The sequence below is a fragment of the Zavarzinia compransoris genome, assembly GCF_003173055.1.
Lineage (GTDB): Bacteria > Pseudomonadota > Alphaproteobacteria > Zavarziniales > Zavarziniaceae > Zavarzinia > Zavarzinia compransoris.
The window spans coordinates 165,738-389,752 of the sequence record NZ_QGLF01000001.1 but is presented as its reverse complement, the minus strand read 5'-3'; the positions used below and the strand labels follow the sequence as shown (position 1 = coordinate 389,752).

General features: G+C 68.7%; 222 protein-coding genes, 2 tRNA genes, 2 pseudogenes and 1 riboswitch (1 of these 227 only partly in view). Of the genes and pseudogenes, 91 read left to right on the top strand and 135 right to left on the bottom strand.

Annotation, left to right across the window (positions count from 1 at the left end):
- From DKG75_RS01930 to DKG75_RS01910, 5 genes are all read left to right on the top strand, one after another.
- Positions 1-533: the 3' portion of a hypothetical protein gene (locus tag DKG75_RS01930; protein WP_109919383.1), read on the top strand. 1,036 nt of this gene lie to the left of the window's left edge; the window shows 533 of its 1,569 coding nt (coding positions 1,037-1,569); its start codon lies off the left edge, out of view; the stop codon is at positions 531-533.
- A 1-nt stretch (position 534) separates the two neighbouring features.
- Positions 535-1,404, top strand: coding sequence for a hypothetical protein (locus DKG75_RS01925; RefSeq protein ID WP_109919382.1), 870 nt, complete (start codon positions 535-537; stop codon positions 1,402-1,404).
- Complete coding sequence (locus tag DKG75_RS01920) at positions 1,401-2,471, top strand: hypothetical protein (protein ID WP_133636892.1); 1,071 nt, start codon at positions 1,401-1,403, stop codon at positions 2,469-2,471. Before DKG75_RS01925 ends, DKG75_RS01920 begins: the two co-directional genes overlap by 4 nt.
- A gap of 9 nt (positions 2,472-2,480) precedes the next feature.
- Positions 2,481-2,849 (top strand): hypothetical protein, encoded by a 369-nt coding sequence (locus DKG75_RS01915; RefSeq protein ID WP_109919380.1) that lies wholly within the window; start codon positions 2,481-2,483, stop codon positions 2,847-2,849.
- 176 nt (positions 2,850-3,025) lie between these two features.
- Positions 3,026-3,280, top strand: a complete 255-nt coding sequence (locus tag DKG75_RS01910) for an AbrB family transcriptional regulator (RefSeq protein ID WP_279573920.1) — start codon at positions 3,026-3,028, stop codon at positions 3,278-3,280.
- 18 nt (positions 3,281-3,298) lie between these two features.
- On the opposite strand, the gene DKG75_RS01905 is transcribed toward DKG75_RS01910, so the two are convergent.
- The 5 genes from DKG75_RS01905 to DKG75_RS01885 form a co-directional block, all read right to left on the bottom strand.
- Positions 3,299-5,971, bottom strand: a complete 2,673-nt coding sequence (locus DKG75_RS01905) for a valine--tRNA ligase (protein ID WP_109919378.1) — start codon at positions 5,969-5,971, stop codon at positions 3,299-3,301.
- 84 nt (positions 5,972-6,055) lie between these two features.
- Positions 6,056-6,739 carry a DUF2497 domain-containing protein gene (locus tag DKG75_RS01900; RefSeq protein WP_109919377.1) on the bottom strand — a complete coding sequence of 228 codons (684 nt, stop codon included), beginning with the start codon at positions 6,737-6,739 and terminating at the stop codon, positions 6,056-6,058.
- A gap of 130 nt (positions 6,740-6,869) precedes the next feature.
- Positions 6,870-8,222, bottom strand: a complete 1,353-nt coding sequence (locus DKG75_RS01895) for a TolC family outer membrane protein (protein WP_109919376.1) — start codon at positions 8,220-8,222, stop codon at positions 6,870-6,872.
- 193 nt (positions 8,223-8,415) lie between these two features.
- Entirely contained in the window at positions 8,416-8,739 is a 324-nt protein-coding gene (locus tag DKG75_RS01890; protein WP_109919375.1) for a rhodanese-like domain-containing protein, read from the bottom strand.
- Between the two features lie 23 nt (positions 8,740-8,762).
- Entirely contained in the window at positions 8,763-9,434 is a 672-nt protein-coding gene (locus DKG75_RS01885; protein WP_341809842.1) for a protein-L-isoaspartate O-methyltransferase family protein, read from the bottom strand.
- A 130-nt stretch (positions 9,435-9,564) separates the two neighbouring features.
- On the opposite strand from DKG75_RS01885, the gene DKG75_RS01880 reads away from it, so the two are divergent.
- Positions 9,565-9,638, top strand: a tRNA-Cys gene (locus DKG75_RS01880).
- 96 nt (positions 9,639-9,734) lie between these two features.
- A tRNA-Asn gene (locus DKG75_RS01875) sits at positions 9,735-9,809 on the top strand.
- 337 nt (positions 9,810-10,146) lie between these two features.
- On the opposite strand, the gene DKG75_RS22615 is transcribed toward DKG75_RS01875, so the two are convergent.
- Both DKG75_RS22615 and DKG75_RS01870 read right to left on the bottom strand, forming a co-directional pair.
- Complete coding sequence (locus DKG75_RS22615; RefSeq protein ID WP_133636894.1) at positions 10,147-10,500, bottom strand: hypothetical protein; 354 nt, start codon at positions 10,498-10,500, stop codon at positions 10,147-10,149.
- A gap of 110 nt (positions 10,501-10,610) precedes the next feature.
- Complete coding sequence (locus DKG75_RS01870) at positions 10,611-11,030, bottom strand: MAPEG family protein (RefSeq protein ID WP_166646430.1); 420 nt, start codon at positions 11,028-11,030, stop codon at positions 10,611-10,613.
- 145 nt (positions 11,031-11,175) lie between these two features.
- On the opposite strand from DKG75_RS01870, the gene DKG75_RS01865 reads away from it, so the two are divergent.
- From DKG75_RS01865 to DKG75_RS01845, 5 genes are all read left to right on the top strand, one after another.
- Positions 11,176-12,621, top strand: coding sequence for a cryptochrome/photolyase family protein (locus DKG75_RS01865; protein ID WP_109919372.1), 1,446 nt, complete (start codon positions 11,176-11,178; stop codon positions 12,619-12,621).
- Complete coding sequence (locus tag DKG75_RS01860) at positions 12,618-13,910, top strand: NAD(P)/FAD-dependent oxidoreductase (protein WP_109919371.1); 1,293 nt, start codon at positions 12,618-12,620, stop codon at positions 13,908-13,910. Before DKG75_RS01865 ends, DKG75_RS01860 begins: the two co-directional genes overlap by 4 nt.
- On the top strand, positions 13,907-14,665 hold the full coding sequence (locus tag DKG75_RS01855) for a DUF1365 domain-containing protein (protein WP_109920109.1): 759 nt from the start codon (positions 13,907-13,909) through the stop codon (positions 14,663-14,665). Before DKG75_RS01860 ends, DKG75_RS01855 begins: the two co-directional genes overlap by 4 nt.
- Complete coding sequence (locus DKG75_RS01850; protein WP_109919370.1) at positions 14,662-15,936, top strand: SAM-dependent methyltransferase; 1,275 nt, start codon at positions 14,662-14,664, stop codon at positions 15,934-15,936. The genes DKG75_RS01855 and DKG75_RS01850 overlap by 4 nt, the downstream gene beginning before the upstream one ends.
- Positions 15,937-16,047: 111 nt before the next feature.
- Positions 16,048-17,418 (top strand): MFS transporter, encoded by a 1,371-nt coding sequence (locus tag DKG75_RS01845; RefSeq protein ID WP_166646431.1) that lies wholly within the window; start codon positions 16,048-16,050, stop codon positions 17,416-17,418.
- A 7-nt stretch (positions 17,419-17,425) separates the two neighbouring features.
- Here the strand turns inward: DKG75_RS01845 and DKG75_RS01840 are convergent, their stop codons facing one another.
- Positions 17,426-17,872: a nuclear transport factor 2 family protein gene (locus tag DKG75_RS01840; protein WP_208112014.1), complete on the bottom strand. Its 447-nt coding sequence runs from the start codon at positions 17,870-17,872 to the stop codon at positions 17,426-17,428.
- Positions 17,873-17,969: 97 nt separating this feature from the next.
- Positions 17,970-18,218 carry a YMGG-like glycine zipper-containing protein gene (locus DKG75_RS01835; RefSeq protein ID WP_208112015.1) on the bottom strand — a complete coding sequence of 83 codons (249 nt, stop codon included), beginning with the start codon at positions 18,216-18,218 and terminating at the stop codon, positions 17,970-17,972.
- Between the two features lie 161 nt (positions 18,219-18,379).
- Between DKG75_RS01835 and DKG75_RS01830 the strand changes: the two genes are divergently transcribed.
- The 4 genes from DKG75_RS01830 (at position 18,380) to DKG75_RS01815 (ending at position 21,544) form a co-directional block, all read left to right on the top strand.
- On the top strand, positions 18,380-18,979 hold the full coding sequence (locus tag DKG75_RS01830; RefSeq protein ID WP_166646432.1) for an NUDIX domain-containing protein: 600 nt from the start codon (positions 18,380-18,382) through the stop codon (positions 18,977-18,979).
- A gap of 101 nt (positions 18,980-19,080) precedes the next feature.
- The gene (locus tag DKG75_RS01825; RefSeq protein WP_109919367.1) at positions 19,081-20,079 is read left to right on the top strand and encodes a cysteine synthase A; all 999 of its coding nucleotides are present in this window, start codon (positions 19,081-19,083) and stop codon (positions 20,077-20,079) included.
- 21 nt (positions 20,080-20,100) lie between these two features.
- Positions 20,101-20,946, top strand: a complete 846-nt coding sequence (gene sseA / locus DKG75_RS01820; protein WP_109919366.1) for a 3-mercaptopyruvate sulfurtransferase — start codon at positions 20,101-20,103, stop codon at positions 20,944-20,946.
- Between the two features lie 16 nt (positions 20,947-20,962).
- Positions 20,963-21,544, top strand: a complete 582-nt coding sequence (locus DKG75_RS01815) for a GNAT family N-acetyltransferase (protein ID WP_133636896.1) — start codon at positions 20,963-20,965, stop codon at positions 21,542-21,544.
- Here DKG75_RS01815 and ubiM read toward each other — a convergent pair whose 3' ends face one another.
- The 10 genes from ubiM to phnG all read right to left on the bottom strand — a co-directional run bounded on the left by ubiM (position 21,545) and on the right by phnG (position 30,116).
- Positions 21,545-22,720: a 5-demethoxyubiquinol-8 5-hydroxylase UbiM gene (gene ubiM, locus DKG75_RS01810; RefSeq protein WP_208112016.1), complete on the bottom strand. Its 1,176-nt coding sequence runs from the start codon at positions 22,718-22,720 to the stop codon at positions 21,545-21,547. It lies immediately after the preceding gene.
- Between the two features lie 83 nt (positions 22,721-22,803).
- On the bottom strand, positions 22,804-23,769 hold the full coding sequence (locus DKG75_RS01805; RefSeq protein WP_166646433.1) for an alpha/beta hydrolase: 966 nt from the start codon (positions 23,767-23,769) through the stop codon (positions 22,804-22,806).
- Between the two features lie 66 nt (positions 23,770-23,835).
- Positions 23,836-24,525: a DUF1045 domain-containing protein gene (locus tag DKG75_RS01800; RefSeq protein ID WP_109919362.1), complete on the bottom strand. Its 690-nt coding sequence runs from the start codon at positions 24,523-24,525 to the stop codon at positions 23,836-23,838.
- A 2-nt stretch (positions 24,526-24,527) separates the two neighbouring features.
- The gene (locus DKG75_RS01795; protein ID WP_109919361.1) at positions 24,528-25,664 is read right to left on the bottom strand and encodes an alpha-D-ribose 1-methylphosphonate 5-triphosphate diphosphatase; all 1,137 of its coding nucleotides are present in this window, start codon (positions 25,662-25,664) and stop codon (positions 24,528-24,530) included.
- Positions 25,661-26,350 carry a phosphonate C-P lyase system protein PhnL gene (phnL, locus tag DKG75_RS01790; RefSeq protein ID WP_109919360.1) on the bottom strand — a complete coding sequence of 230 codons (690 nt, stop codon included), beginning with the start codon at positions 26,348-26,350 and terminating at the stop codon, positions 25,661-25,663. The genes DKG75_RS01795 and phnL overlap by 4 nt, the downstream gene beginning before the upstream one ends.
- A gap of 2 nt (positions 26,351-26,352) precedes the next feature.
- Entirely contained in the window at positions 26,353-27,132 is a 780-nt protein-coding gene (gene phnK / locus DKG75_RS01785; RefSeq protein ID WP_109919359.1) for a phosphonate C-P lyase system protein PhnK, read from the bottom strand.
- A complete protein-coding gene (locus DKG75_RS01780; RefSeq protein ID WP_109919358.1) occupies positions 27,122-27,973 on the bottom strand; it encodes an alpha-D-ribose 1-methylphosphonate 5-phosphate C-P-lyase PhnJ in 852 nt (283 codons plus the stop codon). Before DKG75_RS01780 ends, phnK begins: the two co-directional genes overlap by 11 nt.
- Entirely contained in the window at positions 27,970-29,061 is a 1,092-nt protein-coding gene (locus tag DKG75_RS01775; RefSeq protein ID WP_109919357.1) for a carbon-phosphorus lyase complex subunit, read from the bottom strand. The genes DKG75_RS01780 and DKG75_RS01775 overlap by 4 nt, the downstream gene beginning before the upstream one ends.
- A 10-nt stretch (positions 29,062-29,071) precedes the next feature.
- Complete coding sequence (phnH, locus tag DKG75_RS01770; protein ID WP_109919356.1) at positions 29,072-29,668, bottom strand: phosphonate C-P lyase system protein PhnH; 597 nt, start codon at positions 29,666-29,668, stop codon at positions 29,072-29,074.
- Positions 29,661-30,116 carry a phosphonate C-P lyase system protein PhnG gene (gene phnG / locus DKG75_RS01765; RefSeq protein WP_109919355.1) on the bottom strand — a complete coding sequence of 152 codons (456 nt, stop codon included), beginning with the start codon at positions 30,114-30,116 and terminating at the stop codon, positions 29,661-29,663. The genes phnH and phnG overlap by 8 nt, the downstream gene beginning before the upstream one ends.
- An 80-nt stretch (positions 30,117-30,196) precedes the next feature.
- On the opposite strand from phnG, the gene phnF reads away from it, so the two are divergent.
- From phnF to DKG75_RS01750, 3 genes are all read left to right on the top strand, one after another.
- Positions 30,197-30,928: a phosphonate metabolism transcriptional regulator PhnF gene (phnF, locus tag DKG75_RS01760; protein ID WP_166646434.1), complete on the top strand. Its 732-nt coding sequence runs from the start codon at positions 30,197-30,199 to the stop codon at positions 30,926-30,928.
- Between the two features lie 260 nt (positions 30,929-31,188).
- Positions 31,189-32,352 (top strand): alpha-D-ribose 1-methylphosphonate 5-triphosphate diphosphatase, encoded by a 1,164-nt coding sequence (locus tag DKG75_RS01755; protein WP_109919353.1) that lies wholly within the window; start codon positions 31,189-31,191, stop codon positions 32,350-32,352.
- A 73-nt stretch (positions 32,353-32,425) separates the two neighbouring features.
- The gene (locus DKG75_RS01750; RefSeq protein ID WP_109919352.1) at positions 32,426-32,764 is read left to right on the top strand and encodes a hypothetical protein; all 339 of its coding nucleotides are present in this window, start codon (positions 32,426-32,428) and stop codon (positions 32,762-32,764) included.
- 45 nt (positions 32,765-32,809) lie between these two features.
- Here the strand turns inward: DKG75_RS01750 and gcvPB are convergent, their stop codons facing one another.
- The 4 genes from gcvPB to gcvT are packed head-to-tail and all read right to left on the bottom strand — an operon-like array spanning position 32,810 to position 37,235.
- A complete protein-coding gene (gene gcvPB, locus DKG75_RS01745) occupies positions 32,810-34,363 on the bottom strand; it encodes an aminomethyl-transferring glycine dehydrogenase subunit GcvPB (RefSeq protein ID WP_208112040.1) in 1,554 nt (517 codons plus the stop codon).
- Positions 34,363-35,709, bottom strand: a complete 1,347-nt coding sequence (gene gcvPA / locus DKG75_RS01740; RefSeq protein WP_109919350.1) for an aminomethyl-transferring glycine dehydrogenase subunit GcvPA — start codon at positions 35,707-35,709, stop codon at positions 34,363-34,365. Before gcvPA ends, gcvPB begins: the two co-directional genes overlap by 1 nt.
- Before the next feature lie 14 nt (positions 35,710-35,723).
- The gene (gcvH, locus tag DKG75_RS01735; RefSeq protein WP_109919349.1) at positions 35,724-36,098 is read right to left on the bottom strand and encodes a glycine cleavage system protein GcvH; all 375 of its coding nucleotides are present in this window, start codon (positions 36,096-36,098) and stop codon (positions 35,724-35,726) included.
- A 9-nt stretch (positions 36,099-36,107) separates the two neighbouring features.
- Positions 36,108-37,235: a glycine cleavage system aminomethyltransferase GcvT gene (gene gcvT / locus DKG75_RS01730; protein ID WP_208112017.1), complete on the bottom strand. Its 1,128-nt coding sequence runs from the start codon at positions 37,233-37,235 to the stop codon at positions 36,108-36,110.
- Positions 37,236-37,424: 189 nt separating this feature from the next.
- Positions 37,425-37,516: riboswitch (glycine riboswitch) on the bottom strand.
- Positions 37,517-37,676: 160 nt separating this feature from the next.
- On the opposite strand from gcvT, the gene DKG75_RS01725 reads away from it, so the two are divergent.
- Entirely contained in the window at positions 37,677-38,384 is a 708-nt protein-coding gene (locus DKG75_RS01725; protein ID WP_109919348.1) for a tRNA-uridine aminocarboxypropyltransferase, read from the top strand.
- Here the strand turns inward: DKG75_RS01725 and DKG75_RS01720 are convergent.
- Positions 38,371-38,817, bottom strand: a complete 447-nt coding sequence (locus DKG75_RS01720) for a DUF488 domain-containing protein (RefSeq protein ID WP_109919347.1) — start codon at positions 38,815-38,817, stop codon at positions 38,371-38,373. The two genes, DKG75_RS01725 and DKG75_RS01720, sit on opposite strands and share 14 nt — an antisense overlap.
- An 8-nt stretch (positions 38,818-38,825) precedes the next feature.
- Positions 38,826-39,524, bottom strand: a complete 699-nt coding sequence (locus DKG75_RS01715; protein ID WP_425086479.1) for an SDR family oxidoreductase — start codon at positions 39,522-39,524, stop codon at positions 38,826-38,828.
- A gap of 46 nt (positions 39,525-39,570) precedes the next feature.
- Here DKG75_RS01715 and DKG75_RS01710 point away from each other — a divergent pair, with 46 nt between their 5' ends.
- Positions 39,571-40,011 carry a hypothetical protein gene (locus DKG75_RS01710; protein WP_109919345.1) on the top strand — a complete coding sequence of 147 codons (441 nt, stop codon included), beginning with the start codon at positions 39,571-39,573 and terminating at the stop codon, positions 40,009-40,011.
- A 15-nt stretch (positions 40,012-40,026) separates the two neighbouring features.
- Here DKG75_RS01710 and DKG75_RS01705 read toward each other — a convergent pair whose 3' ends face one another.
- The 3 genes from DKG75_RS01705 to DKG75_RS01695 all read right to left on the bottom strand — a co-directional run bounded on the left by DKG75_RS01705 (position 40,027) and on the right by DKG75_RS01695 (position 44,385).
- Entirely contained in the window at positions 40,027-40,413 is a 387-nt protein-coding gene (locus DKG75_RS01705; RefSeq protein ID WP_109919344.1) for a GFA family protein, read from the bottom strand.
- An 18-nt stretch (positions 40,414-40,431) separates the two neighbouring features.
- Positions 40,432-43,650, bottom strand: coding sequence for an acetyl-CoA carboxylase family protein (locus tag DKG75_RS01700; RefSeq protein WP_109919343.1), 3,219 nt, complete (start codon positions 43,648-43,650; stop codon positions 40,432-40,434).
- A gap of 63 nt (positions 43,651-43,713) precedes the next feature.
- A complete protein-coding gene (locus DKG75_RS01695) occupies positions 43,714-44,385 on the bottom strand; it encodes a cysteine hydrolase family protein (RefSeq protein WP_109919342.1) in 672 nt (223 codons plus the stop codon).
- Between the two features lie 111 nt (positions 44,386-44,496).
- On the opposite strand from DKG75_RS01695, the gene DKG75_RS01690 reads away from it, so the two are divergent.
- Both DKG75_RS01690 and DKG75_RS01685 read left to right on the top strand, forming a co-directional pair.
- Positions 44,497-45,015, top strand: coding sequence for an SspB family protein (locus tag DKG75_RS01690; protein WP_109919341.1), 519 nt, complete (start codon positions 44,497-44,499; stop codon positions 45,013-45,015).
- A 47-nt stretch (positions 45,016-45,062) separates the two neighbouring features.
- Positions 45,063-46,685, top strand: coding sequence for a fumarate hydratase (locus DKG75_RS01685; protein WP_109919340.1), 1,623 nt, complete (start codon positions 45,063-45,065; stop codon positions 46,683-46,685).
- A 156-nt stretch (positions 46,686-46,841) separates the two neighbouring features.
- On the opposite strand, the gene DKG75_RS01680 is transcribed toward DKG75_RS01685, so the two are convergent.
- The 3 genes from DKG75_RS01680 to DKG75_RS01670 form a co-directional block, all read right to left on the bottom strand.
- Positions 46,842-47,195 (bottom strand): hypothetical protein, encoded by a 354-nt coding sequence (locus tag DKG75_RS01680; RefSeq protein WP_133636898.1) that lies wholly within the window; start codon positions 47,193-47,195, stop codon positions 46,842-46,844.
- Complete coding sequence (locus DKG75_RS23170; protein WP_133636901.1) at positions 47,192-48,601, bottom strand: hypothetical protein; 1,410 nt, start codon at positions 48,599-48,601, stop codon at positions 47,192-47,194. The genes DKG75_RS01680 and DKG75_RS23170 overlap by 4 nt, the downstream gene beginning before the upstream one ends.
- Before the next feature lie 176 nt (positions 48,602-48,777).
- A complete protein-coding gene (locus DKG75_RS01670) occupies positions 48,778-49,455 on the bottom strand; it encodes a DUF4286 family protein (protein WP_109919337.1) in 678 nt (225 codons plus the stop codon).
- Between the two features lie 84 nt (positions 49,456-49,539).
- Here DKG75_RS01670 and fumC point away from each other — a divergent pair, with 84 nt between their 5' ends.
- Both fumC and DKG75_RS01660 read left to right on the top strand, forming a co-directional pair.
- Positions 49,540-50,943 carry a class II fumarate hydratase gene (gene fumC, locus DKG75_RS01665; RefSeq protein ID WP_109919336.1) on the top strand — a complete coding sequence of 468 codons (1,404 nt, stop codon included), beginning with the start codon at positions 49,540-49,542 and terminating at the stop codon, positions 50,941-50,943.
- A 16-nt stretch (positions 50,944-50,959) separates the two neighbouring features.
- Positions 50,960-51,196, top strand: a complete 237-nt coding sequence (locus DKG75_RS01660; protein ID WP_109919335.1) for a ribbon-helix-helix domain-containing protein — start codon at positions 50,960-50,962, stop codon at positions 51,194-51,196.
- An 8-nt stretch (positions 51,197-51,204) separates the two neighbouring features.
- On the opposite strand, the gene DKG75_RS01655 is transcribed toward DKG75_RS01660, so the two are convergent.
- Positions 51,205-51,702 carry a DUF4405 domain-containing protein gene (locus DKG75_RS01655; protein ID WP_109919334.1) on the bottom strand — a complete coding sequence of 166 codons (498 nt, stop codon included), beginning with the start codon at positions 51,700-51,702 and terminating at the stop codon, positions 51,205-51,207.
- A 267-nt stretch (positions 51,703-51,969) separates the two neighbouring features.
- On the opposite strand from DKG75_RS01655, the gene DKG75_RS01650 reads away from it, so the two are divergent.
- Positions 51,970-52,896, top strand: a complete 927-nt coding sequence (locus tag DKG75_RS01650) for a glutathione S-transferase family protein (protein ID WP_109919333.1) — start codon at positions 51,970-51,972, stop codon at positions 52,894-52,896.
- A 9-nt stretch (positions 52,897-52,905) separates the two neighbouring features.
- On the opposite strand, the gene DKG75_RS01645 is transcribed toward DKG75_RS01650, so the two are convergent.
- Both DKG75_RS01645 and DKG75_RS01640 read right to left on the bottom strand, forming a co-directional pair.
- Entirely contained in the window at positions 52,906-53,787 is an 882-nt protein-coding gene (locus tag DKG75_RS01645; protein WP_109919332.1) for a transglutaminase family protein, read from the bottom strand.
- Positions 53,788-53,789: 2 nt separating this feature from the next.
- Complete coding sequence (locus tag DKG75_RS01640; RefSeq protein ID WP_133636903.1) at positions 53,790-57,212, bottom strand: AsmA family protein; 3,423 nt, start codon at positions 57,210-57,212, stop codon at positions 53,790-53,792.
- A 227-nt stretch (positions 57,213-57,439) separates the two neighbouring features.
- Here DKG75_RS01640 and DKG75_RS01635 point away from each other — a divergent pair, with 227 nt between their 5' ends.
- Complete coding sequence (locus tag DKG75_RS01635) at positions 57,440-57,670, top strand: DUF4169 family protein (RefSeq protein WP_109919330.1); 231 nt, start codon at positions 57,440-57,442, stop codon at positions 57,668-57,670.
- On the opposite strand, the gene DKG75_RS01630 is transcribed toward DKG75_RS01635, so the two are convergent.
- Positions 57,661-59,697, bottom strand: coding sequence for a protein-disulfide reductase DsbD family protein (locus DKG75_RS01630; RefSeq protein ID WP_208112019.1), 2,037 nt, complete (start codon positions 59,695-59,697; stop codon positions 57,661-57,663). The genes DKG75_RS01635 and DKG75_RS01630 overlap by 10 nt on opposite strands.
- Positions 59,698-59,758: 61 nt before the next feature.
- Here DKG75_RS01630 and DKG75_RS01625 point away from each other — a divergent pair, with 61 nt between their 5' ends.
- The 3 genes from DKG75_RS01625 (at position 59,759) to DKG75_RS01615 (ending at position 62,266) form a co-directional block, all read left to right on the top strand.
- The gene (locus DKG75_RS01625; RefSeq protein ID WP_133636905.1) at positions 59,759-60,409 is read left to right on the top strand and encodes a hypothetical protein; all 651 of its coding nucleotides are present in this window, start codon (positions 59,759-59,761) and stop codon (positions 60,407-60,409) included.
- Positions 60,410-60,861: 452 nt separating this feature from the next.
- Positions 60,862-61,992, top strand: coding sequence for a type III PLP-dependent enzyme (locus DKG75_RS01620; protein WP_109919328.1), 1,131 nt, complete (start codon positions 60,862-60,864; stop codon positions 61,990-61,992).
- Positions 61,993-62,020: 28 nt separating this feature from the next.
- Positions 62,021-62,266: a hypothetical protein gene (locus DKG75_RS01615; RefSeq protein ID WP_109919327.1), complete on the top strand. Its 246-nt coding sequence runs from the start codon at positions 62,021-62,023 to the stop codon at positions 62,264-62,266.
- A 61-nt stretch (positions 62,267-62,327) separates the two neighbouring features.
- On the opposite strand, the gene plsY is transcribed toward DKG75_RS01615, so the two are convergent.
- From plsY to DKG75_RS01590, 5 genes are read right to left on the bottom strand one after another with little or no spacing between them, the layout of a single operon-like run.
- The gene (plsY, locus tag DKG75_RS01610) at positions 62,328-62,948 is read right to left on the bottom strand and encodes a glycerol-3-phosphate 1-O-acyltransferase PlsY (protein ID WP_109919326.1); all 621 of its coding nucleotides are present in this window, start codon (positions 62,946-62,948) and stop codon (positions 62,328-62,330) included.
- 15 nt (positions 62,949-62,963) lie between these two features.
- Positions 62,964-64,295 (bottom strand): dihydroorotase, encoded by a 1,332-nt coding sequence (gene pyrC, locus DKG75_RS01605; RefSeq protein WP_243746492.1) that lies wholly within the window; start codon positions 64,293-64,295, stop codon positions 62,964-62,966.
- Positions 64,292-65,254: an aspartate carbamoyltransferase catalytic subunit gene (locus tag DKG75_RS01600; RefSeq protein ID WP_109919325.1), complete on the bottom strand. Its 963-nt coding sequence runs from the start codon at positions 65,252-65,254 to the stop codon at positions 64,292-64,294. Before DKG75_RS01600 ends, pyrC begins: the two co-directional genes overlap by 4 nt.
- A 10-nt stretch (positions 65,255-65,264) precedes the next feature.
- Entirely contained in the window at positions 65,265-65,762 is a 498-nt protein-coding gene (ruvX, locus tag DKG75_RS01595; RefSeq protein ID WP_109919324.1) for a Holliday junction resolvase RuvX, read from the bottom strand.
- Between the two features lie 19 nt (positions 65,763-65,781).
- The gene (locus DKG75_RS01590; RefSeq protein WP_166646435.1) at positions 65,782-66,264 is read right to left on the bottom strand and encodes a GNAT family N-acetyltransferase; all 483 of its coding nucleotides are present in this window, start codon (positions 66,262-66,264) and stop codon (positions 65,782-65,784) included.
- Between the two features lie 56 nt (positions 66,265-66,320).
- On the opposite strand from DKG75_RS01590, the gene DKG75_RS01585 reads away from it, so the two are divergent.
- Complete coding sequence (locus DKG75_RS01585) at positions 66,321-66,734, top strand: DUF3830 family protein (protein WP_109919322.1); 414 nt, start codon at positions 66,321-66,323, stop codon at positions 66,732-66,734.
- A gap of 128 nt (positions 66,735-66,862) precedes the next feature.
- Here DKG75_RS01585 and DKG75_RS01580 read toward each other — a convergent pair whose 3' ends face one another.
- From DKG75_RS01580 to DKG75_RS01560, 5 genes are all read right to left on the bottom strand, one after another.
- Positions 66,863-68,044 (bottom strand): pyridoxal phosphate-dependent aminotransferase, encoded by a 1,182-nt coding sequence (locus DKG75_RS01580; protein WP_109919321.1) that lies wholly within the window; start codon positions 68,042-68,044, stop codon positions 66,863-66,865.
- 109 nt (positions 68,045-68,153) lie between these two features.
- A complete protein-coding gene (locus DKG75_RS23660) occupies positions 68,154-69,329 on the bottom strand; it encodes a CCA tRNA nucleotidyltransferase (protein ID WP_109919320.1) in 1,176 nt (391 codons plus the stop codon).
- Positions 69,326-69,601: a DUF6111 family protein gene (locus DKG75_RS01570; protein WP_109919319.1), complete on the bottom strand. Its 276-nt coding sequence runs from the start codon at positions 69,599-69,601 to the stop codon at positions 69,326-69,328. The genes DKG75_RS23660 and DKG75_RS01570 overlap by 4 nt, the downstream gene beginning before the upstream one ends.
- A 4-nt stretch (positions 69,602-69,605) precedes the next feature.
- Entirely contained in the window at positions 69,606-70,235 is a 630-nt protein-coding gene (locus DKG75_RS01565; protein WP_109919318.1) for a CoA pyrophosphatase, read from the bottom strand.
- Complete coding sequence (locus tag DKG75_RS01560; RefSeq protein ID WP_208112020.1) at positions 70,232-70,819, bottom strand: DUF1285 domain-containing protein; 588 nt, start codon at positions 70,817-70,819, stop codon at positions 70,232-70,234. Before DKG75_RS01560 ends, DKG75_RS01565 begins: the two co-directional genes overlap by 4 nt.
- A gap of 89 nt (positions 70,820-70,908) precedes the next feature.
- On the opposite strand from DKG75_RS01560, the gene DKG75_RS01555 reads away from it, so the two are divergent.
- From DKG75_RS01555 to DKG75_RS22860, 4 genes are read left to right on the top strand one after another with little or no spacing between them, the layout of a single operon-like run.
- The gene (locus DKG75_RS01555) at positions 70,909-71,907 is read left to right on the top strand and encodes an AAA family ATPase (protein ID WP_109919316.1); all 999 of its coding nucleotides are present in this window, start codon (positions 70,909-70,911) and stop codon (positions 71,905-71,907) included.
- A gap of 14 nt (positions 71,908-71,921) precedes the next feature.
- The gene (locus DKG75_RS01550; RefSeq protein WP_243746493.1) at positions 71,922-72,791 is read left to right on the top strand and encodes a DUF58 domain-containing protein; all 870 of its coding nucleotides are present in this window, start codon (positions 71,922-71,924) and stop codon (positions 72,789-72,791) included.
- Positions 72,792-75,491 (top strand): DUF4159 domain-containing protein, encoded by a 2,700-nt coding sequence (locus tag DKG75_RS01545; protein ID WP_109919315.1) that lies wholly within the window; start codon positions 72,792-72,794, stop codon positions 75,489-75,491.
- Positions 75,488-77,557: a hypothetical protein gene (locus DKG75_RS22860; RefSeq protein WP_166646436.1), complete on the top strand. Its 2,070-nt coding sequence runs from the start codon at positions 75,488-75,490 to the stop codon at positions 77,555-77,557. The genes DKG75_RS01545 and DKG75_RS22860 overlap by 4 nt, the downstream gene beginning before the upstream one ends.
- 11 nt (positions 77,558-77,568) lie before the next feature.
- Here the strand turns inward: DKG75_RS22860 and DKG75_RS01535 are convergent, their stop codons facing one another.
- The 4 genes from DKG75_RS01535 to DKG75_RS01520 form a co-directional block, all read right to left on the bottom strand.
- Positions 77,569-77,817, bottom strand: a complete 249-nt coding sequence (locus tag DKG75_RS01535; protein ID WP_109919314.1) for a DUF2442 domain-containing protein — start codon at positions 77,815-77,817, stop codon at positions 77,569-77,571.
- The gene (locus DKG75_RS01530; RefSeq protein ID WP_109919313.1) at positions 77,801-78,043 is read right to left on the bottom strand and encodes a DUF4160 domain-containing protein; all 243 of its coding nucleotides are present in this window, start codon (positions 78,041-78,043) and stop codon (positions 77,801-77,803) included. Before DKG75_RS01530 ends, DKG75_RS01535 begins: the two co-directional genes overlap by 17 nt.
- 27 nt (positions 78,044-78,070) lie before the next feature.
- The gene (locus DKG75_RS01525) at positions 78,071-78,556 is read right to left on the bottom strand and encodes a chemotaxis protein CheW (RefSeq protein WP_109919312.1); all 486 of its coding nucleotides are present in this window, start codon (positions 78,554-78,556) and stop codon (positions 78,071-78,073) included.
- Between the two features lie 73 nt (positions 78,557-78,629).
- Positions 78,630-78,965: a hypothetical protein gene (locus DKG75_RS01520; RefSeq protein ID WP_109919311.1), complete on the bottom strand. Its 336-nt coding sequence runs from the start codon at positions 78,963-78,965 to the stop codon at positions 78,630-78,632.
- An 85-nt stretch (positions 78,966-79,050) separates the two neighbouring features.
- Here DKG75_RS01520 and DKG75_RS23310 point away from each other — a divergent pair.
- From DKG75_RS23310 to grxD, 3 genes and pseudogenes are all read left to right on the top strand, one after another.
- Positions 79,051-79,962 (top strand): annotated as a pseudogene (locus tag DKG75_RS23310) (YihY/virulence factor BrkB family protein); the annotation flags it as partial.
- Positions 79,963-80,082: 120 nt separating this feature from the next.
- Positions 80,083-81,501, top strand: coding sequence for a homospermidine synthase (locus tag DKG75_RS23305; protein WP_243746508.1), 1,419 nt, complete (start codon positions 80,083-80,085; stop codon positions 81,499-81,501).
- A gap of 103 nt (positions 81,502-81,604) precedes the next feature.
- Positions 81,605-81,943: a Grx4 family monothiol glutaredoxin gene (gene grxD, locus DKG75_RS01510; RefSeq protein WP_109919309.1), complete on the top strand. Its 339-nt coding sequence runs from the start codon at positions 81,605-81,607 to the stop codon at positions 81,941-81,943.
- A 55-nt stretch (positions 81,944-81,998) separates the two neighbouring features.
- Here grxD and DKG75_RS01505 read toward each other — a convergent pair whose 3' ends face one another.
- Positions 81,999-82,739 carry a PhoH family protein gene (locus tag DKG75_RS01505; RefSeq protein ID WP_109919308.1) on the bottom strand — a complete coding sequence of 247 codons (741 nt, stop codon included), beginning with the start codon at positions 82,737-82,739 and terminating at the stop codon, positions 81,999-82,001.
- 282 nt (positions 82,740-83,021) lie between these two features.
- Here DKG75_RS01505 and DKG75_RS01500 point away from each other — a divergent pair, with 282 nt between their 5' ends.
- From DKG75_RS01500 to DKG75_RS01490, 3 genes are all read left to right on the top strand, one after another.
- The gene (locus tag DKG75_RS01500; RefSeq protein ID WP_109919307.1) at positions 83,022-85,439 is read left to right on the top strand and encodes a penicillin acylase family protein; all 2,418 of its coding nucleotides are present in this window, start codon (positions 83,022-83,024) and stop codon (positions 85,437-85,439) included.
- 70 nt (positions 85,440-85,509) lie between these two features.
- Positions 85,510-86,043, top strand: a complete 534-nt coding sequence (locus DKG75_RS01495) for a hypothetical protein (RefSeq protein ID WP_133636907.1) — start codon at positions 85,510-85,512, stop codon at positions 86,041-86,043.
- 97 nt (positions 86,044-86,140) lie between these two features.
- Entirely contained in the window at positions 86,141-86,563 is a 423-nt protein-coding gene (locus DKG75_RS01490; protein ID WP_109919305.1) for a cupin domain-containing protein, read from the top strand.
- 7 nt (positions 86,564-86,570) lie between these two features.
- On the opposite strand, the gene DKG75_RS01485 is transcribed toward DKG75_RS01490, so the two are convergent.
- From DKG75_RS01485 to DKG75_RS01475, 3 genes are all read right to left on the bottom strand, one after another.
- Complete coding sequence (locus DKG75_RS01485; RefSeq protein ID WP_166646437.1) at positions 86,571-87,227, bottom strand: DUF4328 domain-containing protein; 657 nt, start codon at positions 87,225-87,227, stop codon at positions 86,571-86,573.
- Positions 87,228-87,288: 61 nt separating this feature from the next.
- Positions 87,289-88,467, bottom strand: a complete 1,179-nt coding sequence (locus DKG75_RS01480; protein WP_109919303.1) for a CaiB/BaiF CoA transferase family protein — start codon at positions 88,465-88,467, stop codon at positions 87,289-87,291.
- 2 nt (positions 88,468-88,469) lie between these two features.
- Positions 88,470-89,663 (bottom strand): acyl-CoA dehydrogenase, encoded by a 1,194-nt coding sequence (locus DKG75_RS01475; protein WP_109920102.1) that lies wholly within the window; start codon positions 89,661-89,663, stop codon positions 88,470-88,472.
- Positions 89,664-89,773: 110 nt separating this feature from the next.
- Here DKG75_RS01475 and gcvA (DKG75_RS01470) point away from each other — a divergent pair, with 110 nt between their 5' ends.
- The 3 genes from gcvA (DKG75_RS01470) (at position 89,774) to DKG75_RS01460 (ending at position 94,257) form a co-directional block, all read left to right on the top strand.
- On the top strand, positions 89,774-90,682 hold the full coding sequence (gcvA, locus tag DKG75_RS01470; RefSeq protein WP_109919302.1) for a transcriptional regulator GcvA: 909 nt from the start codon (positions 89,774-89,776) through the stop codon (positions 90,680-90,682).
- A gap of 169 nt (positions 90,683-90,851) precedes the next feature.
- Complete coding sequence (locus tag DKG75_RS01465; protein ID WP_166646438.1) at positions 90,852-93,071, top strand: TonB-dependent hemoglobin/transferrin/lactoferrin family receptor; 2,220 nt, start codon at positions 90,852-90,854, stop codon at positions 93,069-93,071.
- Positions 93,072-93,156: 85 nt separating this feature from the next.
- On the top strand, positions 93,157-94,257 hold the full coding sequence (locus tag DKG75_RS01460; protein WP_109919300.1) for a hypothetical protein: 1,101 nt from the start codon (positions 93,157-93,159) through the stop codon (positions 94,255-94,257).
- Here DKG75_RS01460 and DKG75_RS01455 read toward each other — a convergent pair whose 3' ends face one another.
- The 5 genes from DKG75_RS01455 to aztA are packed head-to-tail and all read right to left on the bottom strand — an operon-like array spanning position 94,258 to position 98,912.
- Positions 94,258-95,349 (bottom strand): WD40 repeat domain-containing protein, encoded by a 1,092-nt coding sequence (locus tag DKG75_RS01455; RefSeq protein WP_109919299.1) that lies wholly within the window; start codon positions 95,347-95,349, stop codon positions 94,258-94,260.
- A complete protein-coding gene (locus DKG75_RS01450) occupies positions 95,339-96,301 on the bottom strand; it encodes a CobW family GTP-binding protein (RefSeq protein ID WP_109919298.1) in 963 nt (320 codons plus the stop codon). Before DKG75_RS01450 ends, DKG75_RS01455 begins: the two co-directional genes overlap by 11 nt.
- A gap of 32 nt (positions 96,302-96,333) precedes the next feature.
- Positions 96,334-97,269: a metal ABC transporter solute-binding protein, Zn/Mn family gene (locus DKG75_RS01445; protein ID WP_109919297.1), complete on the bottom strand. Its 936-nt coding sequence runs from the start codon at positions 97,267-97,269 to the stop codon at positions 96,334-96,336.
- Positions 97,270-97,273: 4 nt separating this feature from the next.
- Positions 97,274-98,146 carry a metal ABC transporter permease gene (locus DKG75_RS01440; RefSeq protein WP_109919296.1) on the bottom strand — a complete coding sequence of 291 codons (873 nt, stop codon included), beginning with the start codon at positions 98,144-98,146 and terminating at the stop codon, positions 97,274-97,276.
- Between the two features lie 10 nt (positions 98,147-98,156).
- The gene (gene aztA / locus DKG75_RS01435) at positions 98,157-98,912 is read right to left on the bottom strand and encodes a zinc ABC transporter ATP-binding protein AztA (protein ID WP_109919295.1); all 756 of its coding nucleotides are present in this window, start codon (positions 98,910-98,912) and stop codon (positions 98,157-98,159) included.
- Positions 98,913-99,170: 258 nt separating this feature from the next.
- Between aztA and soxR the strand changes: the two genes are divergently transcribed.
- Together soxR and DKG75_RS23655 are read left to right on the top strand one after the other, a co-directional pair.
- Positions 99,171-99,644, top strand: a complete 474-nt coding sequence (gene soxR / locus DKG75_RS01430) for a redox-sensitive transcriptional activator SoxR (RefSeq protein WP_109919294.1) — start codon at positions 99,171-99,173, stop codon at positions 99,642-99,644.
- Between the two features lie 65 nt (positions 99,645-99,709).
- Positions 99,710-99,838: a hypothetical protein gene (locus DKG75_RS23655; RefSeq protein ID WP_280523239.1), complete on the top strand. Its 129-nt coding sequence runs from the start codon at positions 99,710-99,712 to the stop codon at positions 99,836-99,838.
- 97 nt (positions 99,839-99,935) lie between these two features.
- On the opposite strand, the gene DKG75_RS01425 is transcribed toward DKG75_RS23655, so the two are convergent.
- A complete protein-coding gene (locus DKG75_RS01425; protein ID WP_109919293.1) occupies positions 99,936-101,366 on the bottom strand; it encodes an aldehyde dehydrogenase family protein in 1,431 nt (476 codons plus the stop codon).
- A gap of 231 nt (positions 101,367-101,597) precedes the next feature.
- On the opposite strand from DKG75_RS01425, the gene DKG75_RS23650 reads away from it, so the two are divergent.
- Positions 101,598-102,359, top strand: a complete 762-nt coding sequence (locus DKG75_RS23650) for a hypothetical protein (protein ID WP_109919292.1) — start codon at positions 101,598-101,600, stop codon at positions 102,357-102,359.
- A 42-nt stretch (positions 102,360-102,401) separates the two neighbouring features.
- On the opposite strand, the gene DKG75_RS01415 is transcribed toward DKG75_RS23650, so the two are convergent.
- The 4 genes from DKG75_RS01415 to DKG75_RS01400 all read right to left on the bottom strand — a co-directional run bounded on the left by DKG75_RS01415 (position 102,402) and on the right by DKG75_RS01400 (position 106,014).
- A complete protein-coding gene (locus DKG75_RS01415) occupies positions 102,402-103,529 on the bottom strand; it encodes a hypothetical protein (protein WP_109919291.1) in 1,128 nt (375 codons plus the stop codon).
- Positions 103,530-103,576: 47 nt separating this feature from the next.
- Complete coding sequence (locus DKG75_RS01410) at positions 103,577-103,783, bottom strand: Flp family type IVb pilin (RefSeq protein WP_109919290.1); 207 nt, start codon at positions 103,781-103,783, stop codon at positions 103,577-103,579.
- A gap of 90 nt (positions 103,784-103,873) precedes the next feature.
- Positions 103,874-104,083, bottom strand: coding sequence for a Flp family type IVb pilin (locus DKG75_RS01405; protein ID WP_109919289.1), 210 nt, complete (start codon positions 104,081-104,083; stop codon positions 103,874-103,876).
- A 116-nt stretch (positions 104,084-104,199) separates the two neighbouring features.
- Positions 104,200-106,014 carry a hypothetical protein gene (locus DKG75_RS01400; RefSeq protein WP_109919288.1) on the bottom strand — a complete coding sequence of 605 codons (1,815 nt, stop codon included), beginning with the start codon at positions 106,012-106,014 and terminating at the stop codon, positions 104,200-104,202.
- Between the two features lie 106 nt (positions 106,015-106,120).
- On the opposite strand from DKG75_RS01400, the gene DKG75_RS01395 reads away from it, so the two are divergent.
- Positions 106,121-107,323 carry a TIGR03862 family flavoprotein gene (locus tag DKG75_RS01395; RefSeq protein ID WP_109919287.1) on the top strand — a complete coding sequence of 401 codons (1,203 nt, stop codon included), beginning with the start codon at positions 106,121-106,123 and terminating at the stop codon, positions 107,321-107,323.
- A 119-nt stretch (positions 107,324-107,442) separates the two neighbouring features.
- Here DKG75_RS01395 and glpX read toward each other — a convergent pair whose 3' ends face one another.
- From glpX to DKG75_RS01375, 4 genes are read right to left on the bottom strand one after another with little or no spacing between them, the layout of a single operon-like run.
- Positions 107,443-108,432 (bottom strand): class II fructose-bisphosphatase, encoded by a 990-nt coding sequence (gene glpX, locus DKG75_RS01390; RefSeq protein ID WP_109919286.1) that lies wholly within the window; start codon positions 108,430-108,432, stop codon positions 107,443-107,445.
- 43 nt (positions 108,433-108,475) lie between these two features.
- On the bottom strand, positions 108,476-109,777 hold the full coding sequence (locus tag DKG75_RS01385; protein ID WP_109919285.1) for a homoserine dehydrogenase: 1,302 nt from the start codon (positions 109,775-109,777) through the stop codon (positions 108,476-108,478).
- The gene (locus DKG75_RS01380) at positions 109,774-111,006 is read right to left on the bottom strand and encodes an LL-diaminopimelate aminotransferase (protein WP_166646439.1); all 1,233 of its coding nucleotides are present in this window, start codon (positions 111,004-111,006) and stop codon (positions 109,774-109,776) included. Before DKG75_RS01380 ends, DKG75_RS01385 begins: the two co-directional genes overlap by 4 nt.
- A gap of 53 nt (positions 111,007-111,059) precedes the next feature.
- Positions 111,060-112,715 (bottom strand): OmpA family protein, encoded by a 1,656-nt coding sequence (locus DKG75_RS01375; RefSeq protein WP_109919283.1) that lies wholly within the window; start codon positions 112,713-112,715, stop codon positions 111,060-111,062.
- 145 nt (positions 112,716-112,860) lie between these two features.
- Between DKG75_RS01375 and DKG75_RS01370 the strand changes: the two genes are divergently transcribed.
- From DKG75_RS01370 to DKG75_RS22610, 4 genes are all read left to right on the top strand, one after another.
- The gene (locus tag DKG75_RS01370; RefSeq protein ID WP_109919282.1) at positions 112,861-114,666 is read left to right on the top strand and encodes a PHA/PHB synthase family protein; all 1,806 of its coding nucleotides are present in this window, start codon (positions 112,861-112,863) and stop codon (positions 114,664-114,666) included.
- Between the two features lie 114 nt (positions 114,667-114,780).
- Positions 114,781-115,476 (top strand): tetratricopeptide repeat protein, encoded by a 696-nt coding sequence (locus tag DKG75_RS01365; protein ID WP_109919281.1) that lies wholly within the window; start codon positions 114,781-114,783, stop codon positions 115,474-115,476.
- Positions 115,473-116,516 carry a tetratricopeptide repeat protein gene (locus DKG75_RS01360; protein WP_133636909.1) on the top strand — a complete coding sequence of 348 codons (1,044 nt, stop codon included), beginning with the start codon at positions 115,473-115,475 and terminating at the stop codon, positions 116,514-116,516. The genes DKG75_RS01365 and DKG75_RS01360 overlap by 4 nt, the downstream gene beginning before the upstream one ends.
- Positions 116,517-116,583: 67 nt before the next feature.
- The gene (locus DKG75_RS22610) at positions 116,584-117,129 is read left to right on the top strand and encodes a hypothetical protein (protein WP_133636911.1); all 546 of its coding nucleotides are present in this window, start codon (positions 116,584-116,586) and stop codon (positions 117,127-117,129) included.
- A 3-nt stretch (positions 117,130-117,132) separates the two neighbouring features.
- On the opposite strand, the gene DKG75_RS01345 is transcribed toward DKG75_RS22610, so the two are convergent.
- From DKG75_RS01345 to DKG75_RS22850, 6 genes are all read right to left on the bottom strand, one after another.
- Positions 117,133-117,969 (bottom strand): M48 family metallopeptidase, encoded by an 837-nt coding sequence (locus DKG75_RS01345; RefSeq protein ID WP_109919277.1) that lies wholly within the window; start codon positions 117,967-117,969, stop codon positions 117,133-117,135.
- Positions 117,970-118,043: 74 nt separating this feature from the next.
- Positions 118,044-119,000, bottom strand: a complete 957-nt coding sequence (locus DKG75_RS01340) for an acetyl-CoA carboxylase carboxyltransferase subunit alpha (protein ID WP_109919276.1) — start codon at positions 118,998-119,000, stop codon at positions 118,044-118,046.
- A gap of 159 nt (positions 119,001-119,159) precedes the next feature.
- A complete protein-coding gene (locus DKG75_RS01335; protein ID WP_109919275.1) occupies positions 119,160-120,137 on the bottom strand; it encodes an HpcH/HpaI aldolase/citrate lyase family protein in 978 nt (325 codons plus the stop codon).
- 53 nt (positions 120,138-120,190) lie between these two features.
- On the bottom strand, positions 120,191-121,189 hold the full coding sequence (locus DKG75_RS01330; RefSeq protein WP_243746494.1) for a site-specific tyrosine recombinase XerD: 999 nt from the start codon (positions 121,187-121,189) through the stop codon (positions 120,191-120,193).
- Entirely contained in the window at positions 121,186-122,988 is a 1,803-nt protein-coding gene (locus DKG75_RS22855) for a hypothetical protein (protein ID WP_166646440.1), read from the bottom strand. Before DKG75_RS22855 ends, DKG75_RS01330 begins: the two co-directional genes overlap by 4 nt.
- A complete protein-coding gene (locus tag DKG75_RS22850; RefSeq protein ID WP_166646441.1) occupies positions 122,969-123,109 on the bottom strand; it encodes a hypothetical protein in 141 nt (46 codons plus the stop codon). Before DKG75_RS22850 ends, DKG75_RS22855 begins: the two co-directional genes overlap by 20 nt.
- A 183-nt stretch (positions 123,110-123,292) precedes the next feature.
- Here DKG75_RS22850 and DKG75_RS01320 point away from each other — a divergent pair, with 183 nt between their 5' ends.
- From DKG75_RS01320 to DKG75_RS01295, 7 genes are all read left to right on the top strand, one after another.
- Positions 123,293-123,862 carry a shikimate kinase gene (locus DKG75_RS01320; protein ID WP_425086482.1) on the top strand — a complete coding sequence of 190 codons (570 nt, stop codon included), beginning with the start codon at positions 123,293-123,295 and terminating at the stop codon, positions 123,860-123,862.
- Positions 123,855-124,976, top strand: a complete 1,122-nt coding sequence (gene aroB / locus DKG75_RS01315) for a 3-dehydroquinate synthase (protein WP_109919274.1) — start codon at positions 123,855-123,857, stop codon at positions 124,974-124,976. The genes DKG75_RS01320 and aroB overlap by 8 nt, the downstream gene beginning before the upstream one ends.
- A gap of 158 nt (positions 124,977-125,134) precedes the next feature.
- Positions 125,135-126,859: an alpha/beta fold hydrolase gene (locus DKG75_RS01310; RefSeq protein WP_109919273.1), complete on the top strand. Its 1,725-nt coding sequence runs from the start codon at positions 125,135-125,137 to the stop codon at positions 126,857-126,859.
- 441 nt (positions 126,860-127,300) lie between these two features.
- Entirely contained in the window at positions 127,301-128,959 is a 1,659-nt protein-coding gene (locus tag DKG75_RS22845; RefSeq protein WP_166646442.1) for a hypothetical protein, read from the top strand.
- 59 nt (positions 128,960-129,018) lie between these two features.
- A complete protein-coding gene (locus DKG75_RS22840) occupies positions 129,019-129,417 on the top strand; it encodes a mannose-binding lectin (protein ID WP_166646443.1) in 399 nt (132 codons plus the stop codon).
- Between the two features lie 155 nt (positions 129,418-129,572).
- Positions 129,573-129,959: a hypothetical protein gene (locus DKG75_RS01300; protein WP_109919272.1), complete on the top strand. Its 387-nt coding sequence runs from the start codon at positions 129,573-129,575 to the stop codon at positions 129,957-129,959.
- 76 nt (positions 129,960-130,035) lie between these two features.
- On the top strand, positions 130,036-130,932 hold the full coding sequence (locus DKG75_RS01295) for a hypothetical protein (protein ID WP_109919271.1): 897 nt from the start codon (positions 130,036-130,038) through the stop codon (positions 130,930-130,932).
- A 119-nt stretch (positions 130,933-131,051) separates the two neighbouring features.
- On the opposite strand, the gene DKG75_RS01290 is transcribed toward DKG75_RS01295, so the two are convergent.
- The gene (locus tag DKG75_RS01290; RefSeq protein WP_109919270.1) at positions 131,052-131,768 is read right to left on the bottom strand and encodes an RlmE family RNA methyltransferase; all 717 of its coding nucleotides are present in this window, start codon (positions 131,766-131,768) and stop codon (positions 131,052-131,054) included.
- Positions 131,765-132,811 carry a Ppx/GppA phosphatase family protein gene (locus DKG75_RS01285; protein ID WP_243746496.1) on the bottom strand — a complete coding sequence of 349 codons (1,047 nt, stop codon included), beginning with the start codon at positions 132,809-132,811 and terminating at the stop codon, positions 131,765-131,767. The genes DKG75_RS01290 and DKG75_RS01285 overlap by 4 nt, the downstream gene beginning before the upstream one ends.
- Positions 132,812-133,011: 200 nt before the next feature.
- On the opposite strand from DKG75_RS01285, the gene DKG75_RS01280 reads away from it, so the two are divergent.
- Together DKG75_RS01280 and DKG75_RS01275 are read left to right on the top strand one after the other, a co-directional pair.
- Complete coding sequence (locus DKG75_RS01280) at positions 133,012-133,278, top strand: helix-turn-helix domain-containing protein (RefSeq protein ID WP_109919268.1); 267 nt, start codon at positions 133,012-133,014, stop codon at positions 133,276-133,278.
- Between the two features lie 75 nt (positions 133,279-133,353).
- Positions 133,354-135,039, top strand: coding sequence for a SulP family inorganic anion transporter (locus DKG75_RS01275; RefSeq protein ID WP_109919267.1), 1,686 nt, complete (start codon positions 133,354-133,356; stop codon positions 135,037-135,039).
- A 21-nt stretch (positions 135,040-135,060) separates the two neighbouring features.
- Here the strand turns inward: DKG75_RS01275 and DKG75_RS01270 are convergent, their stop codons facing one another.
- Together DKG75_RS01270 and DKG75_RS01265 are read right to left on the bottom strand one after the other, a co-directional pair.
- Positions 135,061-136,125 (bottom strand): hypothetical protein, encoded by a 1,065-nt coding sequence (locus DKG75_RS01270; protein WP_109919266.1) that lies wholly within the window; start codon positions 136,123-136,125, stop codon positions 135,061-135,063.
- 127 nt (positions 136,126-136,252) lie between these two features.
- Positions 136,253-137,299 (bottom strand): alpha/beta hydrolase, encoded by a 1,047-nt coding sequence (locus DKG75_RS01265; RefSeq protein WP_109919265.1) that lies wholly within the window; start codon positions 137,297-137,299, stop codon positions 136,253-136,255.
- A gap of 185 nt (positions 137,300-137,484) precedes the next feature.
- Here DKG75_RS01265 and DKG75_RS01260 point away from each other — a divergent pair, with 185 nt between their 5' ends.
- The 4 genes from DKG75_RS01260 (at position 137,485) to DKG75_RS01245 (ending at position 141,047) form a co-directional block, all read left to right on the top strand.
- Complete coding sequence (locus DKG75_RS01260) at positions 137,485-137,871, top strand: hypothetical protein (RefSeq protein WP_109919264.1); 387 nt, start codon at positions 137,485-137,487, stop codon at positions 137,869-137,871.
- A gap of 375 nt (positions 137,872-138,246) precedes the next feature.
- Complete coding sequence (locus DKG75_RS01255; RefSeq protein WP_109919263.1) at positions 138,247-139,509, top strand: SfnB family sulfur acquisition oxidoreductase; 1,263 nt, start codon at positions 138,247-138,249, stop codon at positions 139,507-139,509.
- A 57-nt stretch (positions 139,510-139,566) separates the two neighbouring features.
- Positions 139,567-140,445 carry a DUF3034 family protein gene (locus DKG75_RS01250; protein WP_109919262.1) on the top strand — a complete coding sequence of 293 codons (879 nt, stop codon included), beginning with the start codon at positions 139,567-139,569 and terminating at the stop codon, positions 140,443-140,445.
- Between the two features lie 11 nt (positions 140,446-140,456).
- On the top strand, positions 140,457-141,047 hold the full coding sequence (locus DKG75_RS01245) for a beta-class carbonic anhydrase (RefSeq protein WP_109919261.1): 591 nt from the start codon (positions 140,457-140,459) through the stop codon (positions 141,045-141,047).
- A 40-nt stretch (positions 141,048-141,087) separates the two neighbouring features.
- On the opposite strand, the gene DKG75_RS01240 is transcribed toward DKG75_RS01245, so the two are convergent.
- The 15 genes from DKG75_RS01240 to DKG75_RS01170 form a co-directional block, all read right to left on the bottom strand.
- On the bottom strand, positions 141,088-141,948 hold the full coding sequence (locus tag DKG75_RS01240) for a DUF4253 domain-containing protein (RefSeq protein ID WP_166646444.1): 861 nt from the start codon (positions 141,946-141,948) through the stop codon (positions 141,088-141,090).
- Positions 141,949-142,066: 118 nt separating this feature from the next.
- Complete coding sequence (locus DKG75_RS01235) at positions 142,067-143,308, bottom strand: SfnB family sulfur acquisition oxidoreductase (protein ID WP_109919259.1); 1,242 nt, start codon at positions 143,306-143,308, stop codon at positions 142,067-142,069.
- Positions 143,309-143,373: 65 nt separating this feature from the next.
- Positions 143,374-144,147: an ABC transporter ATP-binding protein gene (locus DKG75_RS01230; RefSeq protein ID WP_109919258.1), complete on the bottom strand. Its 774-nt coding sequence runs from the start codon at positions 144,145-144,147 to the stop codon at positions 143,374-143,376.
- Between the two features lie 10 nt (positions 144,148-144,157).
- Positions 144,158-145,498 (bottom strand): ABC transporter substrate-binding protein, encoded by a 1,341-nt coding sequence (locus DKG75_RS01225; RefSeq protein WP_109919257.1) that lies wholly within the window; start codon positions 145,496-145,498, stop codon positions 144,158-144,160.
- A gap of 18 nt (positions 145,499-145,516) precedes the next feature.
- A complete protein-coding gene (locus tag DKG75_RS01220; RefSeq protein ID WP_109919256.1) occupies positions 145,517-146,548 on the bottom strand; it encodes a branched-chain amino acid ABC transporter permease in 1,032 nt (343 codons plus the stop codon).
- Positions 146,549-146,550: 2 nt separating this feature from the next.
- Entirely contained in the window at positions 146,551-147,432 is an 882-nt protein-coding gene (locus DKG75_RS01215; RefSeq protein ID WP_109919255.1) for a branched-chain amino acid ABC transporter permease, read from the bottom strand.
- 13 nt (positions 147,433-147,445) lie between these two features.
- Positions 147,446-148,306, bottom strand: coding sequence for an ABC transporter ATP-binding protein (locus DKG75_RS01210; protein ID WP_109919254.1), 861 nt, complete (start codon positions 148,304-148,306; stop codon positions 147,446-147,448).
- A gap of 61 nt (positions 148,307-148,367) precedes the next feature.
- Positions 148,368-149,495: a dimethylsulfone monooxygenase SfnG gene (gene sfnG, locus DKG75_RS01205; protein WP_109919253.1), complete on the bottom strand. Its 1,128-nt coding sequence runs from the start codon at positions 149,493-149,495 to the stop codon at positions 148,368-148,370.
- A 21-nt stretch (positions 149,496-149,516) separates the two neighbouring features.
- Complete coding sequence (locus DKG75_RS01200; protein WP_109919252.1) at positions 149,517-150,098, bottom strand: NAD(P)H-dependent oxidoreductase; 582 nt, start codon at positions 150,096-150,098, stop codon at positions 149,517-149,519.
- 230 nt (positions 150,099-150,328) lie between these two features.
- Entirely contained in the window at positions 150,329-151,342 is a 1,014-nt protein-coding gene (locus tag DKG75_RS01195) for a sigma-54 interaction domain-containing protein (protein ID WP_166646445.1), read from the bottom strand.
- 467 nt (positions 151,343-151,809) lie between these two features.
- On the bottom strand, positions 151,810-151,995 hold the full coding sequence (locus tag DKG75_RS01190; RefSeq protein WP_109919250.1) for a type II toxin-antitoxin system VapB family antitoxin: 186 nt from the start codon (positions 151,993-151,995) through the stop codon (positions 151,810-151,812).
- Positions 151,996-152,163: 168 nt separating this feature from the next.
- On the bottom strand, positions 152,164-153,552 hold the full coding sequence (gene pgmG, locus DKG75_RS01185; RefSeq protein WP_109919249.1) for a phosphoglucomutase/phosphomannomutase PgmG: 1,389 nt from the start codon (positions 153,550-153,552) through the stop codon (positions 152,164-152,166).
- A gap of 30 nt (positions 153,553-153,582) precedes the next feature.
- Entirely contained in the window at positions 153,583-154,902 is a 1,320-nt protein-coding gene (locus DKG75_RS01180; RefSeq protein WP_109919248.1) for a UDP-glucose dehydrogenase family protein, read from the bottom strand.
- Between the two features lie 18 nt (positions 154,903-154,920).
- Positions 154,921-155,796: a UTP--glucose-1-phosphate uridylyltransferase GalU gene (galU, locus tag DKG75_RS01175; RefSeq protein WP_109919247.1), complete on the bottom strand. Its 876-nt coding sequence runs from the start codon at positions 155,794-155,796 to the stop codon at positions 154,921-154,923.
- A 108-nt stretch (positions 155,797-155,904) separates the two neighbouring features.
- Positions 155,905-156,744: a division plane positioning ATPase MipZ gene (locus DKG75_RS01170; RefSeq protein WP_109919246.1), complete on the bottom strand. Its 840-nt coding sequence runs from the start codon at positions 156,742-156,744 to the stop codon at positions 155,905-155,907.
- Positions 156,745-157,036: 292 nt separating this feature from the next.
- On the opposite strand from DKG75_RS01170, the gene panC reads away from it, so the two are divergent.
- Complete coding sequence (gene panC / locus DKG75_RS01165) at positions 157,037-157,897, top strand: pantoate--beta-alanine ligase (RefSeq protein ID WP_109919245.1); 861 nt, start codon at positions 157,037-157,039, stop codon at positions 157,895-157,897.
- A 4-nt stretch (positions 157,898-157,901) separates the two neighbouring features.
- Here the strand turns inward: panC and DKG75_RS01160 are convergent, their stop codons facing one another.
- The 10 genes from DKG75_RS01160 to DKG75_RS01115 form a co-directional block, all read right to left on the bottom strand.
- Entirely contained in the window at positions 157,902-158,738 is an 837-nt protein-coding gene (locus tag DKG75_RS01160) for an enoyl-CoA hydratase-related protein (RefSeq protein ID WP_109919244.1), read from the bottom strand.
- A 19-nt stretch (positions 158,739-158,757) separates the two neighbouring features.
- Positions 158,758-159,192 carry a GFA family protein gene (locus DKG75_RS01155; RefSeq protein WP_109919243.1) on the bottom strand — a complete coding sequence of 145 codons (435 nt, stop codon included), beginning with the start codon at positions 159,190-159,192 and terminating at the stop codon, positions 158,758-158,760.
- Between the two features lie 59 nt (positions 159,193-159,251).
- Positions 159,252-159,653, bottom strand: coding sequence for a Cu(I)-responsive transcriptional regulator (cueR, locus tag DKG75_RS01150; protein WP_109919242.1), 402 nt, complete (start codon positions 159,651-159,653; stop codon positions 159,252-159,254).
- A gap of 72 nt (positions 159,654-159,725) precedes the next feature.
- The gene (locus DKG75_RS01145; protein ID WP_109919241.1) at positions 159,726-160,748 is read right to left on the bottom strand and encodes a histone deacetylase family protein; all 1,023 of its coding nucleotides are present in this window, start codon (positions 160,746-160,748) and stop codon (positions 159,726-159,728) included.
- The gene (locus tag DKG75_RS01140) at positions 160,745-161,638 is read right to left on the bottom strand and encodes a nitrilase-related carbon-nitrogen hydrolase (RefSeq protein ID WP_109919240.1); all 894 of its coding nucleotides are present in this window, start codon (positions 161,636-161,638) and stop codon (positions 160,745-160,747) included. Before DKG75_RS01140 ends, DKG75_RS01145 begins: the two co-directional genes overlap by 4 nt.
- Positions 161,635-162,684 (bottom strand): extracellular solute-binding protein, encoded by a 1,050-nt coding sequence (locus DKG75_RS01135; RefSeq protein WP_109919239.1) that lies wholly within the window; start codon positions 162,682-162,684, stop codon positions 161,635-161,637. Before DKG75_RS01135 ends, DKG75_RS01140 begins: the two co-directional genes overlap by 4 nt.
- Before the next feature lie 28 nt (positions 162,685-162,712).
- A complete protein-coding gene (locus DKG75_RS01130; protein WP_109919238.1) occupies positions 162,713-163,498 on the bottom strand; it encodes an ABC transporter permease in 786 nt (261 codons plus the stop codon).
- The gene (locus DKG75_RS01125) at positions 163,498-164,400 is read right to left on the bottom strand and encodes an ABC transporter permease (RefSeq protein ID WP_109919237.1); all 903 of its coding nucleotides are present in this window, start codon (positions 164,398-164,400) and stop codon (positions 163,498-163,500) included. Before DKG75_RS01125 ends, DKG75_RS01130 begins: the two co-directional genes overlap by 1 nt.
- Before the next feature lie 15 nt (positions 164,401-164,415).
- The gene (locus DKG75_RS01120; protein ID WP_243746497.1) at positions 164,416-165,540 is read right to left on the bottom strand and encodes an ABC transporter ATP-binding protein; all 1,125 of its coding nucleotides are present in this window, start codon (positions 165,538-165,540) and stop codon (positions 164,416-164,418) included.
- Positions 165,541-165,723: 183 nt separating this feature from the next.
- Positions 165,724-167,838 (bottom strand): heavy metal translocating P-type ATPase, encoded by a 2,115-nt coding sequence (locus DKG75_RS01115; protein ID WP_109919236.1) that lies wholly within the window; start codon positions 167,836-167,838, stop codon positions 165,724-165,726.
- Between the two features lie 125 nt (positions 167,839-167,963).
- Between DKG75_RS01115 and DKG75_RS01110 the strand changes: the two genes are divergently transcribed.
- Positions 167,964-168,161: a heavy-metal-associated domain-containing protein gene (locus tag DKG75_RS01110; RefSeq protein ID WP_109919235.1), complete on the top strand. Its 198-nt coding sequence runs from the start codon at positions 167,964-167,966 to the stop codon at positions 168,159-168,161.
- Here the strand turns inward: DKG75_RS01110 and DKG75_RS01105 are convergent.
- Entirely contained in the window at positions 168,119-169,300 is a 1,182-nt protein-coding gene (locus DKG75_RS01105) for an MFS transporter (RefSeq protein ID WP_109919234.1), read from the bottom strand. The genes DKG75_RS01110 and DKG75_RS01105 overlap by 43 nt on opposite strands.
- A 177-nt stretch (positions 169,301-169,477) precedes the next feature.
- Between DKG75_RS01105 and fdhD the strand changes: the two genes are divergently transcribed.
- The 4 genes from fdhD to mobA are packed head-to-tail and all read left to right on the top strand — an operon-like array spanning position 169,478 to position 172,660.
- Entirely contained in the window at positions 169,478-170,314 is an 837-nt protein-coding gene (gene fdhD, locus DKG75_RS01100) for a formate dehydrogenase accessory sulfurtransferase FdhD (RefSeq protein WP_109919233.1), read from the top strand.
- The gene (mobB, locus tag DKG75_RS01095) at positions 170,311-170,826 is read left to right on the top strand and encodes a molybdopterin-guanine dinucleotide biosynthesis protein B (RefSeq protein WP_109919232.1); all 516 of its coding nucleotides are present in this window, start codon (positions 170,311-170,313) and stop codon (positions 170,824-170,826) included. Before fdhD ends, mobB begins: the two co-directional genes overlap by 4 nt.
- The gene (locus tag DKG75_RS01090) at positions 170,823-172,022 is read left to right on the top strand and encodes a molybdopterin molybdotransferase MoeA (RefSeq protein ID WP_109919231.1); all 1,200 of its coding nucleotides are present in this window, start codon (positions 170,823-170,825) and stop codon (positions 172,020-172,022) included. The genes mobB and DKG75_RS01090 overlap by 4 nt, the downstream gene beginning before the upstream one ends.
- On the top strand, positions 172,019-172,660 hold the full coding sequence (mobA, locus tag DKG75_RS01085) for a molybdenum cofactor guanylyltransferase MobA (RefSeq protein WP_109919230.1): 642 nt from the start codon (positions 172,019-172,021) through the stop codon (positions 172,658-172,660). The genes DKG75_RS01090 and mobA overlap by 4 nt, the downstream gene beginning before the upstream one ends.
- 295 nt (positions 172,661-172,955) lie before the next feature.
- Here mobA and DKG75_RS01080 read toward each other — a convergent pair whose 3' ends face one another.
- Complete coding sequence (locus tag DKG75_RS01080; protein WP_243746498.1) at positions 172,956-173,399, bottom strand: PaaI family thioesterase; 444 nt, start codon at positions 173,397-173,399, stop codon at positions 172,956-172,958.
- A 155-nt stretch (positions 173,400-173,554) separates the two neighbouring features.
- Here DKG75_RS01080 and DKG75_RS01075 point away from each other — a divergent pair, with 155 nt between their 5' ends.
- Positions 173,555-174,148 (top strand): 2-hydroxychromene-2-carboxylate isomerase, encoded by a 594-nt coding sequence (locus DKG75_RS01075; RefSeq protein WP_109919228.1) that lies wholly within the window; start codon positions 173,555-173,557, stop codon positions 174,146-174,148.
- Here DKG75_RS01075 and DKG75_RS23165 read toward each other — a convergent pair.
- From DKG75_RS23165 to DKG75_RS01065, 3 genes and pseudogenes are all read right to left on the bottom strand, one after another.
- Positions 174,129-174,305: a hypothetical protein gene (locus DKG75_RS23165; protein ID WP_208112021.1), complete on the bottom strand. Its 177-nt coding sequence runs from the start codon at positions 174,303-174,305 to the stop codon at positions 174,129-174,131. The genes DKG75_RS01075 and DKG75_RS23165 overlap by 20 nt on opposite strands.
- Before the next feature lie 191 nt (positions 174,306-174,496).
- Positions 174,497-175,009 (bottom strand): annotated as a pseudogene (locus tag DKG75_RS23840) (LysR family transcriptional regulator); the annotation flags it as partial.
- 57 nt (positions 175,010-175,066) lie between these two features.
- Positions 175,067-175,981 carry a DMT family transporter gene (locus DKG75_RS01065; protein ID WP_166646446.1) on the bottom strand — a complete coding sequence of 305 codons (915 nt, stop codon included), beginning with the start codon at positions 175,979-175,981 and terminating at the stop codon, positions 175,067-175,069.
- Positions 175,982-176,156: 175 nt separating this feature from the next.
- On the opposite strand from DKG75_RS01065, the gene DKG75_RS01060 reads away from it, so the two are divergent.
- Positions 176,157-177,380 carry an MFS transporter gene (locus DKG75_RS01060; protein WP_109919226.1) on the top strand — a complete coding sequence of 408 codons (1,224 nt, stop codon included), beginning with the start codon at positions 176,157-176,159 and terminating at the stop codon, positions 177,378-177,380.
- Positions 177,381-177,404: 24 nt separating this feature from the next.
- A complete protein-coding gene (gene gcvA, locus DKG75_RS01055; protein WP_109919225.1) occupies positions 177,405-178,301 on the top strand; it encodes a transcriptional regulator GcvA in 897 nt (298 codons plus the stop codon).
- Here the strand turns inward: gcvA (DKG75_RS01055) and DKG75_RS01050 are convergent.
- Positions 178,286-179,077: a crotonase/enoyl-CoA hydratase family protein gene (locus DKG75_RS01050; protein WP_109919224.1), complete on the bottom strand. Its 792-nt coding sequence runs from the start codon at positions 179,075-179,077 to the stop codon at positions 178,286-178,288. The two genes, gcvA (DKG75_RS01055) and DKG75_RS01050, sit on opposite strands and share 16 nt — an antisense overlap.
- A gap of 178 nt (positions 179,078-179,255) precedes the next feature.
- Here DKG75_RS01050 and DKG75_RS01045 point away from each other — a divergent pair, with 178 nt between their 5' ends.
- The 6 genes from DKG75_RS01045 (at position 179,256) to DKG75_RS01020 (ending at position 187,106) form a co-directional block, all read left to right on the top strand.
- Positions 179,256-180,155 carry a LysR family transcriptional regulator gene (locus tag DKG75_RS01045; RefSeq protein ID WP_109919223.1) on the top strand — a complete coding sequence of 300 codons (900 nt, stop codon included), beginning with the start codon at positions 179,256-179,258 and terminating at the stop codon, positions 180,153-180,155.
- Between the two features lie 130 nt (positions 180,156-180,285).
- Positions 180,286-180,753, top strand: coding sequence for a formate dehydrogenase subunit gamma (locus tag DKG75_RS01040; RefSeq protein ID WP_109919222.1), 468 nt, complete (start codon positions 180,286-180,288; stop codon positions 180,751-180,753).
- Complete coding sequence (locus DKG75_RS01035; RefSeq protein ID WP_109919221.1) at positions 180,750-182,297, top strand: formate dehydrogenase beta subunit; 1,548 nt, start codon at positions 180,750-180,752, stop codon at positions 182,295-182,297. Before DKG75_RS01040 ends, DKG75_RS01035 begins: the two co-directional genes overlap by 4 nt.
- Before the next feature lie 9 nt (positions 182,298-182,306).
- The gene (gene fdhF / locus DKG75_RS01030; RefSeq protein ID WP_109919220.1) at positions 182,307-185,153 is read left to right on the top strand and encodes a formate dehydrogenase subunit alpha; all 2,847 of its coding nucleotides are present in this window, start codon (positions 182,307-182,309) and stop codon (positions 185,151-185,153) included.
- Between the two features lie 2 nt (positions 185,154-185,155).
- A complete protein-coding gene (locus DKG75_RS01025; RefSeq protein WP_109919219.1) occupies positions 185,156-185,377 on the top strand; it encodes a formate dehydrogenase subunit delta in 222 nt (73 codons plus the stop codon).
- 73 nt (positions 185,378-185,450) lie between these two features.
- Positions 185,451-187,106 carry an OFA family MFS transporter gene (locus DKG75_RS01020; protein WP_109919218.1) on the top strand — a complete coding sequence of 552 codons (1,656 nt, stop codon included), beginning with the start codon at positions 185,451-185,453 and terminating at the stop codon, positions 187,104-187,106.
- A 34-nt stretch (positions 187,107-187,140) separates the two neighbouring features.
- On the opposite strand, the gene DKG75_RS01015 is transcribed toward DKG75_RS01020, so the two are convergent.
- From DKG75_RS01015 to DKG75_RS00940, 16 genes are all read right to left on the bottom strand, one after another.
- Positions 187,141-188,670 (bottom strand): ABC transporter ATP-binding protein, encoded by a 1,530-nt coding sequence (locus DKG75_RS01015; RefSeq protein ID WP_109919217.1) that lies wholly within the window; start codon positions 188,668-188,670, stop codon positions 187,141-187,143.
- A 7-nt stretch (positions 188,671-188,677) separates the two neighbouring features.
- The gene (gene biuH, locus DKG75_RS01010) at positions 188,678-189,379 is read right to left on the bottom strand and encodes a biuret amidohydrolase (protein WP_109919216.1); all 702 of its coding nucleotides are present in this window, start codon (positions 189,377-189,379) and stop codon (positions 188,678-188,680) included.
- Positions 189,380-189,389: 10 nt separating this feature from the next.
- Entirely contained in the window at positions 189,390-190,316 is a 927-nt protein-coding gene (locus DKG75_RS01005) for an ABC transporter permease (RefSeq protein ID WP_109919215.1), read from the bottom strand.
- The gene (locus DKG75_RS01000; protein ID WP_109919214.1) at positions 190,316-191,407 is read right to left on the bottom strand and encodes an ABC transporter permease; all 1,092 of its coding nucleotides are present in this window, start codon (positions 191,405-191,407) and stop codon (positions 190,316-190,318) included. The genes DKG75_RS01005 and DKG75_RS01000 overlap by 1 nt, the downstream gene beginning before the upstream one ends.
- A gap of 45 nt (positions 191,408-191,452) precedes the next feature.
- Positions 191,453-192,580 (bottom strand): BMP family ABC transporter substrate-binding protein, encoded by a 1,128-nt coding sequence (locus DKG75_RS00995; RefSeq protein WP_109919213.1) that lies wholly within the window; start codon positions 192,578-192,580, stop codon positions 191,453-191,455.
- 231 nt (positions 192,581-192,811) lie between these two features.
- Positions 192,812-193,870: an NADH:ubiquinone reductase (Na(+)-transporting) subunit F gene (locus DKG75_RS00990; protein WP_109919212.1), complete on the bottom strand. Its 1,059-nt coding sequence runs from the start codon at positions 193,868-193,870 to the stop codon at positions 192,812-192,814.
- A gap of 1 nt (position 193,871) precedes the next feature.
- Positions 193,872-194,228 (bottom strand): phenol hydroxylase subunit P4, encoded by a 357-nt coding sequence (locus DKG75_RS00985; RefSeq protein WP_109919211.1) that lies wholly within the window; start codon positions 194,226-194,228, stop codon positions 193,872-193,874.
- A gap of 47 nt (positions 194,229-194,275) precedes the next feature.
- Entirely contained in the window at positions 194,276-195,796 is a 1,521-nt protein-coding gene (locus tag DKG75_RS00980; protein ID WP_109919210.1) for an aromatic/alkene/methane monooxygenase hydroxylase/oxygenase subunit alpha, read from the bottom strand.
- A gap of 14 nt (positions 195,797-195,810) precedes the next feature.
- Positions 195,811-196,080: an MmoB/DmpM family protein gene (locus DKG75_RS00975; RefSeq protein WP_109919209.1), complete on the bottom strand. Its 270-nt coding sequence runs from the start codon at positions 196,078-196,080 to the stop codon at positions 195,811-195,813.
- Positions 196,081-196,097: 17 nt separating this feature from the next.
- Positions 196,098-197,090 (bottom strand): ferritin family protein, encoded by a 993-nt coding sequence (locus DKG75_RS00970; protein WP_109919208.1) that lies wholly within the window; start codon positions 197,088-197,090, stop codon positions 196,098-196,100.
- A gap of 36 nt (positions 197,091-197,126) precedes the next feature.
- Complete coding sequence (locus DKG75_RS00965; protein WP_109919207.1) at positions 197,127-197,375, bottom strand: phenol hydroxylase subunit; 249 nt, start codon at positions 197,373-197,375, stop codon at positions 197,127-197,129.
- A gap of 10 nt (positions 197,376-197,385) precedes the next feature.
- Positions 197,386-198,321: a catechol 2,3-dioxygenase gene (locus DKG75_RS00960; protein ID WP_109919206.1), complete on the bottom strand. Its 936-nt coding sequence runs from the start codon at positions 198,319-198,321 to the stop codon at positions 197,386-197,388.
- Positions 198,322-198,548: 227 nt separating this feature from the next.
- Positions 198,549-200,966, bottom strand: coding sequence for an efflux RND transporter permease subunit (locus DKG75_RS00955; RefSeq protein ID WP_109919205.1), 2,418 nt, complete (start codon positions 200,964-200,966; stop codon positions 198,549-198,551).
- On the bottom strand, positions 200,966-202,108 hold the full coding sequence (locus tag DKG75_RS00950) for a WD40/YVTN/BNR-like repeat-containing protein (RefSeq protein ID WP_109919204.1): 1,143 nt from the start codon (positions 202,106-202,108) through the stop codon (positions 200,966-200,968). Before DKG75_RS00950 ends, DKG75_RS00955 begins: the two co-directional genes overlap by 1 nt.
- A gap of 78 nt (positions 202,109-202,186) precedes the next feature.
- Positions 202,187-203,539, bottom strand: a complete 1,353-nt coding sequence (locus tag DKG75_RS00945) for a DUF1329 domain-containing protein (RefSeq protein WP_109919203.1) — start codon at positions 203,537-203,539, stop codon at positions 202,187-202,189.
- A gap of 30 nt (positions 203,540-203,569) precedes the next feature.
- Positions 203,570-205,201 (bottom strand): DUF1302 domain-containing protein, encoded by a 1,632-nt coding sequence (locus DKG75_RS00940; protein ID WP_208112023.1) that lies wholly within the window; start codon positions 205,199-205,201, stop codon positions 203,570-203,572.
- 258 nt (positions 205,202-205,459) lie between these two features.
- On the opposite strand from DKG75_RS00940, the gene DKG75_RS00935 reads away from it, so the two are divergent.
- On the top strand, positions 205,460-206,362 hold the full coding sequence (locus DKG75_RS00935; protein ID WP_109919201.1) for a LysR family transcriptional regulator: 903 nt from the start codon (positions 205,460-205,462) through the stop codon (positions 206,360-206,362).
- On the opposite strand, the gene DKG75_RS00930 is transcribed toward DKG75_RS00935, so the two are convergent.
- Entirely contained in the window at positions 206,359-208,023 is a 1,665-nt protein-coding gene (locus DKG75_RS00930) for a sigma-54-dependent Fis family transcriptional regulator (RefSeq protein WP_109919200.1), read from the bottom strand. The two genes, DKG75_RS00935 and DKG75_RS00930, sit on opposite strands and share 4 nt — an antisense overlap.
- A 260-nt stretch (positions 208,024-208,283) precedes the next feature.
- On the opposite strand from DKG75_RS00930, the gene DKG75_RS00925 reads away from it, so the two are divergent.
- Genes DKG75_RS00925 through DKG75_RS00885 form a run of 9 tightly spaced genes read left to right on the top strand, consistent with a single transcriptional unit; the run spans position 208,284 to position 215,170 of the window.
- Positions 208,284-209,744 carry a 2-hydroxymuconic semialdehyde dehydrogenase gene (locus DKG75_RS00925; RefSeq protein WP_109919199.1) on the top strand — a complete coding sequence of 487 codons (1,461 nt, stop codon included), beginning with the start codon at positions 208,284-208,286 and terminating at the stop codon, positions 209,742-209,744.
- 7 nt (positions 209,745-209,751) lie between these two features.
- The gene (dmpE, locus tag DKG75_RS00920; protein WP_109919198.1) at positions 209,752-210,549 is read left to right on the top strand and encodes a 2-oxopent-4-enoate hydratase; all 798 of its coding nucleotides are present in this window, start codon (positions 209,752-209,754) and stop codon (positions 210,547-210,549) included.
- The gene (gene dmpH / locus DKG75_RS00915; protein ID WP_109919197.1) at positions 210,546-211,343 is read left to right on the top strand and encodes a 2-oxo-3-hexenedioate decarboxylase; all 798 of its coding nucleotides are present in this window, start codon (positions 210,546-210,548) and stop codon (positions 211,341-211,343) included. The genes dmpE and dmpH overlap by 4 nt, the downstream gene beginning before the upstream one ends.
- A gap of 20 nt (positions 211,344-211,363) precedes the next feature.
- On the top strand, positions 211,364-211,597 hold the full coding sequence (locus DKG75_RS00910) for a tautomerase family protein (protein ID WP_109919196.1): 234 nt from the start codon (positions 211,364-211,366) through the stop codon (positions 211,595-211,597).
- Positions 211,594-212,526: an acetaldehyde dehydrogenase (acetylating) gene (locus tag DKG75_RS00905; protein WP_109919195.1), complete on the top strand. Its 933-nt coding sequence runs from the start codon at positions 211,594-211,596 to the stop codon at positions 212,524-212,526. The genes DKG75_RS00910 and DKG75_RS00905 overlap by 4 nt, the downstream gene beginning before the upstream one ends.
- On the top strand, positions 212,523-213,632 hold the full coding sequence (gene dmpG / locus DKG75_RS00900) for a 4-hydroxy-2-oxovalerate aldolase (RefSeq protein WP_208112024.1): 1,110 nt from the start codon (positions 212,523-212,525) through the stop codon (positions 213,630-213,632). The genes DKG75_RS00905 and dmpG overlap by 4 nt, the downstream gene beginning before the upstream one ends.
- 7 nt (positions 213,633-213,639) lie before the next feature.
- On the top strand, positions 213,640-214,386 hold the full coding sequence (locus DKG75_RS00895; RefSeq protein WP_109919194.1) for an SDR family NAD(P)-dependent oxidoreductase: 747 nt from the start codon (positions 213,640-213,642) through the stop codon (positions 214,384-214,386).
- A 50-nt stretch (positions 214,387-214,436) separates the two neighbouring features.
- Positions 214,437-214,859, top strand: a complete 423-nt coding sequence (locus tag DKG75_RS00890; protein WP_109919193.1) for a tautomerase family protein — start codon at positions 214,437-214,439, stop codon at positions 214,857-214,859.
- A complete protein-coding gene (locus DKG75_RS00885) occupies positions 214,856-215,170 on the top strand; it encodes a 2Fe-2S iron-sulfur cluster-binding protein (RefSeq protein WP_109919192.1) in 315 nt (104 codons plus the stop codon). The genes DKG75_RS00890 and DKG75_RS00885 overlap by 4 nt, the downstream gene beginning before the upstream one ends.
- On the opposite strand, the gene DKG75_RS00880 is transcribed toward DKG75_RS00885, so the two are convergent.
- The gene (locus DKG75_RS00880) at positions 215,167-215,547 is read right to left on the bottom strand and encodes a DUF983 domain-containing protein (RefSeq protein WP_109919191.1); all 381 of its coding nucleotides are present in this window, start codon (positions 215,545-215,547) and stop codon (positions 215,167-215,169) included. The genes DKG75_RS00885 and DKG75_RS00880 overlap by 4 nt on opposite strands.
- 192 nt (positions 215,548-215,739) lie before the next feature.
- Here DKG75_RS00880 and DKG75_RS00875 point away from each other — a divergent pair, with 192 nt between their 5' ends.
- A complete protein-coding gene (locus DKG75_RS00875; protein ID WP_109919190.1) occupies positions 215,740-217,128 on the top strand; it encodes an aminotransferase-like domain-containing protein in 1,389 nt (462 codons plus the stop codon).
- Here DKG75_RS00875 and DKG75_RS00870 read toward each other — a convergent pair whose 3' ends face one another.
- Genes DKG75_RS00870 through DKG75_RS00830 form a run of 9 tightly spaced genes read right to left on the bottom strand, consistent with a single transcriptional unit; the run spans position 217,129 to position 223,927 of the window.
- On the bottom strand, positions 217,129-218,586 hold the full coding sequence (locus DKG75_RS00870) for a sigma-54-dependent transcriptional regulator (RefSeq protein WP_109919189.1): 1,458 nt from the start codon (positions 218,584-218,586) through the stop codon (positions 217,129-217,131).
- Positions 218,586-219,566, bottom strand: coding sequence for a hydrogenase nickel incorporation protein HypB (gene hypB / locus DKG75_RS00865; RefSeq protein WP_425086481.1), 981 nt, complete (start codon positions 219,564-219,566; stop codon positions 218,586-218,588). The genes DKG75_RS00870 and hypB overlap by 1 nt, the downstream gene beginning before the upstream one ends.
- Entirely contained in the window at positions 219,563-219,904 is a 342-nt protein-coding gene (hypA, locus tag DKG75_RS00860; protein WP_109919187.1) for a hydrogenase maturation nickel metallochaperone HypA, read from the bottom strand. Before hypA ends, hypB begins: the two co-directional genes overlap by 4 nt.
- Positions 219,897-220,883, bottom strand: coding sequence for a nickel-dependent hydrogenase large subunit (locus tag DKG75_RS00855; protein WP_109919186.1), 987 nt, complete (start codon positions 220,881-220,883; stop codon positions 219,897-219,899). The genes hypA and DKG75_RS00855 overlap by 8 nt, the downstream gene beginning before the upstream one ends.
- A complete protein-coding gene (locus tag DKG75_RS00850) occupies positions 220,880-221,683 on the bottom strand; it encodes a [NiFe]-hydrogenase assembly chaperone HybE (RefSeq protein ID WP_109919185.1) in 804 nt (267 codons plus the stop codon). The genes DKG75_RS00855 and DKG75_RS00850 overlap by 4 nt, the downstream gene beginning before the upstream one ends.
- 14 nt (positions 221,684-221,697) lie before the next feature.
- Positions 221,698-222,567 carry a hydrogenase expression/formation protein gene (locus tag DKG75_RS00845; protein ID WP_109919184.1) on the bottom strand — a complete coding sequence of 290 codons (870 nt, stop codon included), beginning with the start codon at positions 222,565-222,567 and terminating at the stop codon, positions 221,698-221,700.
- Positions 222,568-222,577: 10 nt separating this feature from the next.
- Positions 222,578-222,991: a thioredoxin domain-containing protein gene (locus DKG75_RS00840; protein ID WP_109919183.1), complete on the bottom strand. Its 414-nt coding sequence runs from the start codon at positions 222,989-222,991 to the stop codon at positions 222,578-222,580.
- A gap of 2 nt (positions 222,992-222,993) precedes the next feature.
- Positions 222,994-223,308, bottom strand: a complete 315-nt coding sequence (locus DKG75_RS00835) for a HypC/HybG/HupF family hydrogenase formation chaperone (protein ID WP_109919182.1) — start codon at positions 223,306-223,308, stop codon at positions 222,994-222,996.
- Position 223,309: 1 nt separating this feature from the next.
- A complete protein-coding gene (locus tag DKG75_RS00830; RefSeq protein WP_109919181.1) occupies positions 223,310-223,927 on the bottom strand; it encodes a HyaD/HybD family hydrogenase maturation endopeptidase in 618 nt (205 codons plus the stop codon).
- Positions 223,928-224,015: the final 88 nt, after the last annotated feature.

Genomic DNA, 224,015 nt, shown 5'->3' with positions numbered 1-224,015 from the left:
TATGGCAAATCGGCCTGCTTGCAGCGCCCGCCGGCGCCCCGGCCGAAACCCTCGACAGCTACAGCATCCGCGACCTTGCGGTTGACGACGCCGATGATGCCATTCCGGCTTGGCGCGTAACAGTTAGGCACGCACGCAATTACACGGTAATGCGCCGCTCTGATCTTGCCGGAGCGGTGCGCGAAACCGATCGCGCGGCCGAGCTGGCGCGCGAGTGGCGCGAGGCCGTGTGGAGCGCTCCGGCCGTCAAGGCGGCTTATCCGGCCGCCCGCGACCTGGTGCTCGACACGGCGCTGGTGGCCCAGGCCGACGCCCAGGCCCTGGCCGATCGGCTGGGGGGGCTCCTGGGCCAGCCCCGGCGCTCGTGGCGGGTCACGGTCGAGCTGACCGCCGCGCGGCTCGCCTATCAACCCGGCATCACCTGCCTAGCCCTCGACTACAGGCCGCTGGCCATCGGCGGGCTCTACCGGGTGATGGGGCGCAAGTTGTTTTCGCCGTCCCGCCATTTGATGACGCTGCGGCTCTGGGGGTGATATGAGCAACGCTGAGCTGCTCCACGACAACCTGCTGATCGGCGCCGGCGTGACGCTCGGCGGTGGCACCTGGAGCCTGCCGGTCACCAACCTGTTGACCCGGGCCATGGTCGCGCAGCCGGCACGCTGCACCGCTATCGCTACGCCCGGCGCCGCGACGGTGACGATCGATTTCGGCGAGGACGTCTCAATTTCCAGGTGGGCGGTGTTTCATATCACCGCGTCGCTCGGCGGTTCCACCTATCGCCTCCGCGCGTCATCGACTTCGGGCCACGCCGGCGATCTACTCGATACCGGGTTTCAGCCGATATTTCGAGGAACCTCGCCGTCGATGTCCTTGCCATGGGAACATCCTGGCTGGTGGTATGGCTTACCTCGAGAAAAAGACGTAACGGGTTACCCTCGACATCTCGTCATCGCGATCCCCGCGACAAAGGCCCGTTGGTGGAGCGTTGAATTTTCGGACCCGACAAATCCCGCAGGTTACCTGGACCTCGGCTACATGATCGCAGGCACCCCCATCAGCTTTGAACACAATTTCGACCTTGGCAGGCGGCGGGGGCGGACCTCGCGATCAATTATTGAAATGACACCGGGGGGTGGGCAAATCATCGACCGGCGACGCGCAGTGCGCAGCCACTCAATGACCTGGTCGATGCTCAGCGTCGCGGAGGCGTCGACGATCTATGATTTGGCGCAAAATCGCGACGGTGTCGATCTCGTGCTCTTTATTCCAGATCCAGATTTGTTGGACGCCGCCTCTATTCGCGATGTTTTTCCCGCGCGCTTGGTCGGGTCAATCGGAGAGATGTCTCGGACCGGCGATGGCCTCTGGACTGTCAGCGTTACTTTGGAGGAGTTGATCGCATGACGCTATCACCGTCGGAAGCTGCTGCCGTTGATCGGTTGGCAAACAAGTACAGGACCGGAGACTATCACCCGACAGGTAATGCTGGCGGTTTTGGAAACAATGGGCATGCCATTAATTTTCCGGCGGCGGTCAATGACATCGGCATAGCCCTCGCCGCCGCTGCCCGCGAGGCGACCGCGGCGGCGGCCGCGGCCGCGGCGGCGGGGGGCTCCGCTGCGTCGGCCGCGGCATCGGCGGTGGGCACCGGCACGGTCGATGCCGCGCTGGCCGCCAAGCAGCCGCTGGCCGCCTTGCTGACGGCTATCGCCAGCCTCGCCACCGCCGCCGGCAAGGGCCTCTATTTCGCAGGCATCGGGGCACCCGCGACCTATGACCTCAGCAGCTTTGTGCGCGGGCTGTCCGGTGTCGGCGACGCCGCCGGGCTCAGGACGGCGATCGCCGCAGCGGGCACAGAGGGGCCGGAGATCAGCAGTCCGCTGACTGTGAAAAGCGGCACTTATCCTGAGATCAGGATCGCGACTACGGTTGACGGCACGCCAGATCAGCGCGCCTTCAAGATCATCATCGACCACCCCCGCCGCCTGCTGGCCATTCAGGCAACGAGCGACTTCGGCAGTTACATTCGTAACATCATTCAATTTGGGCACGATGGGCAGATTAGTGCGGCGGGTGACATCAGCATTTCCAAGCCGCCCGGTACAAATAGGTCTTTCAGCATTTACAGCGACGGCATCCCTCGGTGGTCGGTGTCGGCAAATTCGGGATCGGAAGGCGGGGGCAATACCGGTTCCGATTTCGGGATCAACCGCTTTTCTGATAACGGCGATTATTTGGGCACGTCGATGTTCATCGATCGCGGCACCGGCTTGATCACGATGTCGGGTGGGCTGACCAGTGACGGGCCGGTACGCTATCGCGTCTATACCAGGGGCACTCTTCCGACCCCCGCCGCCTTCACTGTCGGCTGGGCGCAGGTCTCCAACCCGGAAAGCGGGAAATCGTTGTTCGTTTACTGCAACGGCACCGCCTGGGTCTATATCGACGGCAGCGCCGTCACCATAGCGTGAGGTTACATCATGATGCTCTCTCTCGATCGCGTCGAAATCCAGACCCGCCCGTTCGGCCATCCCGCGGGGAACAGTTATTGCGTCTGGTTGCGCTTGACGATGGATTTCGCGGGCGAGCCCCAATACGCCCTGCGCGGCCCGCTGACGCCGGAAGAAGCCGAGGCCGCGGGCTATCCCCTCGATCTCGTCCTCGGCGAGATCGCCGCCAATGCCATTCGACAGGAGCGGGCGGCTGTGGCGGCACACCGCCTCGCCGAAGGTGCCGCCACAGCGGCGGCCGAGCAAATCGCTGTTCTCCAGGCAATGCTGGCGCAGGTACGGGCGGATGCGGGGCAACTGGCCGCGGCACTGGCAAGTGCCTCCCAGATCTCGGAGTGACCGGCGGGGGCCGGGCCGTCCTGCGCGGGCGCGGATAAGGACCCTACGCGGCGATCATCCCCAGCGCCAGCCCCCCGCAAGAGCGGCAAAGCCATGCCTTACCATGGCGGCCCAACTGATAAGCCCGGACTACACGAGGGGCGGCGGTTGACGCCCCTTGTTTTGCTCAAAGCGGCTTGCGGGAGTGCTCAAAATGCGTTGCGCGCTACACGCTCTGCGCCGGTCAGGCCATGGTGCTGGTCGCCGTCGCCGGCCTCGACCCGCTGACCGCCTATCTCGCCACCAGCCCGGGCGGGGCGGATACGGTCGCCATCATCGCCGCCTCGACCCGGGTGGACGCGCCTTTCGTCATGACGATGCAGATGGCGCGTTTCCTGGTCGTGCTGGCGATCGGGCCGGGGCTGGCCCGCGCCATCGCCCGCCGGGCGTAGCAGGTCCCCCCTCCGGCCCTACAGGCTGGCGACCAGCCGCGCCAGGGCATCGGCCAGCTTGTTGCGGACGCGGGTGGTTTCCTCGCTGCGCTCGCGCTGTTCCTCGATCACCTCCGGCGGGGCCTTGGCGACGAAGGCGGCATTGCCCAGCTTGCCCGCGATCTTCGCCAGTTCCTGGTCGGCCTTGGCGATTTCCTTCTCCAGGCGCTTGCGTTCCGCCCCGAGGTCGATGACCTCGCCGAGCGCCAGCGCGACCGTGGTGCCGCCGACGACCAATTGGACCGAACCGCGCGGCGCCGCCTCGGCGAAACCGATGGTGCCGAGGCGGGCCAGGCGGGCGATGAGGTCGCCGTGGCGCCCGGCCCGGGCCGTCACCACCGCGTCCGCGCCGACGAGGACGAGGTCGAGCTTGGCGCCGGCGGGCACATTGGCCTCGGCCCGAAGCGCCCGCACCTCGGTCACGAGGTCGATCACCCAGCCCACTTCCGCATCCGCCGCGGCATCGGCGATCGCGGGATCGACCGCCGGCCAGGGCGCCAGCACCAGATCGGTGGCGCGGGCGATGCCGGCGCCTTCCGCCGTGCGCGCCCACAGTTCTTCGGTGATGAAGGGCATGAAGGGATGCAGCAGGACCAGGATCCGGTCGAGGACATGGGCCGCGGTGGCGCGGGTTTCCGCCTTCACCGCCTCGTCCGCGCCGTTCAGCAGCGGCTTGATCAGTTCGAGATACCAGTCGCAGAACGTGCCCCAGACGAACTGATAGACCGCCCCCGCCGCCTCGTTGAAACGATAGGCCTCGATCGCCTCGACCACGGCGGCCGTCGCCCGTTCCGCCTCGCCCAGGACCCAGCGGTTGATGGTATGCGCCGCCGCCTTGGGGTCGAAGCCGGGCCGGATGCGGCATTCGTTCATCTCGGCGAAACGCGCGGCATTCCAGAGCTTGGTGGCGAAATTGCGGTAGCCCTCGACCCGCTGGGTCGACAGCTTGATGTCGCGCCCCTGGGCCGCCATGGCGGACAGGGTGAAGCGGAGCGCATCGGCGCCGTATTTGTCGATCAGGTCGAGGGGATCGATGACGTTCCCCTTCGACTTCGACATTTTCTGGCCCTTCTCGTCGCGGACCAGGGCGTGGATATAGACGGTGTGGAACGGCACTTCCTTCATGAAGTGCAGGCCCATCATCATCATCCGGGCAACCCAGAAGAAGATGATGTCGAAGCCGGTCACCAGGACGTCGGTCTTGTAGTGCCGCTTCAGGATCTCCGTGTCCTCGGGCCAGCCGAGGGTCGAGAACGGCCACAGCGCCGACGAGAACCAGGTGTCGAGCACATCCTCGTCGCGGGTGAGCGCGGTGGCGCTGCCGTAATGGGCGGCGGCGGCGGCCAGGGCCGCCGCTTCCGTTTCCTCGACGAAGCACTGGCCGTCCGGCCCGTACCAGGCCGGGATCTGATGGCCCCACCACAGCTGGCGCGACACGCACCAGGGCTGGATATTGTGCATCCACTCGAAATAGGTCTTGTCCCAGTTCTTCGGCACGAAGACCGTATCGCCCCTTTCCACCGCCTCGATCGCCGGCTTGGCCAGGGTCTTGGCGTCGACATACCATTGGTCGGTCAGCATGGGTTCGATGACGACGCCCGAACGGTCGCCGAAGGGCTGCATCAGGACGTGGTCCTTCACCTCGACCAGGAAGCCCAGTTCCTCGAGGTCGGCGACGATGCGCTTGCGCGCCTCGAAACGGTCGAGGCCGCGGTAGGCCGCGGGAATGAAGTCGGCATCGACGACCTTGGCATGGATGTCCAGCACCGCGATCTGTTCGAGATCGTGACGCTTGCCGACCTCGAAGTCGTTGAAGTCGTGGGCGGGGGTGATCTTGACCGCGCCCGTGCCCTTTTCAGGATCGGAATAGCTGTCGGCGACGATCGGGATCCTGCGCCCGGTCAGGGGCAGCACCACCAGCTTGCCGACCAGGTGCCGGTAACGCTCGTCGTCCGGATGGACCGCGACGCCGCTGTCGCCCAGCATGGTTTCCGGCCGCGTGGTGGCGACGGTGATCGCCTCGGCGCCGCCCTCGACCGGGTAGCGGATATGCCACATGTGGCCCTTGGTTTCCCGGCTCTCGACTTCGAGGTCCGAGATCGCGGTCAGGAAATGCGGGTCCCAGTTGACCAGGCGCTTGTCGCGATAGATCAGGCCCTGCTTGTGCAGGGTGACGAAGACCCGGCGCACGGCCGCCGACAGGCCGTCGTCCATGGTGAAGCGTTCGCGGCTCCAGTCGCAGGACGCGCCGAGCCGGCGGAGCTGGCGGGTGATGGTGCCGCCCGAGACATCCTTCCAGGCCCAGACCCGGCGGATGAATTCCTCGCGCCCCAATTCGCGCCGGCCCAGATTCTCGCCCGACTGGGCCAATTGCCGCTCCACCACCATCTGGGTGGCGATGCCGGCGTGATCGGTGCCCGGCTGCCACAGCACGTCGCGGCCGCGCATGCGCTCGAAGCGGCAGAGAATATCCTGCAACGTATTGTTCAGGGCATGGCCCATATGCAGGCTGCCGGTCACATTCGGCGGCGGAATGACGATCGTATAGGGCTTGCCGCCGGCATTGCGCCCGGCCTTGAAGGCACCGGCGCTTTCCCAGGCCTCGTAAAGGCGGGCTTCGACGGCGGCGGGTTCGTAAGTCTTCTCGAGCATGATCGAATCTCATAAGCGGCCAGTCATCGCCTTCAGGGCGATGGTTCCGACCGCGGCAGACGGGCGGGAGATCCCGCCGGGGATTCAGGAATTGCGGCCGGTGATGCGGGCCATTTCGGCAGCGACCGCCTTTTCGACGATCGACGGCAGATGGGCGTCGAGCCAGGCCTTCAGCATGGGGCGCAGCAGATCTTCCGCCAGTTGCTCCACCGTCCGGCCGGCCTCCGCCGTCTCGCGTACCGATACCGGCACCGGCCGGCTCGCCTCGGCCAGCTGGGCGAAGGCATTGCGCGCCTGGGAGGCGGCATTGGCGGAAATCAGGGGATCATGCGGCGGGGGCGCACTCGACATGACGGCTTCCTTCTGGGCCGCGTCCCGCAAGCTGGGGGGGACGGTTTCGGCCTCGGCGATGAAATTCTCCAGGGGATCGGGATCGGGTTCGAACACCGGCGTCACGGGGGCCGGCACCGGGGCGGGCAAAGGGGCCGCCGGCAAGGGGGCAACCGTCGCCGGCTCGGGCACAGGCTCGACGGCCGGCAGCGGGGCACCCTCCGGCTCCGCCTGGCGCGACGGCAGGGAAACGACGCTGCCGTCGTCCGCCACCATTTCGGTCAGTTCCAGGATATCGGCCTGGGCGTCCGCGGCCTGGGCATCGCGCGCCTCGCCGTCCTCGGCGATGATCCGGCGGATCGACGCCAGAATATCTTCCATCGACGGGTCGGCGCCGCCCTTCGCGGCCTCGCCTCCCCGTTTGAACTCGTCGGTCATTCCACGTCCCCGCCGTACCGGCGCCACCTTTGCCCGACCAAACTACGTTACACGCCGGTCGATGGGAAGTCCTGCCGGGGGCGGAGTCCTGCCGGGGACGCTGCCGCCCCCGGCGAACCGGCCGCGGCCGTCAGTCGATGCCGAACCAGCGGCCGCGGGTGGCGTCGTAATGCTTGGTCGGATCGTAGCGGTCGCCCGAGAGGCTCAGGTTGTCGGCGCTCAGCCGCCCGACCGCCGACAGCAGGCCGAAGGCGGCAGAATATTCCGAGCCCTGGGCGCGCAGCAGCGAAACGCGGGCGTTCAGCAGTTCGCGCTCGGCGTTCAGCACGTCGAGCACGGTGCGCGAGCCGACCGCCGCTTCCTGGCGCACGCCTTCGAGCGCCAGCGTATTCGCCTTCACCGCTTCCTGCTGCGAATTGATCACGCCGCGGGCCGCCTGCAACTGGCTGTAGGCGTTGGAGGCGGATTCGATCACGGAACGCTGGGCCTCGTTCACCTGGGACAGGCGCTGGCTGGCGGTCTGCTGATTCTGGCGGATGGTGGCGTATTCGGCACCCGACTGGTAGAGCGGCACGCTGACCTGGACCTCGATCGAGGCCTGGTCGGTCTTCTCGACGCTGGCGGACTGGTCCTGCGAATGGGTGACCGAGCCGACCAGGCTGACCTGCGGCAACAGGCTGCTGAAGGCGATGTCGATACCGTCGCGCGCGGCCTGTTCGACATAGCGGGCGGCGATCAGGTCCGGATTCTCGGCAAGGGCGATCGACCGCGCCTCCTCCGCGCTCGGCGGCATGGGCGGCAGCGGCGGCAGCGGGTCCAGGGAACCGGGGGCGGCGCCGACCACGCGTTCATAGTTCTGGCGGGCGGCGCTCAGGTCTGCCTCGGAGGTGCGCAGCTGGGCCTGGGAATCGGCCAGGCGGGCTTCGGACTGGGCGACGTCGGTTCGGGTCAGCTCACCGACGCGGAAACGGTCGCGGCTGGCGTCCAGCTCGCGCTGCAGCACCTGCACGTTCTTCTGGTTCAGTTCGACCAGGCCCTGATTCGTGATCACGCCGACATAGGCCTGCACCACCGCGAGCAGCACCGATTGCTCGGTCGAGCGCAATTGGGCGCGGCCGGCCTGGATCTGGTTGTCCGCCGCCTTGGTCTCGGCCGTGGTGCGGCCGCCGCGGTAGAGCGGCTGGCTGCCCTGGATGCCGACGGCCCAGGGATTGAGGTCCGTGTTCACCTTCACCCCGGTGCCGGCGACCGTGTTCTCCTGGCTGAGGTAGCCGGCGGAACCGGTGACCGTGATGGTCGGGCGCCAGCCCGACAGCGCCTTGGCGATTTCCTCGTCCGTGGCGCGCAGCTGGGCGCGCTGCGCTTCCAGCGTCGGGTTGTTCGCATAGGCCATGGCCAGGGCTTCGGACAGGGACTCGGCAAGGGCGGGGGTTCCGCCGCCGATCGCCATCAGCGCCACAAGGCTTACCAGTCGCTTTGCCATTTCTACCGTCCTGCCGAAAGCCGCCACCGGGTCCCGCCGCGCAAACGACAGGGCGAAACAGGCGGGTCATTAACGCTGTAAACTACAGGGGGATGGACATCCTGGCAACTCGCCACGACGGCATCGCAGCATTAGAATGAACGTTCACTCTATCGATCCGTCAAGTGCGGAATGGACCGGTCAGGGTTGTCCTTCAATATCGGGCCATATCGGGTTCGACGACGGCCGCCCAGCGATCGACGCCGCCGTCCAGATTGGTCGCCTCCAGCCCCTGGCCGCGCAGCCACAGGGTCGCGCGCAGGCTGCGCATGCCGTGGTGGCAGATGACGATCAGGTCCTGCCCGCCGCCGACCGCCGCGGGGTCGAAATCCTGCAACTGGCCGAGCGGCAGGTTGACCGAGCCGTCCAGGCGGCAGAGGTCGAATTCCCAGGGTTCGCGCACGTCGAGCAGGAAGGGCCGCTCGCCGGCGGCAAGCCGCGCCGCCAGCGTCTCGACATCGATTCGAAGCTCGGCCATCCCGGTCGGAACCGCTGAGGAGGTCAGAACACGAAGGCGGCGGGACGCTCGAACCCGGGCAGCACCGGGGTCGCGGCATCGAACAGCGGCCGGCGGCCGACGATGCCCCCGGTCTTGGTATAGAGCGTGGCGACACCGATCGGGCCGTTGCGCAGCACGGCGATCAGGCGGCCGCCCTCGGCCAATTGGTCGTAAAGCGCGGCCGGCACTTCAGGCACCGAGGCCTCGATCAGGATGACGTCATAGGGGGCGCCGGCGGCATGGCCCTGGGCAAGTTCGCCGGTGACCACCGCGACGTTGCCGAGGCCGAGGCCGGCCACCGCCGCCTTGGCGCGGGCGGCGAGATCGGCGACGGATTCGAGGGCGGTCACGTGCTTCGCCAGATGGCCGAGGACGGCGGCCGTGTAACCGGTGCCGGCAGCGATGTCGAGCACCGTGTCGGCGGCGGTGATTGCCGCCTCCTGCAACATGCGGGCGAAGACGCGCGGCTCGACCAGATAGCGCCCGGCGCCGAGGTTCAGGTCCTCGTCGACATAGGCGACGGGCCGCAGCGCCTCGGGCACGAAATCCTCGCGCGGGACGGCCAGCAGGGCATCGTGCACGCGCACGTCCGTAACCTTGTTCGGCTTGATCTGGCTATCCAGCATAAGGCGCCGGAGGGCGGCGAAATCGGCCATGCTCGTGATCCGCTTCAATGATGGTTTCCGACTTATACGAGGTCGGAACGCCCGAGACAACGCCGGCCGGAGGCGAATTGCCGCGGCGCCGGCGCGGTCTTCGTTGCGTTGGCCATAAGGCTCTGCTATATCCCGCCTCCTCTTGGATGGCGACGTGGCGGAATGGTTACGCAGCGGACTGCAAATCCGTGTATGCCGGTTCGATTCCGGCCGTCGCCTCCAGGGGATTTCAGAAAGGCCTTTGCTTCGAGCCGAATCGAATGTATAAGGCCGGCCTCCGCATCAAGCGGGAACAGTTTCGCCGGCACGCCCGGCTGTTCCCCGGTAGCTCAGCGGTAGAGCAACCGGCTGTTAACCGGTTGGTCGCTGGTTCGAATCCGGCCCGGGGAGCCAGTTCGGAGCGAGACTGCGAACGCAACGTGTCGCAGTTTCCTCTCCATAGTTTCCTCCAGACGCCGCAAGCGTCTGGAGGAGATCTGGCGTTATCCGATTACCCTCCCCCATCGCGATTGCCCTACAGCCGACGATCCAGCATTTGGCCCGATCGTTCTTGCAACGGCACCGTATCGGCCACCGGCCGGACCTCAAAATTCGCCTTCAGTAAGGAAGCGCCGATGCCCTGCGCCGGTGCCGACTAGGCTCGGGCGGCGGCAGGCCGCCAAAAAGACCGAAGCCTTTTGATCGACAAGACCAAAAGAGCGGATCGCCGCCCAAATTCATGAACACAAAATTATTCCAAAATCCACCAAGCATTAAATTTAAAACAATCCCCATGCCGCACATCGACATCAAGAAGCAGATTACGCCCCTCATTCGACATGAATACCCTCAAATAATTATCGCCATTATTATTTTTACGTAATTCCCAACCTACAATATGCTCTTTTTTAGAAGATTTTATAAAATTCACTATTTTCTCTGCTTTTAGCAAATCCTCATCCGGAACACATTCCTCCCCCGCCATATCAAGAGAGGATTGCACCTGAAGCACTACGTCATTCATATTCTTTTCTGAAAAATCCTGCGATTTTGCCGAGAAAGATATTATAGAAAAGCAAAAAATCATAAAATATCTCAGCTTCATCTTTCCCTCCCATAAATATTGGAAAGAATAGAAGTATCCGCCCCCGAACGGGGTGAGGGTTCAAAAAATAATTAACAATATTTTCTGTTCCCCACGGCCAATGGTCAAATTCAGATCACGGCCGCGATCACCGACCACGTCGAGGCCACGGCCAGCACGATCCAGGTCAGCAGAATGCCGTAGAGCCGCCCGGGCGAGCCTTCCTCGGTCATGCTGAGGCCGAAGGCGTGAAGCGCGCGGCCGAGGAACAGGGCGGCGCCCAGGGCATGGACCAGCCAGCCGGGCTGGCCCGCGACCTCGAGAAACCCGATCAGCACCAGGGCCAGCGGGACATATTCGACATTGTTGCCATGGGCCCGGATCGCCCGTTGCAGGCCCGGGTCGTCGCCCGCGCCGAAGATCACATTGGCCCTCATCCGCTGCAGCCCGACCCGGAAGGCCAGGGCAAAGCTCAAAAGCCCGTTGAGCCCGGCATAAAGCAAGGTCCAATGCGGCGGCGACGCCAGCACGGCGGTAACGGGGTCGGTCATATGCCCTCCTCTGCCCTCGAATTCCCTGTGGCGGGAAGGGTCGGCCGCGCCTCGCCCGCTTGGCAAGCGCAATTCGCGCCGGGCGACAAATCCGCCCGCGGCCCGGCCGCGTATAGGACGGCGGAACTGCTTGAACGTGACGCCCATGGCCGCCCCCCGCCCCCACATCCTCTGGTTCCGCCGGGACCTCCGCCTTGCGGATAATCCGGCCCTGGCCCAAGCGGCGGCCGGCGGCCAGCCGCTGATCCCGCTCTATATCCTCGACGATTCGGCCGGCGGCCCCTTGGGCGGGGCGCAGCGCTGGTGGCTGCATCACAGCCTCGCCGCCCTCGACGCCGCCCTGCGGCGGCTCGGCAGCGCCCTGGTGCTGCGCCGCGGCCCGGCAGCCGACGTCCTCGAACGGGTGGCGGAGGAGACCGGGGCCGATACGGTCCATTGGAACCGTCTCTACGATCCCGCCGCCATCGCCCGCGACACCGCCCTGAAAGCGGCACTGACGACACGCGGGATCACCGTCGCCAGCTTCAACGCCGCCCTGCTGTTCGAGCCCTGGACCATCCGCAATCAATCGGGCCGGCCCTTCAAGGTGTTCACGCCGTTCTGGAAGGCCTGCCTCGCCGCCCCGGCGCCGGATGCCCCCCTGCCCGCCCCGCCCCGCCTCGCCCCCGCCAGCCTTCCGGCGGGCGAGAGGCTGGACGAGTGGGCGCTGCGGCCCCGCGCGCCCGACTGGGCGGCCGGCTTCGCCCCCTGCTGGCAGCCGGGGGAAGCCGGCGCCGGCGCCCGGCTCGGGGATTTCCTCGACGGTGCCGTCGGCCGTTACAAGGCGGCGCGCGACCGGCCGGACCTCGCCGCCACCTCGCGCCTGTCGCCCCACCTCGCCTTCGGCGAGATCGGCCCCCGGCAGGTCTGGCACGCCGTGCATCACGCCAGCGGCCGCGAGCCGGCCGCGGCGCCGGGTGCCGCGCAATTCCTGGCCGAGATCGGCTGGCGGGAATTCTCGTATCACCTGCTGTTCCATCAGCCGCAGATGCCCGAACGCCCCTTGCGCGCCGAATTCGCCGCCTTTCCCTGGGCCGCGGACGGGGACGGGCTGGCAGCCTGGCGGCGCGGCCTGACCGGCTATCCGATCGTCGATGCCGGCATGCGCGAACTGTGGCAGACCGGCTGGATGCACAACCGGGTGCGGATGATCGCCGCCTCCTTCCTGGTCAAGGACCTGCTGGTACCCTGGCAGCGCGGCGAGGCCTGGTTCCGGGAGACGCTGCTCGATGCCGATGTCGCCAGCAATGCCGCCTCCTGGCAGTGGGTGGCGGGCTGCGGCGCCGATGCCGCGCCCTATTTCCGCATCTTCAACCCCGTGCTCCAGGGCGAGAAATTCGATCCGGAGGGGCATTACATCCGCCGCTTCGTGCCCGAACTGGCGCCGCTGCCCGCCGCCGCCCTCCACCGGCCCTGGGCCCAGGCCGATCTCGCCCGCCGTTGCGGCGTGACCATCGGCCGGGACTACCCCGCCCCGATCATCGACCACGGCTTCGCCCGCCGGCGGGCGCTGGCCGCCCTCGCCACCCTGAAGCAGGACAGCGCCGCATGACGGAGAGAAAGCGCATCGCCGTCATCGGCACCGGCATCACCGGCCTTGCCGCCGCCTGGCTGCTGCGCGAGCGCCACGACGTCACGGTCTACGAGAAGGACGGCCGCCCGGGCGGCCATGCCCATACGGTCACCATCGATTACGACGGCACCGCGATCCCGGTCGATACCGGCTTCATCGTCTACAACGAGGTGAACTACCCCCATCTCACCCGCCTCTTCGCCGCGCTCGGCGTCGCGACACGGGACAGCAGCATGAGTTTCGCCGTCTCCGCGCGGGACGGGCGGCTGGAATGGGCGGGCGACACGTTGGCCACGGTCTTCGCCCAGAAGCGCAACCTGGCGCGGCCCCGGTTTCTCGGCATGCTGCGCGACATCCTGCGCTTCAACCGCAATGCGGCGGCGGATCTCGCCGCCGGCCGGCTCGACGGGCGCAGCCTCGGCGATTATATCGCCGAAGGCCGCTACGGCGCCGCCTTCCGCGACGATTACCTGCTGCCCATGGGGGCGGCGATCTGGTCGACCCCGGTCGCCGACATGTCGGCCTTCCCGGCCGCCAGCTTCATCCGCTTCTTCGACAACCACGCTCTGCTGCGCGGCCTGGAGGAGCGCCACCCCTGGCGCACGGTCGAAGGCGGCTCCATCCGCTATGTCCAGGCGATCGCGGCGGCGCTCGGCCCGCGGCTGCGCCTGTCCTGCCCGGCCTTGCGCGTTGCGCGCGATGCCTTCGGCGCCACCGTCGTCGACGGCCGGGGCGGGTGCGACCGCTTCGACGCGGTGATCCTCGCCTGCCACGGCGATCAGGCCCTGGCCCTGATCGAGGCGCCGAGCGCCGCCGAGGCGCGGGTCCTGGGCGCCTTCCGCTATACGGCCAATCACGCGGTGCTGCACCGCGACCCCGCCCTGATGCCCCGGCGCCGCAAGGTCTGGTCGAGCTGGAACTACCTGAGCGGGGCCGGCGGCGGCAAGGTGGCGCTGACCTATTGGATGAACCGGCTTCAGGGCATCGACGGCGCGACGCCGGTCTTCGTCTCGCTGAACCCGCACCGGGCGGTGCGGGACGATCTGGTCTTCGGCCGCTACGACTATGCCCATCCGATGTTCGACGCCGCCGCCATTGCCGCCCAGCGCGAGATCCCGTCGCTGCAGGGCCGCGACCGCCTGTGGTTCGCCGGCAGCTATTGCGGCAACGGCTTCCACGAGGACGGCCTGAAGGCGGCGATCGATGTCGCCGCCGCGTTCGGCGTGGCGCCGGCTTGGGCGCCGGGCCGCCAGGCGGCCGCGGAATGAGACGCCCGCCTGCCGCCCTCTATCTCGGCCTTGTGTTCCACGGCCGGCTGCGGCCGGTCCGCCACGCCTTCCGCTACCGGGTGTTTTCCCTGCTGCTCGATCTCGACCGCCTGGACGAGGCGGCGGCAGGCTGCCGGCTGTTCTCGCACAACCGCTTCAATCTCCTGTCCTTTCACGACCGCGACCATGGTGCCCGCGACGGCAGCCCCTTGCGCCCCTGGATCGAGGCGCGGCTGGCCGACCACGGTCTCGGCCATCTGGCCGGCGGGCGGATCGAGGTGCTGTGCTTTCCCCGCCTCTGGGGCTTCGTGTTCGATCCGCTGACGATCTATTACGTCGCCCGGGCGGACGGCACGATCGGCGCCGTGGTCTATGAGGTGAAGAACACGTTCGGCGAGCAGCATTGCTATGTCCTGGCGGCCGGCCCGGGCGGGGGCCCGATCCGCCATGACGCGGACAAGGCATTCCACGTCTCGCCCTTCGTCGCCATGGCCGCGACCTATCGCTTCCGCCTGTCCGTGCCGGGCGAGCGCCTTCAGGTCACGATCGACGAGCACGACGACCGCGGCCGCCTGCTGATCGCCAGCCTGACCGGCGCGCGGCGGCCCTTCACCGACCGGGCGCTGGCCGCCGCCGTGGTCCGCCATCCGCTGATGACCGTGAAGGTGGTCGCCGCCATCCATTGGCAGGCGCTGCGCCTTTGGCTGAAGCGCCTGCCCATCCATCCCCGCCCCGCCGCCGGAGCCCGTTCATGAGCCTGTCCTCCACCGCCGGGCCCTGCCCCGGCGGGCCCGCCCCCGGCCTGATCGAACGCGACCTGATCGAACGCGACCGGGCCCTGCAACTCGGCGGTCTGACGCGGTGGATGCGGGTGTTGCTGCGCCTTGCCGCCCATCTCGAACACGGCACCGTGCTGATGACCCTGCCCGCCGGCCCGACCGTGGTCCTGCGCGGCCGCACCAAGGGCCCGGTCGCCGAGATCCACGTGCACGACCAGCGCATGGCGAAACGGATCCTGCTGAAGGGCGGCATCGGCTTCGCCGAAAGCCATCTCGCCGGGGAATGGGACAGTCCGGACCTCGTCGCCCTGCTCGGCATCGCCAATGTGAACGACGCCCTCCTGGACAAGGTGCTGGACGGGGCCCCGGTGACGAGGCTGCTCGCCCGCCTCGGCCACGCCCTGAACCGCAACAGCAGGTCCGGCAGCCGGCGCAACATCGCCCATCACTACGACCTGGGGAACCGTTTCTACGGCGCCTGGCTCGATCCCAGCATGACCTATTCCGCCGCCGTCTTCCCGCCGGGCGTCGACGACCTTGCCGGGGCCCAGGCGGCGAAATACGACCTGCTGGCCGGCAAGCTGGGCCTTGGCCCCGATCACCATCTGCTGGAGATCGGCTGCGGCTGGGGCGGCTTCGCCGAGCGGGCGGCAGCGAGCTTCGGCTGCCGGGTCACCGCCGTCACCATTTCCGCCGAGCAATATGCCTTCGCCCGCCGCCGCATCTTCGAGGCCGGCCTGGCCGAACGGGTGGAGATCCGCCTCCAGGACTATCGCGACATTCGGGGACGCTTCGACCATATCGCCTCGATCGAGATGTTCGAGGCGGTGGGCGAGCGCTATTGGCCGGTGTTCTTCGATCGGGTCGCGGCGCTGCTGGCGCCGGGCGGGCGCGCCGCCCTTCAGGTGATCACCATCGCCGAGACCTATTTCCCCCGCTACCGCCGGCATGTGGATTTCATCCAGAAATACGTCTTCCCGGGCGGCATGCTGCCCTCGCCCGCCGCCTTCGAACGGGCCGCCGCGGCGGCCGGCCTCGCCCGGGGCGAGGTCACCGCCCATGGCCCCGACTATGCGCGCACCCTGGCGGCGTGGCGCGGCCGCTTCCTGGCCGCCTTCGACGATCTGCGCCCGCTCGGCTTCGACGACCGGTTCCGCCGCCTGTGGACCTATTATCTCGCCTATTGCGAGGCGGGGTTCCGCACCGCCTCGATCGACGTCATGCAGGTTGCGCTGCACAAGGGCTGAATACCCCCGATCAGGGGGCTTGGCGCGCCGAGCGCCGTTTAGGGCTTGCCATCCCATCGGGCAGGCTACAGAACGGTTGGATCGAATATTGAAAGACGGCAGCACGTTCGCGTGGTTCATTCATCGAAGTCCCGGCTCCCCGCCGCGCAGGTCTGGCTCTACGGTCTGCCCGCTCTCGCCCTGACCGCAGTCGGCATCCCGCTGCTGCTCTACCTCGTCCCCTTCTATACGGAGGAAAAGGGCCTGCATCCGGAGGTCGTCGGCGGCATTCTCTTCGCCGTCCGCCTGGCCGACGCGATCTTCGATCCGACCTTCGGCGCCATTTCCGACCGGGTGCGCACGCGCTGGGGCCGGCGCCGGCCCTGGCTGCTGGTCGGCACTGTGCTGCTGGTTGTCGCGATCTGGCATGCCTTCCTGCCGCCGGCGGAGGTGAGCTGGGTCTATTTCCTGGTCTGGATGACCATCCTCTATGCCTCCTGGACCATGGTCATCGTGCCCTATGTCGCCTGGGGCGCCGAACTGACCGGCGATTTCGACGAACGCACCAGGATCGCCGGGATCCGCGAATTGTTCCTGCTGGTCGGCACCGTGCTCGCCGCCGGGGTGCCGACGATCCTTCAGACCTTCGGCCTCAGCGGCAAGGCGGCGACGATGGAGACCATCGGCCTCTTCGTCATCGTCGTGCTGCCGCTGACCCTGGTTCTCGTGTTCTGGAAGGTGCCGGAGCCGACCATGCTGGCCGCCAGCCATCACCACGGCTGGCGCGCCAGTTTCGACGCGATCCGCAAGAACGGCCCGTTCCTGCGCCTGATCAGCGCCTTCCTGCTGAACGCGACGGCCCAGGCCATGGTCGCGACCCTGTTCTTCTTCTACGTGAAATTCGTGCTTCAGGCGCCGGCCATGGGGCCGGTTCTGCTGCTGATCTATTTCGTCGCCGGCATCGTCGCCGTGCCGCTGTGGATGTGGCTGGCGGAACGTTTCGGCAAGCACCGGACCTGGGCCTTCTCCATGCTGTCATCGGCGCTGATCTTCCTGATCACGCCCTTCCTCGGGCCCGGCGACGTCTGGATCTTCTTCGTCATCTCGATCCTGACCGGCATGAGCCTCGGCTGCGACCAGATCCTGGCCTCGTCGATGCAGGCGGATGTGGTCGATATCGATTCGATCCGCTCGGGCCAGCAGCGCGCCGGCCTCTATTTCGCCATCTGGAACATGGTGACCAAGATGGCGGGCGGCATCGCGGCCGGCGTCACCCTGCCGCTGCTCGGCTATTTCGGCTTCAAGCCGGCCGAGGGCTACGACAACCCGCCGGCGGCGATCACGACGCTGGTGGTGCTGTTCGCCGTGCTGCCGCCGGTGCTGCGGCTTCTGTCGGTGCGGATCATCTGGAACTACCCGATCACCCGCGAGCGCCATGCCCGGCTGCGCGCCATGCTGGAACGGAAGCTGGCGCGCCAGGCCGCCCTCGCCGACCAGGAGTAAGATCGGCTTAATGCGCCAGGCGGCGGCGCAGCAGGCGCAATACGCCGCCGACAAGGGGCAGACGCTCGTAGAACTGGCCCGCCGCGTCCCAATGGTCGACATGGGCGACGACCAGGCCGCTGGCCGGATCGAGGGTGATTTCGCTCAAGCCCTCGATCGTCCAGTCGGGCCCCTTGGCGTAGCGGCGCAGGCGGAACGCCATGGTCCAGGCCAGGACCGCGTGCTCGCCGTCGCGAAAGCGCCGGCCGACGCTGAAACGGACGGCATCGCAATCCTCGAACAGGGCGGAAAAGATCCGCTGCACCCGGTCGAGGCCGGTAACGGCGTTGAACGGATCGCGGAACCGGATGTCGGGCGCCATCACATCGCCGAGGGTTGCGACCGTGTCGGCGCGCAGCCCTTCCATCGCCGCGGCATAGCGCGCCAGCGCGCGATCGAGATCCGCCGTGCTCATTGCCGCCCTCCGCGCCCGCTGCCGTCTCCGTCCCCGCCTTTACGCAAGGCCGCAGGCGCCGGATCAACGGCAAGGCGCCTGCGGTCAGGTGGCGGGATCAGCGGCGCCTTTTGCGCGGCTGGTCGTCGTCCGCGGTCAGGGCGCCGATCGCGGCACCGCCCGCGCCGCCGATGAGGGCGCCGGTCACGGCGCTGCCGCCGGTGATGGCCCCGATCGCGGCACCGGCGCCGGCGCCGATGGCGCCGCCCGACAGGGCCCGCTGTTCCTGATGATTGAGGCCCGAGCAGGCACCAAGGCCAAGGGTGGCGACCGCGAGCAGCGCGGCCATGGTCGTCGACTTGAACATCGTTCATCCTCCGATCAGACTATCGATATCCGCCGCCTTCCGGCGCGGGCCCCCGCCCTTGCACATCTGACCAACGCACGCTGGCGGCGATGGTTCCGAAAATCCTTCCAGAAACCATATAACCCTTTGTTTTTATTGTGTTTTATAAGGAGTATCGGCGCGTGGACAAAAAGGTCGAGATCCTGTCTCGCGAGATCGTGCACCAGGGCTTCTATCCGAAGACCGTGATCCGCCTGAAGCACCGCCGCTTCGACGGCGGGATGAGCGAGGAGATCAGCCGCGACATTCTGGAACAGGGCGGTGCCGCCGTCGTCCTGCCTTACGACCCGGTATCGGGGCGGGTCCTGCTGATCGAGCAATTCCGCCCCGCCCCCCTCATGATGGGGGACGATCCCTGGATGCTGGAAGCGGTGGCCGGCCGCACCGAGGACGGCGAGGACCCGGCCGCGACCGCCGGGCGCGAAATGGTCGAGGAAGCCGGCATCGAGGCTTCGGCGCTGGTCCGGGCCGGGATCGGCTATCCCTCGCCCGGCTGCCTGAAGGAAGTGGCGACGGTCTATGTCGGGCGCTGCGATCTCGGCCGCTATCAGCCCGGCACCCACGGCCTTGCCGACGAGCACGAGGATATCCGCACCCTGGTGGTGACCGTCGACGAGGCCCTGGCGATGGCGGCGGCCGGCACGCTGCGCAGCCTGCCGGCGCTGGTGGCGCTTTACTGGCTGGCGCTGAACCGCGCGAGCCTGTGGCGCGAGCCGGCCTGATCCGGCAGAGAGGCTGATCCGGCAGAGAGGCTTGAACCGGCCTCTCCCGGCCATTACGTTCAACGCCTCAGTGGGCGGCAACTTCCCGGAATTTCGGCGTTATGGCGATTCGCAGCGATTTCATCGACACCATCGGTCACACCCCCCTGATCCGCCTCAAGGCGGCGTCGGAAGCGACCGGCTGCGAGATCCTCGGCAAGGCGGAATTCCTGAACCCGGGCGGTTCGGTGAAGGACCGCGCCGCCCTCTTCATCGTCCGCGATGCGGAAAGGCGCGGCCTGCTGCGCCCGGGCGGCGTCATCGTCGAGGGCACGGCGGGCAATACCGGGATCGGCCTTGCCCTGGTCGGCAATGCCCTTGGCTATCGCACCGTGATCGTGATGCCCGAGACCCAGTCCCAGGAAAAGAAGGACATGCTGCGCCTGTGCGGCGCCGACCTTCGCCTGGTGCCCGCGGTCCCCTATGCCAACCCGATGAATTATGTGAAATATTCCGGCCGCCTGGCGGAAGAGATCGCGGCGAGCGAGCCGAACGGCGCCGTCTGGGCCAACCAGTTCGACAATGTCGCCAATCGCCAGGCCCATTTCGAGACCACCGGCCCCGAGATCTGGGCCGACACCGACGGCAAGGTGGACGGCTTCGTCTCCGCCGTCGGCTCGGGCGGGACGCTGGCCGGGACGGCCATGTTCCTCAAGGAAAAGAACCCGGCGATCAAGGTCGCGCTGGCCGACCCGCCGGGCGCCGCCCTCTATTCCTATTACACCACCGGCCAGTTGAAGGCCGAGGGGACCTCGATCACCGAGGGCATCGGCCAGGGCCGCATCACCGCCAACCTGGAAGGGCTGAGCGTCGACGCCGCCTACCAGATCCCGGACGACGAGAGCCTGCCGGTCGTCTTCCGCCTGCTGAAGGACGAGGGTCTCTGCCTCGGCGGCTCGACCGGCGTCAATGTCGCGGGCGCCATCCGGCTTGCCCGCGAGCTGGGCCCGGGCCATACCATCGTCACCATTCTCTGCGACGGCGGCGCACGCTACCAGAGCAAGATGTTCAACCCCGAATTCCTGAAGGCGCGGAATCTGCCGACGCCCGACTGGCTGTGACCGAGACCCGGAGCAACCCTGATGCCGAATGAGACAGGCCTCGTTTCCACCGAATGGCTTGCCGATCACCTGGGCGCGCCCGATGTGCGCGTCGTCGATGCCTCGTGGTACCTGCCGGGCGCGAACCGCGACCCCAAGGCGGAATATGCCGCCGGCCATATCCCGGGCGCCGTTTTCTTCGATATCGATGAAATCGCCGACCTGACCTCGCCCCTGCCCCACATGCTGCCGCCGGCCGAGAAATTCTCCGCCCGGGTGCGCAAGAAGGGCCTCGGCGACGGCAACCGCATCGTCGTCTATGACGGCGGCGCGCCCTTTGCCGCCGCCCGCGTGTGGTGGATGTTCCGCGCCTTCGGCCATGACGACGTCATGGTCCTGGACGGCGGCCTCGCCAAGTGGAAGGCCGAGGGCCGCCCGCTGGACGACCTGCCGCCCGCCCCGCGCGAACGCCATTTCACCGCCCGCCAGAACACCATGCGCATCCGCGATTTCGATCAGGTGCGCAACAATCTGGTCAGCCACCGCGAACAGGTGGTCGACGCCCGCAGCCGCGGCCGTTTCGCCGGCACCGAGCCGGAACCCCGTCCGGGCCTGAAGAAGGGCCATATCCCGGGCTCGGTGAATGTCCCCGCGGGCGAACTGCTGGATCCGCAGACCGGCATTTTCCTCGACCATGCCGCGCTGAAGACCAAGTTCGCGGCGGCCGGCGTCGATGCCGCCAAGCCGGTGGTCGCCTCCTGCGGTTCGGGCGTCACCGCCTGCATCGTGCTGCTGGCGCTGCATGAGATCGGCGCCCGCGATCTCGCACTTTACGACGGTTCCTGGGCCGAATGGGGCGCGCGTGCCGACGCCCCGGTTGAAGCCTGATTCGTCGAAGCCTGACGTGACCGACGAAGCCCCGCCGCCGGACTGGGTGCCGGCGGCGGGCCCGGCCCGGCCGAGCCGCATCACCTTTCTCGAGATGACCGCCCGGCCGGCGCCGCGCCGGGCCCCGCCGCCGCTGGATGCCCACGCCCTGATGCGGGTGGAGGAGCCGGCACTCGCCTATTTCCGCTGGCTCTATCACCACACCGGCCGCGACTGGATGTGGATCGACCGCCGGCGCTGGGACGACGACAGGCTGGCGGCCCATCTGGCCGCGCCGGGCTATGCGCTTTATGTCCTGTACCTGAAGGGCGGGCCGGCGGGGTTCTTCGAGCTTGTGCCCCATGACGGCGGCACCCGGATCGACCTCGGCCTGTTCGGCATCATGCCGGAATTCATCGGCCGGAAGCTGGGCCCCTTCCTGCTCGACCAGGCGATCCAGCTGGCCTGGGAGCGCGGGCCGCAGCGCCTCACCGTCGATACCTGCACCCTGGACCACCCGCGGGCCCTGGCGCTCTACCAGAAATTCGGCTTCGCCCCCTATGCGACCCGCGACCGGCTGGCCTGGCCGCTGGGGCCGGACCTCGCCAAGCTGGATTGATCAGGCCGCCGACTGCGTGAGATGGGCGGCGATCGCCTTTTTCACCGGGGCAAGGCCGTTGGCGAGGTGAAGGGCGGCCTTCCGCAGCATCTGGGCCGGGGTGCGATCGTCGGTATAGAGGCCGGCGATGATATTGGTCGCCTGATAGAGCGGCCAGGTCGCCTGCCGGTGCACCCGGTCGTATTCCGCCAGCAGGCCGGGATCGGCGATGTCGAGGCCGAGGCGGCGCGCCCGCAGCAGGCGCTGCGACAGGCGTTCCGCCGCTTGCAGGCCGAAATTGAAGCCATGGGCGGTCACCGGGTGCATGCCGACCGCGGCATCGCCGACCAGGGCGCAGCGCGGCCCGGCAAAGCGCCGGGCATAGACCCCGACCAGCGGATAGAGATGGCGCGTGCCGGTCTGGCGCATGGCCCCCAGCCGGTTGCCGAAACGCCTGGTGATATCGGCGTTGAAGGCCGCCTCGTCCAGCGCCATCACCGCCGCCAGTTCGTCCGCCGGCAGGGTCAGGACCACCGAGGCCTGCAAGCCATTCAAGGGCAGCAGGGCCAGGGTCTGGCCATAATCGAACCATTCCCAGGCGACATGATCGTGCGGCAACTCATGGGCCATGCGGCAGACCATCATCGAGCGGCCGTAGTCGCGCCGTGCGGCGGCAATGCCCAGCATGTCGCGCGTTTCGGAAAAGCGGCTGTCGGCGGCGGCGACGAGGCGGGCGCGGACGGCCGCACCGTCGTCGAGGGTCAGGGTCACCGCGTCGCGGGTCCGGTCGAGGCCAGTCACCATCCGCCCGGTGACGAGACGGCCGGCGCCGCTGGCCTTCAGCGCGCCATAGGCCGCCCGGCGGATCAGGTGGTTGGGCACCAGGAAGCCGAGTTGGTCCTCGCCGACCGCGGCCGCCCTGATGTTGAGGGCGAAGAGCGAGGCGCCGTCCATGATCTTGGCATCGCGCAGCGGCGAAATCTCCGCCGCCGGCAGCAGCGGCCACAGGCCAAGATCGGTCATGATCCGGCGCGAGGCATGGGTCAGGGCGATTTCCCGCCCGTCGAAGGCGGGATCGGCCAGGGCGCTTTCCGGCTGGCGTTCGATCAGAACGATGTCGAGCCCGCTGCCCGCCAGCGCCTGGGCGAAGCTGAGACCGGCCGGACCGGCGCCGACGATCGCGATATCAACATCCATGATCCAACCCTCGCGTCAGGCCCCCACCATAGGGCCGAAGGCCGGTGCCGGCCAGCCCCCGGCGACGACCGGCCGCAGCCGAGCTAGCGAATGGTCCGCCGCAGAAAAGCGCCGACCTCGGCGATCGCCGCCCTGCCCTCCGGAATATAGCGGGCGAAGGCGTGCCAGACATGGGGCATGCGGTGCCAGATGTCGATCTGCACCGGCACGCCGGCAGCCCGGAGCTTGGCCGCCATCCGGGTCGAATCGGAGAGCAGGATCTCGTCCGATCCGACATGGATCAGGCAGGGCGGCAGGCCGGCGGCATCGCCATAGATGGGCGAGGCTTCCGGGTGCCGCGGGTCCGCGCCCTGGAGATAGGCCATGGCCCCGAACAGCACCCCGGACAGCGGGATCATGGGGTCGGCCTTGGCGTTCAGGAAATGGCTTTCCCCGGTCGCCGTCAGGTCGAGATAGGGCGAAAGCCCGACCGCCGCCCCCGGCATGGGCAGGCCGAGCGCTTTCAGGCGCATGAGCAGGCCGAAGGTCAGGCCGCCGCCGGCGGAATCGCCCACGACCGCGATCCGCTTCGGATCGATGCCGCGGTCCAGCAGATGGCGATAGGCGACCAGGCAATCGTCGATCTGGGCCGGGAAGGCATGGTCGGGGGCCAGGCGGTAATCGATCACCAGCATGCGGGCCCGCGCTTCCCGCGCGATCCGCCAGGTGAAGCCGAGATGGGTGCGCGGCGAGCAGATCACATAGCCGCCGCCGTGGAGATAGAGGATATGGCGGTCCTCGGCCGCCTCGGCCGGGGTGATCCAATGGCCGGGCACGCCGTCCGCCACCGTATCGACCACCGAAATATCGGCGGGCACCGGCGGCAGGCGCTTCGCCATCTTCTCGGTGCGGGCGCGCACAGCCTGGACGGGGACGTCGAAGCGGAGCGCCTCCTTGAACATGCGGCGGAGCGCGAAGCGCATGAGCCGGGCCCGCAGGCTGATGCGCCGCGGCGCGCCCTGGTCCAAGCGGATGGGCAGCAAGCCCGCGTTACCCCGTACCGACGCCATGTTACCCATTCCCCATGTTGCAGTTTTGCTGCGCATAGTGGCGGGGCGGCGCCGGCCGGGCAAGCCTCAGCCGTTCAGCGCATGGCGCGAAATGATCTGAAACGGCCCGTCGTCCGCCTGTTCGAAGACCGCGACCTCGGTCACCGCCACCGGCTTGCCCGGCACGCCGGCGAAATGGCCCAGCGCGCCGACCTCCACCCTTTCCCGCTCGGGCGAGGTCAGGCGGCAGGTCAGGGTCATGTGAAAGCGCCATTCGTCGAACAGATAGGGATAGCCCCAGGCGGTGAGATTGGCGTCCTGCGCCGGGGTCAGGCCGGCGGCGCGGCGCTTTTCCAGTTCGGCCGCCCCGGCGGCAGCGCGGAGGGGATCGAGGTCGCGGACGAAATGGTCGCTCAGGCGCCGCCAGGGCGCCATGTCGCCCTCCGGCACCAGCGCCAGGAAGCCGCCGACGCGGCCGACCTTCAGCCCCGGCGCCTCGAAGGCGGGAAAGCCGGCCGCCGCCCGCGCCACCGCCGCCAGGAGATCGTCCCGCCCCGCCCCGTCGACAAGGCGGATCGGCGGCTTCAGGGTGGCGTGGAAACCATAGCGCCGGGCATCCGCCGTCAGGTCGGCGAAGCGCGCGGGCGTGATCGGCGACAGCAGGGGCTGGGCCGGGGTAGCACCGGTGGCCGGGTCGCGCCCCAGCCAATGCGCGCCCAGGCGATGCAGGGCCCCCGCCGCCGGGGGCGCCCAATAGACGGCGTAACGGCTGGCCATGATCACATCACCCGCCGGCCGTCGCGCCACACCATGTCCACCACCGGCAGGCGGCCGTGGCGCTTCACCCGGAGCACATCCGCCCGCCGCCCGGCCTCCAGCGCACCGATATCGTCGAGGCCGAGAGCGCGGGCCGGGTTGGCGCTGACGGTCGCGATCGCCTGGGGCAGGCCGTGGCCCAGGTCGTCGTGCAGGGCGAAGGCGGCGATCAGCATCGAGGCGGGCACATAGTCCGATGCCATGACGTCGAGAACGCCCGCCGCCGCCATCTCCGCCACCGCGACATTGCCGCTGTGCGAGCCGCCGCGGACGAGATTGGGCGCGCCGCCGATCACGCTCATGCCCTGGCCGTGGGCCGCCCTGGCCGCCTCCAGGCTGGTCGGGAATTCGCTGATGGTGATGCCGTCGGCCAGCGCCTCCGCCACTTCTTCGGGGGTGCGGTCGTCATGGCTGGCGACCGGAACGCCGCGCGCCTTGCACAGGGCGATGATCGCCCCCCGGTGGCGCGGGCCCAGCGCATCGCGCACCGCGCGGCGGCGCTCGACATAGGCATCGAATTCCGCATCGCTGAGCTGGGGATATTGCTGGCGGTATTTGCCGGCATCGACGAATTGGCGCTGGCCGGGCGTATGGTCCATGACCGAGGCGAGCAGAAGGTCCGGGTCGTCCATCAGGCTGGAAAACAGGTCGACGACATTCTCGTGCCCGATCTCGCAGCGCAGGTGCAGGGCATGGCGGGCCTTGAACACGCCGCCGTCGCGCCCGGCCTTCCAGGCTTCGACCGCCTGGCCGAAAGTCTTCACCCGGTCGCCGTCGGGCCAGACGTCGCCGACGGCGAGACTGTCGAGCACGGTGGTGATGCCCGCCGCCAGCACCTGGCGGTCGTGGGCGATGATCGCCGCCGCCGCCGGCCAGGGCACGCGCACCCGCGGCATCATGTGTTTCTCGAGGTTGTCGGTATGGAGGTCGACAAGGCCGGGCAGCAGGTGATCGCCGCCCAGGTCCACGGCGCCGGGGGCATGGCTGCGCCCGCTCTCGACCGCCGCGATCCGCCCGTCGCGCACCACCAGGGTGGCCCCGGCCAGCACCGCCGTGGGTGTAACCACCGTTGCATTGGTCAGGATCGTTTCCGTGCTCATGCCGCCTGCTCCACCCGTTGCATGCCGAACAGCCGTGTCGCGATGCGCCCGCGCATGGCGCCGTCGTGGCAGATGGCGACCATGGCCGTGCCGCGCGCCCGCGCCTGTTCGATCAGGCCGGCGACGATAGCGGCATTTTCCGCGTCGAGCGAGGCGGTCGGCTCGTCCAGCAGCAGCAGGGGCCAGTCGACGACGAAGCCGCGCGCGATATTCACCCGCTGCTGTTCCCCGCCCGAAAAGGTGGCGGGCGGCAGCGACCACAGTTTTTCCGGCAGGTTGAGGCGGGCGAGCAGCGCCGCCGCCCGGTCCCTGGCCTCGGCCGCCGGCACGCCGCGTGCCCGCGCCGGTTCGGCGACGATATCGAGCGCCGCGACCCGCGGCACCACGCGCAGGAACTGGCTGACATGGCCCATCACCGTGCGGCGCAGTGCCAGGACCGCCCGGGGTTCCGCCCGGGCGATGTCGGTGCCGGCGACCGAGACCGAACCGCCATCGACCCGATAGGTGCCGTAGATCACCTTCAGCAGGGTGGACTTGCCGACCCCGGAAGGCCCGTCCAGCACCACGCATTCGCCCGGGACCACATCGAGATCGACCCGGGCGAGCACGTCCAGGCGGATGCCGCCGCGCAGGTGCTGCACGAAATGCTTGGTGACGCCGCGAAGGGCGAGAACCGGTTCCGCCATGATCAGGCCGCCAGGACAGAGGAAACGAGCAATTGGGTATAGGGTTCGCGGGGATCGTCCAGCACCTGATCGGTCAGGCCGCTTTCGATCACCCGCCCGCCCTGCATGACCATCAGCCGGTCGGCCAGCAGCCGCGCGACGCCGAGATCATGGGTGACGATGACGACGGTCAGGCCGAGATCGGCGACCAGCCCGCGCAACAGGTCCAGGAGGCGGGCCTGGACGGAAACATCCAGGCCGCCGGTCGGCTCGTCCATCAGGATCAGGCGCGGGCCCGAGACCAGGTTGCGCGCGATCTGCAGGCGCTGCTGCATGCCGCCCGAGAAAGTGTCGGGCCGGTCGTCGATGCGGCTGGCGTCGATCTCCACCCGTCCCAGCCAGTCGAGCGCCGCCGTGCGGATGCGGCCGTAATGCCGGCCGCCCGCCGCCATCAGCCGCTCCCCGACATTGCCGCCGGCGGTAACGGCGAGACGCAGGCCGTCACGCGGGTTCTGGTGCACGAAGCCAAGCTCGGTCCGCGCCAGATGGCGGCGCCGCGCCTCGCTCAGGATCAGGAGATCGACCACCGCGCCATCCGCCTGGCGATAGAGGATGCGGCCACGGTCGGGCCGCAAGCCGCCGCCCAGCGCCTTCAGCAGCGTGGTCTTGCCGGAACCGGATTCGCCGACCACGCCCAGCACCTCGCCGGGCCAGAGGCGAAAGGACAGGCCGCGCATGCCCTTGCCGTTGCCGTAATCATGGGCGAGATCCTCGACTTCGAGCAGCGGGACGTCAGGCGGCATCGTCGTGCTCCTCGCGGCGGGACGTGCAGTGATCCGTATCGGAGCAGACGAACATCCGCCCGCCCCGGTCGTCGATCACGATCTCGTCCAGATAGCTTTCGGTATCGCCGCACAGCGCGCAGGGCACGCCCGGGTGATCCAGGCTGAAGGGATGGTCCTCGAAGTCGAGGCTGCGCACCGGCGTGTGGGGCGGGATCGCATAGATGCGCTTCTCCCGCCCGGCGCCGAACAATTGCAGGGCCGGGCAATCAGCCAGTTTCGGGTTGTCGAACTTGGGGATCGGGCTGGGACTGGTCAGGTAACGCCCCGCGACCTCGACCGGGTAGTCGTAGGCGCGCTTGATCTTGCCGTGGATGGCGATGTCCTCGTAAAGCTCGACCTGCATCACGCCGTAATCGCCGAGCGCGTGCAGCATGCGGCTTTCGGTCTCGCGCGGTTCCAGCCAGCGCAAGGGTTCCGGGATCGGCACCTGATAGACCAGGATCTGGTCCTCGGTCAGGGGCTGTTCCGGGATGCGGTGGCGGGTCTGGATCACCGTCGCCTCGGCCGTCGCCGTCGTCGTCGCGACGCCGGCGGTGCGGGCGAAGAAGCGGCGGATGGAAACCGCGTTGGTGGTGTCGTCCGCGCCCTGGTCGATGACCTTCAGGGTATCGTCCGGGCCCAGCACGGCCGCCGTCACCTGGATACCGCCGGTGCCCCAGCCATAGGGCAAGGGCATCTCGCGCGAGGCGAAGGGCACCTGATAGCCGGGCACCGCCACCGCCTTCAGCAGGGCGCGGCGGATCATCCGCTTGGTCTGTTCGTCGAGATAGGCGAAATTGTAACCTTCGGCCGTGCTCATTCCGCTGCCTCCCGCCGGTCCTTGCCATCGAGCGCCCGAAGCGCCCGGACCAATTGCAGTTCCGCCTGGAAATCGACGTAATGCGGCAGCTTCAGGTGCTGGACGAAGCCCGACGCCTCGACATTGTCGGCATGGGACAGCACGAATTCCTCGTCCTGGGCCGGGCCCTGCACCGCCTCGCCGAATTCCTCGGCGCGCAGGGCGCGGTCGACCAGGGCCATGGCCATGGCCTTCCGCTCGCCCCGGCCGAAGACGAGGCCGTAGCCGCGGGTGAATTGCGCGGGCCGGGTGGCATCGCCCTTGAACTGGTTGATCATCTGGCATTCGGTGACCGCGATCTCGCCGATCTCGACGGCGAAGCCGAGTTCCGGCACCTCGACCTCCACCGTCACCGTGCCCTGGCGGATCTCGCCGGCGAAAGGATGGTTGCGGCCATAGCCGCGCTGGGTCGAATAGGCCAGCGACAGCAGGAACCCCTCGTCGCCGCGCGCCAGCCCCTGGAGGCGCAGCGCCCGCCCGGCGGGATAGGCCAGCGGTTCGCGGGTCAGGTCCGGGACCGCGCCGGTCTCGTCGGCGGGCGGGTGCTCGCGCTCGATCAGGCCCTCGTCGGCGAGAAGATCGAGCACGCGGGGCATTCCCTCCGCCAGGGGGGCCGCGGACGGCGGGGCCGCCACCTCGCCCCCGGCGGCCAGGACGAAGTCCAGCAGGCGGTGGGTATAGTCATAGGTCGGGCCCAGGACCTGGCCGCCGGGCAGGTCCTTGAAGGCGGCGGAAATCCGCCGGTCGATGGCCATGGCGCCGGTATCGACCGCTTTGCTGGCGCCGAAGCGCGGCAGCGTGGTGCGATAGGCGCGCAGCAGGAAGACCGCCTCGATGATGTCGCCCTGGGCCTGTTTCAGCGCCAGCGCCGCCAGTTCCCGGTCATAGAGCGAGGCTTCGGCCATCACCCGGTCGACCGCGAGGCCCAATTGTTCCGCGATCTGGTCGAGGCCGATCTCGGCCACCGCCGGATCGCCGCGCCGTTCTTCCGCCAGCCAGGCGTGCGCGGCATCGATCGCCGCCTCGCCGCCCTTCACCGCGACATACATGGCCGTCCCCCTAGAGAAGGCGGGTGCTGCGCGGCAGGGCCGCCACGCGCTCGCCGCAACAGAAAACGAGATCGACGCCGAGCGGGAAACCCGCCCGCTGCGCGTTCCAGGCCGCGGCGAAAGCCGCCGGCAGGCCGGTGACCGCCAAGGTGGCGCTGCCGTTGATACCCGGCCCCGCCAGGGTGAGGGCCGGGCCGGCGCCCAGCGCCGCCACCTCGACGATCACGGTCGCCGCCCGGTCGGGATAGGCATCGCTGCCGGCCGCGAAACGGTCCAGCGGCAGCAGGTCCGCCGCCGGCACCAGGGCGAAGGCCGCCGCCCCCGCCGCCGCCAGGGGCGCGCCGAGGCCGGCGGTGACGAAGCCGGCCACCGCGCCCCCGGCATAGCCGGGCGCCAGGAACACCGGCGTGTCGAGATCGGCCAGCGTCGCCAGGACCGAGGCGGCGGCCGGGCTGAGCCCCGCCGGCGCCGCCGCCGGGCGGGCCAGGGTCTCGATCCGGCCGGGCCGCGCCAGGGCCTGAAGCACGGCCCGGAAACAGGCCTGCGACTGGAGCGCGGCATCGGCGAAACCGGCGTCGAGGCCGGCGATCAGGGCCGTGTCAGACATCGCCGCGCACCATGGTGAAGAAATCGACCTTGGTCGCCGCCGCCCGTCCCGCCCGGGCCGCCGCCGCCGCCGCCTGTTCCGCCGCCAGCGGCGCGATCAGGTCGCGGTCAAGCGCGGGGCCCAGGGCCGGGTCCTGCATCAGCGCATCCAGGCGGGCGACCAGTTCCGCCTTGGCCCGGTCGCGCCCGGCGACGACGCCGACGCCGAGACGCCCCTCGCCGTCCGCCACCGTGCAGCGGCTGACCGTCATCTCGCCCATGTTGAAGCGCTCGCCCGTGCCGCCGGCCCGGCCGCGCACCATGACGAGGCCGGTTTCGGCCGGCCGCAGCACCCGCAGCCCATGCCCCGCCGGCACATCGTCGAGCGCCGCCGCAAGCCGCGCCCGGGGCGCCCGGGCGAGCACCGCAAGCCAGCGGCGGCGCCCTTCCTGTTGCCTGTCGTCACTCATTATCCGATCACCATATTGTCTAATCGTCTATATGTTTGTAGGGTGGCGGCGATCGCGTGCCGCGACAAGGGGGATCTATCGTGACATTGGTTGAGCCGGCCCGGGGCCGCGGCCTCGCCATCTGGGCCCAGATCGCCGAAATCCTGCAGGACGAGATCACCCGGGGCGTGGTGAAACCGGGCGAGCAACTCCCGCCCGAGGCGGTGCTGGCCGCCCGCTTCCGCGTCAACCGCCACACGCTGCGCCGCGCCGTCGCCGCCTTGCAGGAGGCGGGCGTGGTGCGCGTCGAACAGGGGCGCGGCACCTTCGTCGCCGAGGATGTGATCGACTACGCCCTCGGCCAGCGCATCCGCCTGACCGAGAACCTGCGCAAGCTGGACCGCACCCCCGGCTCCACCTTCCTGCGCGGGGTGGAACTGCCGGCGCCGGCGCGGATCGCCCGGGCGCTGGCCATGCGCGCGGGCAAGCCGGTGATCCTGCTGGAAACCCTGTCCTTCGCCGACGGCAGGCCGATGAGCGTGGGCGCCCATTACTTCCCGAAGGCGCGGTTCGACGGCATCATCGAGGATTACCGCCGCGTCGGCTCCATCACCAAGGCCCTGGCCGAGCGCGGCATCGACGATTATTTCCGCAAGGTGACCCGCATCACCGCCCAGATGCCGGACGCGGCCGACGCCCGCCTGCTGCAACAGGCGCGCAACCAGCCGATCCTGGTGACCGAGGCGGTGAACGTCGATATCGCGGGCACCCCGATCGAATTCGGCCACAGCCGTTTCTCGGGCCCCCGCGTGCAGTTCACCGTGGAAAACTGACGAGGTCATCCGCGCATCCTTCCGCGTCCCGCCATTGGTCTAGACGACTAGAATGAAATTCCGATGACAGCGACGTGAAACGTTGGCGGCGAAATCTGGATGATCCACCGTTTTCATCCATATTCTTCCTTTCTATACAATATGTTAGCTAGTGAATCGAAATGCCGGCAACGGCGCCGGAACAGGCGCCATTGTCACTCCCCTGCAACCCAACCGCATTAGGGTCGTGCAAATTGCCTGGATTGGAGCGAGACACGCCGATGCGCGTCGAAATCAGGGGGGGCCGCATTCTCTGGCCCGATGGGACGATCGAGGAAGGATCGCTCGCGATCGAAGGCGGCCGCATCGCCGGGCCGACCCGGGCCACCGGCTTTTCCGCGCATCGGGTGATCGATGCCCGCGGCCTGCTGGTCCTGCCCGGCATCGTCGACCTGCACGGCGATGCCTTCGAGCGCCAGATCATGCCCCGGCCGGGCGTCGAAGTATCGCTTGGCGTTGCATTGCAGGAAACCGACCTCCAGGTGGTCGGCAACGGCATCACCACGGTCTTTCACGCCATCACCTGGTCGTGGGAACCGGGCCTGCGCGGGCGCGACATGGCGCACCGCCTGAAGGAGGCGATCCAGGCCATGCGCGGGCGCCTGGCCGCCGACACCCATATCCATCTCCGCCACGAGACCTTCAACCTCGAGGCGGTCGAGGAGATCGCGGGCTGGCTGGCGGACGGCAGCATCCGCCTGCTCGCCTTCAACGACCACACGCCCTCGATCCACAAGCTGCTGGGCCAGCCGGCCAAATTGCAGAAATACGCCGAGCGCGCCCATCTCTCGGTCGCCGAATTCGAAGCCCTGCTGCACCGGGTCTGGGCCCGGCGCGACGAGGTGCCGGCCGCCATCCGCCGCCTCGCCAAGGCCGCGGCGGCCTCGAGGGTCGCCAGCGCCAGCCACGACGACCTGAGCGCCGAGCAACGCCAGCAATTCCACCAGATGGGCTGCACCATCAGCGAATTCCCGACCACGGAAGAGGCGGCGCGGCGTGCCGCGAACCTCGGCGATCCGATCGTCCTCGGCGCCCCCAACGTCATGCGCGGCGGCAGCCACACGGGCGCCGTGGGCGCATCGGCGATGATCGCCAAGGGCCTGTGCCAGGTGCTGGCCTCGGACTATTACTACCCGTCCCTGCTGCATGCCGCGTTCCGCCTGGCACGGGAGGGGGTCCTGCCCTTCGCCAAGGCCTGGGCGCTGATCTCGGCCAATCCGGCCAGCGCGGCGGGCATGACCGACCGGGGCATGATCCGCGCCGGCGCCCGGGCCGATTTCGTCCTGGTCGACGACGAGCAGCCGGCCCTGCCCCGGGTCGCCGCCACCGTGGTCGCCGGGCGGCCGGTGTTCCAGGCCAACCGGCAATTGGTCGCCGGCTTCTGATCCCCTATGACGGCCGCCGCCTGGGCGGCCCGTCCGGGTGCTCCAGGCAGGGTGTTGCCAAGCAGGGTGTTGGATGGCGATCGACTATTTCGGCCACACCACCCTGCCCATACGCGATGCGCAGCGCCTGATCGACCGCGCCCGGCGCGAGCAGCCGGCGTGGTTCATCCACCTGCTGTATCTCTACGACGCCGGGCCGCTCGGCCCCTTCGGCGCCGAGATCGCCCAGGGCTTCGGGATCGCGGCGCGCTCGCGCTTCATGGCCTCGGTCGTCGACAAGGAACGGACGGCGGGGCTGCCCCAGGCGCTCGAAGAGCTTTACCGGCGCTTCGGCACCGCGCGACTGATCATCACCTGGGGGCTGGACCAGATCCATGCGCCGCTGGCGGCGCATCCGGGCGATGAATACTGAACGCGGCATTTCCCGCCCCGGCCAAGCAGCCGGGGCGGGCTCCGGTCACTCGGCCGCCTGGGCGGGGGCCGGCGGGGTCCAGCGCAGCACCGGCTTGCGGGCGGCGGCGGTTTCGTCGAGGCGGCGGCGCGGGGCGTAATGCGGCGCGCCGGCGAAGCGTTCCGTCTCGCCCGCCCTGGCCGCTTCGGCCAGGCGGCGCATCACGGCGATGAACTCGTCCAGGCTTTCGCGGGATTCCGATTCCGTCGGCTCGATCAGCATGGCGCCATGGACGACCAGGGGGAAATACATGGTCATCGGGTGGTAGCCCTCGTCGATCATCGCCTTGGCGAAATCGAGGGTGGTGACGCCCGTATCCTTGAGGAAACGGTCGTCGAACAGGGCTTCATGCATGCAGGGACCGTCGAAGGCCGCGGTCATGACATCCGCCAGCCGGGCCTGGATGTAATTGGCCGCGAGCACCGCGTCGGACGAGGCCTGGGCCAGCCCGTCCGCGCCATGGCTGAACATATAGGCCAGCGCCCGCACATACATGCCCATCTGGCCGTGGAAGGCGGTGAGGCGGCCGAAGCTCTGCCCCGCCGCGTCCTCGACCAGAGCGAAGCCGCTGTCCGTCTCCACCACCCAGGGCAGCGGCGCGAAGGGGGCGAGCGCCGCCGACAGCACCACCGGCCCAGAGCCCGGCCCGCCGCCGCCATGGGGCGTCGAGAATGTCTTGTGCAGGTTGATGTGCATGGCATCGACGCCGAGATCGCCCGGCCGCACCCGCCCGACGATGGCGTTGAAATTCGCCCCGTCGCAATAGAAGTAACCGCCGACGCCATGGACCGCATCGGCGATCTCGCGGATGTCGCGCTCGAACAGCCCGCAGGTATTGGGGTTGGTCAGCATGATCGCCGCGACATCCGGCCCGAGCTTCGCCTTCAGGGCCGCCAGATCGACCCGGCCGTCCGCCGTCGCCGGCACCGGATCGACCTTGAAGCCGCAATAGGCGGCGGTCGCCGGATTGGTGCCATGGGCGCTTTCCGGCACCAGGATGCGGGTGCGCACCGCCCCCTCGCCCTTGGCCACATGGGCGGCGCGGATCGCCATGATGCCGCATAATTCGCCGTGGGCGCCGGCCTTGGGGCTGAGCGCCACCGCCGGCATGCCGGTCAGCACCTTCAGCCAATGGGCCAGCGTCGCCATGAGTTCCACCGCGCCCGCGGTGGTGGACGGCGGCGCCAGCGGGTGCAGGTCGGCAAAGCCGGGCAGCCGCGCCAGTTTCTCGTTCAGGCGCGGATTATGCTTCATGGTGCAGGAGCCGAGGGGATAAAGCCCCATGTCGATGGCGTAGTTCCGCCGCGACAGGCGCACGTAATGGCGCACCACCTGGGGTTCCGACAGGCCGGGCAGGCCGATCGGGCCCTTTCGGGCGAGGGCGCCGAGACGGCCCTCGACCGCCGGCACCGGCGGCAGGTCCACGCCGGTGCGGCCTTCCTGGCCCTGTTCGAAGATCAGCGCTTCCTCGTGATCGAGGCCGCGATGGCCGAGCACCGTATCGGCGGCGCCCGCCCTGCCGGCGGTGCCCGGGGCGCTGGGCCGGCCCTGACGGTTCATCATGCGAGCACCTCGCGAAGGGCGGCGGCGAAGGCATCGATCTCCGCCGGCGTATTGGTTTCGGTGACGGCGACGAGAAGATGGCCGGCCAGCGCCGCATCCCCCGGCCACAGGCGGGCGCCGGGCACCCCGGCAAGCACGCCCCGCTCGACCAGGGCTTCGACCACGGCGGCCGCGTCCCGGTCCAGCTTCAGGGTGAATTCGTTGAAGAAGGCGTCCGTCGCCAGGGTAACCCCCGGGATGGCGGCCAGCGCTTCGGCGGCCTGCACCGCGCGGGCATGGTTCAGGGCCGCGAGATGGGTCAGGCCCGCCTCGCCCAGCAGGGACAGGTGAATGCTGAAGGCCAGCGAACAGAGGCCCGAATTGGTGCAGATGTTCGAGGTCGCCTTTTCCCGGCGGATATGCTGCTCGCGGGTCGAGAGGGTGAGCACGAAGCCGCGCCGCCCCTCGGCATCGACGGTCTCGCCGCACAGGCGGCCCGGCATCTGCCGGACGTATTTCTGCCGCGCGGCGAAGAGGCCGAGATAGGGCCCGCCGTATTGCAGCCCGACGCCCAGACCCTGCCCCTCGCCGACGACGATATCCGCCCCCATGGCGCCCGGCGGCACCAGGGCGCCGAGGGAAACCACCTCGGTCACCACCACGATCAGCAGGGCGCCTGCCGCCTGCGCCGCCCCGGCCAGTGCCGACCAGTCGCGGACATGGCCGAAGACATCCGGGTATTGCACGACGACGCAGGCCGTTTCCGTGTCGAGCGCCGGGGCGAGGTCCGCCTCGCCCGCCGGCGCCGGGGCGCCCTGGACGATCTCGGTCTCATGCAGGGCGCCCAGCGTCTTCACCACCGCGGCATAATGCGGATGCAGGTTGCCGGACAGCACGACCCGGCCCCGCCCGGTGATGCGCCGCGCCATTTCGACCGCCTCGCCGCAGGCGGTCGAGCCGTCGTACATGGAGGCATTGGCGACCTCCATCCCCGTCAGCAGCGCCACCTGGGTCTGGAACTCGAAGAGATATTGCAGCGTCCCTTGGGCGATTTCCGGCTGGTAGGGCGTATAGGACGTGAGGAATTCCGAGCGCTGGATCAGGTGATCGACCGCGGCCGGGATATGGTGGCGATAGGCGCCGGCGCCGAGAAAACTGGCAAGCCGGCCGGAATGGCGGTTCTTCTCCGCCATGGCACCGATCGCCTGTTCGACCTCCCATTCGCCGAGGTGGCGGGGCAGGTCCACCGGGCCGGGCAGACGGGCCGCCGCCGGCACGTCGCGGAACAATTCATCGACCGAGGATGCCCCGACCGCCGCCAGCATGCCGGCACGATCGGCCCCGGTCAGGGGCAGGTAACGCATCACGATACTCCGGGTCAGCCGAGCGAGGCGACGTAATCCCGATAGGCCGCCTCGTCGAGCAGGCCGTCGAGTTCGGCAGGATCGGCCAGTTCGACCTCGAAGAACCAGCCCTCGCCTTGCGGGTCGCTGTTCGCCAGGGCCGGCTCGTCGGCCAGCGGATCATTGGCCGCGGTCACCGTGCCGGTGACCGGCGAATAGACTTCGGACGCGGCCTTGACCGATTCGACTACCGCCGCCTCGCCGCCCTTCTTCAGCGCCTTGCCCACCGGCGGCAGTTCGACGAAGACGACGTCGCCCAGTTGCAACTGGGCGTAATCGGTGATGCCGACCCGGCCGGTCTTGCCGTCGACGGCGATCCACTCGTGGTCCTTGGTGTATTTGACGGTCATGACGGCCTCTCAAGCCTTGGCGTAGCGATGCGGGGCGAAGGGAAGGGAAACGATTTCGGCGGGCAGCGGCTTGCCGCGCACGATGAGGTCGACGGCGGTGCCGGCCCTGGCCAGATCGGGCGGGACATAGCCCATGGCGACGGGCCCGTCGACGCTCGGGCCGAAACCGCCGGAAGTGACGATGCCGACCACGGCCCCGCCGCCGGGCAGGGCGACGGCCGTGCCTTCCCGCGCCGGGGCCCGGCCCAGCGGCCTGATCCCGACGCGGCGGCGCGCCACGCCGTCCTTCAGGGCGGCCAGCACCCGGGCGGCGCCGGGGAAATCCGCCGCCTCGCGCCGGCGCTTCGGCACGGTCCAGGCCAGCGACGCCTCGATCGGGTCGGTGGTGGTGTCGATGTCATGGCCGTAGAGGCAGAGCCCGGCTTCGAGGCGCAGGCTGTCGCGGGCGCCGAGGCCGATGGGCGAAACCTCAGGCTCCGCCAGCAGGGCGCGGGCCAGCGCCACGGCCCTATCCGCCGGCACGGAAATCTCGAAACCGTCCTCGCCGGTATAGCCGGAACGCGACACCAGACAATCGATCCCGGCCACCGCGACCGGGCTTGCGGTCATGAACACCAGGTCATTGGCGGCCGGCCCCAGGCGGGCCATGACCTCCGTCGCCTTTGGCCCCTGAAGGGCGAGAAGAGCGCGATCGTCGAGGCGGGTGAGCCGGGCCCGGCCGGCCAGACGGGTGGCGATATGGGCGAAATCCTGGTCCTTGCAGGCGGCGTTGACGACCAGGAACAGGCGGCTGCCGTCCGCATCGTCGAGCGGGCGGGTGACCATCAGGTCGTCCAGGATGCCGCCGTCCGCCGCCATCAGCAGGGTGTAGCGGATCTGGCCGGGCAGCAGGCCCTTGATGTCGCCGGGCACCAGGGTTTCCAGCGAGGCGGCGACATCGGCCCCCTCGAGCCAGGCCTGGCCCATGTGGGAAACGTCGAACAGGCCGGCGGCGGCCCGCGTCGCCTTGTGCTCGGTCAGGATGCCGGCCGGATATTGCACCGGCATGGCATAGCCGGCGAAGGGCACCATCTTGCCGCCCAATTCGCGGTGCAGGTCGTAGAGCGGCGTGAACTTCAGGTCTTCGTCATGGCCCAAGGCAGGCCTCCGCAGCAGAGAATGGACGCGGGCGCGAAACGGGTATCCCGTTCCGTACCGCCCCCTCTGTCGGATGGACCTGAGAGATTGACCGGCGACGGCAAAGACCCGCCGCCAGCTTACCCCATGGGTGAGGACACGGGCATGACGCGATTCGCGCCCAGGCCCCCGCCTGCTTTCCAGAGTGCCGTCTTCCCTGCGGTCCTTCTGCCTGAGAGTTTCCGGGGCGGTTGCTCCTTCGGCGCCGGGGCTTTCGCCCCGATCTCTCCCACAGGGAATAGTCGAAACCGGGGCCGGCTGCCCCCGCTCGACCTTCAGGATAGGCAAGGGCCGGCGCTCGTCAACAAGGGACATCACGCAACTGCACAAAAAACACCATCGTGACGGCGGCGCACTATTCGCGTGAAGCCCGACCCCGGTTTCGGGCATGATCCGCCCACGATGACCGATGACACCGCCCCCCTTCCCGCCCCCGAAACCCCGGAACCGGAAGCCTGCCCGCGCTGCGGCAAGCTGCCGGCGCTGTGCATCTGCGCCGGGATCGAACCGATCGCCAACAGGATCGAACTGCTGATCCTTCAGCACCCCCAGGAACAGGACAAGGGCCTGGGCACCGCCCGCCTCACCCTGCTGCATCTGGCGAAGGCGACCTTCCGCATCGGCCTGTCCTGGGCCAGCCTGAGCAAGGCCCTGGGGCACGAAGCGACACCGTCGAAATGGGCCGTGCTCTATCTCGGCTCGGTCGAGATGAAGAGCCTGCCCCAGGACCGCGAGATCGTCGCTGTCGATGCCAAGGGCTTGCCCCTGGCCGACCAGTTCGATCCCCTGAAGGGCCTCCAGGGCCTCATCCTGCTGGACGGCACCTGGTCGCAGGCGAAGACCCTGTGGTGGCGCAATGCCTGGCTGCTGAAGTGCCGGCGCTTCGTCCTCAATCCCAAGCGGCCCAGCGCCTACGGCAAGCTGCGCAAGGAACCCCGGCGCGAAAGCCTGTCGACCCTCGAATCCGCCGCCCTGGTTCTGTCCCGCCTCGAAAAGAACGAGGGCATCGAGACCGCCATGCAGGCGAGCTTCGAGAACTTGCTGGCCGCCTATAAGGCGCAGCAGCCGAAACGGGACTGGCGCCGCCGGCCTCGGGCTAAAGGTGCCTGACCCTGAGCCGCCCGCCCCATTTGCCGTTCAGGTAATCGCAGACGAGGCGGCGGTGGCATTGATGCGGCGCCGCCTCGGAACAGAGCAGGCAGGCGCCGTCGAAGCGGGCGGGGTCGAGGCGGGTCTCGATCCCGCGTTCGGCCATCAGGGCCATGAACCTGTCCTGCTGGCGGCCCCAATCCCCTTTCTTCGCCCCTTTCAAGGCCTGCATCACCTCTTCCGTCGGGGCGAGCAGCGGTTCGTGGGCATAGCCGATGCCGAGGATCGTGTTCAGGAAATAGGCAAGGTCGTCCGCCTTGGCGAAGCCGGCCAGTTGCGACGTATTGTGCAGCCGGACGTCGAGGACGGTGCGGACCCCGGCCTGTTTCAGCCGGCCGAAGAAATGTTCGGCGCTCGATTGGGTGAAGCCGATGGTGGCGACCTCGATCTGCATGGCTGTCCTCAGACGCTTCTGGTGATGCCGCCATCGATGCGGATGTTCTGGCCGGTGATATAGGCGCCGCGCTCGCCCGCCAGCAATGCGATCAACTCGGCCACTTCCGCCACCTTGCCGTAGCGGCCAAGGGGGATGCGGGCGGCGATTTCCGGCTGTTCCGGAAAACTGTCGATGAAGCCGGGCTGGACATTGTTCATGCGGATATTGTCGCCGGCATAGCGATCGGCGAAGAGCTTGGCGAAACTGGCCAGCCCGGCGCGGAACACGGCGGAGGTCGGAAAGGCCGGGTCCGGCTCGAAGGCGGCGAAGGTCGAGATATTGACGATCGCGCCGCCCTTCTGCGCCTGCATGATCGGGGTGACCAGCCGGGTGGGCCGTACCACGTTCAGGAAGTAAGTGTCCATGCCGCGGTGCCAGTCGTCGTCGCTCAGGTCGAGGACCGGGCCGCGCGGGCCATGGCCGGCGCTGTTCACCAGGGCATCGATCCGGCCCCAGGCCGTCATCACCCTATCGACGAGGCGGGCGAGATCGTCCGGCGACTGGTTCGAGCCGGTGACGGCGATGCCGCCAAGGGTCGCAGCCAGGACTTCGGCCTTGCCCGAGGGCGAAAGAATGGCGACCCTGAAACCGTCGTCCGCCAGACGCCGGGCCGCCGCGGCGCCCATGCCGCTGCCGCCCGCCGTGATGATGGCCACCTTGTCCACGCGCTTCTCCCTTGTCTTAGTCTTAACGGGGGCAGGATAGACCGCCATGACATTTCCGTCCCTCACCAGCTTCGACGATGCCGACCTGCGGGGGCTGGGCTACCGGGTGCTCCGGGTCTCGGTCTTCGACCATTGGCTGAGCGCGGAGGAGGCGGCCGAATGTCCGGTCATGAACCATGCTTTGGCGCTGCGCGCGGGCGCCCTCGACGCCTATGAGGCGGGCGAGGCCCGTTTCCTCGCCCTTTACGACGGCATGGCCCTGACCGGGGTGACCGACGCCCAGGGGCCGCTATGCCCGGCGACCGCCGCCCGCACCATCCGCGACAGCCTGCGCGAGGTGACGCTGATGGACATCCGCTTTCCCGAACTGGCGCTGCGCGCGGTCGGCGGCTGGGACCGCACCGACCTCCTGCTGCTGGAACCGGCGGCCGACCTCGACGCGCTGACCGCCCGCATCCGCCGCCACGGGCTGTTCGTCCTGCCCTGAGCGGGGCCCCTAGCCCTAGAAGCGGCTCGTGGCGTCGCGATCGCGGTCGTAATGCCGGGCGAAGGGAAACGGCGGCAGCCAGGATTCCCGGCGGATGACCCAGTTTTCATAGGTCGGCGTCAGTTGGTCCGGGGCATCCAAGGCACCGAGATGGACCTCGACCTCGTCGCCGGTGCGCGCGAAGACGGAGGAACCGCAGCGCGGACAGAAGTGGCGCCCCGCATAGTCGCGGGTCTCGCCCTCGATCGTCACCGTCCCCTCGGGGAACACCGCCGAGGCGTGAAACAGGGCACCATGATGCTTGCGGCAGTCGAGGCAATGGCACAGGCCGACCCGATAGGGGCGCCCCGACGCCACCACCCGCACATCGCCGCACAGGCAGCCGCCCGCATACCGTTCCATGCCCGCCCTCCCTTGGCCTCAGCGAATGGCGCCGATCCCGCGGACGATCCAGGCCCGGGTCTCGGCCGGGTCGATCACGGCGTCGATCTCGCCGAAGGACGCCATGTTGATGCCCTTGCCGTTGGCATATTGCTGGGCCACCAGCCGGTCGAACAGGGCCTTCTGCGCGGCGGGGTCCGGTTCCGCCTCCAGTTCCCGGCGATAGCCGAGGCGGACCGCGCCCTCAAGCCCCATGCCGCCGAATTCGCCGCTGGGCCAGGCGATGGTGAAGACCGAGCGGTGGAAGGAGCCGGCGGTCATCGCCTGGGCGCCCAGGCCATAGCCCTTGCGCAGCACCACGGCGGCGACCGGCACCGTCAGCCTGGCGCCGGCGACGAAGAGATCGGCCGCCTTCCGCACCATGCCCTCGGCCTCGCAGGCGGGGCCGACCATGAAGCCCGGGGTATCCACCAGGCTGACCACCGGCAGGCGGTGGCCCTCGCAGAGTTTCAGGAACCGCGCCCCCTTCTCCGCCGCCGGGGCGTCGATGGCACCGCCCAGGTGCCGGGGGTCGTTGGCGATCAGGCCGTGGGGCCGACCCTCGATCCGGATCAGCGCGGTGATCAGGCCCCGGCCGAAGCCGGCGCGCAATTCGGTCACGCTGCCGGTATCGGCGAGCAGGCGGATGGCCTCGCGGATGTCGTAGACGCGAAGCCGGTTCTCCGGCACGACATGGCGCAGCATTCGCTGGTCCGCCGCCGCCCAGCCCGGAACGGGGCCCTGGAAATAGCCGAGCAGGCGTCTGGTCGCCGCGACCGCCGCCGCCTCGTCGTCGACCAGCAGGTCGATATTGCCGTTCGCCCATTGCATGGCCGCCGGCCCCACCTCGTCCGGCCGGAACACGCCGAGGCCGCCGCCCTCGATCATCGCCGGCCCCGCCATGCCGAAAGAGGCGTTGCGGGTGGCGACGATCAGGTCGGAGCAGCCGAGCAGGGCGGCATTGCCGGCGAAACTGTAACCGGAGACGATGCCGATCGTCGGCACCTCGCCCGACAGCGCGGCATAGGTCGCGAAGGTCGGCACGTCGAGGCCGGCGACGCCGACCCAATCCGTATCCCCCGGCCGCCCGCCCCCGCCCTCGGCGAAGAGGACGACCGGCAGGCGCCACTCCCGGGCGAGATGCAGCACCCGGTCGGTCTTCTTGTGGTTCATCATGCCCTGGGTGCCGGCCATCACCGTGTAATCATAGGCGAGCACCATGGTGCGCGCCCTCTCCGGCCCGGCCGCGGACGCATTCACCGTGCCAATGCCGGTGATCAGCCCGTCCGCCGGGCCGTTCTCGATCAGGTCGTCCAAGCCGCGGCGGCGGCGCTGCGCCGGCAGCAGCAGGGCGCCGTATTCGATGAAACTGCCGGGGTCCAGCAAATCCTCGACATTGGCGCGGGCGGTGCGCTGGCCGGTCCGCGCCCGGCGGGCGACGGCGGCCGGGCGGTTGGCGTCGAGGCCGGGGGCATGGCGGGCGATCACCTCGGCAAGGTCGGGGCGGATGTGCTCGGGGTCGATCGCGGCCGCCGCCTCCTCGACCGCGGCGCCGCTCTCGACCGGTTCGATGAAGGCGAGCGGAGCCGTCTCGGCGATGGTCGCGCCGGGTTCCACGCCCCATTGGCGCAGGATGCCGGCGACCGGCGCCTTGACCACATGTTCCATCTTCATGGCTTCGAGGACGGCCAGGGGCTGGCCGGCGGCCACCGCGGCGCCCACTTCCGCCTCCAGGGCGACGATGCGGCCGGACAGGGGCGCCGGGATCGCCTGGGTTCCCGCCGGGCCGGCGATGGTCTCGGCAGCGGCGACGGGACCGATGCCGGCAAAGAACCCCGGCGCCCGCGTGCCATCGGTCGCGAGACGGCTGAGGTTGCGTTCGATCCAGCGGTTGTCGAAGGTCCCGGCGGCGATCTCCGGTTCCGCCAGCAGGCGTTCGAGAAAGCCGAGATTGCTGGCCACCCCTTCGATCCGCGCCTGGGCCAGGGCCTTGCGGGCGGCGGCGATGGCCGGGGCAAACCCTCCCGGCTGGTGGACGATCAGCTTGGCGATCAGGGGATCGAAGCCGGGATTGACCGCATAGCCGGCGTAACCCGCGCCATCCACCCGGATCCCCGGCCCGCCCGGCATTTCATAGACGGCGATGGTGCCCGCCGCCGGCCGCGCGCCCCCCTCCCCATCCATGATTTCGAGGTTCACACGCAGTTGCACCGCGCATCCCCGGGGCCGGACCCCGTCGAGGTCGAGGGCCCCCAGGGCTTCGCCGGCGGCCAGGCGGATCTGGGCGGCGACCAGGTCGACGCCAGTCACCGCCTCGGTCACCGTATGTTCGACCTGAAGCCGGGGGTTGGCTTCGATGAACCAGAAATCGCCGCCGTCGGGCGCCACCAGGAATTCGACCGTGCCCAGGGTCCGGTAGCGCGCCGCCCGGCCGAGGGTCAGGGCCGCCTCGATCAGGCGGGCGCGGGTCTCGGGCGGCAGGCCGGGGGCCGGGGCGATCTCGACCAGTTTCTGGTGGCGGCGCTGGAGGCTGCAATCGCGCTCGAACAGATGGCCGACCGCGCCCGTGCCGTCGCCGAGGATCTGGATCTCGACATGACGGGCCGCGGGGATGAAGCGTTCGACGAACAGCGCATCGTCGCCGAAGGCCGCCTTGGCTTCCGACGCGCAGCGGGCGAAGGCTTCGGCAAGCTCGGCGGGGGCGCGGACCACGCGCATGCCGCGCCCGCCGCCGCCGGCCGCCGCCTTGACCATGACCGGGACCTCGGGGCCGAGCTTCCGCATGAAAGCCTCGGCGCAGCCAAGGCCGGTGGCCCGCGTGGTGCCCTCGATCACGGGCACGCCGTTTTCCTCCGCCAGCCGGCGCGCGGCCAGCTTGTCGCCGAACAGCGCCAGGGTTTCCGGCGTGGGGCCGATGAAGGCGATCCCGGCCGCCAGCACTGCCGCGGCAAAGCCCGCATTCTCGGCCAGGAAGCCATAGCCGGGGTGAAGGGCATCGCAGCCCTCGGCCTTGGCGGCGGCGATCAGGGCCGCGCCGTCGAGATAGGCGGCGACGCCCGCCCCCGGCAGGGCGACGGCGCGGTCCGCCGCCGCGACATGCAGCGAACGGGCATCGTCCGCGCCATGGACGGCGACGCTTTCGCTCCCGAGGGCGGCGGCGGCGCGGGCGATGCGGATGGCGATCTCGCCCCGGTTGGCGATCAGAATGCGGCGGAACACGACGGCAACCCTCCCCTTCCCGCCTCTTGCCGGGCGGACGGGGCGAGGCTGCTTCGTTCCCAATCAGGGCGCAAGGGCCGCGATCACCGCCGCCGCCGGCGCCACCACGCCGAAGATGCCGTCCTCGACCTGGGTCATGTGGATCGCCGCCCGATGGGCGAAATCGTCGCCCGAGGCGCAGGCATCCTCGACCAGCAGGCATTGGTAGTTGCGGTCCACCGCCTCGCGCTGGGTGGTATGGACGCAGACGTCGGTGGTGCAGCCCGCCAGCATGAGGTGGGAAATGCCCCGCGCCCGCAGGATATGGTCGAGGTCGGTATGGGTGAAGGCGCCGTTCGCCGTCTTGTCGACGATGATATCCGCCGGGGCGACGTCGAGTTCGGGCACGAGGTCGAAACCGGGCTGGCCGCGCATGAGGGCCCTTGTCCCGGCCATGCCCGACCGGGCGCGCCGCCATTGTTCGTAAGGGGTGAGGTCGGCGCCATCGGCGCGATAGCCCTGGCGGGTATGGACGATGGCGCAGCCCGCCCGCCGGGCCGCCCCGACGAGGGCGTTCACGGTCGGGAGAATGGCCCGCAGGCGGCCGGGATCATAGCCTTTCCGGGCGAAATAACCCTCGGGCGAGAGGAAATCGACCTGGAGATCGATGACGAGCAAAGCCGTCCGCGCGGGCACGATCGGCCCCTCGTACGGGAACCCGAAAGGCCGGGCGACGACCTGGCGAAAGCCGGACAAGACGAATCTCCTTCAAAACGCAGGGCTGTGCCGACAGTAGGACGATTGACTGCGCGCCCTCAAGCGATAGGGTGGGCGAATAGCGGCATAGCAAGCATCGAGCGAGAAGGCATGGCGAAGGACTTCATGAATTATGGGGCCATGGTGCAGGACGCGCTGCGCGGCGTCGTCCGGCAGGCCCTGACGCGGGTGGCGGCCCAGGGGCTGCCGGGCAACCATCATCTTTACCTGTCCTTCAAGTCGCATCATCCGGGCGTCGATATTCCCGACTACCTGCGCGAACGCTATCCGGACGAGATGACCATCATCCTCCAGCACCAGTATTGGGGCCTGAAGGTCACGGACGACCATTTCGAAATCGGCCTGAACTTCAACAAGATGCCCGAACGCCTGGAAATTCCCTTTGCGGCGATGACCGGCTTCTTCGATCCCTCGGTCCAGTTCGGCCTGCAATTCCAGCCCACGGGCGACGAAGAGGCGGCCCCCCGCCCGGTCGCACCCCCCGCCGAGCCGGCCAGCCTGACCACCCGGCGCGAGGAAACGCCGGAGACAAAGCCGGACGGCGAGGACAAGCCCGAGGGCGAGCAGCGCGGCCAGGTCTTGACGCTGGATGCGTTCCGGAAGAAATAGGGTCAATAACCCTTTCCGATCCCCCGTTTCCGAGAAGGTTTCCGGTCATGACGGCGTTCGCCTATCAGGACATGTTCGAGCACGACCCCGCGCATAAGGTCGATACCCCCTGGCGCAAGATCACGTCCGACGGCGTGAAGGAAATCGTGGTCGGCGGCAAGCGTGTCCTCGAGGTGGCGCCGGAGGCGATCGAGGCCCTGACCTTCGCCGCCTATCGCGATGTCTCGCATCTGCTGCGCCCCAGCCATCTGGCCCAGTTGAAGGCGATCCTCGACGATGGGGAAGCCTCGGCCAACGACAAGTTCGTGGCCCTCGAACTCCTGAAGAACGCCAATGTGGCGGCGGGCATGGTGCTGCCGTCGTGCCAGGACACGGGCACGGCCATCGTCATGGGCAAGCGCGGCCAATACGTCTGGACCGACGGCAAGGACGAGGAGGCGATCTCGCGCGGGGTCGCCCGCACCTATACGGAGACCAATCTCCGCTATAGCCAGATGGCCCCGCTCGACATGTATCGGGAAAAGAATACGGGCAACAACCTGCCGGCGCAGATCGACCTCTATGCGACCCCGGGCGACGAATATAAATTCCTCTTCGTCGCCAAGGGCGGCGGCTCGGCCAACAAGACCTATCTCTATCAAGAGACCAAGGCCCTGCTGAACCCCGCCTCCCTGCTGAAATTCGTCGAGGCCAAGATCAAGACCCTGGGCACTTCCGCCTGCCCGCCCTATCATCTGGCCATCGTCATCGGCGGCACCTCCGCCGAACTGACCCTGAAGACGGTGAAGCTGGCCTCGTGCCGCTATCTCGACGACCTGCCGACCACCGGCAACGACCTCGGCCGCGCCTTCCGCGACCGCGAGCTGGAGGCCGAAATCCACAAGCTGACCCAGCAGAGCGGGATCGGCGCCCAGTTCGGCGGCAAGTATTTCTGCCACGACGTCCGCGTCATCCGCCTGCCGCGCCACGGCGCTTCCTGCCCGGTGGGCATCGGCGTGTCGTGTTCCGCCGACCGCCAGATCCTGGGCAAGATCACCCGGGACGGCGTCTTCCTCGAACAGCTGGAACATGATCCCGCCCGATACCTGCCCGAGGTCACCCATGACGACCTCGCCGGCGAGGTGGTGCAGATCGACCTGAACCGGCCGATGGCGGATATCCTGGCGACGCTGCGCCAATACCCGATCCGCACCCGCCTGTCGCTGTCCGGGCCGATGATCGTCGCCCGCGACATCGCCCATGCCAAGCTGAAGGAACGGCTGGACGCCGGGCAAGGCCTGCCCCAATACGCCAAGGACCACCCGGTCTATTACGCCGGCCCGGCCAAGACCCCGGCGGGCTTCGCCTCCGGCTCCTTCGGGCCGACCACGGCGGGGCGCATGGATTCCTATGTCGACCAGTTCCAGGCGGCGGGCGGTTCCATGGTCATGCTGGCCAAGGGCAACCGCTCGAAGCAGGTTACCGACGCCTGCAAGGCGCATGGCGGCTTCTACCTCGGCTCGATCGGCGGGCCGGCGGCGATCCTCGCCCAGAACTGCATCCGCAAGGTCGAAGTGCTGGAATACCCCGAACTCGGCATGGAAGCAGTCTGGAAGATCGAGGTGGAGAATTTCCCCGCCTTCATCGTCGTCGACGACAAGGGCAATGATTTCTTCGCCAACCTGATGTAACCGCGGGGGGCATGAGGGTAATTCTCCCCTGCGAGCGACGTGCCGTTTGATTGAAGCGGCATGTCGCCCCGCGCCCCTCAACCAGGCGTGTGTCCGACGGCGAACCGGCCTTCGTTTTGCCGGAAAAATATGCTGTTCAAGACGCGCCTCGGCGCATTACATGAAATCGTCGCGGTCGTAGATTTCGAGGTATCGCCGATCCTTGATTTTTTCGCAATTCTCTTTGAAAAATTTTATTTGCTGATTTAAATAATATCCGGTCATCGGCAAGTTATTCTTTTCTTCGAATATTTTCTTCAATGTCCTCAGCGCATATTGCTTCTTTTGCCCGTCCCAAGATATCCAAATCATCGCTGCGGGATAGGCAACACGATCGCCCTCGAACACTAGGCTTTCGTATTGCCCCCGGGCGAAGGTGGCATCGAAATCATTATCCTCGACGAGCTTGTAACCCTCGCTCGCCAATTCCGCTGCGATATATTCGACCATTTTCTTGTATTCACCAATCATTTCTTAGCTCCCGGCACCATGGTCGAGGTCCTCGGATCATAACGATAGCCATGTTTCTGCAGCAGAAAATATTCCTTACCAAATCCAGTCAATTCCATATGCGGATCTACGTATTGTTTCCCATATAGCGGCACCATGGCGTCCTTATAAAGATTCTCCGGTCTCGGAGGCGTCGCTAGGACAATTTTGTCACCCCGCGCAATAGCATCAAGAATAAATTTTTCGTTCACCTCTTCCCAGAATCCTTCCCCATCAAAATCATCTTTCCAGATATATTTTTCATCATTCACGTTCAGAACATTAAAGCCCTTCGGATTTTCAACAATTCCGTTGGTTTTACTCAAACCAAGCTCTTTAATGATGTACTTCATATCTCTTGTATAGCTGCCGAGAATAGTGACGACGCGCCCTTCCTCTGCCTCGATCTTGATCTTGCTGGTCGGAATATAGTCAAGGCTCTTGCGCCGGACCGCCGATGGCGGCGGCGCCTTCGGCGGCTCGGACGGGCGCGCCGGTGCCGGTTCCATGCGGGGCCTCGGCGGCGGCGGGCCGCCTTCGCTGGCCGCCTTGCGCCCCACCTTCTTCTTGGCCAGGCCACGGGTGACCAGAGCGGAAAACACCTCGACGCCGAACTCGGCGACGAGGTCTGCCAGGAGTTGCGAAGCGGTAAGCAAATCCGCCGGTTTCTTGGCGTTGACGGTCAGACGGATCGCCTTCATCAAGCGCTCGACGACATCGACGAACGCCATGCCAACCATCGCAAAGGCCGCGAGGACCAACGCGCCATCGACCAAGAAGCCGACCCCGACCAGATGAGACAGCGCCCAGACCGCGAGGATGCCTGCGGTTATGGCGATAATTTCCGGGGTGAACAGGGCCAGAAATTCCCGCCGCAGGGCCACAGGCAAATAGTCGGGGACCCTCTCGAGCACCAGGACGAAGCGATCATCAAGGTCGACCGGCACGCTCGCCGCCTCGACCATGCCGATCGGCCGCACAGCGTTGGGCGCGGCGGGTGGCGGCGTCGCCACCTTCGGGGTCCTGGGCAGCGATTTGCCAAGCGCGATGATTTCGTCGCGGCGCCCCTGGCCGCCGCCGATACCGGCTTCCGGAACGGCCGGCACGCGGAACGCCACCAGCCCCTCAGCCAAAGCCAAATCGGGCAATTGGCGGTCGTCGACCACCGCGGCATCGGCCCCGCCTTGGGCCATGATGAATGCACGAATTTGAATGGCCGCATCTGCTGCGGAGCACACCATTTCCCTGAAATGGTCGTTGGAGAGCAGATAATTCTCTACAGGAATTTCAGTGAATGAAGAGAATATAATATGCCGAAAACCAATAATATAAACTGAACCGCGATCAACGATTCGAATAAAATTCCTTATATTATTTTCTCTATACATACCCCCTCAACCGTGCAAATTTCCAATGCGATCAAGAGGACGCGGGCATCCCTAAGCGGGAGAGTCGCCCAAAACGCATCCCTCAGTTTAATATATCAAAAATATACTACTTTTGAAGATCAATCGAACATCCCTTGGCTTTCAACCCGCGCGGCAGACTGACTGCCCTGCCGCCGTCACCGGATAAAAACCGGCCCGACCGGCTCCAGGAAAAAGGCGGTCAGGGCGCCGGTATCGATCGCGTCCGACATCTGGGTCCGCTCGCTGCGGACATCGGCGCGCAATTGCGCGGCCAGCGCCCTTAGGTCCTCGCTGTCGACATCGTAAAGCGCCAGATAGGACTGGTCCTGGCCCAGGGGATCGAGGAAGGTCGTCGACAGGCGATAGCGCCCGGCGCCGAAAATCCCCGGCACGCGGATGACGTCGGGGACATGGCGCCCGTCGTACCAGGCGTTGAAATCCGCCTCGCGCCCCGCGGCCGGCTTCGACAGGGCGGCGAAGACCTGCCGGCGGCGGCCCTTCACCCCCTGGTGGGGCCCGAGCGGGCTGAACACCAGGGCGGTCAGGGTCGCGGTGTCCAGCACATCCGAGACCGCGATCCGCCCGTCGCCATGGGCATCGACCAGTTCGGCCAGCATGGCGCCCAGATCGTCGCACTCGAGCTCGTAGAGCACCGCATGGGACCAGGGCACGGCCCCGGCGAAGGGCAGCGCCACGCGGTAGCGCTGGGCCGCCTTGAAGCCGGGCAGGCGCATCAGGTCCGGTATATGCTGCCGGCCGTACCAGTCGTTGAATTCCCGATCGCGATCGATGCTCGCGGGATTGGATAAGACGATCTGCACATGCCTGGCCATGCCCCCACCTTTGTCATTGTCTGTGGCTTTCACAGAAGCGTCGTCGATCGGCGCTACCATGCAACCGTCCATATGGAGGATCTAATGGGCAATACCCGCACGGAACGCGACAGTTTCGGCCCCATCGAGGTGCCGGCGGATCGCCTGTGGGGTGCGAACACGCAGCGCAGCCTGGAGAATTTCCCGATCGGCGGCACCGCCGACAGGATGCCGGCGCCGATCATCCGGGGCCTCGCCCTGGTGAAGCTGGCGGCGGCCCGGGTGAACGGCGCGACGGGCAAGATCCCGGCCGAGGTCGCCGCCGCCATCGCCGCCGCCGCCACCGATGTGGCCGATGGCCGGCATGATGCCGAGTTCCCCCTCGTCGTCTGGCAGACCGGCTCGGGCACCCAGTCGAACATGAATGTGAACGAGGTCGTCTCGAACCTCGCCATCGATGCCCTCGGCGGGGTGCGCGGCTCCAAGGTGCCGGTGCATCCGAACGACCATGTGAATTACGGCCAGTCGTCCAACGACAGTTTCCCGACCGCGATCCATGTCGCGGCGGCGGAAGAGGTCACCCACCGCCTGCTGCCCGGCCTTCGCCACCTGCTTGAAGCGCTGGAACAGAAGGCGCTGGCCTGGGGCCACATTGTGAAGATGGGCCGCACCCACCTGCAGGATGCGGTGCCCCTGACCCTGGGCCAGGAATTCGGCGGCTATGCCGCGCAGCTGGCCTTCGCGATCAAGGGGATCGAGCATGCCCTCGACGGCGTTCTCGACCTCGCCCAGGGCGGCACGGCGGTCGGCACCGGGCTGAACGCGGCCGCCGGCTTTGCCGAAAAAGTGGCGGCGGAACTGGCCGACATCAGCGGCATTCCCTTCCGCTCCGCCGCCAATAAATTCGCGGCGCTTGCCGGGCACGAGCCGGCGGCGGCGCTGTCGGCCGCGGTCGAGGTGGCGGCGATCGCCTGCTTCAAGATCGCCAGCGACATCCGCCTGATGGGCTCCGGCCCCCGCTCCGGCCTTGGCGAATTGTCCCTGCCGGAGAACGAGCCCGGCTCCTCCATCATGCCGGGCAAGGTGAACCCGACCCAGGCGGAAGCCCTGACCATGGTCGCGGCCCGGGTCATCGGCAATCACGCCACCATCGCCTTCGCCGCCACCCAGGGCCATTTCGAGCTGAATGTGTTCAAGCCGGTGATCGGCGCCGCCCTGCTGCAGTCGATCGCCCTGCTTGGCGATGCCGCACGGTCCTTCGCCGACCGCTGTGTCATCGGCGCCATCGCCAACGAAGCCAGGCTCGATGAATCGGTGCGCCGCTCGCTGATGCTGGTGACGGCGCTGGCGCCGGAGATCGGCTACGACAATGCGGCGAAAATCGCCAAACACGCCCATCACCACAACCAGACCCTGCGCGAGGCCGCGCTTGACCTGGGCCTGATCGATGCCGCGCGTTTCGACGTGCTGCTCGACCCCCGGACCATGCTCGGCCCCGACGGAAGCTGAGCCCCAGAGGAGCATCATGCAAAAGCGTTCGATCGAGATTGCCGGCCACCGCACCTCGGTCAGCCTCGAAGACAGTTTCTGGATGGCGCTTGCCGATTATGCCCGCCTCAACGGGCAGACGGTGAACGCCCTGGTGACCGAAATCGATGCGACCCGCGACGGCGACACCAATCTGTCGAGCGCGATCCGCCAGTTCCTGCTGGCGGCGGCGCGGGCAGGCAGGCTGCCCCTGCCCGCCCCCGCCGCCGACTGACGCCCCCATCAGGGCGCGGGCATCAGGGCGATCAGCACCGGATTGACCGGCCGGCCCGCCGCCGCGGCCAGGGCGGCCGGCGTATCCTGCGGCGAGGTCGGGTTCAGGCCCTGGGCCTTCAGGGCTTCGATCAGGGCTTCCGGCGTCGTCTTCAGGATCGGCGCCAGATCGCTCAGCGGCGCGGCGGCCAGCAGCGGCAGGGCCCGGAACGCCGGATTGCCCCCGGGCCCGCCGGCAAGGCCGGCAACGGCGAAGGGCGCCGCCAGCACCAGCGACAGGGCCAGCGGCAGAAACAGCGTCTTGCGCTTGGCATAGGCGACCAGCGGCCGCCAGTTCCTGGCCACATGAAAGCCGAAGGGCAGCAGCAGCACGAGGCTCAGCCATTCGTGCATGCCGTGGAACGCCCGGGGTGCCCAGCCGAACAGAAGCGCAAGGCCCGAAACGGCGGAGACCACGAACAGGCCGGTGGTCAGCGGCGTTGCATAGCGATTGATGAAATTACCCATGATGTCAGCCCCGAAAAACAACGGACACGGCCCCATCCCTGGCAGACCCATCCCAGGCTGGCTTGCGCCAGGCGGGCTTGTGATCGCCCGCTCCGATCTGTAACGCCCGCCCGGGCCTTTTCCTGCGCCTGCCCTTCAGTCCCGCCCCCGGGGATTCCCGGCGATACGCAGGGGTGGCCATGCCGGCGCCCGGCAGCCGACAATGGCCGCGGCATCATGGCCCGCGACCGGACAGAAAAGCGGCCGGGCCGAAGAAGGAGAGAAGACATGAATTCCCCGGAATTCATTCTGCACCATTACGCCCTGTCGCCCTTTTCGCAGAAGGTCCGTTCCATGCTGGGCCATGCGGGCCTGCCCTGGCGTTCGGCCGTAACCCGTGAATTCCCGCCCCGGCCGGTGCTGGCGCAACTGGCCGGCGGCTATCGCAAGGTTCCGGTGGCGCAGGTCGGCGCCGATATCTTCTGCGATTCGAAGATCATCGCCGAAGAGATCGCCGCCCGCTCCGGCCAGCCGGCACTGTCGCTCGAGGCCGGCGGGGCGGCGGTTCAGGATTACGTCCGCACGGTCGACCTCGAAATCTTCCTGTGCTGCATCATGCAGGCGCGGCCGCTGGCGCTGCTCCGCAACGGCCGGTCGGGCATGAGCCCGCTGGACGGCCTGCGCCTGATCGTCGACCGCATCCAGATCGGCCGGAAATCGGCGGTCGACCGGCGCCGCCTCAAGGCCCCGCGCCAGCGCGTGCTCGATCACCTGGCCGATGCCGAGCGCCGTTTGCAGGCGCATGATTTCCTGTTCGGGCCGGCACCGGGCCATGCCGATTTCTCGGCCTATCACGCCCTCTGGTTCATGGCCGACAGGGGCGGCTCGCCGCTGGTCCGGCCCTATCCCGCGGTTTCGGGCTGGATGGCGCGGATGCGGGCCTTCGGCGACGGAAACCGCCAGGAGATCGACCCCAAGGAGACGCTGGCCGTGGCCAGTGCCGCCGAGCCCCGGCCGGTCCCGGCGGAAGCGGCGGCGGATCCCCTCGTCGGCACCCCGGTTGCCGTCGCCCCGGCCGACTACGCGCAGGAACCGACCAGGGGCACGCTGGCCGGGGTGACGCCGTGGCGCTGGATCGTCGCGCGCGAGGTCAAGGGCCTTGGCACGCTGCACGTCCATTTCCCGCGCCAGGGCTATGAGATCACGGGCGCCTGACCCGGCCCCTCAGCCCCGGGCGGTGACCGAGACGTCGACCGTCATGCCCAGATAGTCGCCCGCCTCGCCGGTGAAGCTGCCGCCGATCGGGGTCGCCTGGCCGGCGTCGCGGGTGACGGCGATGCGGATCAGGGCTTCGCTGCCGATCAGGCCGTTGGTCGGATCGTATTCCACCCAGCCGGCGCCGGGCAGATAGACCTCGGCCCAGGCATGGGTGGCGCCGGCGCCCTGGATATCCTCGCCCTCGGCCCCGACGTCGAGGGCGGGGTCATAGAGGTAGCCCGAGACGAAGCGGGCGCCGAAGCCGAGATGGCGCGCCGCCTCGATGAACAGCAGGGCGAAATCGCGGCAGGTGCCGCTGCCCTTCTCGATCGTCTCGACCGGGGTCTGGGTCCCCTCCGCCTCGCGCGCCTGATAGGTGAAGCCGGTCTTGATGCCGTTGTTGATATCGGCCAGCAGGGCCAGCGTATCCGTGCCCTTGCCCATCACGAAGGCCGAGATCCAGCCGGCCAGCACATCCTTGGCATCGGCGTAATGCGGTTCGCGCAAGGGGCCGAGGTCGCGGCGGTCCTCCGGCGAATAGATGAAGGGATAGGTCGCCGCATCGGGATCGATGTCCAGCCGGGGCGGGACATAGGGATAGCGGTCGAGGCTGAGCGTGCTTTCGATCACCAGTTCGGTCACCGGCTGGGCGAAGGTGACGATGGCGATCGAATTGCCGAAGACATCGTGGATCCAGCGGATCTCGCCCGGCGGCGACAGGACGAGGGTCGCCTCGGCCAGACGCAGGTCGTGGCTGTCGCGCGGCCGGATCATCAGCCGGTGCTCGCCCAGCGCGACCGGCCGGGCATAGCTGTAGCGCGTCGCATGGTGAACCGTCAGGTGCCGCATGCCTATTTCCCCCCGAGGCCCTTGAAGATCTGATCGACGATCGCCTTGCCAGGATCGCGGCCTCCGCCCCCGCCCCCGCCGAGGCCCGGAATATCCGGCAGCTTGCTGCCGATGAATTTCTGCAGGTAGTAATTCTCGATGTCGCGGCTGCGGACGTCCGCCCCCGGGGCGTCGGGCGGGCCGGAGATATCGATGCCGAGGGGCGGCAGGTCGGCCGGCTCGGCCAGCTTCAGGGCAAGGCGCAGGCGCGTGTTCCAGGCCGGCAGGTCCACCGTGCCGTCGCCGGAAAGCGTGCCGCCGTCGATATCGGACCCGATCCCGGCCAGCTTGACGATGCCCCGCGCGACCGCGAGGTCGGTGGCGATGCGGCGATAGGCGGTGGAGCCCGCCTTCACCGCGGCGGCGATGCGGCCGATGATGTCGCCCGGCTGGTTCACGGTCTTCAGGCCGTCGGACAGGGTCTTCAGGTCGATGCCGTGGATGCGCCCCTCGGTCGCGAGCAGGCTGCCCTGGCCGGTCAGGCTGGAGACGATCTCGAACGTGCTGCGGCCGATCCCGGTCAGCCCCAGGGTCAGGTCGCCGCTGCCGGAAAGCCCGGGCTCGGCACCCTTGCGGCCGGTCAGGGCGTCGAGGTCGAAGCCGGTCGCCCTGATCTCCGCCGCGATGCCCAGGGCATCGCCGCTGGCATCCAGGGTGACGGTGCCGTTCACGGCGCCCGGATCGGCCGTGGCCTTCAGGTCGGCCAGGGACAGCACGCCCTGGGCCGCGGTCAGGCGGGCGCTGACCGCGCTGAGCGTGAAACTGCCGGCGACCAGCCGGTCCGCCGCAAGGTCGATGGCGCCGTCGAACCGGCGCAGGCCCTCGATATCGATCGGCCGGGTGGACCAGCGATTGCCGGCCGGCCGCGCCGGGGCCGGCGTCGCGGCCCCGGCCGGGCCAGTGCCGCCGCCGAACAGGGCGAGGTCGAGATAGGGCGCCGAAATCCTGCCGGTGAAGCGCCGGCTGCCGGCGGTGGCCAGGGTCCCCTCGGCCTCGATCCGGTTGGGGCCGACGGTCGCCTTCAGGGCGGACAGCACCAATTCGCCGGCCTTGCCCCGGGCTTCGAGCGCCAGCGCCAGGGGGCCGCTCACCGCCCCGGTGAGGCCGAGGCGGGTCAGCATGGCGGCGCCATTGGCCGCCTCCAGCTTGGCCGCGATCCGGTAGCCTTCGGCCCCGATCGCGCCGGCGAGCGACAGATCGGCCGGCCCCAGGCGGCCGTTGGCCTCGACCGCCGGCTGGTCCGCGGTCCCGCGCAGGGTGATGGCGAGATCGACCGGGCCCAGCACCGGCCCCGCCGGCGCCGGGCTGAGGCCGGCCTGCACCGCCAGCGCCAGCAGTTCGGGCGCGCTGAAGGTGCCCTTGAGGTCGAAGACGGGCTGGCGCAGGCTGCCGATGGCGCCCGCCAGCGCCAGCCGGGTTTCGCCGACGCTGGCCCAGGCATCGACCAGCGGCGCCTCCGGCTTGCCGGTCAGCCGGCCCTCGACCGCGAGGCGGCCGAGCGAGGCCGTGCCCGCCGGCGCGGCGATCCCCGCCAGGGCCAGCAGGGGCTGAGGCGACGGCGCCTCGATCTGGAAGGCGAAATCGCCCTCCGGCGCCTCCTTGGCGAAGCCGAGCTTGCCGCTGGCGCCGAGTTTCAGGCCGGCATAATCCGCGACCGCAAGCGTGGTCAGGCGCAGGGTGTCCGGCGTCACCAGGCCGTCCAGGTCCACCGCCTTCACCTCGTTGCCATGAAGGGTGAGACTGCCGAGCTTGAGGCGCAGCGCAAGGTCGAACCCGGGATCCGGCCAGGGCGCGGCCGGCGCGGCGGCGCCGATCTCGGCCAGGGGATTGGCCGGGGCCGCCGGGGCCGGGACGGCGGGGGCCGCCAGCCCCAGGTAATCGTCCGCATCCACCCGGTCGATATCGAGGGAGAGCATGGCGGTCGGCCGCACCCCGGGCTGCCAGCCGGCGCTGCCCCGGGCGGTCGAACCGTCGAGGCGGACCACGAGGTCCGACAGGGCGGCGCCGATGCCGTCGGTCGAGACTTTCGCGGTCAGGGTGAAGCGGGTCAGGCGGCCGGCCGGCAATCCGTCCGGCGTCAATTTCAGCCAGTCGGTCAGGGCGCGCGGGTTGTCCGAGGCGACGTCGACCGTGCCCTCGAAGCGCGGCCGCCCGTCGCGGCTGGCGGCGGCGCCGGAAAGGCCGATATCGGTCGCCCCCGGCAGCACGGCGGAGGCCTTGGACAGGGTCAGCTTGCCGCCTTCCAGCGCCGCGACCAGGGCGATCTTCTGGATCACCGCCCCCGACCATTGCAGCGCGTCGATGGCGAGATCGACATCCGCCGTCACCCCCGCCGGCAGGGCGAGCGCCGGCCCGGGCGGCGCCGGCAGCGCGGCGGCGTCGGCGGCAGCCTCGGCCGCCGGGGCTTGGACCGCGGCCAGCAGGGCATCGCCGTCGAGGCGCGGCATGCGCAATTTCAGCGAAACCGCCGTGGTCGGGCCGAAGGCGACGGCAAGCCGGCCGCTGCCCCGCGAGTCGCCGACCGAGACCGCGAGATCGTCGATCGCGACCGCCGCGGCCGAAGCCTTGAGCGCGCCCTCGGCGACGATCGTGCCCCTGACCGGCAGCTGGATCCCGGTCAAAGCCCCGATCGCGGCCGGATCGTCGATCGAAAGGCGCAGCTTGCCCTGCACCGCCGGCCCGCCGGGTGCTGCCGGATCCAGGCTGCCGCCCAGCGCCATGGTGCCGCCGGCCAGTGCCAGCCTGACGTCATAGGCCAGCAACTGGCCGGAGGTGAAGCGGCCGAGCGCAAGATCGAGGGCGACCGGCTGGCCGTGATAGCTGGCCCCGCCGCTGACCGTATAGGGGCCGTAGAGGCTGGGGGCGGAAATATTGGCTTCCAACCCTTCGAGGCGGCGGGCGGGGCCGGCGGCCGGGCGCCATTCGATCAGGCCGTCTTCGATCAGCACCCGCTGGACCGAGACCGAATCGGCCCCGCCGCCGCCCGCTGCCGCTGGCGCCGGGGTCTCGCCGGCCGGCGCGGGGGCGCCCAGGTCGGCCTCGGCGACGATCACCACCGGGCGGGACAGGCGGACCTCGGCGACATCGACCTTGCCGCCCAGCAGGGCGATCAGGCTGAGGCGGAGATCGATCGCCTGGACGTCGGCGAGATCGGGCCCCGCGGCCTCGCGCCCCAGCACCCGCACGTTGCGCACCGAAACCGCCGGTACCGGCAGCACGGTAAAGCGGATATCGCCGCCGAGCACGACCCTGTGGCCCGTCGCCTCCTCGATCAGGGCGGCGATGCGGGGCTTCTGATCGTTGAGATCGATCAACAGCGGGGCGGCGAAGCCAAGGCCGACCACAAGGCCGACCACGGCGCCGACACCGATCAGGAGCTTGCGCAACTCACGCCTCCGTCCAATTCCGCGGCCACAAATTCCAAAACGCTTGCAGCCCGCCGCCCGAAACAACCGGGGCCATGGCGCCGCCGCCTTCTCGAATACCCCATGACGCTGAATTTTTCCATTTCAACTCAATGAATTAGGCAAAATTCCGGCACTTTGGCAGCGTGCCCGCGATTGACGGCGGGCGCACCTTCGGCGACAAGCGGAAAAGAACAAGGGGCGAGGACATGAGCAAGGACCGTGAAGGCCCGGCCGAGATCGTCAATCTGCGCCGGGCGCGGAAGGCGAAAACCCGTGCCGACGCCGCGGCCAAGGCCGCCGAGAACCGCAGCCGCTTCGGCCGCCCCCTGGCTGAAAAGCGCCTCGAGGCGGCGCGCGAGACGCTGGAGGCCCGCCGCCACGAGGGTCACCGCCTCGATCGCCCCAAGCCCGACGACGAGACCGACCCTCAGGGCTGAGCCAGGGTCTCGACCACCAGCCCCTCGGTCAGCAGTTGGGGCAGGAGTTGCGGCGCCCCGCCCCCGGCCGGATAGAGAAGATAGAGCGGCACGCCCGAGCGGCCGTTTTCCGTCAGAAGGCGGGTGATGTCCGGATCGCGGTTGGTCCAGTCGCCGACCATATAGACGGTGCCGGTCTCGGCCAGGGCCTTCTTCACCGCCGGCCGGTCCAGGGCGACCTGTTCGTTGACGAGGCAGGTGATGCACCAGGCCGCCGTCAGATTGACGAAGACCGGCGTACCCGCCGCCCGCAGTTCCGCCAGCCGGCCGGCGCTATAGGCCTCGGCCCCCGCCGCCGCCGGTGCCGCCCCGGGCGCGGGGCTGCCGGGCAGGACGGCGGTGGCGAAAGCGCCGAGCAGGGCGGCAAGCGCCACCAGCCGCCCGCCGATGCCGCCGAATTCGCGCAGCACGAAGGCGGCGAAGGCGATCAGCAGCAACCCGCTGCCCGCGGTCGCCACCGCCACCGCGCCGGTCTGCACCGACAGCACCCACAGCAGCCAGACGGCCGAACCGAACAGCGGAAAGGCCAGGATCTTCTTCAGCCGCACCATCCAGCCCCCGGGCCGGGGCAGCAGCCGGCCGAGCGCGGGCACGAAGCTGACCAGCAGGAACGGCGCCGACAGCCCGAGGCCGAGGACGAGGAAGATCGCCAGCGCCTCGGCCGCGGGCCGGGTCAGGGCGAAGCCGAGCGCCGCCCCCATGAAGGGCGCGGTGCAGGGCGTCGCGACCACGGCGGCCAGCAGCCCGGTGCCGAAGGAACCGGCCAGCCCGCCCCGCCGGGTCAAGCCCTCGCCCGCGCCCATCAGCCGGTTGCCGAAACTGACGATATCGAGCATCCACAGGCCGAGACCGAAGAAGAGATAGGCCAGGAGGCCGATCACCACCGGCGACTGCAACTGGAAGCCCCAGCCGATCGCCTCCCCCCCCGCCCGCAGCGCGATCAGGCCGCCGGCCAGGGCCAGGAAACAGACCAGCACGCCGGCGGTATAGGCAAGGCCCTGGCCGCGGGCGCCGTCGCGGTGCCCGGCCAGCGACAGCACCTTGATCGACAGCACCGGCAGCACGCAGGGCATGAGATTGAGAATCAGGCCGCCGACGAAGGCGAACAGCAGGGCGAGCGGCAGGCCGATCGCCGGCGCGGCCGGCGGGGCGACGCGCCCGGGCGCGGCGGGCCCGGGCGCCGCACCGGCGATCGCGGCATCGACCGTGAAAGCCCGGGTCCAGCCGGCGCTTTCGAGCACCAGCACGCCGCGCAGCCGATCGCCGGCAAAGCGAGGCTCCAGACGGGCACTCAGGCGGCTGCCTTCGAGCGGCTGGGGCTCGGCGGCGACGACGACATCCTCTTCGGCCGGAAAGAAGCGCGCGGCCCGGGCCTGAAGGCTTTCGGGCAGCAGGATTTCGAGCGCCGCCCCGGCCCGCGACGCCACCAGGGGCTCGGGCAGCGGCAGGGGCAGCAGGGCCCGCGTCCGCTCGAAATTCAGGACATGGGCGGGATCGGCCGCGGGCGCCGGGCCGACCGGCACCGTCAGGCTCAGGTCCGCGCCTTCGGGCACGCAGATCTCGGCGCAGATCAGCCAGTCGGCGCGGGCGGCCAGGGCCAGGCTTTCGCCGGCGAACGCAGCCGGCACCGCGATCTCGGTCAGCAGCCAGACCTCGCCCTCATAGCCGTAATTCATCAGGGGCCCGACCGGCAGCGCCTTCGGTAGCGGCCATTGGATCGGCCCGGCGCCGGCCCCCGCCGGCAAGGTCCAGGCGATGGTGGTCGGCAGGCCGGTATCGCCCGGGTTGAGCCAATAGGTATGCCAGCCCGGCCGCGCCTTCAGGCGAAGTGCTACGGTCACCGTCCCGCCCGGCACCGCAACCCCTTCGGCGATCAGTTCCGCCTCGGCGTTCTCCGTCTTCACCGGGGCCGCGCCGGCCACGCCGGCCTGCCAGGCCAGCAGGGCCAGAAGACAGGCGAACAGCCTCGAAAGGGCAAGTCTGGACATGGCGGCGGCGCAATCCCGGTTTAACATGGTCACGATTTATACGCGGGATTAAGGCTGGTTGATGATGCGCCGCATAGCCGCTGTTGCCGCTTTTTTCGGGTTGCTGGCCGGGCCTGCCCTCGGCACCGAGCGCCTGCACCTGCCGGAACCGCTGCGCGCGGCGATCGCCGCCGTCTGCCCCGATTGCGCGACGCGAGGCGTGATCGCCTGCGGCGATGCCGACGTCCGCCCCGGCAAGGCCTATCTCGAGCGCGCCCGCCTGGGCACGCCGCCCCGCGCCTATCTGATGCGCTGGCCCCTGGGCGACCGGGACATCCGGCAACTCTCGGAAACCCTGCCCCAGGCCGCGGCCGAGGCGGCGATCGCCAAAGCCTTCGCCGATGCCCCCCTGATCGCCCTCGACGCCGGCGGCGGCGCCCGCGCCCTGCCCCCGCCTGCCGCCAGCGTCGCCATCCCGCCGGGGCTGCATGCCTGCCTTGCGGACCCGGCCAAGCCCTGGGGCTGCTGCGCCGGCGACTGCCGGACCGGGGAGTGCTGCGAGAAATCCCTGGGCAGCCATCGAATCAGCCTGCGCTGGCTCGATCCGGACACGAACGAGACCCTGCGCTTCCGCTGGTCGCGCAGCGGCTCGACCATGCTGACCAGAAAAACGGCAGACGGTGGCGAAACCCAGTATTTCTGCCTGGTTTGGGGGCCGTTGCGGCTCGATTGAGTGACCGTTGCCACAGTGCGGGATGGCTTGCCGCGGTGTCGCAAATTTCTTCTTGCACCCCCGCGATTTTGCCCTATATCTCCGCACCAGACGCACCCGCACGTGCCCATGGCCCAAGGTGGTACAGCAACGACGTTAGGCGTCCTTTTTGGAATTTCCGGGGAAACCCGAAACCCGAGAGGGAACGACGATGCTGCACCGTGATGGCCTGAAGGCTGGCACAGACCAGACCTACATCTCCAAAGCTGACCAACCCGCAGCCGACCAGGCTTCCAAGCTCATGGGAGGCCGGCAGGTTTTCGCCGCGGCTTTCAGCTCGAACCTCGCTTCGAGTATGCGGGCGCCGGACTGACTTCCGGCACCCGGCCCCGACGGGCCGCCCTGCACCTTCACCGATAAAACCTGTTGTCTTTCTCGGCCGCACACGCTGCGGCACGCTTGGGACTACGCACATGACCGAGAAGATCCGCCGTTTCCTGGACGAGCGCCGCCCCGCCACCCCTTGCCTGGTGGTGGACCTGGACGTCATCGAGGACAATTACAGCAACCTTCACCGCCTGCTGCCGGCGGCGAAGATCTTCTATGCCGTGAAGGCCAATCCGATGCCGGATGTGGTGGCGCGGCTGAACGCCCTCGGCTCATCCTTCGACACCGCCTCGCGCGGCGAGATCGAACTGGTGCTGGACCAGGGCGCCGATCCCGCGAATGTTTCCTTCGGCAACACGATCAAGAAGGAAACCGACATCGCGACCGCCTATGCCCTGGGTGTGCGCCTGTTCGCCTTCGATTCGGAAGCCGAGCTTGAGAAGCTGGCCCGTTCCGCCCCCGGCTCGCGCGTGTTCTGCCGCGTGCTGGTCGAATGCGAAGGCGCCGAATGGCCGCTGTCGCGGAAGTTCGGCTGCACCCCGCAGATGGCGGCGGACCTGATGGTGAAGGCGCGCGAGAAGGGTCTCGATCCCTATGGCATCTCCTTCCACGTCGGCTCGCAGCAGACCGACCTCGGCCAGTGGGACAAGGCGGTCGGCGGCGTCGCGAGCCTGTTCTCGATCCTGCGCGAGCGGGACGTCGAACTGCGCATGATCAACCTGGGCGGCGGTTTCCCGGCCAAGTACCGGGCCGACGTGCCGCCGCTGGAGGCCTATGCCGCCGCGGTCATGGATGCGATCTACAACCACTTCGGCAATGCGATCCCCGACATCATCATCGAGCCGGGCCGCAGCATGGCCGGCGATGCCGGCATCCTGCAGACCGAGGTCGTGCTGATCTCGAAGAAGGACGAGGCGGAAGACAAGCGCTGGATCTACCTCGATGTCGGCAAGTTCTCCGGCCTCGCGGAAACCATGGACGAGGCGATCAAGTACCGTCTGCGCACCCCGCACGATGGCGGCGCGACCGCCCCGGTGATCCTGGCCGGCCCGACCTGCGATTCGGCCGATATCCTCTACGAGAAGGCGAGCTACGAACTGCCGGTGGACCTCAAGATCGGCGACAAGATCGAGATCCTGGCCACCGGTGCCTATACCACCAGCTACTCCTCGGTGAACTTCAACGGCTTCGCGCCGCTGAACACCATCTGCATCTGACCCCTCGGGTTACGGAAGGAACCTGACCATGATCAACGAACATTGGGGTTTCCGCATCGGCGAGCGCATCTCGGTGCCGGGTCTTTGGGGCGAGCAGAAGGGCACGGTGATCGATTTCACCAGCCTGCAGGGGCGTAATGCGGGCCGTGTCGCCCATGTGGTGGTCTATCGCCTGGACGACGGCCGCGTTTCCAGCGACTCGCCGGAACGCCTGTACCGCCTGAACCGCGACGCCCGCGCCTACGGCATCGCGCCCCAGGCCCGCGCGGCCTGAACGAAGCAAGACGACACAAAAAAGCCCCCCGGCGCCAAGCCGGGGGGCTTTTGATTCCCGCCTATGCCTTGTTCTTGCCGGCACCGATCTTGGGCTCGGTGCCGGCGAAGAGGCGCTCGATGTTGGGGCGGTGGCGGATGAAGATGAGGACGGCGCAGAACAGCGCCATCCAGGCCTGTTCCTGGCCCGCCAGGAGATAGGCGAAGACCGGCCCGAGTGCCGCCGCCACCAGGGCGGAGAGCGAGGAAATGCGGCTGATCGCGGCGGTGATCGCCCAGGTGCCGCAGCAGGCGAGACCAACCGGCCAGGCCAGCGCCAGCAGGGTGCCGAGGAAGGTCGCGACCCCCTTGCCGCCCTTGAACTTCAGCCAGACCGGAAAGCAATGGCCGAGGAAGGCGGCGCCGCCGGCGATCGCCGCCAGCACGCTCCCGCCCAGCCACCAGGCGAGACCGACCGCGATCGCCCCCTTGCCGCTGTCGAGCAGCAGGGTGGCCAGGGCCAGCGGCTTGTTGCCGGTGCGCAGCACATTGGTGGCGCCGATATTGCCCGAGCCGATCTTCCGGATGTCGCCATAGCCGGCAAGCCGGGTCAGGACCAGACCGAAGGGAATGGAGCCGAGCAGATAGCCCCCGACGGTGACGAGACCGAGGGCAAGGGTGGCGGCGGCGGCGAGATCGTCCATGATCAGGGCATCCGGTCAGGCGGTGGCGGCGTCGTAAACCTTGAGACCGTCGACGACGGTCATCAGCACCTTGCCCGAAAGGGGAATACTCTCGAACGGCGTATTCTTGGACTTGCCCTTCAGTTTGTCGACATTGACGCGCCAGGGCTTGTCCGGATCGAACAGCATGAGGTCGGCCTTGGCCCCGGCGCGCAGCACGCCGCGGGAATTCAGGCCCAGAAGTTTCGCCGGCCCCACCGTCATCCGCGCCAGCACCTCGTTCAGCGACAGCCCGTGCGAATGATGAAGCGTCAGGGCCACCGCCAGCATGGTCTCCAGCCCGGCGGCGCCGAAGGCCGCCTGAGCGAAGGGCAGGCGCTTCGATTCGACGTCCTGTGGCAGATGGGCGGAGACGATGACGTCGATCGTGCCGTCCTTGATCGCCTCGATCACCGCCAGGCGGTCGTCCTCGGTGCGGAGCGGCGGCGAGACCTTGGCGAAGGTCCGGTAGTCGTTCACCGCATTCTCGTTCAGGGCGAAATAATGGGGGGCGGTGCCGCAGGTGACGTTCAGCCGCCGCTTCTTGGCCGCGCGGATGACCTCCAGCGTGTCGGCGGCGCTGACCTGGGCGACATGGTAGCGCGCCCCGGTGAGCGCCACGAGGCGGACGTCCCGCTCCACCACCATGGCCTCGGCCGCGGTCGGGATCCCGGCAAGGCCGAGGCGGGTGGAGACGTCGCCCTCGTTCATCGCCCCGTCGCGGGCGAGCGAGGGATCTTCGGCATGCTGGATGACCAGCTTGCCGAACAGGGTCGAATAGGCCAGCGCCCGGCGCATCACCCGGGCGGAGGCGATCGCCCGGTCGCCATCGGTGAAGGCGACCGCGCCGGCCTCGACCAGGAGGCCCATCTCGGTCATTTCCTCGCCCTTCAGGCCCTTGGTCACGGCGGCCATGGGCTGGACGCGGACGAGGCTGTTCTCGCGGGCGCGGCGCTCGACATATTCGACGATGGCGGGCTCGTCGATCGCCGGATCGGTGTTCGGCAGGCAGATCAGGGTGGTGATGCCGCCCGCCGCCGCCGCCGCGCTGGCCGAGGCAAAACTCTCCTTGTGCTCCGCCCCCGGCTCGCCGACGAAGGCGTGCATGTCGATGAGGCCGGGCGCCAGGCAATGGCCGCCGCAATCGACGACCTCGACCCCGGACGGCACGCCGCCGGAGAAGAGCCGGGGCCCGACGTCGGCGATCTGGTCGCCGGTGGTCAGCAGGGCGCCCGGCGTATCGAGGCCGGAGGCGGGATCGAGCAGGCGGGCGTTCAGATAGGCGACCAGCTTGCCCTTTTCGGCACCGGGGTTGGCAGGACGCTTCACGATGCCGCTCCGATATTGGGAAGATTGCGGGTCAGCGCGTCGAGGCAGGCCATGCGCACGGCGACGCCCATTTCCACCTGTTCGCGGATCACCGAGCGGTTGATGTCGTCGGCGACCGTGCTGTCGATCTCGACGCCGCGGTTCATCGGGCCCGGGTGCATGATCAGGGCGTCGGGCTTGGCCAGCGCCAGCTTTTCCTGGTCGAGGCCGTAGAGGTGGAAATATTCGCGCAAGGACGGGACATAGGCGCCCTGCATGCGTTCCATCTGCAGGCGCAGCATCATGACGATGTCGACATTGCGCAGGCCCTTCCGCATGTCGTGATGCACCTCGACCCCCAGTTCGTCGATATTGCGCGGCATCAGGGTGGGCGGGCCGATCACCCGGACCTGGGCGCCCATGGTGTTCAGCAGGTGGATGTTCGAGCGTGCGACGCGGGAATGCAAGATGTCGCCGCAGATCGCCACCACCTGCCCGTCCAGCCGGCCGCGCCGGCGCCGGATGGTCAGCGCGTCGAGCAGGGCCTGGGTCGGGTGTTCGTGGGCGCCGTCGCCGGCATTGATCACCGCGCAGCCGACCTTCTGCGACAGCAGATGCACCGCCCCCGAATCCTGGTGCCGGACCACCAGCACGTCCGGGTGCATGGCGTTCAGGGTCATGGCGGTGTCGAGCAGCGTTTCGCCCTTGGAGACGGAGGAGCGCGCGACCGCCATGTTGATGACGTCGGCGCCCAGCCGCTTGCCCGCCAGTTCGAAGGAGGTCGAGGTCCGGGTCGAGGATTCGAAGAACAGGTTCACCTGGGTCCGGCCCCGCAGGCTGGACTTCTTCTTGTCGATGCCGCGGTTGAGGTCGACATAGCCGTCGGCCAGGTCCAGCAGATGGGTGATGGCCGGGGGCAGCAGCCCCTCGATGCCGAGAAGGTGGCGGTGGGGATAGCCCAGGGTCGCGGAGTCGCTCATAAGCCCCGTTCTATACGTCGCCCCCCTGCCCGCCGCAAGCGCGCCGGCGGGTCGCCGCGCCGTCGAGAAAGCCTTGCAGGATATAGGTCGCGGCCAGCTTGTCGACGAGTTCGGCCCGGCGCGCCCGGGTCATGTCGGCATCGATCATCATGCGCGTCACCGCCGCCGTCGACAGGCGCTCGTCCCAGAAGCTGAGCGCGAGGTCGCGGCGCTTGAGGACTTCGGACGCGAAGGCGCGGGTGGCCTGGACCCGGGGCCCGGCGGTCCCGTCCATGTTCATGGGCAGGCCGAGGACGACGCCCGCCACCGCATGCTCGTCGATCAGGGCGAAGAAGCGCTGGACGTCGATCGAGAATTTCACCCGGCGGATGGTCTCCAACGGGCTCGCCACCGTGCGCGAAATATCGGACAGGGCAAGGCCGATGGTCTTGGTGCCGAGGTCGACACCGAGAAGCCGGCCCTGGGGCGGCAGGACGGCATCGAAGCCGCTATGATCGAACTGGGGCATGGCCGCGCTTATACAGGGATCAAAGGGCCAGGCGCATGCGGAAATTGGTCAGGACCTCGCCCGAAAGGGGCACTTGCTGTTCCGCCTCGACCGCGAAGCCGGCCGCCTCGAAGGTCGGGCGCGCCGTCAGGCTGACATGGGCCGACAGTTGCGCCATGCCCTGCGCCCGGCCGGCGGCGATGGCCGCGGCGAGAAGGCGGGGGCCGATCCCCCTCCCCGCCGCATCCGGGTGCACGAAGAGGAAATCGACCAGCCCGTCCGGGGCGAGATTGGCGAAGCCGGCGAGCATGGCGCCGCGGCGCGCGGCGATGATCGCCGTCCCGGCCAGACGGCCGGCAAAGGCCGGGAGGTCGCCGTCGTCCGGGGCCCAGGCCACCAGTTGGGCAGGCGTGTAGTGGCGGGCGGCAAGGCCGTGGATAGAGGCCCGCAGCAGGGCGAAAAGGGAGGGCGCGGCCTCCGCCCCCAGGGTTTCGAGCGCGATGTCATCGGCAGGCTTGACCACGGCGTATCCCCATGCGTCCCTTGACGGATCCGGTATCTTTCGAGGCACGAGCGCCCATGACGAAACTTCGCATCACCGCCGGCCCCTATGTCTTCGATGCCCGCCTCGAGGAAGATCTGGCGCCGAAGACCTGCGCCGCCTTCCGCATCCACCTGCCCTTCGTCAGCAAGGTGGTGCATGTGCGGTGGAGCGGCGAAGGGGTGTGGATCCCGCTGGGCGACCTCGATTTCGGCGTGGCTTACGAAAACCACACGTCCTATCCGGCGCCGGGCCAGATCCTGCTCTACCCGGGCGGGATCAGCGAGACGGAAATCCTGCTCGCCTATGGCGGCGTGCAATTCGCCAGCAAGATGGGGCAACTGGCCGGCAACCATTTCATCACCCTGACCGGCGGCCTGGAAAACCTCGTCGCCCTGGGCAGGATGACCCTGTGGCAGGGCGCCCAGGACATCCGCTTCGAGCTGGCCTGACCCCTCACCTGGCCTCCCCCTCACCCTGACCCTCTCCCCGAAGGGGCGAGGGGACGCGGTTCGGACTCCCTCGCCCCTTCGGGGAGAGGGCGGGGTGAGGGGAAAGCTGGGGTGAGGGGAAAAGCGCCTCAGCGTTTCGCGTGCCGCTCCGCGACACGGATGATGCGGCGGCAGGCTTCCTCCATCACCGGCAGGTCGTAGGTCATGGACAGGCGCAGGTGGCCGCCCGCCTCTGCGCCGAAGGCATCGCCGACCAGGGTCGTCACCCGTTCCTCCTCGAACAGGAGATCGGCGAAGGTTTCGGCGGAAAGCCCGGTGCGGCGGATGTCGACCATCACGAACATGCCGCCCTCGGGCCGGTGGCAGGACAGGAAGGGGCTTTGCCCCAGGCGTTCGAACACCAGCCGGCCCCGCGCCTTATAGGCCTCGCGCATGAGCCGCTGGGGTTCCTGGTCGCCCTCGATCGCCTCGATTGCCGCCGCCTGGATGAAGGGCGGACAGCTGTAGATCATGCACAGCACCAGCCTTGTGTAATGCTCGACGAAATCCCGCGGCCCGACCGCCCAGCCGAGGCGGAAGCCGGTCATGGCATGGGATTTCGACAGGCTGCACACGGTGATCGCCCGCTCCGCCATGCCGGGCAGGCTGGCCGGGCTGAGGTGCGGGCGCTCGTGGGCGAGGCTGGCATAGACCTCGTCGGTCAGGACCCAGAGATCGTGGCGCTTGGCCACCGCGGCGACGGCCTCGACCTCCTCGGCGGTCATCACCGTGCCGGTCGGATTGTTCGGCGTGGTCAGGATAATGCCGCGGACGTTCGGCTGCATCGCCGCCCGTTCCAGGTCGCGGGGATCGAGATGGAAGCCGCGCTCGGGGTAGAGCGGCACGTCGACGATGGTGCCGCCGGCGGCGCCGATCAGCGCCTCATAGGTGACATAGCGCGGCGACGGCACGATCACCGCATCGCCCGGCCCGAGCAGCACCTGGGCGGCGGCGAACATGGCCGCCTGGGCGCCGGCGATCACCACCACATTGTCGGCATCGGCGGCCTGGCCGGTCAGCCGGGTGTGATAGGCGGCAATCGCAGCGCGAAGGCGCGGGTCGCCCTGGATATCGCCGTAATGGGTTTCGCCGGCATCGAGCGAGGCCTTGAGGGCACCGGTGATATTGGGCGCGGTGTCGTAGTCGGGATCGCCGACCGACAGCAGGATCACCTCTTCCCCGGCGCGCTGCGCCTGGACGCCCCGGAAATGAATGCCCCAGGCGGCAGAGCCCTTGCCGCCCAGCCGCTGAACCCGCGGAGAAAAATGCATGACCGTTCCTGTGCAATGACCGGGGCCCACCATAGCCACTGCCTTCCCGCCCTGCCACCGCCAGCCGCCGGGCCGAGACATGACGGCGGCGCAGGGCTCCGCCCCGGGGTCAGGACGGCAGGCGGCGTCTCGCCTCGTCGAGGCAGGCGGCGCGGTCCGGGCGCTGGCCCGCCGCCAGCCACCAATCCTCGATCCCGGCGAGCAGGCGGCCGAGCCCCGGTCCCGGCGCCGCCCCCAGCGCCAGGAGATCGGCGCCCTTGACCGGCAGGGCCGCGACCGGCAGCGCCCGCACCGCCGCGATCTCTCCGTCCCGGCCGGCCAGTGCCAGCCGGTCCAGCACCGCCTGCCGCCCCCGGCGATAGATCAGGGTCTTCAGCGCGTCGGTCCCGCCGTCGAGGTCGAAGACATCGGCGGCGGCGGCCATCCGCGCCCGCTCCGCCCGTGACAGGCGCAGCCGGGACGCCACCGCGCCCGCGACGGCAGGATCGTCCGGCAGCAGGGCGGACAGCAGCAGCAGCCCGTCCCCGCCGGCCAGGGCATGAACGCGATGCAGCCGCGCCAGCCCCGCCTCGGGCAGGAGGACGGCAAGAACGCCGGCCTGCGCCATCAGGTCGACCGCCGCCGGCGCCCGCGGCAGGGCCAGGATCTTCAGCAGTTCGGCGGCGATCCGCTCGGCCGAGAGGCGGCGCAATTCGTCCCGCGCGGCGGCGATGGCGGCAAGCGCCGCCGCATCCGCCGGACCGACAGCGAAACGGGCATGAAAGCGGAAGAAGCGAAGGCCGCGCAGGTAATCCTCGGCCAGGCGCGCCTCGGGCGTGCCGATGAAGCGGACACGGCCGGCGGCCAGGTCGGCGGCGCCGCCGACCGGATCGAACAGGGTCCCGTCCGGATCGGCATAAAGCGCATTGATGGTGAAATCGCGCCGGGCCGCATCCGCCGCCCAATCGCCGGTGAAGGCGACCACGGCATGGCGGCCGTCGGTTTCGACGTCGCGGCGCAGGGTGGTGACTTCGACCGGGCAATGATCGGCGATCACCGTCACCGTGCCATGGTCGATCCCGGTCGGCACCACCTTGAGGCCCGCCGCCCGGGCCAGCGCCATCACCGCCTCGGGCTGGTCGGCGGTGGCGATATCGATGTCATGGGGTTCCAGCCCGAGCAGGGCATCGCGGACACAGCCGCCGACGAAACGCACCTGCCCGCCCCGGGCGGTCAAGGCCGCGACCACGGCACGGACCGGTGCCGACTGGCGCCAGCCGCCTTCGGGCAGGCGGCCGGGGATCATTTCACCGGCGCTTCGAACTGTCCGGGCACGAGCTGGCCGTTCTCGATCCGCGCCGGGACATAGCGGCCGCCGGCCGGCGCCCCGCCGAGCAGCGCCTCGCCGAAGACGACGACGAGGGCGAGCACGATTCCGACCGCCAGCAGGGGCACCCAGGGCACCGGGCGCTTTTCCGGCGGCAGGCGTTCGCGCCAGCGCTCGAACCGCAACCAGAACAGATAGGCCGCGAAGGGCAGGACCACGGCGAGCAGGGAGAGGATGATGGTGCGGGCCATGATCTCACGCCCGCCCCAGGCGCCGGGCCATGTTCATCAGCATGCCGGCGGTGGCGCCCCAGATGTAGTGCGAGCCATAGGGCATGGCGTAGAAGAAGCGCTGCACGCCCATGTATTCGCGGCTGTGGCGCTGCTGATTGGCCGGGTCCATCAGGAAGTCGAGAGGAACTTCGAACACTTCCGCCACCTCGTTCGGGTCGGGCACGGGAGTGAAACCCGAATCGAGAAAGCCTACCACAGGCGTGACGTGAAAGCCGGTGCTGGTCTCATAGGGATCGAGAAAGCCGGCGACCGAAACCAGGGCGCGATCGAGGCCGATCTCTTCCTGCGCTTCGCGCAGCGCTGCCGCCACCGGATCGGGGTCGCCGGGTTCGATCCGCCCGCCCGGGAAACTGACCTGGCCGGCGTGATTCTTCAGGTGGTCGGTGCGCCGGGTCAGCAGCACGGTCAGGCCCGGGGCGCGCTCGACCAGGGGCACCAGGACCGCGGCCGGGCGCAGCAGGCGGCCCGCCGGCACCAGATCGCGCATCTCAGGATTGAGATCGAAGTCGCCGACGGCCGGAATATCGGCCGGCGCCGGTTCCGACGGCTCCAGCCGGTGGCGCAGGCGCGCGGCGATTTCCGCCCGCGTCATGCCGAAGCCCCCCCATCGAGCCGGCCGAGCGGCCAGAAGCGCCCGGCGGACCAGAGGCCGAGATCCTCGCCCTGCTCGACCGCGAGATCGACCAGTTGATAGAAGACCGGGCGATTGATCAGGGCTTCCAGCCGGCCGCGGACCAGGACATAGGGCGCGGGCTCCCCGGTCGCCGGATCGATCGCGACCCGCAAGGGATGCTCGGCATCCAGGGTGAATTCATCGTCCACATTGGTGCGGAAGCGAATCGCCTGCCCCTGCCCCGCCCCCTCCACTTCGGCCGCGACCGCCAGGAACGGGGCGTCCGCCACGCGGATGCGCACCTTCTCGACCGGGGTGACCAGGTAATAGTGATCGTCGTCCTCGCGCCGCAGGATGGTGGAGAACAGGCGCACCAGGGCGGCGCGGCCGATCGGCGACTTCAGGTAGTGCCACGAGCCGTCGCGCCGGATTTCCATGTCCATGTCGCCGCAGAAGGGCGGATTCCACAGGTGGATGGGCGGCAGCCCGCGCTTGCCCGCCGCCTTCGCCGCCGCGGCCAGCCCTTGCGCATCGGGTGCCTGAACCTGATCACTGCTTGCCATATCACTCATCTCTTGCGTGACGGCCGTCTGGTGGAGCCGCCCGTATCGGGTTAGCCTTGTCGCCGTCCGTAACGAATATAGTGAGCACCATGGCGAACGTCAGCGACAGCCGCGAGGCTCTTGTTCAGGAAATCGATCGCCTCGGGGCCAGGCTCTCCACCCTGAAGGCGGCGATCGGCGACGTGGTCTTCGGCCAGGAAACGGTGATCGAGCAGGCGCTGGTCACCCTGCTGGCGGGCGGCCACGGCCTTCTCGTCGGCGTGCCCGGCCTCGCCAAGACCCGGCTGGTCGAGACGCTGGGCACCGTGCTCGGCCTCGACGACCGGCGCATCCAGTTCACGCCCGACCTGATGCCCGCCGACATCGTCGGCACCGAGGTGCTGGAGGAGGGCGAGGACGGCCGGCGCCGCTTCCGCTTCGTCAAGGGCCCGGTGTTCTGCCAGCTGCTGATGGCGGACGAAATCAACCGCGCCAGCCCGCGCACCCAGTCCGCCCTGCTTCAGGCGATGCAGGAGGGCGAGATTTCGATCGCCGGCGAGCGCCACCCCCTGCCCCGGCCGTTCCACGTCCTCGCCACCCAGAACCCGCTGGAACAGGAAGGCACCTATCCCCTGCCGGAAGCCCAGCTCGACCGTTTCCTGCTCGAAATCAATGTCGACTACCCGGACCGGGCGGCGGAAAAGCGCATGCTGATCGCGACCACGGGGGCGGCCGCGCCCAAGGCCCGGCCGGTGCTGGAAGCCGGCGAATTGCAGGCGGCGCAGGATCTGGTCCGGCGCATGCCGGTCGGCGATTCGGTGGTCGAGGGGATTCTCGATCTCGTCCGCTCCGCCCGCCCGGCGGGGGAAAGCCGGGCCGAGATCGCCAAGCTGATCGCCTGGGGCCCCGGCCCGCGCGCGGCCCAGGCCCTGATGCTGGCGGCCCGCGCCCGCGCCCTGATCGACGGCCGCCTGTCGCCGTCGAAGGACGATGTCATCGCGCTGGCCGCGCCCGTGCTGCGCCACCGCATGGCGCTGACCTTCGCCGCCCGGGCCGAGGGCGTGGGCATCGCCCAGGTCATCGACCGGCTGGTCGAACCCTTGCGCTGAGGAGCCCGCACAAGGTGCCCGTTTCCGCACTTCGGGGCGAAGCCCTCGGCGCCGGCCTGCCGCCCCTGCTGGTCGCGGCCGAGCGGGTGGCGGCGACCGTCGACCAGGGCGTGCACGGCCGCCGCCGGGTCGGCCAGGGCGACAGTTTCTGGCAGTTCCGCCCCTATCGCCCGGGGGACGAGATCCGCGACATCGACTGGCGCCAGTCGGCGCGCGGCGACCGCGTCTTCGTCCGCGAACGGGAATGGGAGGCGGCGCAGACCGTCTTCCTCTGGGTCGACCGCTCCGCCTCCATGGCTTTCGCCAGCGACCGCAAGCTGGAAACCAAGCGCGACCGCGCCGCCCTGCTGGGCCTCGCGCTGGCCTCGCTGCTGGTCCGGGGCGGCGAGCGGGTCGGCCTGATCGGCCAGGAGACGGCGGGCCACACCGGCCGCGCCTGGCTGGTCACCCTGGCGGAAACCCTGGCCCTGCCGGCGCCGGCCGAGGCCAGCCTGCCGCCCGCCGCCGCCCTGCCACGCGACTGCCGGGCGGTGATCATCGGCGACCTGCTGCGCCCGGAAGCCGAGATCGAAGCCCTGGTCGAGGGTTTCGCCGCCCGCGGCGTCAGCGGCCACCTGCTCCAGGTCCTAGACCCGGCGGAGGCGGATTTCCCCTATGAGGGGCGGAACCGCTTCCTCGGCCTCGAAGGCGAGGGCCGCCTGCTGGTCGGCCGGGCGGAAACCCTGGCGGAGGCCTATCGCGCCCGCATTGCCGCCCATCGCGACGCGATCGAAACCCTGGCCCGGCGCACCGGCTGGACGGTGATCCATCACCGCACCGACCGGCCGGCGGCCAGCGCCCTGCTTGCCCTGTTCCTCGCCCTGGCGGATCTCGGGAGACGGTAGTTGTTCGGTTTGGGTGCCATCGGCTTTTCCGCGCCCTGGGTGCTTCTGGCCCTGGCCAGCCTGCCCGCCATCTGGTGGCTGGTGCGCCTGACGCCGCCCGCCCCGCGCGAGACGCGCTTTCCGGCGCTGCGCCTGCTGCTCGACATCGCCCAGCGCCAGGAGACGCCGGAGCGCACGCCCTGGTGGCTGATCCTGCTGCGCCTCGTGCTGGCCGGCCTCGTCATCGTCGGCCTGGCCGGGCCGGTGCTGAACCCGGTCACCGCCGGCGGCACCGCCGGCCCCCTGCTGATCGTGATCGACGACGGCTGGGCCGCCGCCGCCCATTGGCGCGACCGGATGGAGGCGCTGGCCCCGCGCATCGCCGCCGCCGAAGCTGCCGACCGCCCGATCCGCCTGCTGACCACGGCCGCCGGCGCGGCGGCACCCGCCGCCCCCGCCCTGCTGACCCGGGCCCAGGTGCGGGGCGAGATCGCCGCCCTGCAACCCAAGCCCTGGGCCGCCGACCGCCGCGCCGCCATCGCCGCCCTGGACGCCCTGCCGGCCGATGCCGTCAGCGAGACCCTGTGGCTGGCCGACGGCGTCGACGACGGTGCCGCCGCCGATTTCGCCGCCCGCCTGACCGCTTTCGGCCCGGTCATCCGCCTGGACCTGCCGGCGGGAACCGCCGCGCTCGCCCTGGGCGCGCCCCGGATCGAGGGCGACGGCCTGACCGTCGATCTCGCCCGCGCCGTGGCGGACGGGCCGCGGCGCGCCACCATTCTGGCCCGCAACGAGGCCGGCCAGATCCTCGGCCGGGAAAGCGTCGACTTCGGGCCGGAGGAGCCGGGACGCAGCGCCGTGATCGACCTGCCGGCCGAACTCCGCAACAAGGTGACCAGGGTCGATATCGCCGAGGAAGCCTCGGCCGCCGCCACCCATCTGCTGGACGGGCGCTGGCGCCGCCGGCTGGTCGGCATCGCCTTCGAGGGCGGGGACGAAGCCCTGAAGCCCCTGGTTTCGGAAGCCTTCTACCTGGAGCGCGCCCTGTCGCCCTTCGCCGACATCCGCCGGGCGCCGCTGGCCGACCTGTTGAAGGCGCCGCCCTCGGTGATCATCCTCACCGACGTCGGGCAGGTGCCGGCGGCAACGCGCCCGGCCCTCGAAACCTATATCGAGAAGGGCGGCGTGCTGCTGCGCTTCGCCGGGCCGCGTTTCGCCGCCTCGGCCGACGATCTCCTGCCCGTCCGCATCCGCCAGGGCGACCGGGCGCTGGGCGGCTCCCTGTCCTGGACCGAGCCGGCGCCGATCGCCCCCTTCCCGCCCGACAGCCCCTTCGCCGGCCTGGTGCCGGGCCCGGACGTCCGCGTCCGCCGCCAGGTGCTGGCGGAACCGTCCCTCGATCTCGACCGCAAGACCTGGGCCCGGCTGGCCGACGGCACGCCGCTGATCACCGGCGCGCGGCGCGGCAGCGGGCTGATCGTGCTGATCCATACTTCGGCCAACAGCGACTGGTCGGACCTTGCCCTCTCGGGCCTGTTCGTCGACCTGCTGCGCCGGATCACCGGGCTTGCGGACGGCGAGGCGACGCTTGCCGAAAGCGAGCGCAGCCTGCCGCCCTTCGCCAGTCTCGACGGTTTCGGCCGCCTGGGCGGGCCCATGCCCGGGGCTGGCGCCATCGCCGCCGATGCCTTCGCCGCGACCGTGCCCGGCCCGCGCACGCCGCCCGGCTATTACGGCGATGCGGTGGCGCGGCGCGCCCTGAACCTTCAGGTCGAACTCGAAGCCCTGGCGCCCCTGCCGGCGATGGCCGGCGTGACCGTCGCCCTGCCGGAAACCGCGCCGGCCCGGCCGTTCGGCCCCTGGCTGCTGGTCGCCGCCCTGCTGCTGATCGCCGCCGATCTTCTGATCGCCCTGCGCCTGTCGGGGCGGCTGGTGCCGACCGCGCTCGGCGCCCTCGCCCTCGCTGTCGGCATGCAGATGCCCCAGCCGGCGCGGGCGATCGAGGCGGCGGATGCGGCCGGCACCATCCGGCTCGGCTTCGTCATCACCGGCGACGGGACCGTCGACGACCTCAGCGAGGCGGGCCTGCGCAGCCTTTCCGCCGCGCTGGCGCAGCGCACCTCGGTCGAGCCGGGGGAACCGGTGGCGATCAACCTCGAAGCCGACGACCTCGCCTTCTATCCCCTGATCTATTGGCCCATGGCCGAGGGTTACGATCCGGGCCCGGTGGCGATGGAACGGGTCGATCACTACCTGAAATCGGGCGGCGTCGTCCTGTTCGATACCAGGGACATCACCCAGGGCGCCGGGGACATCCCCGGTCTCGGCGCATCGGCGGGCGAATTGCTGCTGCGCCGGACGCTGGCGCGCCTGGACGTGCCAGCCCTGGTGCCGGTGCCGGCGGACCATGTGCTGACCAAATCCTTCTACCTGCTACAAAGTTTTCCCGGCCGCTATGAGGGCGGCACGCTCTGGGTCGAGGCCAATGCCTCGCCCGAGAACGACGGCGTCTCGGGCTATGTCGTCGGCAGCAACGATTGGGCTGCGGCCTGGGCGCTGGATGCCCAGGGCCGGCCCCTGGCCGCACTGGAGCCGGACAGCCCGCGCCAGCGCGAAATGGCGCTGCGCTTCGGCATCAACCTGGTGCTCTATGCCCTGACCGGGAATTACAAGGCGGATCAGGTCCATGTGCCGGCGCTGCTGGAAAGGCTGGGGCAATGACCATCGGCTTCGACTTCGCCCCCCTGGTGGACGGCTGGCTGATCGCCGGCCTCGCCGCCCTGCTGCTGCCCCTGGTGGCCCTGGCCCTGGCCCGGCGCAGCCGGGGCGGGCTGCTCCGCCTCGGCCTCGTCCTCGCGGTGCTCGCGGTCCTGGTCAACCCGATCGCGAGCGAGGAAAGCCGCCGGCCCCTGAGCGACATCGCCCTGATCGCCGTCGACCGTTCGGCCAGCCAGGGCATTGCCGGCCGGCCGGCGGAAACCGATACCGCCCTGGCCGGGCTGAAGGACCGCCTCGCCCGCCAGCCGGGGCTGGAAGTCCGGGAGATCACCATCGCCTCGGACGCCAACGGCACGCCCCTGGTGGCGGCGATCCAGCAGGCCCTGGCCGAGATCCCGCAGGACCGCCTGGCCGGCGTCGTGGCGATTTCGGACGGGCGCGCCGCCGATGCGGCGCTGGCCGCCGGTCCCGGCCTGCCCGCCGCCCCCCTGCATCTGCTGGCGACCGGCCGCCCGGGCGAGCGCGACCGCCGCCTGACCGTGCTCGAAGCGCCGTCCTATGCGGTGATCGGCAAGCCGGTGCCGATCCGCATCCGCATCGACGAGGGCGAGCCGGGCGAGCGCATCGCCGGCGTCCCCGCGACCGTGACCATCGCCGCCGACGATGCCGTCCCCGTCACCCGGCAGGTGCCGGTGGGCGAGCCGACCACCATCCTGGTGACCCCGGAAAAGCGCGGCGCCAATCTCTTCGACCTCAAGGTGAACGAGGGGCCGGCGGAACTGACCCCGGCGAACAATCGCGCCATCGTCACCGTGAACGGCATCCGCGACCGGCTGCGCGTCCTTCTCGTCTCGGGCGAGCCCCATATGGGCGAGCGGGCGTGGCGCAACATCCTGAAGTCCGACCCTTCCGTCGATCTCGTCCATTTCACCATCCTGCGCCCGCCGCAGAAGCAGGACTCGACCCCCGTGGTCGAATTGTCCCTGATCGCCTTCCCGACCCGGGAATTGTTCGAGGAGAAACTGTCCGAGTTCGACCTCGTCATTTTCGACCGCTATCGCCAGCGCGGCATCCTGCCCTCCAACTATCTGTCCAATGTCGTCGACTATGTGCAGAACGGCGGCGCCCTGATGATCGCGGCCAGCCCGGATGCGGATGCGCCCCTCAGCCTTTATGAAAGCGCGCTGGCCAATATCCTGCCGGCCCACCCCCGGGGGCCGGATATCGTCGCCCCCTTCCGCCCGGCCCTGACCGAGGCGGGCCGCCGCCACCCGGTCACCGCCCTGCTGCCCCATGCCGGCAAGCCGGGGGAGGAAGCGACCTGGGGCCGCTGGCTGCGCATGTCGAACCTGGAGGCGCGGCCCGGCGCCGTCATCGCCATGACCGGGGCCGAGGGCCTGCCCCTGCTGGTCCTCCAGCGCGAGGGCAAGGGCCGGGTCGCCCTGCTCGCCTCGGACGAAGCCTGGCTGTGGCAGCGCGGTTTCGAGGGCGGCGGGCCCCAGGCCGAATTGCTGCGCCGGATCGCCCATTGGTCGATGCAGGAACCGGATCTCGAGGAAGAGGTGCTGCGCGCCACGGCCCGCGACGGCACGATCGAGATCGAGCGCCGCAGCCTGACTCCGGGCGCGCCCCCGGTCGAGGTCGAATCACCCTCGGGCAAGACCCGCACGGTCACCCTGCAGGATCACCCGGACGGCGTCGCCATCGGCACCGTGCCGGCGGACGAACAGGGGCTGTGGCATGTTTCCGACGGCACGCGGGTGGTCAGTGTCGCGGTCGGCGATACCGGCGGGCGGGAAATGGCCGATGTCCGCGCCACCCTGGACCTGCTCGCCCCCGCCGCCGAGGCGACGTCGGGCAGCGCCCGCTTCCTCGCCGAAAGCGGCCTGCCCGAGATCCGCCGCGTGCGCCCGGACCGGACCATGGCCGGGGCCGGCTGGCTGGGCCTGCGCCAGAACGGCGCCTATGAGGTGACGGCTGTATCCCAGGTCCCGCTGCTGCCCGCGGCACTGGCCCTCATCCTCCTCCTCGGCCTGCTCATGACCGCCTGGTGGCGCGAGGGGCGATAGGGATCAGGGTGTCAGGCCGCTTGGATCCGGCGATCGGTCTGATCGCCGCGCCCGGCCAGAAGGCCCGCAACGGATATATCCTCGTCCAGCGCCTCCCAGTGAATGCCACGGCGGCTGAGCGTGCAGGCCTCCCGCTCCGCAGCGCTGGCATGCAGCAGCCGGGGAAACCACGCCAGGGGAACCCCGATGGTGCGGCCATCCTCGAGTTCCACCCAAAGGCAATCCTCGTCGAAGCGCAGCGCTCTAGGCGAAATGCTCATGCCAAGCCCTTTCGAGGTCATCTCGGTGCTGCTCCACCAATCTCTGCAAATGGTTCAGCGTCCGGGCGGGGAAGCCATCATTGTAGGCCAGGGATACGGCGGGCTGTAGCCAGAATTTCGCTTCATCCCGTCCCTGCATCACGTGGATATGCGGTGCTTCACGAGGATCGCCCTCGTTCGAGTAGAAGAAGAAGCGATAGTTGGCGATCCGAAGTACGACCGGCATGACAGCGGCCTCCTTCGAATCCGGTGTTCACCGTTCGATCTGCATGATGCGGTCGACCCGGAGCACGACCAGGAGGCCGTGGTCGAGGCGGAAGACGCCGTCGGCGAGCTGGCGCCAGCGGGCGTCCAGGGTCGGGGGATTGGCTTCGAAACGGTCCGCGCCCAGTTCGATCACCTCGCCCACCGCATCGACCAGCAGCGTATAGGTCTCGCCCCGGTGGCTGACGGTGACGCCGACCCGCCGCTGCCCGCCGGGGGCGGGCGGCACGCGCAGGACTTCGCGCATGTCGATGGCGGTGACGATCTTGCCGCGCAGGTTGATCAGCCCCGCGACCTCGGGCTGGGCCAGCGGCACCCGGGTGATCTTTTCCGGCACCACGATGTCATGGACGTCGAGGATGGGCAGGCCGAACGCCTGGCCGGCCACGGTCATGGTGACGAACTGGCGCCGTTCCGCCTGGACGGCGGTTTTCTGGGCGGCGGTGGCGCGGTCCTTGAGCGCGGGTTCGGCCATGGGGGCATCCTTGGTGAATAGGTCCGGCACAGTCTGCGCAGCGAACGGTTAAGGCTGTGCTAACCGGGGAGACTCAGAGCCCCAGCCAGCGCCGCCACCAGGGTTTCGGCGCGGTCGGCCGGGCCTGGCCGCTCCGGGGCAGGAAGGGCTCGGGCCGGACCGGGGCCGGCTGATAGCGCGGGCCGCCGCGCCGGGGCGCCTGCCATTCCCAGATCGTGGTCGCGGTAAAGGTGCCGCGGTCGGGATCGAAACGCTCGATATTGACCCGGACCCCCTCGTGCGAGCCGCGCAGGCGCTCGCCCTGGGCAAGCGCATCCTCGCGCGTCTCGAGGACGTCGACCACGGTCCAGCGCCCGGCGCGCAGGACATGCACCTCATAGACTCTTTTACGCTCGCCCAGGTCGGTCATGGGTCGCCAACCCCTTGTTGCAGCCCCATCATACTGAACGATGTCTTGACCAAAGGTAACCACGCCCTGCATTCCTTAGCGTATCATGGCTGACGTCGAGATCGAGGCCGGGGCGCCCGCCGGGGCGACGCCCGTTCCGCCTTCCTCTTCCGCCCGCCTCGGGCCGCTGATGCGCTTGGTCCTGGCCCCGGTCTTCATGGTCGGGCGGATTTTCAAGGCGCTTTTCCGTGCCTTGCTGCGGGCCAGCCGCGAGGATGCGACCAATCTCGCCGCCTATCTGTCCTTCACCGGCCTGCTTTCGCTGTTTCCCTTCCTGATCGCGCTGGCGGCGCTGGCCGGCTCGCTCGGCACCGCCAACAGCGCGCAGCAGGCGGTGCAGGCCCTGTTCACCTTCCTGCCGGAAGACGTGGCGAAGACGCTGGCCCCCGCCGTCCGCCAGGTGCTGCTGTCGGGACAGAAGAGCGACCTGCTGACCATCGGCGTCGTCGTCACCCTGTTCACCGCCGGCAACGGCATCGCCGCCCTGCGCGTCGCCCTGAACCGGGCTTACGGCGCCGTCGAGCACCGGCACTTCCTGGTGCAGCAGGCGATCCATCTCAGTCTCGTGCTGCTGGGCGCCGTGGTCATGATCGGCATTTCCTTCGCCGTCATCCTGGGGCCGCAGGTCTGGGACTGGCTGGTGAAGCCCTATGCCCCGCGCTCGTGGAGCCGGCCTTTGTGGGATTTCGCCCGCTACGGCACCGGCACCTTGATGGTCTTCGCCTCGCTGGTCTTCATGCATTGGGCGCTGCCGGCCCGGCGACTGAAGATCCGCCTGGTCCTGGCCGGTTCGGCCCTGACCACGCTGGGCTGGATCGCCTGTGCCAGCCTGTTCTCGCTCTTTCTGCGCAATGTCGGTAACTATAATGTAACATACGGTAGCCTGGGCTCCATTGTGGTCGTCCTGGTATTTTTTTATGCCAGTGCGACACTTTTGTTGATCGGTGCCCATTTCAATGTGGCGCTTTTCAGTATAGAACCCGCATCCCCCCCTTCCCCACAACCGAACCTATCGATGGGTGCCATTCGGGAGCGTGGCCTGCGCGCCTTACGCTCCGTATTCAGGAGAACGATGACCATGGACCGCCAGACCCAGCATACGGCTTTTGCCGGACGGCTCGTGATTATCGGCTTCGGCTCGATCGGACAGGGTGTCTTGCCTCTCATCCTCCGGCATATCGACATGCCGGCGGACCGGATCACCATCGTGACCGCCGAGGAACAAGGCGCCGCCGTCGCTGCCGAATACGGCGTGACCTTCATCAAGGAACCGCTCACGCGCGATAATTACGCCAGCCTGCTGACGCCGCTGATCGGCCGGGGCGACTTCATCCTGAATCTGTCGGTCGACGTCTCGTCGCTGGCGCTGGTCGAATTCGCGCACGGGCGCGACGCGCTCTATCTCGACACCTGCATCGAGCCCTGGGCCGGCGGCTATACCGATACCTCGCTCAGCGCCTCCGCCCGCTCGAACTACGGCCTTCGCGAACAGGCGCTGGCCCTGAAGGCGAAATATCCGGGCGGGCCGACCGCGGTCCTGACCCATGGCGCCAACCCGGGCCACGTCAGCCACCTGGTGAAACAGGGCCTGCTGGACATCGCCGCCGCCAGCAACCACCCGGCCGCGGTCCCGACCAGCCGCGAGGGCTGGGCCGCGCTCGCCCGCGACCTCGGCATCAAGGTCATCCATATCGCCGAGCGCGACAGCCAGAAGGCCAATATTCCCCGGGCCATCGGCGAATTCGTCAACACCTGGTCGATCGACGGCTTCGTCGGCGAGGGCTGCCAGCCGGCCGAACTCGGCTGGGGCACCCACGAGCGGCATTTCCCGGCCGACGGCGCCCGCCACGATTACGGCGCCGGCGCCGCGATCTATCTCAAGCGCCCCGGCGCCTCGGTCCGCATCCGCACCTGGACGCCGATGGAAGGTCCCTTCCACGGCTTCCTGATCACCCATTCCGAGGCGATCTCGCTGGCCGACTACCTGAGCGTCAGCGAGAACGGCGAGACCGTCTACCGCCCGACCAGCCATTACGCCTATCACCCGTCCGACGACGCGGTGATGTCGGTCCATGAGCTGGCCGGCAAGAACTGGAAGATGCAGGACAGGAAGCGCCTGATGCGGGACGAGATCGTCTCGGGCTACGACGAATTGGGCGTGCTGCTGGCCGGCCATGCCAAGGGCGCCTATTGGCTCGGCTCCCATCTCGATATCCACACCGCCAGGACGCTCGCCCCCCACAACGGCGCGACCACGCTTCAGGTGACCTCGTCGGTGCTGGCCGGCCTGGTCTGGGCGATCGAGAACCCGCGAAAGGGCGTGATCGAGCCGGAAGAGATGGACTTCGCCCGCTGCCTGGCCATCGCCGGCGAATATTGGGGCCCGCGGGTCGGCGTCTTCACCGATTGGACGCCGCTCGACGACCGCGCCCAATTGTTCGAGGAAGACCTCGATACCGAGGACCCCTGGCAGTTCAAGAATATCCGCGTGATCTGAGCAAAGGGGGCCGGCGCGGGCCGCACTTGCGCCGGCCCGCGCGCCACACTAGTTTCCTATCATCGGATCGTTTACCCGCGCCCGCGCGGCGCAGGAGCTGGCCATGAGCGAAGAAGTCTTCGACCGCATCCGTCGCGACATCGACGAAAACCCGGTGGTCCTCTACATGAAGGGCACGCCGATCTTCCCGCAGTGCGGCTTCTCCGCCGCGGTGGTGCAGGTGCTGGGGCGCCTGGGCGTGAAGTTCAAGGGCTTCGACGTCCTGACCGACCCTTCGCTCCGCGACGGCATCAAGCGCTTCTCGGACTGGCCGACCATTCCCCAGCTCTATGTGAAGGGTGAATTCGTCGGCGGCTGCGACATCATCCGCGAAATGTACCAGACCGGCGAATTGCAGGCCCTGCTGGCCGAAAAGGGCATCGCCTACAACGACGCCGCCTGAGCGCCGCCAAGCGAAACGAACCCCCGCCGGCCCGGCCGGCGGGGGTTTTTCATGCTCAGAGCACGCCGAGCATGGAGGCGACCAGCGGGTGGCGGACGATGTCCCGGTCCGACAGGCGGACGACGGCGATGCCCGGGACGACTTCCAGCTTCTCGGCGATGCCGGCCAGGCCGGACAGGCCTTCGAGCAGGTCGCTCTGGTCCGGGTCGCCGGTCAGCACCATGGTGGAATGCCAGCCGAGCCGGGTGAGCAGCATCTTGATCTGGGCATAGGTGCAGTTCTGCGCCTCGTCGATCACGACGAAGGCGCCGTTCAGCGTGCGTCCGCGCATGAAGGCGACGGGGGCGATCTCGATCGAGCCGTTGGCGAGATAGGCCTTCAGGCGCTTCGCCCCCAGGCGCTCGTTCAGCGCGTCGTAGAGCGGCTGGAGATAGGGCGCCAGCTTTTCATGCATGTCGCCGGGCAGGTAGCCCAGGCTTTCCCCCGCCTCGACCGCGGGGCGGGAGAGGACGATGCGGTTCACTTCGCCGGCTTCGAGCGCCTCGACCGCCTGGGCGATGGCGAGATAGGTCTTGCCGGTGCCGGCCGGGCCCAGCGCCAGGGTAAGATTGTGGTTCTGGATCGCCTCGATCAGGATGCGCTGGTTCTCGCTCTGCGGCCTGACCTTCTTCACGAAACGCTGTTCGCGATTGTCTTCGTCCACCGGGTCCCAGCCGGCAACCTCCTGAAACAGGGTGCGGACCTTGCCTTCATGGGCATCGCCCTGGGATTTGGCACGGGTGGCTCTCTTGGTCATGCGGCACTCCTCGATTCTTGAGCGAGAGGCAGGCAGGCGTCGCCCCGGCCGCAGGCGCGGAGGCCCGCCGCGCGGGCAACAAAAAAGCCGCCTGAAACGGGCGGCTTCTCATCGCACGGCGGCATTGCTGCGCGGCGGAGGGAGGGGGGCGAGATGTGGCGCGGATGGATCAGGGTCGATAACCTTTTCACCACGGTTCACAACGCCACTATTATGCGCCGATAGCGGCACTTGTCCGCAAGATTTTGTTGCGTCACACAAAAATAACACAAGGAACCCGCCGTGAAACCAAGTCTCGGCCGTGCGCTGAAATGGTCCGCCCTCGGGCTTGGAACGCTGATCGTCACGCTCGCCGTGGTCCTGGCGGGCGTGGCGCTGTGGCTCGTCCGGTCGGTCCCGGCGAGCGAGGGGGAAAGCGTGGCGGCGGGGCTTGGCGCCCCTGTCCGGATCATGCGCGATTCGCACGGCATTCCCCATGTCGTTTCCGCCGATGGCCGCGATGCCTTCGTCGCCCTCGGCCGCCTGCATGCCGAGGACCGGCTGTTCCAGATGGAGCTGTTCCGCCGCTTCGGCCGGGGCGAGCTTGCCGCCGTCGCCGGCAGCGCGGCGGTGCCGGCCGATACCTATGCGCGGACGCTGGGCATCGCCCGCATGGCCGAGGCCGATTACGCCGCCGCCAGCCCCGCGCTGAAGGCCGTGCTCGAAGCCTATGCCGAAGGCGTGAACAGCTGGATCGCCGGCCGTGACCGCCCCCTGCCCCCGGAATTCACCCTGCTGATGACCGAGCCCGCGCCCTGGCGGCCGTCGGACAGCCTGGTGCTCGGCAAGCTGCTCGGCATGATGCTGACCGGGAACTGGCAGGGCGAGGCGCTGCGCAGCCGCCTTGCCGCCCGGCTGGACGGCGAGACCCTGGAATTCCTGACGCCCCCGACCGGCGGCGGGCCCGCCATCGACGGCGCCGGCACGCTTGCCCCCTTTGCCGCTTTGCCGGCGCTGCGCCGCGCGCTGGATTTCGCCTTCGAGGTGCCCGGCGCCGACCAGATCGGCGCCGGCGCTTCCAACGCCTGGGCCGTGGCCGGCGAGCGCACGGCGACCGGCAAGCCGATCCTGGCCAACGACCCGCATCTGGGGCTGATGGCGCCGGGGCTCTGGTATCTCGTCCATCTCGCCGCGCCGGACCTTGCCGTGGTCGGGGCGACGATTCCGGGCATTCCCATGCCCCTGCTCGGCCATAACGGCCATGTCGCCTGGGGCCTGACCACGACCAACGGCGATGCCGCCGATCTCTTCATCGAGACCGTCGATCCCGCGGACCCCACGCGTTACCTGACGCCCGACGGCCCGCGCCCGTTCGAGCTGCGTGAGGAACGGATCGAAGTCCGCTTCGGCGAACCGGTGACCGTCACCATCCGCAGCACAAGGCACGGCCCCGTGGTCTCCGACCTGGCCGCCGGCAGCCTGCCCCGGGCCGAGGGGACGGTGGTGGCGCTTGCCCATGCCGCCCTGCAGCCGGGGGACAAGACGCCGGAAGCCCTGCTCGGCTTCGTCGCGGCCAAGGATGCCGACGATTTCCTGGCCGCCGCCCGCCAGTTCCACAGCCCGCAGCAGAACCTGACCTATGCCGACACCAAGGGCACGATCGGCATGGTTTCGGCCGGCCGCCTGCCGGTCCGCAAATCCGGCGACGGCCGCATGCCGGCGGACGGCGCCTCGGGCGCCGGCGACTGGACCGGCTTCGTGCCCTTCGAGGCCCTGCCCCAGGTGCGCCGGCCGGGCAGCGGCGTGGTGCTGAATGCCAATAATGCCGTCACCGGCCCGGATTACCCGGTGCTGGTCGGCAAGGATTACGACGTCCCCTATCGGGCCGAGCGGCTGGCCGCGCTGCTGGCGGCAAAACCCGCCGGCTATACGCTGGACGATGCCGCGGCCGGCCAGGCCGACACGCTGTCCCCGTTCTCGGTCGAATTCATCGCGCCCCTGATCGCGCTGCACGGCCCGGCCGAGGGACGGCCGGGAGAGGCGCTGGCGATCCTCGCCGCCTGGGACCGGCGGATGAGCGCCGACAGCCCCGCCCCCCTGATCGCCATGGCCTGGGCCCGGGACCTCAACCGCCGGCTTTTCGCCGGCCGGCTGGGCGAGGATTACGGCGGCTGGGCCGGGCTGCGGCCGGTGCAACTGCGCGCGGTCCTGAACGGCCAGGGGCAATGGTGCGACGACCCGGCGACACCGGCGGCGGAGGATTGCCGGACCCAGGCCCGCGCGGCCCTGGACGGCGCCCTGGCGCAACTGGCGGCGCAGCAGGGCGAAACCCCGGCCGACTGGCGCTGGGGCAAGGCCCATGTCGCCGACATGCGCCACCCGATTCTCCGTTTCCTGCCGGTGCTGAGCGGGTGGACCGCGATCCGGCCCCCGGTCGGCGGCGGCGAGGACACGCTGCTGCGCGGCGCCATGCGCTTCGGCGCCCGCGACAATCCCTTCGCCAATGTCCATGCCGCCGGCTTCCGCGCGGTCTACGACCTTGCCGACCTGTCGCGCTCGCGCTTCATCATTTCGACCGGACAGTCGGGCAATCCCTATTCGCCCCATTGGGACGACCTGTCGGGGATCTGGGCCGCCGACGGCTATGTCGAGATCCCGACCGCGCCGGAAAAATGGCAGGGGCCCGGCTATCGGGAATACAGGCTCTTGCCTTCGCGGTGATCAATGTCACAGAATGACCTCAATTTGCTGCATATGCTAAGCAACCGTAACGAATTGGGGGATACGGTTCGTGGCTGTCTGGCATCCGAGCCTCTGGCATCCGAGACAACAGCCGCCCGGTAATCTATACCGGGCATGGCGCCGGCCCATCGGGTCTGGCACCGCGGCGGTCTGCGCCCTTGCCGCCTTTGTCCTCGCCGCCTTGGGCGGCGAGACGACACGCGCTGCCCGGGCCGAGGTGCTGGACGTCATCGCGGTCGAGGGCGGGCGCCTGACCGGCAATGCGGACGGCCGCGAACTCGACACCGGCGATCTGGTCGGCACCACCTTCCTTGACGGGCTGTTCGTCTATTCCATCGTCGATGCGGTGAAGGACCCGCTGCTGCCCGGGGTCTGGCGCTACCGCATCACCTGGCGCGCCCCGGACAGCCGGGCGTGGTCCGCCGTCTGCCGCAATTCCCGCGGCTCCACCGGCTGGGCCTATGCCCTGCCGGGCACCGACGGCCCCCGCTTCGTCTGCGAGGATACGGCCATGGCCCAATGTCTGGCCGGGGCCGGCCGGCTCAGCCCGCAAGCCGCTTTCGACCGCTGCATTTCCGGCTGAATTCGCACCTTTTGCCACGCAAACACTCTTGCCGCATTGCGGCAATATCAGGGATGCTGATTGCAGGGTCACTGTAACAGCCTGACGGAGTGCGCTTATGGCAACTGAGGGTGCGAACAAGTTTTCCCACGTCAAGCCGGCCGATACGGCCTTCATCGGCGAGGGCTTGCGCGACTTCTTCCTCTATCGCGATCTCGGCATCACCGAGGCGACCGGCGGCAAGGTGATCGCCCAACTGGTCAAGGCCAACAACCCGCCGACCGCCGGCACCGGCTGGCACCAGCACCAGGCGGACTTCCACATCGTCATCATGCTGAAGGGCTGGGCCCGCTTCATGTATGAGGACAAGGACACGCTGGTCGAGGCCGGGGACTGCGTGCACCAGCGCCCGGGCATCACCCATTACCTCTACGATTACTCGCCCGACATGGAATATCTGGAAATCGTCGGGCCGGCGGATTTCGGCACCAAGGACGCGGAAGGCCCCTGTCCCGTGCCGGAGCCTGTTCCCTGGTCGTAACCGCAACTCAGCGGCCGAAGGCCGGCAGGGCGCCGACATCCCGTCGTGCCGCCCGCCGGTCCTGGCGCAGCGCGAGGCGCAGCACCAGCACGATCAGGACGAGCATGGCCGCCACCATCACCGCCTCGCCGACGGCGGAGAGCAGCAGGCTGCCGGCGAGCCCGGCGTCCGCCCAGGGCACGATCACGAGGCCGAGGGCGGCAAGGAACAGGGCGGCCCAGACGAAGGGCAGGCTGCTGGCCGCCGATTGCCGCCAGTTGACGAACAGGGACTGCGCCCGCGCCGGATCGCTCGCCTGCCACGCCTCGCGCAGCAGCAGGGCGGCGAACAGCAGGTTGATCACCGGCAGCAGCCAGAGGACCGCCGCCGTCGCCGCCGGCCAGGCGGCATCGCTGACCCCGAGCGGGGCGAGATTGTCGCGCACGCCGCGGATGTAATGCAGCAGAACACAGCAGAGCCCGGCCAGCGCCGCGCATTCCACCTTCTTCAGGAGGAGCGCGCTGCGCCGGACCTCCTCGATCAGGGGATCGTGCAGCAGGATCAGCAGGCGGTGCAGGATCATCACCGCGATGATCGCGACCGCGACCGCCAGAAGGCAGAGCGCCAGCGCCCGCGGCGCGGGCGAGCGATAGAGCAACGTCGCGGCACCCGCAATCTGGGACATGGCCATTCCCCCAAGCACAGCCGAACCGGATCGGCCGATTCTGCGGGCAATGCCTTTACGTTTAGTTAGCGTCCGGCGGCAATGCGAGGCCCGCCAGCACTTCTTCCGTGTGCTGGCCGAGGGATGGCGACGGCCGGTCGAGCACGAGGTCGCTGCGCGACAGGCGGATGGGCGTGCGCACCCCGGGCACCGGCATGCCGCCGGAATCGAGTTCGAGCTGCATCCCGCGGTGGCGGACCTGGGGATCGGCGAAGACCTGGGCGACCGTGTTGATCGGCCCCGCCGGCACGCCCGCCGCCTCGAAGCCGGCCAGCAGCGTGTCGCGCGGGATTTCGGCCATGCGCGCCGCCATCAGGGGGATCAGGGTCTCGCGGTGGCGCACCCTGTCCTCGTTGGTGGCGAAGCGCGGGTCGGTGCCGAGACCGGCAAGGCCGAGCACGGCCGCCGCCTTCCTGAACTGGCCGTCGTTGCCGACCGCGAGGATCAGGTGGCCGTCGGCGCAGGCGAAGCTCTGATAGGGGACGATGCTCGGATGGGCATTGCCGTAACGCCTGGGGGTGTTGCCGGTGGCGAGATAGGCGATCGAATGATTGCCGAGAATGGCGACCTGGGTATCCAGCAGCGCCATGTCGACATGCTGGCCGAGGCCGGATTTTTCCCGTTCCGCCAGGGCGGCCTGGATGGCGACCACCGCATAGACGCCGGTGAAGAGATCGACCAGGGGGATCCCGACCCGCTGGGGCGGGCCGTCCGCCTCCCCCGTCAGGTCCATGATGCCGCCGAGGCCCTGGATCATCAGGTCGTAGCCGGCCCGTCTGGCATAGGGCCCGTCCTGGCCGAAGCCGGTGATGGAACAATAGACGAGGCGCGGGTTGAGCGCCGACAGGCTTTGATAGTCGAGGCCGTAGCGGGCAAGGCCGCCGACCTTGAAATTCTCGATCAGGACATCGGCGCCGCGCACGAGATCGCGGATCGCCGCCTGCCCTGCCGGCGTCGCGATATCGACGGCGACCGAGCGCTTGCCCCGGTTGCAGCCGTGGAAATAGGCAGCACCCAGGGTGCCGCCGTCCGGCCCGGGCAGGAAGGGCGGGCCCCAGGACCTCGTATCGTCCCCCGCCCCCGGCTTTTCGATCTTGATCACGTCGGCGCCGAGATCGGCCAGGATCTGGCCGGCCCAGGGACCGGCCAGGATGCGGGCGAGTTCGATGACCCGCAGCCCCTCGTGCGGCGCCCCGGCCATGATCAGAAGAACGCCTGCAGGCCGGTCTGGGCCCGGCCCAGGATCAGGGCATGGACGTCGTGGGTGCCTTCGTAGGTATTCACCGTCTCGAGGTTCAGCAGGTGGCGGATGACGTGGAATTCGCCGGAAATGCCGTTGCCGCCGTGCATGTCGCGGGCCTGGCGGGCGATGTCCAGCGCCTTGCCGCAATTGTTGCGCTTCACCAGCGAGATCGCCTCGGGCAGGACCTTGCCCTCGTCCATCAGGCGCCCGACGCGGAGCGAGCCTTGCAGCCCGAGGCTGATCTCGGTCTGCATGTCGGCCAGCTTCTTCTGCACCAATTGGGTCTGGGCCAGCGGGCGGCCGAACTGCTTGCGGTCCAACGTATATTGCCGCGCGGCGTGCCAGCAGAATTCGGCGGCGCCGAGTGCCCCCCAGGAAATGCCGTAACGCGCCCGGTTCAGGCAGCCGAAGGGACCGCCCAGGCCGCGCGCGTTCGGCAGCAGGTTTTCTGCCGGCACGAAGACATTGTCGAGCACGATCTCGCCGGTGATCGAGGCGCGCAGCGACAGCTTGTTCTCGATCTTCGGGGTAGAGAAGCCCTTGAAACCGCGCTCGACCACGAAGCCCTTGATCTCATTGTCATGGGCGTCCGACTTGGCCCAGACCACCGCGAGGTCGGCGATCGGCGAATTGGTGATCCACATCTTGGCGCCGTTCAGGATGTAACCGCCGTCGACCTTGGCGGCGCGGGTGCGCATGCCGCCGGGGTCCGAGCCGTGGTCGGGCTCGGTCAGGCCGAAGCAGCCGATCCATTCGCCGGTCGCCAGCTTCGGCAGATACTTGCGGCGCTGGTCCTCGTCGCCATAGGCATGGATCGGATGCATGACCAGGGACGATTGCACGCTCATCGCCGAGCGGTAACCGGAATCGACCCGCTCCACCTCCCGCGCGGCCAGGCCATAGGCGACATAGGAGACGCCGGCGCCGCCGTATTCGGCCGGGATGGTCGAGCCGAGGAAGCCCAATTCCCCCATTTCATTCATGATCTCGCGGTCGAAACGCTCCTCCGCGAAGGCGGAGACGACGCGCGGCAGCAGCTTTTCCTGCGCATAGGCGCGGACGCTGTCGCGGATCAGGCGCTCGTCCTCGCTCAATTGGTCTTCCAGCAGGAACGCATCTTCCCAGACGAAGGCGGCGCGCGACGAAGCCATCATGGTCTCCACAATTCCAAGATGCCCGAGGATGGCCGAGGGAAAGACGCTTCGCAACGGATGATCCCGGATCAACTTCATGCGATATTCTCATCAAGTCGCCCGGAAGCACCATGACCGACCAGCCCCTCAGCCGCCGCCTGATCCCGCCGCTCGGCAGCCTCGTCGCCTTCGAGGCGGCGGCCCGGCTGGGCAGCTTCACCCGCGCCGCCGAGGAATTGAACCTGAGCCAGGGCGCGGTCAGCCGGCAGGTGAAGGACCTGGAGGCGCGGCTGGGCCTTGCCCTGTTCGAGCGCCGGCGCCAGCGCGTGCATCTGACCGAGGCCGGCCGCTTCTATGCCGAGCAATTGCGCGACACGCTGGCGCGCTTCGCCTCCGCCACCGCCCAGACCATCGCCTTCAGGGGCAGCGGCGGCACTCTCGACCTCGCCATCCTGCCGACCATCGGCACCCGCTGGCTGATCCCGCGCCTGCCGGATTTCTTCGCCCGCCACCGCGACGTCACCATCCGCTTCTCGACCCGGCTGCGCCCCTTCGATTTCGAGCAGGAGGGGCTGGACGCCGCCATCCATTTCGGCGACGCCCATTGGCCGGGCGCGGTGCTGCACCGCCTGATGGGCGAAGTGCTGGTGCCGGTCGCCGCCCCGGCCCTGATCGAGGCCGCCGGCTATCGCACGCCCGCGGACCTGCGCCACGCCACCCTGCTGGTCCAGGCGACGCGGCCGCGCGCCTGGGGCGAATGTTTCGCCGCCCTCGGCCTCGGCCCGGCGGGCGACCAGCAGCGCCTGAGCTTCGAGCAATTCGCCATGGTCCTCCAGGCGGCGGTGGCCGGCCTGGGCATCGCGCTCGCCCCCGAATTGCTGGTCGCCGAGGAAATCCGCCGGGGCGAGCTGGTGCCCCTGTTCGACACCCGGGTGATCTCGTCCCAGGGCTATTTCCTGGCCTATCCGGAGGCGAAGCGGAACCTGCCGGCACTGGCCGCCTTCCGCGACTGGCTGCTTTGCCAGATCGCCCCCGAATGATTTGAAAAGATGATCATTATCAAGGTGTTAGTGATCGTTATTTCCGCTCGGAGGCCGGGATCGGCATCCGATTTCTTGCTTTTGAGTGTCACTCGCAAAATAAATCGCCTCATCGACCGGGCCGGCCACCGTGGCCGCCGGGGGCATCTGTTTAGTGATGGGGAATTTGATGGGTATGATCCGGCAGTCCCTGCTGCGGGGCGTGGCTTTCGGCGCCTTGGCAGCCGGTACCTTCGGCCTTCCGGCGCTGGCGCAGGAAGCGGCGCCGATCCAGCTCGACCAGGTTACGGTCGAGGGCGAGGCGGATCCAAAGCCCGTCAAGGCCGAGACCACCGACCGGGAAACGCTGGAAGAGCGCCAGGTCGAGAATTTCGAAGACTTCTCCCGCCGCGTCGATGCCGGCGTCAATGTCGACCGCGGCACCCGCAGCATCAATATCCGCGGCCTCGGCGAAGACCGGGTCCTGACCACCATCGACGGCATCCGCCTGCCCTGGCTGAACGATCCCGTGCGCTCCTATCGCGGCGGCCTGTCCAGCGTCAGCTTCGATTCGCTGTCGACCATCGACATCTTCAAGGGGGCGGATTCCAGCACCCTCGGCTCGGGCGCCCTCGGCGGCGCCGTGGTCCTGCGCACGCTGCAACCCGAAGACCTGCTGGCCGGGGACAAGAATTTCGGCGGCCTGCTGAAGGAAACCTATACCAGCGACGACGAGAGCTGGCGCACGACCGCCGCCGTGGCGGCGCGGCTGGGCGATACGCTGGTGCTGGCCCAGGGCGGCTATCGCTTCGGCCACGAGCTGGAAAACCAGGGCAATGTCGATGTCCTGGGCGCGACCCGGACGGTCGCCGATCCGTCCGACCGTGAGGAAGGCAACGGCCTGATCACCATCCACCATTATCTGGCGGAAGGGCATCGCCTGGGCTTCACCGGCGAATATTACAACGACGAGAACGAGATCGACACGCTGTCGGCGCAAGGGACGACCGCGACCTTCGCGGCCGGCGCCAATACGGTGACCGAAATCAACAACCGCAAGCGCGCCTCGGTCGACTACACCTTCTCGGCGCCGTCCGCGGACAGCCTGGTGCAGCAGGCCCGCGTCATCCTCTACTGGCAGGATACGACCCGGGAAAACAACCAGGACGCCCGCCGCCGCACCCCCGCCGTCGCCGGCCAGTCGGGCCTCTTCGTCCGCGAATACAAGACCGAGGAAGAGACCTATGGCGCCAACGGCGATGCGACCCTGGCGTTCACGGCCGGCGGCCTCGGCCACCGGCTGACCCTGGGCGCCGATTTCGCCGCCACGCGTTCCGAGCAGTTCGCCGGCGGCGCCGACGACTGCACCCGCACCGGCGTTACCACCGGCACCTGCGCCAGCCTGAAGGTCAACCAGGCCGATATTCCCGAAGCCGAGGGCCGCGATTTCGCCGCCTTCGTGCAGGACGACATCAGCCTGCTGGACGGCACCCTGACCGTCACCCCGGGCCTGCGCTTCGACTGGTTCGAGCGCGAACCGCAGGACAGCGCCGCCTTCCGCAACAACGCCGGTTCGGCCGTGACCGGGCTGCCCGCCTCGTCCGACGGTTCCCGCGTGTCGCCGAAACTGCTGCTGACCTGGACCCCGGACAAGGATGTCTCGCTTTACGCTCAATGGGCACAGGCTTACCGCGCGCCGTCGGTCGGCGAACTCTATACCGTGTTCCGCGGCAGCGCCGGCCCGTCCGCCTACATGGTGGTCGGCAACCCGGACCTGAAGCCCGAGACCAGCAATTCCTATGAAGTCGGCGCCAAGCTCGGCGACGACAAGCTGGGCGGGCGCATCGCCTTCTTCAACAGCTATTACCGCAACTTCATCGAAGCGGTGAACCTGACCCCCGCCCCCGCCGGTTACCTGTTCTATCAACAGAACCAGAACCTCTCGCGGGTGCAGATCTACGGCGTCGAGCTGAGCACCCAATGGGCCTTCGCCGAAGGCTGGCGGAGCTGGGGCTCGCTCTCCGTCGCCACCGGCAAGAACACCGAGACCGATGCCTATCTGAACTCGGTGCCGCCGCTGCGCGCCCTCGTCGGCCTCGGCTATTCGGCCGACAGCTGGGGCGCCGATGCGGTGGTCAATGCCGCCGCCACCCGCGACGATACCGCGCTGGCGTCGGACGTCCGGGTGCCGTCCTACACCACCCTGGACCTGACCGCCTATTGGGAACCGTCCTTCGTGCCGGGTGTCCGGATCGACGGCGGCATCTTCAACGTCTTCGATACGACCTATTGGAATGCGCTGAACGTGCCCGACGCCACCTCGGCCACCGCCGCGCCGGCCCAGGCGACCATCGACCGGGTTTCGGAGCCCGGCCGGAACTTCCGGGTCAGCGCGACCTACCGCTTCTGATCCCGCCGCCCCGGCCTTCGGGCCGGGGCGGTTCCCAATGCCCGCTCCCGCCGCTACAATCGCCCGAAATGGCGAAGAGAACGGGATGATACCGCAGCCGGACCAAAAGCTCCTGGCCTGGATCGGCTTCCCCGCCCCGCCCTATCGGCTGCGCGGGGCATCGCCGCTGCGGCGGGCGGCCGGATATCTGGCCGCCGGCGTGCTGGCAAGCGCCGGGGCCGCCCTTCTCGTCGCCTATTTCTTCTTCACCCCGGCGGGGCGCGGCCTGCTGATCGACAGCGCCCTGGCCCTCGGCCTGGGGCAGCCGGTGCCCGGCGCCGTCGTCAGCCTCGATCCCTGCAGCTATGACGCCAGCCCCGCGGGCAGCAAGACCCCGGGCGAATGGGAATGCCCCGTCACCATCGAGATCGAAGGCCGCACCCATCGCTATGCGCTCGAAACCGTCAGCGAGCCCAGTAATCCGCAGCCCCGGGGCGCCGGCCTCCTGTTCGGCCGGCCTGGGGTCTATTGGTCGTTCGGCCTGCTGGCGGCCCGCTGGTTCAATGCCCTTCTCCTCGTGGTCATCGGCGGCGGCCTGATCGGGCTCGGCCTCACCTTTCTCGGCCTTGCGGGCGCGTCCCGGCGCGACCGCCGCCTCGCCCGGGGACAGGTGCGCAGCGCCGACCTGCTGACCTGGCAGGGCCGCCCCTGGTTCGCCTTCATCGACGATGCCGGCAATCGCCGCTTCCAACACGCGGACCACGCGCTTTCGCCCCTGGTCCTCGACGGCGTGCGCACCACCGGGGCCGCCCTGGTCCGGGGCCGTCACGCAGTGCTGCTCGACCGGAGCCTCGCCCCCCTCGCCCTCGGCCGGGCGCCATCGGCGGCCCTGCTTGAACGGATCACGGCGGTGCAGGAGAAGGCCCGCTACCGCCACCGCCTGCCGCCCCAGCCGGGGGAACCGGCGGATCTGAAGGCCCGGATCGAAGCGGTGGAAAATGCGCTCGGCGAGGCGCCGGACCCGGAAGCCCTGCACCGCCTCTATGACGCCGCCTGGCGCCTGGTCTGGGACAGCGACGATGCGGAGGTCGCGACCCGGGCCCTCAAGGCCCGCGACGCCATTGCGCTGAAGCTCGGCCCGGCCGCCGCCTTTGCCGCCCTCGACCGCAGCCGGACGGCCCATGCCGCCCCGGCTGCGGGATCATGATCAGCGCCGCTTGCCCTTGCCGGACGCGGCGCTGACCTTCAGGTCTTCGAGGTCGACGACGAAGATCTCGCCGTCCTCGGTCGTCATATAGAGACGGCCGCCGTCGGCGCTCCAGGCCAGGCCGGTGGGCAGGCCGCCGCCGACCTCCTTCAGCAGCACCTGGCCCTCGACCATGAAGCGGCCCATCTCGATGCGGCCGTCCTCGAAGCAAGCGGCGACCACCGGCAGCTTGGGGTGGGCGGCGACATGAGTCGCCAGGAATTCCTCGGACGCGCCGAACTGATGCGGCGGCCGGCCCATGGGCCCCTTGCCGATGAAATCCCACGAGGTCACATAGGGGCTGCCGGCGCAGGCCATCCAGCGTTCGTCCGCCGACCAGGCGAAGCTCTTCACCTTGGCGGCATAGCCGGACATGCGCATGTCGACGCCGTCGTCGATGCGCCAGCCGTGCAATTCCTTGTCCTGGGTGCCGGTGACGACGAAGCGGCCGTCCGGGCTCCAGGTCAGGCTGACGTGGCTGCCCTTCCACGGCAGCGCCTTGGGCGTGCCGGCGAGACCGGCCGCATACCACAGGGTGACCCCGCCGTAATGGGCCGCCGCCACCCGCTTGCCCTTCGGATTGAAGGCAAGCGCGGTGATGGTGGTCGCGACCGGCGGCGCCTCGCCCTGAAGCGTGCCGGCGGCATCGAACAGGCGCAGCACCTTGCCGCTGGCGACGGCGATCAGGCCGCCGGCGGCCGTGGCCGCGACCGCGCCGACCCAGGCCTTGCCCGCGGGCAGCAATTCGGTCAGGGCGCCGCCGGGCCCGAGCAGCACGGCACGGCCATCGTCGCCGCCGCTGACGAAGCCGCCCTTGGGCCCGGCCGCCAGCGCCTGGGAAACGCCGTCATGGACCTCGACCGCGCTCAATTCCGCCGGCGCCAGGGCGGAACCGGCGGCGATGCGGCCATCGTCCAGCGCCACCGCCAGCGTATCGCTCGCGCCGAGGGCCAGGGCGACGATGCCGGCCGCCTGGGGGAAACAGTCGACCCGGCTGGCGGGCAGGCGGTCGGCGTAGATTTCGTCTTCGAAGGTTCCGAATTCAGGCGGCACGGCAGGCCTCGAACCCGGCCTTCAGCGCCGGCACATCCAGGTTGCGGCCGATGAAGACGATGCGCGAGATGCGCGGATCGTCCGCCGCCCAGGGCCGGCGATAATCGCCGTCCATCAGCATGTGCACGCCCTGGAAGACGAATTGGTCGTCCTGGTTGACGAAGGAGAGGATGCCCTTCGAGCGCAGTATATCCGCGCCCTTGCTTTGCAGGATGGAGGAGATCCAGCGGTTGAACTTGTTCTCGTCGAGGGGCTCGACCGCGGTCAGCGAGATCGAGGCGATGTCGTCGTTGTGGCTGTGGACATGGCCCTCGCGCAGGAACTGCGGCTCGAAGGCGAGGATGCGGTCGAGATCGAAGGCGCCGCGGTCCAGCACCTTGTCGAGATCGATGACGCTGTTCCTGGTGCGGTGGATTTCCGCCGAGGTATTGACGGCGCGGATCAGCCCCTCGATCCGGTCGAGGTCTTCGGCCGTGGCGAGATCGGTCTTGTTCAGGAGGATGACGTCGGCAAAGGCGATCTGCTCGCGCGCTTCCTTGGAATCGGCGAGGCGGGCCTCGATGTTGCGGGCATCGACCACGGTCACCACCGCGTCGAGCTTCGCCTTCGCCTGCACGTCCTCGTCGACGAAGAAGGTCTGGGCCACCGGGGCGGGATCGGCCAGGCCCGTGGTCTCGATCAGGATGGCGTCGAACCGGCCCTTGCGGCGCATCAGCCCGGTCAGGATGCGGATCAGGTCGCCGCGCACGGTGCAGCAGATGCAGCCGTTGTTCATTTCGAACACTTCCTCGTCGGTTTCCACCACGAGGTCGTTGTCGATGCCGATCTCCCCGAACTCATTCACCACCACGGCATAACGCTTGCCGTGCTGCTCGGTCAGGATACGGTTCAGAAGCGTCGTCTTGCCGGCGCCGAGATAGCCGGTCAACACGGTCACGGGGACCCGGTCCATGGGTACTCACTCCATCGTCATGCCGCCCGCGGTCAGGCGCCCAGCGCCTCCGCCAGGGCGGCGAGATTATGCTCGAACATGGCAATATAGGTGGAGGCCGGCCCCGTTGCACCAGAGAGTGCGTCGGAATAAAGCGTGCCGCCGATGCGCGCCCCGGTTTCCTTGGCGATCTGCTCGATCAGGCGGGGGTCGGTGATATTCTCGAGGAAGACCGCCGGCGCCTTCTCCTGCTTGATCTGGCGGATCAGCTGGGCGACGCCCTTGGCCGAGGCTTCCGATTCGGTGGAGACGCCCTGGGGCGCCAGCACGGTCAGGCCATAGGCGGCGGCGAAATAGCCGAAGGCATCATGGCTGGTGATGATCTTGCGCCGTTCCGCCGGCAGCGCCCCGATCGCCGCCTTCACCCTCGCGTCGAGGGCGGCCAGCTTGGCCTTATAGGCGGCGGCATTGGCGGCATAGGCGTCGCGGTCCGCGGGATCGGCGGCCTCGAGCGCAGCCGCGATCGTATCGACATAGGCAAGGACATTGCCGATATCCTGCCAGGCATGGGGATCGACATTGCCGTGGTCGTGGTCGTGATCGCCATGATCGTCATGGCCGGCGTGTTCCTCGTGGCCCTCGTCCTCCCCGGCCATTTCGCGCGGGGTGATGCCCTTGCTGGCGACGACGACGGGGCCCTTGTAGCCCGACGCCTCGGTCAGGCGCTCGATCCAGCCCTCGAAGCCGAGGCCGTTGACGATGACGAGATCGGCCCCGGCCACCGCCTTGGCATCCGCCGGGCTGGGCTGGAAGACATGGGCATCGCCGTCGGGCCCGACCAGGGTGGTGAGCGCGATCCGGTCGCCGCCGACATTGGCGACGATATCGCCGAGGATCGAGAAAGAGGCGACGACCTTGAGCGGCTGATCGCCGAGCGCCGGGGTGGCGGTCAGCAGGCCGAGGGCGATCAGGGCATGGGACAGCTTCATGGCATCAAGCCTCCAGATGACGGCGGGGAATGAACCGGTGGACGATGCCGCCGACCGGCCCGGCGATGATCGAGACGGCGTAGAAGACGCCGGCGGTGATCACGATGGCGGGGCCCGACGGCAGGTCGGTATGATAGGAAACCAGCAGGCCGAGCCAGCCCGACAGCATGGCGATGACGATGGCGACCGCCGACATGCTCCACACCTGGCCGGCCCAGAAGCGGCTGGCGGCGGCGGGCAGCATCATCAGGCCGACCGCCATCAAGGTGCCGAGCGCCTGGAACCCGGCCACCAGATTGACCACGACGAGGACCAGAAACAGCACGTGATAGACCGAGCCCCCGCCCCCGACGGCGCGGAGGAAGCCCGGATCGAAACATTCGACGATCAGGGGCCGGTAGATCACCGCCAGCACGGCAAGGCTGAGGGTCGCGATGGCGGCGACGGTCAGCAGCGAGGCATCGTCGACCGCAAGGATGGTGCCGAACAGGACATGCAGCAGATCGACGTTTGAGCCCCTGGTCGAGACGATGAGCACGCCGAGGCTGAGCGAAATCAGGTAGAAGCCGGCGAAACTGGCATCTTCCCGCAGCGCCGTCATCCGCGTGACCAGGCCCGACAGCAGCGCGACCGAAAGCCCGGCGATCAGCCCGCCCAGCCCCATGGCCCAGATGTTCAGCCCGGCGATCAGGAAGCCGATGGCGGCGCCGGGCAGCACGGCATGGCTCATGGCATCGCCGATCAGGCTCATCCGCCGCAGCATCAGGAGAACGCCGACCGGGCCGCAGCCGAGCGCCAGCGCAAAGCAGGCGACCAGGGCCCGCCGCATGAAGGTGAATTCGGCAAAGGGCTCGAACAGCAGGGACCAGAGATCCATCGTCCCGCCCTCAAGCCCGCCGGCGGACGGGTTCGCAGACCGCCGCGTCCTCGTTCCAGCCCTCCGACATGCGCCGCGCGGTCAGCAGGTGTTCCGCGGTCAGGCATTCGGGGGTCGGGCCGCAGGCGATCAATTCCCGCGCCAGCAGCAAAGTGTCGGGGAAATGATGGCGCACCTGCTCCATGTCGTGCAGCACGGCAACCACGGTCCGTTTCTCGCCGTGCCAGCGCGCGACGAGGTCGAGAAGATCGGCCGTGGTCCGCGCGTCGATGGCATTGAAGGGCTCGTCCAGCAGGATGACGCTGGCATCCTGGAGCAGCAGCCGGGCAAACAGCACGCGCTGGAACTGCCCGACCGAGAGCGAGCCGATCGGGCGCCGCTCGAAGCCCTCGAGCCCGACCGCCGACAGGGCTTCGGCAATGCCGCGGCGCATGGCCCCGGTCAGCCGGCCGAGAATGCCCGCCCGGCACCAATGGCCGAGCGCGACCGTATCGGCGACGGTAATGGGGAAACTGCGGTCGATCTCCGCCTGCTGGGGCAGATAGGCGATGTCGGCGCGCCTCAGCCCGCCGGTCGAGACCCGCCCCTCGGCCGGTTTCAGCAGGCCGACGATGGCCTTGATCAAGGTCGACTTGCCCGCCCCGTTCGGCCCGACCACCGCGGTCATCGAACCCGGCGCCAGCCGGCAGGAGACATGATGCACCGCCGGGTGGCGGTCATAGGCGACGGTCAGGTCCTCGACCAGGATGGCGTCATGCCGGCTCATGACGCCAATGCCCAGAACACGGCCAGCCACAGCAATGCCGACAGGCCGGCGACGACCGCAAGGCGCGACAGGGCGCCCTGGGTAAGCACGGTCGGCGGAATATCGGGCATGGCACTCTCCCTCGAACAAGGATGTTATAACATAACACTTATCACAAAGGTCAAGGCCGCGCGGTGAGGCCGATCACAGGGAATAGCGATCACCCCGCTTGCGCCGCCGCCGGCAGCGCCGTAAACCTCAACCATAGATGAGGTTCATATGGCCGAAGAGTACAGCCGCATGACATTGACGGTGGGCGAGGTGGCGAAGCGCAGCGGCGTCGCCGTTTCCACCCTGCATTTCTACGAAGCCAAGGGCCTGATCGAAGGCTGGCGCAGCGACGGCAACCAGCGGCGCTATCACCGCGCCATCCTGCGCCGGGTGGCGATCATCCGCGTCGCCCAGCGCGCCGGGATTCCGCTGGCCGCGATCCGGGAAGCCCTGGCCGGCCTGCCCCTGGACCATGCCCCGACCGCCGAGGACTGGCGTCGCTTCACCGCCGCCTGGACCGGCATGCTGGAAGAGCGGATCACCAGCCTGACCCAATTACGCGACCAATTGAGCCTGTGCATCGGCTGTGGTTGCCTGTCCCTGACCGATTGCCCCTTGCGCAACCCGGACGACACCCTGGCGGCGGACGGCCCCGGCCCCCGCTGCCTGAGCCCCGGGGGCGATCGCAAAAAGCGCCCTTGACCTCAACCATGCTTGAGGTTCTATCAATACGGTCGGTTCAGATTCCCGTTTCGCGGAGTACCGACATGAAAGCCACCGCCCCGCCCCCGACAGCAGCAATCCAGGCGACCGCAGTCCCGCGGCCCCCGGCCGGCACCCTGCCCCTGTCTCCCCTCGCCCGCCTGGCCCGGATCCTGGCCGGGGCGCAGCCGTGAGCGGCAAAGAGGCGTCCCGCGACCCGGCGCTGAAAAGGAGAACGCCCCGGCGGGGGGCCGCCGGGGCGTTCGGATAGGCCAGGTCAGACCGGTCAGGTCAGGCGGCCTGCCAACCGAGCACGGCCTTGATCTCAAGGAAATCGTGCAGGCCGAATTCGCCCCATTCGCGGCCGTTGCCCGATTGCTTGAAGCCACCGAAGGGCGCGCCGAAATCGGGGCCGGCGCCGTTCAGGTGGACATTGCCGGTACGCAGCCGCGCCGCGACCTTGCGGGCGTGCTCGATATCGCCGGACTGAACATAGCCGGACAGGCCATAGACCGTGTCGTTGGCCATGCGGACGGCATCATCCTCGCTGTCATAGGGCAGGATCGCGAGGACCGGGCCGAAGATTTCCTCGCGCGCGATGGTCATTTCGTTGGTGACATTGCCGAACACCGTGGGACGGACGAAATAGCCCTTGTTCAGCCCTTCCGGCAGGCCGGTGCCGCCGGTGACCAGCGTCGCCCCTTCCTCGATGCCCTTGGCGATCAAGGCCTGGATCTTGTTGAACTGCACGTCCGAGACCACGGGGCCCATGGTCACGCCCTCGTCGAAGGGATTGCCGACCTTGATCTTCTCGGCCACCGCCTTGGCGATCGCCAGGGCATCGTCCTGCATTTCGCGCGGGACGAACATGCGGCTCGGCGCGTTGCACGACTGGCCGGAATTGTTCATGAGGCCGCGGACGCCGCCGGTCACCGCCGTCTTCAGGTCCGCATCGCGCAGGATGATGTTGGCGGATTTGCCGCCCAGTTCCTGGGCCACGCGCTTCACCGTGTCGGCCGCCGCCTTGGCCACGGCGACACCGGCGCGGGTCGAGCCGGTGAAGGACACCATGTCGACGTCCGGATGCGACGACAGCGCCTGGCCGACGCCCGGCCCGTCGCCGTTCACGAGGTTGAACACGCCCTTGGGCACGCCCGCCTCATGCAGCACTTCGGCGAAGATCATGGCATTGACCGGGGCGATTTCCGACGGCTTCAGCACGATGGTGCAGCCGGCGGCCAGTGCCGGCGCCACCTTGCAGACGATCTGGTTGATCGGCCAGTTCCAGGGCGTGATGAAGGCGCAGACGCCGACCGGTTCCTTGGAGATCGCGGTGGTGCCGCGCACTTCCTGGAACGGGAAATCCTTCAGGATCTCGATCATCTTGGCCAGATGGGCGACGCCGGTCGCCGCCTGGGCCGCCTTGGACAGGAAGGCCGGGGCGCCCATCTCGGTCGAGATCGCCTCGACGAAATCGGCATAGCGGGCCTGATAGGCGGTGAGAATGCGCTGGAGGAGGTCGATCCTCTCTTCCCGCGTGGTCTGCGAATAGCTGTCGAAGGCCGCCTTGGCCGCCTTCACCGCCTTGTCCGCGTCGGCGGCGCCGCCGATCGAAATGCGGGCGAAGGCATCCTCGGTCGCGGGGTTGATGACGTCGAGGCTGCGCGGCTCGACCGGGTCGACCCAGGTGCCGTCGATGTAGAAACGCAGATACTCTCTCATGTGCCTCCTCCTGTCCCGTATGCACGGGGGCCGATTTTTTCGGGCGCTTGTTGGCGGCGAAGACGTTAGGGCCAATTCCGGCCGAGGTCGAGGCACTTCACGCCGGAACGGCCACCACACCATTTCGGCGCGAATTCCCTGACAATTTGTCGACGCACCCCTTGACGCTGGCGCCGGGCTGTTCCACGCAATGGACAAAGCACAAGTCAGGCCATCGAGGGGAGAGAGCCGATGTCCCGGGTCGCCAGCATGATTGTCCTGTCCGTCTGCGTCGGCGCGGCGGTCAGCGGCTGTTCGAGCGTCAAGGACCGCCTGTCCAAGCGCAGCCTGTTCCCCGACGTCTATGCCGGCGGCGCAGCCCCCCCGGCCGCCGCGGCACCGGCCCCTGCTGCGCCGGTCCCCGCGCCGGTCCCCGCCCCGATCATCGAGTCGAGCCCCCCCAGCGCCGCCCCCGCCCCCAGTGCCCCGGCCGCGAGCACCGCGCCCCCGGCCGATCCCGCGGCGGGTGCGGCAGTGATCTACGACGCCACCACCGGCCAGGGCGGCGCCCCGGCCCCGGCGCCGGCCTCCGCGGCGGCACCGGCCGCAGGCGGCGATCCCGCCGCCGGTGCCACCGTGATCTATGACGGCGGCCAGCACACCGAACCCGCCGGATCGGCCGCGCCCGTGCCCGAAGTGGCGGCCCCGGCCCCCGGCCCCCTGTTCCTGGAGCCGCCGAAGCCCGTCGCCGCCCCGGTGCCCGAGGTGACGCCCGCCCCGCTCGAAGCCGCGGCGCCGGTGGCGGAGCCGCCGGCCCCGGCCGCCCCCGAAACCACGACGACAGCCGAGCCGGCGATCGCCGAACCCGCCGCTGCCGCCGGCGCGCTTCCGGCCCAGAGCATCCGGACGATCACGCCCGAAGGCGGCGCCCCGGCCGCCGCCGATGCCCCGGCCGCGGCAAGCGCAACCAACGCCCAGCCCGCCCGCTCGGTCCGGACGATCACGCCGGAGTGAGGCGGCGGGCGTCAGCCTGCAACGTCGGTTAAAGGCATTGCGTCAGCTGAAGAGATGGGCCTTCGCCTCGGGGTTGTCCCGGCGCCAGATCACATTGTCGATGAAATAGTGGTGGATGTTGATGAACACCCAGAAGACGAAAAGGAACAGGCTGCTGCCGAAGACGGCCCGGTCATAGGGCACGACCATGTCGAGCAGCAGGGGGAAGAGCCAGAATCCCATGGCCCCGAGCAGGAGGCCGACGATGCCGAAGGCGGCCAGCCGGCTGAACCGGCTTTCCTGCGGCCCGGCCGGCACCGTGGCACTCGCCCGGTTCGCTTCGAAACGCCAGACCACGGTCAGGTATTGCAGTGAATGCAGCACCGGCGCGATGAAGACGAACAAGGGGTCGATCTGGACGAAAGCCATCCAGGCATAAAGCGCCACGAGATAGCCGATCAGGCCGTTCAGCGCGAACCGGCGGCCGTCGCGCCAATAGTCCAGCGCCAGCCGGGCCACCATCCAAAGCGAGGTTGCGGCAAAAATGCCCGCGACCGCATACAACACCCCATCGTCGAACGGGATGTCGCCGTATTCGATGTCCCACAGGCGGCGCGAGACCATGTCCCGGTTGCTTTGCACCCAGGTGTAGATCCAGCAGGCATAGCCATTGGCCAGCATGGCGAGGCGGGTCGCCGGGGCGTAGAACCGCTTGCTCTTGGCGCCATCGACCATGGCGATGCCGAAGCCCTGCTTGACATAGTGCCAGCCGACCACGAAGCCCATGAAATTGAGCGCATAGCCAAGGAATGCCACGGATTTGAACAGGATCGCGCCGCCAAGGAAGGCGAAGAGCACGGCCGGCACCACGATCCCGGCAAAGGCATAGCGCAGGCGCATGCGGCCCGACAGGCCGGGGCCGCGCAGGCGCTCGCCGAACCCGCGATAGAAGATCTGATAGGAATGGGCAAAGTGCGGGTGATTGATGAAATTGGCGATGACCATCATGGTCACGGCCACCGCGGGCACCGCATCACGCCCCGGCAGCAGCAGCGCCATGGCGGCCATCAGCGCGAACCCGCCGCCGCCCAGGCAGAGAAAATCCGCGACCGGACCGAAAAGATGGTTCTTCCGGCCCCGGTCAGGGCCCGGGACGGCAACGGCCGCAGCGGAAAGGTGGATATCGGTCATCGCGGATCACCTCTCCAGCCGGCGGCGCCAAGCGCAGCGCCCGTCCGCTATGGGGACAGGGCCTGGGCGAAACGCGTGAAATAGGCCCCGAGATCGGTGCCGATAAGGTAAAGCACCCCCACGGCGGCGATCGAAATGAGGCCGGCAATGAAGGCATATTCGAGAGCGGTGACACCGCGCTCCGCCGTTGCCGGCTTGCAGGAGACTGCCCGCGCGGCAATACCCCGCCGGATGGTGCTGAGAAGATCGAGCATTCTATCCGCCACCACCGGTATGACAGTCCCCGGTGCCGCAAGACGCCACCGGGAACCGTATGTGCGGGACGGTCTTCCCGCCCTTACGAGTTAACCGCCGGTCGGCCCCGGCGCCGGCGCCGGGGTCGAGCCGCCGCCCAGCTTGCCCGACACGGTGTTGAAGGTGGCGTTCAGACCACCGCCGACCAGGGTCATGGCGCCGATGGCGGCGACGGCGATCAGGGCGGCGATCAGGGCGTATTCGATGGCAGTGGCGCCACGTTCGGTCTTACGCAGGGAAGCGATCATCTTGCGCAGCATTTCTGTTCTCCTGAACAGGGATCGCCTTCATGGCCGATCCCGGCGAAACGTTTACTTGCCTCAGCGGCACGGGTGCGGCCTGCCCCCGCGTCTGAGATGATTATGGCCTGCAATTCTTAACGACGGGTTGCCGACGGCGACGGAGTCGAAAAAATCAGATAGGACGCCGCAAGCTCCGCCGGCAGCTCGACACGGGACAGAAAACCGGGCACGCGCCCCTGTTCGAGGCGGGCGCCCAATGTTTCCGGCCGTGCCGATCGCAGCCCAGGCCCCCTCGAACATAGCACAACCAGGGCAACCTGGCGCTTCTCCAGAAGGGAGCGGGCGGCCGCATCGTCGGTCGCGGCGAAGACGCCCGCGGTATCCGCCATCGCCCCGATCCCGCGATGATAGGGACCGCCGACGAATCGGAAGGCGGTCTCCACCGCCAGCCGGGGCGTCAGGTTGATATTGTCGGTCAGGACGATCGGATCGTCGGCGGCCGCCGGCCCGGGGCGCAAGCCCTGAAGAAAGGCCGCGAGCGGCGCCACCGGACAGTCCGCCGCCGACTCGGGCGCCTCGTCCTGCAACGCCGTGCCGAACACCGGCGCCAGCACGGTCAGGGCCAGGGCCGTCAGCACCAGCGCAGCCCCCCGTGCCGGTGCCGACAGGGCGCGGACCGCCCGGGCGACGAGCACGAAAGCCCCCGCCCCGCCGACGGCCGCGACGCCGGCGAATTCGACGACGAAGCGGAGAGCCCAGATCGCGGCGGCAACCGTGGCCGCCAGCGTCAGCAGCGCCACGACCAGGGCGCGCGCCTCGCCCCCGCGCCCGGCCCGGGCCAGCGCCAGGGGCACGACGGCCAGGGCGAACAGGGCGCCGCCGAGGTCGGTCAGCACATCCGCGATCCCGCCGGCCCGCCAGAAGGCGATCGGCTGCATTTCCCGGATCTGGCCGAGCACCTGGACCATCAGCGGATCGTCGATCGCCAGCGAGGCGCGGTAGAAGCCGGGGAAAGCCAGCGCCAGCCCGGCCACCGCGAGCGCGGAGAGGCCGGCGCCGGCCAGCAACCGCCGCCGCCAGCCGCCCTGGCCGAGGACCAGCACCCCGCCGAAGACGAAGGCAAGGCCGAGCCCGAGGGCCAGGGCGACGATCGACACCCGGTCCGATTCGGGGCGCAGCCATTGCCCGGGGGCGACATCGACCGCCAGCGCCAGCAGGATCGCCCCGGCAAAGCCGAGCGCGGCGCGCAGGCCCTGCGCCGCCATCCCGCGCCCACCCGCAGCGTCGGTGACATAAAGCAAGCCCAGCGCCGCCATGGCCGGCATGAAGACCAGCAGCGCCTCGGGCCCGACCCAATAGGCAAGGCCGGCAAAGCCCCCGGCCCAGGCCGCCATCGCCCGCGCCCCGGGATCCCGCGCCGCGCGCAGCAACGCCCCGAGGGACAGCAGGCACAGAAGCTGTATCAGCACATGGTGATCGGCCCGCCCCACCGCGCCATAGGACAGCGCCAGGGGCTGCGCCAGCAGCATCACCCCGGCGGCCCAGGCCACGTCCCGCGGCCACAGCGCCCGCGCCGCCCAGACCGCCGCCAGGCACGACAAGGCATGGAGCACGGGGCAGACGAGCATGGCCGACCACCACAGCGCCGCCCCCGCCCCGGCCCCGAGCACGACGGCCAGGGCCGCCGGTGCCATGATCAGCAAGTCCAGGGGCCGGGTCCAATGCAGGGGCATGCCTTCCGGCGCGCCCAGGCGCTGGATCGTATTGTCGTACCAGCCGCCCCCCGACCACAATTGCCACACCCGCAGCAGGCGGGTGTAACTGTCGGTGTCGAGCAGGGTCCGGGTCGTCAGGGGGCCGTCCGGCAGCAGGCCCAGGCGCAGGTGGACGACCAGCGCCACCAGCATGAGGCCGAAGGGCAGAAGGCGGCTGATCGGGGAATCACGCATCGGGGAACCGGCAACCAGGACAGGGAAGGGTCGCCCGGCCTCGACCGTCCGTGCTAGACCGGGGCAAGGGCGCAAGGCGCCATAGCAACACGACCATGGTTAACAGATGTCCCTTCCCCAGGCGATCGTGATCGGTGGCGGCCCGGCCGGGCTGATGGCGGCGGAAAGCCTGCTCGATGCCGGGATCGCGGTCACGCTTTACGATGCCATGCCGTCGCTCGGGCGGAAATTCCTGATGGCCGGCAAAAGCGGGCTGAACCTGACCCATGCCGAGCCGGCCGAGGCCCTGCTCGCCCGCTATGGCGCCGCCCGCCCGCGGCTGGAAGCCGCGATCCGGGCGTTCGATAGCGCGGCGATCCGGGATTTCGCCCTCGGCCTCGGGATCGAAACCTTCGTCGGCTCGTCGGGCCGGGTGTTTCCGACCGGCTTCAAGGCCGCCCCCCTGCTGCGCGCCTGGCTGCACCGGCTGCGCGGCAAGGGCCTGCGCATCATGGTCCGCCACCGCTTCACCGGCTTCGACGGGGACGGGCTTCGCTTCGAGACGCCGGCGGGCCCGGTCACCGCCGGCCCGGCCGATGCCCTGGTGCTGGCGCTCGGCGGGGCGAGCTGGCCGGCGCTGGGCAGCGACGGCGCCTGGGCCCCCGCCCTCGGGGTGGCGGTAACGCCCTTCGGCCCGGCCAATTGCGGCTTCGACGTCGCCTGGAGCCCGGTCTTCCGGGCAGGTTTCGCCGGCCAGCCGGTGAAGCCGGTCGCCGTGACCCTGGGCACACGACGCCAGCGCGGCGAATTCGTCGTCACCGAAACCGGGATCGAGGGCGGCGCTATCTACCCCCTGGCCGCGGACGCGGCGGCCCGGCTGGCGGCGGGGGAAACGGTCGATTTCATCCTCGACCTCCTGCCCGGGCAGGACGAGACGGCAGTCGCCGCCGCCCTGGCGAAACCCCAGGGGCGGCAATCGCTGAGCAATCACTTGCGCCGGCAATTGGGCCTCGAAGGGGTGCGCGCCGGCCTGCTGCGCGAGGGGGCGACGGCGGCCGACCTTGCCGGCCCGGCAGCCATCGCCCGCCGGCTGAAGGCCCTGCCCCTGCGCCTCCAGGCCGCGCGGCCGCTGGCGGAGGCGATCTCGACCACCGGGGGGGTCGCCCTCGAGGCGCTGGACGGCGATTGGATGCTGAAGGCGCGGCCGGGTGTCTTCTGCGCGGGCGAAATGATCGACTGGGATGCGCCGACCGGCGGCTATCTGCTGACCGCCTGCCTGGCGCTCGGGCGGGCGGCGGGAACGGCCGCCGCCCGCCGGATCACCGGCTGAGGCCGCCCCTCACCCCGGCCCTCTCCCCAGAGGGGCGAGGGAGTCGATGCCGTGCGTGGGCGGGCCCCCTCGCCCCTTTGGGGAGAGGGTTGGGGTGAGGGGCGGCGGCCTGCCCTAAATTACTTGCCGTTGCCGTGGCGGGTCTTGATCCAGCGGACCGAGCCCGACTTCGAGCGCATGACGATGGTTTCGGTCAGAATGCCCTGGGGCGTGATCTTCACGCCCTGGAGCATGGAGCCACTGGTGACGCCGGTGGCGACGAAGATGACGTCGCCCGAGGCGAGATCTTCGAGACCGTACTTGCGGTTGAGGTCGGTGATGCCGGCCTTGAGCGCCCGGCTCTTTTCCTCGTCGTTGCGGAACAGCAGGCGGCCCTGCATCTGGCCGCCGATGGCGCGCAGCGCCGCCGCGGCGAGAACGCCTTCCGGCGCGCCGCCCGAACCGAAATAAATGTCGATGCCAGTGTCCGGCTCGGCGGTGGCGATCACGCCGGCCACGTCGCCGTCCGGGATCAGGTTGATGCGGGCGCCGGAGGCGCGCACCTTGGCGATCAGTTCCGCATGGCGGGGCCGGTCGAGGATGCAAGCGGTGATCTGTTCGACCGGCACGCCCTTGGCCTTGGCCAGGGCCTTCAGGTTTTCGACCGGATCGCGGTCGATATCGACGAGGCCGGCCGGATAGCCGCCGCCGATGGCGATCTTTTCCATGTAGACGTCGGGGGCATGCAGGAAATTGCCCCGCTTCGCCAGGGCGACCACGGCCAGCGCATTCGGCCAGGCCTTGGCGGTCAGGGTCGTGCCTTCCAGGGGATCGAGGGCGATATCGACCGCCGGGCCGCTGCCGGTGCCCACTTCCTCGCCGATATAGAGCATGGGCGCCTCGTCGCGCTCGCCCTCGCCGATCACCACCGTGCCCTTGATGTTCATCTGGTTCAGCGCGGTGCGCATGGCATCGACGGCGGCCTGGTCGGCGGCCTTCTCGTTGCCGCGCCCGGCGAGCTTTGCCGCCGCGATCGCCGCCGCCTCGCCGACGCGGACGAGTTCCAGCACCAGGGCGCGGTCGTCATAGGCGGCAGCGGTCTCTTCGGTCTTGGTCTTCTTGGTGGCCATCGTCACATTCCTTCAAATCCCTTGCCGATCCGCCCCAAGCGGGTCAGGCACGCCTAATTTCTTCGATGCGAATCATGGTCGGGGGCTCCAGGACCGACTCGAGCGCGCCGATGCGCGCCAAAGCCTTGGCCAGGGCCGCCTCCCGCACCTCGTGGGTGACGATCACCACCGGCACCGCCTCGCCCGGGGCGCGCCCGCGCTGCAGGAGGGATTCGATGGAGACCTGCTCGTCCCTGAGGATCGCCGCGATATCCGCAATCACGCCGGGCCGATCTACCACCGAAAGCCGCAGGTAGGAAGCGCCGAAACGCGCCGTCACGGGAATGACTTCGGCCTTGCCGAGGCTGGCCACCGGCACGCCGTAGAGCGGCAGGCGCAGGCCGAGGGCGACGTCGACGATATCGGCCATGACGGCGGAAGCGGTCGGGCCGGCCCCGGCGCCCCGCCCCTCGAACACCATCTGGTCGACGAAATCGCCCTGGACGACGACGCCGTTGAAGACGCCGTCGACATGGGACAGCGCGGTGCCCGCCGGCACCATCACCGGGTGCACGCGGACGTCGAGCCCGCCGTCCGCCGCCTTGGCGATCCCGACCAGCTTGATGCGGAAGCCGAGTTCGCGGGCGAAGGCGATGTCGAGGGCGGAAACGCCCCGGATGCCCTCGACATGGACCGCGCCGAAATCGACCGCGGCACCGAAGGCGAGGCTGGCAAGCAGGGTCAGCTTGTGGGCGGCATCGACGCCGTCGACGTCGAAGCCCGGGTCCGCCTCGGCATAGCCGAGGCGCTGCGCCTCGCCGAGGGCATCGGCGAAGGAGGCCCCGGTCTCGGCCATGCCGGTCAGGATATAGTTGGAGGTGCCGTTCAGGATGCCGAAGACGCCTTCGATCCGGTTGCCGGCCAGCCCTTCGCGCAGTGCCTTGACCACCGGGATGCCGCCCGCCACCGCCGCCTCGAAATTGATCGAGACGCCGGCCGCCTCGGCCCGGCGGGCAAGGTCGAGGCCGTGATGGGCGAGCAGCGCCTTGTTGGCGGTGACCACCGGCTTGCCGAGGTCGAGCGCGGCCTCGACCGCGGGTTTGGCCACGGTTTCGCCGCCGATCAGTTCGACCAGGACATCGACCGAGGGATCGCGCGCCAGCGCGACCGCATCGGCATAGAAGGTCGCCCCGGCCAGCAGGTCGCCGAGGCCCCGGTCCTTGCCCGGGTCGCGGGCGGAAACCGCGGTGATCTCGATCGGCCGGCCGGTGCGCAGGGCCAGCCGGTCGCCATGGGCGGCCAGCAGGCGAACGAGACCGCCGCCGACCGTACCCAGGCCGGCGATACCAAGACGCAGAGGTTTCACGCCACGACCTTTTTCAGAGGCTCCGAACCCTGGGGCCGCGACGGCTCCGCGGTCGCGAGGAAGCGCTTGATGTTGCGGACGGCCTGGCGGATGCGGTGCTCGTTCTCGACCAGGGCGATGCGGACGTGGGTGTCGCCGTATTCGCCGAAGCCGAGGCCCGGCGCCACCGCCACCTTGGCCTCGGTCAGCAGGCGCTTCGAGAATTCGAGGCTGCCGAGATGGGCGAAGGCATCCGGGATCGGCGCCCAGGCGAACATGGTCGCGGGCGGCGACGGCACTTTCCAGCCGGCGTCCAGAAGACCGGGGATCAGCACGTCGCGGCGCGACTTGTAGATCTGGCGGGCTTCCTCGACGCAGTCCTGGGGGCCGTTCAGGGCGGCGGTGGCCGCGACCTGGATCGGCGTGAAGGCGCCGTAGTCGAGATAGGACTTCATGCGCGACAGGGCCTGGATCAGCTTCGGATTGCCGACGGCAAAGCCCATGCGCCAGCCGGGCATGGAATAGGTCTTGGACATCGAAGTGAATTCCACCGCGATATCCTTGGCCCCCGGGACCTGGAGGATCGACGGCGGCGGGCTGTCCGGGTCGAAGTAGATTTCCGAATAGGCGAGGTCGGACAGGATATAGATCCCCTTCGCCCGGCAGAAATCGACGATCGGCCCGTAGAAATCGAGGTCGACCACCTCGGCCGTCGGGTTCGAGGGATAGTTCAGGACGATGGCGGTGGGCATGGGCACCGAATGGCGCGTCGCCCGTTCCAGCACGCCCATGAAATCCTCGCCCTCGCGCACCGGCGGCAGGGAGCGGATGGCGGCACCGGCGATGATGAAGCCGTAGGGATGAATGGGATAGGACGGGTTCGGCACCAGGATGGTGTCACCCGGCGCCGTGATCGCCTGGGCCAGATTGGCCAGCCCTTCCTTCGAGCCGAGGGTCGCGATCACCTCGCGGTCGGGATCGAGATCGACGCCGAAGCGGCGCTGGTAATAGGCCGCCTGGGCCCGGCGCAGCCCCGGAATCCCGCGCGAGACCGAATAGCGGTGCGAGCGCGGGTCGGAAACGGTTTCGACCAGCTTGTCGACGATATGTTTCGGCGTCGGCAGGTCAGGGTTGCCCATGCCGAAGTCGATGATGTCTTCCCCGCGGGCGCGGGCCTTGGCCTTCAGCGAATTGACCTGTTCGAAGACGTAGGGCGGCAACCGCCTAATGCGATGAAATTCGGGATCCATGATCCGACCTGATGTCCCTCGATGGAGGGAAGTGAAGTTGAGATTACGAGTGATTACTCGACGAAGACGACCGCTTCAGGCCCCTTGCCCCGGTTGCGCTGGCTGGCGGCCGCGGCGTCGGCCACCACGGCCTCCACCTTCACCGCCTGCGGGGGCACGCCGGCCGCCATCAGTTCGGCGGCAACGGCATTCGCCCGGTCGATCGACAGCCCGAAAGCCTCGACCTTGTCGCCGGCATCGCCCGTAGCCCGGGCATAGCCGACGATCCGCACCTGCGCCGCACCGGAATGCAGCGACGCGGCCATCTGGCGGATGGCTTCGCGCGCTGCCGGCGAAAGGTCGATCGACCCTGCGGCAAACCCGATCTTTGTGCCACTGCCTGAAGCCGATCCCGCCGCGGCAGCGGCGGTGGTAGCTCGGCCGGCGGCCGGGGCTTCGGCGCGGCGGCCGCTCTCCTCGATGCGGACGCGGGCGCGGGCCGGCTGCGGGCCGCCCAGGGCCGCCTGCATGGCCGGGGTCATGGGCACGCCCGTGACCGGCAGGGCCGGCGCGGTCGAGACTTCGAACTGCGGCATGGCGGTCGGCACGCTTGTCGGGCGGCGGGTCTCGGCCAATTGCTGCTGATAGACATTGCTGACGATGACCCCGCGCGGCGCATCGGCCGGCAGGTCGAGATCGCGCGAACCGCCGGCGACGGTGACCGGCAGCGGCCGCGAATCGACCCGGCCCGGCGCGGCGGCCGGACGGGCGGAGGCCGCCCCGGGGGCGACCGCGGGCGGGACGCCGCCGGCGACGCGAAGCTGCGGCGTGGTCGGGGCCGGCGGGGCATAGCGGCTGCCGGCGCCCGCATCGGCGACCAGCGCCGGGGCGGGCGTGCCCCGGGCGGCGGCGACCGAGGCCGGCGACGGCACCGGCGCACGGCCGGCATCGATCGAGGCGATCACCCGCGGCGTCGGGCCGCCGGCCACCGGGCGCTGCTCCTGCCCGTCGGGCACCGGCAGGGCGGCGACGGCCGCAGGCACGCGCAGCGGGCGCACGGCGCCCCCGCCGGCGGGACGCGGGGCCGCCGGATCGGCGGCTTCGGCCGCCGCGGTCTCGGCGGCGGCGGGACGGGCGACCGGCGGCGGCACGGTCGAGGCAAGGCCGCGGCCGTTGTTGTCCGCCGGGCGGCTGGCATAGGATTCGGCCTCCCGCGACGAGGGCAGCGGCGGCGGCACGGCCACGCCGTCGGCCCGGCGGGCATAGCTGCCGAAGGGGGTCACCCCGCGCTCTTCGGCGACGCGGCGGCGCTCCTCGTTCGGGTCGGTGATCCGGCCGGCCACGGGCGGCAGGCTGCGGGGCGGCGGCGCCGCCGCCTCCTCCCCGCCGCGAAGGGCCTGGCTGGTGTATTGGGCATTCTGGCGGTCACCCACCAGGCTGCCGGTGATCGCGGCGCGTTCCGCCGGATTGACCGTCGGCTTCGGCCGACTCGGCACGGCCGACAGGCTGGGGAAACTTTCCTCGATGGTCGCCGGGCGGCGGACCGCATCGGGATCCGGGGTATCGGACGGGCTATTGCCGCCGGCCGCCGGCGCGGCGGACTGGGCGACCGACGCCGGCCCCGCCGCCAGAACGGCCCCCAGCGCCGCCGAAGCGATGCTGACCGCAACGACCAGGGACGGCAGCATGCGCGCCGACCAATCCTTGCCCCTGGCGACCTTCACGACCATTGCTCGAACCCCGATGAAAATGGGCCCGCGAGGGCCGCATAACTTTTAGACGGACGTCTACTTTAACGCATAACACGGAACACATATACTCCGCGCCACGAGGAAGCCTACGCCCGATCGCACTGCACAGAATAAGGAATGGTTCATGGCCGATCAACACGGCAAAGACCAGCAGCCTATCCCGGACCCGACCATTCTCGCCCGCAACATGGTGGAAGTCGCGAAGCGATGCCGGAAGTTGGTGGCAGAATTCATGGAACGCCAGGACATTGTGAAAAAGAATGTCCAGTTCGATCCCCAGAATCTGGCTTCCGCCTATATGGAGATGACGGCGAAGATCATCGCCAACCCCTCCTATATGATCGAAGCCCAGGTGAAACTCTGGCGCGATTATGCCGCCCTCATGCAATCGGCGACCAAGCGTCTTCTCGGCCAGAAGCCCGACCCGGTGATTCAGCCGGCCAAGGGCGACAAGCGCTTCAAGGACAAGAGCTGGGAAGAGAATCAGGTCTTCGACTTCATCAAGCAGTCCTACCTGCTCGCCGCGCGCTGGATGCAGAACACGGTCCACGACGTCGAGGGGCTGGACCCCAAGACCAAGAAGAAGGTCGAGTTCTACACCCGCCAGTTCGTCGACGCGATCGCGCCCTCGAACTTCGTGCTGACCAACCCGGAAGTGCTGCGCGTCACGATCGAGAGCAACGGCGAGAATCTGGTCCGCGGCCTCGACCACGTGCTTGAGGATCTGGAGCGCGGCAAGGGCCGCCTCGCCATCCGCATGACCGATCCCAATGCCTTCGAGGTCGGCCGCAACATCGCGGTGACGCCCGGCAAGGTGGTGTTCCGCAACGACCTGATGGAGCTCCTGCAGTACGAGCCGGTGACCGAGAAGGTCTTCAAGCGGCCGCTGCTGATCGTGCCGCCGTGGATCAACAAATATTACATCCTCGACCTGAAGCAGCAGAATTCCTTCATCAAGTGGGCGGTCGACAACGGCCTGACCGTCTTCGTCGTCTCCTGGGTCAACCCGGATTCGAAGCTGGCCCAGATCGGCTTCGAAGGCTACATGAACGACGGCGTGCTGGCGGCGCTCGACGCCATCGAGCAGGCGACCGGCGAACATCAGGTCAATGCCATCGGCTATTGCATCGGCGGCACGCTGACGGCGGCGACGCTCGCCTATCTCCAGACCATCGGCGACAAGCGGATCGCCGCGGCGACCTTCTTCGCCGCCCAGGTGGATTTCGCCGAGGCGGGCGAGCTTTCGGTCTTCATCGACGAGGACCAGCTCGAATTCCTCGCCGGCCGCATGTCCGAGAAGGGCTATCTCGAAGGCGGCGACATGGCGACCACCTTCAACATGCTGCGCGCGAACGACCTGATCTGGTCCTTCGTCGTCAACAATTACCTGCTCGGCCGCGATCCCTTCCCCTTCGACCTCCTGTACTGGAACCAGGATGCGACGCGGATGCCGATCGCGATGCACATGTTCTATCTGCGCGAATGCTACCAGAAGAACCTGCTGTCGCAGCCGGGCGGCATCACCCTGAACAATACGCCGATCTACCTGAACAAGGTGAAGGTGCCGCTCTATTTCGTCGCCAGCCGCGACGACCATATCGCCCCTGCCCGCTCGGTGTTCCGGGGCTCGCGCATCTTCAAGACGCCGGTGCGCCTGGTGCTGGCCGGCTCGGGCCATATCGCCGGCATCATCAATCCACCGGAAGCGAAGAAGTACCAGCACTGGACCAACGACGACCTGACCGGCGCCGCCTCCTTCGAGGACTGGCTGTCCAAAGCGACCGAGCATCCGGGCAGCTGGTGGCCGGACTGGCTGGAGTGGATCGGCAAGAAGTCGGGCGCCATGGTGCCGGCGCGGGTGCCGGGCGACGGCAAGCTGCGGGTGCTGGACGACGCTCCCGGCACCTATGTGAAGATCAAGTCGGAATAAGCAAGTCGGAATAAGTGCAAGGGGCCGGCGCGCCGGCCCCTGTGCCCCCCTTCACAGACGCGGGCGGCCCGCAGGGTTAAGGTGCCGCCCGGTCAACCGGGGGAAGGAAACGGAATGAAACGGGCGCTGTTCGCCGCCGCCATCGTGGCCACCGCACTTGCCCTTCCGCCCCGGGCCCATGCGGATGCGATAGCCGACTGCGACCGGCTGGCCGCCGCCCCGGACGATCCCGGCCGGCCCCAGGGGGTCGAGGGCGTCCGCCTGACCTTGATCGACGGCGCAAGCGCCGTTGCCGCCTGCCGCGCCGCCGTGGCCGAACGGCCGGCCGAGCCGCGCCTCGTCTATCAACTGGCCCGCGCCCTTTCCGCCCCCCGCGGCGGCACCGAGGCGGAAGCGATGGCCGCCCTGAAGCAGGCCGCCGAAGCCGGCCATCCGGCCGCCATGCTCTATCTCGGCCGCATCCTGAAGAACGGCCTCGGCCTGCCGCTGGACGAGGCGGCGGCCCTCGCCTGGGTCCGCAAGGCGGCCGAGGCCGGCCACGCCCGGGCCATGCACGACCTGGGCGAGATGCTGCTATTGGGCCAGGGCGCGCCGGCCGATGCCGCCGCCGCCGCCGGCTGGTTCCGCCGCGGCGCCGAGGCGGGCGATACCGAAGCCATGGTCCTGCTCGGCCATGCCTATCTCGACGGGACGGGGGTCGACAAGGACCCGGAAGAAGCCCGCAAATGGTTTCAGCGGGCGATCGACCTTGGTTCCGCCCGCGCCCTGATCGCCATCCAGCGGCTGGACCCGGCAGAAAGCCCCCGATGACCGGGCCGACGGCGCCCGAACCGCCGGCGCTCGCCGATGGCGATGGTGCGCCGGCCCCGGGGGAGGCAGCCGCCATGGTCGCCCATGGTCTCGCCCTGCTGAAGCAGGCGGACGACCGGGAGGCCGCGCAGCACCGGGCCGCCCTGCTGTTCCGCGCCGCCTTCCGCATGGGCGAGAGCGCCGGCATGGTCCATCTCGGCGACTGGATCCTGACCCGCCCGATCGCGCCCGAACGGGCGAGACGTCAGGCGATCCGGGCCTTCCGCCGCGCCGCCGGGGCGGGCAATGTCACCGGCATGCGCCGGCTGGGCCAGACCCTGCTCGATCGCTGCACGGACGGGGACGAGGCGGTGGAAGCGCGGACATGGCTGGAGCGGGCAGCGGAGGCCGGCGATGCCCAGGCCCTGCTGCACTTCTGGCGACAGGCCGAAGCTGCGCGGAACAGCGCCACTGCCCTGGGCTGGCTGTCCCGCGCGGCGGCGGCCGGGGATCCCGGGGCCATGGCCATGCTGGCCGAGTACCTGTGGACCGGCCGGGGCGTCGCCGCCGACGACCGGGCGGCAATCCTGTGGTACCGCAAGGCCGCCGGGGCCGGCCATGTCGCCGCCTGCTATCCGCTGTCCGTCCTCTTGCGGCGCTACGCCGGCAGCGACGCCGATCTGGCCGAGGCCGCGGCCCTGCTGCGGACCGCCGCCGGGACCTGCCACCGCGAGGCGATGAACAATTACGCCGTGATGTGCCTCTATGGCGACGGCATGGCACCGGCGCGCGATGAGGGGCTGCTGTGGCTGCACCGGGCCGCCGCCAAGAATTGTGCCACGGCGGCGCGCAACCTGGCCACGGCGGCAGCCGGCCTGGACGGGGCCGTCCGCCGGCGGGCCCTGTCCTATTGCGACGACCTCCGGGGCATCGATCAGGCGATCGCCGGCCTGCTTTCCCCCAGGCCGCAGCCGGCGCGGCCGCCCGGCCTTCTGGCGCGGATGGGCGCCTGGTGGCGCAGGATGGTGCCAAAGGGGCGAAACATTCCCCCGGGACCGTGAAGTCCCTCACTATGCGCTTACCATTCCCCCTCTATCATGGCAGCAGGGATCGAGGGGGACTCGGAACATGGCCATTCCACTACTTATTGCAGGCGCCTTCGAGGCCGCGGTGATCGCCACCGACGCCATCGCGCTGGCGGGGATGGACGCCCTCGCCGCCCAGGCGATCCGCGCCGCCGCGGTCGCGATCGCCCGCCAGTTCGGCCGGGCCATGGCAACGGACGCACTCCTCACCGGCTCCGCCGCCACCGCCGCCTCCGGGGCCATGATCATGGGCGGACAGCTGACCGAGGTCGGCGTCACCCGCGTGATCAAGGCGCTGGCCGCCCTGATGAAGGATGCCCCGCATCTCGAAAGTGAATTCAGGGCCCTGCGCCAGATGGGCATGCATTTCTTCCCGGCCCTGGCCAACGGCCAGGTCGTCGTCGTCTGCCGCATGACGGCGCGGACCGGCGCCCGGCGCGTGGTCTACCTGCTGTTCAGCCCCCGCACCACGCGCGAGCAATTGCAGGAATTCTTCAAGCGCTGCCGCATCGCCCAGACCGCGCCGGCCAACGCCAACCCGTTGCTGTGGAACCCCTTCAAGCTGCGCCGGGCCAACGACCCGCTCTGACCGCTACCGCCCGCCCCGCTGGCGCCGGTGAAGGAACCAGACCAGCAGGGTGAAGACGGCGGCGGCGATCGTGCCCAGAAGGCCGACCAGCATGGTGACCAGGGGGCCGATCCCGTCGCCCTGCCGGTCGCCTGCCCGAAGTCCATCCGCCCACAGCCAGCCCGCCAGCGCCACCACGGGCATGGCCAGCGTCAGCACGATCCCGGCCCTGAGCCGCGAACGCCAGCGGTCGGGGCGGACGATGACGGTACCAGCCAGCGCCGCGCGGTAATGCGCCATGACCTTGTTCGCTTCGTCGATATCGGTGACGGGCAGGCGCAGCATCTCGTCCATCGGCGTCAGCCGGCTGCCGACCTTGACCCAGGCCCGGCAGACGATGGCCAGGGTCAGGGCCGGTTCCGCCTCGAAGCCGATGCCCCGGATCGATTGCAGGCCCGAGGTCGGCAGCGACAGGAGCCTGCCGCCGATCACCAAAGTCTCTGCCCCGAAGACGATCTCGACGCCGTCGCGGCGCTCGGCCCGGCTCGGCTTCCAGCTATTGCCGATGCCGTATTGCCGCTGCAGGGCCTGATATTCGGCGATCCCCGCCGCCCGGACCGGCCAGCGGCCGATCACGCCCTCGCCCGCCAGCAGCCGGTGGCGGATGCGGACGGCGGCCAGGAAATTCAGGAAGACGGGCAGGCCGAACAGAGTCCCCAGGCCGCCCAGGACCAGGGCGATGCCGTGCGGGCCTTCGGTATCGGTAAACCCGGGCGACAGCAGAAAGAACCAGCCAAGGGCGCCCAGGCTGAGGCCAAGCAGCAGGCCAGACAGCCGGATATCCCGCACGACATGGATCATGGTGCCCCCCTGGCCGCTGCCCCGGGGATCAGCATAGGCCGGCCGCCCCCCGGAGGAAACGGCGGGGAAGCGCGTCAGGCGATGCCGGTGCGCCCCATGGCGAGGAATTTCTCGCGCCGGTCGCGGCGGATGGCGTTGCCGTCCTTGCCCTTGAACTCGTCGAGCGCGGTCGAGACCGCATGGCCGACCGAGGCGACGGTCGCCTTCGGATCGCGATGGGCGCCGCCCAGCGGTTCCGAGACGATGGCGTCGATGACGCCGAGCTTGATCAGGTCCTGCGCCGTCAGCTTCAGGGCCGCCGCCGCATCCTGCGCCCGTTCCGCCGAGCGCCAGAGGATGGAGGCGCAGCCCTCGGGCGAGATCACCGAATAGACCGCATGTTCGAGCATCAGGACCCGGTTGGCGGTGGCGAGTGCGACCGCGCCGCCGGAGCCGCCCTCGCCGACGATGACCGAGACCAGCGGCACCTTCAGCTTGAGGCAGGCCTCGGTCGAGCGGGCGATCGCTTCCGACTGGCCGCGCGCCTCGGCCTCGATGCCGGGAAAGGCGCCGGGCGTATCGACCAGGGTGACGACGGCGAGGCCGAAGCGGTCGGCCAGTTCCATCAGGCGGATCGCCTTGCGATAGCCCTCGGGCTTGGCCATGCCGAAATTGTGGCGGATGCGGCCCTCGGTGTCCGCGCCCTTCTCATGGCCGATGACCATGACCGGGCGGCCGCGAAAGCGGCCCATGCCGCCGAGGATCGCCTTGTCGTCGGAAAAGGCGCGGTCGCCGGCCAGCGGCACGAAATCCTCGACCAGCAGCTTCACATAGTCGTTGAAACGCGGCCGGTTCTGGTGGCGGGCGACCTGGGTCTTCTGCCAGGCGCTGAGCTTGCCGTAGGTCTGCCGGAGCAGGAGATCGGCCTTGACCTCGAGCCGCGAAACCTCCTCGGCGATCGAGATGCCCTGGGCCGCCGGCATCGCCTGCAGTTCCTTGATCTTCGCTTCGAGTTCCGCGATGGGCTTCTCGAAATCGAGGAACATGGCCATGGAATTCGTCCTTCGCTGAACGCCCCGGGGTGGGCGCCTGTGGCCGCGTCGCGGCCGGGGGTCGGCTTGTGGCCGCGTCGCGGCCCGGGGTCGGCCTTTGGCCGCGTCGCGGCCGGGGGGCGGGCCGCCGCCGATACGGCGGCCCGTCCTTACCTCAAATCACTTGCCGGCGATACGGTTCGCCTGTTCCACCAGAGACTGGGCCTGGCGGATGGAGGCGAGATCGATCAGCTTGCCGTCGAGGGAAACCGCGCCCTTGCCTTCCTTCTGGGCGATGTCCATCGCTTCCAGGATGCGGCGGGCCTTGGTCACTTCCTTTTCGGACGGGGTGAAGACTTCGTTGGCGACCGGGATCTGCTTGGGGTGGATCGCCCATTTGCCCTCGCAGCCGAGCACGGCGGCGCGGGCGGCCTGGGCGCGATAGCCGTCCGAATCCGAGAAGTCGCCGAAGGGCCCGTCGATCGGGCGGAGGCCGTTGGCGCGGGCCGCCACCACCATGCGGGCGATCGCATAATGCCACATGTCGCCCCAGTGGCGGACGCGCTCGCCCGCCTCGTCCGGATCGGTGAGGACGACGTAGTTGGGGTTCGGGCCGCCGATCTGGGTCGTCTGGGCCCGGGTCGAGGCGGCATAGTCGGCGACGCCGAAATGCAGCGATTCGTTCCGCTTCGAGGCGGCGGCGATCTCGTGGATGTTCTGCATGCCGAGCGCGGTCTCGATGATGTGCTCGAGGCCGATCTTCTTCTTGCGGCCGACCGCGGTTTCGATCTGGGTCAGCAGCATGTCGACGGCATAGACGTCCGAGGCGGTGCCGACCTTCGGCACCATGATCAGGTCCAGGCGCTCGCCGCCGCGCTCCACCACCTCGACGATGTCCTTATAGGCATAGTGGGTGTCGAGGCCGTTGATGCGGACCGAGATGGTCTTGTCGCCCCAGTCGATGTCGTGCAGGGCCTGGATGATGTTCTCGCGCGCCTTCGGCTTGTCGTCGGGCGCCACCGCGTCCTCGAGATCGAGGAAGATCACGTCGGCCGCCGACTTCGCGGCCTTCTCGAACATATGCGGGCTGGAGCCGGGCACCGCCAGTTCGCAGCGATTCAGACGGGCGGGGGCCTGTTCGACGACTTTGAAGCTCATCAGCAACGTCTCCGGAATAATGGCGGGGACCGTATGGAGACGATACCCGCTTGTCAACTTGTGCGGCGCGGCGATCTTGCCATCGGGTGGTGGCGGTTGACGAGTGTCCGCAGTTTTTCATCGAGAATGTGGGTGTAAATCTCGGTCGTGGAGATGTCCGCGTGTCCCAGCAGGGTCTGCACCACCCGCAGGTCGGCGCCATGGGCGAGCAGGTGGCTGGCGAAGGCATGGCGCAGCACATGGGGCGACACCCGCTCGGGCTCGATCCCCGCCTCGGCCGCCAGGGCCTTCAGCCCCTGGGCGAAATGCTGGCGGGTCATGTGGCCGGTGGCGGTGCCGGCCGGGAACAGCCATTTCGCCTGTTTCGGCAGCAGGCCCTTGGGCCGCAGCCCCAGCCAGCGGGCGATCGCCGCCCGGGCGGGGTCGGACAGCGGCACCATCCGCTCCCGCCCGCCCTTGCCCTTGACCAGGACGAAGCGCGGGTCATGGGCCAGCGCCGACAGCGGCAGGCCGACCAGTTCGGACACCCGGAGCCCGGTGGCATAGAGGATTTCGACCAGGGCGAGAAAGCGGATCGCCCGCTTCTCGCGCGATGGCCCCGCCGCCCGGCCCAGGGCATCGGCGGCGATGCGCAGCATCGCCTCCACCTCGTCCTCGCTCAGGTATTTCGGCAGGCGACGGCCCCGGCGCGGCGCTTCGATCCGGCTGGTCGGGTCGTCGGCGCGGAGACCGTCGGCCAGGGCGAAGCGGTGGAACTGGCGCAGTGCCGACAGGCGCCGCGCCGCGGTCGAGGGTTTCAGGCCCCGCCCCTCCACTGTGTCGAAATAGGCGGCGACCTGATCCGCACCCGCCCGCTCCAACCCCAGGCCCTGCCCGGCCAGGAAGGCGGCATAATCGGTCAGGTCGCGGCGATAGGCGGCGATCGTATTCGCCGCCGCATTCCGTTCCGCCGCCATCATTTCGAGAAAGGCTTCGAGCAACGCCGCCTCCGCCGGTTTCGGCACATGGGCGGGCACGGCCGGCGGGCGGCCGCGCTTCCGCGGCGGGGTCACAGGCCGGCCGCCAGGGCGATCTCGACGGCCAGCGCCCGGGCCTCGTCGGCCAGCCCGGCGCGGCGCAGGGCTTCGACCGCCAGCCGGGCCCGGGCAGGATCGAGATCCGCCAGCGGCGCCTCGCCGGCCAGGGCGACGACCAGGGCCGCCACCTCGGCCCGGCGGCCGGCCAGCACGGCGGTTTCGATCGCCTGCGCCGCCTCGGGCGGGGTGAGATCGGCGCGGCGCGGCGCAAGCTCTTCGGGCAGCACCGCCCCCAGGCCGTCGAGAAGGCCGGCAAGCAGGGTCAAGCCCCGGTCGCCGCCGCGCGGCAGGGCATCCAGATAATCGGAAAAGCGCCCCGCCCCCCCCTCGCCCGGGCCCGCCAGCAGGGCCCGATAGGGCCACAAAAGGTCACCGGCGCCGCCGCCCGCCTGTTCGAGGCGAAGCATCTGGGCCAGCGCCGCCGCCCGTTCCCCGGCCCCGAGCGCCGCCCGGACGAGACCGCGGCCAAGCGCCGGCGGCAGCGACTGATTGGCGACATCGACGATGGCCTGCCGTTCGACCCGGGCCGCGGTCGCGGCCAGTCCGGCCTTCCCCGCCGCTTCGATAAAGGCGACCAGGGCCTGGGCGCGCACCGCCGGGCCCGACGCCTCGACCACCGCCCGATGCAGGGCGGAGCGCTGCAATTCGCCCGGCAGGGCGGCCAGCGCCGCCGTCGGCGCCGGCCCGGTGACATAGAGGGCGGCCAAGGCCGGGGCTGAGATCAGGCCCAGGGCCTCCGCCTGCTCGGCCGCCTGGATGCGGATCTCGAGGGCGCCGCCGAGGCGCGCCAGCCGGGGCAGGGCCAGCGCCCGGGTGCCGTCGCGCACCGGGGGCGGCAGGCCCAGCCCCTCCGCCGCCCAGAGGCTGAGGGGATCGGCCGGATCGATATCGCCGATGCCGGCCCGGTCGCGGCCGGCGACGGCGCGCACCAGGCGGTCGAAACCTTCGCCGACCGGGCCCTGTTCATGGGCGAGGTCGAGGGCGACCTGCGCCCCCGCGCCGTCGCCCGCCGCCGCCCGGCACAGGGCCAGGGCGCGCAGGACATCGACATTCAGGCCCGCCGGCCCAAGCGCCTCGAACCCCGCGGCACAAAGCGCCGCCCGGTCGTCGAGGGCGGCGAGGCCGGCGACGACGGCGCTGACCGCCGGCCCCGGCAAACCGTCCAGGCGGCCGCGAAAGGCGGCCAGTTCGCCCGCGCGCCCCGCCCCGGCGAACCAGAGCAGGGCGGCGCCGGCCAGATCCGGCTCGGCCGCCGCCTCCCCCGCCAGGCGGGCGGCAAGGTCCCGCAGGACCGCGGCGCCGGGCCGGGCCGGCAGGGCCGCCAGCACGGGCGCCAGAAGGGCGGGATCGTCGCCGCGCCAAAGTACTTGCCCAGAAAACGCCTGCCCATCAGGGGCCGGGGCGGGCTCGGCCGGCACGGGCACGGCCGCGTCGTCCAGGGGGCGCACCTCGACCGGGGCCGGCAGGGCGGCGCCGCGCGGCAGGGTCTCGTCCGTCGGCAGGGGGCCGCCGAAGGGCGTGCCCAGACTGTCCGGGTTGCCGCCCGGCCGGCTGATGCTGGGGGTGGGATCGGTGAAGCCCGGGGGGCCCAACGGGATGGGCGCGCCGCCGTCGGCCGGCAGGGGCGCCGGGCCGCGCGGATCGAGAACCGGCGGCAACAGGCTGACCGGCCCCTCGGCCAGGGCCGGCGAGGATGCGAGCCAGCCCAGGATCGCCCCCGAAAAGACAATGGGCAGGGATAGAGCGCGCCGCGCCCTATTCCGGGAACCGGTCATTGGGCAGCACCTGTTCCACCCGCTCACGCGAGACCGGGGGATCGAATGTGGCCAGATAGATGGCGCCGCCGACCACCGCCGTCAGCAGGATCGCGGCAACGATAACGAGAATCTTCGACATGGTCGGATACTGACGAAAGCCCAAGGCAGGAATAAGGCGCCCGCGCGATTCCCCGCCGGCGGTGCGGACAAGTCTAAGGGCGAGGGCCGGCCAGGACAAGAATTCGCCCGCAGCGCCTTGAAAGATACGGTGCCAGCGGGCACATTCCGCCCCGTGGAAGACAATGCCCTGCCCCCGGAAGCCCTGGCCGACGCCCCGGTTCCGCCTCATCCGCCCTTCGCGCTCGCCCGCACCATCGTGCTGGTCGGCCTGATGGGCGCTGGCAAAAGCTCGATCGGCAAGCGGCTGGCCCAGCGCCTGCACGTCCCCTTCCTCGATGCCGACACGGAAATCGAGAATGCCGCCGGCTGCACCATCGATGAAATCTTCGAGCGCCACGGCGAGGCCGCCTTCCGCGACGGCGAGCGCAGGGTGATCGCCCGCCTGCTCGACGAACACCCGCCCCATGTGCTGGCGACCGGCGGCGGCGCCTTCATGGATGCGGAGACGCGGGCCAGGATCCGCGCCCGCTCCGTCTCCGTCTGGCTGCGGGCCGATCTCGACGTCCTGGTCCGGCGGGTGAAGAAACGCAACAACCGCCCGCTGCTGAAACGCGGCGACCCGCGCGAGATTCTGGAAAAACTCATCGCCCTCCGCTACCCGGTCTATGCCGAGGCGGATATCGCGGTCGAAAGCCTGGACGGCCCCCACGACCAGGTGGTCGACGCCATCCTCGCCCGGCTCGCCCCCCTGCAGGACACCCAGCATGGCTGACGCCGTTACCGTTCCCGTTTCCCTGGGCGAGCGCGCCTACGACATTCACATCGGCGCCGGCGTGATCGACCGCCTGGGCGCCGGCGTACGCGACCTGTTTCCGCGCGGCCGGGCCCTGATCGTCACCGACGAGCATGTCGCCGCCCTGCACCTGGACCGCGCCCGCGCCAGCCTTGCCGCCGCCGGCATCGCCCATGAGGCGATCGTGCTGCCGCCCGGCGAGGGCAGCAAGTCCTTCCCGGTCCTGGAACGGCTGATGTCCCGCCTGCTCGACCACCGGATCGAGCGGCGCGATGCCGTGGTCGCCCTCGGCGGCGGCGTCATCGGCGACCTCGCCGGTTTCGCGGCGGCGATCGCCAAGCGCGGCGTCGATTTCGTGCAGGTGCCGACCACCCTGCTGTCGCAGGTCGATTCCTCGGTCGGCGGCAAGACCGGCATCAACACCGCCCACGGCAAGAATCTGGTCGGCGCCTTCCACCAGCCGAGACTGGTGCTGGCCGACATCGCCCTGCTGGAAACCCTGCCGAAGCGCGAATTGCTGGCCGGCTATGCCGAGGTGGTGAAATACGGCCTGCTCGGCGATGCCGATTTCTTCGACTGGCTGGAAGCGCATGGCCCCGCCCTGGTCGCCGGCGACCGCACCGCCCGGATCGAGGCGGTGCGCCGCTCGGTCACCGCCAAGGCCGGCATCGTCTCGCGCGACGAGCGCGAGACGGGCGAGCGCGCCCTGCTCAACCTCGGCCACACCTTCGGCCATGCCTTCGAGGCGGCGACCGGCTTCGGCCCCCGCCTGCTCCACGGCGAAGGGGTCGCGATCGGCATGCGCCTGGCCTTCGATCTCTCGGTCCGCCTCGGCCTCTGCCCGGGGCAGGACGCGGTGCGGGCCCGGCGCCACATGGCCGCCGTCGGCCTGCCGGTCGCCGCCGCCGACATCGAGGGCGCGGCGGATCTCGCCGCCGAACTGGCCCCCGCCGCCCTGATCGAGCATATGGCGCAGGACAAGAAGGTGAAGGACGGCAAGCTGACCTTCATCCTGGCCCGGCGCATCGGCGACGCCTTCATCACCCAGGACGTGCCGATCGAGGCGGTCGACGCGGTGCTGCAAGCCGCCTGACCGTATCCCCCCGCCCGCGATCCATTGCCAAAGCGGGCGGATTTGCGCCGCCGGCCGGGGCCGAACAGCGATACGATGACGATGGCGGCGGCGCGTTCCGATCGGCAACGCCCCCGGCAGCCCGGCACGGCGCAACTCGTTTTGACGGCAACGCTTCGATGATCGTTTCAAAAGCGCAGGACCTGATTGTCGCGATCTATGCGGCAACCCTGTCCCCGGACAATTTCTACGCCATTATCGACCGGCTCGACGCGCTGCTCTTTGCCGACCAGAACGACGATGCCGGCGAGGACGACACGATCGAGCACCGGATCGGCGGCGCCACCCTCGCCCATGCCGAGATGGCGTACAGCATCCAGCAGCGCATCGGCCTGGCGCGGACCAACGACCAGAAGGTCAACGCGATCATCGAATCCGTCCCCAATCCCTCCTATGTCGTGACCAAGGGCGAGACCTTGGTGGCGGCGAACGGCATGGCGCTGGCCAAATACGGGGCGATGCCGGTCCGCCTGGACGAACTGGTGCCGGATCCCGGCGCACGCCGCCAGGTCCGCGATTTCCTGCAGCGGAAGGACCCGGGATTGCCGCTGGCCGTCACCGGACATCCGGATCCCGAGCGCTCGATCTCCGGCAGCATCGTGATCAGCAGCATCGATCCCGATCTGGTGGGCGGCGCGCTGGGCCTCTACCTGCTGTCGGTCGTCGATTTCGGCTTCGACGACGGGGAGGCGCGCCTGCTGCGCGACGCCCATGGGCTGACGGCGGCGGAGGCGCGGGTCGCCCTCATGCTGGCGGGCGGCCTCCGGGCATCGGAAATCGCCGCCGAGCGCGGCGTGTCGCTCGATACGGTCCGCACCCAGATCAAGGTGATCAAGGGCAAGACCGGGGTGCGCGACATCCCCGAACTGGTCCGGCAGCTGTGCGGCTTTTCCGCCGGCGTCCTCGCCCCCAAATCCGTCGCCGTGGACAATCCGGCCGCCCCGCGGAAGTCCGCGCCGGTGAAGACGCGGCGCCGGCTCCGTCTGGCGGACGGGCGGACATTGGACCTTCTCGAACAGGGCGCCGCCGACGGCCGGCCGGTGCTGCTGTTCCACAATATCCCTTACGGCATCGAACTGCCGGCAGCGGCGATCGCCCAGGCCTATCGCGACAACCTGCGCATCATCGCGCCGTTCCGCCCGGGCATGGGCGATACGGATCCGGTCCATGGCATCGGTGTCGACGACCTGCTGACCCAGGCCGCCCAGGATTGCCGGGAATTGCTCGATCAGCTCGGCATCCGCCGGGCGGTGGTGCTCAGCCATGCCGCCGGGTCGCCCTTTGCCCTGCGCTTCGCGCGGCTGTTTCCCGGATCGGTATCGCGGATGATCGGCATCTCGCGTCCGCCGGCCTGGCGGCAGGAATGGCTGCTGGACACGCCGAAACGGCAGCGCTTCATGCTGCGGCTGGCGCGCCACGTCCCCCGGCTCCTGCCCGTGGTCGCCTGGGCGATGATGGCCTGCCTGGACAGCCGCTTCGCGAGCGAGTTCGTGATCCACCTCTGCAAGGATGGCGCGGCCGATGCCAAGGCGGTCGGCCATCAGGAGACCGTCGATCTGATCGCGAAAGGCAGCGTCAATGCCTTGCGCAACGGGCTCGACTGCCTGCGCCACGAATGCCTGATCGCCCAGATGGACTTTACCGCGGAAGCCCGCGCCACCGCCCATAAGTTCCATATCCTGCACGGCGACGACGACCACATCGTGCCCCTGGCCCAGACCCTCGCCTTCGCCCGGGACGTGCCGGGGACGACGGTCGAAGTGGTCGAGGCCGCGGGCCAGCTGCTGTTCTTCAGCCATTGGCAGCGCGTGCTTTCGGCCATCGTCGCGGGCGCGCCCCGGTAACCGGCCCCGCGCCGCCGGCAATCAATCCGAAACAAAAACCGACGAAAAATGCCCTTCATACCCAGAAGTGGGTATGCGCCCTTCAAGTCGCCAAGCTAACGTTCCCCCGTCGCAAGAGGGGATTTCATGGCGGCAAAGCAGCGGCCCGAGGGGGGCATTGGGATGCATGGCATTGCATCGGGTCGGCCTTGCACGCCCAACGTTCCACCCCGGGCATCGCGTGCGGGGCGGGCATCGCATGCAAGGAACGAAACGGGCCAGCGCGCCGCCCCTGCCACACATAGCGTCTCAGGTAGCGTCCCGGGCAGGCAGCGCCTGGAAGGGGCGGCCGGGCCCCGACCCCTGAACCATCCCCGGTCGCGGGCGGGAATGCAACCCTTTTCCGCCGATGCCGTCATGCCGGCCGTTCGAGCCCTTCCCGTCATTCCGAGGATCCTTAACATGAGGCGCATTCTGAAGGCATCGCTGGTCGCCGCGGGTTTCCTTTCTGCGCTGGCGGCCCCGGTCGCCGCCGCCCCGGTGGCCGATGTCTACGCCAATTCGGGCGCCTGGACGGTCGAATCCTGGAGCGAGGGGCCGGATGCCCGCATGTGCTCGGCGAGGATCGCCAACCCGTCGGCGCAGCCGGATTTCGGCTCCTACCTGCGGCTCGAGAATGACGGCCGGCAGTGGACGCTGGCCTCGGATTACCTGATCTCCGGCAACAGCGTGCAGGTCAGCCTGCTGATCGACGGCACGGCGTTTCCCGTTCAATTCTCGCTGGACGGGGATGTGGTCCGCGCCCCGGTCGACCAGGGCGTGATCGACGCGATCGTGGCGGGCCGGCAGATCAAGCTGAACTTCGATCCGTCGGGACAGAATTTCTCCCTGCGCGGCGCCAAGGCCGCCCTCGATCTCGCGACGGAATGCGTGCGCGGCCACGGCTTGCAGAATGCCGGCAACGCCGGAACGAACGACTACGACGGCTATGACATCGCCGGCACGCCGCAGGCGGTGGAAAGCCATTACGCCGAGGTCCGCGGCTGGACGGTGACGGGTGCGACCGTGGCCGGCAATTTCGCCTATTGCACCGGCGAGTTCCCCGACCGCGGCTCGGTCTGGCGGCTGGGCTGGGACGGCATGCAGTGGCAGGTCGCCCTGCCGGTCGAGAATGCGCCGGACTGGAGCGGCCAGATCATCGTGGACGGCAACAGCCGTTCCATCAGCGGTTCGGCGCGCAACGGCTGGACGTTCGCCTGGCTCGGCATGGCCGAACTCGACGCGATCAGGAGCGGCAAGGCGATGCTCGTCACCATCGGCCGCACCGCCAGCGATCACAAGCTGGTCGGGACGGCGGCGGTCATCAGCAAGATCGAGGAATGCGTGGCGCGGAAGGGCCAGGGCGGCAGCGCGGCAGCCGCGCCGCGGCCAGCTTCGGGCGGCGCCCCCGGCTGTCCCGACGACGGCCCGCGCCTGCCCTTGACCGGCATCTGCGCGGGGCGCGCGGTCGCCTATCTGTCAGGCGAAGCGACCTATGGCGACTATCTGCCCGACCCGGCATGCGAATGGGTGGTGAACGAGGTGCAGGTGGTCGAAGACGCCCTCCTCTACCGGGCGCTGCGCTGCAAGGGGGTCACGGCGCAGCTCGAATTCGCCGGCGGGGCCCAATGGGCGCAGCTGATGATCGTCCGCTCGGCCCTCAATGCCGTCTATGGCCAAAAGCCGGAGGTCAGCGACCCGCAGCCCCTGGTCTGGTTCAACACGATCGATCCGAAGCATGTCGAGCGCGACCTCGACATGCGTTCCCGCCAGGGCGCCGAGCAGAGCGAACTCCGCGGGCGGAAATGCGCGGTGAAGAAGGCCGACCCCTCGCTCTCGCCGGACGGCTATGTCTTCGACATCACCCCGGCGGACCCGCGCTACAAGGAAAGCAGGGAAGGGCCGACGGGGCCGCAATGCGGCAGCTTCAGCTATGGCGACGGGGCCGTCCGCTTCTGGCGCGTGCTGGGCGACTACGCCTTCCTGTTCGATCTGACCCCCGATCTCTATCAGGACATCGACCCGAACACTCTCACCCTGCTCCGCAAGGACAGTTCCGGCACCTGGGCGGCCGTCCAGTGAACGCGCGGCGCAACCGACCGGAACCCCGGGCATTCCATAAAGGCAAAAGGGATAACGCCATGCGTTTCGCGCTCTGCACTCTGGCCGCTCTCCTTCTCGGCGGCGGGGCGGCTTCGGCGGCGCCCTCCAGCTTCCAGCGGTCGTGCAGCGACATTCAGATCGAAGTCAGCGGCAGCGACGCCTATCTCGTCGCGCAATGCAAGGACAGGCAGGGCCGGTACCGGAATACGGAACTGCTGCTGCTCGGCTACCAGAATATCGACGGCACCCTGAAGCGCCAGGGGTACGAAGGCGCCTCGTTCCAGCGCAGTTGCGACCAGTACTGGCTGGACGTCAGCCACGAGAAAGTCTTCCTGAACGGCAGCTGCAAAAGGCGGAACGGCAGCTACCGCCAGTCGAGAATTGAATTGCAGGGTATCCACAACGACAACGGGCAGCTGATCAGCGACGGCTATTGAGCACGTCCTGGCCGCGCTGGAACCCTGCCGTTCACAGGCATTATCTTCGGGGGCCGTTCATGAAAGCATCCGTCTTCCTGTTGGCGGCGTTGGCCGCCTGGTGGGGACCTGCTTGGTCGGGGCCTGCTTGGGCGTCCCCGGCCGAGCCCTATGGCATGGGCTTCGACGGCTGGTCCTTCAACCAGCAGCAGCAAGGCCAGGGCATCGTCTGCCGGGCGATCCAAGGCCCCAATATCATGGCCCGGAATACCGACGGCAAAGTCTATGTCAGCGTGCCGTCCACCGGCATCGCCAAGGCGAAATATCCGGAATCGACCGTCATCGTCGGCGGCTCGGCTGAACTCGTCGATGCGGAATCCTTCGGCGACCGCCTTCTGTTCTACATCGACGACACCGTGCTCGAACAGGTCGCGGTCGCCCGCGGTTACACCTGGCAGATCCTGGCCGGCGGCAGGATCAAGAGCGGAACGGTCAAGTTCAACAATTCGGCGGTCTCGGCGCTCGAGCGCGTGATGGAGTGTGTTTCCGCCAACGGCGGCTGAAACGCCGCCCCGGTCCGCCATCGCGGTGCACGCCAAGCATCGCCCTTCATTCCATCGATCCGAGGAGATAGACACCATGAAATTCAACGCATTCGTCCGCCCGCTGGCGGCGGCGATCGTCGCCGGCGCCCTTGCCATGCCGCCGGCCGCGTTCGCGGCGCCGGCCGACACGCTTCAGGTCACCGATTACGGCACCTCGGGCGCCTGGACCCTGCGCCGGGCGACGACGGCTGACGGCGAGGTCCAGCTGTGCGACGCCTTCATGCTGACGGGCTCCGAACGCGGGCTGCGCTTCGAATACAATCGCGATTCCAGCCTGTTCGCCTTCAGCGCCTTTGCCTCCGCCGCGCAGGAGCGGGCGATCGAGGTGGAGATCTGGTGGGACAACAACCGCGCCGAATCCACCTTGGTCTCGATGTCGCTGGAAACCGATGCGACGGGTTACGAGTGGCGGACCTATCGCACCCCCAACAGCGAGCCCGACGGCCTGACCGACCTGTTCTCGAACGCTTCGACGGTCAATTTCGCCTATATGGTTCAGGGCGAAGGGGAACACATCGAGTCGTTCGCGCTGAAGGGCACCAACGCCGTGGTGAAGAAGACGATCGCCTGCGTCCTCGACGCCCCTTCGGCGACGGCGACGGCGGCCGCCCCCACCTCCTCCGGGCCCTATGTCATCCATGGGACCTGCAAGCTGGTGGTCGACGGCCGGACCTATATCGACATCAAGGCGAACTGCCCGATCTGGATGGCCAATGACGGCACCGGGGGCTTCTGGATCAACACCGATCGCGAGAATTACCTCGGCGACTATTTCGCCGAACTCGCCCCCGCGGGCGACGGCACCGCCTCGGGCAACTGGAACGGCGAACGGAACGCCACCCACGCCCAGAGCTTCCTCGGCGAGGATTTCCGCCAGAAGAAGGGCGGCTGCTGGGCGAATGCCCGGGCGACGATCTGCGCCGCCCGGTAACCCCGCCTGAAGCCTCCCTGGAGTTTGTCCGCTTCAGTATGAAGCGGACAAACTCCAGTCTTATGCGTGGCCGTTTGTCTTTTTCGATTTTGGCTGATTCAGCCAAAATCGGACAAACTCTAAGCCCGGAAGCCGGTAGCGACGACGTACATTTCGGACGAATCGCTCCGGCTGGCCGGCGGCTTCATGTGCTTCACCACCGAGAAATGCTTGCGCATGGTGGCCATCAGCTGGTTTTCCGAGCCGCCCTGCAACACTTTGGCGATAAAGGCCCCGCCCGGTTTCAGCACCTCGACCGCGAAATCGAGGGCGGCCTCGCACAGGGCCATGATCTTCAGGTGGTCCGTCGCCTTGTGGCCGGTGGCGGAGGCCGCCATGTCGGACAGGACCACATCCGCCGGCCCGCCGAGCAGGGCGCGCAGGCGTTCCGGCGCATCCGGGGCCAGGAAGTCGAGTTGGATGACCTCGGCCCCGGCCAGGGGCGCCACTTCGGTCAGGTCGATGCCCACCACCTTGCCGTTGGGCGCCGGATCGCCGGGGCGGGAGCGGACGCGGGCGCCGGCCACCTGGCACCAGCCGCCGGGGGCGGCGCCGAGATCGACGACCACGGCCCCGGGCTTGAGAACGCGGAGCTTGTCGTCGATCTCGATCAGCTTGTAGGCGGCGCGGCTGCGATAACCGTCGCGCTTGGCGGCGGCGACATAGGGGTCGTTCAACTGCCGTTCCAGCCAGCGGGCGGAGGAGACCGTGCGCTTCTTCGCCGTCTTCACCCGGACATGCATGCCCCGGGGCACGGAACCGGCGCTGCCGCCGTTGCTGCCTGACCGTCCGCTCATATCCTGTTACCCGCCATCAGTCCCATCAACACGCCTTCGCGCAAGCCCCGGTCGGCGATGCGCAGGCGCCGCTCCGGCCAGGCTTCCATGATCGCCTCGAGAATGGCGCAGCCGGCCAGCACCAGATCGGCGCGGTCGCGGCCGATGCAGGGATTGGCCGCCCGCCGGTCGAAGCTCATGGCCCTGATATCGTCGATCACCCGCCCGATCTCGGCCGCCGTCATCCAGGACCCGTCGACCCTGGTGCGGTCATAGCGCGGCAGGTTCATGCGCACCGCTGCCAGGGTGGTCACGGTACCCGAGGTGCCGAGCAGCTGGAAGCCGTGATCGCCGGCGGCCAGCCCGGCCGGATAGCGCGCGGCGAAAGGGGCGAGCGCCGCCCGCACCTCCGCCACCATGCGGCCATAGACGCCGTCGTCCACCTCGATCCCGCCGAAACGCTCGGCCAGGGTGACGACGCCGAGCGGCATGGACATCCAGTCCAGCATTTCCGCCCGGTCCGGCCCCTTGACCGCCAGCCAGGCGAGTTCGGTCGAACCGCCGCCGATATCGAAGACCAGCGCCCGGCGCCGGTCGGGATCGAGCAGCGGGGTACAGCCCGCGACCGCGAGCTGCGCCTCTTCCGCCGGCGAGATCACTTCGAGCACGATGCCGGTTTCGCTGCGCGCCCGGGCGAGGAAATCCGCGCCATTGGTGGCGCGGCGGCAGGCCTCGGTGGCGATCGCCCGGATATGGGTGACCTTGCGCCGGCGCATCCGCCCGGCGCAGACCTGCAGCGCGTCCAGCGTGCGCTCGATCGCGGCTTCGGCGATGCGGCCGTGGGAGGCCAGCCCCTCGCCCAGGCGGACGATGCGGGAAAAGGCGTCGACGATGCGGAACGTGCCGTGGCGGGCCGGCTCGGCGATCAGCAGCCGGCAATTGTTGGTGCCGAGATCAAGCGCCGCGAAGACCGGCGGATCGACAGACTCCGGATGATTGACCGCCGGGCCGGGACGCACGTCGCCGCCCGCCGGCTCTGGCCCCTCGGGGCTTAAGTCCGACAATTTAGACCTCAACACATCGGAGCGGCACCCGCCGCCCCACTTGAAGCCATGATAGCAGCATTGTCCGGCAAGAGTGAAGGGCATGGCGCTTGACCGGGCAAGACCCCCGCCAGACCCGGATGATCCGTGAATCCTGAAATTCAGCCCCGCAGGATAAACATATCAGACAGCAATAGTGATGTTTTATACATGAACAACCCATGATGACTGCCGCGCAAATGCGGGCCGCACGCGCCCTTCTCGGCATCGACCAGAAAACCCTGGCCGAGCTTTCGGGCGTATCCCTGCCCACCATCCAGCGCATGGAAGCCAGCGAGGGCAATGTCCGCGGCGTGGTGGACAGCCTGACCAAGGTGGTCGAGGCCCTGGATCGCGCCGGTGTCGAGCTGATCGGGGAAAACGCGCCGAGCACGGGCGGCGGCCGGGGCTTACGCCTGAAGCCGCCGAAACCGCCCGGCCGCCCCTGATCCGCCCTGCCCGTCCGTGACGGGTTTCGGTCAGGAGCGCCCGTCCGTGACGGGCTTCGATCAGGAGTGCGCACCATGGCCGCAAGGCCCGCTGAACCCGGTTTCGTCGAGCTGTTCACCCCGAAGCTCGTCACCACCCTGCGCGAGCATTACGGCCGCGCCGATTTCAAGGCCGATGCGGTCGCCGGCCTGACCGTCGCCATCGTCGCCCTGCCGCTGTCGATGGCAATCGCCATCGCCTCGGGTGTCACGCCGGACCGCGGGCTCTATGCCGCCATCGTCGGCGGTTTCATCGTTTCCGCGCTCGGCGGCAGCCGGTTCCAGATCGGCGGCCCGGCCGGGGCCTTCATCGTCCTGGTCGCCACCACCGTCGCCACCCATGGCGTCGACGGGCTGCTGCTGGCGACCCTGATGTCCGGGGTCATGCTCGCCGCGATCGGCTTCCTGCGCCTCGGCACCTATATCAAGTTCATTCCCTATCCGGTCACCGTGGGCTTTACCGCCGGCATCGGCGTCATCATCTTCGCCTCGCAGGTGAAGGACCTGCTGGGGCTGACCCTGGCCGGGACCGAGCCGGCGGCGATCCTGCCCAAGCTCGAAGCGATCGGCGCCGCCCTGCCCACGGCCAATGTCCCGACCATCGCCATTTCCGTGCTCACCGTCGGGCTGATCCTGGGGCTGAAGCGCTGGCGGCCGCATTGGCCGGGCATGCTGATCGCGGTGACCGCGGCGGCGGTCGCGGCCAGCCTGCTGCCCCTGCCGGTCGAGACCATCGGCAGCAAGTTCGGCGGTATCCCGCAAAGCCTGCCGATGCCCAGCCTGCCGCCCCTGTCCCTGGCAAAAATGGCGGACATGCTGCCGGCGGCCATCGCCTTCACCCTGCTCGGCGCGATCGAGAGCCTGCTGTCCGCCGTCGTCGCCGACAGCATGAGCGGCCGGCGCCACCGGTCCAACTGCGAACTGGTGGCGCAAGGGATGGCCAATGTCGCCTCTGCCCTGTTCGGCGGGATCTGCGTCACCGGCACCATCGCGCGCACCGCGACCAATGTCCGGGCCGGCGCTCATGGTCCGATCGCGGGCATGCTGCACTCCCTGTTCCTGCTTGCCTTCGTGCTGCTGGCGGCGCCGCTGGCCAGCGCCATCCCGCTGGCGGCGCTGGCCGCGGTGCTTGCGGTGGTCGCCTGGAACATGGTCGAACGCCATGCCTTCGCCACCCTGTTCCGCACCTCGCGCGGGGATACGCTGGTCCTGATGGCGACCTTGCTGCTGACCGTGTTCCGCGACCTGACCGAGGGCATCGTGGTCGGCTTCACCCTGGGCGCCCTGCTGTTCCTGCACCGCATGGCGCAATCGGTCGAGGTCGAGAGCGAACTGCCCCTCGTCGCCGACGACCAGGCCGACCGGCCCGAGCGCTATGACCCCAGCCTGGCGCGCGATGCCAAGGTCGTCGTCCACCACATCACCGGCGCCTTTTTCTTCGGCGCCGCGGCCAATGTCGGCGCCGTGCTGGACCGGATCGGCGAGACGCCCCGGGCCTATGTCCTGGATTTCTCCAGCGTGCCCTTCCTCGATTCGACCGCCGCCGCCACCATCGAAGGCTTCGTGCGCAAGGCCGAGCGCCTGGGCGCGGTGGTCGATATCGCCGGCGCCCGCCCGGCCATCCGCCGCACCCTGCTCGCCCATGGCGTGCGCCGGCCGCGCGCCCGCTTCCACGCCAGCCTGGACGATGCCGTCACCGCCGCGCGGGAGGCGGCCGAATAGCCGCCGCCAGGGCTTCGACGGCTACCAGTCGTTGATATGCAGGAAGAGGTAGTGATAGGCGGTGTCGCCCACGGAATCCGCCGGGTTGGACTTCTGCTCGACCTCGCCCTTGCGGTTCTTCACTTCCCATTTGGTCGACCGGATGACCCAGGATTCGCTGGCATTGGCGGGATATGACAATGCGATCGGGCCCGCCTTGGCGGATTTCGCGCCGCTGGCATCGCCCGCATTGCCGTTCATCACCGAAAAGCTGCCGTTCGCATCCTTCGGCGGTTCATAGACCATGCAGACATGGCGGAAGACGCCGTGCTCGTCCCGCGTCAGGCAGACGTCGCCGCGCTGGATCGCGCCGGGGGTCACGGGCTTGAACGCCACCGTGGTCTTGGCGCCGCCATAGCGATCGGCGCCGGTGTAATTGTAGATGGTGAATTTCTCGGGGTATTGAATGGCATAGGCGAGCGCCTTGATGCCCGAGCGGAGCGCGCAACTGTCCGAGAATTTGCGCCCGAAGGGACTGTCCGAGCCCTTGGCCTTGGCCAGCACGTCGTAGCACCAGACGACGAAAGCGCCGCACCAGTTCTCGTCGATCTCGTCATAGGCGGGCCGGGCGGCGGCGGAGGTCCCGGTGCCGTTCTTGCTGTACATCTGGTCGAAGGCGACGCGCAGCACCGCATCGCGCCAGTTCATGGCCACCAGTTCCTTGCGGAAATCCTCATGTATGGAATGGCCGCCGAAAGCCTGGCGATTGCCCGCCGTGCCGTTGACGACCCGGATGCTGAGCGGCTGGATGAAGCGGGACCCCTTGGGCCAGGGCGGCAGGTCGCGGGACAGCACGCCGTGCAGCGTGGCCGAGCCCGGCTTCTTGCCGGTCACCGCGAAGGGACGGTGGGTCTCGTCGCCCTTCGCCGGCCCCGGCGGATCGAGCTTGACCGCGCCGTCGTTCGGCTCTTCCAGATAGAGATCGACCGCATCGCCATAGGCGAGGTCGAGTTTGTAACTTTCGCCGACACCGATCACCAGGACGCCGTTGTCGGGATCGAAGCCGATCCCGCTGCCGCCCTTTGCCCGAGGTTCGAGATTGGCCATGGCCGGTTACTCCACGATCGCAGCCCTGCCCGATTGTGGCCCGCCGCGGCCCGAAGGCAAGGGCCTTCAGGCCGCGAACGCGGCATGCTGTGACCGCCGCTACAGAACGGCGCCGGCGACGGGCCGGTCAGGCGCGGACGAAATCCGTGCGGACCGCATCCGCGACCTCGCCGAGCGCGCGTTTCGCCCCGCGCGAAATGCCGGGCATGGAGGCGAAACCATGGATCAGCGTCTCGAAGGCGAGGACCGAGACCGGGACCCCGGCGGCGCCCAGGGCATCGGCATAGGCGCGCCCCTCGTCCTTCAGGGGGTCGAAACCGGCCAGGATGACGGTCGCCGGCGGCAGGCCGGCCAGGCTTTCCGCCTGTAGCGGCGAGATCCGGGGATCGCTCAGGTCCGTGTCCGGGTGCAGGAACTGGTCCTTGAACCAGGCCATGGTCGACCGGTCGAGCAGGAAGCCGTCGCCATAATCGTCGTGGGAGGGCCAGGTCCGGGTCAGGTCGGTCACCGGATAGATCAGGCATTGATAGGCCGGCAGCGGATCGCCCGCCCGCTTCGCCTGCTGGCTGAGCACGGCCGAGAGATGGCCGCCCGCACTGTCGCCGCCGACGCCGATGCGCTCCGGATCGGCGCCGTAATCGCCCGGATCGGCCACGACATGGCGCCAGACCGCCAGGGCATCCTCGATCGGGGCCGGAAAGCGGTGTTCCGGCGCCAGGCGATAGCCGACGGACAGCACCAGGCAGCGCGAGCGGTCGGCGAGAAAAGTGCAGAGCGGATCATAGCTGTCGAGATCGCCCAGGACGAAGCCGCCGCCGTGGAAGAACACCAGCATGGGTGCCGGCCCGCGCGGCAGGCCCTTCGGGACATAGAGGCGCAAGGGAATGTCGCCGTGGGGCCCGGGGGCCCGGCGCTGGTCGATGCGCGCCATGGCGGTAATGCCGCCGCCCAGCGCCGTCGCCATCACCCGCTGCAAGTGACGGGAATGATGGATCGGGCGGGTTTCTAGCGGCCCCTGGCGGGTCGCGAGGCTGACCATCAATTGCAGGTGCGGATCCAGGGTCCGGCCCTGGCGGACGACCGGCCGGCCGCCGCCCATCCGCACCAGCAGCGGCCGGGGCAGGCTGAACAGGCCCTTCAGGGCTGCGCGCTGAAACGAATGACGAACGGCCATGGAATGTCCTCTGCCCCCCCGCGGGTCCTTTATTGAACATTATTCATCTACCCCAGCCGGCGCCGCCTGTCATGCCTCAAGCCGCGGGTACCAGGTGTTGAACGCGGGAGATGAAATTGCTTCAATCCCCGTCGTCGCGACCGGCAGCCCGGTTGCGCCCCGCAGGAACCCGACGGAGGCCAGAGATGAAGAAACGCTTCGTGGTCGCCCCCGTGCTCGGCCTTGCCGCCTTTGCCGCGGTTTCCTGGCTCCTGGGCCCGCCCGATTGCCGGGACGGCTGGAACAGCCCGTCGATCGGCGCCGCCGGGGCCTGCTCCCATCACGGCGGCGTCGACCCGACCAGCACCATCCTCGCGGTTCTGGCCGCCCTGATCGCGGCCGGGGCGGTGCTGTTCTTCGCCCAGGGGCGGGGCCCGCGGGAGCCGTCGATCCCCGCCGGCATTCGGACCCCCCTGCCCTGCCCCAAATGCGGCCGCCCCCTGGACCTCAAGGCGAAAGGCGAAGGCCGCGGCTTCTACTGGGGCTGCCCGGACTGGCCGGCGTGCGAGGGCACCCGTCCCTATGACGGCTGACGACCGCCCCTCAATTTACAATTAATTTTTGCTTTTCTATTTTTCAAACACATATTGCCTGGAATTCAACAGGCGGTGGCGGCGCTGTTGATATCCGTGCAGTTGCATGGCCCCTCGCCCCCCGGCCGGGCGCGGATTTGCCGGCCGTGATCGCTTGGCATGCTCGTTGCTTTGAAGGCATGGGCCTGTCCGGCCATGGCGACGGACAGGGATTGTAACCTCGTTCGTTCTGCAGGGATCCTTGATGTCACCGATCCGAATACCGGCCGACCTCCGGGAGCGATGTCGCCCCGCCCGGACCGCCGCCTGTGCGGCCGTTCCCGCGCGACCCCGGCCCCTATCCCGCCCAGCCCTTCTCCTGCAAGGTATCCGACCATGACCGTCATTCCCAGGATCGACCCGGCCACCGCGCCGCGCGTCAACAGCAGCGCCTCCTTCACCGCCCGGCCGAAGCCGGTCACCCCGGCCCAGGTCATCGCCGATGACGCCGGGGCGATCGCCGCCGCCGAACAGCTGGCCCCGCTCTTTGCCGCCGATGCAGCGCTGCGCGACCGCGAGGGCCTGCTGCCCATCGCCGAACTGGACGCCTATTCGCAAAGCGGCCTCTGGGGCATCAATATTCCGAAGGCTTACGGCGGCGCGGAAGTTTCCTATGCCACCCTCGGCAAGGTGATCGAGATCATCTCGGCCGCCGATCCCTCGATCGGCCAGATCACCCAGAACCACCTCGTGCTCAGCGTGCATCTGGCGCTGGACGGCACCGAGGCGCAGAAGCGCGAGCTGTTCGATCTGGTCCTGAAGGGTTACCGCTTCGGCAATGCCTTCTCGGAACTGCACAGCAAGAATGTGGTCGCCTTCGAGACCATCATCCGCTTCGAGGGTGACGACGCCATCGTCAACGGCCGGAAATTCTATACGACCGGCGCGCTCTTCGCCCATATCGTGCCCATCATCTCGGTCACCACGGAAGGCGAAGGTTACATCGCCTTCGCCGACCGCGAGGCCCCGGGCCTGACCGTAACCAACGACTGGTCCAGCTTCGGCCAGCGCACCACGGCATCGGGCAGCGTCACGATCGAAAACGTCCGCGTGCCGCGCAGCCGGGTGATCCCGATCAAGGTCTTCGACCGGCCGACGGCGGCGGGCGCCATCTCGCAGTTCATCCAGGCGGCGGTCGATACCGGCATCGGCGCCGGCGCCATCCGCGACGCCATCGATTTCGTGCGCAGCACTTCCCGCGCCTGGATCGACAGCGGCAAGGACAAGGCCAGCGAGGATCCCTTTACCATCCAGGCGATCGGCGAGCTTGAAATCGGCCTGCATGCGGCGCAGGCCCTGGTCGAGCGGGCGGGCCGCCTGATCGACGCGGCGCTGGCCGATCCGACCGAGGAAAAGGTCAATGCGGCGACCGTCGCCACCGCCGAGGCCAAGGTGCTGTCGACCCGCATCGCCCTCGAGGCCTCGAACAGGCTGTTCGAGCTGGCGGGCACCCGCGCGACCCTGGCCGAGCACAATCTCGACCGGCACTGGCGGAACGGCCGGGTTCACACCCTGCACGACCCCGCGCGCTGGAAGCCCTATCACATCGGCAATTTCTACCTGAACGGCGCCTCCGCCCCCCGCCATCCCTGGAGCTGATTTCCCGTTCCGCCGGTGCCCGCGCGGGCACCGGCCTTCCCTTTCCGGAGTTGCATCATGTCCTATTCGTTTGCGCGCCTTGCCGGCGCGGCCGCCCTCGCCTTGCCCTTCGTCACCACCACGCTGCCCGCCGGCGCCGGCGACCTGTTCGATTCCGCGCGGCCGACCGCGACCGGCGGCGTCAACACCATCGAGGGCTCGGGCGGCGGCGGGCTGGCCACCTGGGCGCTGATCACCGGCTACGGCTCGGGCGAGGCCATCGGCGGCAGCGCCTATACGACCTTCGCCAAGACCGACGACTACACGCTGACCTCCAGCGGCGTCGCCATCGGGCTGTTCAACCGGGTCGAACTGTCCTTCGCCCAGCTCGGCTTCGATACCGAGGCGATCGGCGCCAAGCTCGGCGTCGGCAAGAACAAGACCTTCTTCACCAATATCGCCGGCATCAAGGTGCGCGCCTTCGGCGACGCCCTGGACCAGGAAAAATGGTGGCTGCCCCAGGTCGCCGTCGGCGCCCAGTACAAGGATTCGGGCCACGAGAACATCCTGACCGCCATCGGTTCCAAGGACAGCAGCGGCGTCGACTATTACGTCGCCGCGACCAAGGCGATCCTCGACTGGAAGCTGCTGATCAACGGCACGCTGCGCCTGACCAAGGGCAACCAGTTCGGTCTCCTCGGCTTTTCCGACGACTACGAGCTGCAACCCGAAATCGGCGTCGAATACCTGCTGACGTCCAATTTCATCATCGGCGCCGAATATCGCTTCAAGCCCGACAATCTCGCCTTCGCCAAGGAAGACGACTGGAAGGATATCCATATCGCCTATTTCCCGGTGAAGAACGTCTCCTTCACCGTCGCCTATGTCGACGCCGGTTCGATCGCCAACGAAGACGACCAACAGGGCCTCTATGCCTCGCTGCAGGTTTCATTCTGAGGGAAAGACACATGACCGACAGCCAGATCTACCGCGAGGTGACGGCCGCCAACGAGACCTATGTCGCCGGCTTCGGCGACAAGGGCGCGCTGGCCCTGCCGCCGGCGCGCGGCTTCGCCATCCTCACCTGCATGGATGCCCGCCTCGACCCGGCGAAATACGCCGGGCTTTCGGAAGGCGACGCCCATGTCATCCGCAACGCCGGCGGCCGGGCCTCCGACGATGCCATCCGCTCCCTCGTCATCTCCCACAAATTGCTAGGGACGCGGGAATGGTTCGTGATCCATCACACGGATTGCGGCATGGAACTCTTCACGTCCGAGATCATCGGCGACCTGCTGACGGAAGATCTCTCGACCGCCGGCTTCGACGGCAAGACCTGGTCGAACCCGGAGAAGAAGGGCGGTTCCGTCGCCGGCCAGTACATCAACTGGCTGACCATCCGCGACCAGGCGGAAAGCGTCACCCACGACGTCCGCCGCATCCGCAGCCACCCGCTGGTACCCGGCAGTATCCCGGTCTACGGCTTCATCTACGATGTCCGCAGCGGCCGGTTGATCGAGGTGCCGGCAGCGACCGACGCCGGCCGCATCGCTGCCTGACGGCCGTGCCGCCGGCGCGACCACGCCGGCGGCACAAGGCTCAATCCCACCAGAAATTCCACCAGTCGCTGGCCGCCAGGCTGGCGGCATAGGCATTCACGGTGCCGAAGCCCTGGTCGATCGTGTCCGAGCAATAGAGATGCAGTTCCCGGGCGAGCGCGACCGCCGCATCCCGGCCGGCCGGGCGCTGCCGGACCCGCAAGTCCAGCGTATCGAACCCCATCGAAACCAATTCCGCGCCGAACCTGTCCCGCCACGAGCGCAGCGCCGCGACATGATATTCCGCCGCCGGGCAATCATTCCAGTCGCCCCAGTACAGCGCGGCCGGAACCTCCGTCCAATCCGCGACGGGGATGAATGCGATCACCACCGTATCGCCGCAGCAGGCCTCGTCCGTCTCTACAAACCAGGGCCCCATGGTCCCCGGCTGCGCCGGCCAGGTGCCCATGGGCCGCTCGGCATCCCAGACCATCCCGTCCTGCCAGGGGCGGAGAATGATGCCGTCCCCCGATGACGGCGGCAGGGGCGGCGTGATTTCCGGGTTCTGCATAATTTCCGGATGCTCACGGGTGAATTCCTCGAACCACGCCTGCGCCTCGGCGTCCCGCCCTTGCCGATAGGCGACGAAATCGGCCGGGAAATCGATGCCGGCGGCAAGAGCGAGGACTTCCGCCGTCGAGTGCCGCGGCGGGGAGGAAAAAAGATTCTCGGCCATCCGCACGGCTTCCGCCCTCTTCCCGACGATCAGGGGATAGCCGCGGCCGGCGGATCTCAGGCCCTCCCAGGCTGCGATGGCCCCGGCGCGCGGAACCTCGACGATATCGAAGGGAAAGCCCGGGACGCCGGCCTCGCCCCGCGCGGAATGCAGCCCCAACGGCGAGGCGGAAACCGCCATGGCCATGGCACAGAACTCCCGCCGCCGCATTTCGCCCCCCGCGTGCATGGAAACGGAGGGATAATACCAGGGCGCGCCAGAAAGATCATCCCCCGGACGCATGCGCGCCCGGGGGATGGCGGCCTCAGCTCCAGGCGTGGAACGGCGGCTTCACGTCGTTCAGGAAATAATTGCCGAGGATGGCGTATTTCCAGCGCACGGGATCGTGCAGCGTATGGGTGCGGGCATTCCGCCAGTGACGGTCGAGGTTATGCTCGGCCAGGGTCGCGCGGGTGCCGGCCAGTTCGAACAGGACATTGGTCGCCTCGAGCGCGATCTCGGTCGACAGCACCTTGGCTTCCGCGGTCACGATCTGGGCCCAGGCGACCTTGTCCGCCGTCGGCTGGACCAGGGCGTCGTCGATCGCTTCCGCCGCTTGATAGAGCAGCGCCTGGGCCGCATGCAGGCGCAGCGTCAGCCGGCCCACGGCCTGGATGGTATAGGGATCGTCGGACGCCTTTTCGAGACCGCTGTCGATCCAGGGCCGGCTCTTGGTCTTCACGAACTGGATCGTGTCGTCGATCGCGGCCCGCGCAATCCCGGTATCGACCGCGACCTGGATGATCTGGAAGATCGCGCCGTCGGCGGAAGGCTTCTCATAGCCTTTGTAACCCGGCACGACGTGATCCTTCGGCACCTTCACCTGATCGATGATCACCGTGCCCGAGAAGGTGGTGCGCTGGCCGAAGCTGGACCAGTCGTTGATCACGGTCAGGCCCGGGGCATTGCGGTCGGCGATCACATACCAGGCGCGGCCCTGGTCGTCGGTCGCGACGATGGGCACCAGCTGGGCGAGAATGGCACCCGAGGAATAGAATTTCTTGCCGGTGACGATGACGTGATCGCCGTGGTCGGTGAAGCTGGTCTCGAAATCGGCGGCGCGCTTCGAGCCGAATTCGGAAAAGGCATTGCCGAGGCGGACGCCCGCCAGCACTTCGCCGAACAGCAGGGCCTGCTGCGCCTCGTCCGAGACCGTGCGGATGGCGGCGACGATACCGAGGTGGTTCTGGGTGATCTGGCCGATCGACGGATCGGCGGCCGAGATGATCTCGATCACCTTGACCAGGGTCTTGTAGGAAACCTCGGGCCCGCCGAATGCCTTCGGCACATTGATCGACCAGAGGCCGCTTTGCGAATAGAGGTCGATCTCGGCGACCGGCAGGGTGCGGTTCTGGTCGCGGTCGGAGGCGCCCTTCAGAATCTCGGCCGCGACCTTGTGGGCGACCTCGATCGCCTCCGCGTCGGATTTGATCACATGGGCGGGCGTCGAGGGCCGGGGCAGGCCCGGCACGCCTTCCGGCGCCTTGATGGGTTCATGGACGGTCATGTCAGATTTCCTTGGGAATAGTTGAGGCTGGTAACCTTAAACGTTTCGGTCGACACAGCGGGCACTCAGGCATGGAACGTCCTTTCCTCCGATGTCTTCAGGCCGAAATAAAGGTCGCGGACATCGGGCCGGGCGGCGATTTCCGCCGCCGGACCGTCGACGACGGCGCGGCCGTTCTCGATGATGTAGGCGTGATCGGCATGGGCCAGCGCCACCGCCGCATTCTGTTCGGCAACCAGCAGGCTGATCCCCTCCTCGTCGCGGAGGCGGTGCAGGATGGCGAAGATTTCCTCGACCACCAGGGGGGCGAGGCCCATCGAGGGTTCGTCGAGCGCGATCAGGCGCGGCCGCGCCATCAGGGCCCGGCCGATCGCCACCATCTGCTGCTCGCCGCCGGAAGTGTAACCGGCATTGAGCCCGCGCTTCGGCACCAGCCGGGGGAAGAGGTCGTAGACCCGGTCAAGGGCGGACCGCAGCGCCCGCCCGCGCAGGCGGCGGGACACGGCGCCGCTGATCAGGTTCTCCTCGACCGTCAGCTGCGGAAAGCAGCGGCGGCCCTCGAGCACCTGGATCACCCCGGCCTCGACCAGATCGGCCGTGTCCAGCCGGCCGATATCCTGCCCTTCGAACAGGATGCGGCCGCGCGTGACCCTGCCGCGCTCGGCCCGGAGCAGGTTGGAGACGGCCTTCAAGGCCGTGCTCTTGCCGGCGCCATTGGCGCCGAGCAGGGTCACCGCCCGCCCGGCATCGACATGCAGCGACAGGCCGCGCAGGGCGAGAATGGCCTGCTGGTAGACGACCTCGATGTCTTCGACGACGAGCAGCGGTGCCCCGGTCATGGCGCGGTCCTCAGCTCGGGTTGTCCGCCGAGCAATCGCGCAGCGTAATGCCTTTTTCCTTGGCATAGGCCTCGGACGATTGCTCGATCAGGGGGCGGAGCAGCGCGCGGTCGGAGGCGACCCAGTCGCTGACCACGTTCCACTTCTGGCCGTCCCACTGCTGGAACTTCACGGCACCGCCGCCCTCATGGTCGGCGCAGGTTACCTTGATGGTCTGGAGGAGACCGGCGGCGCCCAGTTCGGCCACGCGCTTCTCGTCGATCACCAGGTGGTCGAAGCCCCATTGCACTTCCTCGCCGGTCAGCGGGCGATTGCCGAATTTCGCCTGGGCGATGCGCACGGCTTCCACATTCAGGATGCCGTTCACGATGCCGAGGTTGTGATAGACGCTGCCGATGCGGCCCTTGTCGGCGAGATTGCCCAGGCCCTTGCCGTAGACCGTCTCGACGATTTCCTTCACCACCGGGAAATCGGTGCCCGAGGGATGGGTGGTGACCGAGACGTAACCCTTGGCGGCATCGCCGGCCGGGATCACATCCTCTTCCGAATTGGACCAGACGTTGCCGATGATGTGATCGACGGGGAAGCCGGTCTTGACCGCGGTCTTCAGGGCCACCGGGTTCATCACGCCCCAGCCGCGCAGCACGACATATTCGGGCTTCAGGCGGCGGATGGTCAGCCATTGCGCCTGCTGCTCGTTGCCCGGGTGCGGCACTTCGATCTGGGTCACCTCGAATTCGTACTTCTTGGCGAGAAGCTCGAAGATCGGGATGGTTTCCTTGCCGTAGGGCGAGCCGTGATAGAGCACGGCGATCTTCTTGCCCTTCAGCTTGTCGAGGCCGCCCAGCTGCTGGCCGATGTAGTTGACCGTGGCCGAGGCTTCCGACCAGGGATTGAGCTGGAGCGGGAAGACATAGGGGAAGACGCGGCCATCGGTCGAATCCGTGCGGCCGTGGTTGATGGTGATCAGCGGGATCTTGTCCGCAGTCGCGCGATCGATCAGGGCATAGGCGATGCCGACCGAGAGCGGATTATAGGCGGCGGGCCCCACCGGCTGGTGGGTGGAACGGGTGCGTTCATAGCATTCGACGCCGCGCTCGACCTTGTATTCGGTCTCGCATTCGTCCCAGACGAATTTGACGCCGTTGACGCCGCCGTCGCGCTCGTTGATCAGGTTCAGGTAGTCGATGAAGCCGCCGAAGAAGCCGGTGCCGCCGGCGGCATAGGGCCCGACGCGATAGGATTGCAGCGGGAAATAGATCTCGCCGTCGGCCTTGGCCGGCAGGCTGCCGAGGCCGCCGACGACGGCAGCCGCCAGGGCCAGGCGGCTGATGGCTTGTCTAATGGACATGGGACGTCTCCTGGTTGGTCAGATGGATTTGCGCCGGGTGATCCGGGCAAGCAGGGCCGAGAGCCCGGCGGGCTCCGCGATGAGGAAGGCGATGATCAACCCGCCCAGGACGATCTTCTGGGCGTTCTCGAGCACGCCGGAATCGAAGAGGTCGCCGAACAGGAACTGGCCGAGGCGGCTGAGGATCAGCGGGAAGATCACGATGAAGCCGGCGCCGAGGAAGGCGCCCCGGATCGAGGCGAGGCCGCCGATGATGACGATGAAGAGGATCTGGAACGAGCGGTCGAGATCGAACCCCGCCGGTTCCACCGTGCGCAGATAGGCGAAGGCCCAGAGCGCGCCGGCGATCCCGATGACGAAGGAGGAAACGGCGAAGGCGAGCAGCTTCACCCGGAGCACGGAAATGCCGAGGGTGGCCGCCGCCACGTCGCGGTCGCGGACGGCGATGAAGCTGCGCCCGATCTCGGACCGGGTGAGCCGCCAGGCCGCCAGCGTCAGCAGCGAAACGATCCCGAGCGAGAGGAGATAGCGCCCGACGGAGGAATCGAAGCTGATGCCGGCGACGGTCAGCGGCGGGGCCGTGATCACGCCGGACGTATTGCCGTTCGAGAACCAGTCGAACTTGGTCAGCGCCCATTGCACGAAGAATTGCGCCGCCAGGGTCGAGACCGCGAGATAGAACCCCTTGAGGCGCAGCGACGGCAGCCCGAAGACGATGCCGAGCGCCGCCGCCGTGACGCCGCCGAGGGCGATGCCGGCAACGAGCGGCAGCCCGTCCAGGCGAAGCAGGAAATTATAGCTGGCGAAGGCGCCGACCGCCATGAAGGCCGCCGAGCCCAGCGACACCTGCCCGGCATAGCCGGTGAGGAGATTGAGCCCGACGCCGGCGAGCGAAAGTGCCAGGAACGGCACCAGGATGGCATCGAAGAGATATTGATCGCCGACGAAGGGCAGGATGCCGAAGGCGACGACCAGCAGCAGGGGCACGGGCAGGTATGAAACCCAGGCCGGCACGCCTGCGCGCGGGGGGGTCAGGGTGAGATCGGTCATGGTTACACCCGCTCGACCAGTTTCTGGCCGAAGAGGCCGGAGGGGCGGATCAGCAGGAAGGCGAGGGCCGCGACATAGGCGAACCAGCCCTCGATGCCGCCGCCGACATAGGGACCGAGGTAAACCTCGGCCAGTTTCTCGGCCGCGCCGATGAGAAGGCCGCCGACGATGGCCCCGGCGATCGAATCGAAACCGCCCAGCACCAGCACCGGCAGCGCCTTGAGCACGACGAGGGAGAGGGAGAATTGCACCCCGAGCCGCGCCCCCCAGAGCAGGCCGGCGACAAGCGCGACGACACCCGCCGCGATCCAGACCGCAGCCCAGACCCGCGGCAGGCGGATGCCGACCGACAGGGCCGCGACCTGGTCGTCCGCCACGGCGCGGAAGGCAAGGCCGGTGCGGGTCTTGCGGAAGAAGATCACCAAGGCGGCGACCATCACGCCGGCGACGGCAGCGGCGAAGAGATCGAACTGGCTGATGAAGATGCCCGCCGCCTCGATCGGGGAATCGTCGATGCCGAGGTCGAGGCCGTGGACCTGCGCGCCCCACAGCAATTGCGCCGCGCCCTCGATCACATAGGACAGGCCCAGCGTCGCCATGAACAGGGTGATCGGCGGCTGGTTGACCAGCGGCCGCAGCACCAGACGCTCGATGGCGAGGCCGATCACCACCATGGCGGCAAGCGTGACCGCCAGCGCCGCGACGAAGGGCAGCCCGCGCTCGACGAGGCTGACGAAGGTCAGCGCGGCGAAGAGCAATTGCGCCCCTTGGGCGAAATTCAGCACGCCCGAGGTCTTGTAGATCAGCACGAAGCCGATCGCGACCAGGGAATACATCACGCCGGACAGCAGGCCGCCGACCAGCACTTCGAGAAGAAAATCCATAGGGGTCGTTCCGTCAGTGGCCCTGGCCGAGATAGGCTTCGATGACGCGCGGATCGTTCCGCACCGCATCCGGCGTGCCGTCGGCGATCTTGATGCCGTAGTCGAGGACGACGATGTGATCGGACAGGGTCATGACCACGCCGATGTCGTGCTCGATCAAAAGCACGGTCATGCCGAAACGCGCCTTGGCGGCCCGGATGGCGTCGGACAATTCCTGCTTTTCGCCGGCGCTCATGCCCGCCATCGGTTCGTCGAGCAGCAGCAGCCTCGGCCGCGCGGCCAGGGCGCGGGCCAGTTCCACCCGCTTCTGCAAGCCATAGGGCAGCGCGCCCACCGGGCGCTCGGCATAGGCGCCGAGGCCGAGGAAATCGAGGAGTTCCAACGCCGCAGCATGGGCCTCCCCCTCCTCGCGCCGGGCGCGGGGCAGGCCCAGGACCTGTTCGACGATGCCGGCGCGATGGGCGAGGCTGCGCCCGGTGACGATATTCCCGACCACCGACAGCCCCTTGAAGAGGGCGATATTCTGGAAGGTACGGGCGATGCCGGCGGCGGCGGCGGCCCGTGCCCCTTTCGCCGTCAGGTCGCGGCCCTCGAACAGCACGCGCCCGCCCTGCGGGCGATAGATGCCGTTGATGACGTTGAGCAGCGAACTCTTGCCCGCGCCGTTCGGGCCGATGATGGCCAGGGTTTCTCCCGCCGCCGCCTCGAAGCCGACCCCGGACAAGGCCTTCACCCCGCCGAAGGCGAGGTCGATGTCGGCGAGGTGCAGCAGGGCCACGTTCCCGGTTACGGCGGCCTTTCCGTCACGGGCCGCGAAAGCGGGGGTTACGCCGGCCTGTTCCAGGGCCCAGGCGGTTGCAAGCAGGTCACTCATGGCGCGCCTTCCGGAAGCGTCGGGGCCGGCCTGGACCGGCCCCGATCGTCGCGAGGGTAGATCAGGCGACCGCGGCCTGAATGGGCTTCGCCCGTTCCAGTTCGCGCACCAGCGGCAGGACCTTTTCGCCGAAATAGGCGACTTCTTCCTGGAAGTGCAGGAAGCCGCCCAGCACGAGGTTCACGCCCAGCGTCTTCAGGTGATAGATGCGCTCCGCGATCTGTTCGGGCGTGCCGATCAGATTGGTCTTGAAGCCGTCGTTGTATTGCACAAGGTCGTTGAAGGTGGACTTCGACCACATGCCGTCGCCCTCGGGCGAGGCCTGGCCCGCCTGCTTCACCGCGCCGCCGAAAGCGTTCACGGCTTCGACATCGGCATTGTCGATGATCGCCTGGAGTTCCGCCCGGGCTTCACGCTCGGTGTCGCGGGCGATGATGAAGGCATTGACGCCGAACTTCACCTTGCCGGCGCGGCCGTTGCGGGCGGCGATGGCGTTCACTTCGTCGAACTGGGCCTTGTGGCCTTCGGGCGTATTGCCGTTGGCGAAATACCAGTCGGAGACCGCGCCGGCATTCTCCTTGGCCGCCCGGCTGTTGCCGCCCTGGAAGATTTCCGGATGCGGGGCCTGCAAGGGCCGCGGGCGCAGGTTGAAGTCGTTGGTCTGGTAGAAATCGCCCTTGAAGGTGAAATTATCCTCGGTCCAGATGCCTTTCAGCACCTGGATGAATTCGCGGCTGCGGCGGTAACGTTCGTCATGCTCCAGCCAGGGCAGGCCGAGGGCGGTGAATTCGCCCTTGAACCAGCCCGACACGACATTGACCGCCCAGCGCCCGCCGAAGAGCTGATCCGCCGACGCGCCGAGCTTGGCGACCACGGCCGGATGCCACGGCCCCGGCAGGATGGCGGCGATCACCTTCAGGCGCTTGGTCGCGGCCAGCAGCGCGGTCGAGAAGGTGGTCGATTCATGCTGGTATTCGGCGCCGTAGGAGCCGATGAAGCGGATCTGCGACAGGGCGTAGTCGAAGCCCGCCTCTTCCGCGATGCGCGCCAGCTTGATGTTGTAGTCGAGGTTCCATTCGGTGCGCTGGGGGATCTTGGAGACGACGAGGCCGCCGGAGACATTCGGCACCCAATAGGCGAATTTCACCGCATCCTCGGGGGTCGGCGCGACGGGAGTGATGGCATTCATTTGATTGCTCCGGGGGTAGGCTCAGGCCGACTTGGCCAGGACGAGGGACGACGGCGCCACCAGCGCCTGCCGGTCGAGAAGCCGGGCGGCTTCGCTCGCGGCGCGCTCGATCCGCGTGGTGATGGCGGGGTTGGTCAGGCGGTAGTCGACGAAATCGGCCTCGGCGGCATAGATCGCGGTCGGCACCGAATAGGCCCCGAAGAAACCGAGCAGCGGCCGCAACTGGTGTTCGGTGACGAGGCCGTGCAGCGGGCTGCCGCCGGTCGCGACCAGCACCGCCACCTTGCCCGCCAGCGCCTCGAGATGGACGAGATCGAACAGATGCTTGAACAAGCCGCTATAGGACGCGCGATAGACCGGCGTGCCGACCACCAGCACATCCGCCGTCTCGACCCTGCGCACCAGCGCCTCCCCGCCCTCGGACAGGCGGGCGCGGTCGGGGGCCGCCAGCAGGTCCGCCCCCGCCAGCTCGACCGCCGCGTAATCGGTCGGGATGCGCACCGCGATGGCATCGGCGACGGCCCGCACCAGGACCCCGGTACGCGACGGCTGCCGCGGGCTGCCGTTGATCGAGACGAGATTGAACGGTTTGACGAAACTCACGATGACACCGGACGGTAATTTTCACACATCAGCTTCTATCAAGATTCGTGCCATCATTTTCCTAGTGTGTTTTCGTTTATTTCCCATGTTTGTCACGCAGAGTTACTGCGCAGATATCGACACCTGGCCAGCAGCCTGCTGAAATCCGCGCAGCGCCGATGCCGGCGGCGCCCCAGAAAAAACCCCGCCGGTTACCCGGCGGGGCGCGATGCGCAGGCGTGGCGGTGAGATCAGCCGCGTTTCCCGCCGGGCAGCAGGTCGTAGCGCTGCATCAAGGTCCGCAGCACATTCCGGGTAATGCCGAGGAAAGCCGCGGCATGCACCTGATTGCCGCCCGCGTGATCGAGGGCGCGCAGCACGAGCTGCTTCTGGACCGCGTTGAACAGGTCCGCCGTCTCGCGCGCCAGGAGATCGTCGAGCACTTGCTGCAGCCCGCCCGGCGCCGCCCGCTCGGGCGCCGCGCCGCCGTCGTCCCGCACGCCCAGCGACAGGTCGGCCTGTTCGATCCGGCCGCCGCGATGCCCGACCAGCGCCGCCTGGACGACGTTTTCCAACTCGCGGATATTGCCCGGCCAGTCGTGGTCGAGCAGCGCCGCCTCGGCCTCGGGGCTGAAGGCGATCGCCGCGCCCGGGCCGTGCAGCCCCACGAAATGCCGGGCCAGCGCCAGGATGTCGCCCGGACGGTCGCGCAGCGGGGGAACCTTCAGGGTGGCGACCTTGATCCGGTAATAGAGATCTTCGCGGAAGCGGCCGGCGGTGATCGCCTTCGCCAGGTCGACATTGGTCGCGGTGACGAGGCGCACGTCGATCGGGCGCGAGACGCGGGCGCCCACCCGCGTCACCTCGCGCTGCTGGATGACCCGCAGCAGTTTCGCCTGCATCGCCGGCGCCAGTTCGCCGATCTCGTCGAGAAACAGGGTGCCGCCGTCCGCCGCCTCGAACCAGCCGGTGGTGGCGCTGAGCGCGCCGGTGAAGGCGCCCTTCTCGTGACCGAAGAGTTCGCTTTCGAACAGGTTTTCCGACAGGGCGGCGCAATTGACCGCGATGAACGGCCGCTGCCGCCGGGCACTGAGCTGGTGAATCTGCCGCGCCACCAGTTCCTTGCCCACCCCGGTCTCGCCCAGGACGAGGACATGGACCGAGGCGCCGGCGACCCGCTCGATCTCGGCGCTCAGGCGCCGCGAAACGGGGTCGTCGAAGACGGGCCCCGCGATACCGGCAGTCGAAGCGGCGGCAGTCGACACTTTATTTCCCAACATGATGCACCAAACAACGCAGGATCAGGGACGATGGGGCCAAGCATTCCCGCCCCCCGGGCAAAACCGGCGGCGGCCTCAAGGCCGACATCGCCCCCCGCGGGACTTGTCCGTGGCGCCTGGCGCCGGCTGTCCGTTCCACATCGCCTGCCCTTCCCCGCCCCCCCTTTGGTGGGGCTAGTCTGACATTCGACTAGGGTAATTTTTCGTTTCCCACAATGTGAAAAATATATCACCACATTTAATATGTGTTTATTAAAAATAAATACATTCCGTATATGATTATACATTCGGCCCGCAGCCGCAGGCAAAATCATGGCGGCACAGCGGATACTGAACAGCCATGGCTTCCGGCCCTGTCCGACCGCAGCCGCATATTTGTCAGGAAGCGGCAGGCCCCAGCCGACCGGCGAGGGCGCCGCTGCCGCGCAATTGGCAAATGATCATGCAGGGCCCTACCGACGGCGCGGCAAAGCCTCGATCGCCGGTTCGCTGCCGCCGAGGCGAGCAAGACGGCGGGCGCTCTCGCGCTCGATCAGGGCATTCAGGGCCTCGCGCACAAGGGCGGATTTTTCCTTGAGGCCGGTATAAGCCTGCGCCTTGGCCAGCAAGTCGTCATCAAGGGCTATGGTCGTTCGCATTTTGCCCCCCGGCGGAAGAGGCCCGAGCGTAGCATCGAGCGATGCCGGCACCAATGATGCCTGGGGGCTCAACCCACGGGCAGCAGGCAACGGCCGGACGGTGGCCGGTGCGTGATGGCCTGTCCTGCCCCGGCCGTTATCCGCCCGGGGCAGGACAGGCCGCCCGGCTCAGATCTTGGGCGGGGTCACGCCGGCGGCGACCAACGCGCCGGTGAGCGAGGCCTTGAGACGGTCGAGGGCGGCATCGTCGCTGCCCTCGGCCCGGGCGACCAGCACCGCCTGGGTGTTGGAAGCGCGCAGCAGCCACCAGCCGTCGGCGTTCTTCACGCGGACGCCGTCGGTGGCGTCGACCTCGGCGCCGGCCGCGGCGAGATTGGCCTTCACCTTGTCGACGATGGCGAATTTCTCTTCCTCGACCACGGGGAAGCGCAGTTCGGGGGTATTCACCGTGTCCGGCAGGCGATCGCGCAGCTCGGTCAGGGAAACGCCGGCCTTGACCACCGCCCGGATCAGGCGCAGCGCCGCATAGAGCGCATCGTCGAAGCCGTAGAAACGGTCGGCGAAGAAGATATGGCCCGACATTTCACCGGCGAGCGGCGAACCGGTCTCGGCCATCTTGGTCTTGATCAGCGAATGGCCGGTCTTCCACATCAGCGGCTTGCCGCCCAGCTTGGCGATTTCGTCGAACAGGACCTGGCTCGCCTTCACGTCGGCGATGATGGTCGAGCCCGGCTTGTCCTGCAGCAGGTCGGCGGCGAGGATGGCGAGAAGCTGGTCGCCCCAGATGATCCGGCCCTTGGCGTCGATGGCGCCGATGCGGTCGGCGTCGCCGTCGAAGGCGATGCCGATGTCGAGCTTGTTCTCGGCGACCAGATGCTGGAGCTGCTCCAGGTTCTCGGGCTCGGTCGGGTCGGGATGATGGGCGGGGAAGGTGCCGTCGACCGCCTCGTTGATGACGAGATGACGGCCCTTCAGGCCGGCGACGATGCGGCCGATCACGGTGCCCGCAGCGCCATTGCCCGGATCCCAGCCGATGGCGAGGTCGTTGTCCACCGCCTCTTCCAGCAGGCGGGCGACATAGGCGTCGGAAATATCGTGGTCGCGCACGCTGCCGGCGCCCTCGACGATGTCGCCGGCGGCGGAAATCCGGCCGACCTCCTGGATCTGGGCGCCGAAGAAGGACTTCTTGCCCAGCATCATCTTGAAGCCGTTGTGGTGCGGCGGGTTATGGCTGCCGGTCACCTGAATGCCGCCGTCGGTGCCGAGGGTGGTGGCGGCGAAATAAAGCTGCGGCGTGGGGCCGACGCCGGTGCGCACGACTTCCGCCCCCGTCGACTTCAGCCCCTCGACCAGCGCCGCCTCGAGCGCGGGCGACGACACCCGGCCGTCCCGGCCGACCGCGATCACCGGGGCCGACTTGCCGCTGGCCCGCGCGACGATGGTGCCGAAGGCCCGGCCCAGCGCCGCCGCATCGGCCTCGTGCAGGGTTTCGCCCACGATGCCGCGGATGTCGTATTCGCGGAGGATCGACTTATGGAACTGATACGGCTGAGTCACGATATGACCTCGTTCAATGGGCGGCGATGCTCAATGGGCGGCAACTGGCGGACGGCCGATCGAGAAATAGGTGAAGCCCGCTTCGGACATTTCTTCCGGGCGGTAGATATTGCGCAGGTCGACGATGATCGGCGAGTTCAGCGCACTGCGGACCCGGGCGAGGTCCAGGGCGCGGAATTCGTTCCATTCGGTGATGATGACCAGCACATCCGCCCCGGGCAGGGTGGCATAGGCGTCGCTCACCCAGTCGACACCGTCGATCAGGGCGGCGGCGGCGGTCATGCCCTCCGGATCATAGGCGCGGATCCTGGCGCCGGCCGCGATCAGGCGCGGCAGGATGGCCAGCGAGGGCGCATCGCGCATATCGTCGGTGTTCGGCTTGAAGGTGACGCCGAGAACGGCCACAGTCTTGCCCGCGACCGAGCCGCCGACGGCCGCGATCACCTTGTCCGCCATGGCATCCTTGCGGGCATCGTTCACCGCCACCACCGCCTCGACGATCCGGGTCGGGGCTTCGTAGTCGCGCGCGGTGCGCACCAGGGCGAGCGTATCCTTCGGGAAGCAGGAGCCGCCGAAGCCCGGCCCCGCGTGCAGGAACTTGCGGCCGATGCGGCCGTCGAGACCGATGCCGCGGGCCACGTCCTGAACGTCCGCGCCGACCTTCTCGCAGAGATCGGCCATCTCGTTGATGAAGGTGATCTTGGTCGCCAGGAAGGCGTTGGAAGCATATTTGATCAGTTCCGACGTCTCGCGCGAGGTGAAGACGAAGGGCGTATCGAGCAGGGACAGCGGCCGGTAGAGCTGGCGCAGCACGGCGCGGGCGCGGGCGCTGTCGGTGCCGACCACCACCCGGTCCGGGCGGCGGAAATCCTCGATCGCCGAGCCTTCGCGCAGGAATTCGGGGTTCGACGCGACATCGAAGGCGAAATCGGGACGAACGGCGCGGATGCGGCGCTCGACCTCCGCCCCGGTCCCGACCGGAACCGTGGACTTGGTCACGACGACCGCATAGCCGCGCAGGGCCGCGGCGATTTCCTCGGCCGCGGCATAGACATAGGTCAGATCGGCATGGCCGTCGCCGCGCCGGCTGGGGGTGCCGACGGCGATGAAGACGGCCTCCGCCCCCTCGACCGAAGCAGCGAGATCGGTGGTGAAGGACAGGCGCCCGGCGGCGACATTCTCGGCCACCAGCTTGTCGAGCCCCGGCTCGTAGATGGGGATTTCACCCCGGCGCAGGGCTTCGACCTTGCTCGCGTCCTTGTCGACGCAGATCACCTGATGACCGAACTCGGAAAAACAGGCACCGGATACCAGACCGACATAGCCGGTGCCGACCATCGTTACACGCATCGCCCCTCCTTGAAGGGATCAGAGTTTGGCCGCCACTTGCGCGATGAAGGGCGCCAGCTTCGGCCCGATATCCGGCCGGGCCAGGGCAAAGGCGATATTGGCTTCGAGGAAGCCGATCTTGTCGCCGCAGTCGTAGCGGACACCGTCGAAGGCAAAGCCGTGGAAGGGCACTTCGCCGATCATCTTGGCCAGCGAATCGGTCAGCTGGATTTCGCCGCCGGCGCCGCGCTCCTGGGTTTCCAGGTGGTGGAAGACGCGCGGCGACAGGATATAGCGCCCGATCACGGAAAGGGTGGAGGGGGCCGCCTCCGGCTTCGGCTTCTCGACCAGGCCCCGGACCTCGGTCAGGCGGCCGTTGGTGGCGCCGGGGGCAAGCACGCCGTAGCGCTGGGTATGTTCGCGCGGGACATCCATCACGGCGAACATATTGCCGCCGACATCGGCATAGGCTTCCGCCATCTGGGCGAGGCAGGGCCTGTCGGCCAGGACCATGTCGTCGGGCAGGAGGACGGCGAAGGGCTCGTCCCCGACCAGTTCCTTGGCGCACAGCACGGCATGGCCGAGGCCCAGCGCTTCCGGCTGGCGGACATAGGACACCTGGCCGAGCTTCGGCTGCCAGGCGCGCAGCGCTTCAAGCTCCGCGGTCTTGCCGCGGCGGGCGAGAGTTTCCTCAAGCTCGAAATGGCGGTCGAAATGATCTTCGAGCGCGGTCTTGCCGCGGCTGGTAACGAAGATGAAATGCTCGACGCCCGCCGCCCGCGCCTCTTCCATGGCGTAATGGATCAAGGGCTTGTCGACAACTGTCAGCATTTCCTTGGGGCTGGCCTTGGTGGCCGGCAGGAAACGCGTGCCAAGACCGCCGACGGGAAATACGGCCTTCCGGATCTTCGTCATCTTATGGAAACACTCTGGCTGAAATAGGCGGGGAATCCGTGCGCCTGTTCATGCCATGGCGCAAGCATTGAAACAATGCCGCGCTGCACTTTCGGTTCCCTCCGCGCCCTATTCGGCGGCGGAGGTCAGGGGCGCCGCGGCCCGGTCGACCGGCGGCAGCTCCAGCGATGCAACCAGGGTGCGAACCTCCTGTCGGGCCGCAACCTCCGACATGGTGAGGGTGGAGCCGGTCCGCCCGAGATCGAGCATGGTCAGGCCCTGAAGGAACAATTCGCGATAGGTCACGCGCTCGGACAGGCCGGCGACGACGCGGAAACCGATGCGCTTGGCAAGGCGGGCCAGCACTTCGGAAACCCGGCGCTTGTTGCGGGCATCGAGATGGCCGACGCGGTTGCGCATCACCAGCCAGTCCACCGTGCCGCCGGTGCGCGCCCGGCGCTTGCGCATTTCCCACACCAGTTCGGAATAGAGGCTGGGCCCGAGGATGGTGTGGTCGGCGGGATCGACCCGGGCGATCAGGTCGAGGTCGATGAAACTGTCGTTCATCGGCGTCAGCAGGGTATCGGCACAGCCATGGGCGAGGCGCGACAGGAAACTGTCCGAGCCCGGACAATCGATGATCACGACATCGTGATTGTTGACGTAATCCTCGAGCACCGACAGGAAACGGGCGCGCTCGTCCGCCTGGGCTTCCTGGAAGTCGGGGATCTCGCTGCGGGTGATGACGGCGAAGCTGGGCACCAGCAGGTTGGCGCCCTCGGCCACGGCGCGGGCCCGGTTTTCCAGATAGCGGGTGAGCGTGCGCTGGCGGCCGTCGAGATCGATGGTGGCGACGCGGCGGCCCTGTTCGAGCAGGGCGACCACGAGGTGCATGGCGCTGGTCGATTTGCCGGAACCACCCTTCTCGTTGCCGAGCACGATGATATGGGCCCGCCGTCCGTCCGTCATGGAACACCGCCTGTGCTGCGCCGGCCTGCCGGCTGTCCTTGCCCGATGGTCGGCCGCGGCCCCGGCAACGTCAATGATTCGGACGGGGAAGAGCACGCTCGACCATGCGCCGAACCACAATATGAGCGGTGCCACGCCCCGTCATCAACTATATCCTGTGGCTGGCTTGGCCCGCCCGGCCGGCTTCGCAGCGGGCCGGCGGCGCAGGGAAGGATTGACTCCCCCGCCCGAGTGGCCTACTCGCGTGGCGACTGATGGCGAAGATGCGCCACGCCCGAGGAAATGCCGCCCCATGTCCGAGACCGCCCCCCTGCCGCTGCCCGTGGCGCGTTCCGTCGCCAGCCTGCGCCAGACCGTGAAAGACTGGCGGGCGGCGGGCCTGCGCATCGGCTTCGTGCCGACCATGGGGGCGCTGCACGCCGGGCATCTGTCGCTGGTCGAAATGGCCAGGGCCCGGGCGGACCGGGTGGTGGTGTCGATCTTCGTCAACCCGACCCAATTCGGCCCGAGCGAGGATTTCGGCAAATACCCGCGCCAGGAAGCGGCGGATGCGGCGCGGCTGGCGGCCTTCGGCGTCGATGTCCTGTTCGCCCCGACGGTCGCTGAAATGTATCCGGCCGGCGCCTCGACCACGGTCACCGTCGGTCTCGTCACCGACCGGCTGGAGGGCGAGTTCCGCCCGACCCATTTCGCCGGCGTCGCCACCGTGGTCGCCAAGCTGCTGAACCAGGTGCGGCCCGATGTCGCCGTCTTCGGCGAGAAGGATTACCAGCAATTGCTGGTGGTGCGCCGCCTGGTCCGCGATCTCGATATCGACACCGACATCGTGCCGGGCCCGACCGTGCGCGAGGCGGACGGGCTCGCCATGTCGTCGCGGAATGCCTATCTCTCGTCCGAGGACCGGGCGATCGCGGCCTCCCTGCCCTCGGTGCTGAATTTCGCCGCCACGCAATTGCGCACCGGCGCCGACGCTGCGCCCTTGATCGAGGCCGGCAAGGCCGAACTGCTGAAGGCCGGCTTCGGCGCCGTGCAATATCTCGACCTTGCCGATGCCGAGACCCTGGCACCGCTGGCGAAGGCGGACCGCCCGGCCCGCCTTCTGGTCGCCGCCCTGGTGGGCCGGACCCGCCTGATCGACAATATCGCGGTCTGAGCGGTCAGAGCTGCCAGGCGGGCTTCCGCTTTTCAAGGAAGGCGGACAGGCCTTCCCGCGCCTCGGGCGTGGCCCGGCGCCGCGCGATCGCCTGGGCGGTCAATTCCAGCGTCTCCGCCTCGATCGGCAGGAATTCCAGTTCGGCGACCAGGCTCTTGGCCCGGGCGACACCGCCCGGCGCATTGAGGAAGATGGTCTCGACCAGTTTGTCCGCGCGGTGCTCCAAGGCGACCGCATCGGGCAGAAGTTCGGAGATCAGGCCGATCCGTAGGGCTTCCGCCGCATCGAAACGCTCGCCGGTCTGGAAATAGCGCCTTGAATTGCGCACGCCGATGGCGCGCATGACATAGGGCGCGATGGTCGCCGGCATCAGGCCGATCTTCACCTCGGACAGGGCGAAAGCCGCCTGGGGCGTGGCCAGCGCAATGTCGCAGCAGGCGACGAGGCCGACACCGCCGCCATAGGCCGGGCCGTCGACCATGGCGATGGTCGGGATCGGCAATTGGTCCAGGGTCCTGAACATCTCCGCCAGGGCGCGGGCATCGGTCAGGTTCTCGTCGAAGACCTGGGCCGCCTGCCGCCGCATCCAAGAAAGATCGCCGCCGGCGGAAAAGCTCTTGCCTTCGGCCCGGACGAGCAGGGCGCGCACGCCCTCCTGGTTGGCGAGATCGGCGAAGATGGTCGACAGCCGGTCGATGGTCAGTTCGTCGAAGCAATTGTGCTTCTCGGGCTTGGCCAGGGTGACGACGGCAAGGCCCGAGGGCGAGAATTCGAGACGGACCCCCGCTTCCGGTTCGGGCGGGGCAAGGCCGGGGGCGACGTCGGGGGCTTCGGTGGTCATGGCTTTTTCCTCGGGGTTCTCAGGCGGTCTGCACGTTGCCGTCCGGCCATTGGGGCAAACCGTCGCCGATGTCGTAATCCTCGCCCTTGTCGGCGACGAAAATATGGTGCTGGAGGCGGATGCCGGTCGGCGGCTCCAGGCAGCCGAGGGCGATGGAGACGGTCTCGCCCCCCAACTCCTCCCAGAACAGGGAAGAGCCGCAGTCGCGGCAGAAGCCGCGCCGCGCCCGGTCGCTCGACCGGTACCAGGCCAGGCCGCGCTCGTTCTTGAAGCGCAGCCGGTCGCGGCGGACCGAGGTATAGGGCCCGGGAGCACCGTGCCAGCGCCGGCATTGCGAGCAATGGCAGGCGGTCGCCCAAGCGAAGCGCCCGCTGGCCGTAAAGCTCACCGCCCCGCACAGGCAGGCGCCGTGCAGGGTTCGGCTCGGCCGGGGGGCCGGTTGCTGGTCGTCCATCGCTCTCTCCCTGGCGGTCATTCTTGCCATCGGCGGCCGAATTGCAAATTGAATTTCATTCATTTATGGCCGTGGCAACCGGCGAGATCGTCGAGGATCGGGCAGTCCGGCCGGTCGTCGCCATGGCAGGCGGCGGCGAGATGGTTGAGGGTGCGGGCCATGGCCTGAAGCTCGGCGATCTTCGCCTCCAGCGCCTCGGCATGGCCGAGCGCCAGGCGCTTCACCTCGGCCGAGGCCCGGCTGCGGTCGCGCCAGAGGTCGAGCAATTCGCCGATCGCCTCCAGGGAAAAACCGAGGTCGCGGGCCCGGCGGATGAAGCGCAGGGTTTCGACGTCGCGCCCCAGATAGCGCCGGTAGCCGGCATCGGAGCGGGCAGCCCTGGGCAGCAGGCCGATCTTTTCATAATGGCGGATCATTTTCGCCGACACGCCGGATGCGGCGGCGGCCTCACCGATATTCATCTTCCGGCCTCCCGAACAGGGGGCCAGTCTGCCACGAAGGACAAGGCCGCGCCTTGCCCTTCGTCAATCCCGTCAGCTTTCGAAGCCGATCAGGACATTGGCGGTGTTGATGCCCAGGGCCTCGACCGCATAGCCGCCCTCGAAGACGAAAAGCGTGGGCAGGCCCAATTTGCGGATGCGCTCGCCCATGCGGAGATAATTCTCGGACTTCAGCTTGAAGCGGGAAATCGGGTCTTCCTCGAACGTGTCGAGGCCGAGGGAGACCACCAGCGTATCGGCGCCGAAGGCTTCGATGCCGGCACAGGCCTTGTCCAGGGCCTCGCCGTAGAGATCCCAGGCCGAACCCCAGTACAGGGGCAGGTTCAGGTTCGCCCCCTCGCCCGCCCCGGCCCCGGTCTCGTCGGCATAGCCGAGGAAATAGGGATATTCCTGGGTCGGATGGCCGTGGATCGAGGTGACGTAAATATCGCCGCGCTGGTAGAAGATCGCCTGGGTGCCGTTGCCGTGGTGATAGTCGACGTCGAGAATGGCGACCCGGCGGCCCGCCTCGGCCAGGACCTGGGTCGCGATCGCCGCATTGTTCAGGTAGCAATAGCCGCCCATCTGGTCGGCGGTCGCGTGATGGCCGGGCGGCCGGCTGAGGGCGAAGGCGGAGAAGTCGCCGCCCAGGATGAGATCGACCCCGGTGAGCGCGGTCTCGACCCCGGCGGCGATCGCCTGGAACGAGGTCCGGGTCAGGCCGCAGCCGGCATCGAAGGAATAGAAGCCGAGCTTGCCGTCGATCGACTCCGGCTCGATCTGGCGCAGCGAGCGGGCGGGCCAGGTCATGGGCAGGGCGTCGCTGTCGCCATGTTCCTCGGACCAGAGCTCCCAGGCGCGTTCGAGAAAGCCGACGAACCTCGGATCATGCACCTTGGCCGCCGCCGCGATGCCCTTGGCCGCCGGCGCGATGACCGGCCCGAGCTTCGCCTCGGTCACCTTTTCGAGCACGATCTCGGCCCGGCGCGGGCATTCGAAGGCCGGCATCATCTTGCCGCCGATCAGTTCGAAGGCGGCGTCGTGCAGCTTGTGATCGGCGTTGAAAATCGTCTTCATGGCAGATCCTCGATGATCAGATGGCCGGCATCCCAGGCACCGGGCCAGACCTCCGCCCCGCCCCGGCGCAAGCGCCGCACAAAGCCGACCGGCAGGTCCGGACAGAACAGATAGGGGCCCGGACCCGCGGCCCGGCCCATGATCCCGGTGGCGGGGCCGAGGCCGGTGTGACCGAGCGCTTCCTCGCAGGGCAGGAAGACGGCGGCGCCCGAGGTATTCGGGTGCGGCTGGCCCGACAGGGGCCGCTCGCCGATGGCACCGACCGCGGCGACCACCGTCATCAGTTCGACCGCCCGCGCCCGGGCACAGCCGAAGACCCTTGCATTGCCGGCGGCGAGCCGCGTCATCGACGGCACGACGACGAAATCGAGGTCGAGCCGGGCAAGCCTGACCGCCAGCGCCGGCAATTCGATGTCGAGACAGATGACGACGGCGAAGCGCCAGCCCCCGACCTCCATCACCCGCAGCGTATCGCCGGTCGCGAGGCACCAGGAGGCCGGGTCCCGTTCCCCCGGGGTCAGGGCCAGCTTGTCCTGGTGGAGGTGGCGGCCGTCGGGGAAGAGGACATTGGCGCGATTGCTGTAACGCCCGCCGCCCAGGTCGTGGGGGATCGTGCCGGCGACCAGCGCCACGCCATGGCGCGCCACCAGGGGGCGAAGCCGCTCCAGCGCCGCCCCTTCCCTTGCCGCCAGCCAGGGGATCTCGGCGTCGGGGGCCAGGGCGGGGGCGAAGGACAGCCATTGCGCGGCGGCATATTCCGGCATGACCAGAAGGGCCGCGCCATCCGCCGCGGCCCGTTCCAGCATTTCCCCGACCCCGGCCGCCCACGCGTCGAGCGAGGACAGGCCGGGTTCGAGGTTGGTCGCCCAGAGGGCGAGGTTCAGGCTCATTTCCGGACGTTGGTCCAGACCTTGTCCATCAGTTCCTTGGCCTTGACCCCGCAAGGGGGCGCCATGATGAAGAGCTTGTCGGTGCCCGCCGGCGGCACCACCGCCGGATCGGTCTTCAGGCTGTCGTCCAGATAGGGGGCGGCGGCCGGGATGGCGCCCATGTAACCGGTAAAGTTCGAGGCTTCGGCGATATTCTTCGGGTCCATCATCCAGTTGATGAAGATCTTCGCCTCCTCGATGTTCTTGGCGCCGACCGGCACCGCGAAATTATCGGCCCAGAGGCTGACGCCCTCCTTGGCATAGACATAATCGATCGAGGGCAGCACGCTCTTGGCGCGGTGGGCGGCACCGTTCCATTGCATGTGCATGACGACTTCCTTGGCCGCCAGGCGCTCGTGGGTGCCGTCCGAATTATAGAGGGCGACATAGGGTTTCTGCTTCAGCAGCAGTTCCTGCACCTTCTTCATGTCCGCCGGGCTCTCGTTGCAGAGCGGCAGGCCCAGATAGCGCAGCGCATTGTTGATCACCTCGACCTGATCGTTCAGGACGGCGATCTTGCCCTTCAATTCCTCGCGCGGTTCGAAGAATTCCTTCCAGCTCGCCTCCAGGCCCGTGATGGCGGCGGTATCGTAGGAGAAGCTGGTGGTGCCATACATATAGGGCGCGGTATATTTCCGCTCCGGATCGAAATAGGGCGATTTCAGCGGGCCTTCGACATATTTGAAATTCGCCATCGTGTTCACGCCGATGTCGATCAGCATGCCCTCGTCGGCCATGATCTTGACCATGTAATCCGAAGGGACGACGACGTCGTAACCCGAGCCGCCCGCCTTCAGCTTGGCCAGCATATTCTCGTTGGAATCGTAGAGGTCGAGGGTGATGGCGATGCCGGTCTCGGCGGTGAAGCGCTTGAGCAGTTCGGGCGGCGTATAGTCGGACCAATTGTAGAGCACGAGTTCCCGCGCCTCGGCGGCAAGCGGCGCCCCCAGCACGAGAACGGCGGACAGCGCCGCCCCGGCGACGCCCTTCAGCAGATCGAGTGACATTCTATGCCTCCGTGGTTGAGGGGACCGGTCACGACGACCGGCGGCCGATCCAGGCCGAGATGGACACGAACACGATGGAGACCACCAGCATGAGCGAGGAAATGGCATTGACCTCAGGCGTCACCCCCATGCGCAGGCTGGCGAAGATATAGATCGGCAGGGTGGAGGCGCCGGGCCCGGCGACGAAATAGGTGATGACGAAATCGTCGAGGCTGGTGATGAAGGCGAGCATTGCGCCCGCGATCACCCCGGGCCAGAGCAGCGGCAGGGTGACGCGCCGGAACGTCTGCCATTCGTTGGCATAGAGATCGGCCGCCGCCTCGCGGTAGGTGACGGGCATGCCTTCCAGCCGCGCCCGGATCGGCAGATAGGCGAAGGGAATGCAGAAGATCACATGGGCGAGGATGACGGTGCCGAGCCCGAGTTGCAGCCCGATCGACAGGAAGAAGATCAGGGTCGCGACCGCGGTCACGATCTCGGGCACCACCAGGGGCAGGGCGATCACCGAATTGACCGCGTTCCGGCCGCGGAAGCGGGCGCGATCGAGGCCGATCGCGGCGATGGTCGCCAGCACGGTCGAGATCACGGTCGAGAAGGTGCCGACGATCAGCGAATTCTTGGCCGCGCGCAGAATATCCGGATTGTCGAGGACGACGCCGTACCAGTCGAAGGTGAAGCCTTCCCACAAGGTCGACGAGCGCCCCGAATTGAAGGACAGCGCGATCAGCACGATCACCGGGGCATAGAGGAAGGCGAAGAAGGCCAGCGCGGCGATGCCGGTCCCCGGAAAGCGGCGCAGCGGATTGGCGGCCATCAGCGGCCCTCCGTCAGGGCGCCGCGCCCGAAGCGCAGCGAATAGGCGACAAGCGCAATCAGCACGATGGCCAGCAGGGCGAAGGACAGCGCCGCCCCGAAGGGCCAGTTCTGCGAGGCGCCGAACTGCTGCTGGATCAGGTTGCCGATCATCAGCGCCTTGCCCCCGCCCAGCAATTCCGGCGTCACATAGGCGCCGAGGCAGGGCACGAGAACCAGGATGCAACCGGCCGCGATCCCCGGCATGGCCAGCGGGATGACGATCCGGCGGAGCGCGGTCAGGCGGTTGGCGCCCAGGTCGTAGGCCGCCTCGACCAGGCGGAAGTCGAGCTTTTCCAGGCTGGAATAGATCGGCAGCACCATGAATGGCAGGAAGGAATAGACGAGGCCGATCAGATTGGCGACATCGGTATAGAGCAGGCCGAGCGGTTCGTCCGTGACCCCGACGGCTTCCAGCCCGTAATCGACCAGCCCCTCGCGCCGGAGCAGCAGGATCCAGGCATAGGTGCGGACGAGAAGATTGGTCCAGAACGGAATGGTGACCAGGAACATCAGGATGTTCCGGCGCTTCGGCGATTGCTGCACGAGATAGAGCGCGGTCGGAAAGCCGATGATCACGCAGAGCACGGTGGTGATGGCCGCCAGCCCGAACGAGCGGGCATAGATCTGGAGATAGGCCGCGTTGAAGATCAGGCTGTCGTCGAGATCGCGCTCGAACAGGAACTGGATATAGCTCTCGAACGAGACTTCCCAGATCACGCCGCCATAGGTCGCGCGCTGCAGGAAGGAATAGATCAGCATCAGCCCGAGGGGCAGCACCATGAACAGCAGGATCGCCCCGACGGCGGGGGAGACCAGGGCGGCGCGGCGGGCGGCGGGGCGGCGGCGGAAGTAATCGATCATCGCGGCCCCCTGCCCTCAGTCCTTGAAGTCCCGGAAGGCGCGGACCGCCGCCGCCGGGACCAGCACGGCGACCCGGTCCCCCCGGGCATGGGCGAAGGGCCGTCCGGCCATGTTCTGCTCTCGCACCCGCAGCCTGCCGGCGCCATCGTCGAGCGTGACGTGGAAGGTGGTATCGGTGCCGGAATAGACCAAGGCCTCGATCGTGCCGGCAAGGCCGCCGGGCATATCCGCCGCGGCCAGGGACAGGCGTTCCGGTCGGGTGGACAGGCTGACGGACGCGCCGGGATTGAATTCCTGCACCGGCCCCTCGACCCGGGCGCCGGAGGCAAGGCGATAAGCAACCCCGCCCGCCCCCGCCGCCTCGACCAAGGCCGGCAGGAAATCGCTTTCGCCGATGAAATCGGCAACGAAGCGGTGTTCCGGCGTCTCGTAGATCGCGCGCGGGGCGCCGACCTGAAGGATGCGCCCGGCGGACATGACCGCGATCCGGTCCGACATGGTGAGCGCTTCTTCCTGGTCGTGGGTGACGAAGACGAAGGTGATGCCGGTCTCGGTCTGCAAGCGTTTCAGTTCGATCTGCATCTCCTTGCGGAGCTTGAGATCGAGGGCGGACAGAGGCTCGTCGAGCAACAGCACCTTCGGCCGGTTGGCCAGGGCCCGGGCCAGGGCCACGCGCTGCTGCTGCCCGCCCGACATCTGGTCGACCTTCCGCCCCTCGAAACCGCCGAGCTTGACGAGGTCCAGCATCTCGGTCACGCGCCGCCCGATCTCGGCCCTGGGGATGCCCTGCATCTCCAGGCCGAAGGCGATATTCTGCCCGACCGTCATATGCGGGAACAGGGCATAGGACTGGAACACCGTATTGATCGGCCGGCGGAAGGGCGGCAGATGCTCGATCCTTTGCCCGTCCAGGAAGATCTCGCCGGCGGTCGGCTGCTCGAAGCCGGCGATCAGGCGCAGCAGCGTGGTCTTGCCGCAACCGGACGGCCCCAGCAGGGTGAAGAATTCATTCCGCTCGATGGCGATCGACACATGGTCGAGCGCCACGGCCCCGCCCGGAAAGGACTTGACGATCTGCCGCGCCTCGATCGCCGGAGACGCGGGACCTGCACCGGAACTGGAGCCTACGCCGTCACCCAAGATCACCCTCCTCGGCGGTGCGGCTGGACCGCTTTCCGCCCTTCAAGGCTAGAGTCGGTCGGGGCGCATTGTCCAGCGGGGACCCGCAGATTTTTTCGGCTGGGGCGTATTTACTTTCGTCTAAGGAAACCCGCTTCCGCGCTGTTCTTGGGACGTTTTCACGGAAAATTCCTGACCATTCGGTCAGGCGCGGCGGCGCGGTCGCCAGCGCCGCAGCAACAGGGCATTGCCCAGCACGGAAACGCTGCTTGCCGCCATGGCCACCCCCGCCACCACCGGCGACAGCAGGCCGAAGGCGGCCAGCGGAATGCCGACGACATTATAGGCGAAGGCCCAGAACAGGTTGGAGCGGATGCGCGCCGCGACCGCCGCCGCCAGATCGATCGCCGCCGGCACCAGCAGCGGATCGGGCCGCATCAGGGTGACCCCGGCGGTGGCCAGCGCGACATCGACGCCGCCCGCCATGGCGATGCCGAGATCGGCAGCGGCAAGGGCCGGGGCGTCGTTCAGGCCGTCGCCGACCATGGCGACCACCAGCCCCTGCCGGCGCCGGGCCTCGACCGCCGCCGCCTTGTCGCCGGGCAGGACTTCGGCCGTTACGTCCGCGATGCCGAGACGGGCGGCGATCACCTCGGCCGCCGCCCGGCGATCACCCGAGAGCATGGCGGCGCCGATGCCGCGCGCCGCCAGTTCGGCGACCGCCGCCTTTGCCGTCGGCCGGTCGCCGTCCTCGAAGGCGAAGCGCGCGATCAGGCGCGTGCCGGTGAAGAGATAGCTTTCCGTCGTCCCGGGGCGAAGCGGTTCGGGCGGCAGCGCCACCCCCGCCTCCCGCGCGGCCAGCGCGCTGCCGAGCGTATAGTCCGCCCCGTCGATCAGGCCGGCCACGCCCCGGCCCGCCAGGCTGCGCCCGCCTTCGACCGCCGGCAAGGCAAGGCCCGCCGCCGCCCGGCGCAGCGCCAGCGCCAGCGGGTGGTCGCTGGCGACTTGCAGGGCCGCGGCCAGCACCAGGGCGCCTTCCCCCTCGCCCGCCACAGTTTCCTGGGCGACCAGGGCGGGCTTGCCCTCGGTCAGGGTGCCGGTCTTGTCGAACAGGACCAGATCGATCCGCCGCGCCGCCTCCAGCGCGGCGGGATCGCGGATCAGGATGCCGTTGCGGGCGGCAAGCCCGGTGCCGACCATCAGGGCCGCCGGCGTCGCCAGCCCGAGGGCGCAGGGACAGGCGATGACGAGCACGGCCACGCCATGGATGATCGCCGTTTCCGCCGGCGCACCGGCCAGCAGCCAACCGGCGACGGTAACCAGCGCAATCACCACGACCACCGGCACGAAGATCGCCGAAATCCGGTCGACGAGGCGCTGGATCGGCGGCTTGGCCGCCTGGGCCTCCGCCACCATGCGCATGACGCTGCCGAGGAAACTGCCCTGGCCGGTCGCCCGGACCCGGACCACCAGGCGCCCCTCGCCGTTCACCGCGCCGCCGACCACGGGATCGCCCGCGCCCTTGGCCACCGGCAGGCTTTCCCCGGTCAGCAGGGCTTCGTCGAGGGCGGAGGCGCCGGCCTCGATCACGCCGTCCGCCGGCACCCGGGCACCGGCGCGGATGACGATGCGGTCGCCGTGGCGCAGCGTATCCGCCGCCACCTCGCGCTCGGTGCCGTCGGGATCGAGCAGGATCGCCCGGTCGGGGCGGAGCGCCGCCAGGGCGCGCAGGGCGGCGCCGGTCTCGCGCTTCGCCCGCGCCTCCAGATATTTGCCGAGAAGGACGAGGGTGATCACCGCCGCCGAGGCTTCGAAATAAAGATGGTGCCCGCCATGGGCGAACAACAGGTAAAGGCTGAGGCCGAAGGCCGCCGTGGTGCCCAGCGCCACCAGCAGGTCCATGGTGCCGGCGCCGCTGCGCAGCGCCTTCCAGCCGTGGACATAGAAACGCCAGCCCAGCACGGTCTGCACCACACCCGCCAGCGCCAGTTGCACCAGCCCCGGCAGCATCAGGCCCGGCACGACCATGGGCAGGACCAGGGGCAGGGTCAGGACGACGCCGAGCAGCACCGACCACAGGCCGGGGCCGCCCAGGGCCGGCGGCTCGGCGAATTCGTCCGCCACCGCGCGGGCATCATAGCCCGTGCCCTCGACCGCTTCGATCAGGCGGGGCAGCGGGACATCGCCGGTGATGCGGGCGGTTTCGGTCGCCAGGCTGACGCTGGCCGAGGTCACCCCGGGCACCGCCGCCAGCGCCTTTTCCACCCGGAGAACGCAGGCGGCGCAGGTCATGCCCTCGATACGCAATGTGGTCATCATCGGTCCCTCACTGACCGGCACAGCGAACACCTTGACACCATGGCAAGGTCAAGCGCGATTTTCCACCTTGACCTTCCCACAATGGCAAGCCCCACATTCATTCCAAAGGGAATAGGAGCAAGACCATGCAAGTTCTGACGGTGACCGGCATGACCTGCGGCGGCTGTGCCAAGTCGGTCGAAAAGGCGGTGATCCGGGTCGCGCCGGACGCGGGCCCCAAGGTCGATCTCGCCGCCGGCAAGGTGAGCTTTGCCGACGGCGTCGATACCGCCCAGGTGATTCAGGCGATCGAGCGGGCCGGCTTCGGCGCCAGCCCGGCCTGACGGCGATCGAGGGCATAGGACCACAGGGTCAGGGCCAGGGCGGCCAGGGCCAGCACGATGCCGATCGCCGGCATGTCGGCATAGGCAAGGCCGCGGTCGATGGCGACGCCACCGATCCAGGCGCCCGAGGCATTGCCGAGGTTGAACGCCCCCTGGTTGAGGGTGGAGGCGAGATTGGGCGCCCCCGAGGCTTCGTTCACCACCCGCATCTGCAAGGGCGCGACCAGGGCGAAGACGATGGCGCCCCAGACGAAGACGGTGGCGACCGCCGGCCAGAACCACGCGCTGGTGAAAAGGAAAAGCCCGAGCACGGCAGCGGCGGCGATGAAGCAGCCGATCACCGTCGGCATCAGCCGCCAGTCCGCCAGCCGGCCGCCCAGGAAATTGCCGAGGGTCAGCCCGACCCCGAAGACGAGCAGGACATAGGTAACGGTCGAGGCCTCGATCCGGGTCACGGTTTCGAGGATCGGGGCGATATAGGTGAAGACGCTGAACAGGCTGGCGGAGGCGAGCACGCTGATCGCCATGGCCAGGAAGACCTGCACCCGGCCGAGGCTGCGCACCTCGCGCAGCAGGCTGCCGGTGCTGACCGACAGGTTGCGCGGCAGCCAGACATGGAGTGCCAGGGCCGCCACAAGGCCGATGCCGACCACGGCCACGAAGGTGGAGCGCCAGCCGAAAGCCTGGCCCAGCGCCGTGCCGAAGGGCACGCCCAGGACATTGGCCAGGGTCAGGCCGGCGAACATCATGGCGATCGCCCGCGCCTGCCGCTCGGGCGGGACCACTTCGCCCGCGACCACGGCGCCGAGCCCGAAGAAGGCGCCATGGCAGAAGGAGGTCAGCACCCGCGCCGCCATCAGGCTGCCATAGTCGGGCGCCAGCGCGCAGGCGAGATTGCCGGCGATGAAGATCCCCATCAGGCCGATCAGCGCCTGCCGGCGCGGCATGCGCGCCGTCGCCAGGGCCAGGATGGGCGAGCCGACCGCCACCCCGAGGGCATAGCCCGAGACCAGCAACCCCGCCTGCGGCACGCTGACCCCAAGGTCGCGGGAGACGTCGAGCAGCAGCCCCATGATGACGAATTCGGTGGTGCCGATCCCGAAGGAGGCGATGGCAAGCGCAAGCAACGGCAAGGGCATCGGCGGAATCCGAAACTTCGAACTGGATCAGTTCGAATGAAGGTGAAGCCCGCCCGCCCGCATCGGAACCGCATTTATTGCATGGCAACACGGACGCGGGCGCCGCCCAGGCCATTGACGGCGGCGCCGGGAATGGCGCAAACGGGATGCCAGACGACGCCGAGACCGCCGACCGCCATGTCCGCTCCCGATTCCGCTCCCGACACCGCCCCGCCCCTGCATGCCCCCCTGCAGCACCGCCGGGGCTGGCGGCACGATGGGGCCCAGGTCGCCGCGATCGACGATATCCTGGCGGAGGAAGTGCCGGTCGCCCTGGTCTACAACGGCATTTCGCACGCGGTGATGATGGCGACCCCGGCCGATCTGGAGGATTTCGCCCTCGGTTTCTCGCTGGCCGAGGGCATCATCGAACGGCCGGGAGAATTGCGCGCGGTGGAGCGGGCCGACCACGGCCCCGGCATCGAACTGGCCCTGACCATTCCGCCCGCCCGCTTTGCCCGGCTGAAGGAACGGCGCCGGGCGCTGACCGGGCGCACCGGCTGCGGCCTGTGCGGGATCGAGAGCCTGGACAGCGCCATCCGCCCCCTCGCCCCCCTGCCCGCCGGGCCCGGCCTTTCCGCCCGGGCGATCGCCGCCGCCATGGCCGGGCTGGCGGCCGGTCAGGTGCTGAACCGGGAAAGCCATGCGGTCCATGCCGCCGCCTGGGCCGGGCTGGACGGCACCATCCACCTGCTGCGCGAGGATGTCGGCCGCCACAATGCGCTGGACAAGCTGACCGGGGCGCTGGCCCGGGCCGGCCTGGACCCGCTGGCGGGGTTCCTGGCCGTCACCAGCCGCTGTTCCTATGAAATCGTGCACAAGGCGGCCCAGGCGGGGATCACCGCCGTCGCCGCCGTCTCGGCCCCCACCGCCTATGCGGTCCGCCTGGCCGAGGCAGCCAATATCGCCCTGATCGCCTTCGCCCGGGGCGAGCGTCACACCGCCTTCACCGGCGCGGCGCGGATCGCGCCATGACCCCGGCCCCCACCAAGGCCAAGGTGATCGGCTTCGCCGGCTGGAGCGGCAGCGGCAAGACCACCCTGGTCACCCGCCTGATCCCGGCCCTGATCGCCACCGGGCGCACGGTTTCGACCGTGAAGCACGCCCACCACGATTTTGACGTCGACCAGCCGGGCAAGGACAGCCATGACCACCGCCTTGCCGGCGCGGCGGAAGTGCTGGTCGCCTCGTCCCGGCGCTTTGCCCTGATGCATGAATATCGCGGCGCCCCCGAGCTTGGCCTTGCCGCGCTGCTGGACAGGCTCGCGCCGGTCGATGTCGTGATCGTCGAAGGCTTCAAGCGCGATCCGGTGCCGAAGATCGAGGTGCACCGGCCCGAGGTCGGCAAGCCGCTGCTGCAACCGGACGATCCCCATATCGTCGCCGTGGCCAGCCCGGCGCCGCTGCCCGGGGTGGGCGTGCCCCATCTCCCCCTCGACGATATCGGTGCGATCGTCGCTTTCCTGGTCGCCCGGGGGCTGGTTTGAGCGCGCGGCCGCCCTTGCTCGCCCTCGATCAGGCGCTGGGCCTGATCGAGGATCGCTTCGGCCCGGTGACCGCCGTTGTGCCGGCGCGGGCGGCGGAAGCGGCGGGCTTCGTCCTCGGCGCCGATCTTCACGCCCGCTCGCTCCTGCCCGCCGCCGACAATTCGGCGGTCGACGGCTATGCCCTCGGCCCGGGGCATGGGCCCTGGCGCCTGAACGGGCGGGCCGCCGCCGGCCAGCCCCATGCCGGCCCGGTCGCAGCCGGAGAGGCCGTGCGCATCCTGACCGGGGCCCTGGTGCCGGCCGGGACCACGGCTATCGCCATGCAGGAATATGCAGCGGTCGAGGACGGCTACCTGAGCCTGGCCGAATTGCCCCCGCCGGGGGCCAATATCCGCCGGGCGGGGGAAGCGGTGAAGCCGGGCGACCGCGTGTTCGCCCGGGGCACGCGGCTGCGGCCGCTGCACCTTGGCCTGCTGGCCGATCTCGGCCTGGACGAGGTGGCGGTCCATGCGCCCCTTCGGGTCGCCCTGCTCTCCAGCGGGGATGAATTGCGCCCGGCGGGCAGCGCCACCGCCGCCCATCAGGTGATCGACAGCAACCGGCCGCAGTTGCGGGCGGCCCTCACCCGCCTCGGCTGCGCCGTGACCGACGGGCCGATCCTGCCGGACCGGCGCGACGTGATCACCGAGGCCCTGCTCGCGGCGGCGCGGGACCATGATCTGGTCATCACCACCGCCGGCATGTCGGTCGGGGACGAGGACCATGTCCCCGTCGTGCTCAGGACCCGGGGCGAGATGATCTTTCACCGGCTGGCCCTGAAGCCGGGGCGGCCGGTCGGCCTCGGCACCCTGGGGGGCACGCCGGTGCTGGGCCTGCCCGGCAATCCCGGGGCTGTGGCCGTCACCTTCAGCCTGCTCGGCCTGCTGCTGGTGCGCCGCCTTGCGGGCGAGGCGGTACGCCCGCCGCAGGGGTTCCCGCTGCCCGCCGCCTTTGCCTATGACAAGCCGGCCGGGGACCGCGCCGTGCTGCCCGGCCGGATCGGCCCCGACGGCGTGGAGCGCGTGGCCCGGCAGGCCGCCGGCAACCTGGCCTGGACCGCGACCGCGACCGGCTTCATCGCCATCGAGGAGACAAGGACCTCAGTCGCCCCGGGCGAACCGGTCACCTTCCTGCCCTTCGACGGGGCCTGGCCGTGAGGCCCGCCGGCCTGATCCTGGCGGGCGGCCTGTCGCGCCGGTTCGGCGGCGGGCACAAGGGTCTCGCCCCTCTGGACGGGCGCCCCCTGGCCGCCCATGTCATCGAGCGGGTGGCGCCGCAATGCGCCGCCCTGGCCTTGAACGTCAACGGCCCAGCGGGCGCTTTCGCCGCTTTCGGCCTGCCCCTGGTCGCGGACGGCATCGCCGGCCATCCGGGGCCGCTGGCCGGGGTGCTGGCCGGGCTGCGCTGGCTGGCGGCGGCGGGCGCCGGCGATCTCCTGCTGACGGTGACGGTGGACGAACCCTTCGTGCCCCTGGACCTTGCCGCCCGCCTCGCCGCCGTGCGCAGCGCCCCCGGCATGATCGCCCATGCCGCCGCCGGCGGGCGCAGCCACTATCTTGCCGCCCTTTGGCCGCTGGCCGTCGCGGACGACCTGGAACGGGCGCTGACCATCGACGGCCTCGCCCGCATCCGCGACTTCATCGCCCGCCACCCGGTGGCAACCGCCGATTTCGGCCCCGGCCCACCCGATCCCTTCTTCAATGTCAACACGCCCGACGACCTCGCCGCCGCCGCCGTCGCCCTGCCGGCAGCACCGCAACACCCGGCCGCAACCGTGCCGACAGACGCGGAATGAACGGTCATGCCGGCAATGAATATCGGCCCCTGCCCGGCGCACGATCTGCGCGGACCCCACCGGGCCGGCCTCACGGCGAAGGGACGGCGAGCGAGGGGATCACCGTCCAAGCGGAATGAACGTTCATTCCGGCAATGGGCACCGATCCCGCCCGCGCAAGATCTGCGGTGATCGGACTGGGCCAATCTTCGGGCGGAAACAAGGGAGAGAAGAGATCGCCAGATAAGCGGAATGAACGTTCATTCCGCTTATCTGGGGCTGCTTATATCCTCCACCTTTATACCGGAATGAACGTTCATTCCGGGGTCTCGCGCTGGTCGCGGGGGGCGATGGCGATCAGGGTCTGCTGGCCGAGGGCGACCAGGGTGCGAAGGCCGGCGGCCACCCCGTAGACTTCGAGCTGGCAGATGGTGAGCGTGCGGCCGCTGCGCACCACCTTGCCCTCGGCCTCCAGCCAGTCGCCGCGGGCGGGCGCGACCAGATTGACCTTGAACTCGACGGTGAGCACCGAACTGCCCTCGGGAAAGACGGTGAGGCCGGCATAGCCGCCGGCACTGTCGGCGATGGCACTGGTGGCGCCGGCGTGGAAATAGCCGTGCTGCTGGGTCAGGGTCTCCGCGAAGGGCAGGCGGATGCGGACGAAGCCGGGGCTCACCTCGTCGATGTCGGCACCCAGGTGCAGCATCAGGCCCTGGCGGTTGAAACTGTCCGTTACGCGGTCTTCGATCGTCGCGGCCAAGGCGGCGGTCCTCCCCTGTTGTCTGCGGCCCATCCTGCCCGGCCGGGCGGGCGGGGGCGAGTGAGTTGTCAGGCCGGGCCGGATGACGATTTCTCAATTGCCCCAGGGGCCGGAACCGCCTTCGATGGTGCAGGAGATGGCTTCGCGGGGCAGAGATGATCGAGTTCTGGTTCGACTTTTCCTCGGCCTATGCCTTTTTCGCGGCGGCGGAGATCGACGATCTGGCCGCCCGGACCGGGCGGGGCCTGCTGTGGCGGCCCTATATGCTGGGCACCGCCTTCAAGGCGACGGGGGCGCGCGGCCTCTCCGCCACCCCCCTGAAGGGCGATTATGCCCGCCGCGACTGGGCCCGCCTCGCCCGCCTGAAGGGGCTGGAATTCCGCCTGCCGCCGGGGCACCCCAAGGTCGCCCTGGCCGCCACCCGCGCCTTCTACTGGATCGAGGATCAGGCGCCGGACCTTGCCCCCGCCTTCGCCCGCCTCGTCTTCCGGCGCTATTACACCGAGGGCTTGGATACGTCCGATCTTGCGGCGGTGGCGCCGCTCGGCGCCGGTCTCGGCCTCGATCCGGGGGCGCTGGCGGCGGGTGCCGCCCTGCCCGCGATCAAGGAACGGGCCAAGGCGATCAGCGAGGAGGCGGTGGCCCGGGGCATTTTCGGCTCGCCTTTCTTCATCGCCGATGGCGAACCCTTCTGGGGCCACGACCGCCTGCCGATGGTCGAGGACTGGCTCAGGCGCGGGGGGTGGTGAAGCGACCGGCCTCGGCCAGCAGCCAGCCCCGGATGTTGCGCAGGCGCCGGTCCCCGGCCAGGGCCGGCGGATAGACCAGATGATAGCCGCCGGGCGCCGCCACCGGCCGCCCGAACAGCGAATGCAGGCGCCCGGCCGCGACATCCGCCGCCGCCATCTCGACCCCGGCGAAGGCAAGCCCCGCACCGTCGGCAGCAGCCCGGAGCGCCAGCCCGCCGGATTCGACCAGGGTGACGGCGGCGGGCGCGAACAGCCCCCCCCCGGCAGGGCGGCAAGCCAGGCCGCGAACAGCGCCTGCCGGTGTTGGGAGAGGAAGAGATTGGCCCGTGCGGGCGGCGCCGCGCCCGGACCGGCGAAGAGATCCATGGTCTCGCCGAACAGGCGGTCGGCGGTCAGGCCGGCCCAGGTGCCGCCGCCCTGGCGGATGGCGGCATCGGCCTCGCCCGCCGCCAGATCGACCGTGGCCTGCGTGGTCGAGATCAGCAATTCGAACCCCTGGCGGTCGAAGGGATAGCGCGCCAGCCGGGGCGACAGCCAATGCACGGCGAAGGTCGGCAGCATGGACAGGCGCAGCGGCCCGTGGCGGCGGTCCTGGCGCAGGGCCCCGACCGCCCGGGCGATCCGCTCGAAACCGGCGGCGAGTTCGGGCGCGAGGCTGGCCCCCGCCGCGGTCAGTTCCAGCCGGTTGCCGGCCCGCCGCAGCAATTCGAGGCCGAGGCCTTCCTCCAGCCCGCGCAACTGGTGGCTGACCGCCGAGGGGGTGACCAGCAGTTCCGCCGCCGCCTCGCGGATCGAGCCATGCCGCGCCACCACCTCGAAGGCCCGCAGCGCATTGAGGGAGAGAGGAATCCGCGCCGTCACCACCACATCCCCACTCTTGCTGGGGCCGCGACGGTAGCAGCGCGGCCCCGCCCCCGGCTATGCCTTGCCGATGCGGTCGAACAGCCGCCCGTCGATCGCGGCAAGGCCAAGGGCGATCAGCCCCATGCCGGCGAAATGCCGGCCCGCCAATTGCTCGCCCAGGAACAGCGCGCCGAGCAGGATGGCGCTGACCGGGATCAGGAAGGTGACGAGGGCAAGATTGGTCGCCCCCACGGTGGCCAGGATGCGGAAGAAGAGGATATAGGCCAGCGCCGTCGAGAGCAGCGCGATACCGGCGATCGCCCCCCAGGTCGGGGCATCGGGCCACGGCAGGTCCCAGGGCCGGTCGACGATGAGGGCCAGCGGCACCAGCATCAGGGTGGAAGCGGTCAACTGCCCGGCCGCCGTCGCCAGCGGCGCCACCCCCAAGGCCCTGAAACGCCGGCCGAACACCCCGGCACAGGCGTACGAAAGGGCGGCGCCGAGCACGGCCAGCTGCGCCCACAGATCGTCGCCCAGCCCCTGGAGTGCCTGCGGCCCGATCATCACCCCGACGCCGAGGAAACCGGCGACGAGCCCCACCAGCTTCGCCCCCGTGATCTTCTCGTCCCGCGTCAGCAGATGGGCGACGATCACGGCAAAGAGCGGCGTGGTCGCATTGAGGATGGAGGCAAGGCCGCTGGCGATCCGGGTCTGGCCCCAGACGATCAGGCAGAAGGGGATGAGGTTGTTCAACACCCCCATGGCGAAAAACGTGCCCCAGACCCGGCCGCCCCGGGGCGCCGCCAGCCCCGACAGGCGCAGCAGCCCGAACAGCGCCAGCGCCGCCAGCCCCACCCGCAGGGCCACGATGGTTACCGGCGGCAAGGCCTTGACCGCCACCCCGTTGAAGAAGAAGGACCCGCCCCAAAGCAGGGACAGGGCGCCCAGCATCGCCCATTCCCGCGCCGTCATCCGCTGTACCGTGGCCATCGTGCCTCCGCTGATCGTCACGCCTTCATGCCCGATTCGGCGCCGCGCCGCGTCCTTGCTCTTGCGCTGCAATTAGCAGCCGTCGGATGAATTTCGCTCATCCGATGGCGAATGCTTCTCCGTTGCCGGTGCCGGGCCGGGCCCCCTACCCTCGGCCCGAACCAGGGAGAACGGCATGGCAAAGGCAGCGGGCGGGCGGAACGGCGCCCTCATGGCGGTGGTGGCGGCGGCCGCGATCATGAGCGTTGCCCTTGGCACGCGCCAGACCTTCGGCCTGTTCCTCGGGCCGCTGTCCGCCCACCACGGGCTGGCGGTGACCTGGGTCGCCTTCGCCATCGCCCTGCATAATCTTTCCTGGGGGCTGGCCCAGCCGGTCGCCGGGGCGGCGGCGGATCGTTTCGGCGCCGCCCCCGTGGTCCTGGCCGGGGCCCTGGCCTTTGCCGCCGGGCTGGCGCTGACCGCCGTGGTGCCGAACGGGCCGGCGCTGATCCTCGGCATGGGGGTGCTGGTCGGGCTCGGCATCAGTTGCACCAGTTTCGGCGTGGTCATGACCGCGGTCGGCAAGGCGGCGGCGCCCGAGCGGCGCAGCCAGGCCATGGGGCTGGCGGGGGCCGGCGGCTCCCTCGGGCAGGTGGCGCTGGTGCCGGTCGCCCAGGGGCTGGTCGACGGCTGGGGCCCTGCCGTCGCCCTGCTCGGGCTCGGCGCGGTGATCCTGCTGGCAGCGCCGCTGGGCGGCTGGCTGGACCGGCGGGGCGCCGAAACCGCGCCGGCGCCGGCCCCCGTCCCGCTGCGGGCCGCGCTGCGGCAGGCGGCGAAACACCGGGGCTATCGCCTGCTCACCCTCGGCTTCTTCACCTGCGGCTTTCAACTGGCCTTCATCGCCACCCATCTGCCCGGCTACCTGACCCTGTGCCAGATGCCGGTGGGGCTGGGCGCCGTCGCCCTGGCCCTGATCGGCCTGTTCAACATGGGCGGCACCTGGGCCTGCGGCTGGCTGGGCGGGCGCTATCGCCAGGGCCAGGTGCTCGGCTGGCTGTATCTGCTGCGGGGCGGGGTCATCGCAGCCTTCTTCCTGCTGCCGAAGACCGAGGTTGCGGTGCTGGCCTTCGCCGCCGCCATGGGCCTGCTCTGGCTCGGCACCGTGCCGCTGACCAGCGGGCTGATCGCCCGGATGTTCGGTGTCGGCAACCTGGGCGCCCTGTTCGGGGTCTGCTTCCTCAGCCACCAGGTCGGATCCTTTCTCGGTGCCTGGGCGGGGGGACTGGCGTTCGACCTGAGCGGATCCTATGGTCCGGTCTGGGCGGCGACGGCGCTTGCCGGCCTCGTCGCCGCCCTGCTGCATTTCGCGATCGACGACCGGCCTGCCGCGACCCCGCCCCTCGTTCCCGCGCTTTCCTGACCCTTTCCCGCCCGGAGGGCCCGCATGGCCTATCGCCTGCCGCCGCTGAATAGCCTGCGCCTGTTCGAGGCGGCGGGCCGGCACCTGAGCTTCAAGGCGGCGGCCGGCGAATTGAACGTGACGCCCAGCGCGGTCAGCCACGGCATCCAGACCCTGGAAGACTGGCTGGGCGTGACCCTGTTCGCCCGCGGCCACCGCAGCCTGATCCTGACCGGGGCCGGCGCCTATTACCTGCCGCGCATCCGCGACATCCTGGAAACCCTGGCCCGGGCGACCGAGGGCGTGCCGGGACGGCATCCGTCCGGGCGGCTGACGGTCAGCACCACGCCGACCTTCGCCCTGCGCTGGCTGATGCCGCGCCTGCCGGGCTTCAACGCCCGTCACCCGGAAATCGAAGTCACCCTGGACACCGCGCACCGCCGGATGGAATTCCCGCGCGACGGCATCGATGTCGCCATCCGCCTCGGCGACGGCCAATGGCCCGACCTTTATGCCACCTGCCTCGTGGTCGAGGATCTGGTGCCGGTCTGCGCGCCGGCGCTGGCCGCCGGCATCCGGAGCGCGAGCGATCTCGCCGGCCAGACCCTGCTGCATGTCGTCAGCATCGCCGAGGATTGGGAGGCCTGGGCCCGGCTGGCCGGGGTCGGCGGGCTCGACCTTCACCGGGGCTTGCGCTTCGATACCATCCAGATGGCGCTGGAGGCGGCGGCCCGGGGCCTCGGCATCGCCATGGGGCACCTGCCGCTGGCGGACGAGGACCTGGCCGGCGGCAGGCTGGTGCCCGTCCTCGGCCCGCCGCGGCGCGGGCGCATGGGCTACTGGCTGGTGGCCGGCCGGGATTCCCTGAGCCGGCCCGAGGTCGCCGCCTTCAGGACCTGGGTTCGCGGCGAGATGAAGGCAGCACCTCAGCGCCCGGCATAGACCGGCTCGCGCCGCTCCATCCAGGCGTCCAGCGCCTCGCGGAAATCCAGGGTGGGGACGACGCGGGCGAATTGCTCGCCCTCCACCTGCAAGCCTTCCGCGATGGTCAGGTTGATGCCCCGGGTGACGGCGCGCAGGATGCCGGCCGCCGCCACCGGCGAATGGCGCATGATGCGCAGCGCCAAAGTGCGCGCCGCCGCCATCAGCTGGTCATGCGGCACCACTGCATTGACGAGGCCGAGATCGACGGCGCGGGCCGGCTCGAAATGGTCGCCGGTCAGCAGCAGTTCAAGCGCCCGCTTCCGCCCGGCCAGGCGCGGCAGGCGCTGGGTGCCGCCGAAAGTGGGCGGCATGCCGAGGTTGATCTCGGGCTTGGCGAAACGGGCGCGGACGCTGGCGACGGCGAGATGGGCCGCCTCGGTGATCTCGCAGCCGCCGCCGAAGGCGATGCCGTTCACCGCCGCGATCACCGGCTTGTCGAAGGCTTCGATCCGGGCGGTCAGGGCCTGGCCGCGGCGGACGAATTCGCGCACCGCCACCGCCGGGCCCAGGCGGGCGCTTTCGGCGAATTCGCGGATGTCGGCGCCGGCGGAAAAGGCCCGCTCGCCGGCCCCGGTGAGAATGACCGCGCCCACCGTCTCGTCCGCCTCGACCGTATCGAGCACGGCGGCCAGCGTATCGACCATGGCGTAGTTGAGGGCATTCAGCTTGTCGGGCCGGTTCAGGGTCAGGGTGGCGATGCCGTCGCTGATCTCGCAAAGCACGGGACTGGTCATGGGCGTTCCTTCCGTTGGCGGTGCCCGACTGTCCCGCCCGGCACGCGCGCCGGCAAACGACTAAGCCTGCACCCCGGATGAGCGCCGCTCACCCGATGCGATACGCCCTTTTCCGCCTTGACCTCGGCGCCCGCCCTGTCGCCTTCTGGACCGGACGGTGCCGCGGGAGGGAGGGCGCATGATCACCAAGCTCGGCTTCCTGCTCGCGCTGGCCCGGGAACAGCATTTCGGCCGGGCGGCGGAGGCCTGCCACGTCACCCAGCCGACCCTCTCGGCCGGGCTGAAGCAATTGGAGACCGAACTGGGCGTGCTCCTCGTCCAGCGCGGCTCGCGCTATCAGGGCCTGACGCCGGAAGGGGAACGGGTGCTGGCCTGGGCCCGGCGCATGGTCGGCGACGAGCGCGCCATGCGCCAGGAACTGGATGCGATGCGCCGGGGCCTGGTCGGGCACATCAAGATCGCGGCGATCCCGACCGCGCTGCCCATGGTGCAACTGCTGACGACGCCCTATCGGGCGCTTTACCCGGACGTCCATTTCACCATCCTGTCGAGCAATTCGATCGAAGTGCTGCGCCACCTGGAAAATCTCGAGATCGACGCCGGCCTCACCTATATCGACAACGAACCCCTGGGCAAGGTGACCGTGGTGCCGCTCTACCGCGAGCGCTATCGCCTGCTGACCGCGCCCAATGCCCCGCTCGGCGACCGGCGGGAGGTGAGCTGGGCCGAGGTCGGCCGCCTGCCGCTGTGCCTGCTGACCCCGGACATGCAGAACCGCCGCATCATCGACCGCCTGCTGAAGGCGGCGGGCACGGTCGCCGAGCCGACCCTCGAATCCAATTCGATGATCGCCCTTTTCGCCCATGTCCGGACCGGCAAATGGGCCAGCGTGATGCCGGCGAAACTGGCTTCCACCCTGGGGCTGCCGGATGTCGTCCGCTCGATCCCCATCGTCGAGCCGGATGCCGCCCATACCATCGGCCTCGTGGTGCCGCACCGCGACCCCCTGACGCCCCTGACCGCCGCCCTGGTGCGCCAGGCCGAGATCATCGCCCCCTCGATCGCCGAGGACGATTGACCCCCCGGCCGCTCTATCAACCTGATAGATTTGTGCTATTGCAACACGGAACAGCCTGCTTGATCGGGACACGCGATCGGCGAAGCTGTCTTCGCATGGAAGCGAATGCAAATAACGTGGATAAAGGCTCATGCAGGCAGCATCCGACAGGTCGAGGCTGGAAGAGATCATTGCCCGCTTCGCGGGTATCGATGGCGCGACCCTGCCGGTGCTGCATGCGATCCAGGACGATTTCGGCCATATCCCCGAGGCGGCGATCCAGATGATCGCCGATGCCGAGAACCGCTCGCGGGCGGAAATCCACGGCGTGGTCAGCTTCTACCATGATTTCCGCGCCGTGCCGGCCGGGCGCCGGGTGATCAAGCTGTGCCGGGCCGAGGCCTGCCAATCCATGGGCGGTGAGGCGATCGCGGCCCGGATCGCCGCCCATCTCGGCCTCGAGTTCGGCGAGACGGCGCGGGACGGCTCGATCACCCTGGAAAACATCTATTGCCTCGGGCTCTGCGCCACGGCGCCGGCGGCCCTGGTCGACGGCAAGCCGGTCGGCCGCCTGACCGAGGCCCGGGCCGAGCGCCTGCTGCGCGAGGTGGCGCCGTGACCCTCACCCTCTATGTCCCGCGCGATGCGGCGGCGCTGGCCGTCGGCGCCGACGAGGTGGCGGACGCCCTTCGCGCCGAGGCGGGAAGGCGCGGCATCCCGCTCCGCCTGATCCGCAACGGCTCGCGCGGGCTGTTCTGGCTGGAACCGCTGGTCGAGGTGGCGACGCCCGCCGGGCGCAAAGCCTATGGCCCGGTGGCGCCGGAAGACGTGCCCCGCCTGTTCGACGACGGCCTGGCGGAAGGCCGGGGCGGCCTGGGCCCGACCGAGGACATCCCCTTCCTGAAGCGGCAGACCCGCCTCACCTTCGCCCGCTGCGGCGTGGTCGATCCCCTGTCCCTGAATGATTACGCGGGCGCCGGGGGCTGGCAGGGCCTGCGCCGGGCCCTGGCGCTGTCGCCCGCCGCCATCGTCGACGAGGTGACGAAATCGGGCCTGCGCGGCCGGGGCGGCGCCGGCTTCCCCACCGGCATCAAGTGGAAGACCGTGCTCGAGGCCAAGGCGCCGCAGAAATACATCGTCGCCAATGCCGACGAGGGCGACAGCGGCACTTTCGCCGACCGCATGCTGATGGAGGGCGATCCCTTCCTCCTGATCGAGGGCATGGCCATCGCCGGCCTCGCCGTCGGCGCCACCAGGGGTTACATCTACACCCGGTCCGAATATCCCCATGCGGTCGCGGTGACCCGTGCCGCGATCGAGATCGCCCGCGATGCCGGCATTCTCGGCGGCGACGTCATGGGTTCGGGCCGGGGTTTCGATCTCGAGGTCCGGGTCGGCGCCGGCGCCTATGTCTGCGGCGAGGAGACGGCCCTGCTGGAGAGCATCGAGGGCAAGCGCGGCCAGGTCCGCGCCAAGCCGCCGCTCCCCGCCCACGAGGGCCTGTTCGGCCGGCCGACGGTGATCAACAATGTGCTGTCGCTGACCTCGGTCCCCTTCATCCTGGCCAAGGGTGCGGCGGCTTACGCCGATATCGGCTTCGGCCGCTCGCGCGGGACCATGCCGATCCAGCTGGCCGGCAATATCCGCTTCGGCGGGCTGTTCGAGGCGGGCTTCGGCATCACCCTCGGCGAGCTTGTAGACGATATCGGCGGCGGCACCGCCAGCGGCCGGCCGGTGAAGGCGGTGCAGGTGGGCGGGCCGCTCGGCGCCTATTTCCCCCCTGCCCTGTTCGATACGCCCTTCGATTACGAAGCCTTCACCAAGGCGGGCGGGCTGATCGGCCACGGCGGCATCGTCGTCTTCGACGAGACGGCCCGGATGGCCGATCAGGCGCGTTTCGCCATGGCCTTCTGCGCCCTCGAATCCTGCGGCAAGTGCACGCCGTGCCGGATCGGCTCGACCCGGGGCGTCGAGACCGTGGACCGGATCCTGGCCGGCATCGAGGTAACGAAGAATGTCGCCCTGCTGGAAGACCTGTGCGAGACGATGAAATTCGGCTCGCTCTGCGCCCTCGGCGGCTTCACGCCCTATCCGGTGCTGAGCGCCCTGCATCATTTCCCCGACGATTTCGCCGGCCGGCCCCGGGCCGCGGCGGCCGAATAGGAGAGCGCGATGTCCCTCGTCGAAGAGATCGACCACGGCACGCCCGCCGTCCGCGCCGGGGCCCCGGTCAGCTTGACCATCGACGGCCGCCAGGTGACGGTGCCTGCCGGCACCTCGATCATGCGCGCGGCGATGGAGATGGGCACCAAGGTGCCGAAGCTCTGCGCCACCGACAGCGTGAAGGCCTATGGTTCCTGCCGGCTGTGCCTGGTCGAGATCGACGGCCGCCCGGGCACGCCCGCCTCCTGCACCACGCCGGTCGGCGAGGGCATGGCGGTGCGCACCCAGACCGAGCGCCTGAAGCGCCTGCGCAAGGGCGTGATGGAACTCTATATCTCCGACCATCCGCTGGACTGCCTGACCTGCGGCGCCAACGGCGACTGCGAATTGCAGGAGATGGCGGGCGCGGTCGGCCTCCGCGAGGTCCGCTACGGTTACGAGGGCGAGAGCCATACGGCCCTGCCCAAGGACCAGTCCAATCCCTATTTCGACTATGACCCGTCGAAATGCATCGTCTGCTCGCGCTGCGTCCGCGCCTGCGAGGAAGTCCAGGGCACCTTCGCCCTGACCATCGAGGGGCGCGGCTTCGACAGCCGGGTTTCCCCCGGCGCCCATGAGACCTTCCTCGAGTCCGAATGCGTCTCCTGCGGCGCCTGCGTCCAGGCCTGCCCGACCGCCACCCTGATCGAGAAATCGGTGGTCGAGATCGGCCAGCCGGAACATTCGGTGGTCACCACCTGCGCCTATTGCGGCGTCGGCTGTTCCTTCAAGGCGGAAATGCGCGGCGAGGAACTGGTGCGCATGGTGCCCTGGAAGGACGGCAAGGCCAATCGCGGCCATTCCTGCGTCAAGGGCCGCTTCGCCTGGGGTTACGCCACCCACAGGGACCGCATCCTGAACCCCATGGTGCGCGCGAAGATCACCGATCCCTGGCGCGAGGTCAGCTGGGCCGAGGCCTTCAGCCATATCGCCGGCGAATTCCATCGCCTCCAGGCGACTTACGGCAAGGATGCGATCGGCGGCATCACCTCGTCCCGCTGCACCAACGAGGAAACCTATCTGGTGCAGAAGCTGATCCGCGCCGGCTTCGGCAACAACAATGTCGATACCTGCGCCCGGGTCTGCCATTCGCCCACCGGCTTCGGCCTGAAGACCGCCTTCGGCACCTCCGCCGGAACCCAGGATTTCGATTCGGTCGAGGAGACGGATGTCGTCCTCGTCATCGGCGCCAATCCGACCGACGGCCACCCGGTGTTCGGCTCGCGCCTGAAGAAGCGCCTGCGCCAGGGCGCGCGGCTGATCGTGATCGATCCGCGCCGCACCGACCTGGTGCAGAGCCCGCACATCAAGGCCGACTATCATCTGCCGCTGCGCCCGGGCACCAATGTCGCGGTGGTCACCGCGCTCGCCCATGTCATCGTCACCGAGGAGCTGGTGAACGAAGCCTTCGTCCGCGACTATTGCGACTGGTCGGAATTCGAGCATTGGGCCGCCTTCGTCGCCGAGCCGCGCCACGCCCCGGAAGAGGTCGAGAAGATTTCCGGCGTGCCGGCGGCGGCGCTCCGGGGCGCCGCCCGTCTCTTCGCCACCGGCGGCAATGGCGCGATCTATTACGGCCTCGGCGTCACCGAGCACAGCCAGGGCACCACGACCGTGATGGCGATCGCCAATCTGGCCATGGTCACGGGCAACCTGGGGCGGCCGGGGGTGGGCGTGAACCCCTTGCGCGGGCAGAACAATGTCCAGGGTTCCTGCGACATGGGTTCCTTCCCCCATGAATTCCCCGGCTATCGCCATGTCTCCGACGATGCGACGCGGGAAATCTTCGAGAAGCTGTGGGGCGTCGCCCTCAGCGACGAGCCGGGCCTGCGCATCCCCAACATGCTGGATGCCGCCGTCGACGGCACCTTCAAGGGCATCTACATCCAGGGCGAGGACATCGTCCAGTCCGACCCGGATACCCATCACGTCACCGCCGGCCTTGCCGCCATGGAATGCGTCGTGGTGCACGACCTGTTCCTGAACGAGACGGCGAATTACGCCCATGTCTTCCTGCCCGGCTCCACCTTCCTCGAGAAGGACGGCACTTTCACCAATGCGGAACGGCGCATCAACCGCGTGCGCAAGGTGATGACGCCCCGGAACGGCCTGGCCGACTGGGAAGTGACGCAGGACTTGGCCCGGGCCCTCGGCCTTGCCTGGAATTATGCGCATCCGGGCGAGATCATGGCCGAGATCGCGGCGACGACGCCGAGCTTTGCCGGCGTCACCTATGACAAGCTGGAAGCCATGGGCTCGGTGCAATGGCCGTGCAACGCCAAGGCGCCGGACGGCACGCCGATCATGCATATCGGCGGCTTCGCCCGGGGCAAGGGCAAGTTCATGATCACCGAATATGTCGCGACGGACGAGAAGACCGGGCCGCGCTTCCCCCTGCTGCTGACCACCGGCCGGATCCTCAGCCAATACAATGTCGGCGCCCAGACCCGGCGCACTGCCAATGTCGTCTGGCACGAGGAGGATCGCCTGGAGATCCATCCCCATGACGCCGAGAACCGGGGCCTCAAGGACGGCGACTGGGTGCGCCTGCAAAGCCGGGCGGGCGAGACCACGCTGCGCGCCCTGGTGACCGACCGGGTGGCGCCGGGCGTCGTCTACACCACTTTCCACCACCCCCTGACCCAGGTGAATGTGATCACCACCGACTATTCGGACTGGGCGACCAATTGCCCCGAATACAAGGTGACCGCGGTCCAGGTCGCGCCCTCGAACGGGCCGAGCGAATGGCAGGAACACTATCGGGAACACACGGCGCAAAGCCGGCGCGTCACCCCCGGCAGCGAGGCGGCGGAGTGACCATGCAGGCGGAAAAGCTCGTCCGCATGGCCAACCAGATCGCCACCTTCTTCAAGGCGCAGGGCGAGGCGCAGGCGCCCGCGGCCATCGCCGACCACCTGATGCAATTCTGGGAGCCGAGGATGCGCAACGGCATCCTGGCGCATGTCGACCAGGGGGGCGCGGGGCTCGACCCCCTCGCCCGTCAAGCCGTGGAACTGTTGCCGCGAGAAAAGAAACACTAGGGCCTTAGAGACCATCCAACATCGGGGCTTAAACGACCGCGGCACGAACCGCGGCGCAAGGGAGGGTTTTGCCATGACGACCTATGAGCAGACGGCCGGGGCCTTGCCCATGCAGGGGCTGCTGGACAAGGAGCGCATCGTCGCCCGGCCGGGCTTCAACCGCTGGCTGGTGCCGCCGGCGGCCCTGGCGATCCACCTCTGCATCGGGATGGCCTATGGCTTTTCCGTGTTCTGGCTGCCCCTGTCGCGGGCCATCGGGGTAACCCAGCCGGTTGCCTGCGCCGACCTTACCCTGCTCTCGGCCCTGACCACCACGACCTGCGACTGGCGGGTGGCCGACCTCGGCTGGATGTATACGCTGTTCTTCGTCCTGCTCGGTTCCTCCGCCGCGATCTGGGGCGGCTGGCTGGAACGGGTGGGGCCGCGCCGGGCGGGCTTCGTCTCGGCGCTGTGCTGGTGCGGCGGCATCGCGCTCGCGGCTTTCGGCGTCTATATCCATCAATTGTGGCTGATGTGGCTGGGCGCCGGGGTCATCGGCGGCATCGGCCTCGGGCTCGGCTATATCTCGCCGGTCTCGACCTTGATCAAATGGTTCCCGGACCGGCGCGGCATGGCGACCGGCATGGCGATCATGGGCTTCGGCGGCGGCGCCATGATCGGCGCGCCGCTGGCCGACATGCTGATGAACCAGTTCAAGACCGCCGACGGCGTCGGCGTGTGGCAGACCTTCCTGGTCATGGCCGCGATCTATTCGGTGTTCATGCTGGCGGGCGCCTTCGGTTACCGCATACCGCCGGCGGGCTGGCGCCCGGACGGCTGGACCCCGCCCGCGGCCAAGCGGGGCATGATCACCACCCGCCACGTGCACCTGAAAAACGCCCATAAGACCAGGCAGTTCTGGCTGATCTGGGCCGTGCTCTGCCTCAATGTCTCGGCCGGGATCGGGGTCATCGGCATGGCCTCGCCCATGTTGCAGGAGATTTTCGGCGGCGCCCTGCTCGGCCAGCCGGAGGTTTCCTTCACCGCCCTGTCGCCGGAACAGAAGACCGCGATCGCGGCCATCGCCGCCGGCTTCACCGGACTTCTGTCCCTGTTCAATATCGGCGGGCGGTTCTTCTGGGCCTCGCTCTCCGACCGGATCGGGCGGAAGCTGACCTATTACACTTTCTTCGCCCTCGGCATCGCGCTTTACGCCCTGGCGCCCAGCGCCGCCCATATCGGCAGCCAGGCACTGTTCGTCGCCATGTTCTGCATCATCCTGTCGATGTACGGCGGCGGCTTCGCCACCATCCCCGCCTATCTGGCCGATATCTTCGGCACCCAGTTCGTCGGTGCCATCCACGGCCGGCTGCTGACCGCCTGGGCGACCGCGGGCATCGTCGGCCCGGTCGTGGTCAATTACATCCGCGAAGCCCAGATCGCCGCCGGCATCCCGCGCGACCAGGTCTATGACTTCACCATGTATATCCTGGCCGGCATGCTGGCCCTCGGCTTCATCGCCAATCTGTTCGTGAAGCCGCTGGCCGACAAATGGTTCATGTCGGAAGCCGAGGTCGCCGCCCTGCAGGCCAAGACCCAGGCCGCCGACCGGGCGGCCGCCACCGGTTCCTTCGGCATCGGCAAGGGCGGGCTGGACGGACGATCGGCCCTGGCCTGGGCCGCGGTCGGGCTGCCGCTGGCCTGGGGCGTGTGGATCACGGTGCAGAAGGCCGTGGTCCTGTTCCAGTAGCCGCACGGGGCCGGCACGAGCCGGCCCCTTTTCGTCAATGGTGGCCGGCCATGTGTTCGCCAATGGTCTGCACGCTGGCGGTCGCGATCGGCGTTTCATAGACCAGGGCGCCGTCCGACATCACCAGGATGCGGTCGGACAATTCCAGCAATTCGTCCAGGTCTTCGGAAATCAGCAGGACCGCGGCGCCCTGGTTGCGCGCCTTCATGATCCGGGCCCGGATCTCCGCCACCGCCGAAAAATCGAGGCCGAAGCAGGGATTGGCGACGATCAGGAGATCGACCTTGCCGGTCAGTTCCCGCGACAGCACGGCACGCTGCACGTTCCCGCCCGACAGCGCCTGGATCGGGCTGTCGAGGGAGGCCGTCTTCACCTTGAACTGGGCGACGAGATCGGCGGCGAAGCGCCGGATGGCGGCGGCCGAAATCCAGAAGCCGGGCTTTTCGGCGGCGTTGAGGTCGAAGGTGCGGAAGGCGATATTCTCCGCCACCGTCATGCGCGGGGCGCAGGCATTGCGCAAGGGCTCTTCCGGGATGTAACGCACCGCGAGGTCGCGGGATTCCTTCCGTGTCGCATGAAAGGGCCGGCCCTTCACCGCGACCGTGCCCGCCGTCGGCGCGCGCTGGCCGGCCAGGACTTCGAAGAATTCCTTCTGGCCGTTGCCGGAAATGCCGGCGATGCCGACGATCTCGCCCGACTTGATGGTTAGATCGGCGATGTCGATCGACTTGAGGCCGGTGCGGTCCGGGGCCCGGATGCCCTGGACCGAGAGGACGGCGGCAGCCGCCGGATCGACCGGCTGCCGCGCATCGAGGGTGGCGATCGGCTGGTCGCCGATCATCATGGCTGCCATGGCCTTGCGGTCGTGTTCCGCCACCTTGCCGCTGCCGGTCAGCCGGCCCTTGCGCAGCACGGTGAAATCATCGGCGAAGGCGGTGATTTCGGGGAACTTGTGGCTGATCATCAGGACCGTCAGCTCGCCCGCCTCGGTCATGCCGCGGACGATGCCCAGGACTTCCTCCGCCTCGCCGGGGGTGAGCACCGAGGTCGGCTCGTCGAGGATCAGGAAGCGCCGGCCGAGGTAGAGCTGCTTGACGATTTCGAGCTTCTGCTTCTCGCCCGCCGCCAGCTCGCGCACCGGCACGTCCAGGGGCAGGCGGAACGGCATGGTGTCCATGAAGGCGGCCAGTGCCTTCCGCTCCCGCCCCCAGTCGATCACCGCCGGCACCTGCTCGCGCGAGATCACCAGGTTTTCCGCCCCGGTAAGCGAGGGCACCAGGGTGAAATGCTGGTAGACCATGCCAAGGCCAAGCTGGGCCGCATCGCGCGGGCTGTCGATCGCCACTTCCCGCTCCTCGACCAGCATCTGGCCGAGAGTCGGGCGGTAGAAGCCCATCATGCATTTGACCAGCGTCGACTTGCCCGCGCCGTTCTCGCCCAGCAGGGCGTGGAAGCTCCCCGCCGGCACCCGGAGGGTGACATCGTCGAGGGCGGTGAAGGCGCCGAAGCGCATGGTCATCGAGACCGCCTCGACCCCGACCGCCGGTTTCCGCCCCTCGCTCATCGGCCCCTCACGGCAATTGGGCGACGAAGGTCGCGGCATCGGCGACGGCGCCGAAGACGCCGCCCTGCATCTTCACCATCTTGATCGCGGCGGCGTGATTGCCGGCATCGGTGGCCGCACAGCAATCCTCGAGCAGCAGACATTCGAAGCCGCGGTCATTCGCCTCGCGCATCGTCGTATGCACACAGACGTCGGTGGTGACGCCGGCAAGCACGATGTTGCGGATGCCGCGCTGGTTCAGGATCAGTTCGAGATCGGTGGCGCAGAAGGAGCCCTTGCCCGGCTTGTCGATGATCACCTCGCCCTCGATCGGATAGAGTTCGGGGATGATGTCCCAGCCCTTCTCGCCCCGCACCAGGATGCGGCCGCAGGGGCCGGGATCGCCGATGCCGGCGTTGATCCGCTGCGAGCGCCAGCGCTTGTTGGCCGGTAGGTCGGCGAGATCCGGGCGGTGCCCCTCGCGGGTATGGATGATCGTATAGCCCTTGGCGCGCAGGGCGGTCAGCACGGCCTTGATCGGCGCGATCGGCTTTCGCATCGCCGACAGGTCGTAACCCATATGGTCGACATAGCCGCCGGGGCCGACGAAATCGGTCTGCATGTCGATGACGATCAGGGCGGTATTGCCGGGCCGGAGGTCGCCGTTCCACGGCCAGGGGTAGGGATCGGCGTCGATCGTGCGGGGCGTGATCCCGGACAGCGCATTCATCGTGCCCCTCCTATTTCGTGATCGACAATTCGCCGGGCGCCCCGGCCAGGCTTCGCCCGCGCGACGAGGTCGCGATCATGATCCCGAGCGTCAGCACATAGGGCGCGGCATAGAACAGGTAATAGCCCTGCGTCACCCCGACCGATTGCAGCGCCGGGCCCAGCGCCCCCGCCCCCCCGAACAGGAGCGCGGCGGCAAAGCAGCCGAGCGGGTTCCAGCGCGCGAAGATGACCAGGGCGACCGCCATCAGGCCCTGGCCGGAGGAAATCCCCTCGTTCCAGCTGCCCGGGTAATAGAGCGAGAGATAGGCCCCGCCGACCGCGGCGAAAGCCCCGCCCACCGCCGTCGCCAGCAGGCGCACGATATTCGGGTTGAGGCCCATGGCCCGCGCCGCATCGCCGCTGTCGCCGACGACGCGGATGACGAGCCCGGCCCGCGTGTTGCGGAACGCCCACCACAGGGCGACCGAGAGCGCCGCCCCGATCAGGAACAGGACATTGACCGAGAGCGCCGCCTGGACCTGCGGGATATCGGACCAGAAACCGAGCGGCAGGGCCGGCAGGTCGGGGGCGGAGGGCTGGATATAGGGCTTGCCGAAGAAGAAGGCGAGGCCGGAGCCGAATAGCATCAGGGCGATGCCGATGGCGATGTCATTCACCTTGGGGAATTTGCAGATCCAGCCGTGGAACAGGCCGAACAGCACCCCCGTGCCGGCGGCACCGAGCACGCCCAGCCAGGGCGAGCCGGTGACCACCGCGATCGCATAGGCGGTCATGGCGCCGAAGACGAGAATGCCCTCGAGGCCGAGGTTGATGCGGCCCGAGCGTTCGGTGATCGCCTCGCCCAGGGAGACGAAGATGAAGGGGGTGGAGACCCGGATCGCCCCGCCCAGGATGGCGAGCGGCACGCCCCAGAGACCGATGTCGGCCGGTTCCATCAGCGCGTCCTCCGCCAGAGATCGGGGTTGAAGGCCTTGAAGCGGCCGTAGAAGGTTTCGCTGAACAGGATGACCAGGAAGATCATGCCCTGGAGCACCTGCACGGTCGCATCCGGCAGGCCCATGCGCCGCTGCAGCAGGCCGCCCGAGGCGTCGATCCCGCCAAGGAGAATGGCCACCGGGATGATGGCGAGCGGATTGTGCCGGGCAAGGAAGGCGACCAGGATCCCGGCATAGCCGTAACCCGCCGCGATCGAGGCATTGGCATTGCCCTGCACCGCCGCCACTTCGATCACCCCGGCAAGCCCGGCGAAGGCGCCGGCGAGCGCCGAGAAGCCGACGATCAGCGGCCCGACCGCCAGCCCCTGGACCTGGGCCGCGCGCATGTTGCCGCCGGCGATCCGCGCGGAGAAACCCCAGGCGGTCTTTTCGATCAACACCCAGGCGACGACGCAGGCGACGATGCCGGCGATGAGGCCCCAATGGACATCCATGCCCGGGATATCGCCGATGGCGAAGGCGGGATCGATTGGATGGGTCGACGGCTTGTTCAGGGACGCTGGATCGCGCAGCGGCCCTTCGACGAAATGATTCATCAGGGCGATGGCGATATAGGCCATCAGCAGGCTGGAAATCGTCTCGTTCACCGCGCGGTAGTGGCGCAGCGCCCCGACCGCGCCGATCCAGAGGGCGCCCATGGCCATGCCCGCCAGCGCCATGCCCAGGATGCCGACGACCGAGGGCAGGCCGGCAAAGGCATGGCCGACCGCCGCCCCGGCGACGCCGCCGAGCACGATCGCGCCCTCGCCGCCGATGACGACGAGGCCGAGACGGGCGGGCAGCGCGACGCACAGGGCGGCCAGCAGCAGGGGCGCGGCCCGCGACAGCGTGTTCTGGATCGAGAACCAGCTGCCGAAGCCGCCCCGCCACATCAAGTCGAAGAATTGCAGCGGCGACTTGCCGAGAAAGAGCAGGAAGACGCAGAACAGCAGCAGGCCAACCAGCAGGGCGGCCAGCGGCAGCACGAAGGCTTCCGACCGGCGCGCCAGCCATTCCCATGCCCCGGCCGCGGGGCTTTCAGCAGCGGACATCGGCGATCCCTTACCCGGCGATACGCGAAGAAGGAAAGCCGCCGGTTACGACGTGGAACCGATCACGCCCTCGACCAGGTAATTCATGCTCTCAAGCTCGATCGCGGTCTCGACGAAGGCCTGGCCGGCGGTGGCCACCGGATTGCCTTTGTTGTCCGCCAGGGGGCCCTTGAAGACGGCGAAGCCGCCCTTCTTGATCTCGGCCAGGGTCGCCTCGAACTGCTTGCGCGCGGCCTCGCCGACCGCGGGCCCAAGCGCGCTCATCTTCACGAAGCCGTCGGACAGGCCGCCGCGGGTGAAGTTCGGCAGGGCCTCGCCCGCCATCAGCTTGGTCACATAGAGCTTGTAGACCTGGGCCCAGTTCCATTCGGCGCCGGTCAGGTATTTCTCGGGCGCGAGCGGCGCCTGATTGGCGTGATAGCCGCAGACGAAGGCGCCGCGGCCGGCCGCCGTCTCGACCACCACCTTGGGGCTGTCGACATGGCAGGTGACGACGTCGACGCCCTGGTCGATCAGGGCGTTGGTCGCCTCGGCTTCCTTGACCGCCAGCGACCATTCGCCGGTGAAGATCACCTGGGCGGTGATCGCGGGATCGACCGCGCGGGCGCCGAGCAGGAAGGAATTGACGTTCTGCAGGACCTGCGGGATCGGCTTCGCGGCCACGAAGCCGATCTTCTTCGATTTCGTGGCATGGCCGGCGGCGATGCCGTTCAGATATTGCCCCTGGCCGATATAGCCGAAATAGGAGCCGGTGTTCTTCGGGTGCTTGCCCTCGGTCCACAGGCCGCCGCAGTGGCGGAATTGCACCTCGGGGAATTTCGCCGCCATGGCCAGCATATGCGGGTCGAAATAGCCGAAGGAGGTCGGGAACAGCAGCTTGGCGCCGTCGAGATTGATCATCGATTCCATGGTCTTCTGGACGTCGACGGTCTCGGGCACATTCTCTTCCTCGACCAGGGACACGCCCTCGATCGACTTCAGGGTCGCGGCCCCTTCGGCATGGGCCTGATTGTAGCCATAGTCATCCTTCGGCCCGACATAGATGAAGCCGATGGTCAGTTCGCCGGCAAAGGCGCGGCGGAACGGCAGCGCGGCACCGGCGACGCCGACGGCCGCCCCAAGGGCCGTGGTCTGCAGAAAGCGGCGGCGGTTGATCGTCGAAGTCGAAGCCATACCCATCTCCCAAACTGGTTCCCCGCACCGGCTGACCGCCGGGCGCCTCAGCTGCATGACAGATGTATGCAACTGCCGTACCAAGGTTTGGCTTCAGGAAAATCAATGACTTGCGGGGCTGGGAACGCAAAAGAATGGCCGTGAAACATGCATGTTGTGATTATATTTTAATCATATGAACGGCAACTGCATACAAATGGGCCATCGGACCGCCGCCGATGGCCCCCGACCTCAGATCGCCTTGAACAGCGGGCTGCGCACCTGCTGGGCATCGGCCGCCGAGAGGAATTTCTCGGTATAGACGTCGCGTTCGAACAGCCGGCCTTTCATCAGCGTGCCGATACAGGCTTCGATCATCAGGGGCGGGCCGCAGAGATAGGCTTTGTGGCCTCTGAAATCATTGTCGAAATGGGCCTTGGCGGCATCGTGGACGAAGCCGCGGAAGCCGGCCCAGTCGCTCGCCGCCGGCTCGTCCGACAGGGCGGGGACATAGGTGAAATGGGCGTGCCGGGCCGCCAGCTCCAGGAAATCCTGGTGGTAGTAGAGTTCGGCCCGATTGCGCTGGCCGTAGACCAGGGTGATCGGCTTGTCGAAGCCTTCCGCCAGGAGGTCCAGGATCATGGACCGGGGACTGGACAGGCCCGAGCCGCCGGCCATGAAGATCAAGGGCACATCGGCCGATTTCCGCACGAAGAAACGGCCATAGGGGCCGGAGAAGCCGATGCGGTCCCCGACCTTGAGGCTTTCATGGACATAGGTCGTGCCCTTGCCGCCGGGGACGATGCGGATGTTCAGTTCCACCTCGTCCGCCCCCGGCTGAGAGGCGACGGAAAAGGCCCGCGTGCCGATGCCGCCCGGCAGGTCCAGGTTCACATATTGCCCGGCCTGGAACACGAAACCGGCGGGATCGTCGAGCCGGATCCACACCCCCTTGATGGTCGGGCTGAGATTTTCGAGGCGCGACACCGTGCCGGCGAAATCGCGCACCGGCAGGTTCAGGGCATCCGGGTCTTCCTCGATCTCGGCTTCGATCACGAGATCGCTTTCGGGCCGGGCGCAGCAGGCGAGGCATTTCCCCTCCTGCCGTTCGAAATCCATCAGGGCGAAGGTGGAGGCTTCGCCGTAATCGACCTCGCCCTCGACCACATCGATCTTGCAGGTGGCGCAAAGCCCGTGGCAGCAGGCGTGCGGCAGATAGATGCCGGCCCGCAGTGCGGCATCGAGGATGGTCTGCCCCTCCTCGATCTCGATCGTGGTGCCGAGCGGCTGGATGGTCAGCTCGTACCCCATGTCAGGCCGCCGCGGTGACGCTGTTCAGGCCCGGCGTCTGGAAGCGGAGCAGGGTCTTGTGGCCGATGCCGTTCTCCGCCAGCGTCCTGCCGAAGTCGGGTGTGAAGGGCTTGCCGGCCTTCAGCCATTCGACCGCGCGCCAGTCGATGGCGGCGGCATCGGGATCCAGGGCCAGAAGCTGGGCCAGGGGCCCGTCGACCAGGGCCTGAAACGGGGTTTCCGGCGGCAGGCAGATCAGGAAGGGCGCGGCGAACAGCAGGTGCCGGTCCCAGCTGACATAGACCAATTGCTTGCCGGCGAAATTCTCTACGAGGTCGCGGGGCTGGAATTCATAGGGGGCAAGGGCGGCGACGGCCATGGTTTTTTCCTCCCGTTGGGGGCGGCACGGGGCCGCCCCTGATGATGTCAGGTATTGCTGGTGGCGAGGCCGCGCCAGCGATCGAAACTCTGCTGGTCGCTGGATGCCGGGTATTCGCCATTGTCGAGCCCGTCCTTCAGATGCGCCCAATCCATCCAGGCCATCAGGTCGCCGAAGAGGGGCGCCTGGAACAGCTGCGGCATGGGCAGCCAGGCCTGGACGTATTTCTCCGGCTCGTCCTCGAAGATCGCCTGACAGCCGTCGGAGCAGAAATGATAGGTCTCGCCCCGATGAACCGTCTCGCGGTGGCACAGGATCGAGGGATCGTCCGGCTCGGTGAAGACGCACGGCAATTGGCAGCACTGGCACAGTTTGGCGAGGCCGAAATTCTTGAACGGCCGGCCTTCCGCCTCGGCCTTGCGGATGTAATCCCAGCGGGGGCGGTAATATCTGTCGAAAGTGGTCGGGTATTTCGCCGACAGCCAGTCCATATCCTCGTCCGACGGGATCCAGGTGTGGAAGGCCGTGCCGAAGCGCCACTGGTAGAAGGCCAGCATGAACTGGTGCGACATGTGATCGATCGCCTTGCCCGCGTCCTCCCAGCCCTTGGGCGGGCGGATGCCGTAGAGGGCGAGGTCGCGGAACAGCGCGCCGCCGTTCTCGACACCGTAGATTTCCCAGGCCTCGCGCCAGGACATGACGCGCTTCGGCAGCATGTAATCCATCATGGTACTGACGAGGCCGAGCACGCGGAAGCCGCGCCAGAACCACTTGTCGATCCACTTCTGCACGATGGGCAGGTTGCCGGGGTCCTGCTCCAGCATGAATTTGATGCACTCGAGGCCGAGGGTCATGTGGCGGGCCTCGTCCGACTGGGCGGAGAAGCCGAAGGTCACGGTCGCCATGTCGCCGTTATAGGCCGCCCCCGACATGAAGGGCACGAACAGCAGGTTGGTCAGCACATATTCGAACGAGAAGCCGATGGCGATCAGGAACTCGAAAGGTCCCGCACTCATGGCATCGTCGAAGAAGGAGCGCGCGACCGAGGTGTACCAGATCCGGTCGCGGGTTTCCGCGAAGGCATGGAAGCCGCTGTAATACTTGTTGTAATTCGACAGGGCGTGGATCTGGGTCTGGGCGTGGCGCAGCTCGTCCAGCGCCTGCATCTGGCAGGCGACCTGGGTGCCCGCGCCCGCGAATTCCCGCCCGACCCGGGCAAAGCCCTTGTGCGCGGCATATTCGCCCGGGCTGATCGCCTGAAGGAAGATCTTCAGGGCGGAGAGATAGCGCGCATCGGTGATGTTCAGATGCCCGTTGTTCTGGGCATGGGCATCGATGATGGCGTAGAACTTCCGCTCCTTCTCGCCCTGGTATTTCCAATAGGCATCCATGGTGAGACGGAAGGGGTCTTCCCACTTGTCCCAGTCGTGGATCCTGATCCCCTCGTAGTCGAGATAGGGATAGATGTCCTTGGCGCTCTGGTAGCTGGGTTCCCAGGCGAGGTCGCGGGTCAGCAGGCGGTAGCGTTCCTTGATGCCCAGCTTCTTTTCGGGTGCCTTCATGTCCATGGCGGCAATCCTTCTCAGCGGTCCCAATGCAGGGTGAGGGTTTCGTCATCCTCGTCGACATGGCCGCTGAGGGTGATCAGGTTGATGTGGATTTCCTGGAGGTCGAAATCGCGGCCGAGGTTTTCCTCGATCGTCTCGCGCCGGATGACCAGGCGGCCCGGCGCCTCGATGCGCACCATCGCCGGCTCGCGCGAGATGCGGGCGGCCGGGTTGTCGGCCTCGATCGCCTCGATGATCGGGCGGGTTTCCTCGTTGGCCTGGAGGGCGATGAAGACTTGTGACATGATCGTTCCCCTTCCGGTCAGCGCTTGAGGCCGGCCTTGGCCAGGCGGGCGGCGAGATCGGCGCGGCGCTCGTCCATCACCGCCTCGCCCTGTTCGCCGAGACCGAGGCGGGCGATGGGCAGCAGGGCCTCGAAAGCCCGGCCGGACCAATGGTCGATCCAGCCGGCCAGCACCTCGCGGTTGGCGGCGGATTCGGCGGCGGCGACCTTCACCACCGCATCGGCCCATTTGCGGGTTTCGTCGAACCAGTCGGCCATGAACTGGGTGGCCAGCGCGATGGTGGAACCGCCTTCCGTCGCCCAGACCCCATCGACCATAGCGCCGTAGACCAGCGGGTAGAGCAGCCCGTCGAGGGCGATGTTCTGCGCGATGAACAGTTCGAAAGGATCGCGGGTGACGAGGCAGTCCTCGACATAGCGGCGCAGGCCCTGCCACGCCTCGTCCTGCAGCCAAGCCTGCTTGGCCGTGGCCAGGGCTTCGGTCCCGCCCAGCATCAGGCCGATGCGCGAGAGATATTGCGCGATGCCGAGGCTATCGAGCGCCTGATAGATGTTCGGCTGGGTGAAGGCCGCGCCATAGCCGTAGCCGCAGACGAACGTGTGGTTCTGGTTGGCGCCCCAGGCGACATGGCGCAGCGGCACCAGGACGGCCAGCGCCCGGTCGCGGATCGCGGGCGGGATCAGGCCGGCAAGGCCCCGGCTTTCGATGAACTTGAAATTGGCCTCGGCCGATTCCTGCTGGCGGGCGCGGGTCAGCGTATAGGTATTGTAGAAGAACTGGCGCGGGTCCTTCAGGTCGTACCAGTCGCGCATCGCGATCCGGGTGATCGCGGGATCGTAAAGCTCCTGGTCCGGCGCCCAGGTCGGCCGGTAGTGCAGGTTCTCCGCCGCCTGGATATCGTAGGTGCCCTCCTGGTAGCGGGAGGCGGGCTTGTCGCCGAAGCGCCGCACCAGATGGTCGAAGGCCTGGCGCTGCGGCTCGATGGTGACCGTGCGAAGGTCGATCTGCATGATTGTTCTCCCCGATTTGATGGTGGGCAGGCGCGGTCAGCGGAAGCGGGTCTCCCGCGCATCCGCCAGTCGCCAGGCCCAGTCGTTCTCGCGGTCCCCTTCCCCCTCGCCCTCCGGCGAGAGGAAGCGGACCTTGTTGGCGGCACAGAATTCGTCGAAGGCTTCGGGCCTGAGCACGAGTTCGACGAAAAGCTCGGGCTCGCCCATGGCGAAGTCGAATTCGACGAAACCGTCATCCCGCAGGTTACGCACCCGCACGTAGCGCTTGCCGGTATCGATACCCATGGCCACGCCCTCAGGTCACGACGGTCATGAAGCTTTCGTGCAGCTTGCCCTGCGGGTAGTCGAGCCCATGGGGGAAGCCTTCGAAGGTCCAGGTGATGGGATCGCCGTCCGGATAGGGTTCGTAGCCGCCAGCAAAAGTCTCGAAGCGGTTGCCCGAGGGGTCCCAGGCATAGATGGTCTCGCCCCGGGTGACGCCATGTCGGGTCGGGCCGATGTCGATCGGGACCCGGTTCATGCCCATGATGTCGCCGGCACGCAGCACCCGTTCCCAGGTCGGCATGCGGAACGACAGGTGGTGCAGCTTGCCCGGCTCCTCGTATTCGACGAAGGCGATGTCATGGGTCTTGTGCGAGCACGACAGGAAAATGCCGATCTCCGGCTCGCCCGCCTCGGTCGGGCCGAGGATGCGCTCGACCAGATGGAAGCCCAGCACCTTCAGGAACAAGTCCTTGTTGGCCTGGACATTGGGGCCATAGAGCAGGCAATGGTCGAAGCGGATGGGCGCCATGCCCCGGTCCGCATCCATCGACCACGGCGGCGGATTGACCGAGGGCAGGCCGTTGCCGACCTTGGTCTTTTCCGCGTAAAGCTCGAACAGATGGCCGCTCGGCAGGCGGAAGCGGACGCGCTCGCCGGTTTCCAGCAAGTCGCCGGCGGGCACCCGCTCGGTCGCGATGCCGAAGGCCCGGACGTCGCGTTCCAGCTGGTCCAGGGTCGCGGCGTCCAGCACCTTGAAGCCGATGAAATCGATGCCGGCGCTGTCGGACGGCGACAGGATCAGGCTGCTGTGATCGCGCTCGTCCCAGCACTTGAAGTAGACGCGCCCCCGGTCGTCCCTTCCGGTTTCGACGAGGCCGAGAATGTCGCGATAGAAGGTGATGCTCTTCTCGAGATCGAGAACCCGAAGCTGGGCATGCCCAGGACGGAGAACGCCCGTCATTGCCATGTTTGCCTCCCGTTGAGATCCGCTTTTTGGCCGGCTGGGCGGGATCGCTCTCCGCCCGGGCCGCGCCCCCTTAACAGCACGAACCGTTCCAACAAACTAAGCCATTGATTTTGCTTGAATAACTATGCTGCAACGCACCAGGAATCCGCCCCCGGCGGACGCATTTGTCAGGCGTGCCGACCGGCCTGACAAAAAGGTCAAGCTGCGCTGCAACACGGGGCCCCGCCTCAGGCCGCCCTGGCGCGGACACTCGCCTCGCGGGCGGCCGGGCGCAGCAGGAAATGGGCTAGCGCCGGCAGCAGCACCAGGGCACCGACCATGTTCCAGACGAACATGAAGGCGAGCAGGATGCCCATGTCAGCCTGGAACTTGATCGGTGACAGGGCCCAGGTGGCGACCGCGATGCCGAGGGTGATGCCGGTCAGCACCACCACCTTGCCGGTGAAGGCCAGCGCCTGGTAATAGGCTTCCGACAGGCTGGCACCGTCGCGCAGCCGCGCCAGCGTCACGGTCATGACGTAGAGCGAGTAATCGACCCCGATGCCGACGCCGAGGGCGATCACCGGCAAGGTCGCCACCTTGACGCCGATGTTGAGCCAGACCATCAGCGCCTCGCACAGCATGGACGTGATCAGCAGCGGCACCACGGCGCAGACCACCGCCCGCCACGAGCGGAAAGTGACGAAGGCGAGCACGATCACCGCGGCATAGACGAGGAAGAGCATTTCCCGGTTGGCCTTGCGCACGACGATATTGGTCGCCGCCTCGATCCCGGCATTGCCGGCGGCGTTCAGGAACTGGATGTCCCCGGTGTCATGGCGCGCGGCAAAACCCTCGACCGTCGCGACCACGGCATCCAGCGTGTCGGCCCGGTGATCCTTCAGATAGGCATAGACGGTGAGAAGGTCGCAGTTCTGGTTGAACAATTCCCGGGGCGCGCGGGTGATGATGGCGTTCAGCATCTCCTGCGAACGCGGCACGGCGTACCATTTGAGGCTGCCCTCGCTCATGCCCGCATTGGCGATCTTGGCGAGGCCGGCCAGGGAATTGGTGGTCACGACACCGGGCAGGTGGCGCAATTCCCGTTCCAGGGCATCGACCGCCATCAGCGTGTTGTAATGGGCGCAGGCATATTGCGGCGTGCGCACCATCACGATGTAGACATCGCTGCTGGCGGCATAATTCCGCACCATGAAGGCATTGTCCTGGTTATAGCGGGAGTCGGGCCGCAGTTCCGGCGCGCCGGGATCGGTATCGCCGATCTTGAGATCGAGGGCGACCCAAAGCCCGCCCAATCCCATGACCGCGCCGAGCACGACGACGACGGCCGCCCCCCTGGGCCGGGTGAACAGGTCGAGGAAGGCCCAGAACGGGTGCTTGACATGGGCCGTATCGGCCTCGTCCGCCCGTTCCGCGCTGAGCGAGCGGCGCGCCACCGCCTCGCTGACCCCGGTATAGGAGAGGAGAATGGGCAGCAGGACGAGATTGGTGAAGATCAGCACGGCAACGCCGATGCTGGCGGTGACCGCCAGGTCCTGGATCACCTTGATGTCGATGACCATGAGGACGGCAAAGCCGACCGCGTCGGCCAGCAGCGCGGTCAGGCCGGCCAGGAACAGGCGGCGGAAGGTGTAACGGGCGGCGACCAGCTTGTGCGTGCCCCGGCCGATGTCCTGCATGATGCCGTTCATCTTCTGGGCGCCATGGCTCATGCCGATGGCGAAGACCAGGAAGGGCACCAGCATCGAATAGGGATCCAGCTCGTAGCCGATCAGGGGCAAAAGGCCCAGCAGCCAGATCACCGCGATCAGCGAGCACAGCACCACCAGAAGGGTGGAGCGGATGCAGCGCGTGTACCAATAGAGCACGGCCGTGCAGATGGCGATGGCGGCGGCGAAGAACACCAGCACCTGCTTCAGGCCGTCGATGAGATCGCCCACCACCTTGGCAAAGCCGGTGACATGGATCTCGATGCCGTTGCCCTGGTATTTCGCCCGCAATTCCTCGATCCGTTCGGAGAGGGCGTAATAGTCGATGCGCTCGCCCGTGTCGGCGATGCGCTCCTGCAAGGGCACCAGGATGATGCTGGAGCGGTAGTCGGCGGCGATGAGCTGGCCGATCTCGCCCGAGCGCTCGACATTCAGGCGCACCTGTTCGAGGTCGGCCGCCGTGCCCTTGTAATCGTCCGGGACCACTGGGCCGCCGTCGAGGCCTTCCTCGGTCACGCCGCTCCAGCGCACCGCCGGCGCCCACAGCGATTTCATATAGGGCCGGTCGACGCCGGGCATCAGGAACAGGTCGTCGTTCAGGCGGCGCAGCGTGTCGAGATAGTCGGCAGTGAAGATCGTGCCGTCCTTCACCGCGACCGCGACCCGGAGCGCATTGCCCATGCCCGCCAATTGCTTCCGGTTTTCCAGGTAGTTGGCGATATAGGGATGGCCGGTCGGGATCATCTTCTCGAAGGCGGCATTCAGCTTCAGGTCGGCCGAGCGCCAGCCGAGCAATGCCGTGACGATCAGGCACAGCACCACGACCAGCGGCCGGTTGTTGAAGAAAGCCCGCTCCACCGGCGTGCCGGACTTGCGGTCGAAATCCTCCAGCCGGGCGATGACGGGGCCGACGGAACTTGCAGGGGCGTGCGCCATCAGAAGGCCTCCCGGTTCTTGGCATTGCTGTCTAGGCGGCTATTGCCGCGCGGCCCGGCCACCACCAGCGTGCCGTCGGCCGTCGCCGCCAGGGCTGTCAGGCCGGTATCGCCGGAAGTTTCAAGCGGCTTGAAGCTGGCGCCATCGTCGGTGGAGCGCAGCAGGCGGCCGCCCTCGTCGCCCAGGATCAGGCTGCCGTCCGCGAGGCGCCGGCCGGCGGTCACCGTCGCCTCGGCGCCAAGGTCGATGCGGGCCCAGTCCTCGAGGCCGGGGGCGCCGCGCCAGGCATTGCCCTTCAGGCCATAGGCGAGAAGGCCCCCGTCGCCGAGGACGAGAAGGCCGAAGAACGTACCCTCATAGGGGCTTTCGATCGCGGTGAACGCCGCGTCCAGGGCAGCGGCGTGGAACAGGGCCCCCTGCTCGCCCGCGATCGCGAGACCGCCCGCCACGGGGGCGATACCGTAGAGATGCTTGCCGCCCCGGTTGGGAATGCGCGCGGTGAAGGATTGCCAGGTGGCGCCGCCGTCGCGGGTCTCGAGCGCAAGGCCGTAGGCGCCGACCGCCCAGCCGCGCTTTTCATCAAGGAAGGTAACCGCGAGGAAGGGCTTGTCCGGCCCATCGGCGATCATATAGTCGCCGTTGCGGACGGCGGCATCCGCCCCTTCGGCGCCGGCGGCCTTCAGGGCTGCGGCTTCCGCCGCGACGGCCCGGGCGGCACCATTGCCGTCCAACTGGCGCTGCCAGGTTTCACCGCCGTCGAGCGTATGCAGGACGACGCCGCTATGCCCGACCGCCCAGCCGAGCCGGGCGCCGACGAAGGCGACATCGGTAAGGGTGACGCTGACCGGCACGGCGGACGCCTGGCGCCAGGCCGCACCGCCATCATCGGAAAGCAGGATCACCCCGCCCTCCCCGACCGAGACCAGCCGGTCGCCGGCCCGGGCGAGCGCCAGTTGCAGCATGCCCGTGGCACGGGGATTGGGCGCCGCCGGCAGGTCCAGCAGGTCGGGCACCAGGGGGGCGGTCACGGCCGCGCCCTGATCCTGGGCGCCGGCATTGCCGGCCCCGGCGACCAGGGCAAGCGCCAGGGCGGCGCAGGCAAGGCTGGGACGTTGCCCGCCCTTCAACAGGGGCAGTACCATCGCGTCGATCCGTTCAGGAAAAAAGGCCCCATGGGGCCGAGGGGGCCCACCGCAAGCCGGCGGCGGGCCCCGGCACTATCAGCGCATGCCGTCGGCGGCGACGGCGTCGCCGGTGAAGAAGGTTTCCGGCTTCTGCGGCACCACCTTGAAGGTTTCGCCGTTCAGGGCCTGGATCACGCTCATGGTGTTGGCCTGGAGGTTGAACACCGTCGCCGTCTTCACGATGGTCGCCGGGATGGCGGGCACCACGAAGGGCGTCATCTGGGTGGTGCGCCAGAGCTTGCCCTCGGCGTCGTAACCGTCCATCAGGGCGATCAGCCAGGTGTCCTCGTCGAGGTAATAGGTGCGCTTCGGCACGGCATGGCGCTTGCCGTCGGCGACCGTCGCCTCCACCACCCACACACGGTGGCGTTCCCAGCGCACCTTGTCCGGGTTCAGGTGGTGCTTGGCGAAAGCATCCGCCTGGCTGGCGCCGATGAAACCATTGCTGTTATAGGGGATCAGCAGTTCCTTCTTGCCGACCAGTTTCCAGGTGTAACGGTCGAGAGCGCCGAAGAGGCCCTGCACCTCGTCGAAGTAATTGGCGCCCGAGGCGACGAAGTCGGGCGTGTCGTAGGCGACCGTGGGCGCCCGGCGCACCCGGCGCTGGCCGACCAGATATTGCCAGGCCTTCCGCGGATCGGCCGGATCGATGCTGTCGCGGATCACCAGGGATTCACCGGCCTTGAACGGCGGCTCCAGCGTGTTGAAGCGGAGCATGGCATATTCGCCCTTGAAGCTGCCCGCCGTCGCCTCCGGGTAATAGAAGGGATATTGGAACGAGATCTGGTTCCGGGTCGCCAGGGTATGGGTGCCATCGGCATTGCCGACGATATTCTTGAAGCTGTAGTCGATCGAGGGCGCCTCGATCCGCATCAGGAAATTCCACATCACCTCGATGCCGGAGGACGGGATCGGAAACGGCGTCCCGCCGATGCAGCCCTTCAGCGACAGGCCGCCGTCGGTCGTCTCGCAACCCGTGGCATTGGCGAAGGTGCGCTCGTAGACCGTATCGGACGCCCGGGCGGTGCGATGGGTCGGGTAGACGTCGAGGCGGAACGTGTCCGGGAACTTGCGCAGCAGCGCCCTGGTGCCGTCGGACAGCAGGGCCTCGTATTGGGCCATATTGGCCGCCGTCACCTGGAACAGCGGCTTTTCGCCGGGGAAGATGGCGGTCGGAATGTCGCCCATGGCGCCCGAGACCGGCAGGTCCTTCAGGCCGCCGTCCCAGGCCGGGATGGAACCATCCGCATTGCCCGCCTTTTCGGCGCCGAGCGGGGTCAGGGTGGATTTCAGCTTGGCCGCCTCGTCCGCCGTGGTCGCGGCCTTTGCCGCGCCGGTCAGGGCCGCGAGCGCCGCAAAGGCGGCGAGGGCCGCTGTCAGCTTGTTCATCCGGGAATCCTCCGAGTAATCTTATCGTTCTCAGAACGTGCGCTGGATCGACAGCGCGATGAAATCGCGGTCGCCGTGGAAATTCTTGTAGGAGAGTTCGGGCACCGCCGTGTCGTAGCGGACGATGGAGCCCTCGGCCCCGTAGTAATGGGCGAAGCTGAGGCTGGCCTGCCAGGTCTTCTGGTAGTCCGCCTTCACGCCGATGCTGATGACGCCGCCGTTTTCCGCCGGGAACAGCACGCCGTTGACCGACGAGCGCCCGAACAGGCCGAGCGATGCCCCGATCGGCACCTGGAGATCGAGACCGGGCAGGACCTGGAAGAATTCCGGCGTGAAGATGAATTGCAGCGCCGCCGCGTCGCGGGTGGCGCGCGGGTCGAGCTGATCGGCGTTCTTGTCGATGTTCAGGCGGTTGTTATAGGCGATTTCGGCGATGACCGACGCCCCGTCCCAGAGCGGGGATTCGTTGAAGACTTCGATCATCGAGAGATTGGCATGCAGCGTCTGCCCGACCGGGAAGGCCGGGTTGTCGCCGCCATCGGCCGTGGTATTGCCGGGCAGGATGACGGCGTTACCGCTGGCGACCAGGGGCATGTTATCGCGGAAGGAAATCTCGCCCGCGACATTGGTATCGCCGATCAGGGTCGAGGCGCTGACGCCGACGGTGAAAATATCCTCGCCGAAGACTTGGACATAATCGCCGATGCTGCCCGGCTGCACGTTCACGCCGGGGCGGAGATAGAATTGCGGGATCTTGTCGTGGAAGTTGGCGATGTAGAAACCGTATTCGACGTCGCCCGGGGTCCAGCGGATCTGGGCGCCGCCCTGGCCCTGGTCGCGGGCGTCGATATCGTCGCCCCGGAACACCGCCTGGCCCGGGCCGAGGATCACGGTCTCACCGCCGCCATCGACGAAATCGGCGAAGCTGAAGTAACTGCCCGCGCCCGGCAGCCGGGTCTTCCGCCATTCCGCCTGGTAATAGGCGCCGATGGACAGTTCGGGCGAAAGCTGCAACTGGCCGGAAATCTGGCCGATCGGGCGCAGGATTTCCTGGAAGCGCGAATTCGGCACCGACAGCGCCTTGATCAGGTCGAGCGAGGTCTGCGCCGCCGCGATACCGTTGGAGCCGAAGAACAGGCTTTCGCCGTAAAGCTGGGTGAAGCGCCCGGCCCGGACATTCAGGCTGCTGTCGCCGAAATTCACCTTGCCGAAGACGAAGGCATCGAGCAGTTCGGCATTCAGGCCGTGCAGATCCTTGGTCTCGTCGGTGAAACGGTCGTAGGTGGTCGAGCGCGAATTCACCAGGGCGCCGCCAAGCGCGCCCGGATTGTCGTTCTTGTGCATATAGACATCGTCGTACCAGCCCGCCGCGCTGACGCGGAAGCCGAAGTCGCGCCGGTAGGTCAGGCCGAATTCGCTGAGCAGGTCGATACGGTTGGAGACCAGGCCCTTGTCGAAATTCAGGTCGCCATCGTCCGTATTGGCCTGAACGCCGATCGAATTATTGGCCACGCGGGCACTGGCATCCTCGACCCGCCAACCGAGTGAATATTTGAACGTATTGTCGAAATAAATGGCAATATCCGGATTGCCGGTTTCGATCGGCGCCGCCACGACGGGCCCGACCACCAGCGCGGACAGCACCAGGGATACCGCCGACACAGCTTTGAGACCGCGGGTTTTATTATAGTGCCGCGGCATGATTCCCCCTGCCATCGCTTCCTCCGTCGGATCGAGACGATCCTTTTTCTTTGATTTCGGCCACCCCACCCCCTCAAATATTGGCGAGATGAGGCTGGTCGATATGGACTTGGCCACGGTATGAATCAGACTGCATACTGTCCAATACCGTTGGGGACGCCATTCCATACCGAAACAGTATGAAACCGGGTGCATAACAAGGCGGGGAGCGCAGAAGCCATGGATTTCCGGCAGCTTAGGTATTTCATCGCGGTCGCCGAGGAAGAGAACATCGGCCGCGCCGCCAAGCGCCTGCATATCTCCCAGCCGCCCCTGACCCGCCAGATCAAGCAGATCGAGGACGAGTTGGGCGTCAGCCTGTTCACCCGCACCCCCAGGGGCATGGAACTGACCGACGTCGGCCGCCTGTTCCTGGACGAGGCGCGCAACATCGAAATCCTGTTCGAGCAGGCGACGGAGCGGACCCTCGAAGCCGCGCAGGGGCGGCTGGGGCGGCTGGACGTGGCGATCTTCGGTTCGGGGATCATCAATGCCATCCCGCAGATCATGCTGGCCTTCACCGAAGCCTATCCCGGCGTGAAGGTCCATTTGCACCAGATGAACAAGGGCGAGCAGATCGAGGCGCTGCGCCAGCGCCGGATCAATGTCGGCTTCAACCGCATGCTGGTGCCCCTGCCCGATATCACCAGCGAACTGGTGCTGACCGAAACCCTGCTGCTGGCGGTGAACGAGCGCCACCCGCTGTCACGGCTGGACAGCATCCCCTTTGCCGCCCTGAAGGATCACCCGCTGATCCTGTTCCCGAGCGTGGGCCGGCCCAATTTCATCGACAAGGTGATCCGCATCTGCGGCGAACTGGGCTTCTTTCCCCGGATCGCGCAGGAGGTCGGCGATGCGGTCACCGGCGTTGCCCTGGCTGCGGCCGGCTTCGGCATCTGCGTGGTACCGAAATCGCTGACGGCGCTGACCCTGCAAGGCGTGGTGTTCCGCCCGATCAGCGACCTGCGCGACCATTGGGCGGTCGACCTGTCGTGCATCTACCGGACCGGCGATGAATCCCCCATCCTGAAAGCCTTCCTGAAAACCGTGCGCGACTATCGCGACAGCCTGAAGGCCCGTTAGGCCCCGCGTTTCAGCCGATAGGCCAGTTGCCGGCGGGTGATGCCGAGGATGCGGGCGGCATGGGTCAGGTTACCCCGCGCCCGCTCGGTCGCGATGCGCAGCAGGCGGTCCTCATGGGCTTCGAGGTCGAAGCCTTCGGCAAGCAGGCGGGTGTAGAGATCCCCCTCCAAGGCCGCATCCGGATGGCCGACATGGCCCTGGCTGTCGACCTCCGCCCCGGTCAGGCCCTGGGGCGGGCCTTCGGGGAACAGGTGCTCGACCTCGATCCAGCCGCTGTTGGGAGCCAGGATCACGCTGCGCTCGATCAGGTTTTCCAGTTCGCGCACATTGCCCGGCCAGTCATAGGCCTGCAGCACCTGCAGGGCCCAGTCGCTGATGCCGAGGAAGCTCTTGCCGTAGATCGGCTCCAGCTTTTCCAGCAGGGCGGCGGCGAGCAGCGGAATATCCGATTTCCGGTCGCGCAGCGGCGGAATCTCCACCGGATAGGTGGCGAGGCGGTAATAGAGATCGGCCCGGAAACGCCCGGCCGCCACCGCCTGCTTCAGGTCGACATTGGTTGCCGCGACCACCCGGACCTTCACCCGCCGCACCTGGTCGTCGCCCAGGCGCTCCACCTCGCCGGTCTGGAGCACGCGCAGCAGTTTCACCTGGGCGGCCAGCGACAGATCCCCCACCTCGTCGAGCAGGAGGGTGCCGCCATCGGCACGCTCGAACCGGCCGGGGCGGGATTGCTGCGCCCCGGTGAAGGCGCCGCGCTGCACGCCGAACAATTCGGATTCGATCAGGTCGGTCGGGATCGCCCCGCAATTGACCGCGACGAAGGGCCCGGCGGCCCGGGGGCTGTTCTCGTGCAGCCAGCGGGCGAACATTTCTTTGCCGACCCCGGTCTCGCCCAGCAGCAGCACGGTGACCGGCGTGCCCGCCGCCTTGCCCAGGAGATCGAAGGCCGCGAGGAACCCGGGCGACGAGCCGACCAGCCGGCCGGACGCCCGGCGCGGCGGCATCCGCGCGCGGACGCTGGACAAGGCCGCCTCGACCTCGCGGAAGGGGGCATCGCCATCCTCGGAACGGAAATAATCGAGAAAGGGGTCGTCGCCCCAGGCTTCCGCCGGGCGGGCCACGATCACGCAGCGGTCGTCACCCCGTGCCACGCATTTGATTTCACGAAAGACGATGAAGCGCTTGAAGAACTGGCTGACGTAACCCGAGGCATGGCCGGTGATGCTCCAGCAGGCGCAATCGTTGCCGGTGCCGAAATGCTCGACATGGCATTCCGCCTCCCACGAGCCTTCCAACTCCACCGTGCCGAAGAAACTGCCCTTCTCCCAATCGATCTCGGCCTCGGTGATCGTGCTTTTCACGATGCCCTCGAAGCCATGAAGCACCGGGCCGATGTTGAAGACATCGTAATCGTCGCCGGCGCCGACCAGCTTGGTCGCAAGATCCGCATCCTGGCGGCCGGTGGCAAAGCCCATGCGCAGCAGCAGGCCTTGCGCGCGGTGCGGCCCCAAAGTCTCGAACAATTCGCGGCGCATGGCGGCCATGGCCTTGGCATGGACCAGCAGCATGCGGTTCTCGTCCAGCCAGATGCGCCCGTCCTCCATGTTGAATTTCAACCGGGAACGCAGGTTGAACTGCTCGATCAACCTCTTGCGCAGCATCTCTTCCCTTCCCCCGTTTCCTCGCCGCGGCGGGCTTTCTTGCCGGCCCGTTTCCCCATTCGGGCCATGAAGCGCCCCTTGCTGGCAAGCGGAAACTGCATCGCCGCCCCATACCTTTCCGGTATCAACTCACTGTGAGCTTAGTATTAGACGGGTATTCCTCCCCCTCCCTATGCTGGCGGCCAAACAACACCGGTCCAGAGCGCGGCGCCCTGCAACCCATGGGGTGCCACATGCAGCGCCGGCCTTGAGGGGGAACCATGCGTCAGGTTCAGAATTTCATCGACGGCCAGTTCACCGGCAGCGCCAGCGGGCGCCGCTTCGACAAGATTTCACCCGTGGACGGCACCACCATCGCCTCCGTCTCCGAGGCCGGCGCGGCCGAGGTGGATGCCGCGGTCCAGGCCGCCCGCGCGGCCCTGCACGGCGACTGGGGCAACCTGACCACCGACCAGCGAGCCGACCTGCTGCACGGTGTCGCCAACGAGATCACGCGCCGCTTCGACGATTTCGTCGCCGCCGAAATGGCCGATACCGGCCAGCCCCATCACGTCATGACCCATGCCTTCATCCCGCGCGGCGCGGCCAATTTCAAGGTCTTCGCCGATGTCGTGAAGAATGTGGCGACGGAAAGTTTCGTCATGCCGACGCCGGACGGCGCCGGCGCCGTCAATTATGCCATCCGCCGGCCGAAGGGCGTGGTCGCGGTGATATCGCCGTGGAACGCGCCTTTCCTGCTGATGACCTGGAAGGTCGGCCCGGCGCTCGCCTGCGGCAATACGGTGGTGGTGAAACCATCGGAAGAAACCCCGCTGACCACCGCCCTGCTCGGCGAGGTCATGAATGCGGTGGGCGTGCCGAAAGGCGTGTTCAACGTGATCCACGGTTTCGGCCCCGGCTCCGCCGGCGAATTGCTCACCCGCCACAAGGGCGTCAATGCCATCACCTTCACCGGCGAGACCGGCACCGGCACCGCCATCATGAAGGCGGCTGCCGAAGGTATCCGCGACGTTTCCTTCGAACTCGGCGGCAAGAATGCCGGCATCGTCTTCGCCGATGCCGATTTCGACAAGGCGGTGGACGGGATCTTCCGCTCCGCCTTCCTCAATACCGGGCAGGTCTGCCTGGGCACGGAGCGGGTCTATGTCGAACGGCCGCTCTTCGAGCGTTTCGTCGCCGCCCTGAAGGCCCGGGTCGAGGGCGTGAGCTTCGGCCGGCCGGAGACCAAGGGCACCGACTACGGCCCGCTGATCAGCGCGGAACACAGGAAGAAAGTCCTGTCCTATTACCGGAAGGCGGTTGAGGAAGGCGCCACCGTGGTGACCGGCGGCGGCACGCCCGAGGTGGCGGCGGAACTGGCCGGCGGCCATTGGGTGCAGCCGACCATCTGGACCGGCCTGCCCGAGAGCGCCGCCGTGATCCGCGAGGAAATCTTCGGCCCGTGCTGCCATATCGCCCCCTTCGACACGGAGGCGGAAGTGGTGACGCTGGCGAACGCCACGGATTACGGCCTGTCGACCACGATCTGGACCACCAATCTCGCCCGTGCGCACCGTCTGTCGGCGGCGATCGAGGTCGGCATCGTCTGGGTGAATTCCTGGTTCCTGCGCGACCTGCGCACGGCCTTCGGCGGCAGCAAGCAATCGGGCATCGGCCGCGAGGGCGGGGTCCATTCCCTGGAATTCTATACCGAGACCGCCAATGTCTGCATCAAGCTGTGAGCCGGCCATGAGGGACGACATCATCGACCGCTGCGGCGACGAACTCTTCGACGCCTTCAAGGGGCGCCATACCCTGGCCCCGCTGCTCGAACGCTTCCCCGAGATCACCATCGAGGATGCCTACAGGATCCAGCGCCGGTTCATCGCCCGCCGGCTCGAGGCGGGCGAGACCATCGTCGGCAAGAAGATCGGCGTCACGTCCAAAGCGGTGCAGAACCTGCTGGGCGTCTACCAGCCGGACTTCGGCCAGCTCACCTCCGGCATGGTCTACCGCGAGGGCGAGACCATCGATCTCGGCGCCCTGATCCAGCCGAAGGCGGAGGCGGAACTCGCCTTCGTCCTGAAGCGCGACCTGACCGGCCCCGGCATCACGGCCATGGATGTCATCCATGCGACCGATTACGTCTCGCCCTGTTTCGAGATCGTCGATTCCCGCATCACCGACTGGAAGATCCGCATCCAGGACACGGTCGCCGACAATGCCTCCTGCGGGGTCTATGTCCTCGGCAGTGCCAAGGCCGATCCCCGCGACCTGGACCTGACGCTGGCCGGCATGGTGCTGGAGAAGAACGGCGAGCTCTTCTCCACCGCCTGCGGCGCCGCGGTCCAGGGCTCCCCCGCCAATGCGGTGGCATGGCTGGCCAATACGCTCGGCCGCCTCGGCATTCCGTTCCGGGCGGGCGAGGTGATCCTGTCCGGCTCCCAATCCTCGCTCGTCGCCATTGCCGACGGCGATGTTCTCAAATGCACCATCGGCGGCCTTGGCGCTTGCGAAGTCGCCTTCTCGGGAAGGAGCGCCGCATGACCCGGAGCCTGAACGCCGAAGCCGTCATCCGCCTGTGCGAGCGGGTGGAAGGCGCCCAGACCCGGGGCAACGCCATCCCGCGCCTGACGGAAGAATACCCGGGCATGACCATCGCCGACGGCTATGCCGTGCAGACGGCGCTGCGCCACCGCTATCTCGCCCGGGGGCACAGGCTGGTCGGCTGGAAGGCCGGGCTCACCTCGAAGGCCAAGATGATCCAGATGGGGGTGGATGTCCCCTCCATCGGTTTCCTGACCGACCGCATGGCCCGGCCCGAGGGTTCGGATATTTCGGTGAAGGGCCTCATTCATCCGCGCGTCGAATGCGAGGTCGCCTTTGTGACCGGACGCGACCTTTCGGGCCCCGGCTGCACGGCGGCGGATGTCCTGGCGGCGACCGATTTCGTGCTGCCCGCGATCGAGATCATCGATTCCCGCTTTTCCGGCTTCAAGTTCGACCTTGAAAGCGTGGTCGCCGACAATGGCTCGGCCGCCCTCTTCGTCGGCGGCGGCCGGCCGCGCCGGGCGGCGGACCTCGATCTCGCCAGCCTCGGCGTGGTCATGGAAAAGAACGGCGAGATGATGGTCTTCGCCGCCGCCGCCGCCGTTCTCGGCCATCCGGCGGCGGCGGTCGCCATGCTGGTGAACATCCTGCACGACCTGGGCGAAAGCCTGCCCGCCGGCAGCCTGGTACTCAGCGGCGGCATCACCGAGGCGATCCCGGTCAAGCCCGGCGATCATGTCACCGCGCGCTTCCAGGCGCTCGGCTCCGTCTCCATCCGCTTCGTCGAATGACCCCATAAGGGAACCCCACGATGCCCATCATTGAAATGCACATGCTCGAAGGGCGGACCAGCGACCAGAAGCAGCGCGCCGCCACCGCCGTCACCAATGCCGTGGTCGAGGCCCTGGGCGTGAAGGCGGAAACCGTCCGCATCCTGATCACCGAACACCGGGTGGACGAATTCTATGTCGCCGGCGTTGCGCGGAAACCGACCATCGACGCCCTCGCCCTCAACGGCGGCGCGGCCAAGGAACATACGGCATGACCAAGATCCGCTGTGCCCTGATCGGTTCCGGCAACATCGGCACCGACCTCATCTACAAGATCAAGCGCAGCCCGGTGCTGGAACCGGTCTGGATGGTCGGCATCGACCCTGAGTCCGAGGGCCTGGCGCGGGCCCGCGACATGGGCCTGAAGACCACGGCTGCCGGGGTCGACGGCCTGCTGCCCCATGTCCTTGAAGACAATATCCAGATCGCCTTCGACGCGACCTCGGCCTATGTCCATGCCGAGAACAGCCGCAAGCTGAACGCGCTCGGCGTCATGATGATCGACCTGACGCCGGCCGCCATCGGGCCGCTGTGCGTGCCGCCGGTGAACCTGAAGAGTTATACCGCGCAGAAGGTCATGAACCTCAACATGATCTCCTGCGCCGGGCAGGCGACGATCCCGATCGTCCATGCCGTCGCCCGGGTGCAGGGGGTGCGCTATGCCGAGATCGTGGCCAGCCTCGCCTCGAAATCCATCGGGCCCGGCACCCGCGCCAATCTCGATGAATTCACCTATACGACCTCGAACGCGATCGAGATCGTGGGCGGTGCGCGCAAGGGCAAGGCACTGGCCATCATCAACCCGGCGGAACCGCCGATGATCATGCGCAACACCATCTATTGCCTGACCGACGAGGCGCCGGACCGCGACGCCATCACCCGCTCGGTGCTGCAGATGATCGGGGAAGTGCAGAAATACGTCCCCGGCTACCGGCTGGTGAACGGCCCCGCCTTCGAGGGCGACAAAGTCTCGGTCTTCATGGAAGTGAAGGGCCTTGGCGATTACCTGCCGACCTATGCCGGTAACCTCGACATCATGACCGCCGCCGCGACCCGCACCGCCGAGCTTTTCGCCGAGGAAATCATCGCCGGCACCCTGACCCTCGAACCGACCCGCAGCGCCGCGACGGAGGCCGCCCAATGACCAGCAACCTGAAGGGGACCAGCAACCTGAAGGGGACCAGCAACCTGAAGGGCCGCAAGGTCGCCCTCCACGACATGTGCCTGCGCGACGGCATGCATGCCAAGCGCGAGCAGATCAGCGTCGAGCAGATGGTGACGCTGGCCGGCGCGCTGGACGACGCGGGCATGCCCTATATCCAGGTCACCCATGGCGCCGGGCTGGGCGGCAATTCGGTGCAGCACGGTTTCGCCCTGGCCAGCAACCAGGCCTATATTGCCGCCGTCGCAGGACGGATGACGCAGGCCAAGGTCTCGGTCCTGCTGATCCCCGGCCTCGGCACCATGAAGGAACTTCAGGAAGCCTTCGACGCCGGCGCGCGCAGCGTCCATGTCGCCACCCATTGCACCGAGGCGGATACTTCGCCCCAGCATATCGCCTATGCCCGCAAGCTGGGCATGGATACCACCGGCTTCCTGATGATGGCCCATCTGAACGATGCCGCCGGCATCGCGAAACAGGGCAAGCTGATGGAATCCTATGGCGCGCAGACGGTCTATGTCACCGATTCCGCCGGCTACATGCTGCCGGACGATGTGAAGGAACGGGTTACGGCGCTGCGCGACGTGCTGAAACCCGAAACCGAGATCGGTTTCCACGGCCACCATAACCTCGGCATGGGCATCGCCAATTCGATCGCCGCGATCGAGGCCGGTGCCAGCCGGATCGACGGTTCGGTCGGCGGCCTCGGCGCCGGGGCCGGCAATACGCCGCTGGAGGTTTTCGCCGCCGTCTGCGACCGCATGGGGATCGAGACCGGCATCGACCTGTTCAAGCTGATGGACACGGCCGAGGACATCGTCCTGCCCATGATGGACCATCTGGTGCGGGTGGACCGGGAATCGCTGACGCTGGGCTTTGCCGGGGTCTATTCCACCTTCCTGCTGCATGCGAAGAAGGCCGCCAATGCCTATGGCATTCCGGCCCGCGACATCCTGATCGAACTGGGCCGCAAGAAGATGATCGGCGGCCAGGAAGACATGATCCAGGACACCGCCATGACCATGGCCAAGGCCCGCGGCCTGTTGACCGAGCCCGCCCTGGCCGAAACCACCCTGGCGGGGGCCTGAGACCGGCGTGGGCACCGCCGTCGTCATCGGCGCCGCCGGCGCCTTCGGCGAAGCCATCGTCGCCCGGCTGATCCGGGACGGGCTGGCGGTGGTGGCGGTCGGGCGCAGCTTCCAGGCGCTGGAGGCACTCGCCGACCGCCACCCCGGCCTGATCGCCTGCACCGCCGACATCGCGGACGACAAGGCGATCCCGCGCCTCCGCGCCGCCCTGCCCGCCGGCCCGGTCCGGATCGCCGTGCATGGCCCCGGCCTGTCGGCGCCGGGCAGTGTCGCCACCGTCGCCACCGATGCCCTGGCCCAGGCGGTGAACCTCAAGGCGGGCGGCCTGCTGCGCCTCGCCCGCGCCATCGATCACCGGCTGGAGGCGGGCTCGCGCCTTGTCGCCATCGCCGGGCATTACGGGCTGGAACCGGCCCCTCATGCGGCCGCCCCCGGCGTCGCCAATGCCGCCGTGATCAACCTTGCCCGGCAATTGAGCCTCGCGCTCGGCCCGCGCGGCATCACCGCCCATGTCATCGCGCCCGGCCCGGCCGATACCGAACGCCTGTGGCGCATCGCGGCGCTGGAGGCGGAACGGCGCGGCACCACGGCGGCCGAGGTGATCGAGGGCATGAGACGGGAATCGTCCACCGGCACCCTGACCGATCCGGCCGAGGTCGCCTGGGCGGTTTCCCTGCTGCTGGCGCCCGAGGCAGGGGCCATGACCGGCAGCACCCTGATGCTGGATGCGGGACGGCGGCGCGGCTTGCCCTGACCTTCCCCTCTCCCCCCACCACAACAAGAACGAACCGTCGGGAGGCGGACATGCCGATCATTCACTTCCATCTGGCCGAAGGCACGGCCAGCCCCGAACAGGAACGGGCCCTGCTGATCGAGGCCTCGACACTCTATGCCGAAGGTCTGCAATGCCCGATGGACCGGGTGCGCGCCTTCATCGTCGCCTATCCCCGCCACCGTGTCGCGGTTGCCGGCACCATGATGGACGCGGGCGGCACCCCGGCCCCCTATTTCGAATTCCTGGTGCTGGAAGGCCGGCCGCTGGAGCAGCGCCAGCACCTGCTGGCCGGTTTCACCGACCTCGTGGTGCGGCTTCTCGGGGTCGAGCGGTCCCTGGTGCGGGGCCATTGCAAGCGCGTGCAGCCGGAAGAATGGGCCATCGGCGGGCGCATGGCCGCCGACCTCCGGCATGCCGACATCGAAGCCTTCACCCGGCGCGAAACCGCATGAGCGGCCACCGCATCACCATCACCGATACCGGCGAGGAATTCCCCTGCGCGGACAGCCAATCGGTGCTGGACGGCATGGTGCGCCTGGGCCGGCGGGGCATTCCCGCCGGCTGCCGGGGCGGCGGCTGCGGCGTGTGCAAGATCGAGGTGCTGGAAGGCACCTTTACCCCTGAGGTGATGAGCCGCGCCCATGTCAGCGAGGACGACCTCCGCCAGGGCCGGGTGCTGGCCTGCCGCATCCGGCCCGAAGGCGACCTCTGCATCCGCGTGATCGGCAAGATGACCAGGGCCTGGGGCCTGCCCGGGCGCTAGTCTTCCGCCAGGCGCCCCGGTTCCGCCTTGTAGAAATACTGGCTGGCCACCAGCCAGCCCTTCAAGGGGCGGAGCGGCGGCAGGCAGGTGAGCAGCATCACCGGCAGGGTAGTGACCAGATGCACCCAATAGGGCGCCGTGAAGGCCACTTCCAGCCAGAGGGCGAAGATGACCGAGGGCACGCAGCCGAAGCAGATGACGAAAAAGGCTGGCCCGTCCGCCGGATCGGCAAAGGAAAAATCCAGCCCGCAATGCTCGCAGGATTTGCGCAGGGTCAGGAAACCCTTGAACAGGCGGCCCTGGCCGCAGCGCGGACAGAGGCCGCGAATGCCGACCTGCATCGGCGCCAGCGGCGGCCATTCGGTTTCCTGGCTCATGAGGCGGCCCTCCTGTTCATTGCTCGCGGACAGTCGCAATCATATCCATACATAAACCATACAATTTCAAGACAATTTGCCATGATTGAATGGATTTATGGCCACGCGTCCCGCGCATGGCCAGGGCTTGCCTGGAAAATCCATCCATGTCAGGCTCTACGCCGGATCAGATCCATACAATGGAGCCGGACAATGTGGCAGCCCCGACTGGGCGCCGGCGCAGCCCTGAAATATCTCGGCATCGTCGAGGCGCTGGAGGCCGATATCGGCGCCGGCCGGATCGCCCGGGGCGAGCGCCTGCCGCCCCAGCGCGCGATCGCGGAAGCCCTGGGGGTCGACCTGACCACGGTGACCCGCGCCTTCAACGAAGCGCGCCGCCGCGGGCTGGTGGCGGCCCATGCCGGCCGCGGCACTTTCATCAGCGCCGGCCAGCCCCGGCCGGATGCGGGTGAGGCGGCGGAAGCGCCCGCCGGGCTGATCGACCTCGGCATGAACATCCCCTCGCCCCCGGCAGGGATCGACCTCTGCACCTTGATCCCCCGCGACCTCGCCCGCCTGATGGCGGGGCCGCGCGGCCCCTTCAGCCTGCATTATCAGGACAGCGCGGGCGCCGCCCCGGACCGGGAGGCGGCGGCGCTCTGGCTCGGCCCGCGGGTGGAGCGGCCGGGGGCGGAGCGGATCGTGGTCACCGCCGGCGCCCAGGCCGCGCTGCATGCCCTGTGCGCCCTGCTGCTGAAGCCGGGCGACGATCTGGCGGCGAGCGCCCTCACCTATCCCGGCCTCAAGGCGATCGCCGCCGCCCAGGGGCTGAACCTGATCCCGCTGGCCATGGACGACGACGGCATCCTGCCCGAGGCGTTCGAACGCGCCTGCCGGGAACGGGCGCCCCGCGCGCTCTATCTGGTGCCGGCGATCGACAATCCGACCACGGCCACCCTGCCGCTGGCCCGGCGCCAGGCGCTGGCGGCGACGGCCCGGCACCATGGCGTGGCGATCATCGAGGACGATCCCTATTCCCCCCTGCTGGCGGACGACATCCCGCCGGTCGCGGCCATCGCCGGGGAGATCACCTGGCATATCGCCACCCTGGCGAAATGCGCGACGCCGGCGCTGCGCACCGCCTATGTCGTCGCGCCCGGGGCGGGGGCGGCGCTGCGCCTTGCCGGCATGTTGCGGGCGAGCGTGCTGATGGCGCCGCCGCTGCTGGCGGCGCTGGCCAGCCGCTGGATCCGGGACGGCACGCTGGCGCACCTGGGCGCGGCGATCCGCCGCGAGAACGAGGCGCGCCAAGCCCTGGCCGCCGCCCTTCTGGCGCCCTACGAGCACCGGGCCGCGCCGGGCGGCCACCACCTGTGGCTGCCCCTGCCCGCGCCCTGGCGGGCGGTGGATTTCGCCGATCACGCCGGGCGCGCGGGGATTTCCATCGCGCCTGCAGCCGCCTTCGCCCTGGGCCCAGCGCCGGAAGCGGTGCGCCTGTCGCTCGGCGTTGCACCGGACCGGGATGTGCTGGAAGACGGCTTGCTGCGCCTTCTGGGCCTGCTGAACCAGCCCCCCGCCCTGTCGGCCCGGGCCGTCGTCTGATCAGTGCGAGCGGGTGGTGCTGCCGGGGGCGAGGCCGTAGCGTTCCAGCTTGGCGCGCAGGCCGACGCGGGACAGGCCCAGTTCCTTGGCCGCCTTGCTCTTGTTCCAGCGGTAGCGGAGCAGGGTTTCGAGCAGGATCGCCGCTTCCACCCGCTCCACCCGGTCGCGCAAGGGGCCGCTGTCGGTGCCGGCGACCCGGATCGGGTCTTCGCGCCGGGCCGCGCCGGCCAGCACCCGGGGCGAGAGGAGTTCCGGCCCCAGCCGGTCCCGGTCGGCCAGCACCAGGGCGCGGGTCAGTTCGTTCTGCAATTCGCGCACATTGCCCGGCCAGTCATAGGCTTCGAGGCAGGCGAGCGCATCCTCGCTCAGGCCCTTCACCGCCTTGCCGTGGGTGGCGGAGAGCTGGGCCAGCACCGCTTCCGCCAGCAGGCGGACGTCGCCCGGCCGGCGCCGCAGGGGCGGAACGTCGAGCACCATGGCGGACAGGCGGTAGTAGAGATCCTGGCGGAAGCGGCCGGCCGCGACCTCGGCCGCGAGGTCGCGGTGGGTGGCGGCGATGACCCGCACATTCACCTGCCGCGATTCGTTCGAGCCGACGGGCCGGATCTCGCCCTCCTGCAGGAAGCGCAGCAGCTTGACCTGGAAGGCCGGCGAAATATCGCCGATCTCGTCAAGGAAGACGGTGCCGCCGTCCGCCTGTTCCAGCAGCCCGACCCGGTTGGCCACCGCCCCGGTGAAGGCGCCGCGCTTGTGACCGAACAATTCGGATTCGAGCAGTTCGTCCGGGATCGCGCCGCAGTTCTCCGCCTGGAACGGCCGCTCGGCACGCAGGCTGCCGTAGTGGATGGCGCGGGCGAGCAATTCCTTGCCGGTCCCCGTTTCGCCGAGGATCAGCACCGGCACGTCGAAGGTGGCGACCTGGGCGGCAACGCGGCAGGTCTCGTCCAGGGGGCTGCCGGTCGCGCGGATCAGCGTGTCGAAATGGAAGCCCTTGCGGATCTTGTCGCGCCGGCTGGCGAGACGGGTTTCCAGCGTCGGGCCGAGCAGCTTCATCTCGATCGACAGCCGGTCGTGCTCGCGTTGCAGGCTGAACATGCGGGCGGCATTGCGCACCGTCAGCAGCAATTGATCGGGATGCCAGGGCTTGGCGACGAACTGGTAGATCCCCGCCTCGTTGATCGCCCGGATCATGTCGTCCGGGTCGGTATAGCCGGTGATCAGGATGCGGGCGACGTCGGGCCAACGTTCGCGCACCTGGGCCAGAAGTTCGACCCCGGTCATGCCCGGCATGCGCTGGTCCGCCAGCACGACCTGGACCCATTGGCTTTCCAGCAGGCGCAGGGCCGCCTCCGCCGCGGTCGCCGTCAGGATATCGAACTCTTCGTCGAGGACACGGGCGATGACCTCGACCGAGCGGGGCTCGTCGTCGACGACCAGGACGGCGGGGCGGTTCGCCATCAGGCCGGACCCAGCGCCAGCGCCTGGCGCAGGCCGGCGGCGCGGGCATCGGCAAGGCGGGCCAGTTCTTCCATCCAGTCGCCCCGGGCCGCCGCCAGCCAGTCGAGCCAGGGGCCGATACCCGGCCCGCCCCGGCTGGACACCAGCAACACCGGCGCCGCCGGGTTGACCCGGGCGATATTGGCGCGCAAACGGTCGAGATCGAGATCGAGATGCGGCAGGAGATCGGCCTTGGTCACCAGCACGGCATCGGCCCCGGCAAAGGCATCGGGATATTTCAAGGGCTTGTCCTCCCCCTCCGTGACCGAGACCAGGGTGACCCGCTTCGCTTCGCCGAGATCGAAGCCCGACGGGCAGACCAGATTGCCGACATTCTCGATAAAGACAAGGGCACCCTCGGCCGGGGCCAGCGTATCGAGGGCGCGGCCGACCATATCGGCATCGAGATGGCAGCCCTTGCCCGTGTTCACCTGCACCGCCGGGGCGCCGGCGGCGCGGATGCGTTCGGCGTCCTGGGTCGTCTGCTGGTCGCCCTCGACCACCGCGACCGGCACGCGCCCGACCCATTGGCGCAGGGTCTCGACCAGCAGGGTGGTCTTGCCGCTGCCGGGGCTGGACAGGAAATTCAGCGCGAACTGGCCCCGGGCCGCCAGCCGTTCGCGGTTGCGCCGGGCCAGCCCGTCGTTGACGGCGAGAATACCCTGTTCGATCTCGACCATGCGCGCCTGGGACAGGCCGGGGACATGGGCCCGCGCCGGGCCCTGGCCGTAATCGTGGTTATGGCCGTGATCGTGAGTGTGCCCGTGATCGTGGTTGTGGGCGTGGTCATGGCCATGCGCATGATCGTGGTGATGGCCGTGATCATGATCATGAGGATGATCGTGGCCATGCCCATGCCCATGGCCGTGATCGTGATCGTGATGGTCGTGGCCTTCGACCTTGGCGCCATCGCCCGCACAGCCGCACACGGTGCACATCATTCCACCTCCAGGTCCTTGATGGTCATTTGGGTGCCGCTGACCGGTTGCAGGCGCTGGCCGCCGCAGGCCGGACAGGGATCGAGCCTGCCGTCGAGGGCGACGGTGGCCGAGCAGTCGAAGCACCAGGCCTCGCCCGGCGGCTCCAGGATCGCGAGTTCCGCCCCCTCGCACAGGGTGCCGCGGGCGACGACATCGAAGCCGAAGCGCAGCGCCGCGATCTCGACCCCGGCAAACCGGCCGATTTCCAGGCGGACGCGGCGCACGCGGGAGAATTGGTGGCGCTTGGCCTGATCCTCGACCGCCGCGACCACGCTTTCGCACAGCGCCATCTCATGCATGGGGGCCATACCTCCGGCCATCGATGGCGAGCACGGTCGGCACGCAGGGGTTGATGCAGGAAATGGCCAACCGGGCCAGGAAGGGCAGATCCTCCCCCGCCGGCAGGGCATTCAGCACCCGGGCCAGGATGCCGCCGGGCGCCAGGTTCCAGTCGGTGGGTGCCAGCAGGCGATAGTCGGCCACCCGCCCGTCGCGCAATTCCGCCCGATGGCCGAGCACCCCACGCACCGCCGCCGCGATGCCGACCCCGGGGGCCGGCGCCAGGGCCGGCGCGATCAAGGCCCGGGGATCGAGCACGCGCAGGCAGTCGAGCACGCGCCCGATCATGCGCAGGAACAGGCTGCGCCCCTCCGCCGCCGCCAGCGCCGCCACCAGAGGCCGCCCGGCGACATGGTCGAGCGCGGTGGTCTCGCACAGGGGCGCCTGTCCCCCGGCCAGCCGGCCGGCGACATCGGAGGGCGTGGGCGCCGGCAGCGACGCCCGCCCCCACGAAGGCTGCAGCCGCCGCCGGAGTGCCGCCAGCAGGCGCAGCAGGGGCGTTTCGCCCGCCGCCAGCACGCGGTCCAGCCCCGGACCGTCGAGATCGCCCAGGTCCGCGGCCCGGCCGGTCAGGCGTTCGCGCAGTGCCGCCCCCTCGCCCCGCGCCAGGGCGCCGGCCGCCGCCAGCAGGTCATTGTCCGGCCCCTGGCCCAGCAGCGCAGGCCAGGCGACGGCAAAGCAATGCAGATGGTCGCGCAGATGCTCCTGGCGGAGTGCCGTCTCTTCCCCCGCATCGTGCCCCGCAAGACCGAGGGCGGCGCGGGCGGCCCGCCCCTGGGCGACGGCGCAGAGATTGAAGACCAGGGGCACCAGGGCCGCCGCCTCGGCCGCACCGCGGCCCGCGAGCAGGCGGGCGGGCGCCGGGCCGGGCGTCAGGGCCAGTTCGGCCTGCACCCGGTCCCCGGCGCGGTCGAGCGTGATGGCGAGGCCGCCGCTCACGCTTCCCCCGTGCCGAACAGCAGGGCCCGGCGCGAGGCCGGCCCGGCGGGGACAGAGTCCGCCTGCACCGGCACCTGCACCTGGGCCTCCGCCTCGGCGATGGCGGCGAGGTCGGCCTCGCGGCGCTGGCGGATTTCCGCGGTCGGGGCGCCGCCCTCGCGGATCTCGGGATCGAACAGGGCCGTCATCACCGCATCGGCGACCTCGACCGCCTCGGCCTGGGTGCGGAATTCGAACATGGGCGAGAACAGGGAACAGCCCTCCCACGGCCCGAGGCGGTTATCGAAGCCCTGCACGAATTCGTAGCGGCCGGAGGGAAAATCGACCAGCCGCTTGGAACCGACCACCGGGGCATCGACCGCCGGATCGAGGGGGAGAAGGATGAGGTTCATGAACCAGGGCGTCACCAGGACCCCGAGGGCGAGGTCCTGCCACGGCTGGAAGCCGACCGCCCTGACGGCCAGCTTGTCGTTCACCACCGGAATGCCGGCCATGTCCCGGGCGGCGACAGCGCGGAACATGTCTTCGAGGGCGGCGGCCCGGACCGCCACCGGATCGGGGGCCGTTTCCGGCGCCGCCTCGTCGTGCAGCAGCATGAACTGCTCGCGCTCGCCGTCGCAATTGGGGCAGCGCCATTCGGCCGGCAGCGCCGCGAAGGGCGTGCCCGCCGGGACCTGCCACACGCTGCACCCCTCGGCGGGATCATAGACGTGCCAGCAGATCTTGCATTCCATGCGCGCCCCCGGCGACAGCCGGCTGGCATCGCCGAGGAAGGAGCCTTCGAAACGCCGTGCGGCCATGGTTCCCCTCCCCCTCAGCGGATCGCGGCGATGATGTCGCCGAGACGTTCCGCGCTGTCGGCGATATCCTCGATCGCGGCGCAGGCGACCTCGGGCAGGTCCGTGACCTCGAGCGTGTCGAGGATCAGCGTGTCGACCGAATTGTAGTAGCGCACGCACCAGACATGCTGAAGCCCGGTCGAGGTCAGCCGGCAATTGCCGTAACCGCGCGAGAGCACCGTGGTCGCGCCCTGGCCCAGCGCCTGTTCGAGAAAGGCCGTGTCTTCCGGCGAATGGGGCAGCAGGGACAGGTTGATCACATGCACCGGCGTGCCCGGGACCCAGATCCGGCTGCGGTGGTCGAGTTCGGCCAGGATCGCCGGCGCGTTGACCACGCCCGGCGGCGGCGCGGCGAGATGGGCCGCCATGTCGCGGCGCCGGGGCGGGAAGGCGCGCTCGACGGCGACGCGGGGAAAGGCGCCGACCTCCACCCTTTCGCTCAGGCGGCCGCCGCGGCCGTGCAGGCGCAGGCGCCAGACCCCGGCCAGCGTCGCCTCCTGGATCTCGATCCGCTCGTCGGGGCCGATCACCAGGGCCGAGACCTCGCCCTCGCCCAGCGCCTCGTCGATCAGCTTGCGGTCGGCGCCGGAGAGATCGTCGAGGGTGACGGTGAAGGGCATGTCGGCGGCATGGCCGGCCAGGCCGCCCTGCAGGGCGTCGAGCCGGGCGAGGCCGGCCACGACCGAGCCCGGGTCCGCCACCTCGGGCACATGCGGGGCATAGACCTGCATGTCCTTCGGCATGGGCAGGTAGTTCAGGCCTTCGCCGTCTTCGGCATCGGCGGGTTGGCTGCCGGGGCCGTAGCCCACGGGCGGCCGGGTCATGCCGATCAGGTTGCTGGTCATGGCGCTGCCCTCACTGGATGGCGGTGGAACCGGCGGCGATACGGTCGCCGTCGAACATGGTGCGGATGGCGTCGACATATTCGTGCCAGTCGCGGACGCGGGAAATCGAACCGAGAAGTTCATGCCCGCGCACCGCGACCAGGGCCGGCAGGGCGATGCCGTCGAGCCGGCGGCGCAGGGTCTTTTCGAGGTCGGGGGCGGCCACCGCCGCCTTCAGGCGCCCGCCGAACACGGCCAGGAGTTCGGGCAGGATGACCGCGACATCCGCCGTCTCGGCATGGTTCTGGCCATGGCCGGGCAGGAAGATCAGCCATTCGCCGCCGCCGTTGGCGATATCGCCGGCCGCGGTTTCGGCCAGCAGGGGAATGCCGCGCTCGGCGGTCAGCCGGGCGACCAGGGGGGGAAGAGCAGGCGTTTCGGCCATCGTCAGGCTTTCTTCAGACCGGCGGCACGGGCCGCCTCCAGGTGGGGGGGCAGGCTGGGCGTGCGCCCGGCGAGATCGGGGAACAGGGCGTCGATATCGGCGTCGCGGCCGTCCATGGCCGCGGCAAGGCCGGACAGGGCGGCGGCGATGCGCCCCGCCTCCGCCGCCTCGAGGCGGCGGCGGGCGACGCCGAGAAAGACCAGGACCCAGTCGCCCGGGCGGGCCTCCGGCACCAGGGTGAGGTCGACGGCCTCGGGGCCGGCGCCGCCCAGCGCCCCCTCGACCCGGTCGAGGCGCATCGGGGTTGCGATGCACATATCAGGCGCCGAGGCCGAGCACGCGGGGATCGCCGATCCGGCACGCCGCCTCGGCGCTGGGCCGGCCGGCCTCATAGGCTTCGCGCGACAGCCGGGCGTCGACGAGGCCGGGCCGGGCGGCACCCCGCCGCACCGCCGCGATGCCATAGTCGTCGCCCAGGACCCGAAGCACGGCATCGACCGCGGGCTGGACCCGGGCGGCGACGATATCGGTCAGGCCGCCGCCGTAATCGTCGAGCACGGCCGGCTGCACGCCGATCAGCACCAGGTCGCGCGGGCAGCGGCCGAGCAGCTGGGCCGTGGCCAGCACGTCCTGGAACCCGGTCTGGTGCAGGCTCATCTTGTGGGCGCCGAGAAAGGCGGGCACGTCGCCGCCGCGAAGCGTGCGAAATGCCCCCGGTTCCAGCCCGTAGTCGATGGCGTCGACGATGATCAGCGCGTCGAGATTCTCGATATGGGGCAGGAGGTATAGCCCCTGGGTGCCGCCGTCCATCACGCCGACATGGTCCGGCAGGGCGAAATCGCGATCCAGAGCCTCGACCACGCGGATGCCGAACCCTTCGTCGGCCCACAGCATGTTGCCGATGCCGAGGACAAGAATCCTGTCTGCGGCCTTCATGAATGTCCCTTCCCAAGCGGGCGATCTGTCGTCGCCTTTGCCCCCGTTCCGGGTGGCGTGAGTGAGGTATCAGCAGGAACCGTGCCAA

Coding starts and splice junctions, on each gene's coding strand:
- DKG75_RS01870 (WP_166646430.1), bottom strand. CDS start 11,030: ATGACCGACCCCGTTACCGCCGTGCTGGCGTCGCCGCCGCATTGGACC.
- DKG75_RS01375 (WP_109919283.1), bottom strand. CDS start 112,715: ATGGTCGTGAAGGTCGCCAGGGGCAAGGATTGGTCGGCGCGCATGCTG.
- ubiM (WP_208112016.1), bottom strand. CDS start 22,720: ATGGATGTTGATATCGCGATCGTCGGCGCCGGTCCGGCCGGTCTCAGC.
- gcvPB (WP_208112040.1), bottom strand. CDS start 34,363: ATGAACCGTCAGGGCCGGCCCAGCGCCCCGGGCACCGCCGGCAGGGCG.
- phnK (WP_109919359.1), bottom strand. CDS start 27,132: ATGCCGCCTGACGTCCCGCTGCTCGAAGTCGAGGATCTCGCCCATGAT.
- DKG75_RS01505 (WP_109919308.1), bottom strand. CDS start 82,739: ATGACCAAGAGAGCCACCCGTGCCAAATCCCAGGGCGATGCCCATGAA.
- DKG75_RS01365 (WP_109919281.1), top strand. CDS start 114,781: ATGAAACGGGCGCTGTTCGCCGCCGCCATCGTGGCCACCGCACTTGCC.
- DKG75_RS00970 (WP_109919208.1), bottom strand. CDS start 197,090: ATGCAGATCGACCTTCGCACGGTCACCATCGAGCCGCAGCGCCAGGCC.
- DKG75_RS01180 (WP_109919248.1), bottom strand. CDS start 154,902: ATGCGTGTAACGATGGTCGGCACCGGCTATGTCGGTCTGGTATCCGGT.
- DKG75_RS01290 (WP_109919270.1), bottom strand. CDS start 131,768: ATGAGCGGACGGTCAGGCAGCAACGGCGGCAGCGCCGGTTCCGTGCCC.
- gcvA (WP_109919225.1), top strand. CDS start 177,405: ATGGCCTATCGCCTGCCGCCGCTGAATAGCCTGCGCCTGTTCGAGGCG.
- DKG75_RS01380 (WP_166646439.1), bottom strand. CDS start 111,006: ATGGATCCCGAATTTCATCGCATTAGGCGGTTGCCGCCCTACGTCTTC.
- DKG75_RS00880 (WP_109919191.1), bottom strand. CDS start 215,547: ATGAGCCAGGAAACCGAATGGCCGCCGCTGGCGCCGATGCAGGTCGGC.
- DKG75_RS01475 (WP_109920102.1), bottom strand. CDS start 89,663: ATGATGGCTTCGTCGCGCGCCGCCTTCGTCTGGGAAGATGCGTTCCTG.
- phnH (WP_109919356.1), bottom strand. CDS start 29,668: ATGTCTGACACGGCCCTGATCGCCGGCCTCGACGCCGGTTTCGCCGAT.
- sfnG (WP_109919253.1), bottom strand. CDS start 149,495: ATGAATGCCATCACTCCCGTCGCGCCGACCCCCGAGGATGCGGTGAAA.
- DKG75_RS00930 (WP_109919200.1), bottom strand. CDS start 208,023: ATGCTGCGCAAGAGGTTGATCGAGCAGTTCAACCTGCGTTCCCGGTTG.
- DKG75_RS01170 (WP_109919246.1), bottom strand. CDS start 156,744: ATGACGGACGGACGGCGGGCCCATATCATCGTGCTCGGCAACGAGAAG.
- DKG75_RS01825 (WP_109919367.1), top strand. CDS start 19,081: ATGGCGATTCGCAGCGATTTCATCGACACCATCGGTCACACCCCCCTG.
- DKG75_RS00885 (WP_109919192.1), top strand. CDS start 214,856: ATGAGCGGCCACCGCATCACCATCACCGATACCGGCGAGGAATTCCCC.
- DKG75_RS00975 (WP_109919209.1), bottom strand. CDS start 196,080: ATGTCACAAGTCTTCATCGCCCTCCAGGCCAACGAGGAAACCCGCCCG.
- DKG75_RS01895 (WP_109919376.1), bottom strand. CDS start 8,222: ATGGCAAAGCGACTGGTAAGCCTTGTGGCGCTGATGGCGATCGGCGGC.
- DKG75_RS01460 (WP_109919300.1), top strand. CDS start 93,157: ATGATACCGCAGCCGGACCAAAAGCTCCTGGCCTGGATCGGCTTCCCC.
- DKG75_RS01345 (WP_109919277.1), bottom strand. CDS start 117,969: ATGATCCATGTCGTGCGGGATATCCGGCTGTCTGGCCTGCTGCTTGGC.
- DKG75_RS22610 (WP_133636911.1), top strand. CDS start 116,584: ATGGCCATTCCACTACTTATTGCAGGCGCCTTCGAGGCCGCGGTGATC.
- DKG75_RS23305 (WP_243746508.1), top strand. CDS start 80,083: ATGGACCGCCAGACCCAGCATACGGCTTTTGCCGGACGGCTCGTGATT.
- DKG75_RS01560 (WP_208112020.1), bottom strand. CDS start 70,819: ATGGCAAGCAGTGATCAGGTTCAGGCACCCGATGCGCAAGGGCTGGCC.
- DKG75_RS01860 (WP_109919371.1), top strand. CDS start 12,618: ATGACGGAGAGAAAGCGCATCGCCGTCATCGGCACCGGCATCACCGGC.
- DKG75_RS01775 (WP_109919357.1), bottom strand. CDS start 29,061: ATGTATGTCGCGGTGAAGGGCGGCGAGGCGGCGATCGATGCCGCGCAC.
- DKG75_RS00875 (WP_109919190.1), top strand. CDS start 215,740: ATGTGGCAGCCCCGACTGGGCGCCGGCGCAGCCCTGAAATATCTCGGC.
- DKG75_RS01535 (WP_109919314.1), bottom strand. CDS start 77,817: ATGAGCATTTCGCCTAGAGCGCTGCGCTTCGACGAGGATTGCCTTTGG.
- DKG75_RS23650 (WP_109919292.1), top strand. CDS start 101,598: ATGTCCCGGGTCGCCAGCATGATTGTCCTGTCCGTCTGCGTCGGCGCG.
- DKG75_RS01310 (WP_109919273.1), top strand. CDS start 125,135: ATGATCGTTTCAAAAGCGCAGGACCTGATTGTCGCGATCTATGCGGCA.
- DKG75_RS01020 (WP_109919218.1), top strand. CDS start 185,451: ATGACGACCTATGAGCAGACGGCCGGGGCCTTGCCCATGCAGGGGCTG.
- DKG75_RS01340 (WP_109919276.1), bottom strand. CDS start 119,000: ATGGCCATGTTCCTCGATTTCGAGAAGCCCATCGCGGAACTCGAAGCG.
- DKG75_RS23170 (WP_133636901.1), bottom strand. CDS start 48,601: ATGTATAGAGAAAATAATATAAGGAATTTTATTCGAATCGTTGATCGC.
- DKG75_RS01415 (WP_109919291.1), bottom strand. CDS start 103,529: ATGACCGATATCCACCTTTCCGCTGCGGCCGTTGCCGTCCCGGGCCCT.
- dmpH (WP_109919197.1), top strand. CDS start 210,546: ATGACCCGGAGCCTGAACGCCGAAGCCGTCATCCGCCTGTGCGAGCGG.
- DKG75_RS01050 (WP_109919224.1), bottom strand. CDS start 179,077: ATGACCAGTCCCGTGCTTTGCGAGATCAGCGACGGCATCGCCACCCTG.
- DKG75_RS01260 (WP_109919264.1), top strand. CDS start 137,485: ATGAAGAAACGCTTCGTGGTCGCCCCCGTGCTCGGCCTTGCCGCCTTT.
- DKG75_RS01905 (WP_109919378.1), bottom strand. CDS start 5,971: ATGCTCGAGAAGACTTACGAACCCGCCGCCGTCGAAGCCCGCCTTTAC.
- DKG75_RS00985 (WP_109919211.1), bottom strand. CDS start 194,228: ATGGCCGTCGCCGCCCTTGCCCCCTATGAATTCCAGCCCCGCGACCTC.
- DKG75_RS01805 (WP_166646433.1), bottom strand. CDS start 23,769: ATGGCGTCGGTACGGGGTAACGCGGGCTTGCTGCCCATCCGCTTGGAC.
- DKG75_RS01485 (WP_166646437.1), bottom strand. CDS start 87,227: ATGTCCCAGATTGCGGGTGCCGCGACGTTGCTCTATCGCTCGCCCGCG.
- DKG75_RS01045 (WP_109919223.1), top strand. CDS start 179,256: ATGATCACCAAGCTCGGCTTCCTGCTCGCGCTGGCCCGGGAACAGCAT.
- DKG75_RS01625 (WP_133636905.1), top strand. CDS start 59,759: ATGATGCGCCGCATAGCCGCTGTTGCCGCTTTTTTCGGGTTGCTGGCC.
- ruvX (WP_109919324.1), bottom strand. CDS start 65,762: ATGCCCCAGTTCGATCATAGCGGCTTCGATGCCGTCCTGCCGCCCCAG.
- DKG75_RS01850 (WP_109919370.1), top strand. CDS start 14,662: ATGAGCCTGTCCTCCACCGCCGGGCCCTGCCCCGGCGGGCCCGCCCCC.
- DKG75_RS00870 (WP_109919189.1), bottom strand. CDS start 218,586: ATGGCGAACCGCCCCGCCGTCCTGGTCGTCGACGACGAGCCCCGCTCG.
- DKG75_RS00965 (WP_109919207.1), bottom strand. CDS start 197,375: ATGGGTATCGATACCGGCAAGCGCTACGTGCGGGTGCGTAACCTGCGG.
- DKG75_RS23660 (WP_109919320.1), bottom strand. CDS start 69,329: ATGATCCCCGGCCGCCTGCCCGAAGGCGGCTGGCGCCAGTCGGCACCG.
- DKG75_RS01000 (WP_109919214.1), bottom strand. CDS start 191,407: ATGTCCGCTGCTGAAAGCCCCGCGGCCGGGGCATGGGAATGGCTGGCG.
- DKG75_RS01250 (WP_109919262.1), top strand. CDS start 139,567: ATGTCCTATTCGTTTGCGCGCCTTGCCGGCGCGGCCGCCCTCGCCTTG.
- gcvH (WP_109919349.1), bottom strand. CDS start 36,098: ATGACCGTCAAATACACCAAGGACCACGAGTGGATCGCCGTCGACGGC.
- DKG75_RS01230 (WP_109919258.1), bottom strand. CDS start 144,147: ATGACCGGGGCACCGCTGCTCGTCGTCGAAGACATCGAGGTCGTCTAC.
- DKG75_RS01670 (WP_109919337.1), bottom strand. CDS start 49,455: ATGGCCAGGCATGTGCAGATCGTCTTATCCAATCCCGCGAGCATCGAT.
- DKG75_RS01660 (WP_109919335.1), top strand. CDS start 50,960: ATGCAAAAGCGTTCGATCGAGATTGCCGGCCACCGCACCTCGGTCAGC.
- DKG75_RS22840 (WP_166646443.1), top strand. CDS start 129,019: ATGCGTTTCGCGCTCTGCACTCTGGCCGCTCTCCTTCTCGGCGGCGGG.
- DKG75_RS01135 (WP_109919239.1), bottom strand. CDS start 162,684: ATGTCACTCGATCTGCTGAAGGGCGTCGCCGGGGCGGCGCTGTCCGCC.
- DKG75_RS01710 (WP_109919345.1), top strand. CDS start 39,571: ATGACATTTCCGTCCCTCACCAGCTTCGACGATGCCGACCTGCGGGGG.
- sseA (WP_109919366.1), top strand. CDS start 20,101: ATGCCGAATGAGACAGGCCTCGTTTCCACCGAATGGCTTGCCGATCAC.
- DKG75_RS01630 (WP_208112019.1), bottom strand. CDS start 59,697: ATGTCCAGACTTGCCCTTTCGAGGCTGTTCGCCTGTCTTCTGGCCCTG.
- DKG75_RS01225 (WP_109919257.1), bottom strand. CDS start 145,498: ATGTCCATTAGACAAGCCATCAGCCGCCTGGCCCTGGCGGCTGCCGTC.
- DKG75_RS00835 (WP_109919182.1), bottom strand. CDS start 223,308: ATGTGCATCGCAACCCCGATGCGCCTCGACCGGGTCGAGGGGGCGCTG.
- aroB (WP_109919274.1), top strand. CDS start 123,855: ATGGCTGACGCCGTTACCGTTCCCGTTTCCCTGGGCGAGCGCGCCTAC.
- DKG75_RS01565 (WP_109919318.1), bottom strand. CDS start 70,235: ATGACGCGGGCGGAAATCGCCGCGCGCCTGCGCCACCGGCTGGAGCCG.
- DKG75_RS01680 (WP_133636898.1), bottom strand. CDS start 47,195: ATGATTGGTGAATACAAGAAAATGGTCGAATATATCGCAGCGGAATTG.
- DKG75_RS01410 (WP_109919290.1), bottom strand. CDS start 103,783: ATGCTCGATCTTCTCAGCACCATCCGGCGGGGTATTGCCGCGCGGGCA.
- DKG75_RS01440 (WP_109919296.1), bottom strand. CDS start 98,146: ATGGATCTCTGGTCCCTGCTGTTCGAGCCCTTTGCCGAATTCACCTTC.
- DKG75_RS01755 (WP_109919353.1), top strand. CDS start 31,189: ATGCGCGTCGAAATCAGGGGGGGCCGCATTCTCTGGCCCGATGGGACG.
- DKG75_RS01160 (WP_109919244.1), bottom strand. CDS start 158,738: ATGACCACCGAAGCCCCCGACGTCGCCCCCGGCCTTGCCCCGCCCGAA.
- DKG75_RS01040 (WP_109919222.1), top strand. CDS start 180,286: ATGCAGGCAGCATCCGACAGGTCGAGGCTGGAAGAGATCATTGCCCGC.
- DKG75_RS00960 (WP_109919206.1), bottom strand. CDS start 198,321: ATGGCAATGACGGGCGTTCTCCGTCCTGGGCATGCCCAGCTTCGGGTT.
- phnG (WP_109919355.1), bottom strand. CDS start 30,116: ATGAGTGACGACAGGCAACAGGAAGGGCGCCGCCGCTGGCTTGCGGTG.
- DKG75_RS01270 (WP_109919266.1), bottom strand. CDS start 136,125: ATGGCCAATCTCGAACCTCGGGCAAAGGGCGGCAGCGGGATCGGCTTC.
- DKG75_RS00945 (WP_109919203.1), bottom strand. CDS start 203,539: ATGAACAAGCTGACAGCGGCCCTCGCCGCCTTTGCGGCGCTCGCGGCC.
- hypA (WP_109919187.1), bottom strand. CDS start 219,904: ATGCATGAGATGGCGCTGTGCGAAAGCGTGGTCGCGGCGGTCGAGGAT.
- DKG75_RS01685 (WP_109919340.1), top strand. CDS start 45,063: ATGACGGCGTTCGCCTATCAGGACATGTTCGAGCACGACCCCGCGCAT.
- DKG75_RS01110 (WP_109919235.1), top strand. CDS start 167,964: ATGCAAGTTCTGACGGTGACCGGCATGACCTGCGGCGGCTGTGCCAAG.
- DKG75_RS01925 (WP_109919382.1), top strand. CDS start 535: ATGAGCAACGCTGAGCTGCTCCACGACAACCTGCTGATCGGCGCCGGC.
- DKG75_RS01125 (WP_109919237.1), bottom strand. CDS start 164,400: ATGATCGATTACTTCCGCCGCCGCCCCGCCGCCCGCCGCGCCGCCCTG.
- DKG75_RS01025 (WP_109919219.1), top strand. CDS start 185,156: ATGCAGGCGGAAAAGCTCGTCCGCATGGCCAACCAGATCGCCACCTTC.
- DKG75_RS01645 (WP_109919332.1), bottom strand. CDS start 53,787: ATGCGGCACCTGACGGTTCACCATGCGACGCGCTACAGCTATGCCCGG.
- cueR (WP_109919242.1), bottom strand. CDS start 159,653: ATGAATATCGGTGAGGCCGCCGCCGCATCCGGCGTGTCGGCGAAAATG.
- DKG75_RS01750 (WP_109919352.1), top strand. CDS start 32,426: ATGGCGATCGACTATTTCGGCCACACCACCCTGCCCATACGCGATGCG.
- DKG75_RS01220 (WP_109919256.1), bottom strand. CDS start 146,548: ATGACCGATCTCACCCTGACCCCCCCGCGCGCAGGCGTGCCGGCCTGG.
- DKG75_RS01725 (WP_109919348.1), top strand. CDS start 37,677: ATGACCGATGACACCGCCCCCCTTCCCGCCCCCGAAACCCCGGAACCG.
- DKG75_RS22860 (WP_166646436.1), top strand. CDS start 75,488: ATGACCATCGGCTTCGACTTCGCCCCCCTGGTGGACGGCTGGCTGATC.
- phnL (WP_109919360.1), bottom strand. CDS start 26,350: ATGGCGGAACCGGTTCTCGCCCTTCGCGGCGTCACCAAGCATTTCGTG.
- DKG75_RS01145 (WP_109919241.1), bottom strand. CDS start 160,748: ATGAAGACGATTTTCAACGCCGATCACAAGCTGCACGACGCCGCCTTC.
- DKG75_RS01530 (WP_109919313.1), bottom strand. CDS start 78,043: ATGCCGGTCGTACTTCGGATCGCCAACTATCGCTTCTTCTTCTACTCG.
- DKG75_RS01490 (WP_109919305.1), top strand. CDS start 86,141: ATGGCAACTGAGGGTGCGAACAAGTTTTCCCACGTCAAGCCGGCCGAT.
- DKG75_RS01600 (WP_109919325.1), bottom strand. CDS start 65,254: ATGAGCGACTCCGCGACCCTGGGCTATCCCCACCGCCACCTTCTCGGC.
- glpX (WP_109919286.1), bottom strand. CDS start 108,432: ATGGCCACCAAGAAGACCAAGACCGAAGAGACCGCTGCCGCCTATGAC.
- dmpG (WP_208112024.1), top strand. CDS start 212,523: ATGACCAGCAACCTGAAGGGGACCAGCAACCTGAAGGGGACCAGCAAC.
- DKG75_RS01720 (WP_109919347.1), bottom strand. CDS start 38,817: ATGCAGATCGAGGTCGCCACCATCGGCTTCACCCAATCGAGCGCCGAA.
- DKG75_RS01190 (WP_109919250.1), bottom strand. CDS start 151,995: ATGCGAACGACCATAGCCCTTGATGACGACTTGCTGGCCAAGGCGCAG.
- fdhD (WP_109919233.1), top strand. CDS start 169,478: ATGTCCGCTCCCGATTCCGCTCCCGACACCGCCCCGCCCCTGCATGCC.
- DKG75_RS01065 (WP_166646446.1), bottom strand. CDS start 175,981: ATGGCCACGGTACAGCGGATGACGGCGCGGGAATGGGCGATGCTGGGC.
- panC (WP_109919245.1), top strand. CDS start 157,037: ATGTCCGAGACCGCCCCCCTGCCGCTGCCCGTGGCGCGTTCCGTCGCC.
- DKG75_RS01570 (WP_109919319.1), bottom strand. CDS start 69,601: ATGGCCCGCACCATCATCCTCTCCCTGCTCGCCGTGGTCCTGCCCTTC.
- DKG75_RS01265 (WP_109919265.1), bottom strand. CDS start 137,299: ATGGCCGTTCGTCATTCGTTTCAGCGCGCAGCCCTGAAGGGCCTGTTC.
- DKG75_RS01075 (WP_109919228.1), top strand. CDS start 173,555: ATGATCGAGTTCTGGTTCGACTTTTCCTCGGCCTATGCCTTTTTCGCG.
- DKG75_RS01105 (WP_109919234.1), bottom strand. CDS start 169,300: ATGCCCTTGCCGTTGCTTGCGCTTGCCATCGCCTCCTTCGGGATCGGC.
- DKG75_RS01780 (WP_109919358.1), bottom strand. CDS start 27,973: ATGAGCACGGCCGAAGGTTACAATTTCGCCTATCTCGACGAACAGACC.
- DKG75_RS01525 (WP_109919312.1), bottom strand. CDS start 78,556: ATGGCCGAACCCGCGCTCAAGGACCGCGCCACCGCCGCCCAGAAAACC.
- hypB (WP_425086481.1), bottom strand. CDS start 219,566: ATGATGTGCACCGTGTGCGGCTGTGCGGGCGATGGCGCCAAGGTCGAA.
- DKG75_RS01275 (WP_109919267.1), top strand. CDS start 133,354: ATGGCCGCAAGGCCCGCTGAACCCGGTTTCGTCGAGCTGTTCACCCCG.
- DKG75_RS01800 (WP_109919362.1), bottom strand. CDS start 24,525: ATGGCCAGCCGTTACGCCGTCTATTGGGCGCCCCCGGCGGCGGGGGCC.
- DKG75_RS22615 (WP_133636894.1), bottom strand. CDS start 10,500: ATGAAGCTGAGATATTTTATGATTTTTTGCTTTTCTATAATATCTTTC.
- DKG75_RS00995 (WP_109919213.1), bottom strand. CDS start 192,580: ATGGCTTCGACTTCGACGATCAACCGCCGCCGCTTTCTGCAGACCACG.
- DKG75_RS01580 (WP_109919321.1), bottom strand. CDS start 68,044: ATGCATTTTTCTCCGCGGGTTCAGCGGCTGGGCGGCAAGGGCTCTGCC.
- aztA (WP_109919295.1), bottom strand. CDS start 98,912: ATGAGCCGGCATGACGCCATCCTGGTCGAGGACCTGACCGTCGCCTAT.
- DKG75_RS01480 (WP_109919303.1), bottom strand. CDS start 88,467: ATGGCCGGGGCGCCGCACGAGGGGCTGCGGGTCATCGAACTCGCCCGC.
- fumC (WP_109919336.1), top strand. CDS start 49,540: ATGGGCAATACCCGCACGGAACGCGACAGTTTCGGCCCCATCGAGGTG.
- DKG75_RS01900 (WP_109919377.1), bottom strand. CDS start 6,739: ATGACCGACGAGTTCAAACGGGGAGGCGAGGCCGCGAAGGGCGGCGCC.
- DKG75_RS00980 (WP_109919210.1), bottom strand. CDS start 195,796: ATGGACATGAAGGCACCCGAAAAGAAGCTGGGCATCAAGGAACGCTAC.
- fdhF (WP_109919220.1), top strand. CDS start 182,307: ATGTCCCTCGTCGAAGAGATCGACCACGGCACGCCCGCCGTCCGCGCC.
- DKG75_RS00990 (WP_109919212.1), bottom strand. CDS start 193,870: ATGGGGTACGAGCTGACCATCCAGCCGCTCGGCACCACGATCGAGATC.
- DKG75_RS01405 (WP_109919289.1), bottom strand. CDS start 104,083: ATGCTGCGCAAGATGATCGCTTCCCTGCGTAAGACCGAACGTGGCGCC.
- DKG75_RS00935 (WP_109919201.1), top strand. CDS start 205,460: ATGGATTTCCGGCAGCTTAGGTATTTCATCGCGGTCGCCGAGGAAGAG.
- DKG75_RS01210 (WP_109919254.1), bottom strand. CDS start 148,306: ATGAGTGACCTGCTTGCAACCGCCTGGGCCCTGGAACAGGCCGGCGTA.
- DKG75_RS01795 (WP_109919361.1), bottom strand. CDS start 25,664: ATGAGCACGGAAACGATCCTGACCAATGCAACGGTGGTTACACCCACG.
- DKG75_RS01855 (WP_109920109.1), top strand. CDS start 13,907: ATGAGACGCCCGCCTGCCGCCCTCTATCTCGGCCTTGTGTTCCACGGC.
- DKG75_RS01520 (WP_109919311.1), bottom strand. CDS start 78,965: ATGACCGACCTGGGCGAGCGTAAAAGAGTCTATGAGGTGCATGTCCTG.
- mobB (WP_109919232.1), top strand. CDS start 170,311: ATGACCCCGGCCCCCACCAAGGCCAAGGTGATCGGCTTCGCCGGCTGG.
- biuH (WP_109919216.1), bottom strand. CDS start 189,379: ATGAATGCGCTGTCCGGGATCACGCCCCGCACGATCGACGCCGATCCC.
- DKG75_RS23165 (WP_208112021.1), bottom strand. CDS start 174,305: ATGGCGGCGGCGGATGTCGCGGCCGGGCGCCTGCATTCGCTGTTCGGG.
- DKG75_RS01425 (WP_109919293.1), bottom strand. CDS start 101,366: ATGAGAGAGTATCTGCGTTTCTACATCGACGGCACCTGGGTCGACCCG.
- DKG75_RS01280 (WP_109919268.1), top strand. CDS start 133,012: ATGATGACTGCCGCGCAAATGCGGGCCGCACGCGCCCTTCTCGGCATC.
- DKG75_RS00950 (WP_109919204.1), bottom strand. CDS start 202,108: ATGGTACTGCCCCTGTTGAAGGGCGGGCAACGTCCCAGCCTTGCCTGC.
- DKG75_RS01840 (WP_208112014.1), bottom strand. CDS start 17,872: ATGAGCACGGCGGATCTCGATCGCGCGCTGGCGCGCTATGCCGCGGCG.
- DKG75_RS01690 (WP_109919341.1), top strand. CDS start 44,497: ATGGCGAAGGACTTCATGAATTATGGGGCCATGGTGCAGGACGCGCTG.
- gcvPA (WP_109919350.1), bottom strand. CDS start 35,709: ATGCGTTACCTGCCCCTGACCGGGGCCGATCGTGCCGGCATGCTGGCG.
- DKG75_RS01620 (WP_109919328.1), top strand. CDS start 60,862: ATGACCGAGAAGATCCGCCGTTTCCTGGACGAGCGCCGCCCCGCCACC.
- DKG75_RS01465 (WP_166646438.1), top strand. CDS start 90,852: ATGGGTATGATCCGGCAGTCCCTGCTGCGGGGCGTGGCTTTCGGCGCC.
- DKG75_RS00910 (WP_109919196.1), top strand. CDS start 211,364: ATGCCCATCATTGAAATGCACATGCTCGAAGGGCGGACCAGCGACCAG.
- gcvA (WP_109919302.1), top strand. CDS start 89,774: ATGACCGACCAGCCCCTCAGCCGCCGCCTGATCCCGCCGCTCGGCAGC.
- DKG75_RS01360 (WP_133636909.1), top strand. CDS start 115,473: ATGACCGGGCCGACGGCGCCCGAACCGCCGGCGCTCGCCGATGGCGAT.
- galU (WP_109919247.1), bottom strand. CDS start 155,796: ATGACGAAGATCCGGAAGGCCGTATTTCCCGTCGGCGGTCTTGGCACG.
- DKG75_RS01445 (WP_109919297.1), bottom strand. CDS start 97,269: ATGAAGCTGTCCCATGCCCTGATCGCCCTCGGCCTGCTGACCGCCACC.
- DKG75_RS00925 (WP_109919199.1), top strand. CDS start 208,284: ATGCGTCAGGTTCAGAATTTCATCGACGGCCAGTTCACCGGCAGCGCC.
- DKG75_RS01395 (WP_109919287.1), top strand. CDS start 106,121: ATGTCCCTTCCCCAGGCGATCGTGATCGGTGGCGGCCCGGCCGGGCTG.
- DKG75_RS01635 (WP_109919330.1), top strand. CDS start 57,440: ATGAGCAAGGACCGTGAAGGCCCGGCCGAGATCGTCAATCTGCGCCGG.
- DKG75_RS00850 (WP_109919185.1), bottom strand. CDS start 221,683: ATGGCCGCACGGCGTTTCGAAGGCTCCTTCCTCGGCGATGCCAGCCGG.
- grxD (WP_109919309.1), top strand. CDS start 81,605: ATGAGCGAAGAAGTCTTCGACCGCATCCGTCGCGACATCGACGAAAAC.
- DKG75_RS01585 (WP_109919322.1), top strand. CDS start 66,321: ATGACGAAACTTCGCATCACCGCCGGCCCCTATGTCTTCGATGCCCGC.
- DKG75_RS01140 (WP_109919240.1), bottom strand. CDS start 161,638: ATGAGCCTGAACCTCGCCCTCTGGGCGACCAACCTCGAACCCGGCCTG.
- DKG75_RS00840 (WP_109919183.1), bottom strand. CDS start 222,991: ATGGCCGAAACGCCTGCTCTTCCCCCCCTGGTCGCCCGGCTGACCGCC.
- DKG75_RS01835 (WP_208112015.1), bottom strand. CDS start 18,218: ATGTTCAAGTCGACGACCATGGCCGCGCTGCTCGCGGTCGCCACCCTT.
- DKG75_RS01705 (WP_109919344.1), bottom strand. CDS start 40,413: ATGGAACGGTATGCGGGCGGCTGCCTGTGCGGCGATGTGCGGGTGGTG.
- DKG75_RS01060 (WP_109919226.1), top strand. CDS start 176,157: ATGGCAAAGGCAGCGGGCGGGCGGAACGGCGCCCTCATGGCGGTGGTG.
- DKG75_RS01450 (WP_109919298.1), bottom strand. CDS start 96,301: ATGGACCGGGTCCCCGTGACCGTGTTGACCGGCTATCTCGGCGCCGGC.
- dmpE (WP_109919198.1), top strand. CDS start 209,752: ATGAGGGACGACATCATCGACCGCTGCGGCGACGAACTCTTCGACGCC.
- DKG75_RS23655 (WP_280523239.1), top strand. CDS start 99,710: ATGAAAGCCACCGCCCCGCCCCCGACAGCAGCAATCCAGGCGACCGCA.
- DKG75_RS01915 (WP_109919380.1), top strand. CDS start 2,481: ATGATGCTCTCTCTCGATCGCGTCGAAATCCAGACCCGCCCGTTCGGC.
- DKG75_RS22845 (WP_166646442.1), top strand. CDS start 127,301: ATGAGGCGCATTCTGAAGGCATCGCTGGTCGCCGCGGGTTTCCTTTCT.
- DKG75_RS01335 (WP_109919275.1), bottom strand. CDS start 120,137: ATGAGCTTCAAAGTCGTCGAACAGGCCCCCGCCCGTCTGAATCGCTGC.
- DKG75_RS00905 (WP_109919195.1), top strand. CDS start 211,594: ATGACCAAGATCCGCTGTGCCCTGATCGGTTCCGGCAACATCGGCACC.
- DKG75_RS01400 (WP_109919288.1), bottom strand. CDS start 106,014: ATGCGTGATTCCCCGATCAGCCGCCTTCTGCCCTTCGGCCTCATGCTG.
- DKG75_RS01015 (WP_109919217.1), bottom strand. CDS start 188,670: ATGAGCGAGGGGCGGAAACCGGCGGTCGGGGTCGAGGCGGTCTCGATG.
- DKG75_RS22850 (WP_166646441.1), bottom strand. CDS start 123,109: ATGTCGAAGATTCTCGTTATCGTTGCCGCGATCCTGCTGACGGCGGTG.
- DKG75_RS01235 (WP_109919259.1), bottom strand. CDS start 143,308: ATGACCGTCCATGAACCCATCAAGGCGCCGGAAGGCGTGCCGGGCCTG.
- DKG75_RS01300 (WP_109919272.1), top strand. CDS start 129,573: ATGGGCTTCGACGGCTGGTCCTTCAACCAGCAGCAGCAAGGCCAGGGC.
- DKG75_RS01155 (WP_109919243.1), bottom strand. CDS start 159,192: ATGGACGACCAGCAACCGGCCCCCCGGCCGAGCCGAACCCTGCACGGC.
- DKG75_RS01255 (WP_109919263.1), top strand. CDS start 138,247: ATGACCGTCATTCCCAGGATCGACCCGGCCACCGCGCCGCGCGTCAAC.
- DKG75_RS00845 (WP_109919184.1), bottom strand. CDS start 222,567: ATGACCAGCAACCTGATCGGCATGACCCGGCCGCCCGTGGGCTACGGC.
- DKG75_RS01005 (WP_109919215.1), bottom strand. CDS start 190,316: ATGGAACCGGCCGACATCGGTCTCTGGGGCGTGCCGCTCGCCATCCTG.
- DKG75_RS01615 (WP_109919327.1), top strand. CDS start 62,021: ATGATCAACGAACATTGGGGTTTCCGCATCGGCGAGCGCATCTCGGTG.
- plsY (WP_109919326.1), bottom strand. CDS start 62,948: ATGGACGATCTCGCCGCCGCCGCCACCCTTGCCCTCGGTCTCGTCACC.
- DKG75_RS01555 (WP_109919316.1), top strand. CDS start 70,909: ATGGCGAACGTCAGCGACAGCCGCGAGGCTCTTGTTCAGGAAATCGAT.
- DKG75_RS01650 (WP_109919333.1), top strand. CDS start 51,970: ATGAATTCCCCGGAATTCATTCTGCACCATTACGCCCTGTCGCCCTTT.
- DKG75_RS01920 (WP_133636892.1), top strand. CDS start 1,401: ATGACGCTATCACCGTCGGAAGCTGCTGCCGTTGATCGGTTGGCAAAC.
- DKG75_RS01370 (WP_109919282.1), top strand. CDS start 112,861: ATGGCCGATCAACACGGCAAAGACCAGCAGCCTATCCCGGACCCGACC.
- DKG75_RS00890 (WP_109919193.1), top strand. CDS start 214,437: ATGCCGATCATTCACTTCCATCTGGCCGAAGGCACGGCCAGCCCCGAA.
- DKG75_RS01245 (WP_109919261.1), top strand. CDS start 140,457: ATGACCGACAGCCAGATCTACCGCGAGGTGACGGCCGCCAACGAGACC.
- DKG75_RS01240 (WP_166646444.1), bottom strand. CDS start 141,948: ATGGCCATGGCGGTTTCCGCCTCGCCGTTGGGGCTGCATTCCGCGCGG.
- DKG75_RS01890 (WP_109919375.1), bottom strand. CDS start 8,739: ATGGCCGAGCTTCGAATCGATGTCGAGACGCTGGCGGCGCGGCTTGCC.
- DKG75_RS01295 (WP_109919271.1), top strand. CDS start 130,036: ATGAAATTCAACGCATTCGTCCGCCCGCTGGCGGCGGCGATCGTCGCC.
- soxR (WP_109919294.1), top strand. CDS start 99,171: ATGGCCGAAGAGTACAGCCGCATGACATTGACGGTGGGCGAGGTGGCG.
- DKG75_RS01130 (WP_109919238.1), bottom strand. CDS start 163,498: ATGGCCGCCAATCCGCTGCGCCGCTTTCCGGGGACCGGCATCGCCGCG.
- DKG75_RS00955 (WP_109919205.1), bottom strand. CDS start 200,966: ATGGCGCACGCCCCTGCAAGTTCCGTCGGCCCCGTCATCGCCCGGCTG.
- DKG75_RS01215 (WP_109919255.1), bottom strand. CDS start 147,432: ATGGATTTTCTTCTCGAAGTGCTGGTCGGCGGCCTGCTGTCCGGCGTG.
- DKG75_RS22855 (WP_166646440.1), bottom strand. CDS start 122,988: ATGACCGGTTCCCGGAATAGGGCGCGGCGCGCTCTATCCCTGCCCATT.
- DKG75_RS01115 (WP_109919236.1), bottom strand. CDS start 167,838: ATGATGACCACATTGCGTATCGAGGGCATGACCTGCGCCGCCTGCGTT.
- DKG75_RS00830 (WP_109919181.1), bottom strand. CDS start 223,927: ATGAAGGCCGCAGACAGGATTCTTGTCCTCGGCATCGGCAACATGCTG.
- DKG75_RS01655 (WP_109919334.1), bottom strand. CDS start 51,702: ATGGGTAATTTCATCAATCGCTATGCAACGCCGCTGACCACCGGCCTG.
- DKG75_RS01865 (WP_109919372.1), top strand. CDS start 11,176: ATGGCCGCCCCCCGCCCCCACATCCTCTGGTTCCGCCGGGACCTCCGC.